At 45.9% G+C, this 230,686-nt stretch carries 184 protein-coding genes, 4 tRNA genes, 3 rRNA genes and 3 pseudogenes (1 of these 194 cut by a window edge); 89 read left to right on the top strand and 105 right to left on the bottom strand.

All coding sequences use genetic code 11. The features are described from left to right. The 4 genes and pseudogenes from OX890_RS07940 to OX890_RS07925 all read left to right on the top strand — a co-directional run. Window positions 1-1,647, top strand: partial view of a PepSY-associated TM helix domain-containing protein gene (locus OX890_RS07940; RefSeq protein ID WP_268650388.1) — the 3' portion only. Its footprint begins 51 nt before the window's first position; 1,647 of the gene's 1,698 nt are visible here — the last part of the coding sequence; the start codon falls outside the window, past its left edge; it ends in the stop codon at window positions 1,645-1,647. Next, complete coding sequence (locus OX890_RS07935; protein WP_006080813.1) at window positions 1,644-1,994, top strand: DUF3325 domain-containing protein; 351 nt, start codon at window positions 1,644-1,646, stop codon at window positions 1,992-1,994. Before OX890_RS07940 ends, OX890_RS07935 begins: the two co-directional genes overlap by 4 nt. Window positions 1,995-2,101: 107 nt before the next feature. Beyond that, window positions 2,102-2,539 carry an OsmC family protein gene (locus OX890_RS07930; RefSeq protein ID WP_259510178.1) on the top strand — a complete coding sequence of 146 codons (438 nt, stop codon included), beginning with the start codon at window positions 2,102-2,104 and terminating at the stop codon, window positions 2,537-2,539. Between the two features lie 219 nt (window positions 2,540-2,758). Then, window positions 2,759-3,200 (top strand): annotated as a pseudogene (locus OX890_RS07925) (hypothetical protein). A 106-nt stretch (window positions 3,201-3,306) separates the two neighbouring features. Here OX890_RS07925 and OX890_RS07920 read toward each other — a convergent pair. The 6 genes from OX890_RS07920 to thrA form a co-directional block, all read right to left on the bottom strand. Next, window positions 3,307-6,591, bottom strand: coding sequence for a S41 family peptidase (locus OX890_RS07920; protein WP_268650386.1), 3,285 nt, complete (start codon window positions 6,589-6,591; stop codon window positions 3,307-3,309). 397 nt (window positions 6,592-6,988) lie between these two features. Continuing rightward, window positions 6,989-7,846 (bottom strand): substrate-binding periplasmic protein, encoded by an 858-nt coding sequence (locus tag OX890_RS07915; protein WP_268650385.1) that lies wholly within the window; start codon window positions 7,844-7,846, stop codon window positions 6,989-6,991. 289 nt (window positions 7,847-8,135) lie between these two features. Next, the gene (locus OX890_RS07910; protein WP_012588251.1) at window positions 8,136-8,438 is read right to left on the bottom strand and encodes a hypothetical protein; all 303 of its coding nucleotides are present in this window, start codon (window positions 8,436-8,438) and stop codon (window positions 8,136-8,138) included. Between the two features lie 363 nt (window positions 8,439-8,801). Beyond that, window positions 8,802-10,085 carry a threonine synthase gene (thrC, locus tag OX890_RS07905; protein WP_268650384.1) on the bottom strand — a complete coding sequence of 428 codons (1,284 nt, stop codon included), beginning with the start codon at window positions 10,083-10,085 and terminating at the stop codon, window positions 8,802-8,804. Between the two features lie 112 nt (window positions 10,086-10,197). Beyond that, complete coding sequence (gene thrB / locus OX890_RS07900) at window positions 10,198-11,160, bottom strand: homoserine kinase (protein WP_268650383.1); 963 nt, start codon at window positions 11,158-11,160, stop codon at window positions 10,198-10,200. Beyond that, window positions 11,157-13,625 carry a bifunctional aspartate kinase/homoserine dehydrogenase I gene (thrA, locus tag OX890_RS07895; RefSeq protein WP_107404074.1) on the bottom strand — a complete coding sequence of 823 codons (2,469 nt, stop codon included), beginning with the start codon at window positions 13,623-13,625 and terminating at the stop codon, window positions 11,157-11,159. The genes thrB and thrA overlap by 4 nt, the downstream gene beginning before the upstream one ends. A 641-nt stretch (window positions 13,626-14,266) precedes the next feature. Between thrA and slyD the strand changes: the two genes are divergently transcribed. Next, complete coding sequence (slyD, locus tag OX890_RS07890; protein WP_259481994.1) at window positions 14,267-14,923, top strand: peptidylprolyl isomerase; 657 nt, start codon at window positions 14,267-14,269, stop codon at window positions 14,921-14,923. A gap of 236 nt (window positions 14,924-15,159) precedes the next feature. Next, window positions 15,160-15,531, top strand: a complete 372-nt coding sequence (locus OX890_RS07885; RefSeq protein WP_011846179.1) for a hypothetical protein — start codon at window positions 15,160-15,162, stop codon at window positions 15,529-15,531. Between the two features lie 64 nt (window positions 15,532-15,595). On the opposite strand, the gene trpR is transcribed toward OX890_RS07885, so the two are convergent. From trpR to OX890_RS07870, 3 genes and pseudogenes are all read right to left on the bottom strand, one after another. Next, on the bottom strand, window positions 15,596-15,871 hold the full coding sequence (gene trpR / locus OX890_RS07880) for a trp operon repressor (RefSeq protein ID WP_006080802.1): 276 nt from the start codon (window positions 15,869-15,871) through the stop codon (window positions 15,596-15,598). 163 nt (window positions 15,872-16,034) lie between these two features. Further along, window positions 16,035-16,924 (bottom strand): annotated as a pseudogene (locus OX890_RS07875) (IS982 family transposase). Window positions 16,925-17,207: 283 nt separating this feature from the next. Further along, window positions 17,208-20,231 (bottom strand): annotated as a pseudogene (locus tag OX890_RS07870) (TonB-dependent receptor plug domain-containing protein). Between the two features lie 698 nt (window positions 20,232-20,929). Here OX890_RS07870 and aqpZ point away from each other — a divergent pair. The 3 genes from aqpZ (at window position 20,930) to OX890_RS07855 (ending at window position 22,645) form a co-directional block, all read left to right on the top strand. Beyond that, on the top strand, window positions 20,930-21,625 hold the full coding sequence (gene aqpZ, locus OX890_RS07865) for an aquaporin Z (protein WP_126491411.1): 696 nt from the start codon (window positions 20,930-20,932) through the stop codon (window positions 21,623-21,625). 164 nt (window positions 21,626-21,789) lie between these two features. Beyond that, window positions 21,790-22,170: a DUF2750 domain-containing protein gene (locus OX890_RS07860; protein WP_006080744.1), complete on the top strand. Its 381-nt coding sequence runs from the start codon at window positions 21,790-21,792 to the stop codon at window positions 22,168-22,170. Between the two features lie 25 nt (window positions 22,171-22,195). Beyond that, the gene (locus OX890_RS07855; RefSeq protein WP_006080743.1) at window positions 22,196-22,645 is read left to right on the top strand and encodes a hypothetical protein; all 450 of its coding nucleotides are present in this window, start codon (window positions 22,196-22,198) and stop codon (window positions 22,643-22,645) included. 128 nt (window positions 22,646-22,773) lie between these two features. On the opposite strand, the gene erpA is transcribed toward OX890_RS07855, so the two are convergent. Both erpA and OX890_RS07845 read right to left on the bottom strand, forming a co-directional pair. Further along, window positions 22,774-23,124 (bottom strand): iron-sulfur cluster insertion protein ErpA, encoded by a 351-nt coding sequence (erpA, locus tag OX890_RS07850; protein ID WP_006080742.1) that lies wholly within the window; start codon window positions 23,122-23,124, stop codon window positions 22,774-22,776. Next, window positions 23,117-23,920: a DUF6776 family protein gene (locus OX890_RS07845; protein ID WP_126491410.1), complete on the bottom strand. Its 804-nt coding sequence runs from the start codon at window positions 23,918-23,920 to the stop codon at window positions 23,117-23,119. The genes erpA and OX890_RS07845 overlap by 8 nt, the downstream gene beginning before the upstream one ends. A gap of 74 nt (window positions 23,921-23,994) precedes the next feature. Here OX890_RS07845 and OX890_RS07840 point away from each other — a divergent pair, with 74 nt between their 5' ends. From OX890_RS07840 to hemL, 3 genes are all read left to right on the top strand, one after another. After that, window positions 23,995-25,719, top strand: a complete 1,725-nt coding sequence (locus OX890_RS07840) for a chloride channel protein (protein WP_006080740.1) — start codon at window positions 23,995-23,997, stop codon at window positions 25,717-25,719. A gap of 263 nt (window positions 25,720-25,982) precedes the next feature. Continuing rightward, the gene (locus OX890_RS07835; RefSeq protein WP_006080739.1) at window positions 25,983-27,002 is read left to right on the top strand and encodes an aspartate carbamoyltransferase; all 1,020 of its coding nucleotides are present in this window, start codon (window positions 25,983-25,985) and stop codon (window positions 27,000-27,002) included. A 26-nt stretch (window positions 27,003-27,028) separates the two neighbouring features. Beyond that, window positions 27,029-28,321, top strand: coding sequence for a glutamate-1-semialdehyde 2,1-aminomutase (gene hemL, locus OX890_RS07830; protein ID WP_006080738.1), 1,293 nt, complete (start codon window positions 27,029-27,031; stop codon window positions 28,319-28,321). A 113-nt stretch (window positions 28,322-28,434) separates the two neighbouring features. On the opposite strand, the gene OX890_RS07825 is transcribed toward hemL, so the two are convergent. Next, window positions 28,435-28,632, bottom strand: coding sequence for a hypothetical protein (locus tag OX890_RS07825; RefSeq protein ID WP_006085044.1), 198 nt, complete (start codon window positions 28,630-28,632; stop codon window positions 28,435-28,437). 551 nt (window positions 28,633-29,183) lie between these two features. Between OX890_RS07825 and nhaD the strand changes: the two genes are divergently transcribed. Continuing rightward, window positions 29,184-30,431, top strand: coding sequence for a sodium:proton antiporter NhaD (nhaD, locus tag OX890_RS07820; RefSeq protein ID WP_006085043.1), 1,248 nt, complete (start codon window positions 29,184-29,186; stop codon window positions 30,429-30,431). A gap of 106 nt (window positions 30,432-30,537) precedes the next feature. Here nhaD and OX890_RS07815 read toward each other — a convergent pair whose 3' ends face one another. Both OX890_RS07815 and OX890_RS07810 read right to left on the bottom strand, forming a co-directional pair. After that, window positions 30,538-31,656, bottom strand: coding sequence for a general secretion pathway protein GspB (locus OX890_RS07815; RefSeq protein ID WP_268650382.1), 1,119 nt, complete (start codon window positions 31,654-31,656; stop codon window positions 30,538-30,540). Next, window positions 31,656-33,329: an ExeA family protein gene (locus tag OX890_RS07810; RefSeq protein ID WP_268650381.1), complete on the bottom strand. Its 1,674-nt coding sequence runs from the start codon at window positions 33,327-33,329 to the stop codon at window positions 31,656-31,658. The genes OX890_RS07815 and OX890_RS07810 overlap by 1 nt, the downstream gene beginning before the upstream one ends. A gap of 178 nt (window positions 33,330-33,507) precedes the next feature. On the opposite strand from OX890_RS07810, the gene OX890_RS07805 reads away from it, so the two are divergent. Together OX890_RS07805 and OX890_RS07800 are read left to right on the top strand one after the other, a co-directional pair. After that, window positions 33,508-34,758: a multifunctional CCA addition/repair protein gene (locus tag OX890_RS07805; RefSeq protein WP_011846144.1), complete on the top strand. Its 1,251-nt coding sequence runs from the start codon at window positions 33,508-33,510 to the stop codon at window positions 34,756-34,758. Between the two features lie 233 nt (window positions 34,759-34,991). After that, window positions 34,992-35,258 (top strand): Lpp/OprI family alanine-zipper lipoprotein, encoded by a 267-nt coding sequence (locus tag OX890_RS07800; protein ID WP_006080732.1) that lies wholly within the window; start codon window positions 34,992-34,994, stop codon window positions 35,256-35,258. Between the two features lie 621 nt (window positions 35,259-35,879). Here the strand turns inward: OX890_RS07800 and OX890_RS07795 are convergent. The 4 genes from OX890_RS07795 to folB form a co-directional block, all read right to left on the bottom strand. After that, the gene (locus OX890_RS07795; protein ID WP_268650603.1) at window positions 35,880-36,722 is read right to left on the bottom strand and encodes a putative RNA methyltransferase; all 843 of its coding nucleotides are present in this window, start codon (window positions 36,720-36,722) and stop codon (window positions 35,880-35,882) included. A gap of 117 nt (window positions 36,723-36,839) precedes the next feature. Then, window positions 36,840-37,640 (bottom strand): undecaprenyl-diphosphate phosphatase, encoded by an 801-nt coding sequence (locus OX890_RS07790; RefSeq protein ID WP_006080730.1) that lies wholly within the window; start codon window positions 37,638-37,640, stop codon window positions 36,840-36,842. 18 nt (window positions 37,641-37,658) lie between these two features. After that, window positions 37,659-38,162 (bottom strand): 2-amino-4-hydroxy-6-hydroxymethyldihydropteridine diphosphokinase, encoded by a 504-nt coding sequence (folK, locus tag OX890_RS07785; RefSeq protein ID WP_006080729.1) that lies wholly within the window; start codon window positions 38,160-38,162, stop codon window positions 37,659-37,661. Between the two features lie 69 nt (window positions 38,163-38,231). Beyond that, on the bottom strand, window positions 38,232-38,582 hold the full coding sequence (gene folB, locus OX890_RS07780; protein ID WP_006080728.1) for a dihydroneopterin aldolase: 351 nt from the start codon (window positions 38,580-38,582) through the stop codon (window positions 38,232-38,234). A gap of 268 nt (window positions 38,583-38,850) precedes the next feature. Between folB and plsY the strand changes: the two genes are divergently transcribed. Then, window positions 38,851-39,462 carry a glycerol-3-phosphate 1-O-acyltransferase PlsY gene (plsY, locus tag OX890_RS07775; protein ID WP_006080727.1) on the top strand — a complete coding sequence of 204 codons (612 nt, stop codon included), beginning with the start codon at window positions 38,851-38,853 and terminating at the stop codon, window positions 39,460-39,462. Between the two features lie 95 nt (window positions 39,463-39,557). Here plsY and tsaD read toward each other — a convergent pair whose 3' ends face one another. Then, window positions 39,558-40,574 carry a tRNA (adenosine(37)-N6)-threonylcarbamoyltransferase complex transferase subunit TsaD gene (gene tsaD, locus OX890_RS07770; protein WP_006080726.1) on the bottom strand — a complete coding sequence of 339 codons (1,017 nt, stop codon included), beginning with the start codon at window positions 40,572-40,574 and terminating at the stop codon, window positions 39,558-39,560. A gap of 215 nt (window positions 40,575-40,789) precedes the next feature. Between tsaD and rpsU the strand changes: the two genes are divergently transcribed. From rpsU to OX890_RS07745, 5 genes are all read left to right on the top strand, one after another. Next, complete coding sequence (gene rpsU / locus OX890_RS07765; protein WP_006080725.1) at window positions 40,790-41,005, top strand: 30S ribosomal protein S21; 216 nt, start codon at window positions 40,790-40,792, stop codon at window positions 41,003-41,005. Between the two features lie 6 nt (window positions 41,006-41,011). Beyond that, a complete protein-coding gene (locus OX890_RS07760) occupies window positions 41,012-41,455 on the top strand; it encodes a GatB/YqeY domain-containing protein (RefSeq protein WP_006080724.1) in 444 nt (147 codons plus the stop codon). A gap of 83 nt (window positions 41,456-41,538) precedes the next feature. Continuing rightward, window positions 41,539-43,263 (top strand): DNA primase, encoded by a 1,725-nt coding sequence (gene dnaG / locus OX890_RS07755; protein WP_268650378.1) that lies wholly within the window; start codon window positions 41,539-41,541, stop codon window positions 43,261-43,263. Between the two features lie 135 nt (window positions 43,264-43,398). Next, window positions 43,399-45,234, top strand: coding sequence for an RNA polymerase sigma factor RpoD (gene rpoD, locus OX890_RS07750; RefSeq protein WP_006080722.1), 1,836 nt, complete (start codon window positions 43,399-43,401; stop codon window positions 45,232-45,234). Between the two features lie 255 nt (window positions 45,235-45,489). After that, a tRNA-Ile gene (locus tag OX890_RS07745) sits at window positions 45,490-45,566 on the top strand. Window positions 45,567-45,806: 240 nt separating this feature from the next. On the opposite strand, the gene OX890_RS07740 is transcribed toward OX890_RS07745, so the two are convergent. From OX890_RS07740 to OX890_RS07725, 4 genes are all read right to left on the bottom strand, one after another. Beyond that, entirely contained in the window at window positions 45,807-47,927 is a 2,121-nt protein-coding gene (locus OX890_RS07740) for a methyl-accepting chemotaxis protein (protein ID WP_006085035.1), read from the bottom strand. Window positions 47,928-48,157: 230 nt separating this feature from the next. Beyond that, window positions 48,158-49,054 (bottom strand): fructokinase, encoded by an 897-nt coding sequence (gene mak / locus OX890_RS07735; protein ID WP_268650377.1) that lies wholly within the window; start codon window positions 49,052-49,054, stop codon window positions 48,158-48,160. A 201-nt stretch (window positions 49,055-49,255) separates the two neighbouring features. Continuing rightward, window positions 49,256-51,925 carry a glycoside hydrolase family 3 protein gene (locus OX890_RS07730; RefSeq protein ID WP_126491387.1) on the bottom strand — a complete coding sequence of 890 codons (2,670 nt, stop codon included), beginning with the start codon at window positions 51,923-51,925 and terminating at the stop codon, window positions 49,256-49,258. 83 nt (window positions 51,926-52,008) lie between these two features. Next, on the bottom strand, window positions 52,009-53,304 hold the full coding sequence (locus OX890_RS07725; RefSeq protein ID WP_126491386.1) for a sugar MFS transporter: 1,296 nt from the start codon (window positions 53,302-53,304) through the stop codon (window positions 52,009-52,011). 267 nt (window positions 53,305-53,571) lie between these two features. On the opposite strand from OX890_RS07725, the gene OX890_RS07720 reads away from it, so the two are divergent. The 11 genes from OX890_RS07720 (at window position 53,572) to OX890_RS07670 (ending at window position 70,221) form a co-directional block, all read left to right on the top strand. Beyond that, on the top strand, window positions 53,572-54,927 hold the full coding sequence (locus OX890_RS07720; protein ID WP_126491385.1) for a GH1 family beta-glucosidase: 1,356 nt from the start codon (window positions 53,572-53,574) through the stop codon (window positions 54,925-54,927). 10 nt (window positions 54,928-54,937) lie between these two features. After that, window positions 54,938-56,263, top strand: a complete 1,326-nt coding sequence (locus OX890_RS07715) for a glycoside-pentoside-hexuronide (GPH):cation symporter (protein WP_126491384.1) — start codon at window positions 54,938-54,940, stop codon at window positions 56,261-56,263. 58 nt (window positions 56,264-56,321) lie between these two features. Then, the gene (locus OX890_RS07710; RefSeq protein ID WP_006080715.1) at window positions 56,322-57,329 is read left to right on the top strand and encodes a LacI family DNA-binding transcriptional regulator; all 1,008 of its coding nucleotides are present in this window, start codon (window positions 56,322-56,324) and stop codon (window positions 57,327-57,329) included. Window positions 57,330-57,880: 551 nt separating this feature from the next. Continuing rightward, entirely contained in the window at window positions 57,881-60,877 is a 2,997-nt protein-coding gene (locus OX890_RS07705; RefSeq protein ID WP_126491383.1) for a TonB-dependent receptor, read from the top strand. A 247-nt stretch (window positions 60,878-61,124) separates the two neighbouring features. Beyond that, the gene (locus OX890_RS07700; RefSeq protein ID WP_268650376.1) at window positions 61,125-62,756 is read left to right on the top strand and encodes a tryptophan halogenase family protein; all 1,632 of its coding nucleotides are present in this window, start codon (window positions 61,125-61,127) and stop codon (window positions 62,754-62,756) included. Window positions 62,757-62,814: 58 nt separating this feature from the next. After that, complete coding sequence (locus tag OX890_RS07695; RefSeq protein ID WP_268650375.1) at window positions 62,815-63,537, top strand: SapC family protein; 723 nt, start codon at window positions 62,815-62,817, stop codon at window positions 63,535-63,537. 13 nt (window positions 63,538-63,550) lie between these two features. After that, entirely contained in the window at window positions 63,551-64,570 is a 1,020-nt protein-coding gene (locus OX890_RS07690) for a cupin-like domain-containing protein (RefSeq protein WP_268650374.1), read from the top strand. A 20-nt stretch (window positions 64,571-64,590) separates the two neighbouring features. After that, window positions 64,591-66,102 carry a tryptophan halogenase family protein gene (locus OX890_RS07685; RefSeq protein WP_268650373.1) on the top strand — a complete coding sequence of 504 codons (1,512 nt, stop codon included), beginning with the start codon at window positions 64,591-64,593 and terminating at the stop codon, window positions 66,100-66,102. A 9-nt stretch (window positions 66,103-66,111) separates the two neighbouring features. After that, window positions 66,112-66,885 (top strand): DUF6445 family protein, encoded by a 774-nt coding sequence (locus tag OX890_RS07680; protein WP_268650372.1) that lies wholly within the window; start codon window positions 66,112-66,114, stop codon window positions 66,883-66,885. A 241-nt stretch (window positions 66,886-67,126) separates the two neighbouring features. Continuing rightward, complete coding sequence (locus OX890_RS07675) at window positions 67,127-68,680, top strand: peptide MFS transporter (RefSeq protein WP_259582400.1); 1,554 nt, start codon at window positions 67,127-67,129, stop codon at window positions 68,678-68,680. Window positions 68,681-69,213: 533 nt separating this feature from the next. Then, on the top strand, window positions 69,214-70,221 hold the full coding sequence (locus OX890_RS07670) for an LLM class flavin-dependent oxidoreductase (protein WP_268650371.1): 1,008 nt from the start codon (window positions 69,214-69,216) through the stop codon (window positions 70,219-70,221). A 148-nt stretch (window positions 70,222-70,369) separates the two neighbouring features. Here the strand turns inward: OX890_RS07670 and gabT are convergent, their stop codons facing one another. The 10 genes from gabT to OX890_RS07620 form a co-directional block, all read right to left on the bottom strand. Further along, window positions 70,370-71,647, bottom strand: a complete 1,278-nt coding sequence (gene gabT, locus OX890_RS07665) for a 4-aminobutyrate--2-oxoglutarate transaminase (RefSeq protein WP_012196786.1) — start codon at window positions 71,645-71,647, stop codon at window positions 70,370-70,372. A 32-nt stretch (window positions 71,648-71,679) separates the two neighbouring features. Then, a complete protein-coding gene (gene gabD, locus OX890_RS07660; RefSeq protein WP_012196785.1) occupies window positions 71,680-73,128 on the bottom strand; it encodes an NADP-dependent succinate-semialdehyde dehydrogenase in 1,449 nt (482 codons plus the stop codon). 50 nt (window positions 73,129-73,178) lie between these two features. Continuing rightward, window positions 73,179-74,465: an NAD(P)/FAD-dependent oxidoreductase gene (locus tag OX890_RS07655; RefSeq protein WP_012196784.1), complete on the bottom strand. Its 1,287-nt coding sequence runs from the start codon at window positions 74,463-74,465 to the stop codon at window positions 73,179-73,181. Window positions 74,466-74,727: 262 nt separating this feature from the next. Further along, a complete protein-coding gene (locus OX890_RS07650; protein ID WP_006080702.1) occupies window positions 74,728-75,543 on the bottom strand; it encodes an ABC transporter permease subunit in 816 nt (271 codons plus the stop codon). Beyond that, window positions 75,540-76,445, bottom strand: coding sequence for an ABC transporter permease subunit (locus OX890_RS07645; protein ID WP_006080701.1), 906 nt, complete (start codon window positions 76,443-76,445; stop codon window positions 75,540-75,542). Before OX890_RS07645 ends, OX890_RS07650 begins: the two co-directional genes overlap by 4 nt. After that, window positions 76,442-77,578, bottom strand: coding sequence for a polyamine ABC transporter ATP-binding protein (potA, locus tag OX890_RS07640; protein WP_006080699.1), 1,137 nt, complete (start codon window positions 77,576-77,578; stop codon window positions 76,442-76,444). Before potA ends, OX890_RS07645 begins: the two co-directional genes overlap by 4 nt. A 178-nt stretch (window positions 77,579-77,756) precedes the next feature. After that, a complete protein-coding gene (locus OX890_RS07635) occupies window positions 77,757-78,857 on the bottom strand; it encodes a polyamine ABC transporter substrate-binding protein (RefSeq protein ID WP_259513052.1) in 1,101 nt (366 codons plus the stop codon). 601 nt (window positions 78,858-79,458) lie between these two features. After that, a complete protein-coding gene (locus OX890_RS07630; protein WP_063884501.1) occupies window positions 79,459-80,814 on the bottom strand; it encodes a glutamine synthetase family protein in 1,356 nt (451 codons plus the stop codon). 2 nt (window positions 80,815-80,816) lie between these two features. Next, window positions 80,817-81,578, bottom strand: a complete 762-nt coding sequence (locus OX890_RS07625) for a gamma-glutamyl-gamma-aminobutyrate hydrolase family protein (RefSeq protein WP_268650370.1) — start codon at window positions 81,576-81,578, stop codon at window positions 80,817-80,819. 433 nt (window positions 81,579-82,011) lie between these two features. Beyond that, complete coding sequence (locus OX890_RS07620) at window positions 82,012-82,560, bottom strand: cupin domain-containing protein (protein WP_268650369.1); 549 nt, start codon at window positions 82,558-82,560, stop codon at window positions 82,012-82,014. Window positions 82,561-82,796: 236 nt separating this feature from the next. On the opposite strand from OX890_RS07620, the gene OX890_RS07615 reads away from it, so the two are divergent. Further along, a complete protein-coding gene (locus OX890_RS07615; RefSeq protein ID WP_107946781.1) occupies window positions 82,797-84,104 on the top strand; it encodes an NAD(P)/FAD-dependent oxidoreductase in 1,308 nt (435 codons plus the stop codon). 204 nt (window positions 84,105-84,308) lie between these two features. Here the strand turns inward: OX890_RS07615 and OX890_RS07610 are convergent, their stop codons facing one another. The 5 genes from OX890_RS07610 to OX890_RS07590 form a co-directional block, all read right to left on the bottom strand. Beyond that, window positions 84,309-84,821 (bottom strand): DUF2937 family protein, encoded by a 513-nt coding sequence (locus OX890_RS07610; protein ID WP_107946780.1) that lies wholly within the window; start codon window positions 84,819-84,821, stop codon window positions 84,309-84,311. 99 nt (window positions 84,822-84,920) lie between these two features. Next, window positions 84,921-85,778 (bottom strand): sulfurtransferase, encoded by an 858-nt coding sequence (locus OX890_RS07605; RefSeq protein WP_107946779.1) that lies wholly within the window; start codon window positions 85,776-85,778, stop codon window positions 84,921-84,923. A gap of 213 nt (window positions 85,779-85,991) precedes the next feature. Next, the gene (locus tag OX890_RS07600; protein WP_268650602.1) at window positions 85,992-86,405 is read right to left on the bottom strand and encodes a septal ring lytic transglycosylase RlpA family protein; all 414 of its coding nucleotides are present in this window, start codon (window positions 86,403-86,405) and stop codon (window positions 85,992-85,994) included. Window positions 86,406-87,055: 650 nt separating this feature from the next. Continuing rightward, window positions 87,056-88,057, bottom strand: coding sequence for a DUF4238 domain-containing protein (locus OX890_RS07595; RefSeq protein ID WP_268650368.1), 1,002 nt, complete (start codon window positions 88,055-88,057; stop codon window positions 87,056-87,058). 530 nt (window positions 88,058-88,587) lie between these two features. Continuing rightward, window positions 88,588-90,084, bottom strand: coding sequence for an aldehyde dehydrogenase (locus tag OX890_RS07590; RefSeq protein WP_006085008.1), 1,497 nt, complete (start codon window positions 90,082-90,084; stop codon window positions 88,588-88,590). A 279-nt stretch (window positions 90,085-90,363) separates the two neighbouring features. Between OX890_RS07590 and OX890_RS07585 the strand changes: the two genes are divergently transcribed. The 4 genes from OX890_RS07585 (at window position 90,364) to OX890_RS07570 (ending at window position 94,590) form a co-directional block, all read left to right on the top strand. Continuing rightward, the gene (locus OX890_RS07585; RefSeq protein WP_268650367.1) at window positions 90,364-91,728 is read left to right on the top strand and encodes an aspartate aminotransferase family protein; all 1,365 of its coding nucleotides are present in this window, start codon (window positions 90,364-90,366) and stop codon (window positions 91,726-91,728) included. A gap of 69 nt (window positions 91,729-91,797) precedes the next feature. Beyond that, window positions 91,798-93,288 (top strand): CoA-acylating methylmalonate-semialdehyde dehydrogenase, encoded by a 1,491-nt coding sequence (locus tag OX890_RS07580; RefSeq protein WP_268650366.1) that lies wholly within the window; start codon window positions 91,798-91,800, stop codon window positions 93,286-93,288. Between the two features lie 30 nt (window positions 93,289-93,318). Next, on the top strand, window positions 93,319-93,684 hold the full coding sequence (locus tag OX890_RS07575; protein ID WP_268650365.1) for a cupin domain-containing protein: 366 nt from the start codon (window positions 93,319-93,321) through the stop codon (window positions 93,682-93,684). Window positions 93,685-93,867: 183 nt separating this feature from the next. Then, window positions 93,868-94,590, top strand: a complete 723-nt coding sequence (locus OX890_RS07570; RefSeq protein ID WP_006085004.1) for a TorF family putative porin — start codon at window positions 93,868-93,870, stop codon at window positions 94,588-94,590. Window positions 94,591-94,692: 102 nt separating this feature from the next. Here the strand turns inward: OX890_RS07570 and nagP are convergent, their stop codons facing one another. The 8 genes from nagP to OX890_RS07530 form a co-directional block, all read right to left on the bottom strand. After that, window positions 94,693-95,991, bottom strand: a complete 1,299-nt coding sequence (gene nagP / locus OX890_RS07565; RefSeq protein WP_268650601.1) for an N-acetylglucosamine MFS transporter NagP — start codon at window positions 95,989-95,991, stop codon at window positions 94,693-94,695. Between the two features lie 317 nt (window positions 95,992-96,308). Continuing rightward, the gene (nagX, locus tag OX890_RS07560; RefSeq protein WP_268650364.1) at window positions 96,309-97,463 is read right to left on the bottom strand and encodes a transmembrane glucosamine N-acetyltransferase NagX; all 1,155 of its coding nucleotides are present in this window, start codon (window positions 97,461-97,463) and stop codon (window positions 96,309-96,311) included. A 475-nt stretch (window positions 97,464-97,938) separates the two neighbouring features. Next, the gene (nagA, locus tag OX890_RS07555) at window positions 97,939-99,075 is read right to left on the bottom strand and encodes an N-acetylglucosamine-6-phosphate deacetylase (RefSeq protein ID WP_268650363.1); all 1,137 of its coding nucleotides are present in this window, start codon (window positions 99,073-99,075) and stop codon (window positions 97,939-97,941) included. A 174-nt stretch (window positions 99,076-99,249) separates the two neighbouring features. Further along, window positions 99,250-100,248, bottom strand: a complete 999-nt coding sequence (gene nagB-II / locus OX890_RS07550) for a glucosamine-6-phosphate deaminase NagB-II (RefSeq protein WP_115335280.1) — start codon at window positions 100,246-100,248, stop codon at window positions 99,250-99,252. A gap of 17 nt (window positions 100,249-100,265) precedes the next feature. Next, window positions 100,266-101,201: an N-acetylglucosamine kinase gene (gene nagK, locus OX890_RS07545; protein ID WP_006084997.1), complete on the bottom strand. Its 936-nt coding sequence runs from the start codon at window positions 101,199-101,201 to the stop codon at window positions 100,266-100,268. Window positions 101,202-101,424: 223 nt separating this feature from the next. Next, the gene (locus OX890_RS07540) at window positions 101,425-104,223 is read right to left on the bottom strand and encodes a family 20 glycosylhydrolase (protein ID WP_268650362.1); all 2,799 of its coding nucleotides are present in this window, start codon (window positions 104,221-104,223) and stop codon (window positions 101,425-101,427) included. A 28-nt stretch (window positions 104,224-104,251) separates the two neighbouring features. Then, on the bottom strand, window positions 104,252-105,739 hold the full coding sequence (locus OX890_RS07535) for a methyl-accepting chemotaxis protein (protein WP_259523530.1): 1,488 nt from the start codon (window positions 105,737-105,739) through the stop codon (window positions 104,252-104,254). Further along, window positions 105,739-106,818, bottom strand: coding sequence for a transporter substrate-binding domain-containing protein (locus OX890_RS07530; protein ID WP_268650361.1), 1,080 nt, complete (start codon window positions 106,816-106,818; stop codon window positions 105,739-105,741). Before OX890_RS07530 ends, OX890_RS07535 begins: the two co-directional genes overlap by 1 nt. A 496-nt stretch (window positions 106,819-107,314) precedes the next feature. Between OX890_RS07530 and OX890_RS07525 the strand changes: the two genes are divergently transcribed. Beyond that, window positions 107,315-108,232, top strand: coding sequence for a sulfite exporter TauE/SafE family protein (locus OX890_RS07525; protein WP_268650360.1), 918 nt, complete (start codon window positions 107,315-107,317; stop codon window positions 108,230-108,232). 103 nt (window positions 108,233-108,335) lie between these two features. On the opposite strand, the gene OX890_RS07520 is transcribed toward OX890_RS07525, so the two are convergent. The 3 genes from OX890_RS07520 to OX890_RS07510 form a co-directional block, all read right to left on the bottom strand. Then, window positions 108,336-109,022, bottom strand: a complete 687-nt coding sequence (locus OX890_RS07520; RefSeq protein WP_006084992.1) for a SapC family protein — start codon at window positions 109,020-109,022, stop codon at window positions 108,336-108,338. A 42-nt stretch (window positions 109,023-109,064) separates the two neighbouring features. Next, window positions 109,065-110,588 (bottom strand): tryptophan halogenase family protein, encoded by a 1,524-nt coding sequence (locus OX890_RS07515; protein ID WP_126491365.1) that lies wholly within the window; start codon window positions 110,586-110,588, stop codon window positions 109,065-109,067. Between the two features lie 138 nt (window positions 110,589-110,726). Continuing rightward, window positions 110,727-113,351, bottom strand: coding sequence for a TonB-dependent receptor (locus OX890_RS07510; RefSeq protein ID WP_126493466.1), 2,625 nt, complete (start codon window positions 113,349-113,351; stop codon window positions 110,727-110,729). Between the two features lie 428 nt (window positions 113,352-113,779). On the opposite strand from OX890_RS07510, the gene OX890_RS07505 reads away from it, so the two are divergent. Then, a complete protein-coding gene (locus OX890_RS07505) occupies window positions 113,780-114,796 on the top strand; it encodes a LacI family DNA-binding transcriptional regulator (protein ID WP_006084989.1) in 1,017 nt (338 codons plus the stop codon). Between the two features lie 48 nt (window positions 114,797-114,844). Here OX890_RS07505 and OX890_RS07500 read toward each other — a convergent pair whose 3' ends face one another. Both OX890_RS07500 and glnB read right to left on the bottom strand, forming a co-directional pair. Next, complete coding sequence (locus OX890_RS07500) at window positions 114,845-116,134, bottom strand: NAD(P)/FAD-dependent oxidoreductase (RefSeq protein ID WP_006084988.1); 1,290 nt, start codon at window positions 116,132-116,134, stop codon at window positions 114,845-114,847. A 186-nt stretch (window positions 116,135-116,320) separates the two neighbouring features. Beyond that, window positions 116,321-116,659, bottom strand: coding sequence for a nitrogen regulatory protein P-II (gene glnB, locus OX890_RS07495; RefSeq protein WP_012088533.1), 339 nt, complete (start codon window positions 116,657-116,659; stop codon window positions 116,321-116,323). 241 nt (window positions 116,660-116,900) lie between these two features. Between glnB and OX890_RS07490 the strand changes: the two genes are divergently transcribed. Together OX890_RS07490 and OX890_RS07485 are read left to right on the top strand one after the other, a co-directional pair. Then, window positions 116,901-117,413, top strand: a complete 513-nt coding sequence (locus OX890_RS07490) for a GspH/FimT family pseudopilin (RefSeq protein WP_126491364.1) — start codon at window positions 116,901-116,903, stop codon at window positions 117,411-117,413. 124 nt (window positions 117,414-117,537) lie between these two features. Then, window positions 117,538-118,038, top strand: coding sequence for a GspH/FimT family pseudopilin (locus tag OX890_RS07485; RefSeq protein WP_126491363.1), 501 nt, complete (start codon window positions 117,538-117,540; stop codon window positions 118,036-118,038). Between the two features lie 22 nt (window positions 118,039-118,060). Here the strand turns inward: OX890_RS07485 and OX890_RS07480 are convergent, their stop codons facing one another. From OX890_RS07480 to murJ, 12 genes are all read right to left on the bottom strand, one after another. Further along, window positions 118,061-118,357: a TapY2 family type IVa secretion system protein gene (locus OX890_RS07480; protein ID WP_268650359.1), complete on the bottom strand. Its 297-nt coding sequence runs from the start codon at window positions 118,355-118,357 to the stop codon at window positions 118,061-118,063. Continuing rightward, entirely contained in the window at window positions 118,354-118,749 is a 396-nt protein-coding gene (locus tag OX890_RS07475; protein ID WP_126491361.1) for a type IV pilin protein, read from the bottom strand. The genes OX890_RS07480 and OX890_RS07475 overlap by 4 nt, the downstream gene beginning before the upstream one ends. A 13-nt stretch (window positions 118,750-118,762) precedes the next feature. Continuing rightward, window positions 118,763-122,284, bottom strand: coding sequence for a pilus assembly protein (locus OX890_RS07470; protein ID WP_126491360.1), 3,522 nt, complete (start codon window positions 122,282-122,284; stop codon window positions 118,763-118,765). 2 nt (window positions 122,285-122,286) lie between these two features. Next, window positions 122,287-122,724 (bottom strand): pilus assembly PilX family protein, encoded by a 438-nt coding sequence (locus OX890_RS07465; protein WP_126493464.1) that lies wholly within the window; start codon window positions 122,722-122,724, stop codon window positions 122,287-122,289. A gap of 26 nt (window positions 122,725-122,750) precedes the next feature. Continuing rightward, on the bottom strand, window positions 122,751-123,728 hold the full coding sequence (locus tag OX890_RS07460) for a PilW family protein (RefSeq protein ID WP_126491359.1): 978 nt from the start codon (window positions 123,726-123,728) through the stop codon (window positions 122,751-122,753). Beyond that, window positions 123,729-124,292 carry a type IV pilus modification protein PilV gene (pilV, locus tag OX890_RS07455; protein ID WP_172599560.1) on the bottom strand — a complete coding sequence of 188 codons (564 nt, stop codon included), beginning with the start codon at window positions 124,290-124,292 and terminating at the stop codon, window positions 123,729-123,731. It abuts the gene before it with no gap. 185 nt (window positions 124,293-124,477) lie between these two features. Then, the gene (gene ispH, locus OX890_RS07450) at window positions 124,478-125,407 is read right to left on the bottom strand and encodes a 4-hydroxy-3-methylbut-2-enyl diphosphate reductase (RefSeq protein WP_170927454.1); all 930 of its coding nucleotides are present in this window, start codon (window positions 125,405-125,407) and stop codon (window positions 124,478-124,480) included. A gap of 28 nt (window positions 125,408-125,435) precedes the next feature. Continuing rightward, window positions 125,436-125,858: an FKBP-type peptidyl-prolyl cis-trans isomerase gene (fkpB, locus tag OX890_RS07445; protein WP_006080638.1), complete on the bottom strand. Its 423-nt coding sequence runs from the start codon at window positions 125,856-125,858 to the stop codon at window positions 125,436-125,438. After that, a complete protein-coding gene (gene lspA, locus OX890_RS07440; protein ID WP_126491358.1) occupies window positions 125,855-126,370 on the bottom strand; it encodes a signal peptidase II in 516 nt (171 codons plus the stop codon). The genes fkpB and lspA overlap by 4 nt, the downstream gene beginning before the upstream one ends. 9 nt (window positions 126,371-126,379) lie before the next feature. Further along, window positions 126,380-129,202, bottom strand: a complete 2,823-nt coding sequence (ileS, locus tag OX890_RS07435) for an isoleucine--tRNA ligase (RefSeq protein WP_268650358.1) — start codon at window positions 129,200-129,202, stop codon at window positions 126,380-126,382. 32 nt (window positions 129,203-129,234) lie between these two features. Continuing rightward, the gene (ribF, locus tag OX890_RS07430) at window positions 129,235-130,170 is read right to left on the bottom strand and encodes a bifunctional riboflavin kinase/FAD synthetase (protein ID WP_012088524.1); all 936 of its coding nucleotides are present in this window, start codon (window positions 130,168-130,170) and stop codon (window positions 129,235-129,237) included. 65 nt (window positions 130,171-130,235) lie between these two features. Next, window positions 130,236-131,795 (bottom strand): murein biosynthesis integral membrane protein MurJ, encoded by a 1,560-nt coding sequence (gene murJ, locus OX890_RS07425; RefSeq protein WP_063883429.1) that lies wholly within the window; start codon window positions 131,793-131,795, stop codon window positions 130,236-130,238. A gap of 252 nt (window positions 131,796-132,047) precedes the next feature. On the opposite strand from murJ, the gene rpsT reads away from it, so the two are divergent. Beyond that, the gene (rpsT, locus tag OX890_RS07420) at window positions 132,048-132,314 is read left to right on the top strand and encodes a 30S ribosomal protein S20 (RefSeq protein ID WP_006080633.1); all 267 of its coding nucleotides are present in this window, start codon (window positions 132,048-132,050) and stop codon (window positions 132,312-132,314) included. A 63-nt stretch (window positions 132,315-132,377) separates the two neighbouring features. Here rpsT and OX890_RS07415 read toward each other — a convergent pair whose 3' ends face one another. Beyond that, entirely contained in the window at window positions 132,378-132,674 is a 297-nt protein-coding gene (locus OX890_RS07415) for an ArsR/SmtB family transcription factor (protein WP_006084975.1), read from the bottom strand. A gap of 136 nt (window positions 132,675-132,810) precedes the next feature. Between OX890_RS07415 and OX890_RS07410 the strand changes: the two genes are divergently transcribed. After that, a complete protein-coding gene (locus tag OX890_RS07410; protein WP_126491356.1) occupies window positions 132,811-134,217 on the top strand; it encodes a M28 family metallopeptidase in 1,407 nt (468 codons plus the stop codon). Window positions 134,218-134,287: 70 nt separating this feature from the next. On the opposite strand, the gene yaaA is transcribed toward OX890_RS07410, so the two are convergent. After that, the gene (gene yaaA, locus OX890_RS07405) at window positions 134,288-135,061 is read right to left on the bottom strand and encodes a peroxide stress protein YaaA (RefSeq protein ID WP_126491355.1); all 774 of its coding nucleotides are present in this window, start codon (window positions 135,059-135,061) and stop codon (window positions 134,288-134,290) included. A 129-nt stretch (window positions 135,062-135,190) separates the two neighbouring features. Next, entirely contained in the window at window positions 135,191-136,633 is a 1,443-nt protein-coding gene (locus tag OX890_RS07400; RefSeq protein WP_107402424.1) for an alanine/glycine:cation symporter family protein, read from the bottom strand. 433 nt (window positions 136,634-137,066) lie between these two features. Between OX890_RS07400 and OX890_RS07395 the strand changes: the two genes are divergently transcribed. From OX890_RS07395 to OX890_RS07375, 5 genes are all read left to right on the top strand, one after another. After that, complete coding sequence (locus tag OX890_RS07395) at window positions 137,067-139,433, top strand: phosphoketolase family protein (protein ID WP_006084971.1); 2,367 nt, start codon at window positions 137,067-137,069, stop codon at window positions 139,431-139,433. Window positions 139,434-139,673: 240 nt separating this feature from the next. Further along, window positions 139,674-140,786, top strand: coding sequence for an OmpA family protein (locus tag OX890_RS07390; RefSeq protein WP_172599559.1), 1,113 nt, complete (start codon window positions 139,674-139,676; stop codon window positions 140,784-140,786). A 250-nt stretch (window positions 140,787-141,036) separates the two neighbouring features. Continuing rightward, window positions 141,037-141,993: a transaldolase gene (gene tal / locus OX890_RS07385; protein ID WP_012088519.1), complete on the top strand. Its 957-nt coding sequence runs from the start codon at window positions 141,037-141,039 to the stop codon at window positions 141,991-141,993. A 19-nt stretch (window positions 141,994-142,012) separates the two neighbouring features. Next, window positions 142,013-143,650: a glucose-6-phosphate isomerase gene (pgi, locus tag OX890_RS07380; RefSeq protein ID WP_126491353.1), complete on the top strand. Its 1,638-nt coding sequence runs from the start codon at window positions 142,013-142,015 to the stop codon at window positions 143,648-143,650. Between the two features lie 216 nt (window positions 143,651-143,866). Next, window positions 143,867-144,052 carry a DUF3545 family protein gene (locus OX890_RS07375; RefSeq protein ID WP_006080618.1) on the top strand — a complete coding sequence of 62 codons (186 nt, stop codon included), beginning with the start codon at window positions 143,867-143,869 and terminating at the stop codon, window positions 144,050-144,052. Window positions 144,053-144,416: 364 nt separating this feature from the next. On the opposite strand, the gene OX890_RS07370 is transcribed toward OX890_RS07375, so the two are convergent. The 4 genes from OX890_RS07370 to OX890_RS07355 all read right to left on the bottom strand — a co-directional run bounded on the left by OX890_RS07370 (window position 144,417) and on the right by OX890_RS07355 (window position 148,429). Next, entirely contained in the window at window positions 144,417-144,953 is a 537-nt protein-coding gene (locus OX890_RS07370; protein ID WP_012088517.1) for a hemerythrin domain-containing protein, read from the bottom strand. 235 nt (window positions 144,954-145,188) lie between these two features. Next, window positions 145,189-145,914, bottom strand: coding sequence for a hypothetical protein (locus OX890_RS07365; protein ID WP_268650356.1), 726 nt, complete (start codon window positions 145,912-145,914; stop codon window positions 145,189-145,191). After that, on the bottom strand, window positions 145,907-146,512 hold the full coding sequence (locus tag OX890_RS07360; protein WP_268650355.1) for a sigma-70 family RNA polymerase sigma factor: 606 nt from the start codon (window positions 146,510-146,512) through the stop codon (window positions 145,907-145,909). The genes OX890_RS07365 and OX890_RS07360 overlap by 8 nt, the downstream gene beginning before the upstream one ends. Before the next feature lie 45 nt (window positions 146,513-146,557). Beyond that, window positions 146,558-148,429 (bottom strand): vWA domain-containing protein, encoded by a 1,872-nt coding sequence (locus tag OX890_RS07355; RefSeq protein ID WP_268650354.1) that lies wholly within the window; start codon window positions 148,427-148,429, stop codon window positions 146,558-146,560. Between the two features lie 232 nt (window positions 148,430-148,661). Here OX890_RS07355 and dauA point away from each other — a divergent pair, with 232 nt between their 5' ends. The 4 genes from dauA (at window position 148,662) to OX890_RS07335 (ending at window position 153,706) form a co-directional block, all read left to right on the top strand. Then, window positions 148,662-150,425 carry a C4-dicarboxylic acid transporter DauA gene (gene dauA, locus OX890_RS07350; RefSeq protein ID WP_126491350.1) on the top strand — a complete coding sequence of 588 codons (1,764 nt, stop codon included), beginning with the start codon at window positions 148,662-148,664 and terminating at the stop codon, window positions 150,423-150,425. Between the two features lie 269 nt (window positions 150,426-150,694). Next, window positions 150,695-151,186 carry a 5-(carboxyamino)imidazole ribonucleotide mutase gene (gene purE / locus OX890_RS07345; protein WP_006084961.1) on the top strand — a complete coding sequence of 164 codons (492 nt, stop codon included), beginning with the start codon at window positions 150,695-150,697 and terminating at the stop codon, window positions 151,184-151,186. Then, window positions 151,186-152,289: a 5-(carboxyamino)imidazole ribonucleotide synthase gene (purK, locus tag OX890_RS07340; RefSeq protein WP_126491349.1), complete on the top strand. Its 1,104-nt coding sequence runs from the start codon at window positions 151,186-151,188 to the stop codon at window positions 152,287-152,289. The genes purE and purK overlap by 1 nt, the downstream gene beginning before the upstream one ends. A gap of 163 nt (window positions 152,290-152,452) precedes the next feature. Further along, complete coding sequence (locus tag OX890_RS07335) at window positions 152,453-153,706, top strand: GGDEF domain-containing protein (RefSeq protein WP_126491348.1); 1,254 nt, start codon at window positions 152,453-152,455, stop codon at window positions 153,704-153,706. 155 nt (window positions 153,707-153,861) lie between these two features. On the opposite strand, the gene OX890_RS07330 is transcribed toward OX890_RS07335, so the two are convergent. The 5 genes from OX890_RS07330 to OX890_RS07310 form a co-directional block, all read right to left on the bottom strand. Then, window positions 153,862-154,479 carry a transglycosylase SLT domain-containing protein gene (locus OX890_RS07330; protein ID WP_267897852.1) on the bottom strand — a complete coding sequence of 206 codons (618 nt, stop codon included), beginning with the start codon at window positions 154,477-154,479 and terminating at the stop codon, window positions 153,862-153,864. A 166-nt stretch (window positions 154,480-154,645) separates the two neighbouring features. Then, a complete protein-coding gene (locus OX890_RS07325; protein ID WP_126491347.1) occupies window positions 154,646-155,110 on the bottom strand; it encodes a hypothetical protein in 465 nt (154 codons plus the stop codon). Next, window positions 155,107-156,756, bottom strand: a complete 1,650-nt coding sequence (gshA, locus tag OX890_RS07320) for a glutamate--cysteine ligase (RefSeq protein WP_006084956.1) — start codon at window positions 156,754-156,756, stop codon at window positions 155,107-155,109. The genes OX890_RS07325 and gshA overlap by 4 nt, the downstream gene beginning before the upstream one ends. Window positions 156,757-156,940: 184 nt before the next feature. Beyond that, window positions 156,941-159,793 (bottom strand): M16 family metallopeptidase, encoded by a 2,853-nt coding sequence (locus OX890_RS07315; protein WP_268650353.1) that lies wholly within the window; start codon window positions 159,791-159,793, stop codon window positions 156,941-156,943. Between the two features lie 198 nt (window positions 159,794-159,991). Then, window positions 159,992-160,417 carry a YqaA family protein gene (locus OX890_RS07310; protein WP_259545071.1) on the bottom strand — a complete coding sequence of 142 codons (426 nt, stop codon included), beginning with the start codon at window positions 160,415-160,417 and terminating at the stop codon, window positions 159,992-159,994. 291 nt (window positions 160,418-160,708) lie between these two features. Between OX890_RS07310 and OX890_RS07305 the strand changes: the two genes are divergently transcribed. Together OX890_RS07305 and OX890_RS07300 are read left to right on the top strand one after the other, a co-directional pair. Further along, complete coding sequence (locus OX890_RS07305; protein WP_126491344.1) at window positions 160,709-161,968, top strand: dicarboxylate/amino acid:cation symporter; 1,260 nt, start codon at window positions 160,709-160,711, stop codon at window positions 161,966-161,968. 243 nt (window positions 161,969-162,211) lie between these two features. Then, a complete protein-coding gene (locus OX890_RS07300; protein WP_172599558.1) occupies window positions 162,212-162,379 on the top strand; it encodes a hypothetical protein in 168 nt (55 codons plus the stop codon). Window positions 162,380-162,493: 114 nt separating this feature from the next. Here the strand turns inward: OX890_RS07300 and OX890_RS07295 are convergent, their stop codons facing one another. The 7 genes from OX890_RS07295 to pssA form a co-directional block, all read right to left on the bottom strand. Then, on the bottom strand, window positions 162,494-163,624 hold the full coding sequence (locus OX890_RS07295; RefSeq protein ID WP_268650352.1) for a sodium ion-translocating decarboxylase subunit beta: 1,131 nt from the start codon (window positions 163,622-163,624) through the stop codon (window positions 162,494-162,496). A gap of 8 nt (window positions 163,625-163,632) precedes the next feature. Beyond that, window positions 163,633-165,456, bottom strand: coding sequence for a sodium-extruding oxaloacetate decarboxylase subunit alpha (gene oadA / locus OX890_RS07290; protein WP_126491342.1), 1,824 nt, complete (start codon window positions 165,454-165,456; stop codon window positions 163,633-163,635). Window positions 165,457-165,467: 11 nt separating this feature from the next. Further along, window positions 165,468-165,734 carry an OadG family transporter subunit gene (locus OX890_RS07285; protein WP_126491341.1) on the bottom strand — a complete coding sequence of 89 codons (267 nt, stop codon included), beginning with the start codon at window positions 165,732-165,734 and terminating at the stop codon, window positions 165,468-165,470. Window positions 165,735-166,722: 988 nt separating this feature from the next. Next, window positions 166,723-166,838 (bottom strand): 5S ribosomal RNA (rrf, locus tag OX890_RS07280). 136 nt (window positions 166,839-166,974) lie between these two features. Beyond that, a 23S ribosomal RNA gene (locus tag OX890_RS07275) occupies window positions 166,975-169,879 on the bottom strand. Window positions 169,880-170,246: 367 nt separating this feature from the next. Next, window positions 170,247-171,791 (bottom strand): 16S ribosomal RNA (locus tag OX890_RS07270). The 16S, 23S and 5S rRNA genes sit together here, the layout of an rRNA operon. A 732-nt stretch (window positions 171,792-172,523) precedes the next feature. Next, window positions 172,524-173,375, bottom strand: coding sequence for a CDP-diacylglycerol--serine O-phosphatidyltransferase (gene pssA, locus OX890_RS07265; RefSeq protein ID WP_126491340.1), 852 nt, complete (start codon window positions 173,373-173,375; stop codon window positions 172,524-172,526). Window positions 173,376-173,469: 94 nt separating this feature from the next. Here pssA and OX890_RS07260 point away from each other — a divergent pair, with 94 nt between their 5' ends. Then, entirely contained in the window at window positions 173,470-173,937 is a 468-nt protein-coding gene (locus OX890_RS07260; protein ID WP_126491339.1) for a DUF4124 domain-containing protein, read from the top strand. A gap of 271 nt (window positions 173,938-174,208) precedes the next feature. Here OX890_RS07260 and clpB read toward each other — a convergent pair whose 3' ends face one another. The 3 genes from clpB to rluD form a co-directional block, all read right to left on the bottom strand. Next, complete coding sequence (gene clpB, locus OX890_RS07255) at window positions 174,209-176,782, bottom strand: ATP-dependent chaperone ClpB (RefSeq protein WP_006080593.1); 2,574 nt, start codon at window positions 176,780-176,782, stop codon at window positions 174,209-174,211. Between the two features lie 198 nt (window positions 176,783-176,980). After that, window positions 176,981-177,715: a peptidoglycan editing factor PgeF gene (gene pgeF, locus OX890_RS07250; protein WP_268650351.1), complete on the bottom strand. Its 735-nt coding sequence runs from the start codon at window positions 177,713-177,715 to the stop codon at window positions 176,981-176,983. Beyond that, complete coding sequence (gene rluD / locus OX890_RS07245; RefSeq protein ID WP_006080591.1) at window positions 177,716-178,690, bottom strand: 23S rRNA pseudouridine(1911/1915/1917) synthase RluD; 975 nt, start codon at window positions 178,688-178,690, stop codon at window positions 177,716-177,718. A gap of 122 nt (window positions 178,691-178,812) precedes the next feature. On the opposite strand from rluD, the gene OX890_RS07240 reads away from it, so the two are divergent. From OX890_RS07240 to hmpA, 6 genes are all read left to right on the top strand, one after another. Then, entirely contained in the window at window positions 178,813-179,574 is a 762-nt protein-coding gene (locus tag OX890_RS07240; protein WP_006085778.1) for an outer membrane protein assembly factor BamD, read from the top strand. Window positions 179,575-179,803: 229 nt separating this feature from the next. After that, window positions 179,804-179,879: transfer RNA gene (locus OX890_RS07235), tRNA-Phe, on the top strand. A 54-nt stretch (window positions 179,880-179,933) separates the two neighbouring features. Continuing rightward, window positions 179,934-180,020: transfer RNA gene (locus OX890_RS07230), tRNA-Leu, on the top strand. 86 nt (window positions 180,021-180,106) lie between these two features. Further along, a tRNA-Leu gene (locus tag OX890_RS07225) sits at window positions 180,107-180,193 on the top strand. 166 nt (window positions 180,194-180,359) lie between these two features. Beyond that, window positions 180,360-181,985, top strand: coding sequence for a methyl-accepting chemotaxis protein (locus OX890_RS07220; protein WP_268650350.1), 1,626 nt, complete (start codon window positions 180,360-180,362; stop codon window positions 181,983-181,985). 261 nt (window positions 181,986-182,246) lie between these two features. Continuing rightward, complete coding sequence (gene hmpA, locus OX890_RS07215) at window positions 182,247-183,440, top strand: NO-inducible flavohemoprotein (RefSeq protein WP_268650349.1); 1,194 nt, start codon at window positions 182,247-182,249, stop codon at window positions 183,438-183,440. A gap of 165 nt (window positions 183,441-183,605) precedes the next feature. On the opposite strand, the gene OX890_RS07210 is transcribed toward hmpA, so the two are convergent. After that, the gene (locus tag OX890_RS07210; protein ID WP_268650348.1) at window positions 183,606-184,313 is read right to left on the bottom strand and encodes a pseudouridine synthase; all 708 of its coding nucleotides are present in this window, start codon (window positions 184,311-184,313) and stop codon (window positions 183,606-183,608) included. A gap of 161 nt (window positions 184,314-184,474) precedes the next feature. Here OX890_RS07210 and OX890_RS07205 point away from each other — a divergent pair, with 161 nt between their 5' ends. Then, a complete protein-coding gene (locus tag OX890_RS07205; protein WP_310473062.1) occupies window positions 184,475-185,401 on the top strand; it encodes a tetratricopeptide repeat protein in 927 nt (308 codons plus the stop codon). Window positions 185,402-185,506: 105 nt separating this feature from the next. Here the strand turns inward: OX890_RS07205 and OX890_RS07200 are convergent, their stop codons facing one another. Next, window positions 185,507-186,130, bottom strand: a complete 624-nt coding sequence (locus OX890_RS07200; protein WP_268650346.1) for a helix-turn-helix transcriptional regulator — start codon at window positions 186,128-186,130, stop codon at window positions 185,507-185,509. Between the two features lie 147 nt (window positions 186,131-186,277). Between OX890_RS07200 and OX890_RS07195 the strand changes: the two genes are divergently transcribed. After that, on the top strand, window positions 186,278-186,892 hold the full coding sequence (locus OX890_RS07195; protein ID WP_006085784.1) for an NADPH-dependent FMN reductase: 615 nt from the start codon (window positions 186,278-186,280) through the stop codon (window positions 186,890-186,892). A gap of 56 nt (window positions 186,893-186,948) precedes the next feature. Then, the gene (locus OX890_RS07190) at window positions 186,949-187,365 is read left to right on the top strand and encodes a VOC family protein (protein WP_006080581.1); all 417 of its coding nucleotides are present in this window, start codon (window positions 186,949-186,951) and stop codon (window positions 187,363-187,365) included. A gap of 106 nt (window positions 187,366-187,471) precedes the next feature. Here the strand turns inward: OX890_RS07190 and OX890_RS07185 are convergent, their stop codons facing one another. After that, entirely contained in the window at window positions 187,472-187,810 is a 339-nt protein-coding gene (locus OX890_RS07185; RefSeq protein WP_006080579.1) for a DUF1971 domain-containing protein, read from the bottom strand. A 302-nt stretch (window positions 187,811-188,112) separates the two neighbouring features. Here OX890_RS07185 and OX890_RS07180 point away from each other — a divergent pair, with 302 nt between their 5' ends. After that, window positions 188,113-188,583, top strand: a complete 471-nt coding sequence (locus OX890_RS07180; RefSeq protein ID WP_259520644.1) for a YcxB family protein — start codon at window positions 188,113-188,115, stop codon at window positions 188,581-188,583. A 72-nt stretch (window positions 188,584-188,655) separates the two neighbouring features. Here OX890_RS07180 and OX890_RS07175 read toward each other — a convergent pair whose 3' ends face one another. Further along, complete coding sequence (locus OX890_RS07175) at window positions 188,656-189,219, bottom strand: acetate uptake transporter (RefSeq protein WP_006085788.1); 564 nt, start codon at window positions 189,217-189,219, stop codon at window positions 188,656-188,658. A gap of 779 nt (window positions 189,220-189,998) precedes the next feature. On the opposite strand from OX890_RS07175, the gene OX890_RS07170 reads away from it, so the two are divergent. From OX890_RS07170 to OX890_RS07150, 5 genes are all read left to right on the top strand, one after another. Then, complete coding sequence (locus OX890_RS07170) at window positions 189,999-190,235, top strand: hypothetical protein (protein ID WP_012088493.1); 237 nt, start codon at window positions 189,999-190,001, stop codon at window positions 190,233-190,235. Between the two features lie 375 nt (window positions 190,236-190,610). Further along, complete coding sequence (locus tag OX890_RS07165; RefSeq protein WP_268650344.1) at window positions 190,611-191,474, top strand: MipA/OmpV family protein; 864 nt, start codon at window positions 190,611-190,613, stop codon at window positions 191,472-191,474. A gap of 5 nt (window positions 191,475-191,479) precedes the next feature. Beyond that, window positions 191,480-191,890 (top strand): DUF3019 domain-containing protein, encoded by a 411-nt coding sequence (locus tag OX890_RS07160; RefSeq protein ID WP_006085791.1) that lies wholly within the window; start codon window positions 191,480-191,482, stop codon window positions 191,888-191,890. Continuing rightward, window positions 191,890-192,603, top strand: coding sequence for a response regulator (locus tag OX890_RS07155; protein WP_006080570.1), 714 nt, complete (start codon window positions 191,890-191,892; stop codon window positions 192,601-192,603). The genes OX890_RS07160 and OX890_RS07155 overlap by 1 nt, the downstream gene beginning before the upstream one ends. Before the next feature lie 11 nt (window positions 192,604-192,614). Continuing rightward, window positions 192,615-193,883, top strand: a complete 1,269-nt coding sequence (locus OX890_RS07150) for an ATP-binding protein (protein WP_126491333.1) — start codon at window positions 192,615-192,617, stop codon at window positions 193,881-193,883. A gap of 130 nt (window positions 193,884-194,013) precedes the next feature. On the opposite strand, the gene OX890_RS07145 is transcribed toward OX890_RS07150, so the two are convergent. Next, a complete protein-coding gene (locus OX890_RS07145; protein ID WP_011846045.1) occupies window positions 194,014-194,319 on the bottom strand; it encodes a DUF1289 domain-containing protein in 306 nt (101 codons plus the stop codon). Window positions 194,320-194,524: 205 nt separating this feature from the next. Here OX890_RS07145 and OX890_RS07140 point away from each other — a divergent pair, with 205 nt between their 5' ends. Further along, entirely contained in the window at window positions 194,525-195,061 is a 537-nt protein-coding gene (locus OX890_RS07140) for a DUF4136 domain-containing protein (RefSeq protein ID WP_126491332.1), read from the top strand. 93 nt (window positions 195,062-195,154) lie between these two features. Here the strand turns inward: OX890_RS07140 and cysM are convergent, their stop codons facing one another. Continuing rightward, window positions 195,155-196,033, bottom strand: a complete 879-nt coding sequence (gene cysM / locus OX890_RS07135) for a cysteine synthase CysM (protein ID WP_006080566.1) — start codon at window positions 196,031-196,033, stop codon at window positions 195,155-195,157. A 212-nt stretch (window positions 196,034-196,245) separates the two neighbouring features. Here cysM and cysP point away from each other — a divergent pair, with 212 nt between their 5' ends. The 4 genes from cysP (at window position 196,246) to OX890_RS07115 (ending at window position 200,297) form a co-directional block, all read left to right on the top strand. Then, window positions 196,246-197,253, top strand: coding sequence for a thiosulfate ABC transporter substrate-binding protein CysP (cysP, locus tag OX890_RS07130; RefSeq protein ID WP_006085798.1), 1,008 nt, complete (start codon window positions 196,246-196,248; stop codon window positions 197,251-197,253). 195 nt (window positions 197,254-197,448) lie between these two features. Further along, window positions 197,449-198,294 carry a sulfate ABC transporter permease subunit CysT gene (cysT, locus tag OX890_RS07125; protein ID WP_006080563.1) on the top strand — a complete coding sequence of 282 codons (846 nt, stop codon included), beginning with the start codon at window positions 197,449-197,451 and terminating at the stop codon, window positions 198,292-198,294. 9 nt (window positions 198,295-198,303) lie between these two features. Continuing rightward, complete coding sequence (cysW, locus tag OX890_RS07120) at window positions 198,304-199,170, top strand: sulfate ABC transporter permease subunit CysW (protein ID WP_012588361.1); 867 nt, start codon at window positions 198,304-198,306, stop codon at window positions 199,168-199,170. Further along, window positions 199,167-200,297, top strand: coding sequence for a sulfate/molybdate ABC transporter ATP-binding protein (locus OX890_RS07115; RefSeq protein WP_006085800.1), 1,131 nt, complete (start codon window positions 199,167-199,169; stop codon window positions 200,295-200,297). The genes cysW and OX890_RS07115 overlap by 4 nt, the downstream gene beginning before the upstream one ends. A 106-nt stretch (window positions 200,298-200,403) precedes the next feature. Here the strand turns inward: OX890_RS07115 and OX890_RS07110 are convergent, their stop codons facing one another. Next, window positions 200,404-201,915: an AAA family ATPase gene (locus OX890_RS07110; RefSeq protein WP_006085802.1), complete on the bottom strand. Its 1,512-nt coding sequence runs from the start codon at window positions 201,913-201,915 to the stop codon at window positions 200,404-200,406. Between the two features lie 279 nt (window positions 201,916-202,194). Here OX890_RS07110 and purT point away from each other — a divergent pair, with 279 nt between their 5' ends. From purT to OX890_RS07090, 4 genes are all read left to right on the top strand, one after another. Then, complete coding sequence (gene purT, locus OX890_RS07105) at window positions 202,195-203,370, top strand: formate-dependent phosphoribosylglycinamide formyltransferase (RefSeq protein ID WP_126491330.1); 1,176 nt, start codon at window positions 202,195-202,197, stop codon at window positions 203,368-203,370. A gap of 302 nt (window positions 203,371-203,672) precedes the next feature. Continuing rightward, window positions 203,673-205,397, top strand: coding sequence for an RluA family pseudouridine synthase (locus tag OX890_RS07100; protein ID WP_126491329.1), 1,725 nt, complete (start codon window positions 203,673-203,675; stop codon window positions 205,395-205,397). A gap of 170 nt (window positions 205,398-205,567) precedes the next feature. Next, entirely contained in the window at window positions 205,568-207,028 is a 1,461-nt protein-coding gene (locus OX890_RS07095) for a DUF3142 domain-containing protein (protein WP_268650343.1), read from the top strand. Continuing rightward, entirely contained in the window at window positions 207,018-209,303 is a 2,286-nt protein-coding gene (locus tag OX890_RS07090) for a hypothetical protein (RefSeq protein ID WP_268650342.1), read from the top strand. Before OX890_RS07095 ends, OX890_RS07090 begins: the two co-directional genes overlap by 11 nt. A gap of 65 nt (window positions 209,304-209,368) precedes the next feature. Here the strand turns inward: OX890_RS07090 and OX890_RS07085 are convergent, their stop codons facing one another. From OX890_RS07085 to OX890_RS07065, 5 genes are all read right to left on the bottom strand, one after another. Next, window positions 209,369-210,322, bottom strand: a complete 954-nt coding sequence (locus OX890_RS07085; protein ID WP_126491326.1) for a D-2-hydroxyacid dehydrogenase — start codon at window positions 210,320-210,322, stop codon at window positions 209,369-209,371. Between the two features lie 35 nt (window positions 210,323-210,357). Next, complete coding sequence (locus OX890_RS07080) at window positions 210,358-210,990, bottom strand: porin family protein (RefSeq protein ID WP_126491325.1); 633 nt, start codon at window positions 210,988-210,990, stop codon at window positions 210,358-210,360. A gap of 41 nt (window positions 210,991-211,031) precedes the next feature. Beyond that, window positions 211,032-211,820 carry a co-chaperone DjlA gene (djlA, locus tag OX890_RS07075; protein WP_126491324.1) on the bottom strand — a complete coding sequence of 263 codons (789 nt, stop codon included), beginning with the start codon at window positions 211,818-211,820 and terminating at the stop codon, window positions 211,032-211,034. Between the two features lie 69 nt (window positions 211,821-211,889). Beyond that, window positions 211,890-212,567 (bottom strand): N-acetylmuramate alpha-1-phosphate uridylyltransferase MurU, encoded by a 678-nt coding sequence (murU, locus tag OX890_RS07070; protein WP_126491323.1) that lies wholly within the window; start codon window positions 212,565-212,567, stop codon window positions 211,890-211,892. Next, the gene (locus OX890_RS07065) at window positions 212,564-213,607 is read right to left on the bottom strand and encodes an aminoglycoside phosphotransferase family protein (protein WP_232005155.1); all 1,044 of its coding nucleotides are present in this window, start codon (window positions 213,605-213,607) and stop codon (window positions 212,564-212,566) included. The genes murU and OX890_RS07065 overlap by 4 nt, the downstream gene beginning before the upstream one ends. A 159-nt stretch (window positions 213,608-213,766) precedes the next feature. Between OX890_RS07065 and lptD the strand changes: the two genes are divergently transcribed. From lptD to OX890_RS07030, 7 genes are all read left to right on the top strand, one after another. Continuing rightward, the gene (gene lptD / locus OX890_RS07060; RefSeq protein ID WP_126491321.1) at window positions 213,767-216,064 is read left to right on the top strand and encodes an LPS assembly protein LptD; all 2,298 of its coding nucleotides are present in this window, start codon (window positions 213,767-213,769) and stop codon (window positions 216,062-216,064) included. Window positions 216,065-216,306: 242 nt separating this feature from the next. Further along, window positions 216,307-217,611, top strand: a complete 1,305-nt coding sequence (gene surA / locus OX890_RS07055; RefSeq protein WP_006085822.1) for a peptidylprolyl isomerase SurA — start codon at window positions 216,307-216,309, stop codon at window positions 217,609-217,611. Window positions 217,612-217,617: 6 nt separating this feature from the next. After that, window positions 217,618-218,604 (top strand): 4-hydroxythreonine-4-phosphate dehydrogenase PdxA, encoded by a 987-nt coding sequence (gene pdxA / locus OX890_RS07050; RefSeq protein ID WP_006085824.1) that lies wholly within the window; start codon window positions 217,618-217,620, stop codon window positions 218,602-218,604. A 15-nt stretch (window positions 218,605-218,619) separates the two neighbouring features. After that, the gene (gene rsmA / locus OX890_RS07045; protein WP_006085825.1) at window positions 218,620-219,426 is read left to right on the top strand and encodes a 16S rRNA (adenine(1518)-N(6)/adenine(1519)-N(6))-dimethyltransferase RsmA; all 807 of its coding nucleotides are present in this window, start codon (window positions 218,620-218,622) and stop codon (window positions 219,424-219,426) included. A 48-nt stretch (window positions 219,427-219,474) separates the two neighbouring features. After that, window positions 219,475-219,855 (top strand): Co2+/Mg2+ efflux protein ApaG, encoded by a 381-nt coding sequence (apaG, locus tag OX890_RS07040; RefSeq protein ID WP_006080538.1) that lies wholly within the window; start codon window positions 219,475-219,477, stop codon window positions 219,853-219,855. A gap of 21 nt (window positions 219,856-219,876) precedes the next feature. Next, the gene (locus tag OX890_RS07035) at window positions 219,877-220,701 is read left to right on the top strand and encodes a symmetrical bis(5'-nucleosyl)-tetraphosphatase (protein ID WP_268650340.1); all 825 of its coding nucleotides are present in this window, start codon (window positions 219,877-219,879) and stop codon (window positions 220,699-220,701) included. 96 nt (window positions 220,702-220,797) lie between these two features. Next, window positions 220,798-222,819: a methyl-accepting chemotaxis protein gene (locus OX890_RS07030; protein WP_226059268.1), complete on the top strand. Its 2,022-nt coding sequence runs from the start codon at window positions 220,798-220,800 to the stop codon at window positions 222,817-222,819. A gap of 310 nt (window positions 222,820-223,129) precedes the next feature. Here the strand turns inward: OX890_RS07030 and OX890_RS07025 are convergent, their stop codons facing one another. The 7 genes from OX890_RS07025 to rplU all read right to left on the bottom strand — a co-directional run bounded on the left by OX890_RS07025 (window position 223,130) and on the right by rplU (window position 227,499). After that, window positions 223,130-223,543 carry a DUF3718 domain-containing protein gene (locus tag OX890_RS07025; protein ID WP_259520660.1) on the bottom strand — a complete coding sequence of 138 codons (414 nt, stop codon included), beginning with the start codon at window positions 223,541-223,543 and terminating at the stop codon, window positions 223,130-223,132. A 222-nt stretch (window positions 223,544-223,765) separates the two neighbouring features. Then, window positions 223,766-224,248, bottom strand: coding sequence for a type 3 dihydrofolate reductase (gene folA / locus OX890_RS07020; protein ID WP_268650339.1), 483 nt, complete (start codon window positions 224,246-224,248; stop codon window positions 223,766-223,768). Window positions 224,249-224,275: 27 nt separating this feature from the next. Further along, window positions 224,276-224,749 (bottom strand): threonine/serine exporter family protein, encoded by a 474-nt coding sequence (locus tag OX890_RS07015; RefSeq protein WP_006080531.1) that lies wholly within the window; start codon window positions 224,747-224,749, stop codon window positions 224,276-224,278. Further along, window positions 224,746-225,507, bottom strand: coding sequence for a threonine/serine exporter family protein (locus OX890_RS07010; RefSeq protein ID WP_006080529.1), 762 nt, complete (start codon window positions 225,505-225,507; stop codon window positions 224,746-224,748). The genes OX890_RS07015 and OX890_RS07010 overlap by 4 nt, the downstream gene beginning before the upstream one ends. A 27-nt stretch (window positions 225,508-225,534) precedes the next feature. Continuing rightward, window positions 225,535-226,704, bottom strand: coding sequence for an Obg family GTPase CgtA (cgtA, locus tag OX890_RS07005; protein WP_006080528.1), 1,170 nt, complete (start codon window positions 226,702-226,704; stop codon window positions 225,535-225,537). 214 nt (window positions 226,705-226,918) lie between these two features. Beyond that, window positions 226,919-227,173 (bottom strand): 50S ribosomal protein L27, encoded by a 255-nt coding sequence (gene rpmA / locus OX890_RS07000; RefSeq protein WP_006080527.1) that lies wholly within the window; start codon window positions 227,171-227,173, stop codon window positions 226,919-226,921. Between the two features lie 14 nt (window positions 227,174-227,187). Next, window positions 227,188-227,499: a 50S ribosomal protein L21 gene (rplU, locus tag OX890_RS06995; protein ID WP_006080526.1), complete on the bottom strand. Its 312-nt coding sequence runs from the start codon at window positions 227,497-227,499 to the stop codon at window positions 227,188-227,190. A 271-nt stretch (window positions 227,500-227,770) separates the two neighbouring features. On the opposite strand from rplU, the gene ispB reads away from it, so the two are divergent. Continuing rightward, complete coding sequence (gene ispB, locus OX890_RS06990) at window positions 227,771-228,742, top strand: octaprenyl diphosphate synthase (RefSeq protein ID WP_037391117.1); 972 nt, start codon at window positions 227,771-227,773, stop codon at window positions 228,740-228,742. Window positions 228,743-228,826: 84 nt separating this feature from the next. On the opposite strand, the gene ung is transcribed toward ispB, so the two are convergent. Further along, window positions 228,827-229,492 carry a uracil-DNA glycosylase gene (gene ung, locus OX890_RS06985; RefSeq protein ID WP_268650338.1) on the bottom strand — a complete coding sequence of 222 codons (666 nt, stop codon included), beginning with the start codon at window positions 229,490-229,492 and terminating at the stop codon, window positions 228,827-228,829. 187 nt (window positions 229,493-229,679) lie between these two features. On the opposite strand from ung, the gene OX890_RS06980 reads away from it, so the two are divergent. Then, a complete protein-coding gene (locus OX890_RS06980) occupies window positions 229,680-230,243 on the top strand; it encodes a pilus assembly FimT family protein (protein WP_268650337.1) in 564 nt (187 codons plus the stop codon). A gap of 73 nt (window positions 230,244-230,316) precedes the next feature. Continuing rightward, complete coding sequence (locus tag OX890_RS06975; RefSeq protein WP_106649673.1) at window positions 230,317-230,637, top strand: DUF3144 domain-containing protein; 321 nt, start codon at window positions 230,317-230,319, stop codon at window positions 230,635-230,637. Window positions 230,638-230,686 lie beyond the last annotated feature (49 nt).

Below are 230,686 nucleotides of genomic sequence, written 5' to 3'. Positions count from 1 at the left end.
TTGCTCGTGTGCTGGGTGTTATTGTTGATCTTTTTTGCGGGTAGCTTGAGCTATTTCCGCCATGAAATCAGCCTTTGGAACGAACCCGAATTACACCAAGGGGTTTATCAAGACTATCAAGCCGATACGCTCGCAAATCAGCTGGATAAAGGCCAAGATTATATCGCAGCGCATTCGCCCGAATCGGCGCAGCGCTGGATGATAGGTTTTCCGACCGAACGTAAGCCCTTTCAAAGTGTGAGTTGGCAATTGCCACCAGAAAAAGGTCAACGTCGCGGCAAGACTGAAGAACATGTCGCCCTCGCCGATGGCAGCGGCATTATCTCAGAAGTGCGCGCAAGTCGCGGCGGCGATTTCTTCTATCGTCTGCATTTTGACTTGCATTATATGTCCGCAATTACGGCTCGATATATCGTCGGTGTTTGTACTATGTTTATGCTGATCGCCCTTATCAGCGGCATAGTGATCCACAAGCGGATCTTCAAGGATATGTTCAGCTTTAGACGCGACAAGGGCGCCCGCTCTTGGTTAGATGCGCACAATGTGAGCTCTGTCATCGCCCTGCCCTACCATCTGATGATCACTTATACCGGGCTTATCACCCTGATGTTGATCTATATTCCGTGGACGGTGGATACCGCCTATTCGGGTGACAACCAAGCCTTTTTAAAAGAACTTAATCCAGCCAGACAAACCGAGAAAGCCACGGGGATTAGCGCGCCACAGGTACAGTTGAGTCAATTACTGCCGCAGGTGCAAGCCGCTTGGGGCGATGCGCCAATTAAGCAAGTGATAGTGTCATACCCTAACGATCAAAATAGCCAAGTGACCTTTTACCAAAACACAGGTAAAGATGTGACCGATGAGGCCAACATTTTGATATTTAACGGGGTCAATGGTGAGCTTAAGTATGCCAGCCCGCATGAAGCCTCGGGAGCATCCGCTACTTACGACACTATGATGTCGCTACACACGGCGCGTTTTGCCGCCCCACTATTACGCATATTGTTCTTTTTCTGCGGCTTATTGGGTTGCGCTATGGTCGCAACAGGCACTTTGATGTGGGCCATTCGCCTACGTCAAAAACAACAGAAAGCCATAGATAAAGGCGAGAAACCAAGCTTAGGATTACGTCTCGTCGAAGGGTTAAACTTCATGTTTATCTTAGGATTACCCTTAGGCGCTGTGAGCTTCTTTTACGCAAATCGTCTGCTATCGACAAGTTTTGCAGGCCGCTCCGAATGGGAAGTTCACAGCTTCTTTATCGCGTTAGCGGCAATGGGAGTGTGGGCTTTCTTTGGCCGTTCACGTCGCCAGTGGCAAGCAGCATTGATAATCACAGGCAGTTTGTGCTGTGCACTGCCCGTGCTCAATGCCTTCACATCGCCGAGTAATCTCATCGATAATATCCAATCCCATCAATGGCCTTTAGTCGGATTTGACGTGCTCGCCATTCTACTTGGCGGCGCTATGCTATTTGCCAGCAAAAGATTAACTTTAATTGCTAAAGCCCCTGCCAAGCGCCCAGCAAGACCCGCATTCAATGCGCCGAATTCCAAGGCGAATAAAGCACGCCGCAGCGAGCCACAAACATCCCTAGCCAACGAACTTACCTCGTCGTCTTCATTGGAGGAAGCCAAATCATGATGCCAGAATTTATCCCTGTACTTGGGATCTTAGGCTTAAGTTATCTCTCACTGGCCCTATTCGCCTTAGCTAAGTTTGGGCATTTTAAGGATGTGTTTAACCGTCCACCAGCACAATGGCAGAGCCATTTGCTCACCTTGTTTGCTTGGTTATTACTGGCATTTAGCTTAAGTGCCTGCGCGAGCGATCAAGGCTGGGCCTACGGTAGCATTTTGTTTATGGGGATTATTTCCCTCGCGGCCATGCTGGTCATACTGACGTTAAGCTACAGTCCACGCCATTTACCGATTGGTATCGTGGCTGGCAGCGTACTCACAAGCAGTCTATTACTGAGCGCTGGGCTATAACTTCTCCGCACTAATCTATAACTTCCTGCCGCACTGGGCCACAGGTCATGGCTAAGTGCGCACCGCTAGGCTATAGTGCCCTGATGTCCTTCAGATAGGAGAAAATAATGGGCTTTAACTTAACGGTTAACTGGCAAACCTCGCCCGCCGAAGAAGGCGAATTTTGTCGAGACCACAGTATTACATTTGGCAGCGGCCAGACGATTCAAGCCTCGTCGGCACCGGAATATAAAGGCAATGGGCAGAATGTAAACCCAGAGGAAAGCCTGCTGGCGGCGTTATCCTCATGCCATATGTTAACCTTTCTCGCGATTGCACATCTTAAGCGCTTACCTGTGACGTCCTATGTGGACAATGCCACTGCAGAGCTGGGTAAAAACGAAGCGGGCAAGTTGGCCGTCACTAAGATGGTGCTGAATCCTAAGGTCATTTTCGTTGAAGGGGTTGAAGTCAGCCAAGAAACCCTTGAGAAAATTCACGAAAAAGCACATGTAAATTGCTTTATCGCCAATAGTTTAGCGACAGATATTCACATCAAGTTTTAAGATTTGTGCTGATGTCTACGGCCCGCTAATGGTTTTCCTAAGCGGGCTTTTTTATTGCCGCACCGCAGATCATTACCAGTCTGACTCATTGCCATCACCGAATCGCCGCCACACAGAGTCTTACCATCCGCATCCCCGAAACCTTTTCCATGGTTCAGCTCATGTCCAGCTTTTAAACCGTACGATGGCTAACTTAGTGCCAACTGCTGGAGTTAAACGATGCACATTCAACCACTGCGACATTCCCCCGTCTGTCAGCCCACAAAAAAATGTCTCCAACGCTGAATTTGCACAGGTTAACAATGCCGTTCAAACCAGCGCACCAGCGTCAACGGATACAATAACGCTTTCTCGCGATGCAAAACAATTGGCGGTGAATGCGCAAAAATCAGCTGAAAAACCGGCAGAAATGCCAGCACTGAGGGATAACATAGAAACCTTAGTCGAATTGAAACACGCGAAGATGAAATACCAAGTGATTGCCGACATGACCAATATAGCGACAGGAACAAGCCAAGGGATTTCGGCGCCAACGGCCTATTACCTAAGCCATAACGAAGACGCGAGAGCGATGACAGTTAATCACCTTGCCCAACAACAGCAAGTGAACACTATGCAGATCTACGCAGAAACGAGTAAGAATATTAATGAATGGGCATAAAAATGGGTGTTGTCTCGGGAACGAAGAGACAACACCCTAACTTTGTACGCGACTATGCTAACTGAGATACCTTAAATTTTAGTTAAATACTGAATTTAAATATCAATTACTTAGCTTTTATATCCTGTGCCATACCTTTTGCAGGCAGAGGTTGCGCTTTTAAAGCTGGAACGGGCTGCTTAACTAATTCATCCTTCAAATAGCTTATCGCTGTCTCAAGCTGCGCATCTTTACCGTTAAAGGTGGCGAAAGGTAAGTTATCGACTTCGATATCCGGCGTTACGCCATGCCCTTCAAGCACCCAGCGACCATCCATTGCATACTGTGGATACTCGGCCACCCGCGCCATACCTTTATCGGTCAGCGAATTTCGCCCAGATAACCACACGCCCGCCCCTGCCGTTTGTTTACCAATTAGCGGTGCAATACCCAGCGCTTTAATCCCAGCGGAGAAGGTTTCACCGTCGGAATAGGTCAGTTCATCGGTTAACACTACTAAATGGCCACGGAAGGTTTGCTGCATATTGGTGTTTGGTGTGCCATGAGTCGGTTGCCAAAACGCCCAAGCGCGGCGTAATAACTTCTCGATAATCCAACTGTCGATATTGCCGCCGCGATTACGGCGAACGTCGATAATCAAACCGTCTTTATCGTAATTGGTATAAAACTCACGGGCGAAACTTTCAATATCGCCACCGCCCATGGCATATAAGTGCAAATAACCAATCTTGCCCTTACTCGCATCCTCGACCACTGCCGCGTTATGGCTCACCCAATCTAAATAACGTAATTGGCCATCCACCATAGCGCTAACGGGCATAACAATGGTTTTATGGGTTTGGCTGCCACGCTTAAGTTGCAGCAATACTTGCTTGTCCTGTTGATTGCGCAATAAACGCGTGACATCAGCCACGTTCGCCACTGGCGTGCCATTGATAGCTAACAACACATCGCCTTCTTTGGCATCGACTTCGATACGATTTAACGGTGAAGCGTTAGCTGGCAACTCAGGATCGTTACTGTAAATATGCGCAATTTTAACGCCATCGGCAGTTTGCTGTAGGCGCGCACCTAGGCTAGCTGCTTTAGCCGCATCGGGATCTTTGGGTAAATCACCGCCGCGAACCTGTGAGTGCAAAGAATCCAATTCGCCCATCATTTGCATGAAGATATCGTTCAGTTCGTTACGGTCAGTCAGGCGGTCAAGCAAAGGTTGATACTTAGCTTTGGTCGCTTGCCAATCGAGACCGCGCATCTTCTTATCGAAGAAAGATTCTCTGTGCATCAACCAAGCATCTTCAAACATTTGTTGCCATTCAAGCTGGGGAGAAATCGCTAATTGCCATTGATCCGTTTGCACTTTGGCATTGTCGGTATCGCCTAGCTTATCACCACCATCAACAATCATTAGCGCCTTTTCATTGCTGAACTTACGCAGCATCAGCTTTTTGCCATCGGCAGAAACCGCATAATGGCCAATATCCTCGGCAAAAACCTCGGCTTTCGGACTCAATGGATCAAACTTGATGGTCATCAGACTCGGTTCAGCATCATCACCCATCGCTTGGTCGAGCACATAAAGCCTGCCATCGACGGCGCGCAGTTCACTGTAATTGCCTGAATCGATAGGCACTTGCCATAGACGCTGCGAAATACCAGGCCAATCGATTTTCACCGGATTCGGTTTATCATTAGCATCCGTTTTGTCAGCTTGGTTAACGCTGAGTTCATTGGGTTTACTAAAGGGGAATTTGGCATTGTTAACTAAGGCGATGGCAAAAATTTGGCTGCGTTTATCAAACACTGGGCCCATGTTTCTATCGCCCCAAGGTGAACTTGGCGTGGCGCTGAATTGGCGATTTGACAGGAAATATAACCACTGGCCGTCACTGCTAAAGGTCGGCGAATAGGATTCGTACTTATCGCTGGTGAGCGTCTCGGCCTTATTTTCATCCACAGAGTAAAGGACAATTTGCGGTCTTTGTTTACCAATTTCTGACTTAGTTAATGCAATAAAACGACTGTCACCGGACCAGCGAATATCAGCGTAAGGCCCAAGTCCTTCACCGTTAGTGATGATTTTTTGATTGGTATTTTTCTTTAAGTCGAGCAGCCAAACGTTGCCATCGTTATCGTCGTGGGCGATAAATCGACCGTCATTGGACAGATTCAGGCTCATTCTTAAGGTATGACCGTCTTTTGTCAGCTGCTTAGCGCCACTGCTGCCATCGGCAGGGAATTGCCAAATTTCTTGCTGACCCGTCATGTCGCTAATCGCATAAACCGACTTGCCATCTTGGCTCAATATCGCTTCTCTCACGCGATAAGTCCCTGGCAGCGCAACTTGGATTAAGCGTGAGCCATCAACACCCGCAATTGCTACATGGCTGCGGGCGGTGATCACCACTTTATCGCCAGCAAGGGCTAAATCGGTGGAGGATGCGTAATCCATAGGATCTTTCACCCAGTGCTCACGGCGCTGGGCAAAATCGGACGTGAGTTCGATATTGACTAATGCGTCTTTTGCGGCCGCGATATCAAATACATGGATATCAGCGCCCTGCTGGAAGACCACTTTGCCTTGATCCATCTGCGCGCCGCGGACTTGCCAATCTTTAAATTGGGTCAACTGTTTTGCGTCTGAACCATCGAGCGCCATCGACCAGAGGTTGTCGTTACCATCACTGTCGCTGATAAAATAGAGTCTGTCTTGCCATAGCATAGGTTGACGCACTGAGCCGTCGTGCTGGCCGCTGAGCAACTGGGCTTCGGTTTTGCTACCAAGTTTAAAGCGCCATAATTCGCCCTTTGCGCCGCCACGGTACACTTTGGCGTTATCGCCAGTGACTTGCAGGCCAAAGCGGGTGAAGTACACATATTCGTTGCGATCATCAATCACACCTTCGACCGCATCGGCTAAGGGTAAATCTGTGGTCGTGAGGGTTTTAGGATCGACGCTGCGTAGCATCCAATTATTCGCGGGGCCAAAACCACTGTCTGTGGAATATAAAATCTCGCCTTTGGCTGTCCAACCTTGAACCCGCACACGGCTATTCTCAAAACTCACCCGCTTGGCCACACCGCCGGCAACCGGGATCACATACACTTCGCTCGCGCCTTCATAATTGGCCACGTAAGCAACCCACTTGCCATCGGCTGAAATGGTCGCACCTAGCTCCTCTGCGGGTAAACTCGTTAAGCGGGTCGCCGCCTTTTGACCTAAGGTCTGAGTCCATAAATCCCCTTCAGCGGTAAAGACTAAGGTTTGATCGTGCAGGGCTGGCGCGCGGTAATATCCTTGATTGCTCACTGCATCGGCAGCAATGGCTTGGGCCGCAGTGAACGTGCCTAGGGCAAGCATGCAGCAGGCGACAGAATGGCGAAGTTTCATGTATGACCTCTATCCTATTGTTATTTTTAGCAATGGACTCTTTGACTACGAGATTTTGCTAGCAGATTTAGCGAAGAAATTCTTACCATGGACTTTTGCAAAATACCGCAATCAAGCCCAAAGCATGACAATTTAGCCCACCAAGCTAGCAGAATTTAATAGAGAGTTCAGTAACTTCGAGTCGAAGAAGTTTTAGCAAATGTGTCACATCTTAAATCGCGGGAAAACAACTGAGTAAAAAACAATATTCTTTAGCGGAAAACACCAAAGATCATAGCGTTACCCTGTAGCATCACGATAAAAATCATCAGGAGTAAGACAGGATTAGCTAACGTGAAGGGCTAGTGTTTAGGACTAATATTAAGAACTAATATTAAGAACTAACGTTAAGGACTGATTACGGGCTGACGTACAGCGTCTTTAGTGGACTGTTTAGGCGGCTCATGTTGGATTGTTTCGCCAGTGACATTTGTTGCCATTTATTGATCACGCGTGCAATTTCACCGTTATCCATCAAGGCCTTAATCGCATGATTAAACTGCTCTAACTGGTTTGGCGTCATACTCGCTTTACTGAGCATTAAATGGATATGATTTTGATCTAACACTAATTTGAGTGGTACTAGCTTAATATGTTGATGCTGACTGGCAATATAAGGCATGGCCATAGTATCGCCGACGATCATATCCCCGCGACCATAGGTGAGCATTTGTACCGACTTATCTGAGTCAGGGCTCAATACCAATAAATGCTCCTGCTCTAATCGATATTGAGACTCTTGATAATCGGCGCCATACCAACCGCTTGAAGGCACAAGCAGGCGTAACTTTTTGGTAAAAATGTCCTCCCACTTATCGACATTGATCTGATCTTTTTGCTCATCGAGCACGAATAAGCGCAGCTCTTCGTCTCGATAATAACTAGAAAAATGCGCATAAGCCTGACGTTCATCCGTCATTGTCGCTCCCATCAACACATCTAACTGTCCAGCTTTCAGCATCTGATGCGATCGCTTCGCGGGCACATTGATAAAATTGATTTCGCAGCCGAGATACACGGCAAATGCCCGCATCAGATCCACATCTAAACCTTGGGCTTCTCCTTGGGGATTTTGCCAAGCATAGGGAGGCCAGTCGTTATAACCGACTTTAATGGTTTTATGACAAGGTAAAGGACTATTAACCTGCAACGCACTTTTGGCGGGCAAGGCTAAAAAAAGCAGTAATAAGACAAGAACGTATTTAAACAGTGACATAGGCTAAGTTACTTGCCCCTTAAGTTGGTGATCCTCTCCTGATGAAGATGAAGCAAAACGGTTCAACGTCAGGCCTCTACAGTGTTTTAATACCTAAATAAGCGTAGTTGCCACTTAGACAGTGCGCCATAAACACCAGTCAGATCATAGTAATTAACCGAAATAGGGCGCGGAGAATAACAACAAAAAAGGACAGTAGCTAGTTTAACGCGTTTAATGTAGCCGACTTAATGCACTTGCCGTAAAGACTCCGCCTGAGTAACTGAAATCAAGTTGAAGGTTAAGCTCACTAAATCTGACACTTATAAATAACAGCAACAACCTTAGTGGGATCGCCCATATCAGTCTGTAACCAAACGATGTGCGTGCCACCCAATTGCTCTCCCTGAACAATGGCAGACTCTTTGGCTTCATCTAGATTATTCTCGCGGCGGCTCACCCCAGTGACGATGGCAAAACTGTCGCAATGGGTCACTTCAAAATCGTAGGCCACATTTATGCGCCGATATAACTCACGTTGCTCGGTTGCGCACCCTGAGGCTAAGACGCAAAAACAGACACTTAATAGAAAAAATCTAGACAAATCAATCAACCCACTGAGTAAACACGCGGGTGAACATAAACAATTAAAACCAATAAAATTGTGAACTTGATCACATTTTTATTGCCAAAGACAATACAATAAGTTACAAATATTAATTAAATATCATGTAGTTAAATAAAAGTTCTTTTATGCTTACCTGCAACACAGTTTCATCAATTTATCGTTATTTTGCTTACATCTGTAAAAAGAGCGCTTATAAAAAAATGCATTTGTAAAAAGTGTACTTATTGGCAATGTATTTATAAAAACGTATTTATCAAAATTGTGCTGATAAAAAGGGAGCTAAGCTCCCTTCTCTTTTTTAACGCTATGTTATCTCACCGCTAGGCCAATACTTTAAGTACAAGCAGCTTAGGTTAAGATCTTGAATAAGTGCACTTTCAGTGCGGCAAAATCGGCGGGTAATTCAGCCGACAAGATAGGTTTATGGGCAACGGCCTCAAGTTCAACCGGCAGTGGTAAATTAAGATTTAGCTCTCTATCGACCACATCCTTAAATTTAGCGGGATGCGCTGTACCTAAGAATATACCCACTTCATCGGGCACTAAGGTTAAAGACAAGGCTTTAGCTGCAATCGCCGCATGGGGCTCAGACACATAACCCTGTGCATGCAACTCAGCTAATGCCAGTGAAGTTTGCTCTTCAGATAAACGCATGCCCACTAAGTTACTCAGCGGCCAAGCTAATTTCTCACAAATGGCTTCCACTCGCGGCCAGTTACTTGGCTCACTCACATCCATCGCATTAGACATAGTCGCTTGGGTTTGATTGGGCTGCCATTGGCCGTTTTCTAAATAGCGCGGCACAGTATCATTCGCATTGGTTGCGGCGATAAAGCGTTTAACCGGTAATCCCATGGCTTTGGCGAATAAACCCGCTGTCAGGTTACCAAAGTTACCACTTGGCACTGAAATCACAGGATCGGCGTCGTGGCGTTGTTTAGACTGGGCAACTGCTTCAAAGTAATAACAAATTTGCGCAAGTAAGCGGCTGATGTTGATAGAGTTCGCCGAGTTTAAGCTCAAACCCTCGCGGACTTCTGGATCATCAAAAGCGCGTTTAACCAGATCTTGGCAGGCATCAAAATCGGACGATACGGCAACTGTATGGATATTCTTGCCCAAAGTCGTGAACATCTTTTCCTGTAGTTCACTGATCTTGCCCTTAGGATAGAGCACCACCACATTGACTTTCTCAAGTCCATAGAAGGCATCTGCAACCGCGGCACCGGTATCACCCGAAGTCGCAGTCAGAATGGTTAAGCGTGTGTCGCCGACAAAGGTATTCACGCATTGCGCCATAAAACGCGCACCAAAATCTTTAAATGCCAGAGTAGGACCGTGGAACAATTCGAGGCAAGCGCGCTGCTCATCGACGGCAACCAAAGATAAATCGAAGTTAAAGGCACGTTCAACCAGTTCATCAACTGCATCTTGCCCTAGTTCAGAGGCAAGCCATGCACCGAGCACTTTTTTACTGCGCTCAACAAATGGCAGCGCCAGCAGCCCTTCAATATCGTCTAATACCGGAATTTGGGTAGGAAAGAACAAACCTCTGTCCTGACCTAAACCTAATTGCACAGCTTCTTTAAAGCTCACTTTCTGCGAAGGGTGTTTTAAATTATATAGTTCCATGCTCACTCGACCTTTTGATGCTATGCCTTAAATGCTAATTCTTGATGCATGCTTTTTATGCATAAGATGGATATTTAGCCTTAATGCTTAGTCTTGATACTAAAAATAAGAATTAATCGACTCTACGCGTGCCTTGCTCATCGAGGCGACACACGTGGGCAAAGCCACCCACCTCGGTTAAATAATGCTGTTCTAACCAGGTTTTAGCCGCATTTGCCGTGGCTAAATCATCGGTAATCGAAAACAGCGTTGGACCACTGCCGGAAATCCCCGTAGTCAACATGCCTAAATCGGCTAAAGCAACTCTGGCATTGTCGTAACCCGGAATCGCAGCTGCGCGATAAGGCTCGGCTAACACATCTTTTAATACGCTGATCGCAAGCTTGGCATTCTGCTGATAAGAGGCATGTACAAAGGCACTTAAATAACGACCAAAATCGATAGTGACACTTTTATCGTATTGATCAGGCATGAGTTTACGCATCATCGCCGTCGAAAGTGAAATCCCAGGATAGGCCACAACCCAATACCATTCTTTAAAACTCGGTATCGCTTCACATACAGTGCCCGGCACATTGAGCATCAATTGCATGCCGCCCAAATAACAGGGGGCGACGTTGTCATAGTGCACACTGCCGCTGATCTTACCTTCAAACTCGCCCATCAGTTCCAGCAGGGCTTGCTCGTTATAAGGTCTGTCAAAATGTTCATTCAAGGCATATAACGCCGCCACGACTGAACTTGCACTCGAACCTAAACCACTGCCGACGGGCAGGTTCTTTTCCAGTGTCAGCGCTACGCCTTCATCTGCTTTACCAAGCGCGTCTAAATACTCCTTACTCAGGGCGGTTAAGAAGAATTCGGCACATTGGTACACTATATTGTCTTGCGGATTTTCAGGCAGTTTATGGGCCCAAGCACCGGTTTGCGCCAGACTCACACCCGATTCTGCCGCCGCGATAGTCACTCTGTCGCCGAGTAAACTGCCATCGATAGGCGCCAAAGCGGCGCCCAGTAAATCAAATCCGACTCCCACGTTACCCATAGACGCTGGAGCGTAAACGGTCAAACTCATACACTCACCTCACGAGTCCAATTCAAGGTTCTTAATACATCGGCAAAGGCGCCAGCGGCGGTCACTTCCGTTCCTGCGCCATAACCGCGCAGCACAAACGGAATGGGCTGATAATAACGGCTGTAGAATGCCAAGGCATTTTCGCCGCCTTTAACACTATAAAGGGGATCCTGTGCATCGACTTCGGCGATACGCACACGGCACACACCGTCTTCAATTTGTCCCACATAACGCAGCACTTTACCTTGAGCTTTGGCCTGCGCCACTTTAGCGGCAATCGCCGCATCAACCTGCGGCAAACGCGCCATAAAGCTCTCAACATCACCTGAATCATCAAACTCGGCTGGCAATACAGATTCAACCTGCACATCACTGAGTTCTAGCTTTAGTCCCACTTCACGGGCAAGAATGAGCACCTTACGCGCCACATCCATACCACTCAAATCATCACGGGGATCGGGCTCAGTAAAACATTTTTCCCGCGCCAGACCAGTCGCTTCAGAAAGAGTCATGCCTTCATCGAGCATGCCGAAGATAAAGGATAAAGAGCCCGATAAAATACCGTTAAACTTATGCAGCTTATCGCCCGCAAATAACAGTTTTTTCAGGTTATCGATAACAGGTAAACCCGCGCCGACTGTGGTTTCGTATAAAAATTGGCGACGCTGTTTTAAGGCTGTTTGGCGAAGTGCTTGGTAATAAGCATAATCGCGAGTGTTCGACTTTTTGTTCGGCGTGACCACATGCAAACCTGAGTTCATCACATCCAAATACAGATCCGACACTTGCTCGCTCGAAGTGCAATCCACCAGTACAGGATTCAGTAATTGTTGCTCTTTCGCCCATGCCAGTAACGCTGGGATATCACAGGCTTGCTGACTATCGGCAAGCAAGCTAGACCAGTTGCTTAAATCGATGCCTGCGCTGTCGAGTAACATCTTGTTCGAATTTACTATGCCGCAAACACGGATACTGATGTGCTGCTCTTTGAGCATGGCGGACTGTTGTTTTATCTGCTCGAGCAGACCAGCACCCACGTTGCCGCATCCCACTAAAAACACATCTAAATATTGCTGCACATCGAAAAAGCCTTGATGACAAGCCGCCACCGCATGCTTAGTCTTACGCTGCTCGATCACAGTCGAAATCGAGCGCTCGGACGAACCTTGGGCGATGGCGATAATGTTCACGCTCGCCTGCGCTAAAGCTTGGAAGAAACGCGCTGCCACCCCTTTATGGGTGCGCATGCCATCACCAATCAAGGACACAATTGCCAGCTCATGGCGCATAGCGATAGGCTCAAGTAAATCACTTTTTATTTCTAATTCAAACTCTTGCTCTAAAGCCCATTTCACTTTGGCCGAATCAGATGTGGCCACACAGAAGCTAATGCTGTATTCAGAAGAACTTTGGGTGATTAAAGACACAGACACGCCGCTGCGGGAAATCGCCGCTAAAGTACGGCTCGCCATGCCAACCATACCTTTCATGCCTGGGCCTGAAATATCGAACATGGTCTGGTTATCTAAATTGGAGATAGCTTTAACCTGTAAGCCAGTTTCATCGGCTTGGTTTGATACCAGAGTACCGGGCGCATCAGGGTTAAAACTGTTTTTGATATAACAGGGAATATGGAACTGGGCGATGGGTGCAATAGTCTTAGGATGCAACACCTTAGCACCAAAATAGGAGAGCTCCATTGCCTCTTGATAGCTGAGTTGTGACAACAACTTAGCATCGGCAACCACCCGTGGGTCGGTATTATAAACACCGTCAACATCGGTCCAGATTTCGCAGCTCGAAGCATCCAAACAGGCGGCGAGCACGGCAGCAGAGTAGTCAGAACCATTACGGCCTAACGTCACCACTTTGCCCTGTTCATCGGCGGCGGTGAATCCCGGCATCACCCATACGCGTTTTTCACCTAGCGCCAACGCGCGAAACCTTGGCTTACTCACAGCGATATCAACGACAGATTCTAACGGACGACCACGACCTAAAAATAAGGCGCGTGGGTCGAGCTGAGCCGAAGTGATCCCCTTAGAAATCATCACTTGTTCCATCAAGGCTGCAGATAAACGCTCACCAGCAACCACGATTTCGGCGCGGATACTATCGGGACATTCTTGCAGTAATCCGATACCACGTAATCTATCCTGCCAGATCACCAGCTGGGCATTGAGTCCAGAAAAAAGCTGTTCGCTTTGCTCACTCGACAACACTGAGTTAACGGCGTCTTGGTACAGCGAAGTAAATACGCGCTCAACGTGCTGCAACACAGGTAAATAATCTTCACCTTTAACGGCAACGTCGACCATTTCTAATAAAGCATTCGTCACAGTTGCAGGGGCCGATAGCACAGTGGCTATGGGTTCAAGCTTAGATGACTGAGCAACGATATCCGCTGCCATCGAGAATCGCTGCCAATTTGCAAGCGAGGTACCACCAAATTTCATTACTTTCATCTTGTTCTCCTGTACCGCGCCCGACTTAGAAATAAGAGCTAGAAACAAAAAAGCCCGCTTCTTTGTGGGAAGCGGGCTCATTGTTAAAATTCTTTAGGGTGTATCAGCCCGCCCCCACTATTGTTGTAGTGGTGGTTGTAATAATGGTAGTTACTACGAAACCTAGGCTATGCATGTGTTTGGGCTAATCCATGTTAATTTCTTGATAAACAGAATTGCTTTTTTTACCCGCGCTTGTCAACCCCTAAAATGGATTATTTATCAGCAAATCTTCACACTCGATAAAATACTGTATCAAGATTAGTTAATATAAAGTTTTCTAGGGGTAAAAATGCGATTTATGCAATAGATAACTGTTGACGTTAACGTAATAAAATAGGAAATCCATTATAAAATCACTTGTTTTTCAGTTAATTATTTATAGTTCACTTTTAACTAATGCGTTATTTGTTCTACCTCATCACTCAGGTCAAATTGACAGGCTAACGCGCAAAAAGCACATTACACATGCTGCACCGCGTAAAACTGGCTTTAATCTGCCGAAAAAAAAGCTGTGCGATATCTAACATAAGCCACTTCAAATTATCGCCAGCACTAAAAAAGCACGTTATTATGCGCGCACATTCCGAACCGGAGGCGATATGAAGATCACTCAACACAGCGCGGTAACCATTCATTACCGTTTATCAGATCAAGAAGGCAGACTATTAGAAGACTCTTTCGACTCTGAACCTATGCTATATCTACACGGCACTGAAAACCTGATCCCAGGTTTAGAAGCCGCATTAGATGGTAAAACCAAAGGCGAAAAACTCGATGTCACTATTAGTGCCGAAGAAGCCTATGGCCCTTACCACGATGGCCTACGTCAAGCCGTGCCATTAGAAGCCTTTGGTGATATCGAAGATATCGTCCCAGGCATGCGCTTCATCGCCGAAACTGAAATGGGTCAACGCCCAGTCCAAGTTATGGAAGTAAAAGACGATGTTGTTATCGTCGATGGCAACCATCCTTTAGCGGGTCAATCGCTCAACTTCAGCGTCGAAATCGTTGACGTTCGCGAAGCCTCAGCTGAAGAAATTGCCCATGGCCACGTTCATGCCCAAGGCGGTTGTGGAAGTCATGGACATGATCACGACCATGGCGGTGGATGCTGTGGCGGTTCAGGTAAAGAAGAAGCAGGCGGCTGTTGTGGTGGTTCAGACCACGATCATGGACATCACCATGAAGAGCATGAAGCCTGTGACACACCTAAAACAGGTTGTGACGGCAATGGCGGCTGTGGTTGCCGCAGCTAGATACAGATTGATGCTCAAGGTGAGCTAGAAATAGTTTATCCCTAAGCGGTTGAACTGCCATAGTTTAACCTTTTAAGATGCACGCCCTTAATTTAAGGTCGTGCATTTTTTATACGCAAGCGTTTATACTATTCGTAATAAATAAATAACTGACTGGTAAATTGAAGTATTCAATTTTTATATGAATATTTTCAATTAGATATTGATATCAACCTGAGTTAAGCGACGGAGTGCTTATGTTAACCAAACCCCTTTACGAAATTTTGCCTTTTGGCTACATGGCGCTCGGTAGTTCGAGTTTTATTGCACTCGACATCAACTATGCCCTAGTCGCGGCAACAGTAGTGTTCGTCTTAGGTGCGAGGATCTACGTTATGCGTTCTCAAAACCGTCGAACTGACTCGGCAAGGCGACGTAAGTCGGGCTATCTTCCCGAGATGATTTATAACTTCTTACCTTTTATCTATCTCATAGCGGCATTGGCTATCTTTAAATTCCTTCCCAAGGACCTTTACCCTATTGTGGCTATCTGCTTACTCAGCTACGGCTTATATATTCTGGTGCGTCGTTCACTCTATCGTCGCCATAAGCTGCCCATCACGCCTTAAGGCAGAGTTCTATTCACCAAAACAAGCGCAAATGATGTCTACAGGGCTTGTATCCATGTGGGCATTAACCAATCAACTTTTGAACTTTCGCTCTATGCTCAGGAGACATATTTTTCAAGTAATTAGAACAACGCGTGATCGTCGCAATACTCACTTCATATTCTGCAGCTATGTGCCTTTGGCTCATATCCCCATCCAATAACAACTGAAATACCTTTAAGCGTCCGGCAACCGCACTACGCTCTTCTTCGGTTAACAGTAAATGAAACAACACAGAAAGATCTTCATAATTGCTGTGGCTCAAAATTTTTTCTAATACTAGATCCCAGTTTGCTCGCATAATAACCCTCATAAGTACTGTACAAGCATTACATTGCAGTCTAACAGATTTAACTCAAACTACCTGAATTCGAATAAAAAAATCAATCAATGCTTATTAGTTCGCCGCTTGAGAAGAAATCCTAATCATGCAAGTACCTATTATTAATTAACCTGAGATCGGTTTAACAAGCCATAACTGCAATAGCATTAAACTCCGCGTTAGTGAGGTTCAGTTGTGGCTTATTGTCTTTCAATTGATACGCGATGAGTCCCGCAATCATATTCAGCATAAAACCATGAACGCTGCGGTGTCTTGAGTGCTCTATTTGAGAGATGTTTTTTAACTGGTCATTAATGGTTTCTATGATGAAACGTCTCGACAGCATCGCTCTATCCCACAACGACATCGCTTTTGCTTTCATATTGTTACGTACATTCGTCACCAGTGTGAGGCCTTTCTCCAGCAATTCACTGGACAGCGCTTTACTGATATACCCTTTATCTGCATAGAGTTTATTCATATCACTGTGCACCATCTCATTTACAGGTTTTGTGTCATGTACATTCGCAGGGGTCACTTTGGCCGCCACTATTCCGCCTTAATGATTAACAATCAAATGCAGCTTAAAGCCATAGAACCACCCCATAGTGCCTTTACCTCTGCACGCCAGTCCCGCTAAGGTTTTATGGCGATGAATACGCAGGTTATGACACACTTTGATGCTGGTTGAATCAACAAATCCGATGCCAGTGGGATCACTCTTGAGGCTGGAAAAATAGCTGCAAAGCGGCACTAAAGCCGTGGGCATCACCTCAAGAAAGCGGGTATAGCTGAGTAAATTAGGAAAAGCGGATTTGTAGAAATGAGCCAGATAGCCGATGTAGAAGTTCTTGAAATCACGGTGGTGAGACATCTGAAAAAGTATAATGATGGTCATCACTTCGCTCATCGTCATACGGCCAGCGCGTTGACGCTTGCGTGTGCCATCGGTTAACAGCGTTTTTTCCCATTCTGGAATGAAAACAGCCCAAAAATCATCGGCATCGAAAACACTTCCACTAATTTATGCATAGACCCTCCGGTGTGATGGGGTTTCTCTTGGTCGAAAGATCCGATCACGTGGAGGGCCATTAGTTCAACATTTCTTTTGCCGAGTTCAGGTTAATAGAGCTAACTTAAAAAGCTTATGTACAGAATAAGTATCAAGGGTTAGTGTCCTCTAAACAGTTAAAAAATCAATGCGTGCAGCAACCTATTGATGTCAGTATGTTAGCTAAAATCGGCAAAAAAACCGCATGCAGGGAGCCACATGCGGTTTAGCAAACTATAAGTTAATAGTCTCAGCTCAGTGAGCTTAGAACTTAAGCTCTGCACCTAGGTAGGCATAACGTCCCACACCACCACCATAGGCGCTGCTGTAGTTACCATTACCCGTTTCGACTAAATCACCGGTATCGGCCACCCAAGGACCTTGATTGTCGAAAATATTACGTACACCGCCGTATAAACGTAATTCAGCCTGGCTCACATCCATCGTATAAGACACAGACAAATCGTGGGTGATATACGAGCTGTAGAATAGGAATGCAGGCGTTTCTGGATTGGCTATAGCAGTGACATCACCAGCGTCGAGTTTGGCTTGGTTTTCGGCTTTCAGCACGTTCCACTCTTCAACTCTATCGTGGCTATCGACCATGGCGCTCTTATACTTCGCGCTCCAACGCAAACGCCAATCTTCATTACTCCACGTTAATGAAATTGCACCTCTGTCCTCAAAAATCCCGCTGGCAAGCTCACCCACATAGTCATCTTCTACTAAACCATCGGCGCCGTAGTAGCTAGTGCTGAATTCCAACACATGGGTCCAGTTGGTTTTTAAGCTAAGTTCACCGTAACCATCCAGCTGCCACTCGTAGGCCATGGCGATATCAACACCACGGGTGACAATGTCATTCAGGTTCTGTTCCTGTTGAATCACCTGAGTGATTTGCCCTTCAGTATCCCGGCTAATGACCTGACAGTACTCGTTATCGGCGCCGTAAGGATTACTCGAATTGTAACATTCGGCCAGAATATCCTCGTTGCTTAATGAACCAATGGCATCTGCGACTTTAATATCGTAATAATCGACCGCCAGATTAAAGCCTTCGAGGAAGGCAGGCGCCATGGTAAAGCCTAAGGTATAGGTATCCGCAGTTTCCTCGGTGAGGTTTTCGTTACCGGCGTTAGGCGAATATTTAGAACCGCCCGCATCCTCAAAGACACCGTTAGTCGCAATTGCAGTTGCAACACCAGGATCCTGGCGGCAACTATCATGCCCAGCCCCTGTTGAGGTTGTAGTTACCCCATCACAAATATCGCGAATACTGTCATAATCTCCACGCGGTGGAGAGATAAGCTCAGTAATATTCGGCGCGCGTTGCGAGCGAGAGTAGTTAGCACGTAGGGCATAGTCGGCAATAGGTTCCCACAAAATACCCGCGCGATAGCTCGACATTAAGTCGATGTTTTTCTGGCTGTAATCCGCAAGACGCAATGACAAGTCCAGGTCGAGCTTATTGGCAAAAGCCTCATCCCTTAACAAAGGAAGATTCGCTTCACCAAAGGTTTCCCATACGGTTACATCCCCTTCGAATGGCGGCACGTCGTTAAAGGTAATCGCATCGCCACGCATCGCTTTATCGGTATCGACGGCTTGAGTATCACGGCGGTATTCCACCCCGAAGGCAGATTGTACGCCACCAGCGGGTAATTCGAACAATTCACCGGAGATAAATCCTAGAGCATTGAATTGAGTGATATCAGTGTTGATATAAGGATTGGCACGGATATAGTCCGCCCCTTCCTTGCTGATTGAGCCTTCACCAAAGATATTCACTGGGACGCAGCCTTCGGCTCTGGCCTCTTCACTGGCGCATTGGATAGTGGTGCCATCGGCAGCATATTCGGCATCGAGGGCATATTTTAGACGTCGAATACTGATCTCATTGCTACGGCGTTGACGCTGTTCAAACTTACCGTAACCTAAGGAGGCATCCCAGGTCCAAGTCTCAAATAAGTTACCTTGTAATCCAGCCCATGTACGCAGAGTTGTGCGCTCGTTATCGCTCTCAACTGGCCCTACTTCTTGGAAGCGGCGATCCCAAGTAATGCTCTTACCAGCCGTTGCGGCGATTTCAGCCGGGACGTAAGGATTATTTGGTGAAATACTGCCCGCCGCAATAGTGCCAGGGAGACCCGTCACAGGATCGATATAGAGCTCAGCGTCGTTATAGTCTTGGCCTTCGGCATCGGTACGACGAAACGCGGTATTACGGCTAAATTGTACTTGCACATTGGCGCGCACATCGTCGCTGAGGTCATAGTTCATTTTGACCGCTGCAGCTAAGGTATCCTCAGGAACCTTTAGCAGACCAGTGGTGTAGCCGTTGTAACCGTCACGTTCTTCTTTAAAGTCGGTATTAAGCTCTGTACCATCGTACCACCAAGAATTTGACTTAAAGCGACCGCCAACGATGTCATTGCTACGCTCACGCCAATCGTCTCGGGTAATATCACGCATACACTGATCGCCATCGACCGTGTTCATGGCATTACACATTTGCTTTTCATCGTAGGCAAAGCTTGACTCATACAGGGCTCTTTCCCTGTCAGTAGCAAATAACCCATGTTGCTTATCGTAAGTGACACTGGCGAAGATATAACCTTTATCACCATTAACATCAGCACCATACCCCACATCAACTGTGGTTTCACGGCCACCACCGTCGGTGGTTTCGCCGCCACGGGCGTTAATCTCAAAGCCGGTCTTATTCTGCTGGGTGATAATGTTAACCACCCCGGCAATCGCATCAGAACCATAGACAGCAGACGCCCCACCAGTGATGATTTCGACCTTATCGACCATAGCCGCAGGGATAGTGCTTAAACTGACGTAGTTACCGCTATAACTGTTTGATACTACGCGGCGACCATCAATCAAGGTCAGGGTGCGATCTGTACCTAAGTTGCGTAAATCTATGGTAGAAAGACCCGTATTTTGCACACTCGATTGACTATTTGTGCTGCTAACCCCTTCTGCCAATGCAGGAATTTGGTCAACTAAAATATCCGCCAATGAACCGATACCACTATCGGCGATATCTTTCGCATCTAAGCCCTGTAGCGGAGTGCTAAGGGAAAAGCTGTCACGTTTAATGCGCTAGCCTGTCACTGTGACTTTTTCTATAGCTTCTTGCTTATCCGCGACCTCAACTTCAATTCGATTGGCGCTCTCATTCACCGCATTCACTTCAATCGTTTCGGCAGCCCAGGCTACCGAAGGAGCAATACCAAACATTGATGCTTGTATCGCTAAGGTCAATAGTTTCTTCTTCATCCTTCCCACCTTCACTTTTAGACATCGCAAACTATTTTTGTTGTTATTTGGCTCTGTCACTTGAATTAATCCAAACGCCTTAGTCAGCGATTTTTCATCAAAGACTTTGGTCTAATCATGGTTAGCAACACAGAAAACACACAGTTAACATTTAAGTAACCCAGCCCTTTTACTTTGCTTAGTAAAGAGCGGCAACGAAATACCCCTCGTTTATTTCCCCGTTTTATATCTATTAAATATCTATTCTTTTATTTTCAAACAATTATAAACATCAAAGAAGAATTGTCCGACTACTAAATACACAAGAAATGAGGGAAAGAAAATTTCCTCATTCACCAGATTGCCACCCATACAACCTAGGCAAGTGACAAACAAAAAATGGCTAATGTCCCCCAGAATAAGCAGCTAATTGACGCAATATGCCATGCTCAAAAATGCACAATATAAAAACCCATCTATGCTTGATCACAGTTGTGTCATGCAAACTAGCTAAAGTTATTGTTAACTAAGCAATAAATACATAATTCTCTGGTTGTGATGGTCAACATAGGTCCGAATAATCTGAGGGCGCAACACTTCAATTGAGAAAATGGTTATCTATCTAGCCAAACTTAACAAGCAAGATAAGCAATGACTTATGCACTAAATGCTAAGCGTATGTCGGCATAAATCGACTGGATAGGATAGAAAATGAATCAATGAATATGTCACAAAAAATGGCGGCGGAATTTCTTGGCACCTTGTGGTTAGTCCTTGGAGGCTGTGGCAGTGCGGTACTTGCCGCTGCATTTCCCGAGGTGGGCATAGGCTTACTCGGTGTCGCACTCGCGTTTGGCTTAACGGTTCTAACTATGGCCTTTGCGATTGGCCATATTTCAGGTTGTCACCTTAACCCTGCGGTGTCATTCGGCCTTTGGGCTGGTGGACGTTTTCCAGCGGCAGAATTATTGCCCTATATCATAGCCCAAGTCGCGGGCGGGATTGCAGGGGCGGGTATCTTGTATCTTATTGCTTCTGGGCAGGAAGGATTTTCACTCGCGGGCGGATTTGCCTCTAACGCTTTTGGTGAGCACTCCCCTGGCGGTTACAGCATGCTGTCGGTCATGATTTGTGAAGTCGTTATGACACTGTTCTTCTTAATCATTATTTTAGGTGCCACCGATGAACGCGCACCCAAAGGGTTTGCCCCGATTGCGATAGGTCTAGGCTTAACCTTGATCCACCTTATCAGTATTCCAGTGTCCAATACTTCGGTGAATCCTGCGCGCAGTACAGGTCCTGCGTTGTTTGTCGGTGACTGGGCGGTATCGCAGCTCTGGTTATTCTGGGTAGCACCGATTGTCGGCGCGATTTTGGCAGGCTTTATCTATCGCTACTTCCGCGCGGCAGAATAAACATCGAAGATCTAACACAACAGTGCCCTCTTGGCGCTGTTGTTCTTTTTCTAATCCCGCTCTAATGTTACCATTTAGCCAACTGGTGAATTTTGCTGTGCCCTAGGTTTTTACATTAGAGACACAACAGGCTTCGCCCTATTCAAGCAAAAGAGATATTTTTCATGAGCAAGACTGTTAAAACCCTCGCTGAGACAGCAGCAATGACACCAGAAGCCCGTTACGATTACCTCGTTGAGCAAGTCAAAGAACATAAAGTTCTTTGGACATTACAAGACCAAGACGGTTGCGTAATGCTGACCACTGAAGAAGAGGATTGCATTCCAATGTGGCCAACCGAAGAAGCGGCTGAATCTTGGGCTGTGGATGAGTGGAGCGATTGCCAAACATTAGCGATCCCATTCGATGAATTTCACGAAAGATGGGTGCCAGGCATGGAAGATGACGACCTGTTCGTTGCCGTGTTCCCAGTATTAGATGATTTAGGTGTGGTTATCCCACCTTATGAGTTAGATCAACGATTAGCGCCTAAGCAAAGCCATTAATCTCAATCGCTAAGCGAGAATGTCTATGAGCGAGCAAGAATCGGCTATACCGACACCTAAGGCTGACGCGGCCGTGAGTTCACGTTTACCCAAACGACTGATTGCCCTGCTGCTAGTGTATGTTGTTGCATCCGTGAGCGGCTTAGTCGCTAAACAAGGCGTGTTATTTTGTCTACTGACACTTTTAATGGTGATTGCCATTATTGGTCGACAAAAGGCGGCGCTTATCATGCTGCGTGGCTACACAGTCGTGCAGCTTGGCTTGATTAGCATGCTGCCAGTGATCATGTACGATCCCGGCAATTTAGTGGTAGGCCCGACGACGGTGCATTTAGGTGAATGGCAGGGCAAACTGCCTGACTATGTGATTTTTATCGCGTTAATCATCTTGTCATTACTGCAAGTCTGGGTCGCTTTTGATAAAAAGGTAAAGGCGTGGTTTAAACCTAAGCTTAACCTGAACATCATGAGTTAAGTTCGTAGCATACTGAATTTTGCCCAACAAAAAGCCGTCATTACGACGGCTTTTTTGATCTCACCTCACACCTTAAAAGCGCTAAGTGAGCAGTCTTTATAGAGAAACTCTTTACACAGAGACAATCTTTATACAGAGAAACTGGCACCACAGCCACAAGTTGTGGTTGCGTTAGGGTTTTTCACAAAGAAGCGAGAACCTTCGAGTCCTGAAGTGTAATCCACTTCACCACCGACTAAATATTGTAGGCTCATAGGATCGACAACTAAGAGGACGCCTTGTTTTTCTATCGTAAAATCGCCGTCATTGACCTTTTCATCAAAGGTAAAGCCGTACTGAAATCCAGAACAACCACCACCAGTCACATAGACTCGTAGCTTAAGTGCAGGATTTTGCTCTTCTTCCAGCAAACCTTTCACCTTAGCGGCTGCCGCATCGGTAAATTGGATTGGCATTGCTGTATCAGCTTGATCAGTCATTACTACCTCTTACATCAGTTTTCTGGGGCAAATTATCCTTTACCTGACTGTTTTGTTCAAGTATTACCCGTGGTTCTTTTTCACCCTGTAATAACTCAGGGGCACTATAGACATGTTCTGTCTGCGAATTCTTGGTCCAGCGGCTCGAAGGCACCAGCACTTTGACTTTCACTTGCTGTAAACTAAAGCCTGCAGGAACAGTGAACTTGGTATCTATGACCTGAAAATAGCGAAAATCAAATTCCAACTTAGAACCCGTGAGTTTTTTCACACTCAAGCTAACGGATTTCCCCTCCTGCACGCCCATTAATGTCAATTCGACTCGACCTTGAATCGCTTGCTTGCGCTTTTGCAGCTGAGTTAATACCAGTTTGAGATTGTACTCATCGGCTAAAACGCCCGGCGTCATTTCAAGTCCGTGGATGGCGACACCTTCGGCATTATCATCCGGTGTCATAATGCTACGGTAAAACGCCAGCTCATGTTCCAATTCTTTTTGCTTTTTCATCTGCTGGCCAAACATATCTTGCATTTGGGCGTTAGCCTCACGCTCGACGGACAGCTCTAGATTTCGGGTCGCTAGTAATTGGGTCTGTGTTTCTAATTCAGCACTCAAGCGTTGGGCTTTGCTGCTGATGTGTTTAACCACGGGCTCATCACTGCTTAGTAGCAGAAAACTTATCCAAGCCCCAAAAAGAATAGAAACTAACACTAAAAGCGATAAATACACTGAAGATGGACGATACTTGAGATCCATCACTTGCAGCCGATCTAGCCAACGATGATAATTTGGCATTAGGTAACAGCCCCTTATATAAAATACAATCAACTCAAGAACGAGTTCGATACAATACAACTCAGGCCAATGCAGTGCAATTAACGATAAATAAAGTCGCTATTCAACATGCCATAGTCACAGCCAAAAAGTATTTAACCAATGAGCTACGTGACCATTTATCCCAAGCGAGGATCAGTGCGCAACTGTGCATACTGGCACTGCTGTTTGCCATTTTCGCATCCTGCGTGATCTTACTGTTTCGACTCTTGCTCGTTTGGGCCAATCATTACACCCAAATACAGGCGCTGGATTTTACGGGGAACGTCGCCGACTGGCGAGCCCTGTTACCACTTTTAGGCGCAATATTAATTTGGATTGTGGCTAAGCTAGGCTCCAAACGTTATAAGCGTATGGGAATAGCCTATGTGTTACATAGAGTTAAACTGCACTACGGTAAAATTCCGCTGCAATCTGCCGTAGGGCAATTTTTTCAAGCATTATTCGCCCTCGGCACCAATTTCTCCGTCGGCCGCGAAGGCCCTGCTATTCATCTGGGCGCTGTCAGTGCCAGTTTTCTCGCCGAAAAATTCAATCTTCCCGATAACAGTGTGCGCATTATGTGCGCCAGTGGCATTGCAGCAGGGATTGCCGCGACCTTTAACGCGCCCTTGGCGGCAGTGATTTTTGTTCTCGAAGTGATTGTCCGCGAGTATAAAGTCCATTACTTCTTCCCGATTATGCTCTCCGCGATTTGTGGCGCGGTTTCAAGCCAATTAGTGTTTGGTAATGTGCACGAATTTGACCGTATTCAAGTGATCCACATTCCCTTAGATCACTACCCTATTCTCGCCATCGGCGGCGTGGTATTGGGCTGCGCTGCGGCGCTGTTTAATTACTCACTCTTAAAAGTCACCGCGACGGGACAAAACTGGCCACTGATTTACCGACTATTATTGGCGGGCAGCGTCACCACGCTAATCGGTCTCGTGTTGCCGCAAGCCCTTGGCACGGGCGATCTCGCCATTAGCGAAGCCATTAGCCAACATCCAAGCCTGTTGCTGTTAATCGCCCTGTTATTTGCCAAAATCATTGCCACTATTGCGGCGATTGGCTTAGGTATTCCAGGTGGTTTGATTGGTCCACTCTATGGTATCGGCGCGCTGCTCGGCGCGATTTTGGCGCTGATCAGTGCCATCTTATTCCCGTCCATCGCCCCTTATGTAGGGCTTTACACTGTGATCGGCATGACGGCCATGATGGGCGTGTGCTTAAGCGCGCCGCTGGCGGCGTTAGTCGCCCTGCTAGAAATGACCAATGATGCCAGTATTATTCTGCCGGCGATGTTTGTGACTATTCCCGCATTTTTGATTGCCTATCAAGGCTTTAAGACTAACTCTATTTTTTTTAAACAATTAGAAATCATGGGGCTAGGCTATAAAGTTGCGCCAGTAAATTTAGCGCTGCAGAAAAAAGGCGTGCGAGCCTTGATGGATAAACGCTTTGTTATCGTCAATAACAACGATGAATTGTTACTCGAAGTGCTTAAACGGGCCGAAGGTCGACCTGTGCTGGTTCGCAATGCCGATGGTGTTATCGAAATGCTCAGCCTTGAAATGCAATCCTACGATGACAGTACCACACTATCGCGCCATCCCATGCAAGGCTTAAGCGACAGCACTACGCTCAATGAAGCCTATTTACTCTTGTCACCCAAGCGCAGCGGTGAGGTGTTTATCTATCAAGATACGCCAGATAACGTGGTCGGAGTGATCAGTTGGTCGAACCTGCAACAGGAAATTCGCTTAGGCCAAGCCTAGTGCCAATTAATAACATCAATTAAAAACTTGATATCAATTTAAAATCTGATAGTGATGTAAAACCTAATATCGATGCCAAACCTAAGGCGGCAGATTAAAAGCTTTGGGCTTCATCGCAAAAATCTAACACAGTGGCAATGTGGCTATTTCGTTGCCCCTGTGCTTCTGCTACAATCGCGCCTCAGCCACCCTACATAACATCAGGGCAGATAAGCGCGATACCGCAGCTTAAAATGCCCCCTAGCAAATTGGAAAACAGGCTGATGAATCAGTTCGAAGGATCCCATATCCTCTCCGTAAACCAGTTAGATCTTGACTCAATCCAAACTATTTTTAATGTCGCTAGCCGCATGATGCCCTATGCACTTCGAGAGAAGCGCAATAATGTGCTCGATGGCGCCATTTTAGGTAACCTGTTTTTCGAACCCAGTACCCGTACCCGCGTAAGTTTTGGCTGTGCCTTTAACTTACTTGGCGGCCATGTACGTGAAACCACAGGTATGGCTTCATCGTCTTTATCTAAGGGTGAATCCCTGTACGATACGGCGCGCGTGTTATCCACTTATTCCGATGTGATTGCTATGCGCCATCCAGACTCTTATTCAGTGAAAGAGTTTGCCGAAGGCAGTCGCGTCCCAGTGATCAACGGTGGCGATGGTTCGAACGAACATCCGACCCAAGCTCTACTCGATTTATACACTATCCAAAAAGAACTCAAATGTGCCGGCCGCGGTATCGATGGCATGCACATAGCAATGGTCGGCGACTTAAAATTTGGCCGTACCGTGCATTCACTATCACGCTTACTCTGCATGTATAAGAACATCAGTTTCACACTGATTTCACCTGCTGAATTAGCGATGCCTGATTATGTGATCTCCGACATTGAAAATGCTGGCCATAGCATCAAAATAACCGACCAGCTTGAAGGCCATTTAGATAAAGCAGATATTCTGTATCTCACTCGCATTCAGGAAGAGCGCTTCCCTTCACAGGAAGAAGCGAATAAGTATCGCGGCAAGTTCCGCTTAAATCGCAGTATTTACACTCAGCATTGCAAATCTAACACTGTCATTATGCATCCGCTTCCAAGGGATTCACGCGCGCAAGCCAATGAGTTAGATAATGATTTGAACAGCCACCCTAATCTCGCCATCTTCAGACAGGCTGATAATGGGCTGTTAATTCGCATGGCTTTGTTTGCATTGACACTCGGCGTTGATCATCAACTCGAAAAATATGAGTGTCCGGTTAATTGGTATTCACGTAAAGCCGATCGCTAGTTGGCTACAGACTTTAAGGACTAAACATGACTCGTTCCGAAGCGCTATTTGAACAGGCTAAAAAAACCATCCCCGGCGGCGTTAACTCTCCGGTTCGTGCATTTAATGGTGTAGGCGGTTCGCCCCTGTTTATTGAAAAAGCAAACGGCGCTTATATTTATGATGCCGATGGCAAAGCTTATATCGACTATGTCGGTTCTTGGGGCCCGATGATCCTCGGCCACAATCACCCTAAAATTCGTGCAGCAGTATTAGCGGCGGTGGAAAATGGCTTGTCTTTTGGCGCACCAACAGAACTTGAAGTGCAAATGGCCGAGAAAGTCATCTCTATGGTGCCTTCTATCGAGCAAGTTCGTATGGTGAGTTCAGGTACAGAAGCCACTATGAGCGCCATTCGTTTAGCACGTGGTTTTACTAATCGTGACAAGATCTTAAAATTCGAAGGTTGTTACCACGGTCATGCGGATTGCCTATTAGTTAAAGCAGGTTCTGGTGCTCTAACCTTAGGTCAACCTAGCTCACCCGGTATTCCAGAAGATTTCGCCAAGCACACCTTAACGGCTGTGTATAACGACTTAGATTCTGTTAGAACCCTGTTCGAGCAGTATCCAACTGAAATTTCTTGCATCATTATCGAGCCCGTTGCTGGCAACATGAACTGCATTCCACCTATCCCAGGTTTCCTTCAAGGTCTGCGTGATATTTGTGATGAGTTCGGCGCCTTAATGATCATCGACGAAGTGATGACAGGGTTCCGCGTATCACAAAGCGGCGCTCAAGGTTACTACGGCGTCACACCTGACTTGACCACGCTGGGTAAAGTGATTGGTGGCGGTATGCCAGTGGGTGCCTTCGGTGGCCGTAAAGATGTGATGCAGTTTATCGCGCCTACGGGTCCGGTTTACCAAGCGGGAACGTTATCTGGTAACCCAATTGCGATGTCAGCAGGTTTGGCGCAAATGGAAGCCCTGTGTGAAGAAGGTCTGTACGAAGAGCTAAGCGCAAAAACCAAACGTATTGCAGAAGGTTTTAAAGCGGCAGCTGACAAGCACGGTATTCCAATGGCGATCAACTATGTTGGCGGCATGTTCGGTTTCTTCTTCACAGAACAACCGGAAATCACCCGTTTTGACCAAGTGACCCAATGTAATATTGAGCAGTTCCGTATTTTCTACCACGGTATGTTAGATGAAGGCGTGTACTTGGCACCTAGCGCTTATGAAGCCGGTTTCCTGTCTATGGCCCATGGCGAAGAAGAAATGCGCTTGACCTTAGAAGCGGCTGACCGCGTATTAGCGAGCATGAAAGCGGCAAGCTAAACCTAGATTTTAGGGTTACTGCAGCTTAAAAATAACAAAGGGACGCAATAGCGTCCCTTTGCTTTACTGAGATTTAGCTAGCCTTACTTCGATTCAGTTAGCTTTGTTTAACGTTAGTAGCTATCAGACTTTTTAGAACCTAAAGCCGATTTAAATATTATCGCTGCCACGACCAGCTGTATGGTCAAATTGATATGCTCAATGGCGAGCTCAGGCTGACTCATCACACCCAGCGCAAAAAGCTGCTTGCCCGAATACGTTAACCAAACCAGTGAGCCTAAAAGCAAAAGGCTCCGAATAACAAATGTCATTTACATCTACTCCAAAAAAACAACATCCCGTGTTAACACAATATCCTGTGCCCAGATAAGAAAACAGCCACAAGATAGCGCTCACTTTGTATCCAGTCAAGATTTTGGCAAAGACATTTTTGTGACACGCGAATCAATTAAGCCATTAAGGTCAATAACAGGGGAAAGTGTGGAAAAACGACTCCACTTTGGCCTCAGCATTCATGGATCTCTTGCTGAACAAAAATTAATTGAAGGATCGACAAACTGACTGCTTAGACTTTAATCGTAGATCTCACTTTTAACGCGGTAATCAAATCAAACAATATAGTCAATCACACTAACAAAAATCAAAGTGCCGATATATAAAACCAGTTTATCGCTAAAATGCATGGGATCAACATCACAAAGCAGCAGTAAATTGAGTCACAGCTAACAGTTGCGTTCTTTAGCCCATTATGTTCTGATCCGCACGCGCTAACACGGCTAGCTTAATTCAGCCTTGATATGCTCAATCTTTAGGTTGACTCAAGTCGCCCTACGACATTAAAACAGCAGTTGGAATTGCAGTTATGTTAAATACCTTTCTCATCATACTGGCCGTGCTCGCATTGCTCAGTATTATTTTCGAAGAAGTGACCCACCTTAATAAAGCAAAAACCACCTTATTCTTTGGCTGTATCTCTTGGGTAGCGCTGTTTATGGCTGCTGGAGAACCGGCCAATGAGAAACTCGTTGCCCATCAACTCAATGAAAATTTGCTCGAAATTGCCACACTCTGGCTCTTTCTGATGTCGACCATGACCTTCGTCGCGTACTTGAACGCTAAAGGCATGATCCAAATCATGGTGCAAAAGCTGTTCCCGCAGAAAGTATCGGTGCGCATGTTGATGATCCAAGTTGCCCTGTTCGCACTCGTGCTCTCGGCATTTTGTGATAACGTCACCGCGACGTTAGTGTCATTAGGCTTATTAACCACCTTTAAACTCGACAAGCAAATGCGCCGCAGAATGGCAGTGTTGATTATCTTCGCAGTGAACTCAGGCGGTGTCGCTTTGATCACCGGCGATGTGACAACATTGATGATCTTCTTAGGCGGCCATGTGCATATGTCCGAACTGCTGATGTTGTTTATCCCATCGGCCGTGAGCGTGATTTTGTTGGCAACCCTGTTCTCACTCAAAGCCGAAGGCGTGGTGAGCACGACACCCATCAAACACACCTATCAAACCGTTGATGTCATGATTGCCCTCGTGTTCTTCTGCACGATTTTAATGACCATGTTACTGAACATATTGTTTGGTATCCCGCCAGTGCTGACCTTCCTAACGGGTCTGTCAATCATGTTCCTGATTGGCCATACCACACGTAGCGATAAAGAAGAAATCAAAATCCTTGAGTATATTCGCCAAGTTGAATACGACACCCTGTTGTTCTTCTTAGGTATTTTGCTGCTCGTGGGTATGCTTAAAGAAATCGGCACCTTAGACATGCTGACCGAAGCTTATACTATGTTTAATCCAAACATCTCTAACTTCGTCACAGGTATCGGCTCAGCCTTGATTGATAACGTGCCATTAACAGCGGCATTGTTAAAAGCAAGCCCTGTCCTGAATACTCCAGAATGGCTTGGCTTAACCTATAGCGTTGGCGTAGGTGGCTCACTGCTGATTATCGGTTCTGCATCGGGTATTGTAGCCATGAGTAAAGTGAAAGAACTGACGTTTGTGAGCTACTTAAAATACGTTCCAGCACTTTTCCTTTGCTACAGCGTCGGTTACGCACTGACCCTATTCTTAGCCTACAGACTGTTTGATTAAGTTGAGATTCATTAAGATCAAAAAAGGCGCCTAGGCGCCTTTTTCATTTCTACTTAAGCTATGACTAGCACAGATAACCGCTAGCATTACTCATCGTAAAGCCAGATTAAATTGCAGGCACTTTAAACTGGGTACCTTGAATATCTAACACTATGTCCCGTGGACGAATAGAGATAATCTTCAGCTTACCCGCAATCATATCCCCTTCCTGCAACTCTGCACCGTCTACATTCAGCCACCTTTGGGTCGGATCGCTGGAATACACATGGGCGACAATATTAAATTCAGGCACTTGTAATTGTAGCCCGGCAGGTAGTTGACCGTATTTTGGGATATCATCCGCAGCCGTTTTAGGAATAGGATCTAATTTTGCTTCAGTGACATTCGTCTCCGCCGCATTGGTGTATTCCACATCCTTTAGCGCACTTTGAAAGGAAGCCACTAACTTATCTTCATCGCGACTTTTGTTGGTTTCTAAACCGACATCTTCCGCCGCAGCACTGACTTGCTGACGCAGCGCCTCAAGACTCGCAAGACCCGACTCATTGGCATTAGCGCCTAACATCATAGGTTGCTGTGTTTGCATGTCTGTAGACATAGACGCAACTTCGCGACTTGCTGCGTCCACTTGGGCTGACGTCGACATATAGTCTCCGTAGCTGGAATCACTATTACTCTGATCGCTGTTGTTAGGAACACTATTTTTAGGAACATTGTAACTTTGAGCAGCATTGCTGTTCATATTCGCGCTAGAAGCCTGAGGCGAGTTTGCTACTGCCCCGCCCTGATATTGCGATGATGCAGTTAACTCGGGCAAAGTCTGTGCCCGAGGCAGCGCCACTTTTCCTGCGAGTCGAACACCTGTATTAGCACTGCCTTCAGATTGCGGCTGAGCAACCGATTCTGCCGAGGCAGTCTGAAGCTCACTTTTAGCCACTGTCGAAGCTGGTAATGAAGATGCAGTTGATGACAATACCTTTGCCACAGCCACATTGTTAGTTGAAGCATGTTCGGTTGAAATATGTCGAGTTTGGTCCCAAACACTTAATCCCCAAGCGACGCCAATTCCGGCGGCGACTGCGACGACAAGTAAAGACAGCTTGCCTATCGGTATGCCTGATTTACGTGGCTGCGGGTAATTCGCCCTTGGTGTCATCACTGCATCGGGTAAAGGCGATTGTTGCTGTTGTTTATTACGGGTCACGGCATCGAGTAAAATGGACATCAGCTGCGCGCCCCATTATCGGTTAAACGTGGACCTTGCTGACTTAAATACAAATTTAATCTCACTAATGTCTGATTTCCGGCAATACCATCGGCTTTTAAGCCATGCTGACTTTGGAAGCTTTTAAGATCATTTTCCAGTTGCACATCGAATTGATTGACCCTGCGAGTATTGCGATTATTCACATGGGCTAAGGCATTCTCTAACCACTGCAGTTGACCTGGACTCGATTTTTGGCTGATATCCATCATAGGCAAATTCGGTGCTTGCCATAGGATTTCGAAGGTGCCACTGAAATGTTGATTGAACCAAGCTCTATCAACCCACAGTTGTTGTTCACCTAACTGCATCAGCAACTGCTCGTCATCTACCGCAATCACAGCGCCATAAAAATCCTGCTGGTTGTCATCAACCAAATACACTACAGCTGGATAATTAAGCCGAGTCAGTGACATCCAGTTACCCTGCTGCTGATAACAAGACAATCCTTGCTCAACCGCAGATTGGCAGGCGGTTAAGCCTTTATAGGGTACTTTGCCCCACACGCTAAACAACCCCGCAAAGGCGGTATCGATATCGCGACTCTGATTAATCGCATCATTAAGTAAGCGCTGATTGGGAGCAGGAATAGACACCTGACTGCTTTGCTGATCAACGGGTTGTACTAACTTGCCCATTCCTTCGGTCGTACTCAAAGCTTGAGTGTTTAATGCAGCAACATTTGCTGACGTTGACTCAAGGGCCATACTAGACGCTGACGCGGCATTGACAGGCTTGTCGGTAAATAGCCAATAGGAAACACCAAAAGCGACAAATAACGCCGCAGCGGTTGCTGTCGGCCAAAGATACCTATTCTGAGTCGGCTCCTCTTCACCTAATACTTCAGCCGCAGCTTGTCTCACCATATGATGATCGATGGGCACCCGCGATTGCGCATAGCCCGCCATCAGCGAACGTTCACATAAGAGGTTAATTAATCGAGGGATGCCGCCACTGTACTTTTGCAACACCTTTACGGCTTTGCGGGTAAACAAAGGTTCAAATCGGCCCGCGACTTGCAAGCGATGCAATACATAAAGCGCGATTTCATCTTCATTTAATGGTAATAAATGGTAGCGAGCGGTGATCCGCTGGGCTAACTGGCGCAGCTCTTGGCGCTTCAATAACAGCTGTAATTCTGGCTGACCGATTAAAATGACCTGCAGTAACTTCTTAGTGTCCGTCTCAAGATTGGTCAGAAGTCGCAGTTGCTCCAGCACCTCAGGGCGTAAATGCTGTGCTTCATCGATGATGAGCACGGTATTACGACCTTTGCTGTGATTGTCCAATAAAAAACGACTCAAGTGGTCGGTCAACTGCTTGAGTGTGGGATTGTCTCCGTAGGAAATCTTAAGTTCATCGCAAAGCGTGGCGAGCAACTCGAGCTCTGTTAGCGATGGATTAAGGATAAATGCGGTGTCGGTATTATCGGGCAATTGCCCAAGTAAACAGCGAGATACCGTCGTTTTACCCGTGCCAACTTCCCCTGTTAGCAACACAAAGCCGCCCGTTTCCCCTAACCCGTAGGTTAAATGGGCCAACGCCTCTCTGTGCCTATCACTCAAAAACAAATAATGGGGATTGGGTGCAATCGAAAAAGGGTTATCGCTGAGTCCGTAAAAGGCCTTGTACATACCACCAATCATCCTAATTTAAAAATAACGCCCCACGTTAAAGCGTCCCAATGTTATTGTCAAAATATCCGCAACATCAATGTGACACATAAGTGAGCAAATATCTCGCGACGACTTTATCTATCACCTTAATGGGCATGATAAGCTATGTTTATGACACATTAGCCGAATCTTGCCTGTGAAAATATATCTCGTCGGCGGAGCTGTGCGTGACAGCCTGCTCAATCTCCCTATCAAGGACAAAGATTACCTCGTCGTTGGTGCGACTCCAGAACAAATGTTGCAACTGGGATACCGCCAAGTCGGTAAAGATTTCCCAGTATTTCTGCATCCTAAAAACCAACAAGAATATGCGTTAGCCCGAACAGAACGAAAAATTGGACTGGGTTATGGTGGTTTTAGCTGCCATGCCAGTCCCGATGTGACTTTAGAGCAAGACTTGTTGCGCCGAGATCTGACCATCAATGCTATCGCCCAAGATGAAAAGGGCAACTTATACGATCCTTTTAATGGCATTGAGGATATTAACGCGCGCCTATTGCGCCATGTGTCGGATGCTTTCGTTGAAGATCCGCTTCGCGTATTGCGTGTCGCCCGCTTTGCCGCAAGGTTTCATGCCTTAGGATTTCACATTGCCGCAGAAACTCTGGCACTGATGCGCCAAATTAGCGCAAGCGATGAGCTTAATGCGTTAACAGCGGAGCGAGTTTGGCAAGAAGTCGATAAAAGCTTAGGCGGACCTCACCCCGAGGTCTTTTTCGAGGTACTCCACCAATGCGGCGCCCTTGAAGTACTCTTTCCCGAGATCTTTGCCTTATTTGGCGTTCCTCAACCAGAAAAATGGCATCCTGAAATTGATACCGGTGTGCATACTTTAATGGTGCTCGCCCAAGCTGCCCTTCTCACTGAGGATAAAAGCGTTCGTTTTGCCGCTCTCGTACATGATTTAGGCAAAGCCCTCAGTCCAAAAGAGCATTTACCTAAACATCACGGTCACGGCCAAAAGGGCTTGCCGCTGATAAAAGCGCTCTGCACCCGTTTACGAGTGCCGAACGAAACCCGCGATCTGGCGTTACTGGTCAGTGACCAACATCAGAACGTTCATCAGGCCTTCGAGCTTAGAGCCGAAACGATCGTAAAAATATTCGATAAAGCTGACTTTTGGCGTAAGCCCGAGCGCTTAACGCAGCTTATATTAGCCTGCATCGCCGATATGCGTGGTCGCACAGGATTTGAAAACAACCCCTACCCTCAGGGTGAGTATTTAACTCAATGCTTCCTTGCCGCCAATAATGTCGATATTGCCGCCATTATTGCCGCAGGTTTTCAAGGCGCAGAGATAAAGCAGGCGTTAAATTTACGTCGGATTGAAGCGGTCAGTCAGTTTAAACAAAAAATGCAAACTAAACTGCCGACGGATGAACAGTAATTTGTAAAGGATTTGTAAGTGGCGCATCACTTTATAGTGAAAAATACCCTCCTTTACGATTAGAAATGTCGATATAACTTATAAAAAAAGCTTTTAAAAAAAATTTATATGCCTATAGTGGTTAAACACATTAATATTCGTAGCAAATTAAAATAGCTATGTCATAATTAGGCAGTTTCGCTTACAAAGTAACGAAACATTCAAATCCAACCTATTTTAAGGGATTTTTTACAATGAACAAAAAAGTACTGATGATTGCTGGTTTAGCAATGACTGCCCTACTAGGTGGTTGCGCGAACACTACTGCTCTGGAAGAAAGCGTTGCAACTCTGGGCAACAAAGTTGATCAATTGTCAGCTGATGTTGGTTCTCTGAAATCAGAGCAAAGCAAACTGTCTGCAGACGTTAAAGATGCAAAAGCAGCATCTATGGACGCACAAGCAGAAGCTAAACGCGCAAACGACCGTTTAGACAACGTTGCTTCTCGTTACAAGAAGTAATGAAAGGTAATTTAGCTTACTGTTTAGTAAGTTAAGACAAAAGGCTTAAGAAAGATGAAAGCGATAAGCACATCAATCTAAGCCTTTTTTTATGCCTGTCATTCAAGGTATTGATACTCAAAATTGTCAATCCACTAATACAAAAACGCTAAATTGACTTTAAATTTCCAAACGCATCTTTAAAGGTTATCCCCCAATTTCCTTAAAAAGTTAACTTTTGTATGCGCCTGTATAAACGGATCCCATTCGTCTTTTAATTAAAACCTTCGTTATTAATCTAAGCTTCTCATTTAAACTTTTAAGTATTCTTAAAAGTCAGTCTCGTTTATCTTAAAAATGGTTTTTTATAAAATAATAATATTTCTCTTTTAAAGAAAAGCTATTGACAAAAATCGAGGCTACATGGGAAACAAAGGCAATAATTAGGCTGTATTTGGCACAGAACAAATAGGCCTAAAGTTAAAAATAATAACACCTTCGGCCCATATAACATAAAAACAACATGAAAACGTCAAACAGAATCATAGACTTGAGTAATATAGCCTTTTAAAGCATCTAAAAACCATCGAACTAAGCCTATGAATTGGCTTAAAATTAACCGCATCAACTGCAGATTTTAACCTATAGCGATTCAACCACGCGTTTATATGCTGAGACTAATACATAGTCAATTTCCAACGACTCAAAATGATTAGCTTGAATATCGTGCTTCATCTTGTCAGTTGCACGCCACGCATAAGGCGCCATATCCAATAGCGTTAATGCTTGCTCACCGGTAACAGATAAAGTGAAGCTCAGTGCCTGAGTGTCTTTTACCGATAATGCAGAGGGCAAATTCACTTTGAAAGGTTTTTCAGCCAAGTCAGGATAAATATATTCCCTGAGTTGCCATAGGTGTCGTGGCCCAGGCATAACCAGTAACATGGTCCCATCATCTTTCAATATCCTAACAGACTCTTTTCCCTTTAACGGCCGATCAATAACAGTAATAAAATCCACACAATTATCGATAAAGGGTAATTTCTTAGAAGAGCTTAAACACAAGATCCCAGGAGTCTGCGCCTTCGCTGCAGCAAAAATAGCATTTTCTGCGTCCGCTACGCCCACGTACTGGACGTTTAGCGGATTTTCGACCTCAGCCAGCTTGGAAGCTAAAGCACGCAAGAAGAAGCCCTCAGCGCATTCATAATCCAATAAACAAGCATCAGGCTTGATAGATCCAGTGATTATCTCAGCCAGTTTATCGATCAAAGGCGAAAAGATGCCTGATTCGAGCAGAAAACGCTTAGCTCTAACTTGCTCGCGCGAATCACCAGTCGGCTTTTGGCGTTGTGGTTTAGTAAAAACCCAATAGCCTTGCTCATTCCGATCGAAGTGATGCTTATTGACACAATAAAAACCTTGGGAGGCTTTGTGTTGTTTTAACGCAAGTCCGCAGGTTGGACACTGATATTCGAGACCCATATAAAGCTCCAAAAATAAGTTAAGCTTCAGAAAATGAGGAAGCTCCAAAAACAAAAATCGGGTACATGACCCGATTCTATTATTTATTATCTCACTATGATGACTAAACTCGCGTGGCTAGAAGAAGATAAATCCACACAAGACTGCACCGAGTGCTAAACGATAGATCACAAACGGGGTCATTCCCATGCGGCTGATGATTTTTAAGAAGTAATGAATACAGGCATAAGCGGCAACAAACGAAATCAGAGTTCCTAGGATTAACGCTTGATAATCAATCGGAAGCTCACTTTTCGCCAGATCTTTACCCACTAAAATCGCCGCACCTAAACTCACAGGAACTGACATTAAGAATGAAAAGCGGGCCGCTGCATCACGACTTAAGCCTAACATTAGCGCCGCTGTCATAGTGGCACCAGAGCGCGAAGTCCCTGGGATCAAGGCCAATGCCTGCGCGAAACCAATTAACAAGGCTTTACGCCAGCCCGTCTGATAAACCGTTAAATCGCGGCGCGACATCTTATCGGCCCACCACAACAATAAACCAAATACGACGGTAGTGACCGCGATGACCTCAGCATTACGTAGGTGAGTCGCGATAAAATCCTTTGCCAGAAAACCAAAAAACACCGCTGGCAAGGTCGCCAGAATAATCCACCACGCCAGCTTGCTGTCTTCGGATTGTTGACCTCTGAAAATGCTCGCAATCCAAGCATTAAACATAGTCCATAACTCGTGTCTGAAATAAATTACCACAGCAAATAACGAACCTGTATTCACCGCCACATCGAAGGATAAACCTTGATCTTCCCAACCTAAAAGCTGTGCGGGTAAAATTAAGTGGGCAGAACTAGAAATAGGTAAAAACTCGGTTAGCCCTTGAATAAGCGCTAAAATAATGACCTGAAACGTATCCATGACAATCCTATCAATAAATTAAAACGTCAGCCCTGGGGGCCATTCAAACGTCACAGGCCAAAGTCGCTGTGAATCTTTGTCATACTCTTGCCACAAACTTGCATAGCTTTTATCTACCACGGGATGAATCAATTCCGGCGCTAACTCGGCTAATGGCCATAACACAAAGGCATTATTGACTATCTCAGCACGGGGCAGCACAACAGGCGTTTGGCATACCACATGGTCATAAAGCAGCAGATCCAAATCTAAGGTTCTTGGGCTAAATTTCTTTGCCCCGGCAAGCCGGCCGTGATTCTGCTCGATTTGCTTAAACTGTGCAACTACCGCCGCTATATTAAGATCCGTTTCAGCGCTAGCAACCATATTCAAAAAATTAGTGCCACTAAAACCTACCGCTTCACTTTCATACATAGAAGAGAGGCGCAGCGGCCCGAAACACGCTCGCAGCGATGTTAATCCAGCTTGCAGATGCTGTTCAGGCTCGATATTGCTACCCAGACTGATATAAATACGTGCCATGCTAATGTCCGATTTATCTGAAGATAAACACTATTTCTCAATCAATAGCGCAGTTGATCAAGTACTCATCTAACGTGAACGTTCAATCTCGACGCCAACCGAAGCTGCAGTTGCTACCGCGCCTGGCTTCATCACGACAACTTTCACCCAAGTCACGTTAAATTCTTGAAGTAGGCAATCGGCCACTCGCTCGGCAACCGTTTCGATTAACTCGATTGGATGCTCAGTAACAAGTTGGGTTAATCGATTGGAAACTGTCTCATAGCACAGCGCATATTGATAATCATCCGTCGCTGCGGCAGGTTTATTATCCCACGCCATGTCTAAGTCTAATAACAGGCTCTGATGGATTTTCTTTTCCCACTCATAGACACCAATCACAGTATCAATGCGCAATTGCCGTATAAGTACCTTATCCATGCTTTCTCCAACTAACTGACTACTATGAGGTCTGATAAGCTAAAAGCGATCCTAGCTGTATAATCCGCAATCTTCTGACAGATAACTAATTTACTTTCTACTCGAGCCAATCCACAGTAGGATAACGCCCTAAAAGGATTTGCTCATTCAGAAAATATCTCAGCCCCAACTAGGCGAGTTATCGCACAAACCTATAGCGGGATTGACAACTGAGTCAGCTTTTTAAATTGTTGCGCGATAATACCTTAAGACGCGTAAGGAAACCAATGTGAGTCCATTAACACAGACACTTTTGATGATTTTGGCCGCCTATTTGGCTGGTTCAATCTCAAGTGCCGTGCTGGTTTGTAGGATGAGAGGTCTACCCGATCCAAGATTGCAAGGTTCAGGCAATCCAGGAGCCACCAATGTACTAAGAATTGGCGGCGCGAGTTCGGCTGCCATGGTGCTGTTTTTCGACATGCTAAAAGGTGCAGTGCCTTCTTATTTAGCTTATCTCATGGGCATAGATGCAGTGTCACTCGGGCTCATCGCCATCGCCGCCTGTCTTGGACATATTTATCCGGTATTTTTTGGATTCAAAGGTGGTAAAGGCGTTGCTACTGCCTTTGGTGCTATGGCCCCCATTGGTGATGATTTAGCGATTTGCCTAATGGCATCTTGGGTCGTCCTATTGTTAATTAGCCGCTACTCGTCCCTTGCCGCCATTCTTACCGCTTTACTGGCGCCCCTTTATACTTGGTGGCTAGACGACAGATTCACCATTCCCGTTGCTATGCTATCGACGCTCATCATTATCCGTCATAAAGACAATATTCAGCGCTTACTCAAGGGGGAAGAGTCCAAAGTGTCACGCAAGAAGCGTCCAAAAAAATCTTGAGATCACATTACGCCCAATAAAATTACCCCAATAAAAAACTGCGCTAAAAGCGCAGTTTTTTATTTCAGCATCAATACATCGGCATCAAAGGCGTGTTATGCCACAGGTGGCAAGGTATCTAACGGCCATCGAGGTTGACCTTTTACCGCTAAATCTTCGTATTGTCCCGCCTTTAAACGCTGTAATCCCGCAAAGGCAATCATGGCGCCGTTATCGGTACAAAACTCACCGCGGGGATAAAACACTTGTCCACCTAGCGAGTTCATCATTTCAGCTAAGGTTTCCCTCAAACGCGTATTCGCACTCACGCCACCGGCGATCACTAAGCGGTTATAGCCAGTTTGCTTCAGCGCACGGCGACATTTAATCGCTAGCGTATCAACCACGGCTTCTTCAAAGGCACGGGCAATATTGGCGCGCGTTTGCTCATCGTCAGGTTCAGCGGCAATAGTATTGGCGGTAAAAGTTTTTAAACCCGAAAAGCTAAAATCGAGTCCAGGTCTGTCGGTCATAGGGCGCGGGAACTTATAGCCTGCGGGTAAGCCTTTAGCGGCCAGTTTCGCTAAGCGCGGGCCGCCGGGATAATCCAGCCCCATTAATTTAGCCGTTTTATCGAATGCTTCACCCGCGGCATCGTCAACGGACTCACCTAACACTTCATAGCGGCCAATCCCATCGACTTTAACCAACATAGAATGGCCACCAGAAACTAATAAGGCCACAAAGGGGAACTCAGGTGCGTCATCTTCGAGCATAGGCGCCAGCAGGTGCCCTTCCATATGGTGCACACCGATTGCAGGCTTGTCCCAAGCAAAAGCCAGTGAACGCCCCACACAGGCGCCGACAAGCAAAGCACCAATTAAACCTGGGCCCTTGGTATAGGCAATCCCGTCGAGATCAGCCATTTCAGTATTCGCATCTTTCAGCGCTTGACGAATAAGCGGCACAATTTTGCGTACATGGTCACGCGACGCCAACTCAGGCACCACACCACCATAGTCAGCATGCAGCTTAACCTGACTGTATAAAGTGTGCGATAATAAGCCCAGTTCATCGTCATAGACGGCGATACCTGTCTCGTCACAAGATGTTTCAATACCTAGAACCCGCATGGTGTCTCATCAATTGCTAACAAAAGGGCGCTAATTCTACCTGCAAGCGCTCGATTACTCCAGTCGCACAGGCCATATTGAGTCCACTATAGGACTGAGCTCAGTTTTAGGGCTTTACAAGCCTAGGTGTCTCGGTATAAAATTCCGCACCATTTTAAATAGACTTGGTTCGAGTAATTGAACCAGAACAACCTACACCTAAGGGGTGATGGCGTATGCCAATTATTAAAGTACGTGAAAACGAACCATTCGACGTAGCTCTACGTCGTTTCAAGCGCTCTTGTGAAAAAGCTGGTATTTTAGCCGACGTGCGTGCTCGTGAATTCTACGAGAAGCCAACTACTGCACGTAAGCGCGCAAAAGCAGCTGCAGTTAAACGTTTAGCTAAGAAGCTTTCTCGCGAAAACGCACGTCGCGTACGTTTATATTAATCTCATATGAGCCTAATTGATCAGCTAAAAGACCACATGAAGCAAGCCATGATCGCCAAAGAGAAGGCGCGCTTGAGCACTATTCGTATGGCATTAGCCGCCATCAAACAGATTGAAGTGGATACCCGCGAATCTCTGACTGATGAACAGGTTATAGCGGTCTTAACCAAAATGGTGAAACAACGTCGTGACTCGATTGCTCAATTTGAAGCAGCGGGTCGTAACGAGTTGGCCGACGTGGAAGCAGCAGAGATTCAAGTTATTGAAGCTTTCCTGCCTACCCCTCTTACAGAGGCGGAAGTCGCGGCGCTCATCGATGCAACTATTGTAGAAGTAGGTGCATCCGCCATGGCGGATATGGGCAAAGTAATGGGAGCATTGAAATCTAAAGTGCAAGGACGTGCAGACATGGGCGCTATCGGCGCTATGATCCGTGCAAAATTGCAATAATTAGCGTTTCACTGTATGAACAAGCCGTGCCTATGCGCGGCTTGTTTGTTTAAATTCGCGCAAGGCGGGATTTTAAGCACTCAATGGCAATACCTCGTGATTTTATCAATGAGCTAATCGCTCGCACTGACATAGTCGAACTTATCGATCGTAAGGTGCCCTTGAAAAAGGCGGGTAAGAACTACTCGACCTGTTGTCCTTTTCATAGCGAAAAATCACCTTCGTTTACCGTCAGCCGTGATAAACAGTTCTATCATTGCTTTGGCTGCGGTGCTCACGGCAACGCCATCGATTTTGTGATGGAGTATGACCGACTCGATTTTATTGATGCCATTGAAGATTTGGCGGGCCAGCTTGGATTAGAGGTTCCCAGAGAACAAGGCACAGGCAAGCGACATGATGACGGTTTAAGTCGTGACTTATACCAGCTCATGGAAGAAGCGAGCCTTTACTTTCAAAATCAACTTAGACAACACCAAGATAAACAAAAAGTTATCGATTATCTTGCCTATCGCGGTTTATCCGATGATGTAGTCGAACATTTTGGTATTGGCTTTGCGCCAGACGGTTGGGACGGCTTATTGGGCCGCTATCGTCAGAATCAAGATGCGCAGGATAAGTTACTGACTGCGGGTATGTTAATTAGCAACGACAGTGGGAAACGTTACGACAGATTTCGTGACCGCCTCATGTTTCCTATCCGCGACAGACGCGGACGAGTCATTGGTTTTGGTGGCAGAGTTTTAGGTGATGGCACACCCAAATACTTGAATTCTCCAGAAACGCCCATATTTCATAAGGGCAATGAGCTTTATGGTCTCTATGAACTAAAGCAACGCTATCGCGATCCTGACAAAGTACTGATCGTTGAAGGCTATATGGATGTGGTGGCGTTGGCGCAATTTGGCGTCGATTATGCTGTCGCGTCATTAGGCACCTCGACGACGGCGGAGCAATTTCAGCTTTTGCTGCGCAGCGCTAAAGAAGTGATTTGCTGTTACGACGGCGACAGAGCGGGTACTGAAGCGGCTTGGCGTGCCTTAGAAACGGCATTGCCATTATTAAAGCCAGGCGATCAAGTGCGATTTATGTTCCTGCCTCAGGCCGAAGATCCTGATTCTATGGTACGTAAGATTGGTAAAGATGCATTCGAAACCTTAATGGTTTCAGCCATTGCACTACCAGAGTTTCTATTTGATACGTTAGCGACAAAATACGGTACAGATAAAGGCAACTTAGCGAAACAAGCTTTTATCTTAATTGAAAAAATTCAAGACACTGTGCTGCAAAATTTATTGCTTGAGAACTTAGCTCACAAGTTAGGAATGAACAGCTCAGAAGATATGAAAAAGAAGCTAGGCTTTAGCGTGAAACAAGCTAAACCAATGGCAAATAAAGGATTAAAAGGACGCGGTACACCATTGCGACTCGCCATCGCACTGCTAGTACAACATCCTAAACTGGGTATGGGCTTACCCCCACAACCCGCACTCGCCCACTTGCAGATGCCAGGCATAGAATTGCTGCCACTGTTATTGGAGATGACTCGAGAGCAAACGTTAAACAGCGCACAACTACTTGAACAATTCAGAGAGCACCCTTACAGCGGCACTCTCCATAAATTGGCCCAATGGGACCATCAAGTGGCGGATGAAAACTTGCTCGAAAAGTTTAAACAAACCCTGGTTTGGTTGAACAATCAATATATTGAACAACGATATCAGGAATTGAGTCTAAAACAGACTCATACTAAAGAAGAGAAGATGCAGCTCTCGAAGCTGATCTCAGTCATGAAAGGGTTAAACTGAGGCAAAAATGTCCTCATTCACTGTCCCAGTGACTAGCACAGACATGTGCACACGGCTATAATTGACGATTTGCGCGGCACTTAGCTCATGCTAAGTGTCCGTCGTTGTAACAGTTTCCCAACTTGGATGATATCTATGGATCATACTCCGCAGTCGCAACTTAAGCTGTTGCTTGCCAAAGGTAAAGAGCAAGGTTACTTAACCTATGCAGAAGTGAACGATCACTTACCTGCAGACATGGTCGATTCTGACCAGATCGAAGATATTATCCAGATGATAAATGACATGGGTATCCGGGTGTTCGAAGAAGCCCCTGATGCCGATGACATGATGATGTCGGAAGACAACACAGACGAAGATGCCGCTGAAGAAGCCGCTGCCGCACTGGCAACAGTAGAAAGCGAACTTGGCCGCACAACCGATCCCGTGCGCATGTACATGCGTGAAATGGGTACAGTTGAGCTTCTGACCCGCGAAGGCGAAATTGTTATCGCCAAACGCATCGAAGAAGGCATCAACACAGTTCAAAGTTCAGTCGCCGAATACCCACAAGCGATCGCTATGATCCTTGAGCAATTCGACCAATTTGAAGCCGACGAACTGCGCTTATCTGATATTATCTCTGGATTTGTTAACCCGGACGAAGACGTTGCACCGACCGCCACTCACATCGGCTCAGAATTATCTGAAGAAGAGCTGGAAGATGAAGATGACGAAGAAGATGACGACGACACTGAAGATGAAGAAGAAGGCAACAAAGGGCCTGATCCTGAAGAAGCACGCGAAAGATTCGGTCAACTGAGAACAGCCTACGAAAGTGCACTGAAAATTATCGAAGCTAAGGGCCGTGAACACCCTGAATCGGTAAAAGCGCTATTCGAAATCGGTGAAATCTTCAAAGAATTCCGCTTAGTACCTAAACAGTTTGACCGTTTAGTAAAAAGCATGCGCACTATGATGGATCGCGTGCGTGTTCAAGAGCGTTTAGTGTTAAAACTGTGCGTTGAACAAGCCAAAATGCCGAAGAAAAACTTCGTCAAACTCTTCACTGGCAACGAAACCAACCTCGATTGGTTCAATACTGAGAAAGCCTCAACTAAACCTTATGCCGAAGGCCTAAGAATGGTTGAAGACGACGTGATCCGTTGTCGTACCAAGCTTGCAGCAGTTGAAGAAGAAACCGGCTTAGCAATTTCTGCCATTAAAGACATCAACCGTCGTATGTCAATCGGTGAAGCCAAAGCGCGCCGTGCGAAGAAAGAAATGGTTGAAGCCAACTTACGTCTGGTAATTTCTATCGCGAAGAAATACACCAACCGTGGTCTGCAATTCTTGGACTTAATCCAAGAAGGTAACATTGGCTTGATGAAGGCTGTGGATAAATTCGAATACCGTCGTGGCTACAAGTTTTCTACCTATGCTACTTGGTGGATCCGTCAGGCGATTACTCGTTCTATTGCTGACCAAGCGCGTACTATTCGTATTCCAGTACACATGATCGAAACGATCAATAAGCTGAACCGTATCTCTCGCCAAATGCTACAGGAAATGGGCCGTGAGCCTTCACCTGAAGAACTGGCTGAGCGTATGATGATGCCGGAAGATAAGATCCGTAAGGTACTGAAAATCGCTAAAGAACCTATCTCCATGGAAACCCCAATCGGTGACGATGAAGATTCGCATTTAGGTGATTTTATCGAGGATACTACCCTCGAATTACCACTGGACTCAGCGACCAGCGAAAGCTTGAAAAACGCCACTCACGAAGTGTTAGCAGGTCTAACCGCCCGTGAAGCGAAAGTATTGCGTATGCGTTTTGGTATCGATATGAACACTGACCACACTCTTGAAGAAGTGGGTAAGCAGTTCGACGTAACCCGTGAACGTATTCGTCAGATTGAAGCTAAGGCACTGCGCAAACTGCGTCACCCTTCACGCTCAGAAATCTTAAAATCATTCCTAGATGAATAGGCCGTTATAAGCCTAAAGTCAGCTAAGTGAGATTTGAAGCCCTGCCTATGCAGGGCTTTTTATTGCCTCTCCCGCGCCAATATCCGCATAAGCACGCTATGAAAGCATTAAATTTAGCCGACGATGGCATTTAAGTTGATTAACAGATAACCAATTGAATCAGTTGCGTGAATTTCCAGCCAAAACACGGGTGACAAGCGTAAGTAAGCTTAGTATACTTCCTCCCGCTTCAGGTAATGACGATTACCTTAAGTCGGCCCCTTAGCTCAGTTGGTTAGAGCACACGACTCATAATCGTTAGGTCCACGGTTCAAGTCCGTGAGGGGCCACCACCCGATTCAACAAAAAAGCCCATTGAAAAATGGGCTTTTTTGTATCTAAAATATTTGTCCTGCCAATCATCGCATAATCACCATACATTTACAGCTCGCTCGCTGACTATTTCATAGCTTCAGCCTGTTCTTTGATATTTACAATTGCCATAAAAATAGGCCCTTTGTTCAGTGCTTAACCAGCAACACAATAAAGAGCCTATTTAAAATCAATACGCTAATTCAGTAAACCTCTGCGTGCTAGGTTTTTAACTTGCCTAACTGCTCATGCTGCTGCTTCACTAAGTTTGCTAAAACTACGCTGCTTTGCTGTGCTTCACCCGCAAGACGTGCAAGTTCAGAAGCAGAGTCAGAAATCCCGGTGATATTGCGATTAACCTCTTCAGTCACCGCACTCTGCTCTTCTGCGGCGGCGGCAATATGGGTCACTTGGCCCGAAATTTCCCCAATCTGACTCACCATTGAATTCAATGAGTTTAACGCTTGCTCAGTTTGAGATACGGCCATTTGTGCCCGCTCAGCGCCTTTATCTATGATGCCAGAAGCGCTTTGGACCTCTTTTTGCAGTGCGTCGATAAGGGTACTAATGTCGTTCGTCGAGCTTTGAGTCTTAGATGCTAGCGCGCGGACTTCGTCAGCAACCACAGCAAAGCCTCGTCCCTGCTCACCCGCCCTTGCAGCTTCAATCGCCGCATTGAGTGCCAACAGGTTAGTCTGTGCGGCAATGGAGCTTATCACCTCAAGGATACGACTGATGTTCATACTGCTTTCAGCCACTTTACTCACCGCCAGCTTAGCCTCCATAGACTCCTGAGACATAGTCGCGACAAAACCCATTGCCTTAGTCAGGCTCTCTTCGCTATGACGAATATTTCGCGACATAGCTTCAGTTTCTGCCGCCGTTTGCTCAGACGCCTTAGCAACTTCAAGTGCAGTAGCACTCATTTGGTTCACAGCCGTTACCACACTCTCAATTTCACCGTACTGGCGATTCACACTGTCACGGGTGAGCTGCGCAATTTTTGCAGAGGCTTGGCTTTCCTCCTGAGAGCGGCTCGCAAGCGTTTTCAGCTCGGCAATCAGATTTTTAAGTTTATAAATAAAGGAGTTGAAACCTTTCGCTAGTGCAATCAATTCAGCATGGGAATCAACCTCAATCGATTGCGTTAAATCGCCATCTGCACTCGCAAGATGCTCTACACGGCCCTGGATCATCCTCAATGGTGAGATAATGCTACGGATCACTAAGCTAATGGTAATCACCGCGGCAATTGATACCACAATACCCACGATCAGCAGTAAACTTCCTAAAGAGGTCGCCATCTCATCCATATCATTATTTAGCTCAATCGAGCTCTTATACGCCTGTGCAGTCGGCACTTGGATAACTAAGGACCACTCGGCATTCGCTAGCGGGATCTTAATGGGGTAGGCAACAATAATTTCATCATCGTTAACCATGTAGCCGGAATTCTTGTGCAGGGAGATGATTTGCGAAGCGAGAGTAGGATTTATCGACTCAGCTAATGGACGCGCCTTTTTACTGTAATGACTGGCCGCGACCACTAAACCGCGGGTGCTCAGCAAAGTGACTTTCGCTTGTCCATCGTAGAGGCTTTTGGATAACTTATCGATAAGGGTTTGAAACACTGGCAAGTTTACATCTACACCGACTATACCGATAAATTGCTTATGTTTAAGCACGGGCACAGTCAACGAGGTCATTAATGCTTTGTTGCCTGGAGTGATCTCGTATAAGTACGGCTCCATTAAACAGGGCTTTAAGGTTTCTTTACCACATAAATACCATTCAGCATCACGGATCCCAAACTCATTTAAGCTAGTGAGGTACTTTTCTGCCGAATCTTCAACTTGGTTATGCTCCACAGTGCCATCGTCGTTACGGGTGTAATAGACCTCTAGAGCGCCAGATGTCGCCACACTATGGCTAACATTCACATTCAAAAACTCACTGTCGAGCCCATCATAACCATTAGGTTCGAACTGGGCATACATGGAAGAGACTTGCGCATTTTTCTTCAGCACTGCCGCTACTGCGAGTTCTAAGCGGTCACGTTTTAAGGGTAATTCCTCGGCAGTACTTTCAAGCATACCCGCAAAAGAGAAAGGAATACGGTAGGCTTCATTGATAAATCCGGCGACCATTTCACCATATTCACCAGCGCGGGCTTCGAGTTTATCCCGCGTTTCCGTTTGTAGGGTATTTTGAACTTGATCCGACAATTGTGCGTTTTGAGCCGACAGCGTCCACCATAAACTGATAGATAAAATAGCCACTATCGATAAAAATAATGCTGATGTAATCCACAACAACTTAGTACTGATGGACAAATGCTTCATCTAGTAAACTCCCAAGAGAACGACAATAGCGTAATTATTATGATCTAATTCATTTTTATACTTTCTACCCAGCATTAAAAATAGCACTTAGCGTAAGAATTACCAGCACTTAAGATAAAGATTTGCTAATGAAATGTAAAACTTTAGAATGACAAAATCAAAAAAAGGCCAAATTCAAATAAATGAATTCGGCCTTAAATATCAAACACTATTTCAAATTAAGTCTAAAGTTAGCGTCCCCACAACCAAGCGGCACCACGTACGCCCGATGAAGCGCCATAACAGTTTTTAACAACCGGAGTGTGACACTCACGGCCAACCACATATCGCGGTAAAACTTTTGGCAATTCAGTGTAAATGGCATCGATGTTGGACACTCCGCCGCCAAGGACGATAACATCTGGATCCATCATATTGATCACATGGGCCAATGAGCGGGCTAAACGATCGATAAAGCGATCAAAAGCTTGAGTTGCCAGCGGATCGCCTGCTTGCATCATTTGGGCGATTTCAATACCGCTGTCAGCAACTCCACCTGCTGCGCGAAAATCGCGTACAAAACCCGTCCCTGAGATAAACGTCTCGATGCAGTCTCTGTTACCACAAAAACACGTCGTGGTATTAAATTCATCGGCTTTCATCCAAGGTAAAGGATTATGACCCCACTCACCGCCGATACCATTACCACCATCATGCACTTGGCCTTTGATGGCGATACCTGCACCACATCCAGTACCAATAATGGCGCCAAAGACCACTGACTTGCCAGCAGCTGCGCCATCGACCGCTTCTGATACGGAAAAACAGTTCGCATCATTAGCGATTTTCACCTTACGGTTTAATCGAGCGCCCAGATCCACATCGAGGGGATGGCCATTGATCCACGTTGAATTAGCATTTTTAACTAGGCCAGTAAAAGGAGAAATCACCCCAGGAATACCTATGCCTATTGTGGCGGTTTGTTGCAAGCTCTCTTCGACTTCTGTCACGAGTGCGACTAATGCATCGACTGTAGCAACATATTCTCTTGGCGTTGGGATGCGTTTACGAAACACTTCTTTACCATCGTCATCTAATGCAATTAACTCGATTTTTGTGCCGCCAAGATCGATACCAATTCGTAACATCAACTTACTCCATCTCAATATATTTAACGCAAAGCGGCTCAGTGAAGCTCGGCTCTACTGCCTGATGCCATACACTGTAATTGAAAACGGCCTCAGGTCAAAAACAACATTAGCCCCTGTCAAAGTAAAGGCTGTTTATTAAAGCAAACAATGAAGGCACAGTCGTCATGTAAACGACCCACTGCGCCTTGGGATTTTACATTACTGACACTCGACTGACGCCATACTCGCCGTTTTTGGCTTTAAGGTGATATCGCTAAAACTGATATCCACAGCGCCCGATGATGACAATATGAAAGGCGAGATAATTTTACCAAAATCGATCCCCTGCGCCTGATAGCAAGTGAGATCTATGTTTAGTTCACTCCAAGTATCAAGGCTTAACGCGCTTAGCTGAGTGCTGATGTCCACATTGACTCGACAATCGCCTTCGCAGGTCATGCCAACATTAACAGGCGCTTTAATCGATGAACCGACTTTGACCTGCATACTCAACACTGACTTGCTCGCCAGATAAGCCCGTAAGTCTTCAGGGAAGTTCCCCTGCAAACTCACAAAACCAAGAGTTTTACCGTTGAAGCTGACATGGCGAGCATCTTCTTGTACTTGTTTATCAAAGGTTTTAATCGTGACAACATCATTCGATTGCACACTGCTGGCTATGGGTTCCATCGAAACCTTGTCACCTTCAACACTGCCAATCAGCATTTTCCAAGGCGCCTTAACGGCACGCTCGAATAACGGCTTCTGGCTGAGTTGCATTTGTTCACTGAAATTATCTTCAGACAAACTATTCGATAATATCGCAGGCGCAGTACTATTTGCCTTATCCGCATAGCTCAGGCCATAGCCATAGGGAAGTAATGGCGAATAATCACTGTCGTGAACATTCACTTGAGTTTGCTGCGGTGTCGACGGCCATGAGAAAGATAATTTGCCATTAAAGTCATACTGAACATCACCATTAGCTTGAGTGAATAACACTTCACTAATCCCTGCTCCTTCAGTGCCAGGCAACCAAGCGGCGACAAAGGCGTCAGAGGCATTAAGCTCAGGATTGACCCACAAAGGTCTGCCGCTAATAAACACAGAGACCACAGGAACCCCTGCGGCTTTGAGCTTTTGCAATAAAGCTAAGTCACGCTTATTCCCTCTTTGATACTCAAGATTATCAATATCACCATTGCCTTCGGCATAGGGCTCTTCACCAAATACCACAATCGCCACATCGGGTTTATTCGCAGCATCAAATTGACCATCAACACTCAGCACAGCGCTACCACCGCTGGCAGAAACCGCCTTTGCTATGCCAGCATAAATCGATGTTGCTCCAGGGAAATCTGCATTCTGATTATCAGTACCCTGCCAAGTAATAGACCAACCACCCGATTGTTTGCCAATATTATCAGCAGCATCGCCTGCAACGAGCACTTTAGCTTTAGGAGATAAAGGCAATAAATGCTGATTATTCTTCAATAACACCAGTGATTCACGCACCGCTTGGCGTGCAACGTCTCTGTGACTAGCTTGTCCAATTAACTCGGTTTTACCCGATAAAGGACGCTTAGCTGGACTTGGCTTTTCAAATAATCCCGCCCGAATTTTTACTCGCAGGATACGACTCACGGCATCATCAATCCGCGCTTGGCTGATCAAACCCGACTTAACTTGCGCGATAGTGTTTTCATATAATGGTTTCCATGCGGCCGTAGGCACCATGAATACGTCTAAGCCCGCATTAACGGCCTGAGGACAAGATTCGTTACTGCAACCTTCAACCTGCCCATGACCATTCCAATCGCCAACGACAAAGCCATCAAAGCCCATGTGAGTCTTAAGTACATCGGTCAATAAATAAGGATTACCGTGATTTTTAGCGCCGTGCCAACTATTAAATGAGGCCATCACAGTTTGCGCGCCCGCAGTTAACCCGCCGACATAACCTTGGGCATGAATGTCAAACAAGGCTTGTTCGGATGCGATATTATCGCCCTGATCATCCCCGTCTTCGGTCCCTCCATCTCCTAAGAAATGTTTTACCGTAGCGATAACATGCTGATCTGATAAGAAGTCTTTATCATTGCCACCTTGTAACCCCTCGACAATCGCGTGCGAATAGGATTTAACGATGGCAGGATCTTCAGAATAACCCTCGTAGGTTCGTCCCCAGCGGTCATCACGCACCACAGCGACAGTCGGTGCAAATACCCAATCAATCCCCGTCACCATGACTTCTTTGGCGGTGATCGCAGCAATTTGCTGAATAAGCTCAGGATGATGAGCCGCACCTAACCCTATGTTATGTGGGAACAGCGTTGCGCCAATCACATTGTTGTGACCATGAACCGCATCCGTGCCCCACATGGTTGGAATACTGATGCCATCGAGCGAGTCATCCATAGAGGCTTGAAACATAGCGTCGGCTAAGGCAATCCAATCTGCTGGCGTCGCATGTTTATCTTGGTTCGGGTAAGAACCGCCACCATTCAAATAAGAGCCAAAACCGTATTTGCGCATATCTTCGACCGTGATATCGCGGATCTCAGGTTGGATCATCTGCGCAACTTTCTGCTCTAGCGTCATTTTTGCTAATAAATCTGCGACGCGTTTTTCAACATCTGGCTGATTTTTATGGGGGATAGTTAACTGCGGCCAAATATTAATATCGGTAGGCTTACCGTCGATACTGTAGCCATTGGGGCTATTGGGGCTATTGGGTGAGCTAGATGCGGCAACATCATTGGGCTTAACTGACTGACTATCGTCGGCTTTTATCTGCTCTGTTTTGCTGCATCCACTTAAGCTGACGCAGGTCAGCACAGCCAATAAACTCAAGCTAAAGGTTTTGGGTCTCAATGCGATAACGCTCATAATTCTCACCCTCAAAAAATAAAATGTCTTAATACACACGCCGTGTGCGCATCCATGTGTTTAATCGTCGTGTTTTAATTAATTTAAAATCTTGGTCTTGGGGCATCACAGCCCTTGGCGCCGTAATAGGCGATAAAGCCATAACAAAGCAGCGGTAAAATAAAGGCCAATTGGATACCAAAATGATCGGCTAACATACCTTGGAATAAGGGCACAATCGCGCCGCCCACTATCGCCAAACATAAAATGCCAGAACCTTGGCTGGTGTGTTGTTCAAGATCTTGTAATGCCAAGCTAAAAATAGTCGGGAACATAATAGAGTTACATAACCCGACTAACAGTAAGGCCCACATCGCCATCGCCCCTGTACTCAACATGGCTAAGGCCACCAGCAAGCAAGCACAAATTGCATTAAAGGCTAATACTTTGCCGGCCTTGATTTTTTGCATCACGGCCGCGCCAATAAAACGCCCAACCATAGCGCCACCAAAATAGTAGGCAATATAATGCGCGGCTTCGGCATGGGTGTAACCGCCAATATCAGGCTGAACTAAAAAGCTAATCAGAAAACTGCCAATGGCGACTTCTGCGCCCACATACACAAAAATCCCCACGCTACCGAGAACAAGATGCGGAAATTGCCATGCACTGCCCAGCACTTTAGCACTGCTCGCTGGCAATTTTTGCCCCAAAAAAGGCAGCTTTAACAGCATAAAAATCACCGCCAACACAAATAAACTGGCCGCTAAAATCAAATAGGGAACTTGGACTGTGCTCGCTTGAGCCGCAGCGCTGACTACAAGGTCAGGAGCAGCCTTTCCTGTCATTTGATGTGAAGTCGATAAAATTAACCAACTACCAAAAAACGGAGCAACTGTGGTGCCAAAGGAATTAAACGCTTGGGTCAGAGTGAGTCTCGATGACGCGGTTTTTGCAGGTCCCAGCACGCTGACGTAGGGATTAGCCGCCACTTGCAGAATGGTAATGCCAGAGGCTAAAACAAAAAAAGCGCCTAGGAACATCCAATACGAAGCGAAACTCGCTGAAGGATAAAATAATAAGCAGCCTAAACACGCAATACCAAGCCCAGTGACTATGCCTTTTTGATAACCAATCTTACCTACAAGTGCACCCGCAGGGATTGAGACAATGAAGTAAGCCCCAAAAAAACAAAACTGCACCAACATGGCTTGGGCGTAATTCAACTCAAACATACTTTTTAAATAAGGTATCAAGATATCGTTAAGACACGTAATGAATCCCCACATAAAAAACAACGAGGTTAAGGCCACTAAAGCAAACCTAAAGTTGCCACTCTGATGCACACTCGTTGCCGACTCACTCATTGCACTCGCCTCAGTTTCATTTGCAATAGCCATATTTGCCCTATTCTCCCCAACCGATTACCTAGATAAAAACGTTTAATCTTCTTAGTCAAAATGGCGTGATTAATTTATCCGAATCACATATTGACCTTTTTATGATTAGTCACTAACCTCGATGTAAGCGCTTTCATTGTTAACATGTCGATAACCAAAGTCAATATTTTTAGTGACAGTCGGCAAGCATCTTTAATCTCTTTATCTTGAACTCTGTGTTTTAAATCGCAGGCATGAATTCAAAAATATAATTAAGTGACTGAATATATGAAAATATCTTTACCAAAAAACTCAAGACTCCAAAGCAAAGCGTTTACTTTTGGTGTGGCGACCGCTTCATTTCAAATCGAAGGTGGCGTGGACTCTCGCCAGACCTGTATTTGGGACACCTTCTGTGCAACACCAGATAAAATCCGTGATGCGTCCAATGGCGATATCGCCTGCAACCACTTGAATCTATGGCAAGAAGATATCGCCTTAATCGCGTCACTCGGGGTGGATGCCTATCGTTTTTCAGTCGCATGGGGGCGGGTATTAAATCAAGATGGCAGCATTAATCAGCAAGGAGTTGATTTCTACATTGGCATTCTAGACGAACTAAAACATAGAAATATCAAAGCATTTGTCACGCTTTACCATTGGGATCTTCCTCAACATATTGAGGACCAAGGCGGCTGGTTAAACCGAGATACCGCTTATCTTTTCAAAGACTATGCCGACAAAATAAGCCAAGCCTTCGGCGACCGAGTGTATTCCTACGCCACCTTAAACGAACCCTTTTGCAGCTCATATTTAGGCTATGAGGCAGGCATTCACGCCCCCGGCTTAATGAAAAAAGCCTATGGCCGTCAATCGGCTCACCACCTGTTACTCGCCCACGGTTTAGCGATGCAAGTACTGCAAAGGAACAGCCCAAACAGCATGAATGGCATAGTGCTTAACTTCACGCCCTGCTACGCATTAACCCAAAATGCTGCCGATATTCAAGCCGCAAAACAAGCCGATGATTACTTTAACCAGTGGTATATCAAGCCCATTTTCGATGCGGCATACCCAGAGCTTCTCGCGACATTAGCGCCAGAAGATAGACCGGAAATTCACGACGGCGACCTTGAGATTATCAGTCAACCCATTGACTTTTTAGGGGTCAACTTTTATACCCGCGCCGTATATCAGGCCGATGCCGAACAAGGATTTGTGCAAGTTGATTTACCTGGGGTACCTAAAACCGACATAGGCTGGGAGATCTATCCACTGGCCTTTACCGATTTATTGGTTTCTTTAGATCAAATCTATGATTTACCGCCTATTTTCATCACAGAAAATGGCGCCGCCATGGACGATAAATGTATTGATGGGCGTGTCGATGACTTCGATAGGCTCAGCTATTACCAGCACCATTTAACCGCAGTAGACAATGCCATAGTACAAGGTGTTAACATTCAGGGTTACTTTGCCTGGAGCTTGATGGATAATTTTGAGTGGGCCGAAGGCTACTTAAAACGTTTTGGCATTGTCTATGTGGATTATGCCAGCCAAACCCGAACGATAAAGGCCAGTGGTCACGCCTACAGTGACTTGATTCGCTCAAGGGCCCACTTAACCAATAACAATAATAAATAAGGCTAAAGCCATGATTAGCATAAAAGAAAAAATAGCCTATGGGCTTGGCGACACCGCCAGCAACATCGTTTTTCAAACCGTTATGCTGTTCCTTACCTTTTTTTACACCGACATTTTTGGCATTTCACCCGCCTTTGTCGGCACTATGTTTCTGCTCGTACGGTTAATTGATGCCGTCACCGATCCTTTAATGGGCGCATTGGCAGATCGCACGAACACCCGTTGGGGTAAATTCAGACCCTATTTACTCTGGTTTGCCCTGCCCTTTGGGATTATCAGTGTATTGGCTTTTACGACCCCAGATTTATCTGAAGATGGGAAAATGATTTATGCCTTCGTGACTTACACAGCATTGATGATGGTATATACCGCCATTAATATCCCCTATTGCGCCTTAGGGGGAGTACTGACGGCCGATCCCAAAGAGCGGGTTTCGGTGCAATCCTATCGGTTTGTGTTCGCTATGCTCGGTGGCTTACTGGTCTCAGGACTTACCCTTCCTTTAGTCGAGTTTCTCGGTAAGGGGGACCAAGCAAAGGGCTATCAGCTTACAATTCTCGCCATGAGCATCTTAGGTGTTGCCATGTTTTTGGCCTGCTTCTGGGGCACAAAAGAGCGCTTACATCCGCCAGTGGATCAAAACTCCAGCTTTAAACAGGACTTTACCTACCTATTACAGAATGACCAATGGCGAGTGCTATCCGCCGCCGCAGTTTGCCTATTATCCGGCATGGTGTTACGCACTAGCCTCGCCATTTACTATGTGAAATATTTTCTTAACCTGCCGGATATGATCACTCTTTTCATCACCTTAGGTATGGTTGGCAATATTTTTGGCTGCATTCTCGCAGAGCCATTAGCCAAACGCGTTTGTAAGGTCAAAGCCTATATTGTGTTGCAACTCCTCGCCGCAGCCCTGTGTGTATTGCACTTTTTTGTCCCTAAAGATCAAGTCGTTCTCGCCTTCACTCTTTATATTGTCTGGGGCTTTACCTTCAATATGGCCACGCCATTACTCTGGGCTAAAATGGCGGATACGGTCGATTATGGTCAATACAAAACCGGCGTGCGTATCACAGGCATGATTTATTCCTCGGTGATTTTCTTTATCAAACTTGGAGTCGCGATTGGCGGTGCGGCGGCTGGATGGTTACTGGCAAGTTACGGTTATCAAGCCGATGTGGTTCAGAGTGAAACAACACTCAATGGCATCTTAATTTCATTTACCCTTTATCCCGCTATCGGCTCAATTTTGGTCTCATTTATCATGCGTCATTATACGCTAAATAACCAGAAAGTGGATGAAATCCATCTGGAATTAAATAGAGCCAGCTAATAAAAATATGCTAATCTTCAAGGCATTGTACTTTTCAGTACCTCTAATTTGAGATGATATGGCCACTATTTACGACGTTTCGGTACTTGCAGGCGTGTCACTTGCGACTGTGTCACGGGTGATGAATAAAAACACCAATGTCAGTGAGAAAACCAAACAAAAGGTATTAGACGCTATGGCTCAGTTGGACTATCGCCCCAATGCGATAGCCCAATCATTAGCGTCCAACTGCTCAAATAGTGTGGGCGTCCTGGTATCACAACTCGATGGCCCATTTTATGGGCCTATGATGACTGAAATTGAAGATGCCCTGCGCGATGCGGGTAAGCACGTTATTATTGCCGCGGGTAAAAGCAATGAATCCCTAGAAAAAGATGCGGTGCAATTTTTACTTGATCGCGGCTGTGATGCGTTGATTATCGACGTGGAAGCGGTTTCAGATGACTATCTTATCGATCTCTGTCAGCAGAGCACGCCAATCGTGCTGATTAACCGCTATGTTGCCGCCATACGTGAACGCTGTATTTATCTCGATAACGAGCTTGGCGGTTACCTCGCTACTCAGCATATGTTGTCGTTAGGACATAAACATATTGCTTATATATCAGGACCTTTATTCAAACTAGATGCTAGGCAGCGCCTGATGGGCCATAAAAAAGCGCTCACTGAATCGGCCATTCCCTATGAGAGTGAGCTGTTCTACGAAGGGACATTTAAAGAGTCGAGTGGTTGCGATGGCATGCGACATTTACTCAGCTTACAACGGCCATTTACTGCGGTGATTTGCGCCAATGACCAAATGGCATCGGGTGCAATTTCAACCTGCCTTGAACAAGGGCTTAAGGTGCCCGAAGATTTATCCTTCATGGGTTACGATAATATCCCGTTTCCTCAGTATATTTCCCCTAAGCTCACCTCTGTCAGCAACCCCATCCATGAAATGGGTAAAATGGCGGCGCTCTGGGTACTAAAACACGTATACAATAAAACCGATGTGGAAATTGTTAGCCGTTTCACCCCATCACTATTTATAAGAAATTCAGCAACTAAGATCATAAATAGTTAAATCACTAAGGCGTAGCCCCCCCCCCCCTAGTCTACTCATATACTTAAGTTGCCCTGATGGGGCGACCCAGTGGGCAAGGCACTGCATTTTTCGCTTGAACTCAAAGGCAAAAATAAACAGGCCCGACTCAAGCTAAGTATAAAAAACACTCAAAAACAGCAAGAGAAACTCACGCTATATTTCCCCCGCTTACGCAAAATATCCTCACACTTTATCTATTCACCAAATGGCAAAACACGCCATTACGAAGTTCATAAAGTAGAGTTAGCATGCTTTCTTTCACAAACAACATCATCAATATGTAACAAAATATAAAACTGGTTTCATTTTAAAACAATGGGTTAGAATAAACTCACGGACAAGAACAACATAATGTTGCAACAATAAAGCAACTTACCGTTGACTCTGTTGATAATTTAAACTAGCTTTATGTAAGCGCTTACATAAACCTAACTCGAACAAGAATATGAGCAAGCTGTACATAATTTGTTCTACCCAAAAACAAAATCAGAGAGTTGTAGCCTGAATATCTACTCAACGGGGAGATGTAGATGGAACTTAGAACATTTAGAAAAACCAGATTGGCCACTAGCCTTTCGCTAGTCTTAGGCGTGGGCGCTATCATGCCCGCCTATGCAGCCGATACTGACAAAAAAGAAGAAAATATTGAAGTTATTCAAGTAACAGGGATCCGCGGTAGTTTAGTCCGTTCGATGGACGTAAAACGCGGCTCAGAAGGCATTGTTGATGCCATTAACGCCGAAGATATCGGTAAATTCCCCGACAGTAACTTAGCTGAATCGCTACAACGTATTTCTGGCGTATCTATCGACCGTCAAAACGGTGAAGGTAGCCGAGTGTCGGTCCGTGGTTTTGGTGCCGATCAAAACTTAGTGCTGTTAAACGGACGTCAAATGCCCGTCACCACAGGCTCTCGTTCATTCGACTTTGCCAACATAGCGTCAGAAGCCATCAGTGCGGTTGAAGTGGAGAAAACCGCTAAGGCGGAAAATCCAACGGGCGGTATTGGCGCCACGATCAATGTGCTCACCCATAGACCGCTAAGCTCGCCAGGCATGAAGGCGACTTTCGGTGCAAAGGCCGTCGATGACTCATCCACGGATAAAGGCGCTACCACACCCGAACTTTCAGGCTTGTACTCAAATACCTTTGCCGATGATAAATTTGGGATTTCTATTTCAGGTAGCTATCAAGAAAGGGAAAGTGGTAATCAACAAGCCCAAGTCGGTACCGGTTGGCGCAGCTTCCCTGGTATCGTTGACCAAGATTACAGCGGCCCCAATGCAGAATGGGGCGGCGTTCCTAAAAACGACAATCAAGTCAATCGACCTGGCGATGATGACGTGTATAGCGTGCCACAAACCACGATTTACCGTTTTGAGGAACAGCAACGTAAACGCACCAACGGTCAATTAGTGCTGCAATACGAACCAATTGACTCGCTGCGCGCAACGCTTGATTACACTTACATGCGTAACGACATCGATACTCAAACGCACGACGTCTCGGCATGGTTCAACTTTGTGCCGTCCCAAGAAAATATTTGGAGTGATGGCCCAGTTTCATCACCACTCGTTTATTCAGAAACCTACGATGCACCCGCCGACCTTTCAATGGCTGCTGGCGATTTCGGCACCCGCGACCAAAGTGGTTCACTGGGTTTTAACTTAGCTTGGGAAGCCAGTGATAATCTGACGTTAAACTTGGATTACCATAACTCCTACGCCGAACGTACGCCTAACAATGTCAATGGCAGTACGAGCAACCTCAGTACCGCCGCCTTTATTCGTACCAGTGCAGCGACCGATTTTAGCGGTGATGTCCCAGTACTCGCCGTTGGTGGTGGAAATGCGGTTCGCCCAGAAGATATGCGCGTGACTGGTTCAACCTTTACCAATGCCGTCAATCGCTCCGAAATTGAACAGCTGCAAATGTCGGGTAAATATGATTTAGCCGAGGCGGGCAGTATCGATTTTGGTATTGCGATGTCAGACGTGAATAACCACTCCCAACAGGTTGATATTCAACGTAACGACTGGGGTGGCGTTGGTGCTGCGGGCGATTTAGACGCAGCTTGGTTCCCAACCAGTTCAGTTATCGATAAATTTGATGGTTCAAAAGGTAATTTCGCAGGTTATAACGGTAATGCATCGACAGATCCGCTAAACACTATGTTCCTTTGGGACTTTGCGGCAGTTCGTGCCCGTGCAGCAGAACTCTATGCAACGAGCATAGTGGGTGATTGTGGTAATGGCTTCTGCCCTTCTACCGATTACTCTAAAGGCACAGACCGTTTCACTGAAGAAAAATCTCAATCAGCCTATATCCAATACAACTTCGCCAGCGAAATTGCCAACATGCCCTATGACGTGCATTTTGGTTTACGCTACGAAAAAACAGATGTTGAATCGACTTCGGTTGTTTCCTCTTATGATACAGCTACTTGGATTGCAGAGTCTGAAATCGCGCTAACGAGTTCAGTGGATAATAATCGCGTTTACCAAACTCAAAAGGGTGATTACGATTACCTGCTACCCAGCTTCAACTTTAATATTGAAATGCTGGAAGATGTGTTTGTCCGCGCCGCCTTTAGCCAAACGATTGGTCGTCCTGATTACACCTCGATTCAAGGTGGCACCACAGTAGGAACGCTTGCCTATCGCAACGGTGGTAGCGGCTCTGCGGGTAACCCAAGTTTGTTACCACTTGAGTCAACAAACTACGACCTATCGACAGAATGGTATTACAACGATGCCAGTTACGTCTCAATCGGTTATTTCCGTAAAGATGTGACTAACTTTATCAGTAGTAATCCTGAAAACTCAGACATCTACAACATTCCGGATCCAGCACATGGTAAATATGTTGATGAAGCCATTGCGGCAGGTGCCACTACTGCGATTCAACAACGCCAATGGATTTATGACAAATACGGTGCAACCGATCCGAATGTGAAGATCAATCCTGATAACGGCAATATCGAGATTACCGGTAACCCAGGTGATCCTTCGTTAAACTTCCTCATTACTAACCCCACTAACAGTGATTTAAGTAATGTGATTGATGGTTGGGAGTTTTCTATCCAGCACTTCTTTGGTGAGTCAGGATTTGGTATCCAAGCCAACTACACTATGGTGGATGCGGGGGACAGCTATGATAACACTAACTTAGGTCGCCCAGGTGATGCGACCCAGAACGTGATTTTAGGGATCAGCGACACAGCAAACTTAGTCGGTATCTATGAAAACTATGGTTTCTCGGCCCGTATCGCCTATAACTGGCGTGATGAGTTCTTAAACTCAACAGGTCAAGATACTGGCTCGAACCCTAAATACACCGAAGCTTATTCGCAGGTGGACTTTAACATAGGTTATGACGTTGAAGCGGTTGAAGGTTTAACCATCTTCATCGAAGGCTTAAACATCACCAATGAAGCCACGCGTGTACACGGCCGTGCGACGGAACAAGTCCTTAACTACACCCAGACGGGTGCGCGTTACAGTATAGGCGCACGTTACACTTTCTAGTCGTACCGATTAAAGAGCAACAGATCTTTACCCTAAGGTCGTATGAGGTATGCCATAGATGCCTCATTTTTATCAGGATGACAGCAGGCTACACGGACGTAGCCGCTCTTTTTAGTCAATATGAGTAAAATAAATACTGGAAATCGCAGTAAAACTATTCAATGCTAGCGCAATAGTTAACCGCGTTAGTGATAACGAAAAAAATAAAAGCCTTTTATAAACAACAATAAAAGATAAGGCACTCGATATGCAGCAAGCAACTCACACAGCCATTAATAACATTGTCATTGTCGGTGGCGGCACAGCCGGTTGGATAACCGCTGCCCTTTTGGCCGCCGAGCATAATGTCGATAAAGGCCAGCTTGCGCACTCGCCTAAACTCAATATCACATTAATAGAATCCCCCGATGTGGCCACTATCGGCGTCGGCGAAGGTACTTGGCCTTCGATGCGTAACACCTTAGATAAAATCGGCATCAGCGAAACCGAATTTATCCGCCAATGCGACGCGAGTTTCAAGCAAGGCTCACGCTTTATTCACTGGCAGCACGATGATACTGAACATACTCAACCATTCGGTTCTAACCAATATTTACATCCCTTTAGCTTACCCCATGGCCATCAAGAGTTAGACTTGTGTCCCTTTTGGTTGCCTCACAGTGACAAGGTCAGTTTTGCTCAGGCGGTATCCAACCAAGATGCGCTGACTCAGTTAGGGCTAGCGCCTAAAACCATTGCGACGCCGGAATATCATTTTCAAAACAATTACGGCTATCACTTAGATGCGGGGAAATTTAGCCAACTGTTAATGCAGCATTGCACCGAAAAACTGGGGATCAAATACATTCGAGATCATGTCACCCAGGTTCACAGTCTTGCCAATGGCGATATCGAAAGCCTTGCGACCAAAGAACATGGCGTGATCTTAGGTGATATGTTTGTCGATTGTTCTGGCACTAAATCATTGCTGTTGGGCGAGCATTTCAACGTGCCCTTCCTCAGCCAAAAAGCTGTGCTGTTTAACGACAGCGCCTTAGCAATACAAGTCCCCTATGCCGAAGAAAATAGCCCTATCGCCTCATGCACACTCTCGACGGCACAACCCAATGGCTGGATCTGGGATATAGGTTTACCGACTCGCAAAGGCGTGGGTTATGTCTATTCATCGGCCCATTGTAGCGATGACGAGGCAGAACAAACCTTAAAAGCCTATTTAGCCAATGACACATCAACTAATCCTCAATCGGCATCCAGCAACGTGCTTGATAGTCGTAAACAAGAATATCGAAAGTTGAATATCAACCCCGGCTACCATGCAAAATGCTGGCAAAACAACTGTATTGCCATCGGCATGGCGGCAGGCTTTATTGAACCTTTAGAAGCATCGGCATTAGCCTTAGTGGAATGGACGGCGAATACCTTAGCCACGCAACTGCCAACGCATCGCGGCGTAATGGACACGATTGCCCAGCGAGTGAATGAACGCTACGAGCGCCACTGGCAGCAAATCATCGACTTTTTAAAACTGCATTATGTCGTGAGTCGACGCGAAGTGGATGGCTACTGGCGCGATCACCGGGAGGCCGCATCCATTCCTGAAAGATTACAGCAGCAACTCGACCTATGGCGTTATCAAGCGCCAAGCAGTCACGATATTAGCTACAAAGAACCCTTATTTCCGGCGGCGAGTTTCCAATATGTTCTTTATGGTATGGGCTTTAATACTGCCCAGCCCCCCCATATCAAGCCGTCGCAACAGCAAGTTGCCCAAAGACTTTTTAGTGAGAATCAGCAAAAGATCCATGCATTGAGCCAGAGCCTTCCGAGCAATCGCGACCTATTAAACAAGGTCAGGCAATTTGGTTTCCCTAAGATTTAGCACAAATAACAAGAATAACTCGCGGCAGTGAGAACCAACAAAGGACAAAGGTAACCCTATGAGCCAACACGTATTACTTAACAGCGTAGATCATAAAGATATTAAAATTATCACTGAGCGTAGTGCTAAGTACGGCGATAATGTCTGGTTCAGTGTCACTTTTCCGGCGGAGTTTCGCAGCGTACAGGCGCATTATCCGATTTTTTTCCAAAAGGATCAGGCCACAGGCCAGTTCTTTGCTGTGGCGCTTTATGGTTTTCAAAATAATGAGAATCTGTTTTTAAATAATGGCACTTGGCAGGCTTCTTATATCCCTCTCACCCTACGTCGTCAGCCGTTTCTTATTGGTCAGCAAAGCGTGCGCGAAGACGGTGTCGAGCTCAAACAAAGGGTCATACATATCGATATGGCGAGCCCAAAAGTCAGCACAACCGAAGGCGAAGCTTTGTTCCATCCCTATGGTGGGAATACGCAATATCTGGATGACATTGGGGATATGTTAGAAGGTATCCACCACGGGCTTATCGACAGTAAGCACTTTATCGATTTGCTTATCGAACATAAGTTGCTGGAATCCTTTACCTTAGATATCAAGCTCGACAATGGCCACCAACATCAAATGATGGGTTTCTATACTATTAATGAAGAAACGCTAGCGGCCCTTTCGGCAGAAGTGCTCGCTCAATTACATGCTAAAAGTTATCTAGAGGCGATTTACATGACCTTGGCCTCACAGGCAAGAGTACGTGACTTGCTTAACCTTAAAAATGCGCAAGGTTAACTAGGTCGCAGCCATGAGTCTTGATGTGATTAAACCTAAAACTAATGTCGTCAAACACCTTGAAAACTGCCCAACCGAGGAGATGCTCGCGCTGATTAAAGATGCTGAGCAGCCTTTGGTATTTAAAGGACTTTGCGCAAACTGGCCTTTAGTGAAAGCAGGGCTTGAGTCCACCGATAGCGCGATGAAGTATCTGGCCCAGTTTTACCAAGGCATGCCCGTCACCGCCTATTATCTAGCGCCTGAACATCAAGGCCGCGTATTTTATAACGACACTTTAGATGGGTTTAATTATCAGGCGGGTAAGTTAGATTTGCGGCAAATCTTCACGCAGCTCACTGTGCAGCAAGCCGCCAGTATTTATATGGGCTCAACCGATATTAATCAGTGCTTACCAGGACTTGGCGACGACAATAGTTTCAATCTTGCACCTTTGTCACCGCTCACCAATATCTGGCTTGGCAATCAAACTCGTATCGCTGCCCATTTCGACTTTCCCCATAACTTAGCCTGCAATGTCGTCGGTAGACGCACTTTTACCCTGTTTCCGCCGGAGCAAATCAGCAATCTGTATATTGGCCCAATGGAGTTTGCCCCGGGCGGCCAAGACATTAGCTTAGTCGATATGGATAATCCCGATTTTGACCGCTTTCCTAAATTTGCCAAGGCGATGGAATCCGCGCAAGTCGCCAAACTGGAACCCGGTGATGTGTTATTCATCCCCAGTATGTGGTGGCACCATGTACGCGGAATGGATGACTTTAATGTTCTCATTACCCATTGGTGGCGAGATACGCCCGGTTATCTTGGCCGCCCTAATAATGCCTTACTGCACGCAATGTTAAGTTTACGCTCCTTACCCAAGGCGCAACGTCAGGCGTGGAAAGCCCTGTTCGATCACTATATTTTTGACCATGAAGATGGCGATCTAGAGCATATTCCTAGTGCAGCCCAAGGCATGCTGACTACCCCACTCGATGAAATCAACGCCCGAAAATTGCGGGCAGATTTAACCAATAAGCTCAAACGTTAGCCCAGTTGAGGATATAAACGATGACAACAGCCATAAAAAGAGTCGTGATTGCGGGTGGCGGAACAGCCGGATGGATGGCTGCTGCGGCGCTGACTAAGTTGATGGGCAAACACTTAGAAATTGTGCTGGTCGAATCCGATGAAATAGGTACGGTCGGTGTGGGCGAAGCGACGATCCCCACATTACATATTTTCCATCGATTACTCGGCCTCAAAGAACAAGAGGTCATGGCAGCGACAAATGCGACCTTTAAACTCGGGATCTCCTTTGAAAATTGGCAGAATATCAATAAAAACTACCTGCATTCCTTTGGTTTTTTAGGTAAAGATTGTTGGGCCTGTGGTTTTCAACATTTTTGGCTGAAAGGCAAACAACTCGGCATTGTGAGTGAAATAGGCGACTACTGCGCCGAACATCTCGCCGCTCGTCAAGGACGCTTTGCCGTACTGCCAAACCAAGATTACAACCATGCTTACCACATGGACGCCAGTCTCTATGCCAAGTACCTTCGAAAAATGGCCGAACAACACGGCATTCACCGTATTGAAGGAAAAATAAAACAGGTATTACAGCATCATGATAGCGGCAATATCAAAGCGCTCGTCTTAGAGAATGACGAAACAATCGAAGGGGATTTGTTTATCGATTGCACCGGCTTTCGCGCACTGCTGATCGAACAAACGCTTAATACTGGCTTTGAAGATTGGAGCCATTATCTCCCCTGCGACAGTGCGATTGCGGTGCAAACGCAGTCAGTGGGTGCCCCTATTCCCTATACTCGCTCGATTGCCCGCGATTCGGGTTGGCAGTGGCGTATTCCACTGCAAAATCGCACGGGCAATGGCCTGGTCTTTTGCAGCAAATTTATCTCAGATGAGGATGCCACTGAGTTGCTCCTCGCTAATCTTGAAGGGGAACCGCTGAATAAGCCTAGGGTCATTAAGTTTAAAACCGGCACCCGTCGCCTGCATTGGCATAAAAACTGTGTTGCCGTCGGGCTGTCCGGCGGCTTTTTAGAGCCACTCGAATCCACCAGCATTCATTTAATCCAACGTAGTATTATCAGATTGATGCAACTATTTCCGTCGGCGGGCATAGTGCAATCCGATATTGATGAGTTTAATCAACAAACTAAACTCGAAATGGACAATATCCGCGACTTTATCATCTTGCATTACAAGGCCACGGAACGCGAGGACAGCCGTTTCTGGCGTTATTGTAAAAATATGGACATTCCAGCGTCGCTCAAACATCGTATCGAAATGTTTGCCGACAGCGGCAAAGTCTATAAATACGGTAGTGAACTCTTTGGCGAAAGCTCATGGATCCAAGTGATGATGGGCCAAGGCATAATGCCAAAACACTATCACCCGATAGTCGATGTGATGGAAGAGCCTGAACTCGAAGCCTTCTTAAACAACATTAAATCAACCGTTAAGCGTAAGGTCGAAAGCCTACCTGCCCACATCGATTTTATTCAGCACTATTGCCCAGCTGAGGTTCTAGCCAACACTAAACCTATGCCAATGTGAGGGACTGGGATGCAAACCTTAGATCGCAACGCTGATACGAATAAGCAACAGGCAACTAAGCCACAGACAATTAAGTCACAAACAGTCAAGCTCACGCCTCAGCTAGCCTATCTTGGCAATGAAAAGACGCCCTTGATTATTATCGATGATGTTGCGGCGGATCTATTGCCAATACGTGAGTGTGCCTACAACCAAGCACACTTTTCTGCCGATAACGGGTCTTTTTACCCCGGCGTGCGTGCCCCCTTGCCACAGGCCTATGTCACCGATGTACTCAATCTTGTGTACCAACTGATTTATGATGTGTACCAAATCCCTTCGAGCTTAAGCATCAAATTACAGGCATTGTATTTCTCGCTGATCAGCACCCCCGCGAGTGAGCTTAAACCGCTGCAATGCCTGCCGCATTTTGATACTCCCTCACCGCACTATTTCGCGCTGTTACACTATTTAAACGACGGTCCCCATGGCAATACGGCGTTTTTCCGCCATATTCCGACGGGCTTTGAGCGGATAAATGAAGAGCGTATGCCAGACTACTTTAAGTCGGCTCAGCCTCTGGTCGATGACATTACTCGCCATCCGTCGGGCTATTGTGTTGAAAGCGACAGTCATTATGAGATTTATCATCAAGTCGAGTATCGCCCGAATCGTTTAGTGATTTATCCCGGTAATTTGCTGCATTCCACCTTAGTGAACCCACAAACCGATATTGATGCCAACCCAAGAACAGGCCGGCTAACGAGCAATATTTTTATCGAGTTTAAACCCTCAGTCCGCTAACTCAGCGATATATAAAGTGTTATCTCACTGTTACTGATGCTGACGACTTTAGGTTTAGCTGGGTTTATCTGCGCGCCCAAAATCATTGCTTACACAACTTAGCACCTTAAACATACATTAAAATTCATCAATTCATTTGTAACAAAGTCTGTTTTGCCAGTCTCTGCCATTGGTTTGCTTGGGTTATCGCCTTATACTTTTGAGCTCAAATATTAAAACAACAATGTTGGAAGCAAGCGATATGACTATTGGGACTGCTCCGGTAAGTAAAACACATTCATTTATGACTGTGTCTCTTATCGAATTATGGGAACGCTTTGGTTATTACGGCATGCAAGCGCTGATTGTGTACTTTATGGTGCAGCGCCTTGGCTTTGATGACTCACGGGCAAACTTAGTATGGAGTGCCTGTGCGGCGCTCATTTATGTATCACCGGCGATAGGTGGCTGGGTTGGGGATAAGATCCTCGGCACTAAACGCACTATGCTGCTGGGTGCGGGGATTTTGTCTCTGGGTTATGCGCTGATGGCCGTACCCACTGAAAATACGTGGTTTATGTTTTCGGCGCTCGGTGTGATTGTGGTCGGTAACGGGCTGTTCAAACCCAATGCCGGTAACTTAGTTCGTAAAATTTACGAAGGTGACGATTCTAAAATCGACAGTGCGTTTACCATCTATTATATGGCGGTCAACGTGGGCTCGACCTTCTCTATGTTGCTGACGCCTTGGATTAAAGATTATGTCAACGCCCAGTATGGCAACGAGTTTGGCTGGCATGCCGCCTTTGCCGTGTGTTGTGTCGGTATATTGGTGGGGTTAGGCAACTATGCACTTATGCGTAAGAGTTTAGTCCATTACGGTTCTGAGCCCGATACTCGCCCAGTGAACAAGAAAAACCTCGCGATTGTATTGGGTCTATCCGCATTGTCGGTTGTCGCTTCAGCCATTATTTTGGAATATGAAGCGGTTGCCCGTGTCTTTGTTTACGCCGCTGGCGTAGCCGTATTGGCCATTTTCTTCCACTTGATCCGCACCAGCGAAACCAGTGAACGAGCGGGACTGATTGCGGCGCTGATCCTCACAGTGCAAACCGTGTTCTTCTTTATCTTCTATCAACAAATGTCGACTTCGTTGGCGCTGTTTGCCTTGCGTAACGTGGACTGGGATTTCCAAATTTTTGGTACCCATTTGTGGACTTGGTCACCGGCCCAGTTCCAAGCATTAAATCCATTATGGATTATGGTGTTAAGTCCAATCTTAGCGTGGAGTTATTCGTGGGCGGGTCGTAATGATAAAGACTTCTCTATCGCGGCGAAATTTGCCTTAGGTTTTGCCGTTGTGGCGATTGGCTTCTTTATCTATGGCTTTGCCGGACAATTCGCCGTCAACGGTAAAACCTCTTCATGGATCATGATCTGGGGCTATGCCTCTTACTCTTTAGGCGAATTGCTGGTGAGTGGTCTTGGTCTTGCCATGATTGCCCGCTACGTGCCTGCGCGTATGGGCGGCTTTATGATGGGCGCCTATTTCGTCGCCTCAGGTATTTCACAGTATCTGGGCGGTGTGGTCGCTAACTTCGCCAGTGTGCCAAAAGATTTAGTCGATCCACTGCAAACCTTGCCCGTATACACCAGCCTATTTAATAAGTTGGGTATCGCGGCTGTGGTCTGTACCTTTATCGCCCTTGCGGTATTGCCGCTAATGCGTCGCCTGACTGAGACTCACCATTCACATAATAATACTGAGAATGAAAGTGCTGCGGCATCGCTACGGGATGTGAAAGCCGAGCAGTAATGCTCGACTGACAATAGCGATTTATCTATTGCATAACCTCAACTGCCGGTAGCCCTGCTGTCGGCAGTTTTTTTATCACTTCACTTAGTTATACCCTTGTGTTGCAACTCATAACCAAATGAGCTGTAGCAAACCTCACCCAATCCCGCAGTGACAGGCCTAGCGCTGAGTTGCTGAGAATAAGATCTTCAGTTCCACATTATCGTCCCTCACGCTGGGATGACTTCACCGTCTCGATTTGTTACAAAGCAAGTATGAACCAAGACGCACTCGGTTTAATAACGCTGCTCAAGTGCAAACTCAAATTGACATGACTAATGAAATAACGAAGGGGAAAAGAGTTAACCGTTCAAGCTTGAGAAGCGCGGTACTTAGCCCCATATCAATATCACTGAATACCTTTTTATTCATCAAGACTGAGCCGTTAACGCTTGTTCTTCGCTATGCGCCTAACAATGCCACTAGCAATGCGACTAACACAGTTAGCGCCGAATGTTTTCGCTAGCAAAAGACGGCAGTCACTTGGAGACACTATGTCACAACAGACATCAATATTGGCCGATATTCCCTTCTCACTATTGGAACTCGCGCCCATGCGCCAAGGTTCGACTGTGGGTGAAACGCTGCACAACAGTTTGCAGTATGCCAAGGAAGCCGATCGGCTCGGCTTTAATCGTTTTTGGTTTGCCGAACACCACAATATGCCCGGCATCGCCAGCGCGGCGACCTCAGTATTAATTGGTTATATTGCTGGCAATACGCAGCGTATTCGCGTCGGCGCGGGTGGCATTATGCTGCCAAACCATGCGCCATTAGTGGTCGCCGAGCAGTTTGGCACCCTTGAAAGTCTCTATCCTGGTCGTATCGATTTAGGACTGGGACGCGCACCCGGCAGCGATCAAGTTACCAGCCGAGCACTGAACCGCGATACTAGTCGCGCCGAACAATTCCCTGAAGAAGTCAGTGAATTACAAACCTTACTCGGCCCTTACAATCGTCGCCATACGGTGCGAGCGATTCCTGGAGAAGGCACCAATGTGCCGATTTGGTTATTGGGCTCGAGTCTCTTTAGCGCACAATTAGCGGCACAGCGCGGTTTGCCCTATGTGTTTGCGGGCCACTTTGCCCCACGTTTTCTTTACGATGCGATTGAAATCTATCGCCGCGACTTTAAACCTTCTCAAGTGCTTGATAAGCCCTATGTGATGTTAGGTTTGCCGCTCGTTGCTGCCGACACTGATGAAGAGGCGCAATTTCTGGGCACGACCTCGAAACAGCGCGTACTGGCGCTTATCCGTGGTCACGAGTTATGGTTAAAACCTCCGGTTGAAACGATGGATGGCTTATGGAGTGCGCAAGAAGAAACCTATGTCGATAATTTCTTAGGTTTATCTGTCATTGGCGGCCCAGCGACGATTAAGCATCGTTTGGAAATGATCGTCAAAGAACTTGGCGTGAATGAGTTTATCTTTACCAATGACTTGTACGACCTTGATAAACGCAAAAAAGCGCTGCAGATCCTAATGGAGATTAAACAGTAGCCATTCAGTCAACTGACTCGTGCTGAAAGCCATTGGCAGTAAAAATGGCAAACGCCAAAACAATCGCCACTTCCATAAAAAATCCCGCCGAAGCGGGATTTTCATTATGTAAAACTGTCATCTAAAACAGCTTTATATCAAAGCAATATTAGCTTTTCAAAACGGCATCGAAGCTGGCTTTGAGGATACCAAGGCCTGCATCAATTTGTGCATCCGGCGCGGTTAATGGCACCAAAATACGCAGCACATTACCGTAAGTGCCGCAGGATAATAAAATCAATCCACGGTCACGGGCATCACTCAATACTTGCGCGCAATAGTGCGGTGCAGGTTTGCCATCTTCCATCAATTCAATGGCGATCATCGCGCCTAAACCACGCACATCGGCGATTTGAGCATGTTCGACCTGCATCACGTTCAATGCAGACTTAATGCGCTCACCTATGGTATTGGCACGATCTAACAGCTTTTCTTCTTCAAACACTTCAATAACAGCAAGCGCCGCGGCGCACGCTAACGGGCTGCCACCATACGTACCGCCAAGACCACCCGGACCAATGGCATCCATCACTTGCGCGCGGCCAGTAATGCCAGAAAGTGGGAACCCACCCGCGATAGATTTAGCAAAAGTAGTGATATCTGCACTCACGCCCATTTGCTCCATGGCAAAGAAAGTGCCGGTACGGCCAGCGCCCGTTTGCACTTCATCGGCGATCAGCATAATGCCTTCACGATCGCATAATGCGCGCAACCGCTGCATAAAGGCGGGTGATGCAGCATAAAAACCACCCTCGCCCTGTACTGGCTCTAAAATAATGGCGGCAATATCACTTGGCTCGGCATCATTTTTAAAGATACGTTCAATCGATGCCATCGCATCATCATCGGACACGCCGTGCATCTCGCACGGGAACTCGGCACGGAACACATTCGCCGACATCAGCCCCATACCTTTACTGTAAGGCGCGACTTTTCCGGTCAGTGCCAAGGCTGCGATAGTGCGACCATGGTAGCCAGAGGTAAACGCAATCACGCCAGCACGTTTGGTATAGGCACGCGCCACTTTAACTGCGTTTTCAACCGCTTCTGAACCACTAGTGAATAATGCCGTCTTCTTGGCAAAATCCCCTGGCACCAATTGATTGAGCTTTTCACACACTTGGATATAGCTCTCGTAACCAAGCACCATAAAACAAGTGTGGGAGAAATTATCCAGCTGAGCCGCAACCGCCGCCTTCACTTTAGGGTGAAGATGACCGGTATTAAGCACAGCAATGCCGCCCGCAAAATCGATAAACTCGCGACCTTCAACATCCCACACGGTCGCGTTTTCGGCGCGCGCGGTAAAGATCGGGTGAATTTGCCCGACACCACCCGCAACTGCGGCTTGGCGACGTGCCATCAATGAATCATTGGTTGTTGTCATTTAGTGTTCCTCACACGCCAAATCGGACCGTATTAAACGGACATGCAGATGTACTTCATTTCTAAATATTCTTCGATGCCGTACTTAGAACCTTCGCGGCCCAGTCCAGAGGATTTCATCCCGCCAAAGGGTGCGACTTCCGTCGAAATCAAGCCAGTGTTGACCCCAACCATGCCGTATTCCAAGGCTTCGGCGACTTTCCACACCAGTGAAATATCGCGGCCATAGAAATAAGCGGCAAGGCCAAATTCAGTATCGTTAGCTTGTTTAATCACATCGTCGACATCGCTGAATTTAAACAGCGGCGCGAGTGGACCAAAGGTTTCTTCGCGGGCAACGAGCATGCTTTTATTAACGTTAGTCAGCACGGTTGGCTCGAAGAAATTACCGCCAAGGTCGTGGACTTTACCGCCTGCGAGCACAGATGCACCTTTAGCTATGGCGTCGATAAGATGACTTTGCACTTTTTCGACTGCGGCAGCATTGATCAACGGACCCGTAGTGATGCCCTCCTTGATGCCCTCTCCAACCTTAAGCTTGCCCACTGCAGTGCTGAGTTTTAAGGCGAACTCGTCGTATACACCGTCTTGCACATAAATGCGGTTAGCGCAGACGCAGGTTTGGCCAGCATTACGATATTTAGCAATCATAGCGCCTTCGACAGCGGCATCGATATTGGCATCATTAAACACGATAAATGGCGCATTGCCGCCAAGCTCTAGCGACAGTTTTTTTAAGGTAGGCGCACATTGCGCCATTAATTTAATACCGATATTGGTTGAGCCAGTGAAAGACAGCTTACGCACTATCGGGTTGCTGCACATTTCATTACCAATCTGCACCGCATCACCCGTTAACACACTAAATACGCCCGCAGGAATACCGGCACGCTTAGCGAGTTCAGCCATCGCTAATGCGGTAAATGGTGTTTGGTGCGCCGGTTTTACCACCATAGTGCAACCAGCAGCTAACGCTGGAGCGGCTTTACGGGTGATCATCGCCGCAGGAAAGTTCCACGGCGTTATCGCAGCGGTTACACCGACAGGCTGCTTGATCACCATCAAGCGCTTATCCCCTTGATGTCCGGGAATGGTATCGCCATAAATACGTTTCGCTTCTTCGGCAAACCACTCGATAAACGAAGCGGCATAGGTTACTTCACCTTTAGCTTCTGCCAGCGGTTTACCCTGCTCAGTCGTCATGAGCAATGCTAAGTCATCACTGTTTTCATTGAGTAATTCAAACCAACGCCTTAACTTAGCGCCGCGCTCTTTGGCTGTGAGCGCTCGCCATGCAGGTAAAGCCGCTTCTGCCGCCTTAATCGCCATCTCGGTTTCAACTTGTCCCATATTAGGAACATGACCAATCAGGGCATTGGTTGCGGGATTAACCACCTTTAACGTGTCACCAGAAACGGCATCACACCATTGACCATTAATAAAAGACTGTTGATGTAGCAAACTCGGATCATTTAATTGCACAAGGATTTCCTCGTATTGTGAAGCTACCTAGCTTCTTAAAAGTGATGATATTAGAGACCCAGTTTGTCTCTTAACGTGTAATACCAAGCTCCGATAGCACTAAAAGGGACGCGAAGTGCGTGACCACCGGGGAATGGATAATGTGGCAATGCAGCAAAGGCGTCGAAACGCGTGGCTTGGCCGTTGAGCATTTCGGCCAGTAACTTGCCTGCCAGATGGGTATAAGTGACACCGTGGCCACTGCAACCCTGTGAATAATAGATATTCTTACCGATACGACCGACCTGTGGCAGGCGCGATAGCGTCAGTAGGAAGTTACCTGTCCACGCATAATCGATCTTCACATCTTTTAATTGCGGAAAGGTTTTGAGCATATTCGGAATGATGATCGACTTGATATCCGCCGGATCGCGGGCGCCATACACTACGCCGCCGCCGTAAATCATCCGCTTGTCGCCAGACAGGCGGAAATAATCGAGTAGATAGTTACAGTCTTCGACGCAGTAATCCTGCGGTAATAAGCTCGCCGCCAAATCGTCACTCAAAGGCTCAGTGGTAATCACTTGCGTGCCGCAGGGCATAGATTTCGCCTGCAGCTCTGGCATTAACTTACCTAAATAAGCATTACCCGCCACGACCACAAACTTGGCTTTGACACTGCCCTGCGCCGTATGCACAACTGGGCTATCGCCTTCATCGACACTCAGCACTGCTGAGTCTTCAAAAATCTTGCCGCCGAGGGATTCGACCGCACGCGCTTCGCCAAGAGCTAAGTTAAGCGGATGAATATGGCCGCCGCTTTTATCGAGCAGACCACCGACATAGCGCTCAGTATTTACCACACCGCGAATGCCTTTGGCATCGAGAAGTTCGAGCTGATTAACATGACCGTGGCTTTCCCACAGTTGCTTTTGATGGCGCAGATGACCCATTTGTTTTTCGTTCATCGCGGCAAACACGCCGCCATCTTTTAGATCGCATTGAATGTTGTACTTAGCAATCCGATCGCGGATGATTTTTCCGCCCTCAAAAGCCATTTGGCCAAAGAGTTTACCTTGTTCTTTGCCGACTGTTTTTTCAATAGTATCAATGTCACGGCTAAAACTATTGACGATTTGTCCGCCATTACGGCCCGAGGCGCCCCAGCCAATGCGAGCGGCTTCTAACACCACCACACTAAAGCCAGATTCTAATAAATGCAGCGCGGCAGAAAGGCCCGTATAACCCGCGCCAATCACACAAACATCGGCTTCAATCGATTCCTCTAGGCGCGGACGTTCAACCTTATCGTTGGCCGATGCCGCATAATATGATCCAGCGTGAGCTATGGCAGACATGTTGTTCCCTTGAATTCTAATGTTCATTATTTTAAACAGCCATCACATCCTACACCTTCAGAAAACGAAACACTAGCCAGAAAAGTGCAATAATTTACATTTTGTTTGATATTTCAAACACGCAATAATCTTAAGCGCTGTGATGTCATGCTAATGGTGTCGAGTAGCAGAACTGGCCTGCAAAGCGAAGCGGATGATGGAAGCGGTGACAATTAACAAGGGTGGCTTTGACGATACCAAAGCCACCCCAAGATTAAGCAAACTAGTTCATCGGTGTGCGGTCGCGTTTCTCTGCCCGCCTTGCCATATACCAAGACAAGAAGGCGATTAAGGAGACACACAGAATGATCAGCGTCGCTAAGGCGTTGATCTTAGGCGAAACCCCTAAACGTACCGAGGAGAACACCACCATAGGCAGCGTCGTTGCACCTGGGCCCGAGGCAAAACTTGCGATCACTAAATCGTCTAAGGACAAACTGAATGACAACAACCAACCCGCCACCAGCGCCGGCGAAATCATAGGCACAGTGATCAGGAAGAAGGTCTTAAGCGGGGTTGCCCCTAAGTCCATTGCCGCTTCTTCGATAGACATGTCCAGCTCGCGCAATCTTGACGACACAACCACAGCCACATAGGCAGCGCAGAAGGTCGAATGCGCAATCCACACAGTTAACATGCCGCGCTCTTTCGGCCAACCAAACAAGTCGGCCATGTGCACAAATAGCAGTAGCAAAGACAGACCCGTGATCACCTCTGGCATAACCAGTGGTGCAGTGATCATGTTCGATAATGTCAGCTTCGCCCATGAACGCTTAAAGCGTGTCATCACAAAAGCAGCCATAGTGCCAATAATCACCGCCATGGTTGAGCTATAAAACGCTATCCGCAGGCTGGTCCATACTGCGTCTAAAATCTGTTGGTCTTGAAATAACTCGCCATACCATTTAGGTGAAAATCCGCCCCATACCGTCACTAATTTAGAGTCGTTAAAGGAGTAAATCACCAGCACTAACATAGGTGCATACAGGAAGAACAAGCCAAACCACAACATCGCTGAAGAAAAACTTAACTTTTTCATAGGTCTTTCTCCAAACTACGCGCCTGATAGCGATGGAATAAGGTAATAGGAATAATCAATAAGCCCAGCATTACAATCGCCAGTGACGAAGCCACAGGCCAGTCGCGGTTATTGAAGAATTCTTGCCATAAGACTCGACCTATCATTAAGGAATCTGGACCACCGAGTAGCTCAGGGATCACAAACTCACCCACGGCAGGAATAAACACCAACATAGAACCGGCAATCACACCGCTTTTTGACAGCGGGAAAGTGATTTTCCAGAAGGTATTTAAACGGCTTGAGCCTAAGTCAGACGCGGCTTCAATCAAACTCATATCGAGTTTCACTAAGGTGGCGTACAAGGGCAAAATCATAAAAGGTAAATACGCATAGATAATGCCGATATACACGGCAATATTGGTATTGAGGATTTGTAACGGCTCAGAGATGATTCCCAGCCACATCAGCGAATGGTTGATGATCCCTGTGTTACTTAAGATCCCCATCCAAGCGTAAACCCGGATTAAAAATGAGGTCCAAGAAGGCAACATGACTAACAGCAGCAATACGGTTTGCAAACGCGCTGGCGCACGGGCAATCGCATAGGCCATTGGATAGCCAATAATCAAACAGCCAATAGTCGAGATTAACGCCATTTTCAATGAGCTGAGATAAGCCATGTAATACAGCGAATCATCAAGCAACATCAAATAGTTACCAAAATGCAGGAAGATATTTAACACATCATCGGCATATTGGAACGTGGCTTCATAGGGTGGGATCGCAATCGCCGCCGTCGAAAAACTCAGTTTAAGGACAATCGCAAATGGCAAGGCAAAGAACAATAACAGCCAAGCATAGGGTATGCCTATGGTCCAAATGCGGCCTTTGAGCCACTTTAATTTAGTCGGTATCTTCATGATCTCAACACCACGCCACTGGTGTCCTCCCAACTGATGAACACTTCGTCATCCCATGTGGCATGATCGGCGCGGCGTTCACGGTTAGTCATACTGCACTGGACGATTTGACCATTCTCTAAACGAATGTAATACACTGAAATACCGCCTAAATACGCGATATCGTGTACGATTCCCTTGGCCCAGTTGTACTGACCTTCAGGCTGTTCGCGGCTAATAATGGTCTTTTCAGGACGCACAGCGAGCCACACGTTTTTGTCTTCGACGTTGGTCGACACCCCGTAACCGACATAAAAAGATTGAGCCAACTCATTAGGTTTAATGATCAAATGGTCGACTTCATCCACTTCAATCGCGCCACCAAACAAGTTCACAGTGCCGATAAACTCGGCAATCATGCGGCTGTTCGGGCTTTCGTAAATGTCCATGGGCGAGCCTGTTTGGGCAATCCAACCGTCGCTCATAATTGAAATGCGTCCCGCCATTGTCATGGCTTCTTCCTGATCGTGGGTCACCATCACGCAGGTCACACCGACACGCTCAAGAATTTCCACCACTTCGAGTTGCATCTGGGTACGCAGTTTTTTGTCCAATGCGCCCATAGGCTCATCGAGCAGTAATAATTTCGGCCGTTTTGCCAGTGAACGAGCCAAGGCAACACGCTGACGTTGACCACCGGATAACTGATGTGGCTTACGTTTACCATACTGCTCCATGTGCACTAACTTGAGCATATCTTGTACACGCTGCTCAATTTCGGCCTTAGGTAACTTGTCTTGCTTCAAACCAAAGGCAATGTTTTGCGCCACTGTCATGTGGGGAAACAGAGCATAGGATTGGAACATCATATTGATCGGACGTTCGTATGGGGGTAAATCTGTGATGTCTTCGCCATCGAGGAAAATACGGCCAGAGGTGGGCTTTTCAAATCCCGCTAACATGCGCAATAACGTCGACTTACCCGAGCCTGAGCCGCCGAGTAAGGCAAAGATTTCGCCTTTATTGATGGTTAATGACACGTCGTCGACAGCCCGTACGTCATCGAATAACTTGCTTACCCGCTCAATTCTGAGCAGTACTTTTTCTTGCGTCTTTGTTGTCGGTTTATTGGTGACGCCCGAGGTGATTGCCATAGTACTTCTCCACCCGAAAATGATGCGTCAATACGCTCAAACTCTGGGTTCAACACGATTAATGAATGAAAAGAGGTTAACCAAACTGTGTCAAATCCTATACGTGGATGAACTATGCATAGGATTGGACATAGCAAGTCTGCCAAGTTAGGGGCAAGCTAGGCTTGCCCCTTATCGACTATTGTCCTGACTTCACTTTGGTCCAAACACGGGTTAATACGCGTTGGATTTTCAAAGGACGGATTTCACCAATATAAAGTTTATCTAACACTTCTTGTGGTGGATAAATCGCGGGATCGGTGCGGATAGCCTCATCAACCAGAGGTTGGGCAGGATCGTTCGGGTTAGCATAGGCCACATAGTTAGAGATAGGCGCTATGACTTCTGGACGGAGAAAATAGTTAATCAGCGTCAGTGCATTATCTGCGTTAGTCGAATCGGCTGGGATAGCTAACATATCAAACCACAGGTTGGCGCCTTCTTTTGGAATCGAGTAACCAATCTTATTGCCATTACCCGCCTCTTCAGCACGTGCTTTAGCTTGGAATACGTCGCCAGAGAAACCAAAGGCCACACAAATGTCACCGTTTGCTAAATCAGAAATATAGCGAGATGAGTGGAAATAGGTCACGTAAGGACGGATTTTTTCCAGTAACTCACCGGCTTTTTCATAATCGCTCGGGTTGGCGCTGTTAGGATCTAAACCTAAATAAATCAGTGCTTGGGGCACCATATCGTCGGCAGAGTCCAGCATAGCAAAGCCACACTTTGAGATTTTTTCAGCATATTTAGGATTAAAGATCAGTTCCATTGAGTTGAATGGCGCATCTTCACCCACAGCCGCTTTCACTTTATCTATGTTGTAACCAATACCATTGGTTCCCCATAAATAAGGCACGGCATACTGGTTACCCGGATCGGCTTTCTCAAGTAGCTTCATCAGGGCGGGATTTAAATTTTTGAAGTTAGGTAGCTTAGCGCGATCTAAAGGTTTGAAAGCACCCGCTTTGATTTGCTTAGCGAGAAAGTGGTTAGAAGGGACAACGATATCGTAGCCACTACGACCAGACAGCAATTTAGCCTCAAGCACTTCGTTACTATCGAACACATCGTAAATTACCCGAATGCCCGTTTCTTTCTTGAAGTTTTCTAAGGTATCTTCCGCGATATAATCTGACCAGTTATACACGCGAACCACTTCTTCCGCCTGGGCCGCTGCGCTCGCTAATACGCTCGCAGTGACCAGAGCTAGAGTGGTCATCTTATTAAATAGCTTCATGCTTTCTCCTTTCTCGGGTAGCAGAATTGCTTAAGCAAATTCTGACATTGTGTCACCGGGCTATCCGGATATTGTTGTTATTTTCGACCAATGCTACACCTTACAAACCGCATCGGCAGTCTCTACGGCATGAGTTCCATGCCACCTTTATATCTTGCTGCAATTTGTTAAGTATCAGGTTTCGTGCCAAATTTTCGAGGCATCGGTATTGCATTAACACTCAAAAAATTAGACTAGATATGACACTGCTTGTACATATTGCAACATTAAGGCAAATGCCTCAAGTCCCTAAGTAATCGCAAAAACCACTAAGATAAAACACATTTTAAATATGACTAACAATTAGTTAGCGACTCTAGCAAACGAGCGACTTAAAACAGTTAGGCCTATTTCACTTTTCTAGCGGACACACATCTGAATTGAATAATCACTTTAATCAACAAGCCATTAAAAACCATCAGATTATTTAACAAGTGAGTTGCACCGGTTGGGTGCGACTTCACTAAAACAGTGCAAACCTCTATCTTGTTGTTACCGACGCTAACCTTAGATTTGTCTGGGTTAACGCGGTAACACAGCTAGTGCACTTAATCCAAAAACATTACACAGTGAGCAATAGGAATTCACGTTCCCATGAACTGACCACACGGCGGAAGTTTTCAAGTTCGGCCTGTTTCACCGCCACAAAACCTGTGGTGAAGGCTTCACCTAAATACTCCTTACAAGCATCACTTTCTTCCATCGCCGCTAAGGCTTCTTCTAAGGTAAGCGGTAAACAATGGGTGTTGTTGCTGCGGCTTTCGTTGGCTTTACCTTGCACTGGCGTAGAAGGTTTTAGCTCCTCAACCATACCGATATAACCACACAATAAGCTCGCGGCAATGGCCAAATAACAGTTTGCATCGGCGCCGGGAATCCGGTTTTCGATACGACGGTTTTGTGGCGAAGACTCGGGAATACGTAATCCACAGGTGCGGTTTTCATCGCCCCACTCTAAGTTCACTGGCGCCGAAGTACCGGGTAGGAAACGACGGAAAGAGTTTGCATTGGGCGCCATCAGCGGCAGCAACTCAGGGATGAATTTTTGCAGACCGGCAATATATCCCAAGAATAACTGGCTCTTAGTGCCATCTTCATTGGTGAAAATATTTTTGCCCGTCTCTTTATTGATCACACTCTGGTGAATGTGCATTGCACTACCAGGTTCGTCAGTCACTGGTTTGGCCATAAAAGTAGCGCAAACATCGTGCTTAAGTGCCGCTTCGCGCAAGGTGCGTTTAAAGATAAACACTTGATCAGCAAGGGACAATGGATTGCCGTGGCTGAAGTTAATCTCCATCTGAGCTGGGCCATCTTCATGGATTAAGGTATCGATATCTAGACCTTGAAGCTCACACCAATCGTACATGTCTTCAAACATAGGATCGTATTCGTTGGCAGCATCGATAGAGAAAGACTGGCGACCCGCTTCGGGGCGACCTGAACGGCCAATAGGTGGCTTTAGAGGTAAATCGTGGTCGTCACTACGACGGGTCAAATAGAACTCCATTTCAGGAGCGATAACCGGTTCCCAGCCCTGTTCGTCATAGAGAGACAAGACTTTTTTCAATACGTTACGTGGTGACAGCTCAATCGGATTACCCATTCTGTCGTAGCAATCGTGGATCACCTGCGCCGTGGCTTCTATGGTCCAAGGCAACATAAAAACAGCGTTTTCATCGGGTACACAGACAAAATCGATGTCGGCTGCATCGAGCAAGCTGTAGTAAACATCTTCATTCACAAAATCGCCGGTGACGGTTTGTAACAGCACGCTTTCGGGCAAACGCATGCCTTTTTCATCGAGAAACTTATCGACTGGTGCAATCTTGCCGCGGGCGATGCCAGTCATGTCACTGATAACACATTCGACTTCTGTGATTTTTCGTTCTTTTAAAAAAGCGATTAGCTTATTCATTATTATTTCACTCGAGTTGTAGCCCTGCGCCGGCATGCATCACCGAAGGCATTGAAAAGGGAGAGGTAAAACGGATTTTCGCTCACCTTCCACTCTGGATGCCATTGCACACCGAGGGCAAATTCTTTAGTACCTATTACGGAGAAAGCCTCCACTAACCCATCTGGAGCATAAGCTTCTGGCCGCAACCCAACACCCAGACGCTCCACGCCTTGAGTATGCACAGAGTTGACCTCTGCAGAGTTACGGCCCCAGGCCTCGTAAATAAGCCCCCCGGGCTCAACAGAAATACTGTGAGAAGCCCCATATTGCACATCTAAGGATGCGGTTTTATCTTCTCTATGTTCAATAAAGCCACCCACCTCATATAGCTTCTGGTGCAAACTGCCACCAAAGGCCACATTCATTTCTTGAAAACCGCGACAAATACCTAATACAGGTACCCCAGCAGCAATAGCAGCGTGGATCAGCGGCAAAGTCGTCGCATCACGTTTAGGATCATGGTGTGTACCAAGCTCACTCGGTTGGCCTGCATAAAGATGGGGTTCTACATTAGAAGGAGAGCCAGTAAACAAAATACCGTCAAGACGTTCTAAAATCGCGTCTATCGGTAAATCGCCGCCTAACGATGGGATCACTAACGGCCAGCCTTTCGCGCCATTAACTACACCTAAAAGGTATTTTTCACCAACAATATTAAAGGGATGTGAACCCAGTTGTTGATTACAAGCAATAACACCTATGAGGGGCAAATCGGCTGACATATCTCACCTTTAGAATTCGTTTTACTAGCATAACGAACACTTTGTCTTTAAATGTTCATTTTTTCACACAGTACACCGAAATTTCATACTAGGCAAGAGGTTAAGCACTTGTTAAAGATTATTTCATCCACTTATGTTTAATAAGCATAAATAACATGTAGTTAAACCTATATTGTGGTTATTTAATGTTATTTCATGTGAATAAAATAGTGCTTCAGCTGGCAAAAAGCTCACTTTTAGCAGCGTAAATTAAACCGTATTCGCGCTAAATTTGAACCAATATTATTTACACAAAGAAGAGGATATATAACAAATATGACAGGATTAGAAAGGAGGTAAATCCGCAGTTGTGTTGAATAACAGTATTACGCCACTCACTTTTAGCGAATGAGTGGCCTAAGGTGTTAAATAATAGGATAAGTTAATGACTTAACTAGAAGTTCGCAGGCGTAGTCGCACTCACCAAACGGCAAGGTTTATCAAAGGGATTACGGAATCTATGGGGCACTTCACTGTTAAAGTAGTAACTGTCACCCGCTTCCAAAATATACACTTCATCACCCACAGTGAGCTCGAATTTACCTTCGATCACCATGGCAGCCTCTTCACCTTCGTGCTTCAGCATTTCTTCACCCGTATCTGAACCGGGCGGATATATTTCACTCATCACTGACATAGCACGATTCGGATAGTCACGGCCGATCAGCTTAAATTCAAGTGGTCCAGTGCCGATATCCAGTAATTCATTGGATCGATAGACGACCTTTTGCTCACTATCCGCAGAGGCTTCAATGGAGAAAAAATCCACTAAAGACATCGGGATACCCGACAGCACTTTTTTTAGAGAGCTGACTGACGGGCTAACACTGTTTTTCTCGATCATTGAAATCGTACTGTTAGTCACTCCAGCACGTTTGGCCAATTCTCGTTGAGATAAGCCTTTCATTTTTCGAACAGTTTTGAGGCTGGCTCCAATATCCAAATTTCACATCCCCCTAAAGGCTCGGGTCAACCCCGATAGATGACGAACAGGTTGTTCAGGATAAACACCATCCAGAACGCATTTTCGCCCAAAAAGCGCGTGTTTTACTGCTTTCATTGTATTCTACATAAAAAGCGTGTTAAATAAAACGAACACTTTTTTGCGTCATGTTAAAAGTGTGATGAGTATACTGAGACAAGTCCAATTTACAATAAAAACAATTTTTTGGAGCCATAATGGCAAGCAAACCTCCGGTGCACAGCGAGCAGTATCCACACTCTTATTATGTTGATACTGCTAAAGAAATTTACGCGCACCCACAACTCGAAGGCAATATCAGTGCCGATGTCTGCATAGTGGGCGGCGGCTTTAGCGGTATCAATACCGCCATAGAACTCGCACAGCGCGGCATGAGTGTCGTCCTATTAGAAGCCAAGCGTATTGGCTGGGGCGCATCAGGGCGAAACGGCGGCGAACTCATTCGCGGCATAGGCCATGACCCTGCACAATTTCACAGTGAAATCGGCACTGAAGGTGTTCAAGCAATTCAACAGATGGGCTTTGAAGCCGTCGAAATTGTGCAAAATCGCATACAAGAACACAATATCGACTGCGATCTGCAAATGGGTTATTGCGACTTAGCAGTTAAACCTCGTCACATGGATGAGCTTGAAGAAGAATTTAGCGCACTCAAGGCCATGGGTTATCAGCAAGAAATCAAGCTGTTAACTAAGGGACAATTAGGTGAAGTCATAGGCTCAGATTTTTATCAAGGTGCGCTGGTTGATATGGGCAGCGGCCATTTACACCCGCTGAATCTTGCTCTGGGTGAGGCCCGCGTCGCCCGTAATCTGGGCGCACAGTTATTTGAATACAGCGCCGCCGAAAAAATCATTCAAGGCGCTAAACCTAAAGTCATCACCCCCAAGGGCGAAGTCACTTGCCAATACTTGGTACTGGCTGGCAATGCCTATATTGGCCACAAACTTAACAGTTTTGTTGGGGGCAAAGTGTTACCCGCTGGCAGTTATTTATTGGCGACCGAGCCCTTAACTGCGGCCCAATGTGCGAGCATTATCCCGCAGAATATGGCCTTCGCCGATATGCGAATTGCCTTAGATTACTTTCACTTATCCGCAGATCGTCGACTGCTGTTTGGTGGCCTTTGCACTTACTCAGGTAAAGACCCCAGAGATATTGAAGCAGCACTAAGACCGAATCTGGAGAAGGTGTTCCCGCAGTTAAAAGGCGTGCGTATCGATTATGAATGGGGTGGCATGATAGGTATTGGGGCTAACCGTATGCCACAAATTGGTCGCCTGCCCGATGCCAATAATATTTTCTACGCCCAAGCCTATGCAGGACATGGGGTGAATGCCACTCACATGGCGGCAAAACTGCTGGCCGAGGCTATCTGCCAGCAGGCAGGACATTTCGATGTGTTCGCAAAAATCAAACACATGACCTTCCCCGGCGGCCCGACATTTCGTTCACCTATGCTCGCGGCTGGCATGTTGTATCACAGATTCAAAGACTTGTTTTAAGGACTGGTTTGAAGCCATAACGCATGATGCCCATCGGATACATAATCCGATGGGCATCATTGTTATAAGCACGAACCATTTAACCACTCGTCATTTAGATACGAGTCATTCTGTACAAGTTATTCAGTAAAACTAGGGCAGCAACAACGCTAAGCCTCGCCTAAGAGATAACCTCGGTCTAACAAGCATAACAACTTTTAAAAGCTAATTTGCTCTCGCTAATCTCTGCCGCTTTCTACGCCTTGCCCACAGGATAAAAGGGATTGACCCGAGATAATGCACGACTAACGCCACCACAACGCCAAAACCAATCCCACTGGTGGTTAAAGGTATTCCCGGCTTAAAGTTACTGACGGTTTTCTCAAGATAATCAAAGCGAACGGGATTAAACATATAAGCAGTTTTCTCAAACAAATTGCCCGTGTTAAACATCGCCAAGCCTTGTGTTAACTCTTTATAAAGCTCGATTGTCTGTACCTTTTGCTCGGCGTCGGCACGCACACTAGGCTCCTCATTTTGCTGATGACGGGCAATCATGGCCTCAGCATCGGCATAATGATATTCCTTAGCCGTTGCCTCGTAACCTTCTACCTGCCATTGGGTCGATGCATAGAGTCCAGCCAGAAATTGCTGATAATGATCAGCCAGTTGCGGCAACTGCAAGGCAATCACCAGAATCAACCCAAAAACTAACTTATCAATCAATCTGCCTATCAAGGGAGCCTCCTTGGTGATCTAGCCAAACGACGCAGCGGTTATGACACTGCAATGACATAATGCTCAAAACTGCATTGACTCAATCAATGCACGGCTCAATTAGCACTCAATCGGCAGATCGGTACGACTGCCCCAATCCGCCCACGAGCCATCATAGAGGATGGGATGTGTATGCCCTGCCGCAACCGAAGCCAAGATCAGAATACACGCCGTAATCCCAGAGCCACAGCTAAATATCCGTGCGGACTTGTCCGCTGCTAGCCCTTGATAAATAGCCTGTAACTCACTGGTCGATTTGATTTTATTACCATCGAGCACTTGAGCGAAGGGTAAGTTAACCGAGCGAGGAATATGCCCTGAGCGCACACCGGGGCGCGGCTCACTCACTTGGCCTAAAAAGCGTGGCGCACCACGGGCATCGACAATCGCGGTTTCGGCATCTTCGATACGTGATAACACGGCCTCGGCATCCATCACCCGCTCGGGGTGGTATTGCAGCACATCAGCTAATGTATCGATATCCGTCGGGCCATAATCGACGCCTTCGGCTTGATAACGCGATGAGGTGATGCGGTCTTCTTCAATCCACTGAGGCAAGCCACCATCGAGTACATAGACTCGATTAAAACCCATGACTTTAAAGGTCCACCACGCCCGTGGGGCTGAATAAATGCCTTGGTTATCATAGATAACGATAACACTGTCGGCCTCAATCCCAAGTTGCGCTATCCCTTGGATGAATTGCTCAAACGTCGGCAAGGCATGGATTTGAGTTGAAGTGCTATCGCAAAACACATTTTCCAAGTCGAATCGACGTGAGCGCGGAATACAAATAGGCTCATCGTACACCAGAGGTTCTTTACCAATAACGGTTTCCATACTGGCATCGAGCAAGACTAAATGGGGATCGGTGAGGTGTGCTTCGAGCCACTGCGTACTTACTAATGGGTATTCCATAGCGGGTCCTTTTACTGTTATCCAAGTCTGCCGCTAGTCTCTCACCAAATGCCGTAAAGCCCAAATATCGGCTTAACAAATTGTCTGCTTTGGCATTTTATTCAAAAGCGTTGACTCGGTTTAATACACTCAATCATTAAATTGCGGCGAAGCAGTGTTTCAAGATAGCTTTTCGAGACAGCCCTTTCGAAATAATCCTTTTCAATATAGCCGCTATTTAATCACTTCAATTTTCACGTCAATCAAACCAGAGGAAGTGTTGCCTATGCTACTGAACGCCGATTTAGACAGATCAATAATGCGGCCACGCACGAAAGGCCCTCTATCATTGATTCTAATAATCACACTTTTGCCATTATTGACATTGGTGACCTTAACGCTCGAACCAAAGGGTAACTTTTTATGCGCCGCCGTCTTTAACTTATGTTTGTAAAGTTCACCACTAGCCGTCTGCTTATTTTGATGTTTATCCCCATAAAAGGAAGCCTGACCCGATTCAGTGAATCCCACCCAGTTACCATTCTCCCCCGTCTGCATTGAAGAACAGCCAGCCAAAAAGCTTAGCAATGCCAGCACAGCTAGTTTCACGAAATTGAACTGCCTAATTGGGTTTTGAAGTGCATTCATTTGAAGTGCATTCACATGACACCCTCTCTAATGAGTGAACGCTTTGCTAACAAGCAATAGACTCAGCAAAAGTCACGGGGAAAATAACCAACAACCTTAGATGGCAAAGCTCTAAGCTTGCATCCTAAAAGATCAGAACAAGAAACAATAAATTTCCACGAGGCTACAGCAGTTGCACGCTAAAATCACGTATTTACAGGTGAATACTCTCGGTTTGAAGTCAAAAGGTTGCGGACATACTGACTTAAAAAACAGACAGAATAGCGTTAAAAATAGAGGCCTAGTACGACTAAATAACTTGTTTGGTAACTTAAATGCTGGCCCCTACTAATGGGCAAGCCATGGTGTTCACTCACCGACACGCTGCAAGTCCCTCCCTGGATGCTCGACCGCCCCATTCATGGGGCGGACGGTCGTCTCGCTAATCACCCTGGCTCACCTTTTTAGCATTAGTGTAACCTGCAGATTTAAAAGCCTTACGCAGCAAGCTTTTGGACAGAAACGTGTTAGATTTTTTACTCGAATCCGTTAGTTCTGGATTAATATTTCTATGGATTAACGCCCGATCAACGGGTTAAAAATTGTGGGATAAAATTGAGCGAAGCGAATAGCCCACAAGTTTCCAATCCCTGTTTAATCACTTGTTATATTTATGATTTCTCATTATCCACAAACAATCTTTCTTCAGTGACGCCAAAAACCGAGAACGGATTTATACCCATTGAAAACTCTACGCCATAAAACGGACTAAATGGATAATCTCGATAATCAGGATAATGAACTCCATCGACTTCTGACATTAGCTTAGTTAGGGACTCAATCACCATAGATTCGTCTATTGGATTTTTTGCTGAAGACAACATAAAAGGGAGTTGAGGGAATGAGCCCAACATATCAAGTGTCATCTGGCTAACTACCTTATTGTTATTTTTTTTCGCTAAGATCACCGAATTATTTGCTGACTTTAACAATTCAAAATTTATATGGTACGCATCACCTTTTTCTAACGGCAAGAAGTCTTGTTGAGGAAAAGGAAGCTCCATACCTTTTGGCAACAAAACAGTTTCAACAAATGAGCAAGCGACAAAACATAACTCTGGGGTCAATGGATAGAAAATAACAGTTGTAGAGTTATCAAGGCAACCCGTCATATAGACAGGGTTATCCGTCCTGATAAAGAAGTCACTCTCATGAGCCTTAAGCATCAGCCAGTTTCTGGACGCAATGTATTTATTTTCCTCGCAACCAGCACATCCCAAAATAGTATGTTTGTACGAATAGTCACCACCACTCATTTTTTCAAGATGATCACGATACTTAAAAAAACTTGGTGTTCTTACAGCCTGTGTAATTATGAACTGTCCCCATTTCATTCGCTGTTCTGCATTAAGCTTTTCACCGGAAATTAGCTTTTCATAAAGTACCGCACTTTCATTCTCTAAATCTGAGTCAAGACAATCCTCTACCTCTTGAGGGTACAGGTTAAGCTCATAGCCCCATGCTGTCTTACCAATATCCTTATGGGAGTCAATTACTTGTTTCCGGTGCTTGCAGAAATAATAGTATTTATAACTCCAACCTGACTCTTCGTCCGTCCAATACTTGTTCGCTAAAACGGGACTGAAATGATTCTTGCTAGTAACTTTCGCCATTTCTCACCGAAATTCATAAATAAATATAACGTCTTAGTATTTATGCGCTGTTTGCAGGGCATAAATCGTTTGTTGACTCGATCTTAATTATGGCCGCTGCCACATCCGTGTAAATTGGTATAAATGATGCTATAGGAATTTGCTTTTTTGCGGTAGCGGTTTTTTATACAGCTTGGTGGGTAATTACTTGATATTGTTTTAGCTTTATCATTCTATTTAGCTCACTTGAGGCAATAGTTTTTTAATTAAACGAACAGCGAGAGGCTAATTAGGATTATCATTGTTGCACCTGTGACCTTCTAAAACAGGATGTTTTAGTAGAGCCCTCAGGGACGAGTTTACGGCGTGTCACTGGGGAAACAATGGCAATAAATGCAGCACAACTGACGATTCAATGATCTTGCTTGGGGTAAAGACGCCCTAAAATAAAAAACCTCTTTCCATGTAATATGAAAAGAGGTTTTAGTATTGAGCGAAAGTGGCTCCTTCTCTTATATAGACAAAAAAGAGCGGTTATAACAACAGAGCGCTTATAACACGATCCAAGTCGCTTTCAGTTCTGTGTATTTGTCGAAGGAGTGCAGAGATTTATCTCGGCCATTACCTGACTGTTTATAGCCACCGAATGGCGCTGTCATATCGCCACCATCGTAATGGTTGATCCATACCATGCCAGCGCGCAGGGCTTTGGCGGTTTTATGGGCCTTGCTTATATTCGATGTCCACACGCCAGCGGCTAAACCGTAGATGGTATCGTTGGCGATTGATATCGCTTCTTCCATGCCATTAAATTCAATGACAGAGAGCACAGGGCCGAAGATCTCTTCGCTGGCAATCTTCATCTGATTGTTTACGTTAGAAAATACCGTTGGCTGCACATATACACCGCCCGTATCGGCCATGACTTGGCTGCCACCGTGGACTAAGGTCGCGCCTTCATCTTTACCTGCTTTAATGTAACTGAGTACTGTGTCTAACTGTTGTTTATCAACAACGGCGCCGCTCACAGTGGCAGGGTCGAGTGGATGACCCGGATGCCATGAGGCTAACTCCTCTGCGATAAGCGCGATAAGCTCATCTTTCACCCCGGATTCCACCAGCAAACGCGAACCTGCGGTGCAAACTTCACCTTGGTTAAAGGCAATGGCTTCGGCCGCAGCAACGGCAGCGGCTTTCAGATCTGGCGCGTCATTAAAGACGATATTGGGGCTCTTGCCTCCGGCCTCTAACCACACGCGTTTCATGTTCGATTCGCCAGCGTAAATCATTAATTGCTTGGCAATTTTTGTCGAACCTGTGAACACCAGCGTATCCACATCCATATGCAGGGCTAAGGCTTTACCTACGGTATGGCCAAATCCTGGCAACACGTTTAATACGCCTTGTGGGATCCCAGCTTCAATGGCGAGTTGTGCCATGCGGATTGCCGTTAAGGGGGACTTTTCAGAGGGTTTTAATACCACACTGTTACCCGTGGCAAGTGCAGGCCCGAGCTTCCAACACGCCATCAGCATAGGGAAGTTCCACGGCACAATTGCAGCGACAACACCGACTGGTTCACGGGTGATCATGCCAATTTCATTGTGAGCGGTTGGTGCGAGTTCATCGTAAATTTTATCAATCGCTTCGCCAGACCAGCGAATCGCACGGGCGGCGCCCGCCACATCCACCGCTTTAGAGAAACGAATAGGTTTACCCATGTCGAGGGTTTCTAACAATGCGAGTTCATTGGCATTTTCTTCGAGTAATTCGGCGAAACGTATCATCACTTGTTTGCGCTTTACCGGAGACTGCTGTGACCAAACACCAGACTCAAATACGCTGCGGCCATTGGCAACCGCAAGATTGGCATCCGCCAGATCGCAACTCGCCACTTTTACCAGCAAGCGGCCATCGATAGGGCTAATACAATCAAAGGTGTTACCCGAAACGGCATCTTGGTATTCGCCATTGATAAACGCCTTCCCATTAATAGACAGGCTGGCAGCAAGACTTTCCCATTCGCTGCGTTTCTTCGGTGTGCTCATGATGACCTCTTAATAGTTCGCATAGGTGTGGTTTATCGTTCATCGACAAGAAATAGTGATCTGTGACGACATTAGCGCAAATGCTACACATCATCACAGTCGTAATCCGAGCTTCAGATTACGCTGTTTGAGCAATAAAATTCAATATTTTTTACAAAAATAGCTTTTTTGCCACAAATAACTGCACACAGCTCTTCCATGTTCATTATTTCTAACATAGCATAGCAAATATTAGCCACCCTAAAACAAGACCTGAAAATACAGGACAAGGTAGACACTATGGCCGATTTGCCGCTCAATTCCTCAAGTGATGCTTCACATCAATCTTCAACTGAGCACCCCTCACTTGAACATTTCTGGATGCCTTTTACCGCCAACCGCCAATTCAAAGCCAACCCGCGGTTACTCACCAAAGCGGAAGGCATGTATTACACAGATATTGATGGCAATAAGGTATTAGATGCAACCGCCGGTTTATGGTGTTGTAACGCAGGCCATGGTCGCAAAGAAATCAGCGAAGCGGTCAGCAAACAAATTAAAGAGATGGACTACGCGCCCTCCTTCCAAATGGGTCACCCCATCGCCTTTGAACTTGCCGAGCGCTTAGTCGAGCTCAGTCCTGAAGGATTAAACAAAGTCTTCTTTACTAACTCAGGTTCTGAGTCCGTCGATACAGCACTTAAGATGGCACTTTGCTATCACAGAGCCAACGGTCAAGCCTCACGCACCCGCTTTATCGGCCGTGAAATGGGTTACCACGGTGTCGGCTTTGGCGGCATCTCTGTGGGTGGGTTAAGCAATAATCGCAAGGCATTTAGCGGCCAGTTACTGCAAGGCGTCGATCACTTACCTCATACCTTAGATATCCAAAATGCGGCATTTACCCGTGGACTCTCACACTTTGGTGCAGAAAAAGCCGAGGTATTAGAACAACTAGTGACCCTGCATGGCGCCGAGAATATTGCCGCCGTGATCGTTGAACCTATGTCGGGTTCAGCAGGGGTGATATTGCCGCCCCAAGGTTACTTAAAACGTCTGCGTGAAATCACTAAAAAGCATGGCATCCTACTGATTTTTGATGAAGTCATTACCGCTTTTGGCCGCGTTGGCGCCGCCTTCGCGAGTCAGCGTTGGGGCGTTATTCCAGACATTATCACCACGGCTAAAGCCATCAATAACGGCGCCATCCCAATGGGCGCAGTGTTTGTACAAGATTTTATCCACGACACTTGCATGCAAGGCCCCAATGAACTGATTGAGTTCTTCCACGGCTACACCTATTCCGGTCATCCAGTGGCTGCGGCTGCGGCGCTTGCCACCCTATCGATTTATGAAAATGAGCAATTATTCGAACGCAGCTTTGAGCTTGAGCGCTACTTTGAAGACGCAGTGCACAGTCTCAAAGGGTTGCCGAATGTGGTTGATATTCGCAACACAGGGCTAGTCGCTGGGATTCAATTCTCCCCTAACGCTCAAGGCGCGGGTAAACGGGGTTACGGCGTATTTGAACACTGCTTCCGCCACGGCACTTTAGTGCGAGCCACGGGCGACATTATTGCTATGTCACCACCACTGATTGTCGATAAACGCGAGATAGACCAAATGGTTAATAGCCTAAGCGATGCCATTAACGCCGTTGGATAATAGCGCCAGCGGTTCGTTCCACTCTCACATTTAACACCCCGCTGCGGCGGGGAACATCAAAGGTTAACTATGCTCAAGATCACTCACTTTGTTAATGGTCAGCACACCCCTGCCAGTACCAGAACCCAAGATATTTTTGAACCCGCCACGGGTGAACTACGTGGCCAAGTCTCACTCGCAAGCGAAACTGAAGTCGGTGAAGCCATCGCAATCGCTAAAACCGCCTTTGAAACATGGTCACAAGTCACGCCACTCAACCGCGCTCGAGTGTTATTTAAATTCAAAGCCTTAGTTGAGCAGAACCTAGATGAAATGGCGCAGCTTATCACCCGCGAGCACGGCAAAGTGATCGACGATGCTAAGGGCGAGTTGATCCGTGGTCTCGAAGTGGTCGAGTTTGCCTGTGGTATTCCGCACTTGCTTAAAGGTGAACACACCCAGCAAGTCGGTGGCGGGGTCGATTCTTGGTCAGTTAATCAAGCTTTAGGTGTTGTCGCAGGCATAGCGCCCTTTAACTTCCCCGTGATGGTTCCCATGTGGATGTTCCCAATCGCGATTGCCTGCGGTAACACCTTTATTATGAAACCCTCAGAAAAAGACCCAAGCTCGGTGATGCTTATTGCCGAGCTGCTTAAAGAAGCGGGTCTTCCCGATGGCGTGTTTAACGTTATTAACGGCGACAAAGAAGCCGTCGATACCTTACTCACACATAAAGATGTGCAAGCGGTAAGCTTTGTGGGCTCTACTCCGATTGCCGAATACATCTACAGCACAGCCTCTAAACATGGCAAACGCGTACAAGCCTTAGGCGGCGCGAAAAACCATATGTTACTCATGCCAGATGCGGATTTAGATCAAGCCGTTAGCGCCTTAATGGGTGCAGCTTACGGCAGTGCTGGTGAGCGTTGTATGGCGATTTCAGTCGTGCTCGCGGTAGGTGATGTGGGCGATGCGTTAGTGGAAAAACTGCTACCGCAAATCCAAACCTTAAAAGTCGGCAACGGCCTGACGCCAGAGATGGAAATGGGTCCACTGATCTCAAAACAGCACCTTGCCAAGGTTACCCAATATGTTGAAGCCGGTGTGCAAGAAGGCGCAGCGCTGCTGGTCGATGGCCGTAAACTGAGTGTTGAAGAACATCCACAGGGCTATTTCCTCGGTGCCTGTTTGTTCGACCACGTCACGCCTGAAATGAGCATCTACCGCGAAGAAATCTTTGGCCCAGTGCTGGCGATTGTGCGCGTGAAAGATTACCCAACGGCGCTTGAGCTGATTAACCAACACGAATTTGGCAATGGCACGGCGATTTTCACCCAAAGTGGTGAAGCGGCAAGGCATTTCTGCCACCACGTGCAAGTGGGTATGGTTGGGGTGAACGTGCCGATCCCGGTGCCAATGGCGTTCCACAGTTTTGGCGGTTGGAAGCGATCACTCTTTGGGCCGCTGCATATGCATGGTCCAGATGGCGTGCGTTTTTATACCAAGCGTAAGGCAATTACTGCCCGCTGGCCCATGGGTAAACAGACTCAAGCCGAGTTTGTAATGCCTACGATGAAATAGCCGAATGTCAGCTCAACAAGGAAATCGCAAATGACTGTGAGTATCAACGCCATTATTCGCTTTGCTACGGCGCAAACACCCATCGAAACCTATCAGTTACCGACGGAAAAGTTGTTAGCAGGCAATCCGACTCAAGGGCTAGAGAATCATTATTCTAGTCCTTGTGATCAATTTCACAGTGGAATTTGGCAAAGTGAATCAGGCGCTTGGAAAATAAACTACACTGAATACGAGTACTGCGAAATCCTCGAAGGGATAAGTGTTATTACCGATCTTCAAGGTCAATCGCAGACGTTCACTGTGGGCGACAGGTTTATTATACCCGCGGGTTTTCAAGGCACTTGGGAAGTTATGGAACCCTGCCGCAAGGTTTACGTCATTTTCGAACAAAAGTGAGATCAACGAGGCTGATGTTAGCCTCAAAAAAGCTAAGTTATCTTAGCAATAACTCGCCATGAGGTCACAGCAACGGGTTTTCCTAGGCTGTTGTTTGGCAAACCAACGGATGCACTGGCGCAATTGAATAATCATGGCCGCCAGTAACACGTCCGAGTCAACAAAGAAAATGGGAGAAATACCGTGTATAACAATCTGAATAAAAAACGGCTGGTAAAGCTTGTCGGACTCGCGCTAACCACGACCCTATTCTCCGGCATGGCCGCCGCTGAAGTAACAGGGGAAATTAGTCTCACTAACGACTATCGTTTCCGCGGCGTTTCACAAACCGCTGGCGATCCAGCCCTGCAAGGCGGTATCGATTGGAGCTTCGACTCGGGTTTCTCTGTCGGTGCTTGGGCAAGTAACGTGGATTTTGATGAGCCAGGTTATAACGGCCCTGCTATCGAATACGATTTCTATGTCGCCTATGGCGGTGAGATCAACGAAGATCTGACCTACGACATTACCCTTAACCGTTATAACTACTCAGGCGAAAGTGACATTGGCTATTTTGAAGTCACGGCTGGCATGGATTATAAAGGCTTTCGCGCCGCTTACTGGTACACCAATGACTACGGCGGAAGTGATTTAGACTATCACTATGCTGAGCTTAACTACTCCTATGAATTTGTTGAAAACTGGAGTCTCGATCTGCACTACGGCTATAACGTTGGTGATGCATTGGATGACGGTGAAGGCTTTGATAGCTACTCAGATTACTCTGTTGGCGTATCGACTGAACTGTCAGGCTTTGGGCTTTCTCTCGCTTGGTTAGGTACAGATCTTAGCGGCGACCAAAAGGTCTCTGATGGCGCATTCAAAACCTCAGATACCGTGCTTGCTAGCGTAAGTTACGCGTTCTAATTTGGCCTTAGTATAAAGTTCGGAAGAACCGCTTAGATAAACTAAGACACAAAAAAGCCCTCATCATCGAGGGCTTCTTTTTAGCTATTCAAGCTGACTTGTCTACCAACTACGCATCTTATAGCCTTTCACCGCGTAGAACAGGATGAACAGATAACAGGGCAACATCACCATATAACCGCCCTGCATGCCCATATCTGTCGCCGAGCTCATTAAGCCCCAAGACACTGGACCAAAGGCGCCACCAGCAATCCCCATGATGAGAAGCGCAGAACCTGTGCTGGTCAATTTGCCCATACCAGACAAGGCTAGCGGCCATACTGCAGGCCAAACGATCGCATTGGCTAAACCAAGGAAGGCAATCATCAACAGGGTGTCAGGCAGCGCAACGCCACCAAAAGGCACTAACACTACATTGGCGATAGCGTAGGAGTTATTGTCGCCGAACAAAATACCGCATGTCAGTAATAAACCTAAAATGGCCGACACCATCAAAGCCTTATGCTGTGAAATAATGCAAGGAATTAGCAGGATACCAAGCGTGTAACCTAGCACCATACACACCATGGTATAGGAGGTCATCACCCCATAATGTTCAACCCCGAGTGATAACGCAAAAGTGCCGATAGTGTCACCGGCGATCACTTCCACCGCCACATAAAAAAACAGCGCCAACACGCCAAAAGCTAAGTTAGGGTGAGACAGCGCCGCTTTAAGTTGCCCTTTATCAGTATTTTCAACAGCTTCATCCTCATTGGATAATTCTGGTAATGGGGATTTTTTTACCGCTAACGCCAAAATGCCGATAAAAATCGCCATGCCTAAATACGGCAATACTAAACCGTCAGCCATTTCATCAATTTGAATTTGAGTCAGCTCAGTACCGATACGGTCTTTAAAGCTGTCTAAAATCAGTGCAGAGAACACCACAGGCGCAATCACACCCGCACCTTTGTTCAAAATGCCCATCACGCTCACACGGGCAGCGGCGGATTCTTCAGGGCCTAAACGCACCACATAAGGGTTAACCGCAGTTTGTAATAGGGTTTGGCCTGTGCCCATCACTAATTGGGCCAATAGGAACAAGGCAAATATTTGGGTTTCAGCGGCGGGGATAAACAGTAAACCCGCCAACATCATCACGCCCATGCCGATCGCCATGCCATTCTTGTAACCGACTTTGCGAATAAGCCAAGCGGATGGCAAGGCAGTAAAGGTCACTGCGATATAAAAAGAAAACAGGATCAACGACGCTTGAAAGGGATTGAGTTGCAATATTTGTTTCAAATACGGCATCAAAGAACCATTCAACCAAGTGGCGAATCCGAGGATGAAAAAGAGAGCGGCCACTATGGCCATGGGGAGAAAGCTGCTTTTTTGCTGGCTTTTATCGAGTGTCATTTCCATAAACCTGCTTCTTATAGTAATTAATTATTGAGGTGATAACGGGGTTTAAATTAATGCCTAAGTTCCCGAATATCCGTATCGCGACTCGTCCGCAATGGCTAATGTTATCATCCAAACGCACCATTGTTTCAGTGATGTTAAAACAAATAACACAAAAAGACAACGCTGTCATTTAATAAATTCTCGCGAATATTCCCTCGTAATCATCAATTGGCCGATAGCTAAGTTGTAACTCACATCCATAAAATAATGTAAAAAAAGCCGCAGACACTAAGTGCGTGCGGCTTATCTCAAGCGATTAAGCCAACTGACTAAATTCTGACAAAAATATTGCGGCGATACATCCAATATAAAACCAGCCACTGCACCGCGAGCAAGCTGATAACCGCAGCTAACGCTTGAGCGCTTTCAGGCAAGGCCATCACTAAGCCACCAAACACGCTTTGAGCGATATATTTCCAATCCACTAAGCTCGACGCTAAGTAAATAATGATCGCGTTCGTGCCTATCACCACGAAGAAAAATGCGGATTTTTGCCACTTAAGCACATCGACTAAGGCATAGAATACCGCCAGCAGTATCATGTTCCAGCCCGACGTCACCAGCACAAATGAACTGGTCCACAGCTCTTTATTGACCGGAATAACAAGATCTAACAGCCAACCTAAGGCTAACAAAATGCCACCCGTAGCGGCGAGCAACCCCACTTTGGCCCACTCTCCTTTAGGATGGGATTTAACAATAAAGTGGCCGACAAACACACCCGCTAACGCATTGACGATGGCGGGAATAGTCGACAGTAACCCCTCTGGATCGGGCGTGCGTCCCTGATAGCTCACGCCGGGTAATAAAATCGAATCGACATAGGCATTGATGGATTCCGTTGGCGAGAGCACGCCTGCCTGTCCACCGGGGAAAGGCAACCAAAGTTGGATTGCGCCATAACCGAGCAAAATACCCAAGGCGACGATAATTTGAGTTCGTAGACTCGTGTGCCACACCAATAATGCGGCAAAGAACCATGCAAAGGCGATTCGACCTAACACACTGGCATAGCGAATTTTTTCAGGATCGGCAGGTGCGCCCGCTCCCCAACCGTGGTTGTATAAAATGCCCAGTAACAGCAATAAAAAGAGTCGTTTAATCCCGTGACGATACACAGGTAATCGCTCACTCATGGGTAATTTATCTAAACGTTTGGGAGATAAACCTAAGGCCACACCAGAGAGGAAAATAAACAGCGGAAAAATCAAATCGTAGAAGTGAAAACCATGCCATTGGCTATGGTGCATCTGTTCATCGCCCCATTGCCAACCTGCCCAGCCCGTTAGAATAAGCAAGCCACCAAACAGAGCCTCACCGCCCAAAATCCAAAACATATCGAAGCCGCGCAGTGCATCCAGCGACATCAACCTAGGTTTATTCACCTTTACTGGCGCAATTGCATTTGTCTGTGTCGTCCCCATGCCATCATCCTTTATTATTGTTATTAAAAGCTTTTATAAAAGTTGAGCAAAACTAATACTGTTTAAAATTAGTGCTGTACAATAAAAAAACTTAACCCCTGTCATCAAAATACGACAAGGGCTATACCCAAGCTACCTGAAGATACGAGTTTCAGAGCGCCTAGGGTGCTTCAATTCAAGGCGCATCAATGAAAGAATGTCGGCCACCTTTTGAATTGATGCAACACGGAAGTGGAGCGCCCTAGGCACTCCGTCCCGGCGGGTTTTAACGCACTTTATACTGCGTTGGTTATTTTTAACTTAGTCCACTAGGTCTGCAAATAACCGCAATCGCCATGGATGGCGTGAATGTCATTTATGCAGGAGCAATAAATGGCCTTGCCTAAAGTGCGTTAAATTCCCGCTGAATCCTGCATTTTCAGGTAGTTTGGGTATAGATGTTAAAAATCACCTAAATTGCAAATGTAAATGCAATTTAAGGGTGTGCATAAACGGCTTGTCCCGCAATGTAGTTTGCCTGCACTTTGTTCTGCACATCGAGCAAGACAAAGTCAGCCCTGTGTCCCAGTGCTAAACGCCCAGCCTTATGGTCAATCCCGAGGAACTGTGCGGGATATAACGCCGCCATTCTCAAGGCTTCCGCCAAAGGTAAACCCAACAAGTTCACGGTATTATTGACCGCAGTCGCCATATCGAGCACACAGCCCGCCAGCTCACCTGTCACAGCATTTAATCTGTCGCCGACTCTTAACACTCGAGTACCAAAGAGCTCGAAGCTAGTCTCATCCTCCATACCAACTGGCGGCATAGCATCGGTGACTAACATCATCTTGCCCCTCGGTTTTGCCCGTAGTGCAACCTTTGCCGCCGCAGGGTGCACATGGTGACCATCGACAATCAAACCACACCAAGCGGTTTCACTCTCAATCGCCGCGCCAACCATACCCGGCTCACGGGAACCCAGTGGTGACATCGCATTATAAAGGTGGGTAAAGCCCGTCGCGCCTGCCGCTAATGCTGCAATCACTGTATCGTAATCGGCATTAGAATGGCCCAAACACACCTTAACGCCCGAAGCAACGAGCGTACGGATCACCTCCGGCGACACATTCTCAGGCGCAAGCGTGACGACTTTAATCCCCAGATCTTGACGACAAAATACTGCGAGTTCAGCATCGGTTATTTCACGAATAAAACCCTGCGGATGTACACCTTTTTTAGGCACAGATAAATGTGGTCCTTCAAAATGCACCCCTAAAACGCCAGCGCTACCCTTAACTAAAGCCTCGGCCACTGCATCGGCCGCATTGGCCATCACACTGACATCGTCGGTAATAAGCGTAGGTAAAAATCCGGTAGTGCCAAAACGCGCATGGGCACGGCCGATAGTTTCAATGCAATTAACACTCGGATCGGCATTGAATAACGCCCCGCCGCCACCGTTCACTTGCACATCAATAAAACCTGGCACCAGCGTTCCGGCTTGGCGGATTTCCTTCGCGCCAACAACCGTATCAAACGCCAGAATGTGCCCGTCTTCAACAGTAACAGGCACATCTTGATGGAAATATTCACCATCAAAAATACGCTCGGCGATCAAGGTGATTTTCATCGCAAACCTCTTTCAATAAATAACACGAGTGACTTAAGTCTTAAATTAAGTTCACTGCGAGGGCTTAGCTGCACGGGCTTAGCTGAACAGGTTTAATCGTGCAGCTAAAAGTCCGCTAAGTCTAATCCGCAGTACCTAAACCTCTAAAACGTTGGCCGCTTAAAGCTCGGCGGCTTAGAGCGTTTGGGTCACTTTTTTAAGGCCAGCAGGTTGATCGGGATCGATACCGCGGGCAATCGCAACCGCAGCCACATCGATATAGAATCGTTGTAATAACGCTAACGGCGCCACACGTGGGTGAATGTCCGTCGAGGTTTGATTCAGATGCACTAAATCGGCGCCGCGTTGACTCACGTTTTCAATCTGTTCTATGTGGCTAGCGTAGGATTCATCGCCAATACACACATCAACGATAGTGAGTTTTTTCTCAACTAAGGTCACAGGACCGTGGAGGAACTCAGCGCTACTGAAAGCTTCAGCATGGATTGAACACACTTCTTTTAACTTAAGCGCAATTTCCTTAGATACCGCATAACCTAAACCACGGCCAAGTACGACTAAGTTCTTCACGTCGGCAACAGATTCTGGCGTGAGTTGTGGCTCAGCGTCCACCGCCGTTTGCAGCGCTTGGGGTAAAGAAGCGACGGCGCTAGCAAGCGATTCGCTTTGAGTCCAAGCGGCGGCAAGTTGTAAAATCGCTGACAACGTTGCGAGGTAACTCTTAGTCGCGGCAACCGCTTTTTCTTCACCGGCACGTAAAGGTACAACAACATCAACGATATCTTTAATCGGTGCGGTTTGATCATTGACTAAGGCAACACAAAAAGCGCCAGCATTTTTTGCCATACGCGCCTGCGCCAAAATATCAGGGCTACGGCCAGATTGTGAAATCACAATCACTAATGCACCTTCGAGTTTCAAGGTCTTACCATACACACTCGCCACTGAAGGGGCGGCGGCAAACGTCGGTACACCCGCTTCGATTTCAAATAAGTACTTAGCAAAAACACCCGCATGATCCGATGAACCACGACCAACGATCATTACAAAACGGGGATCGAAGGCGCGCAGTTTCTCACCTAACTGCTGCATGATTTCAGCGTTAGCTTCTAACTGGCCAGCGATTTTTTGCGGTGCGGTGCGAGCTTCTTGCTCCATAATAGTGTTTGTCATGTCTTTTACCTTCACGTTCAAATACAGGATTTGGCTTCAGTGCCTATTTGCACTGACAACGACTTATTAAATTCTTGCTGGGCGAAATACATAGCACCGAGTTCGGGTGGTGCTAAGGTTTCTGAAATTTTGGCGACCACATCGGCACCGAGCCAGGCTTGTAAAGGCTCTGCAAGGCCACCGATCATCGAAAAACGCACCGGATTTAGGCTAAATAGCTTACGCGCCATGTCGCTAATATAATCTGCGCCCTCTTGCACTATCGCCGTCGCGACTGCGTCACCTTCATTGGCGCAATCGAGCACACTTCTGGCTAATGCGGCATAGCAACTTGATGATTTACCGGCTAGATTTTCGACAATCCCGAGCGCATCGGTGACGTTAAAGTAGCTCAGCAGCATATCGGTTAATCGGGTTGGTACGGCAAAGCCATCGAGTGCTAACAACACGTGTTCGGCGGCTTTTAATCCCAGCCAAGCACCGCTGCCCTTATCACCTAATGCAAAACCATAACCGCCAATACTCAAGCTGGTATCACCAACATGGGCATAACCGCAAGAACCTGTGCCCGTGATGATCACAGCGCCATCGGCACCGCGGTGGGCACCAATACAAGCCGTATGCAGATCTGTGGTGACATACATGGCCGCAAAAGGATGCTGCCAGTTGATAACGTCTTGATATAACCGAGGGACATTTACGCCAGCAAGACCAAGACCCGCCACCAGCAAGTGACTATCGCTCTCGTTCATGCCAGCATCCAGCAACGCCAGGCGAGTCGATGCTTCAATGGATTCAAATGTTTGTGTGAGACCATGCAGTGGATTTGCACGTCCTGCAACACCTGTCCCTAAAACGGTACCGTCTGCGCAGTAGATGGTGGCGCGACATTTACTGCCGCCGCCATCTACACCTATAAACAGTTGTTGATCTTTTGTCTGGACTAACCCCATGACACCCCTCTTCACCTATCAATGCAGCGCTACCGTTGCTTATTATTTGCCGTTAATACAGCGCTCAACTTTAGTTAACTCAATGTTACAGCAAGAATGACAGCGTTGTCATTTACTTTTTTAAGTGATTTATGATCTAAAATCAAATTTAGGCAATCACTGACACAGAAAAACAAAAAGGCTGTATTTTATCTTTAAAATACAGCCAGATATAAAAATCGATTTAGTTAACGATTAAACTTCGGCCTTTACGAATAACATCGGCAGCTATGGCACGGACCTCAATCGGTGCAGTGACCGCCTGCCCCGCTTGATAAGCTTGCCATTGGCCATTTAGGCTTCGGTATTCCAGTTTGAGTCCGGGATAGGCGATATTAGCAAACAGTTTACCTTCACGGATCTCGGCGCCGACCGTCGGTACGCGATAATCAATCCCCGCTTTATCTAACTTAATAAACTCTTTGTGGCCTAAAGTATTCGCGAGTTGTTGCCAATCCTTTGCCTGTGCATCACGCATGGCTAAAGTAAAAGCGCGCGAGCTTTGATTATATACAGCGCCTTGATATTGATAAGGCACTTCCCATGCGGCTTGATGCCAAGCACGCTCAGCCAACATCAACAAACGCGGGAACACCATGTATTCAATTGTATCGTCACTGCGAATCGACTCACTCCAAACCTGCCCTTGCAAGCCAGTAAAAGGTTTGCCTTTCTCCCTTGGACCCGAGATTTTTTTACCCGCCTCATCAAGTTTTATTCTGTCGTCCGCTTCGAACGGCTGATTTTGAATATCGGTCCATTGCTCGGCATTGGCGGCCAAGTTATCTGGCATAAAGCTAAAGACTTTATGGCTGTTGGTCGCGCGACTCGCCCAGTAATAGCCATGCTCCTTAGGATCGGCCTCATAGGGGAAATCAAAGTACAACACCTCAGGATTAGAGAGCACGGTTTCCCAACCAAGATTCGCCTGCTGATTGGCGCGCTCATAGCCTTTATGGGCAATCACATCCCAAATATTAGACTGCACTTTAGCGGGCATATTCTCAGGGCGAACATGGCTCATGCCATCGCTCCACCCCGCAGCTTCAATACCTTTGGCCGCTAACATAGTCGAAATTCGCTCGATAAAATAAGCGCCTAAGTCATCTATCGACTTAACGCCTTTATCGTTATTGGCGACAAATGCTAAACACTGGGGTGATTGTTTCCAAGCTCCCGCCGTTTCATCGGCACCAATGTGGTAACGCGTCAATGGTTGACCCGCGGCTTGGTGTAACTTGGCAATTTCATCAATTACCTTATCGACAAACTGATAGGTCGACTCCATACACACGTTAAGCGTATTGTCGTCGTAATATTGCACTGAAGAATAAACCGTTTTGTCGTTTGCATCGGATAACAAATATTGCTCAGCTGCAGTGGTTTTCCCTTCAGCTTGCAATTGACGAGCGCCCGCATCTAACGCTTTTACCGCTGTGCTAGCTTGATTTACCGTTTCCTGCACAGGGACAACCTGCACTTTGCCCGTGTTTTGAAGCTCTACGTCTTCAGACTGTAATCGACGAAAACGCGCATCCATCGCTTTAATCGCGGCGCGGCTATGACCCGGCATATCCATCGATGGGATCACTTGAATTTGACGCGCCTCGGCATATTTCACTATGTCGATATAGTCTTGTTTGGTGTAATAGCCATTAACACTAGTATCGCCAAACGGCCCACTGCCTAACTGCGGTAATAAGCAGGAATTTTCATCTAAATCATGGCAACGTTTACTGCCAATGTCGGTTAATTCAGGCAGACCATCGATTTCTAAACGCCAACCTTCATCGTCAGCCATGTGTAAATGCAGTTTATTGAGCTTATAAGCCGCCATTTGGTCGAGCAAATCCAGCAACAATTGTTTGCTGTGGAAATTACGTGCCACATCAATGTGCATACCACGGAACGGATAACGTGGGCTGTCTTCAATGGTCATGGCATTCACTTTCAGCGAATTCACATCCACAAGGCTTGCTAATGATGACAAACCGTAAGAGAAGCCCGCCGCATCATTGGCAGCGATCACTATTTCAGTTGGCTGAATATCTAAGCGATAACTGCCCTCATCCCCTTTTTGGCTGGCAAATTTCACCGTAATGCCACTCGCAGATTCAGCCACACCCAGGCGAGCTAAACGTGCCACCGCTGCCGCAACTTGACTCTTTTGCTCTGGGTTATCTTGCTGATATTCGACCTTAATACCGCCAGCAAGGGATACTGGTGTATCAGTTGAATGGATCTTCACCTTTTGTGGCGTTGGGATAATGGTATCCACAGCCAAGGCGGCATCTTCACTCACGCTTTGATTGGCTTTAAATAATTGCGCGGCATCGGCTGGCGCGAGTTTATCCGTTTCTGTGCGTTGATATTGGGTTTTAAAATTCGTAAACCCTTCAACATACGGACGCGTCTCTAAACCCGTTTCGGCATCTTTACCCACTTGAGTGCTGGCGATAATGACGGGTTCTAATCCGTTTGCTGCGAGGTAATAGTTTGGCATAGCGTCGGTTTCAGCCAATTGCCACGGCTCACCACGGAATGTCAGTTGCTTTTTCTCGCCCTTAACAAATCCCTTAAAAGCGGCCGTTGGCGTAATACGATGTAAATCGCCTTTAACGTGCGTTATCGTCAACTCACCGCTTTCAACCGATTGCACTGGGCGCATTTGGCTTAAATAAATTTCCCAATCCTGGCTGGCTAAATCCATACCGGGCACGAAATCAATTTGAGCGACAAAACAGCGACCATCGGCTTTATCTTTTAGGCACTTATCGTCTGGCACATTGGTCACGACACGGTAAGTTACGACTAACGAATCCCCGAGTTGTTGTAACTGCGCTTGAGTTAATGCGTCCTGAGCTTGCTGTGTTTGAGTCACAGCCTTATCGGCTGACGCTGCGGAAGGCGTCACAGGCGCCTCGGAACAGGCCGCTAATCCTAAAGCCAGTAAAATGGCGCTTGCTGAAAGTGTTTTATTCATGATTATCCTTATCTAGCTCCAGAAATGGCTACAATCTGAAGGAAGTTACTAACGTCCGCAGTCTTTCCCCTTGGTGAAACAGTCGCTCGCTCGAGTGCGCTAAGTGCTCGCTATCGAGTGAGGCTGAACCTGAGACATTGGCAAGATCATTTAACGTACGAGAAATCGCTTCGGTGACGCAGGTTTGCTCCTGCGCCGCATGGGAAACTTCGATGTTCATATTACTGATATTTGAGACTAAATCAGTCACTTTAGTGAGTACTAACTTAATTTCTTCCGAGCGGTTTACGCCCTGAGTCGAGAGGGCTTGGCTCGCTTGCATCACAGTGACCGTTTCAGCCACACGGCTCTGAACCTGCTGGATCATTTTCTGTATTTCACCTGTGGCTTGTTGAGTTCGGCTCGCCAGCGTGCGCACTTCGTCGGCCACCACAGCAAAACCGCGCCCTTGTTCACCCGCCCTTGCCGCTTCAATGGCAGCATTAAGCGCCAGTAAGTTGGTCTGCTCGGCAATACTGTTGATCACTACGACCACTTCATCAATCTTTTGGGTTTCTTGCTGTAACTGTGAGACGGACAATGCCGAGCGGGCTAATTCAGACGCCAACTTACGGGTAATATCTAATCCCGAATCAAACTGACGCTGACTGTCATCGACCGCTTTATCGGCCTGACTCGCCGCATCCGCGGTGCGCTTGGCATTAATGGCAACTTCGTTAGCACTGGCGCTCAGCTGAGTTACAGCCGTCACAGCGGCCTCGGTTTCTTTTAATTGGGTTTGCACGCGATCATTGTTGGTTTGCGACAGTGAACCAAGCGCTTTGGCATCGCCCAGTAATTGCCCTGAGGTTTCGTGCACCCTGGAAATCGTGGCGTGAATTTGCTCTACAAAACCATTAAATGCCTTGGCAAGCTGACCAATCTCATCCTGACTCTCAACGGGTAATCTGTGGCATAAATCACCGTCACCGTTGGCAATTTCTTCCATGGCGCGAACCACATTCTCCAGTGGATTAATCACTAAACGTTTAAGAATAATGAAGATAACAATTAAACTGCCACCGAGAATTAACAGCGCCTGCAAGAAATAACCTAAGAGTAAATCTGACAACTGAGCACGAATGGGCAACATAGAAAACTGGATGGCCAATTGGCCCGTCGGATTACCTTGGTCAGCAAAGTGAATTTCACGTTTTACCAAATACTCATCGGCCACCGTTTGAGCCTGTTGACTCTCGGCTAACACTTTACCGCGATGGTCGCTCACCACGATATGATAAATCTGCGCAGATTTAAGCATGACAGACAACACGGCTTGGATTTGTTCATAATCGTAGGTGAAGATGGGCTGCGCCATAGTGACTTGCAAATTGGCGACGGTATTGTCTTCAAACTCAGTTTCACTGGCGGCCAATTTATCGCTCGCCAACCAATAAGATGCGCCGAACAAAACGCTGACTATCATAAAAATCGCTGCCGCTAACCCAATCTGTACTTTTAAGGCTAATGTTTTCATTATTTTGCACCTTGCATACTAAAGAGATCTAACCATAATTCTTTGCGCTCTATTGGCGTTAACGGGCTTAAATCAGGCGTATCGAGGCGGATAATGACCCTTTGTTCAAACTTAGCCTCACGGTATAGTTGCTCAATTTTTAGCTCGCGATTGAACATCTCATCAAAGGAGCCGTCACTGACCATACTTTCAAGCCCAGCTAAAATGGCCGCCGCAAGTTCGGGGCGCTTAGGGGACACAAAGAAATAAGCCGGCGAGCGATATTGCAGCAAAATATGGCTATCAACCTTAAGTGCGGGATTGGGGTGACTTGCGAGTTCTTCACCAATTTCCTGGGCGCCGAGGGCAAGATAATCAAAACGCCCACCTTCTAACATGGGGTATAAATTGGTGTACTGATAACTCGTCACGACGGGTAATCCATTGGCTTCTAAAATCGTGGCATCGGGCCAATAACGATTTTGCCCCGCCTTTAACTGCCTAAAATCTGACATGGTTTTCACATTTGCAAATCGCGTTTCATCCGCTTTGCGGATAATCAGCAGTCGATTACCGAGTAATCCTTTAAACAATGGAATGCGCACGGGTAGCACAGTTTCTTCTAATTCTTTTGAGGTCATGCTCCAAAACACATCGACTGTTGCAGCCAGTGCTTCTTCGACCTTGCGTTTTTGATTCATCTGAGTCGACATTTGCTGCACTTGATAGCCGCTATCCGAGCGGCGCAGTGCTTCCTTAAGCAAATTTAGCTGCCAAGTCTGCTGTATGGTGGTGACGATTGTTTTTGAAATCGGTGGCTGAATGTGAGAAACGTCAGACTTAATGGCTTCAGAGGAACCAGAATTAGAGTTTAAGTTTAAATTTGAATTTGAGTTAGCGGCAAAATGACTTGAGGCAATATCGGCTGCAAACACAGCGAAGGATGAGGCCGAAAGCCCCGTCAGTGCCATGATAAACAGTGACCAGCAAGCTGCTCGTTTAGTGATGATAAGTGTGGTCGTTCGTGTAAAAACATAACGAATGACACTCGTCATGCCCGTCGCAATGACGCGCATCGCAACCGTTAAATGAATCGCCATAAATTGCAGCCTCTTTTTATTATCTGGTTTTTACCAGTGAGTTTTATTTATCTATGCCGCTAACGTTCAAATGCTGAGGTAGGCATTTAAGTCATATTGTAAAAACACCCTAAAAAAATGGCTGGGCACTGCTTACAGTACCCAGCCCACGCTAGTTTCTGGGGAGAGACTATCAAAATATCAAAGACAAACGTATCGCCGCCCGACAGCAATACTCCTGCCAAACACATGAAAAGGAGACCTCATCCTCTCATGCAGACCTTACAAACAACGTATCACACAAGCAGATGACAGCGTTGTCATTATTAAAGTACACAAGAAAGAACAGGATTTCTACATTTTTTTGACAATTATTGTTATTTTTTATGAATAGACATACTTAACCATTATTATTCAATCACTTAAAATGTTTAATTTATTTATTCAAGCTTATGTGACAACGTTGTCTTTCATTGGTAACATGGCGATAACATGACAAAGATCACGGTAGCTATCGATGAGCCCACTTAACACATTAGTGCCCAGTAATACCCAATCTGCTCCGCGCTTAACTCGGCACTACCGAAACCTCAGTTTGATATTGCTACTTTGTGGAGCTTGGTTATTTTGGGCGAGCCATTTTCATTCGCCATTTGATCTTATCCAAGAATATGGCCGCTTTATTTTTCTGGGTATTACAGGAGCGATATTTGCCAATTCGACGGGAGCTGGCGGTGGCGTCATCTTTATTCCCGTTTTTTCGAGCCTCAACTTTAGTGAGTCTCAAAGTGTTGCGACTTCATTTATGATCCAATGCTTTGGTATGACAGCAGGCGCGATTTCATGGTCACTGCATTATAAAAAGCGTCACCGAGAAGATGCCGCCTGGTCTGGTTTTGTGAAAGCAGCATTACTTGCCGCCTTCTTTTCAGTATTAGGTTTCTGGAGCAGCCAACTACTACAGCTCAACTCCCCCTCTTCGCTACACACAAGTTTCAGCATCTTCTCGATTGTACTCGGTATCGCCATCGTTATTAGTAGCAAAAGTAGCACGCCAATAACTCGCGCTATAAGGCCAGTCGATTTTCTTTGGCTCGCTCTCATTGGCTATTTCGGCGGCATTATCACAGCTTGGTTATCGGTAGGCGTCGGTGAATTAGTCGTCATTTATCTGATGTTACGGGGACTATGCGCTAAAATGGCGGTCGCCACCGGTGTCATTGTCTCTGCAATTACAGTTTGGTCGGCAAGCCCTATTCATATTTTTTCAACAAATAGCCATGCCCTCTTTGAGTTAGTGTTATTCGCAGGCCCAGGTGCCGTCATCGGAGGATTACTCGCTCGTAAATTAGCGCTATATCTCCCAGTAAAAGTGTTAAAACTCTTTTTCTCCATTTGGATAATTTTGACGGGTAGCGCCATGTTGGCGAGTTAAAAACTCTAAAATTGATTCATATTCATTGCTTTAATTAAAAACTAGCATAAGTAAATCGCATAGTTTGATGCCACCAATACAGCATGGCACCATTCTTTAAATGTTATTTTTCCATGACTAAATCAATTAAACTAAGAGAACAAAGATGCGCATAAATCACAGAGTAGAATCCACGTTTTGCAAAATCTAACATGACTACTTCTTCTAGCTCATGCATTTTTTGTTCATCAACGGTATAAATACCATTAATATTAGTCTTAGTTCCATCCTGAGCATTTACAGTTAATGTTCTAGGCTGTAATAGATCATGCTGTATTAAAATACTAATAAAATTTCTTGTCATTTCCTGATAATTAGCCTGAAGACTAGCTAACTCTAGTTGTGTATTGAGATACGCGGTGTTATCGCCATCAGTTGTAAACAAAGAATTATCACCGATTTCGGACACCGACGAATTATTTAGATCAATTCCAATAATTATTTTATTATCAGTATAGCTCGCACCGAAAGGATACAATTGAACTTGAATAGGTAAATAACGCGATATCCATCTACCATTTATCATTAATTTGTTCGAGTTTTCTTTTAAAGATGTAATAGCTACAGGTAAGAATTCACCTGTTTGAGCATTTTTGGTAAATATAATGGGAAAACTAGTCGCTGCTGACATGAACTCTTGAACCTGAAGAGGCAACATGTGCATGTTTTCAAAAACTTTATAGTCAACAATATTGTTTACTTTTAAGTGTCTATGAATAGAATTATTCAAAGGGACATAATGTGTTGTCATCTTTTTTTTCCTTGTTAATGTTTTTATGCAATTCATAAAAATCTATATGGATTGCAATCCGTAGAGACGGATTTTATCAAGTAGTTCTCTATGTTCTGGCAACTCACTTATCATTTTACTTTTTAACAACTTCATCTTAGCCAAATGTTGAACAACGCGTTTATCAACTTCCGCATTGCTATAAATTGGGCGAGTAAAATACTTCATACCATAAAGTACATATAAATAATTTTCTCTGTTGAACACTTCAAACTTTGAAGGAAAATCCTCTGCGATTGGAATAAAATTCCGCCACATTTTAAGACGTTGTTTTAAGCCCTCAGGGATTGTTTTATCAGAACGATTATCGCGCCAGAAAGCTGAGTCAGATCTGTCAGATAAGCAATAGTGCAACTTAGCAAATTCGACGACTCTCTCCCACGCTTGAGAAACTGTTTCATTAAAACGCTTAGCAAGATAATCAATATCATCTTTATCAGAAGGAAATCGTTCTGCAAGAAATCGCGCAGAAAAGTCCGTGAGTAAAATAGATGTTGCTTCTATCGGTTCTAAAAAACCTTGCGCTAAACCTAATGCGACGCAATTTTTTACCCAAAACTGTTGACGATAGCCAACTTTCATTGGGATTTTTCGAGGTGTAAGCTCTGCAAGTTTACCACCTAAGTACTGGTCAAATTTATCTTCAGCTTCAGTATTACTCATATGATCATTTGAGTAGACGAATCCAGTTCCGCGCCTTTGTGTAAGGGAGATATCCCAAATCCATCCCGCCTTATGGGCAGTAGCAATAGTAAATGGAGGAATTTTTTCGAAATTCTGTGTGGGCACTTGAGTAACTAACGCTGTATTAACGAAGAGTTGTTGTGACTTATCGATAAATGGTACATCAAACCTTTTTGCTAACAAAATAGATTCGAAACCACTGCAATCAATGTAAAAGTCAAAAGTTAGCTCGCCTTTGTCTGTCAACAGTGAGTGAATTGAACCATCTATACCAAATGAAACATCATTCACAGTTGCGTGAACATGTTCAACGTTAAAGCGTTCAGTCGCATTCTTAGCTAATAGCATGGCAAACTTAGCGGCATTAAGGTGGTAAGCATAACCCGTAACTCCACTATACTCTGGAGTTGTTATGAGTTTTGGAGCCTTATTTTCTTCACAAACGGCATGCTGTGACGAGACTAAATCTGCAAAGTGCTCCTTAGGATTAATTAACCAATATGGTGTTAAATCCTCACCAAATAGACTCGGCATATCAAAAAGGTGATGATAAAAATTATTGTTACCGTGTTTAGTTCTATCTAACCAATTTACAAATTTTATTGACTGTTTAAAAGTTACATCACAAGAATTTATAAATTCTGATTCACTTATTCCAAAACTAGATAATGATTTACGAATCGAGGGGACAGTCCCCTCACCTACACCAATAATAGGGATAGCAGGTGATTCGATGAGTGTAATAGATAACTCTGGATTATCCTTTAAAACTCGCCCTATGTGATTAGCGGCTAACCAACCAGATGTCCCACCACCAACAATCGCTATCGTTTTTATTGTCATAGCATGATTCCAAAATTAAGCATGGATATATAATTTGATCTCTTACATCACGAAAATTAACACATTTAATTTAATATTTTATAGAAAATAATAAAAAGCCTAGCAAATGCTAGGCTCTTATCAATCACAACATCTACATTAGAAGCGTAATGCTACACCCAGTTTATAACGGGCTTCACCATCGAAGCTCCATACTGGATAGTTATCTTTAAATTCACTGATAACACCTTCAGCATCTACAGGTGATACACCTTTTTGTATGCTATCTTCTTCAAGCAAGTTAACCACTTCAAAAGTTAACGACAGATAATCTGTTAGATTATAGCTCGCACTTAAATCTAAGGTACCATACGCTTGATGTTCACGGTTACCATAGAACCCTGGTAATTCACGCATCATGTATTCAGAACGCCAGTTATAAGCTACGCGAGCAGAAAAATCATCCATTTCGTAGTAACCAACTAAGTTTACAGTATGTTTGGATGAGTCAGAGAATACTCCAACACGATCTGCATAATTTTCAGCTGGTGATGAAGCGTCTGCAAATGTGTAGTTAACAGAGTAACCTAAACCACTATCGAATGAATCTTGTAACTGAAGCTCGATACCGTCAATTGAACCACCGTTAGCGTTATAATTCTCACTCACTGTCCAACAATCGTAAATACCTGCACCACATGTACTACCGCCGGCAGCAATTAAGTTAGGATCTTCAATACCGATTTGTTGATTCAGTTTTTCTCTTGTAGAGATGAATGAACTCACATCTTTAATAAAATATGTTGCAGCAAATAAACCTTCACCACTGAAGTACCACTCCAAGCTTACATCCGCTTGTGAAGCTTTAAAAGGCTGTAAATTCACGCTACCTGTGACTTTCTTCTCATTGCCAGGAGTACCGTCATTGAAACCTGGTAACTTAGACGTAGCGAATAAATCAGCATAATTTGGACGTGAAATAACTTGAGCGGCAGAGGCTCTTAAAATTAAATCACTGGCAAGGTCAAATGCAATATTCACGCTTGGTAACACATCGTTATAACTGGCTTTATCAGTACTTAAGCCATCTGCGTAAGTACCTGTTTTACTAAATGCATAATAATCAGACTCAACATCAGTAGAAACATATCTTAAGCCAAAGTTACCGCGCACACCTTCACCAGCAAATGTAGCCATAGTATAGAGTGCTAAGTTCTTTTCTTGCAGAGTGCCATATCCAGACTTATCAAGAGTAAAACCATCAATAGCTGCATAAGCATCATTAATCATGTTATCAAAAATTGGTTTTGGTAACGTGAAGCCAGCACCTGATGACATAGTGCCAGAATAATAAGCCGAAGCATCTTTTGCCACTATATTGGATGATTTGGCAGCTTCTGTCGTCTGTGTAACATCATGATCAGCATAGCTAATCCCTGACTTAAATGATGTGATAGCGCCTAGTTCAACAGGAATGGTAATGTCAAATGTCGCAAATGACTCTTCATCTGTATTAGGTTGTTTTTTGAGCGCCCAACCCGCTGTTTCTAATTGCCCATTGAAATCTGAAGCATCAAATGAGTTATTAGCAATGTTGATTCCAATTACATCACCAGTAGCATCATAAGTACCCGCGAAATCTTCAGGCTTACCAATAGACTGACCATAGTTTGAAGTTATATCGGTACCGCCTTCAGCTTTAGTTTTACCGATACGCCCTTCTAATTTATAAGCATCTGCTTGATATGCAAAATCTAAATCAATAGTGTCAGATGACATGCTAGCTTTACGTGCCCAAGTTTGAGCCCAAGCAAAACCGCCTTTACCTGTGTGTTCAACTAATGTACAAACACCTGCAGCATTTTTCTTAAGGCAAGTATTTTCACCTTGTTGAGTAGGGAATAAGAAAATTGAAGTGTTAGCATTGTTTGCATCAAGTTGAAGGCTCATCAAATTCAAACCAAACTCAAGATTGTCAGTTGGTCTGTATTGGAATGCAGCATTTACAGCTGTTCGTTCACGATCTTGCTGGAATGTGGTCGGAACGATCTCTCCCCAACCAAGCAAAGACTCAATACCATTACGTTGATATTGAGTTTTATCCAAAGAACCTGCAACTAAGAAACCAAATTTTTCATCTTCCGTTTTCCAGCTATAAAGTCCTGAGGTTTGCGGGTCTATCTCTTCAGATACAGTGCCATAGTCCCCCTTAGCACTTAAGAATACTGAATTAGCATCTAAGTCTAATGGTTTGCGTGTTTTAACAATTACAGTACCGCCAATACCACCTTCAGCAATATCTGCTTGAGATGATTTAAATACTTGAATACCACCAACCATTTCTGGTGGTAATAAGCTGTAATTGAAACTACGGTCAATTGCTTGTTGGTCGAACCAACCCGTTGAAGCCACAGAATGACCATTTAGCAGAGTACTGGTTAATTGGCTAGAAGCACCACGGATCGATACTTGCTGACCTTGACCAAACTGACGGTTTACTGCGACACCAGGAATACGACCTAATGACTCACCCACGTCTCCATCAGGAAACTTACCAATATCTTCAGCAGTAACAGCATCTACTACAGCATCAGAAAAACGTTTATCGTTAACTGATGCCTTCATTGATGCTCTCATACCGCGAACTTCAATTTTTTCAATATTTTCTGGTGCTGCGGTGGTTGCCGCGGCATCTGCAGCGACAGCGCTGATGGATACAGCACTGCCGAGTAGGATAGCAATATTTGTTGCTAGTACAGTTTTCTTAAAGATTGATGGTCGCATCTCGTTTCCCTTCCATAACTTTATTATCATTTTAGTATTCATAACCATTCCCTGCGGAATGACAACGCTGTCATGTCTAGTGCAAACATTACACAATAATTAACAGCCTTGCCACAACAAAATAACGATGGAAGCAAAAAAATGTCATAAAGCAGAATTTTGAATCAGTAATTTTATTAAAAATCATTATAAAACATGAGCTTTAATATTATGACGTAAATTTACAACTCCAAGCATAATTGTAACAACGATAAATTAACGCCAATTTGTAACAATTCAGGATTGCTAAGCACATCAAAAGCTCGCACTATAAGACGCATAAGTAAGAAAATACTGATAAAAATGTAAGCTTGTAAATTGCTGGTAAAGAATTTACGTTCATAGAACAGTTAACCCTTCGCGACCTTAGACAAAGAGTTTTTACATCAATGAAAGTCACTATCAACGACGTAGCTAAATATGCTGGAGTGTCTATCAAGACAGTATCCCGTGTCACCAATAACGAACCTTCAGTAAAGCAGGCCACAGTTGACAAAGTGAACGAGGCGATAAAAGCGCTTAACTACCAACCGAATTTAGCGGCGAGAAACCTCGCGGGTACTAAATCCTATGCTATTGGTTTTATTTACGATAATCCAAACGCTTACTACATTATTGATATGCAAAATGGGATCTTGGCAGCCTGTAAAGACAAGGGCTATGAACTTGTCATCCATCCTTGCAATGCCAAATCAGAGACCATTTGTGATGAGCTTACTGCACTAGTCAAATATTCTAGGCTAGCGGGATTAGTACTGACGCCTCCCTTGTCAGAAGATCCGAAAGTACTCAAAGCGCTTACTGAGATTGATGCTAACTATGTGCGCATTATTGCAGGTGAAAAGGACAACGATCAGAATGGATTGACTATTTTAGTCAACGATAAATTTGGTGCAGTTGAAATCACCCAGCATCTGATTGACTTAGGCCACAAGCATATTGCGTTTTTAAGTGGGGATTTACACCATGAATCCACTAAAGAACGGTTACTTGGTTTTAAACAAGCATTAACAATAAATGGCCTGAAACTGAATGAAAACTACATAATTGAAGGGAAGTACTCATTTGAGTCTGGTGTTGACGGTGCGAATAAGCTTATTAAACTAAAACATCGTCCGACTGCGATTGTGGCTTGTAATGATGAAATTGCCGCTGGAGCACTTTTTGCTGCTCGTTTAGCGGGTTTAGATATCCCAGTAGACTTATCGATTGTCGGTTTCGAAGATAGCCCATTCTCACGTCAAACCTGGCCTAAACTCACCACAGTACATCAGCCAAACGCAGAAATAGCGCAAGTCGCAACGGAATTATTAATAGCAAAACGTCGCGAGCAGGATGCGATATATTCTAAGACCTTTACACCTGAACCTATCATTCGTGACTCGTCAGCAATTCCTAAACAATAAAAAAAGAGAGCATATTTGCTCTCTTTTTTGCCCTACATTACATAGAAATCAATGTAATTTGAGCTTTGGACGCTGCCACCTCAATAACTTTTGTGCCACTCGATACACTATTGCCGAAAACCAACCATAAAGGCTGGCTAAATGCCTCTGATACAAAGAGATATACATCAATCTTGCAATATGCCCTTCGACAAAGAAAGTGCCAGAGCGTAGGTTCCCCATCAAATTACCTACCGCAGAGAAGCGGCTTAAAGACACTAATGAACCGTAATCTTTGTAAACAAAGGCCTTTTCAGGCTTACCTTGTAATCGATTAACGATATTATCAAACAAAGTATCAGCCATCTGTGCCGCAGCTTGCGCCCTTGGTGGAACAGGCTGACCAGAACTTTGGATCAATAGAGCGCAATCGCCAAGGGCGTAAATATCTTGATGGCCCTTGACTCGCATGCAGTCATCAACTTCAACCTGATTTCGCGGCGTAATGGGCAATTTTGTAAAGTTCTGAAACGCTTTTGGCCCTTTTACACCTGCCGCCCAGACTTTTAAGCCCGCTTTAATCACATCCCCATCTTGGGTAATAAAACCATCACGAGTCACTTCTTTAACTTGAACACCGATATGTAAACGTATACCTATCTTATCAAGAACTGCCTGCGCCCTAGCGCTCACACGCTCAGGTAATTGGGGGAGAATTTTGGGTGATGCTTCAATCAAATGCACATCAAGATGATGTGTAGCAATATTCAGATAGCCATACTCTTTAACGGATTCAATCACATGATGAAGTTCTGCCGCCAATTCAACACCGGTCGCACCAGCACCAACAATGCCAATACTGACTCTTTCTTGTGTTTCGTTTAATTGGAGTAATGCGTCGAGTAATTTATGGTGGAATAGGTTGGCATTTTCGAGGCTATCTAAGAAGATGCAGTGTTCATCAGCTCCTAATGTATTGAAACTATTAGAAACACCACCAAGAGCAAGGACTAAAAAATCATAATCGATTTGTCGCTGCTCTAAGAGTAACTCGCCTTCGTCATTATAGACGGCGGCTAACTGAATCGATTTAGCATCAGGGTCGCACTGCTCTATCTCACCGCGAATATAGCGGTAACCATTTTTAAGCCCATGATCGCGGTAGAGTAAACCTTCAATAGATTGATCGATCACGCCAACAGCAACTTCGTGTAATTTAGGCTTCCAAATATGAATAGGACTTCGGTCAATTAAGCACACATCGACGACATCACTACCGCCCCATTTACGGCCCAACTTAGATGCAAGTGCTAAACCAGCTGCACCACCGCCCACGATCACTATTCTTTTTGTAGCCAAAATGACAACCTCATAAAACTCATTTGCGAGGCTCAGTTATACCATGTTACAGATAAGAGATAACTACATTAGTTCAGTAAAACTGACGATTTTGCATTAAAGATATTTCAGAAACTCAGCCGTACTTCCATCAGCTTAGCCAACAAAAAAGGGCAACTAAGCCCTTTAGAATCGTTCTTAAGCAGCTTATACCGCTTCTTCGTTTTCTTCACCGGTACGGATACGAATCACTCGCTCGACATCAGTAACAAAAATTTTACCATCGCCTATCTTTCCTGTGCGGGCAGTTTCAACGATCACATCAATTGCTTGGTCGAGCAGATCGTCCTGGATCACTAACTCTATTTTCACTTTTGGCAGAAAATCCACCATGTATTCAGCACCACGATAGAGCTCTGTATGCCCTTTCTGGCGACCAAAGCCCTTGACTTCAGAAACCGTCATACCTGTAATGCCAATCTCAGCAAGGGATTCTCTTACGTCGTCTAATTTAAATGGCTTAATAATGGCTTCAACTTTTTTCATTAAAAATTCCTCATCCCTTGCAATAACATAAACAAACAGAATAACACTAGCTTACACGGGGTTAGGTCAACATTGAAGTGAATGTAGTGCTTTACTCATAAAACACAGTTTCTACAAAATCGCTTTTAGCACATAAAAGTCTAAAAAAAGCACTATAACTATAGCGCCAGACTTTATACTTACATTCTAGCCAAAACTAACTCGCTCGCGGGATGCAAGCGCAAAATAACAGGGATTTGTTATGAACACTCATCAAAAAGGCTTTAGCCTGATAGAACTTATCATTTCACTTGCCGTCTTAACCATCTTGCTTACAGGAGGAGTACCATCCTTAACTGATGTTTATACCCAATATAGAGCAGATAGCAGCATACGTATTATCCAACAAACGCTACAATTTGCACGTAATCAAGCAATCACCCTTAACAGAACAGTGACAGCATGTGCTGTTATCGATGAAAAATGCGTACAAAATTGGCAAGTTGGACTAACAGTATTCATTGACACTAACAATAATAGCCAACTAGATGACAGCGATAAAATACTCTATATGACAAATGCTTTTGATTCAAAAGACACAGTTAAATACAATCGTACGTCGATTCGATTTCGGCCTGACGGACTAGCATCAGGTACAAATGGAACACTCAAATATTGCCCCTCATCAGCCACAAGCCCTTATTCAAAAGCTGTTATTGTTAATCAAGCTGGACGTATACGTTTTTCTGCAGAAAACAACATAAGATGTAGTTAGCCAGAACAATGAATTACCCATTATCAAGCTAAATATTATATTTAGATGTTATATTCTATTGATTTATGCTGAAAGAAATACGATTCTCACTTATACTTTATAAAATATAAGTGAGGATAGAATTATGCATAGTAAAAAACGAGCCTTTACCTTAGTTGAATTAATGATTACGATTGTAATTTCAGCTTTACTATTAACTATTGGAATTCCTTCACTCATATCTATGTATGAAGGCTTTAGAGCAAATAGTAATATTGAAAAAATACATGACATTATGGCTTTTGCACGAAATCAAGCGATAAACTATGGTACAACAGTTAATGTCTGTCCATTTGCTAACGTGTCGTCATGTGGAGAAAACTGGAATAATGGTATTAGAATCTATATTGGCGCCACTAAAAATTTACGGTCTATAGACAGCTTTAATGCTAATGACAATGTTAAAGGACCCAAAATTATAGTCAATAATAAAAATGGCGAACATATAACATTCTCTCCAGATGGCCTTTCCTCCGGAGGCACTTTTATTTACTGTCCGGCAGGGAAATCTTCCAGTTCTCGCAGTGTTAATATATCAACATCAGGGCTTATTAAATATAGCAATGACAAGGTGGGATGCACATAAATTTAATTATCCTTTTTGAATACTACCTCAGTGTCTGCAGGTCTAATTCCCTTGCTGCAATTAAAACAAACTCCTTATCCATTGTGACACACTCATTAACCGATTTAACAAAATACTTCCTACTCATTCGATCTGTTAATTGTGTTGCAGGCAATGCTGCCATATGTCGACCTACATCTTTATCCTTCCATTTAAAAAATACGATGTACTCATTGCCATATGAGGATTTAATATAACACTTATAATCTTGAGTACTTTCAGCAGCACTACAATTAAACCCAATTAATGCTGCAAAAACACCATATCTTAACTTATTCATTTCCAACACTCCTCTGAAGGCCCTTTAATTCCATCACTAGTCAATGTAATAGTTGGACAGACTGTTGCATCTCGAGATGCTTGTACACCTACTGCCGTTGCAGTAACTGTTGTCGTTATTGTACCGGATGAAGATACACTGTAGTGTCCATGTTCCGTAATAAAGGGATTTTTATCTAATCCTAATTTAGTCATATCGGTTGTATATGTTCGATGATCTAAATAATACTGTTCTTGCAAATTAGCAACTCGCATAACGGCAGCTACGCCCTCAGAACGTGCACTTTTAATGACATACTGCGTATAAGAAGGATAAGCAACAGAAGCTAGAATCCCTATAATAACAACCGTAATCATTAGCTCTATTAACGTAAAACCTTTATTTTCTTTCATACTCTCATCTACATTAATTATCATCTATATGGTAATAAATTTTATTGACCCCTAATCCTGAGCCTACATTTATTGTTCCGCTATATTCACCATCATCTCGCTTTTCACCTTTTCCAACACCAATGATATAAATATATGGATCTTTTCCTGATTCAGGAGTGGGAATAACTATCTGCGGTGTATCCGGAACTCGCTCACCTAACTCATAATACACACTGGAGAGTGTACGAGTGCCTTTATGCAAATCAAAAACGTAAAGTCGCCCCAAACCAGAAACAGTACATACTGTGTCTGATACTGACTGAGATGGAGGAACAAATGAAGTAAAATAAACCTTTCCGTCAACGATTAAACTGGCCGTTAGACTTTTTTCCCCCGCGGTTGGATAATCATAATACCATCCAAGCTTCTTACCAAATTCTATATTTTCAGCCTCAGTTTTCGGAGGTGCTGAAGTTACATTATATAAATTATTTAACGTAATCGCAGCAGGTACAGCTGAATTACCACTACCACCATAACTCTTAGTGATGACATTACGGTCCTGAAGAATATAGTACATATCTTCAGTAGATTTAGATAAGGGTGTAGGCCGATTTCCACTACCTATGGCAATAGCGTCGTAAGGCACATTTTGATAATTTTTAGTCACGGTCTTAGAACCACTGACGGGATCCACAACAGACACCTCAGCAATATTGTTAAATGTAGTTTGAGCAACCACTGGTTCTGCAAAAAAACGTCTATCCGCGGCTAAATCTCCACCTAATGAAGCAAATTTATAGGCAGTCCAAGTCTTCTCATCCTTACTAGGTAAATCCATACGCCAAACATTACCACCAGTATCAGTAGCATAAATTCGGTCAGTAACACCATCATTATTACTATCTAATACCGCAACTGCATTAGGTATACTATCAATGATTCCAGGTAATACGGTAACATTAGTGCCTGACGAAGGGCCAAATGTATGTAATAAAGTCCCTAATTTAGCATCAACAATATAAACATTTCTTCCTGAAGGAGCATTAGAAGGGGTTGAATCGTAGCTAACATCGTATCCACCACCAAAAATAAGTACAGGTGTACTATGCCCGGGAATGAAGGTAATAATCGGTTCTGCCCAAGTTTGTCCTAGTTCAGAAAAGCCCGATGTATCAGGATTTATGGTCCACATTAAGCTAGGGGTATCTGGAGACGTTACATTTAAGGCATAATACGAAGAGCCACCCCGCCTCATACCAGCAAAAACCCAAACATCACTTGGTTTATTACCATCGACACCACTTTTTACATAAGCGACCGGAGATGCATCCATACCATATACGTAATGACCTCCAGGTAAGTTTTCACGTAATATTGGTACGTTTGGTAGTAGTTCATAGGGAATAAATGCCCATGTTTCATCAACACTCACTCCTGAGTCTTTAAACATATGCAAGAACCCATGGTTAGTTCCTAAAAGAACTCTAATATCTGGGACTTCGCTCGTTCCAAAGTTAATTGCTAATGGTTTGGAGTGTAATGGATCTCCCATAATATCTTTACGATTGTCTGTGGTGCTGTTATCTCCATCCTCATCGTCCACATCGACACCCAATAGCCATTTGAATGTTGAATCAAGATCGGTTTCATCAATACTCATATAAGCAGCTAAATCAGCATTACTGCCATTGGCGGCATTAGCGATTGTAAGCTCCTCGAGTCCATTACCAATGCCGGTATTACTCAATACCTTTCTTTTAGTAAGCCCTTCCAGCATTTGTGCCACGCCACCGATTTCTACTTGATTACCATCGGTACCGCCACTGCAATTAGTCCAAAACGTACATGCTTCTTTCTTAATATTACCATTGTCACCAATGGCGATACTTTTTTTGGCATCTATCAATGTTCCGCTAGAATTCACTTTTAACTTTTTAAGATTACCAGTCCAGCGTGGACCTTTACCAGGTAAAAACATCGCATAATATGCTGAATCAAAAGTCTGAGTACGATCAAAGTTATTACTCGCGATACTGGGTGAGGTAAAACTTGAATCAATCTCTAAAATTGAGCTCAATGCATCCGATAATGCATTCGTTAACTGTAAGCTATCTTGCGCCGCAAAATATTTCCCTCCACCACGCTTAGCCGTCTCAATCAACAAAGGTGCAGCATCATCGGCACCTGAGCTAAAACCAATAGTAAAAGTTCTCACATTTTGTAGTGGATTATCGCCATTATCATCATTTTTATTAACCAAATCATTATGGTACATATAACTCGCTAACGCAGGAAGATAATTACTTTCGTACTGACCACCAGCGTTTTTAGCTGATACTGCTGTATAATCCCCCAGTTTATTAGCCTTAGCAGTAATACTCACTATTGAAGTATTTGCAGTATTATCATAATTTGGCGCACCATCGGTTATATAAATAACATACGCCATATCAGTACAGATTTTAAGCGGAGACATATAGTCTGAACCAGACTCAACACTTACATCCCAACTAGGACTATTATTATCCTCATGACCAAATTTTATCGCCCCACCAGATAAGTATCGATATGCCTCAAATAATGTCTCACATAATGGTGTGTTTGTTTCGGGATTTAATAGATTTATTTTTGTGAGTATATTGTTTCTCGCAGCAATCCCAGGAGTCGTCCCCGGACTCATATCTCGAATACCCGACACGATTCGTCCACCATCTTTTCCGTAAGAGTTATAATTAGTGTTGAATACTGCCAAGCCAAAATCAACTGAGGGTGTAGTTTTAATCACATCCGAAATCGCTTTTTTTGCAATATCAATACGTTTCTTTGAAACGATTGGAATAGCGCCATCCTTAAGTTTTTTATACCATAATAGATAGTTTTTAGAGTAAAGAGTTACTGAGTCTAATGTTCTTATATCTGTACTTTTAGCTGTATTTATAGCAGCCGCCCAACCATTCTCTGATGGGCTAGAGACATGTGTATATCTATCATTTTTAGTACCGTCCTTTGGAAAACCTAACGTACCGTAATCGCTCGAGTTTATCGGGTCTTCTGCAGTTATATCTTCCAAGCAATCTACATATCTTTTCGTTGTTAAACTTTCGTTGGTTCTAAGTTTATTCCAACTCCAACTTTTAGATTTATAGTACTCACCTACACGCCCTTTAAAAAAACCAATATCAGACAAAGGCGCCCAACTTTGGTGACAACCATTATATTTACTATAAAAACTCTGATTTGACTTTAATAAAGACTCAAGATTAGCACTAGAACTCGTTGAGAAATAAATAACATCACTTATACCAGTACCAGAATAATCGGTTGATGGGTTATAGTCAGAATCATAGTCAGCAGGGGGAATAAAATCAGGGTCAGGGACATTCTCCTTAGTGTCCATACTGCCAGAGTTATCAAATATAATCAGTACCTTAGGGCGTGCACCGGCATCCGTGGCAGTTTCAAATACATAGAGTTCAGTGTCATCGCCATGTGATTGACTTGATATACCAATCAAAACGAATACAAAGATGAAGGTTAATATTTTCAACATTTTCAGCTCCCAGTAAGCACTTCTTGCTCAATACCTGCAACAACTTCTAATTGGCCTAAGTTCTCTCTACCAAATGTTCTAGCACTTTCTACTTCAAGCCGACGACAGCTAATTAAATTGGCGCCATTTGCTTTACTATTACGTTGGCAACTGACATCTTTTACCGTCCCATCCCATGGCATTGGAACTAAACGTTGTTTCCCACCAAGCAAACTATCTGGTTGAGAAACAGCCATATTGGCAAATGCTTCACCTTTATATTTACTAATGACACTATCTAGCGCACCGTTAGCGATTGCTATCGCCTCTATTCGTTCTGCACCAGCTCCAGCCATTCGCAACGACTGTGTGGAGTTTACTGCTAAAGCGACGCCAATCAAGGTCATAATAATCAACACTATCAAGGCAAAAAATAGCACGACCCCTCTTTGATTTTTCATTGATTTTTTTTTCATTGTTGCCTCAACTAATTACGGATTAGTAATGGATTTTCCAATACCACCGTTGTTGACATCACCTTGCGTCGAAAATGATCCTTAAATGCATCAATTTCCTTATCACCTAATTGGTAGGTCGCTTCATTGGTAAAAGTGCTATCGGCTTTAATTGCTCGAACCAGTACATACACTTTAATGGCAACTAACCGTTGAAATCCTTCGTTATCCCACATTAATGATGTAACACCTGAGGCAGGTATAAAACTGTCAGGCGTACCGTCCCCATCATTATCAAAACCGTATAAAAAACGAATATTTTCAATCCCTTCAACTAGTTGCTCATCATTATTCATACCTAAATTAGTCAGCGTTTTTCGATTTAACATAGGAATACTATTAGCTTCATCGATATAATAAACATGATGCTGATACTCCCAGACTCGAGCATTAGGAAGTACGGCCGAAGGAGCCGCTGAATTAAAAAATATGGCTTGACTCGATGTTGAAGCAACGTAATACCCTGTTGCGCTAGCTACAGCTGTCGGGCCAATTAATCGTTTTAGCTGAAGCACATCGGTGTCCGATTTCACACCAGACAAACATGCTAGTGAAGTAGCACTATTACTTGTACTTGTATAACCCCATAACAATCTAAAATGTGCAGGTTGATCATTGGGCAAAGTGGCATTATTCAATCCTGCTCCAATACAATCCATCCCAGAAATTGCCGTATCAACAGTCGTATTACTGCCAAGAATAAAATCAGTACCTGTCATATCCCCCATAAAACCGAGCTGAGTGATGTCTCGCTCCATAATCGCTAATGCAATTCGACCATTTTCTTGTAACTGATTAAGCTGACTGGTCGTTGTGACATTAGATGAAGACATATTAAACATAGTGAATACACCAGCAGTTAAAAATAGGCCAATAACCATAGCAACCATTAGTTCAACAAGTGACATACCCACTTGAAAGTATTTTAGGTTAACAACTGACTTTTTCATCTACATAATCACTGTTTGGATTGAATAAACGCGTCGCCGAGTACTTGCCGTACCACAATTACCACCCGCATCTGATGTACTACTGATACCTTTCCACGCTAAAGACACTGTAACTACATTACCAGCCACAATTACGCACCCTGTCGGAGTGTCTAATCCACCAACAGCCTTTCCATCAACTTTCTCTGACTCACCAAAAATTGCTTGTTTCCACTCGTATTTATCAGCTAATACCAGTTGACTAGGCGTACATAAATTAGCACCTTTACAATTAGGGGTAGGTGAAGAAGTGACACTAGAATATGTATCAGCATATAGACTCATCTGGGTACGATTTAATTTAATTCGATTTATCATATCATTTGCCAAGTAAGAGGCTTGTGTTTCTTGGAAAGACTCGAAGCTGCCACGCTTTGCAACGATATGCAGATTAAAAATACCAATTAAGCCAATGACTAAGATCACCAATGCAACAAGCACCTCAATTAATGAGAAGCCTCGTTGAAAGTCTTTTTGTGTCAATCGTTCGAATTTAGCCATATTTTTGACAAGTTTTTCAGCCATTTACCCTTTAAAAACCTTAGTCTTACGACAAAAAATTACCAACAGTTAATAATAGATGAGTAAAATGTAAGTAGCCAGTAACAATAGCATATAAGCATTGACATCATTATGCCTTGAATGAATTTGAAGCAATAAAAAAGAGGCTTATCGCCTCTTTTTTATAAATAACTTAACATCACATAGATTTAGCGCAGTTCGGCAGGTACCGCAAAGACAGTGTCTTCCTTACGGCCTTCGACTTCAGTTACCACACTAGGGGCGAGTTTTGCAATCGCTTGGACAACTTGTTGAACTAAGACCTCAGGTGCAGAAGCGCCTGCGGTAACAGCAACACGCGAAACATTATCGAACCAGCTTGATTCAACATCGTCAGCAGTATCCACCAGATAAGACTGGGTTCCGGTCTTCAATGCGAGCTCGCGTAACCGATTAGAGTTAGAGCTGTTTTTTGAACCAACAACAATCAACAAATCCACATCTGCAGACAGATTACGTACCGCATCTTGACGATTCTGTGTTGCATAACAGATATCGTCCTTGCGAGGTCCTTCAATTGAAGGAAACCTTTTTTGCAACGCGGCAATAATGTCTAACGTATCATCGACAGATAAAGTTGTTTGGGTCACGAAGCAGAGATTGTTAGGATCGCGAACTTCGAGAGCATCCACATCGGCAGGCGATTCAATCAGATAAACGCCGCCGTTAGGATTATCATACTGACCCATAGTGCCTTCGACTTCAGGGTGCCCCTCGTGGCCAATCAAGATACATTCAATACCTTTACGGCTTGCACGCGTCACTTGAAGGTGCACTTTGGTCACTAAGGGACAAGTCGCATCGAAAACTCTCAACCCTCGAGCCTTAGCTTCTTGTCTCACCGCTTGAGATACACCATGGGCACTGAAGATAACAATGTTGTTATCCGGCACTTGATCTAACTCTTCGACAAAAACCGCACCGCGATCCTTCAGATTCTGCACGACATAGCGATTATGTACGACTTCATGGCGAACATAGATAGGCGGTGAAAACAATTCCAACGCCCGTTCTACAATACTGATAGCACGATCAACACCCGCACAAAAACCACGCGGGTTCGCGAGCATAATATTCAAACTTGGGCTGGTAGGATCGAGTTTCATCTTAAAGTACCTTTACAACGTCCAGTTCAAAAGTGATCTTGTGCCCTGCCAGAGGATGATTCAGATCGACTGTGATGGAATCACCCGCTACATCACGGACAATACCCGGGATTTCACTGCCACCAGGGCCAGCAAAACTGACAATCACGCCAGCTTCTAAACTCATGTCTGCCGGAAAACGGCTTCTGTCTAGATAGTGAATAGCATCAGGATTTGATTCACCAAAGGCATCAATCGCTTCAAGGGTAAAACTGTGTTTATCACCTTCAGCAAGCGTTGCCAATTGCGCCTCAAATGCAGGACTTAACGTACCATCACCCACATTTAATCGAGCTGGTTTACCCGAAGCTTTAGTGCTGTCTGCGGTTGAACCATCAGAAAGCACAATATTCATATGGCATAGTAAAGATCGCGTCACAGTCACTTTTTAACCCCTTCGGCGCTATCTGTTTCAGATTTACCGCTTAAAAATGCATCCCAAATGATCAACACAGCACCAATACAAATCGCCGAATCGGCGATATTGAAAGCTGGATAGTGGCTCTTAGCCCAAAATAAATCGATAAAATCAACCACAAAACCGTGCATTAATCTGTCGACCAAATTGCCTAGGGCGCCACCAATCACTAAGGTGTAAGCCAGATTCAGTTTCAACAACGAAGCGGATTGCTTACGCAACCACACAGTCAGTAAAGTACTGAATCCAACTGCAACAATCGTAAATAACCAACGCTGCCAACCACCGGCATCACTTAAAAAACTAAAGGCGGCCCCGTAGTTGCGTACATAAGTGAAATTAAAGAAAGGCAATAAATTCAGCGATTCATGTAAATCAAAATTGGCTAAGACCCATTGTTTAGATAGCTGATCGGCAAAAAACACCAATACAGCTACCCAATACCAACGTAAGCCACTGTCTTTCCAAGTTAATGGCATACAGATCCTTTACGCAAACAGGCGAACTTCGCCGTCGCCTTCAATGTTTGTTACGCAGCGAGTACAGAGTGTTGGGTGGGCCTCAATCGTGCCGACCTCTTCTCTGTGGTGCCAACAACGCTCACATTTCTCAGCAGTGCTTGAAGCAACCACTAATTTCAGTGACGCAAGCTCAGTTTCAACCGCTTCCAATGTCGCGTCCGCTAAAGGCAAGACTTTGGCTTCAGAGGTCAATAACACAAATCTTAGCTCATCGCCGATATGGGTTAATTGTTCAGTCAACGCTGCATCAGCAAACAAGGTCACTTCCGCTTCTAATGAACCACCGATACGTTTGTCACGGCGAGCTTGTTCAATCACTTTATTGACTTCGTTACGCACGATCAGCAGTTGCTGCCAATAGTCGTCGCTCAAATCCGTCGCTAAGGTGACTGATTTCAAGCCTTGATACCATTCTTGAGTAAAGACATAAGTATCACGCTCGCCAGGCAATAGTTGCCATACTTCGTCAGCTGTGAAGCTTAGAATTGGCGCAATCCAACGCACCATGGCCTCAGAGATCAAATACAACGCAGATTGACAGCTACGACGCGCATGACCTTCTTGCTTAGCCGTGTATTGGCGATCTTTGATGATATCCAGATAGAAACTGCCTAACTCAACCGAGCAGAACTGCATCAGTTTTTGAGTCACGATATGGAAGTTATATTGCTCATAGGCCTCAATAATTTCCTGTTGCAGCGCAGCAGCGCGGCGCACAACCCAACGATCTAACGCCACCATATCTTCAACAGCGACTAAATCCTTAGCAGGATCGAAACCATTTAAGTTGGCTAATAGGAAACGGGCAGTGTTACGAATACGACGATAAGCATCGGCGCTGCGATTTAAGATTTCGTCAGAAACCGTCATCTCGCCGCTATAGTCAGTTGCAGCAACCCATAAACGCAGAATGTCGGCGCCTAATTTGTTGGTTACCGTTTGTGGCGCAATCACGTTACCGATAGATTTTGACATCTTGCGGCCTTTACCATCGACGGTAAAACCGTGAGTTAGCACTTGCTTATACGGAGCTTTGCCATTCATTGCGGTTGAGATCATCAAAGATGACATAAACCAGCCGCGATGTTGGTCGCTACCTTCAAGATACAAGTCAACGCCGTGTCCGTGGAATTCAGGACGAGCCGCGACCACTGACGAGAAGGTTGAACCCGAGTCAAACCAAACGTCTAAGGTATCAGTTACTTTGCGGTATAGCTCTGCTTCGTCACCCAATAATTCGGCGGCATCGAGATCCCACCAAGCTTGGATGCCTTGCTGTTCAATACGGCTCGCTACGCGTTCCATTAGCGACACACTATCTGGGTGCAGCTCTTCGGTTTCACGATTCACAAACAGCGTGATAGGCACACCCCAAGTACGTTGGCGTGAGATACACCAGTCAGGGCGGTTTTCAACCATTTTTTCAATACGACTTTGGCCCCAATCAGGGATCCATTGGGTCTGTTCAATTTCTTTCAATGCTTGCGTACGTAGGCCATGGTTATCCATAGAGATGAACCACTGCGGCGTCGCACGGAAGATGATCGGTGTTTTGTGGCGCCAGCAATGTGGATAGCTATGACGATAAGCCACATGATTCAGCAAGGCGCTCTTTTCTCTCAGTAAAGCAACAACATTATCGTTGGCTTTAAAGACATGTTGTCCAGCAAAATACTCGGTATCAGGCTTGTATACACCGTTGTCGCCAACAGGGTTTGCCACTTCTAAACCGTATTTTTGACCAACCACAAAGTCGTCTTGACCATGACCAGGTGCAGTATGAACGATACCAGTACCCGCATCCGTCGTGACGTGATCGCCTAAAATTGCCGGAACATCAAAATCTAAGAATGGGTGATTAAAGCGGACAAGCTCAAACGCTGCGCCTTTGGCAGAGCCAAGCACAGTATGGCTTTCTACGTTATAGCGAGTCAGGCAAGATTCAGCTAATACTTCAGCTAAAATAAGCGCTTGCGTAACACCATCTTTTTCGAATTCAACTAAGCTGTAATCAAGCTCAGGGCTTAAAGACAAGGCACGGTTCGCAGGCAGAGTCCATGGCGTGGTAGTCCAAATCACCATAGAAACAGGATGTGAGTAATCGCTTACCCCAAACTTAGCCGCAACGTCTTTGCTGTCAGCAGCAACAAACGCTACATCGATAGCGGGTGATGTTTTGTCTTCGTATTCCACTTCAGCTTCAGCTAAGGCAGAACCACAGTCGGTACACCAATGCACTGGCTTAACGCCTTTATGCAAATGACCGCTCTCAATCACTTTCGATAAAGAACGCACGATATTAGCTTCGGTTGAAAAATCCATCGTCAGGTACGGATTTTGCCAGTCGCTCAATACGCCTAAACGGATAAAGTCTTCACGTTGACCGTTAACTTGCTCAGCTGCGTATTTACGGCATTCTTCGCGGAATTCTGCCGCAGAGATTTTTTGACCAGGCTTGCCGACTTTTTGCTCAACTTTCAGCTCGATAGGCAAACCGTGGCAATCCCAACCCGGCACATAAGGCGCATCAAAACCAGACATGGTTTTTGACTTAACAATAATATCCTTTAGGATTTTATTAACTGAGTGACCAATATGAATACTGCCATTCGCATACGGTGGGCCATCATGCAAAATGAAGGGAGTACGGCCAATTCGGCTATCACGGATCTGCTGATACAAACCGTCTTTTGTCCAGCGCTCTAACATCTCTGGCTCGCGATTTGCCAAATTACCACGCATCGGAAACTCTGTTTCCGGCAAATTCAAAGTAAATTTATAGTCGCTCATTGATCCTATACCGTTAATTAAACTGATAAATTTCAGCCTGCATCATTACCAAATAAAGCTCTGGCTTCATTTGCATCATTTAAAATCTGTTGTTTTAGCGCATCCAATGAGTCAAAAGGTTGCTCATCACGGAGTTTAGCCACCAACTCGACCTCAACATGTTTGCCGTAAATGTCACCTTCAAAATCAAAAAGATGCACCTCTAGCTGACACACTTGACCGTTCACTGTCGGACGGAACCCAATATTGGCTACGCCCTCATAAATATCGCTGTTATCCCAATAACATTTGACCGCAAACACACCGCGTACCGGTACAACATTGCGCTTTAAGGCGATATTGGCTGTGGGAAAACCAATGGTGCGGCCAATTTTTTGCCCATGCGCGACACGACCACTCAAGGTAAAAGGATGACCGAGCAAGCGTCTTGCTTGCTCAAGATTACCCTTAGCCAATTGTTCACGCACGGCGGTTGAGCTCACTCTTAGCGAGCCCAGCATAAAACTTTGGGTGCTGACCACAGTAAAGCCATATTGAATACCTGCCTGCACAAGCATCTCAAAATTGCCTTTACGGCCCTGACCAAAACAAAAATCATCGCCGACCACTAGGTATTTAACACCGAGTTTGCGGACCAACAATTCTTCAATAAAATGCTCAGCAGGTTGATTGGCAAAAGTGCGATTAAAGTTAACACACACTAACCGTTCAACCCCAAGTTCATCGAGCAACATGACTTTATCACGTAATAAACTTAAACGAGCTGGCGCATTGTCGCCGCTAAATAATTCCTGCGGCTGAGGTTCAAACGTCATCAAAGTAGATGGCAGCGATAACTGCTTTGCCTTCTGCACTAAGTTCGCAATCACTTGTGCATGACCACGATGGACGCCGTCAAAATTACCTATAGTCAATACACACCCGTGGTGGGATGACAAAATGTTATGTATACCGCGGATTAATTCCATAACTTTAGACAACTGCCAAGCGCAAATCGGCTGATTATATAACAGCTAGCGATGAGAATCAGCAATCAAACTCCCCGTTTAATTGACCAAGGACGAATTCCGAGCAAAAGCAGTCCCAACAAGTAACTGACTGCCCCCGCTAAAATCAAGCCTATCAAGGCTTTTGCACGCTCGAACAAATGCCAATCTAACCAAATTTGTTGCGAAGGTAAAAAGTAATACAAGACTACCACCATCAAGGCGGTAGAGACCACGGCTTTAGCAAAAAACACCATAGTCGGCCTAGAAACGCGATAAACGCCGGCTAAATGCAATCCTCGATAAAGTAAAGTGGCGTTGAGCAATGCTGACATTGAAGTCGCAATCGCCAGTCCAACATATCCAAAAGGAATAGCAAACAATAAGTTAAAGCCCATGTTGGTGATCATGGCGATAATGCCATAACGCACAGGGGTTTTGGTATCTTGGCGGGAGTAATAACCTGGAGCGAGTACTTTAATCAGCATAAAACTGAGTAAACCGCTACCGTAAGCCATCAAACTATATGAAGCCATTTCAACATCATGCATCGAAAAAGCGCCGCGCATAAATAACACCATCAGCATAGGTTTTGCGAGGATGATCAACCCCATCATGGCAGGAAGACCTAGCAGCAGAATCGCTTTAACTCCCCAATCCATCGTCAAGCCAAAGCCCGCACCTTCAGCATTGACATGGTTTCGCGACAACGCAGGCAAAATAACAGTACCAATCGCGATCCCAAACAATCCAAGGGGAAACTCCAATAAACGGTCGGCATAGTAGAGCCAGCTTATCGAGCCCGTCATCAAAAAACTGGCGATAAAGGTATCAAATAACAGGTTAATCTGTGAAACCGATACGCCAAATAGCGCAGGGATCATCAAGGTTCTGATTTTCACCACTCCAGGGTGATGCCAACCCCACGAGGGTTTAACGAGCGCTTTTTCACGCAACAAAAAAGGAATTTGAAATAAGAACTGGATTAATCCGCCACAAAAAACGCCCCAAGCAAGGGTGATTTCGGGTTGAGTCGATGTTGGCGCATAAAATATGGCCGCGGTAATAATCGCCACATTGAGGAATACAGGGGTAAACGCCGAAACCGCAAATCGGCCTCGGGTGTTTAAAATCGAGCCAGCCAGTGCGGTAAAGGTGATAAACCACAAATAAGGAAAAGTAATTTTAAGCACTACGGTGGCGAGTTCAAATTTAGCGCCGTCGGGCTCATTGTTAAGCCAAGCGATAAACCAACCACCGCCAAATAAGGCTGATAACACAGGCGAAGCCACCACGCCCACAAGCGTCACAATCGTCACCAACAAACCTAATGTGCCTGCGACTTTACTCAGCAGGTCACGTGTTTCTTCCGCGGTATGTTTCTCTTGATACTCAGTTAAAACCGGCACAAAGGCTTGTGCAAAAGCCCCTTCTGCAAACAAACGACGTAAAAAGTTAGGAATTTTATTGGCGAAGAAAAACACGTCTGCACTTGTCCCTGCCCCCATCAAGTTAGCAACGACGACGTCCCGAACAAGACCTAACACACGGGATATCAATGTCATAGCACTAACAATCAGACCAGATTTTAATAATTTTCTACTCAAACGTCCCCCAGACCCATATCGAATTGATTAGGTGATACATCTCAAAAAATCGATTCAGGCTCTGTCACACTGCGGTAATAGCTGCTAGAATTGCGCCACATATTACACGAGTTGGGTCGAAGATAGCCAAGGCAGGTTGGATTAATTTATCTTTATGATGAATATTCAATCATAGTCATTGACAAAGTGACTAAATGCAGGCATATTCCTCGGCCTTTAAAAGTATCAAATCCAGTTTTTAGGAGTTGCACCTTGGCTAATAGCAAGTCTGCAAAGAAGCGCGCGCTTCAATCTGAAAAGCGTCGTCAGCATAACGCCAGCCGTCGCTCAATGTTACGTACATACGTTAAAAAAGTAATCGCTGCAATTAAAGCAGGCGATCACAAAACAGCAGCAGAAGCTTTTGCTGTTGCACAACCAATCGTTGACCGTATGGCGACTAAAGGTCTTATTCACAAGAATAAAGCCGCTCGTCAAAAGGCTCGTTTGAACGCTAAGATCAAAGCAATCGCTGCTTAATCTATAAAATAGCAAATGAAAAAAACCGGCAATTGCCGGTTTTTTTATATCTGAAAAACACTATTAATGACAATAAATGTTGTTCAATAAGTGGATCATCTCCCGAACTTCATCACTCTTGAGTGAATAAAATACCGTTTGCGCTTCTTTGCGTGTGGTTACTAAATTATCTTTGCGTAACCAAGCAAGATGTTGTGATAGTGCCGATTGACTTAAGCCTAATTTTTTATTCATTTCGCCAACGCACATTTCTCCTTCATTCAATAAATAACAAAGAATAAATAAACGGCGTTCGTTCGCAAGTGCCTTTAATAGCACTACGGCATGATCGGCTCGCTCCTGCATTAATTCAATATTCATTACGCACTTTCTCTCCTAAAACTAACCCCTGCGCTAATATAGCGTCGCCTTACGGATATAGTCGGGACATAAAGCACACTTTTTGCTAGATTGTTTTTAAAAATGGGACATGCTTAATAAAAATAAAGGAAATCTAATGAAGCCCTATCAAACAACACTTCTCTCGAGTCTTTTAATCGGGAGTTTAAGTGCGTGCCAAACTCAGGTAGAAACAGCCCCGACAAGTGACGTCATTAAATTACAACAGACAGCATTAGCTTCACAATTAGGTTATGACATAGTCGAATCTCTCACGGTTGAAGTAGGTCCCAGACTAGCTGGAAGCCCAAAAGATATCATCGCCGTTAACTGGGCGATAAATAAACTGACCAGCCTTGGATTTGACCGCGTTTATAAAGAACCAGTACAAGTACCCATTTGGGAACGCGGTGAAGCCAAAGCCAAAATAACCTTCCCTGTCGAGCAGCCGCTGGTCATTACTGCGCTTGGTGGCAGCGTTGCGACACCAGCAGGCGGTATACAAGCTAAAATCGCACGTTTTGATAGCCTAGAGGCACTACAACAAGCCAAGCCTGAAGACGTAAAAGGTAAGATTGCGTTTATTGACCAAAAAACCGAGCGCCACATTACTGGTGAAGGCTATGGCAAAAGTGTTGGTGGCCGCTCAAAAGGTGCCGTCGCAGCAGCGCAAAAAGGCGCAGTTGCTATAGTTATCCGCTCTATTGGCACAGATCATGACCGCATGGCCCATACAGGTGTTATGCGCTACCAAGATGACGTGCCTAAGATCCCTGCGGCAGCCATGTCAAACCCTGATGCCGATTTGGTCGATGCGTTACTAAAACGCAATCCTGATGCTCTACTTGAGTTGCAGATGTCACCAAAAAATGCAGGCTTTAATACGTCTTACAATGTCATTGCCGAAGTAACGGGCAGCAGTAAGCCCAATGAAATCGTGCTCATTGGCGCTCATTTAGATTCTTGGGATGAAGGTACGGGGGCGATTGATGATGGGGCGGGTGTCGCGATAGTGACCGCTGCTGCTAAGCACATTCAAGATCTTCCAGTAAAACCCGCTCGTACTGTCAGAGTGGTGCTATATGCCGCTGAAGAAATTGGGCTCGTGGGCGGTAAAGCCTATGCAGAGGCTCATAAATCGGAATTACTACTGCACTACATAGCAGCGGAATCCGATTTTGGGGCGGGCCGAATTTATCAAATCGATACTAAGGTTAATGAGAGCGCATTTGCAGAGGTACAGCAAGCACTCAGCCCTATGTCATTCAATGGTGTCGCACTCGGCAACAACCAAGCTTCTGGCGGGCCTGACGTGTCTATGCTGCCAGCCCTAGGCGTACCAGTTGCATCATTAAGGCAAGATGGTCACGATTACTTCGATTACCACCACACACCGAATGATACCTTAGATAAGATTGACCCTGCCGCATTGGCTCAAAACGTCGCCGCCTACGCACAATTTGCTTATATCATGGCAAATTCAACCGCGACATTAACACCTTTAGTCATTCAGTCTGAAAAATAGATAATCGATAAAATAATAGAGAGAACAGCATAAGCTGTTCTCTATCAATTAACATCTTATCGATATTTCGCTATTGCTCTGCACGTAAAAATGTTGGATTTGTCGGTGAACTTTGCTCTTCACTATAGTAATAACCCGCGAGATTAAATGCTTTTAACTCAGCTAACGTATTCACTTTATTGGTGATGATATATCTCGCCATCATGCCCCTAGCACGCTTAGCAAAAAAACTGATCACTTTATATTGACCATTTTTACAATCTTTAAATACGGGTGAAATTAATTGCCCTTGCAATTTTTTAGGCTTTATCGCTTTGAAATACTCATTAGAAGCAAGATTGACAATAATATCGCTACCACTTTCTGCAAGCGCTTCATTTACCGCTTGCGTTAAGGTATCACCCCAAAATTCATATAGATTTTTACCTTTGGGATTCGAAAGCGCCGTTCCCATTTCTAAACGGTAAGGCATGATTAAATCCAGCGGCCTTAGCAAACCATAAAGACCCGATAGAATACGCATCTGCGACTGAGTCTGGGCGATTTCATCCTCAGATAAGCTATCAGCATCAAAACCGGTATACACATCTCCTCTAAAGGCAAAAATGGCCTGTTTAGCATTATCTAAACTAAAGTCTGGCTGCCACTCTCCGAAACGCGCCGCATTTAAACCCGCAATTTTATCGCTCACCTTCATCAAAGTCGCGATATCTGAAGGAGTTAATTGCCGACAAACTTGGATCAACTCCTGACTATGAGTTAAGAAATCAGGCTGTGAATACACCTGAGTCAGTGGCGGCTGTTCAAAATCTAAGGTCTTCGCCGGCGAAACCAATATCAACATCAAAAACTCCCAACAGAAACAAAAAGACATGTCTATGATACTGAACGAACATAAAAAAACCACGCTTTAACGGCGTGGTCTTTTCGATTACGACAATCAGTAATACTTGTCGTCGATAATTTGGGTTAACTAAGGCTTTTTAACGGGCTTGAGACTGGCATCTTGCCAAATGTCATCATCAAGTTGATCCATTAATTCAGGAAACTTACTGCGGTCAAACTCTGGTGTCTTACCCGCTTTAACCTGCTCGCGATAATCATTGATGACGCGAATGGCCAAACCTGACAACAGTAAGAGCGCAATAATGTTCACTGTCGCCATCAATCCCATAGAAACGTCGGCTAAGTTCCACACTAGACTTATCTTCGCCACGGCACCAAACATTACCATGCCCAATACACACAAACGGAACAAAGGCAGTAATTTAGTACTGTTACCCATTAAAAACATCACGTTTGTTTCAGCGTAAGAGTAATTGGCTATGATGGATGTAAAGCAGAATAAGAAAATCGCCACTGCAATAAACGCACCACCCCAGTCTCCAACATGGGATGACATGGCATTGATGGTTAAACGAATACCATCGTCACTCGAACCCACATCCCCTGATAGCAGGATAATTGCAGCCGTTGCAGTACAGATAACGATAGTATCCGCAAATACCCCCATCATCTGTACAAAACCTTGGGATGCCGGATGGTTCGGATTAGGCGATGCACTAGCCGCGACATTCGCCGCACTGCCCATACCCGCTTCATTTGAGAAGAGTCCGCGTGCAATACCCGCTTGCATAGCCTGCGCGACGGTATAAGCCACGCCGCCAGCAGCCGCCTCTTGCCAACCAAAAGCACTCTTCACAATTAAGCTAATAATTGCAGGCAGTTGATCTAGGTTGAAAATAACGATAATGAAGGCAACGAGAATATAGGCTAATGCCATGATAGGGACGATAAATTCAGAGACTCGTGCGACTTTACGCAGGCCACCGACAATCACAAATCCACTGGCAATCACCAGTCCAATCCCGACATAAGTAGGATTAAACCCAAATACTCGCTCCATCGCTCCGGTAATGGTATTCGCTTGTACCGCGTTGAATACCAGACCAAAGGCAATGATCAGAAAGACGGCAAACAAAATGCCCATCCAGCGCTGACCTAAGCCTTTTTCCATATAATAGGAAGGACCGCCGCGGAACTGACCGTTATGATCTCGCACTTTGTAAACCTGCGCTAAGGTTGATTCAACCATAGCGGTAGCCATACCTAAGATAGCGATAAGCCACATCCAAAATACCGCACCAGGACCTGCAGCACCAATAGCGACTGCAACACCGGCCATATTACCGGCACCGACACGGGCCGCCATACTGGTACAAAAGACTTGAAATGATGAAAGACCGCTATCGCAACCTTGGCGACTCATGGTCATGACTTTGATGGAATGTTTAAAGTAGGTTAACTGGATAAAGGCAAGTCTTATGGTGAAATAAAGACCAGCTCCTACCAGTCCATATACTAACAACTTACCCCAAAGTAGCGCATTCAAAAAATTAACTATGGTTTCTAACATATTATTTTACTTCTTCCCGTAGCAAATGCTCCTCTCATTGAATGGCAATTAGAGGTACAACATCTGTGGTGAATGAATCCTTCCAAGTTAAAGGTAAGAATTTCGGTAGATTTATTTTTTCAAATTATCCTTCCGTGAATTTACAACATCACGGCTACCGAATTCAACGCAGCAAAATAGCACAGTATTCGAAATTGCTCATGTGATCAAGCTCGCGTTTGCACAGTTAAACGCCATCAACATCACGCCTCACAACATAAGCTAAGCCACTGTTAAAGCTACATTAACAAAACCGCGAAGTTGCCCCATTATTTTTAACAGTAAAAACAACTTTTAAAATTTGGATGTAGGGCACATTTTTGTAATAAAACTACAAATATAGTATCCACATAGAAACTTCAATCATCTCTTGTTTGTTTTAGTGAGGCTTTATATGACACAAATACATGAAATCAATGCTCTGAAAAAATATGTCAGAGCGACTAACTTTCTTGCGACCTCGCAGATTTATCTCAAACAAAACGTCTTACATAAACGTCCACTTGCCCATACTGATATCAAACCACGTTTACTTGGCCACTGGGGTACCTGCCCCGGCATTAACTTTGTTTATGCCAACATTAACCGATTGATAGTGAAACATAATCGCTCGTTCATCTATTTAGTTGGTCCAGGCCATGGTTTCCCAGCAGTACAAGCTAACTTATTCATGGAAGGTTCATTAAGCCATTTCTATCCAGAAACGATCCCCTACAATGAAACCGGTATTGAAGATATTTGTAAGAAGTTTTCCGCCGCTTATGGCTATCCTTCACATGCAAACCCTGAAGCTCCAGGACAAATTCTTGAAGGTGGCGAACTAGGATACTCACTTTCTGTAGGCTGGGGCGCAGTACTCGATAATCCAGATCTGATCGCCACAGTCTTAATTGGTGACGGTGAAGCAGAAACCGGACCATTAGCAGCATCTTGGTACGCAAACCGTCTAGTCTCTCCTGCGACAAGTGGTGCAGTATTACCGATTGTGCATATCAATGGCTATAAAATTTCAGGCCCTACCCGCATGGGACGCATGAGCCATGAAGAACTGGATCTTGAATTCCGTGGTCTTGGCTACTTCCCTATTATCGTTGATAACGAATTAGAAGAAGATATCTATGTGCAAATGACGAATGCCATGGATACCGCTTATGCCATGATCAATGATATCCAACGTCGTGCCCGTAGCGGCGAAGATGTGGTTAAGCCTAAATGGCCAGTGATTTTAATGCGCACCGCCAAAGGTTGGACGGGTGTCAGTGAGTATAAAGGTAAGAAATTAGAAGGTAACTGCGAATCACACCAAGTGATCGTCAATAAATGTGCCACAGATAAAGGTCATCTGGATGCACTTGACAATTGGCTTGCCAGTTACCACTTCCAAGAACTTTACCAAATGAATGATAAAGGCGAGCTGATTTTTGATGCCGACATTTGCTCATTAATTCCACCTAAGCAACTTGCCTGTGGTCGTCAACATCTCACCTATGGTGGTGAAGTGGTTAGAGCGTTAACGAACCCTGATCTCGAAAAACTCAGCTACGGCCCAGAAGTACCACGTGGTCACCGTGGTTATTCAATGTTGAAAATGGGTGAATGGATGCGTGATGCATTCAAGCTAAACCGCGATCAACGCAATCTACGTATTTTTAGCCCTGACGAAACCTATTCAAATCAACTACAAGCCGTATTTGAAGAAACCGATCGTGCATGGCAATGGCCAATTGAGAGCTGGGATGAAGACATGTCCCGCGAAGGACGAGTGATTGAGCTCCTTTCTGAAAACTTGCTCTTTGGTATGTTGCACGGCTACACAGTAACAGGCCGCCACGGCATGTTCCCTACGTATGAATCATTCTCACAAGTGATCTCATCGATGGCCGACCAATACTGTAAATACGTCTATGCAAGCCAAGGCGTGCATTTCCGTAAGCCACTGCCTTCATGTAACGTCGTATTATCTTCGCTGCTTGAACGCCAAGACCATAATGGCTACTCGCATCAAAACCCGTCTTTCCTTGGGGCTATGCTAGAGAAGCATCCAAAAATTATCTCTGCTTATTTACCAGCAGATGCTAACAGCACCTTGGTTTATACCGAACGAGCTTACGCTGACCGCGACAAACTCAATATTCTTGTTGCAGGTAAGAAAGAGTTACCACAATGGCTGAGCTTGGAAGAAGCGCGTAAACAAGCAAAAGATGGCGTGATGGTGTGGGATTTCGCCTCTGATGAGAATCCAGATATTGTGCTGGCAGGTTGTGGTGATTACGTCACTCAAGAGTGTATGGCTTCATTAGTATTGATCAGAGAACTCCTTCCAAGAGTCAAAATTCGCTTCGTTAGCGTCACCGAATTAAGCAGTGATGGCTTAGGAAGCCGCAAATTTAAAGAAAAACCTTGGTTAATGGACGAAATATTTACCCAAGATAAAGGCGTGGTATTCAACTACCATGGTTACCCAAATACGATTAAAAAGTTAATATTTGATTACAAAGGCAGCCGTCGCTTCAGAATTAAAGGCTATGAAGAAGAAGGTTCAACAACCACTCCATTCGATATGGGCGTTCGTAACGGCACATCACGTTATCACCTAGTGATTGATATGGCTTACAAACTGTTCCAACAGGGCGTTATTGATGAAACTATGCACGTTTCTATAACCACTGACATGCTGCAAAGACTAGTTGACCACCGCAACTACATTAAAGCGAATGGTGTCGACCCAATAGAAATTGAAAATTGGATATGGACACGTTAAAAGTCACAAAAAATTAACATAGCAGTTCATTTTAAAGGCACTCCTCGGAGTGCCTTTTTTTGAATGAGAAACCCACTTACAGAACGCGAGACCCTAAAAAGGAAATTCTTAACACTGGTAAAATTTAACAAACCAAGTGATAATTAATCGCTGGCTACAATACCAAAGGATCCCCACATTAAGTGCTAGCAATGTTTTGCACACATAAGCGCAGAACATATTGGTGGAGAATCATAAATAATGGAATTGGAGAACATGATGAATCATAAATTAAAATTTGTACTGCTTGCATCGCTATTACCTTTCACTGTATCAGCGGCTCAAGAACTGACTCCTTGGTATGTTGGCGCTGGTTTAGGCGTTAACAACTATGAACATATCGCGACCCAGAATGGTCAAGATGACCCATATGCATGGGATGTATTCGCTGGCTATATGTTTAATGATTACTTTGGCGCTGAAATCGGCTTCCGTGATTTAGGTAATGCAGATTGGACTAATGGGGCCACCAGTAATGATGCTGGCGTTAAAGGTTCAACGCTAGGCTTAGTAGGTATCTGGCCACTAGCCAATCGCTGGAGCTTATCAGCTGAAGCGGGTGCTATGTACTATTCACTTGAAAACAGCCAAAAATTTGGTGGCGCAACGAGTAAATACAGCTCAAACGATTTTGCTCCGTACATTGGTGCTGGTGTTGGCTATAATTTCACTGATAATTTGAAGTTACAAGCTAAATACCGTCGTTATGAAAACTTAGATGATACTGATTTCAATACTATTGAAGCTGATAGCAACTACTGGGGCTTAGAACTGAGCTACCGCTTCGGTAACACAGTTGTAGCGGCACCAGTTGCAGCAGCGGTTATCGCAGCAGCACCTGTTGACTCAGACAACGATGGAGTCTATGACGACAAAGATCAATGTCCAGCCACACCAGCAACCCATAAAGTTGACGCTGTTGGTTGTACCATTTACGAAAACGTAAAAACTAAAGAAGACGTGGGTTCAATCCAGTTTGCTAACGATTCAGCTGTAGTTAAACCAGTTTTCTACAAAGATATCGAAAGACTCGCTAACTACCTGAACAAGAACCCAGAGTTCACAGTTGAAATCGCTGGCCACGCTTCACATGTGGGTAAACCAGAGTACAACATGGTGCTGTCTGATAAACGTGCTGCAGCAGTTGCTAAGATTCTTGTAGACAAATATGGTATCAGCCAAAGCCGTGTAACCTCAAAAGGTTATGGCGAAACTCAACCGCTAGTCGCGGGCGATTCAAAAGAAGCTTACGCTGCTAACCGTCGTATCGAAGCCGTTGTAACAACTACAACTAAACAACCTGTTCTTAAGTAATATTACTTACTGACGTAAAAAAGTCGCTGCTTGCAGCGACTTTTTGTTTTTATGAGGTATACACTAGGACAAGCGATGCCCTCTACCGCAGCCAAGATGAGAACCTGTATCTCAAGCCAAACCTAAATAGACATAAAATTGTCATTTTTGTAATTTTTTTACATTCAAGGTTGGAAAAGTTGGCAAAATCGCTTCTAATAGTCATCAGTGAATTCCGAGTTAAAACTGCTACCTGAGAAGGATGTTTTTCATGGCCAATACATTAGAGCAACTCAAGTTATATACCACTATCGTCGCTGACACAGGCGACATCGAAGCGATTAAACGCTACCAACCTGAAGATGCGACAACCAATCCATCGCTCATCTTGAAAGCGGCTCAAATTCCTGAATACGAATCCCTCATTGATAACGCTATCGACTGGGCAAAATCACAAAGTGACGATCTCGCGCAGCAACTTGATGATGCCAGCGACAAGCTCGCCGTTAATATCGGTGTAGAAATACTGAAACTCGTTCCTGGTCGTATCTCTACTGAAGTCGATGCCCGTTTATCATTCGATAAAGAACAATCAATCGCTAAGGCCCATAAGCTAGTTCGCCTCTACAAAGAAGCGGGCGTTGATAAATCACGCATTCTGATCAAACTCGCTTCAACTTGGGAAGGCATTTGTGCCGCTAAAGAGCTGGAGAAAGAAGGCATCAACTGTAACTTAACCCTACTATTTAGCTTTGCCCAAGCACGTGCTTGTGCCGAAGCGGGTGCTTATCTGATTTCGCCTTTTGTTGGCCGCATTCTTGATTGGTACAAAAAAGATACGGGTAAAGACTACGACGCAGTAAATGATCCAGGTGTCGTTTCTGTTACCGAAATCTATAATTATTACAAACAGCATGGTTTCAATACTGTCGTTATGGGTGCAAGTTTCCGTAATATCGGTGAAATCATCGAGCTAGCAGGTTGTGATCGTCTCACGATTGGCCCTTCTCTATTAGAAGAACTGGCTAATTCGCAAGTAGACATTACTCCTAAACTGGTTGCAGCAACCAGCACTGTCGCAGCTGAAGCCCCATTGACAGAAGCGCAATTCCGTTGGGACTTTAACCAAGATCCAATGGCAGTAGATAAGCTTGCGGAAGGTATTCGAAACTTTGCCATAGACCAAGGCAAACTCGAAGTGATGCTCACGGCTAAGCTCGCAAACTAAGCATTCTGGAGACAGTGAGATGACACTCTTGACCCAAAGCTCAACATGGCAAGCTTTATCAGCACACAGTAAAAATGTGCCGCATATGCGGGAATTGTTTGCCACTGACGCGGCACGTTTCAATAAAATGTCGCTATCTGCCTGTGGTTTATTACTGGATTACTCTAAAAACAGAGCAACGGCGGAAACGCTTGATCTGTTATTTACGTTGGCAAGCAATAGTCAACTTGAAGCAAAAATCAAAGCGATGTTTGCTGGTGAGATCATTAACACCACCGAGAAGCGCGCCGTTCTGCACACAGCGCTGCGTAGCACTGCGGAGCAGTCGATTATTGCCGAGGGTCAAGACATCGTTCCTGAAGTTCAACAAACTCTGAATAAAATGCAAGGGTTTGTGAGCTCAGTGACGTCGGGTCAATGGAAAGGTTACACAGGTAAAGCGATAACCGATATTGTCAGTATCGGTATCGGTGGCTCTTTCCTTGGTCCAAAAATTGTCTCTCAGGCGCTGCGCCCGTATTGGAACCCAGAGTTGAAATGTCACTTTGTGGCAAACGTCGACGGTACTTCAATCAGTGAGAAGCTGAAGTTACTGGATCCTGAAACGACCTTGTTCATCATGTCGTCCAAATCTTTTGGAACACAGGAAACCTTAACCAATACCCTCACTGCAAGAGACTGGTTCTTAGCAAAAGGCGGTTTGCAGTTGGATGTGGCAAAACACTTTGTCGCAGTGACGTCAAACGTCGCTAAAGCGACGGATTTTGGTATTGATGCAGACAACATTTTCCCAATGTGGGATTGGGTTGGCGGTCGTTACTCACTCTGGTCAGCGATTGGTTTACCGATAGCACTCTTGATTGGTATGGATAACTTCAGAGCCTTACTCTCAGGTGCGCACCAAATGGATGAGCATTTCGCCAATGCACCACTGACAGAAAATATGCCAGTGATCATGGGCTTATTATCCCTATGGTACGGTAACTTCTTCAATGCTCAGTCCCATGTTGTACTGACATACGATCATTATCTGCGTGGTCTACCTGCTTACTTCCAGCAGCTCGACATGGAAAGTAACGGTAAGTCTGTCACCTTAAACGGGACGGATGTTGACTACAGTACAGGTCCGGTGATTTGGGGTGGCGAAGGTACTAATGGCCAACATGCCTACCACCAGCTGTTGCATCAAGGTACTGCACTGATCCCTGCCGATTTTATTATGCCACTGCAAAGTCATAATCCTATCGGTGAGCACCACGACCAATTAGCGTCAAACTGCTTTGGCCAGACTCAAGCCTTAATGCAAGGTCGTACTTTTGATGAAGCCTTAGCCGAACTCGCTAATAGCGCATTACCTGCGGCTGAAAAGCAGTTGATCGCAAAACATAAAGTGATGCCAGGTAACAAGCCGAGCAACACCTTACTCATGGATAAGCTCACGCCGAGTACCTTAGGTGCTTTGATTGCACTGTATGAACACAGAACCTTTGTTCAAGGTGCAATTTGGGACATCAACTCCTTCGATCAATGGGGTGTAGAACTCGGTAAGGATCTGGGTAACGATGTGTTAACACGCATAGGTGCAAGCCAGGATTGTGATGCCTTAGATGCCTCAAGTAACGCATTGATTAACCTTTATCGACAAGGCAAAATCTAATCGAACAAAAAGCCAGCAATTGCTGGCTTTTTAATTTTATCCTTTTATTTTTATTAAACTTTTCGACTATTCCCCGCTCTAAATCCACACTTAAGATCAACGACATATCACTCAAAGTTCATTTCAACTTAACACAATTGAAACATAATTCTTGCACCCTGTTTTAAAAATATGTTATTTAATCGCTGACAAAACATACAACAACAGGAGGTTGCCATGGATCGTTTAGATTATGGTTGTGCGCTAGATGAAGTCGTTGAAAGACCCGATCGTTCGCGAGGCTCCAATAAAAAGCGTAAATGGCGTGAGATCGAAGCGTTGAAAGATAAGCATCGTTTGCTCAAAGAACTCCAAGAAATCGATAATAACTTTAACTACGACATTGATGCCATCCAGTTGTAATCACATGTTGAGATGATCTAAACCATCATCTTAAACATGAACAAGAAAAGCGCCTTAGGCGCTTTTTTTATTTGTGATATTGAATGTGGCGGGAAATAAGAGGGAATGATATTAAGCGTGTTAAATGAGAAACTCGTTGATTACGGCTTCGAGTGCGAGACCCCTAAACTCCCCATTACGACAATATGGCTATCGCTAAATGACTTGCGCGATATGACTAATGCTAACCTCCGCTCTCATCAGCTAAGCTCTAACAAATCGTGAGTGACTCGCGAGCAACAACAGCTAGCGCAAAAACACGTCACTCTGTAGTATTGAATCCTCAGCTCAAGCCCGCAAAGTGAGCCCAATGAGTGAATCAATGCTAGTCAGCCATTGTTAGATAAGCCCGCAAATCCTCAAATTCTTTCTGCTCGCGATCTAAGAATAAAGGATCATCAATCAAGGATTTCTGGCACTCAGACTCAATCAGCTGCCAATCTTGTTCAGTTAAGGTTTTAGCTAACAGAGGAAATATTTCCCGCTCCTCCATTTGCATATGCCGCTCTTGTAATGCGACATAATCTGCAAAATCAACAATCAGTTTCTCACGGGCAACCACAATATCACTGAGGATCAGATTCAACGTCGTCATCAAAGCCGCCGAGGCTTGGATCACTAACTCGTGTTCGGCACTCAACTTATCGATACTGTCATTAGCTTTATGCGCAAGATAGTAGGCATAAATAATGTCTTCAACCGGATGATGGCAACGCTCAGCATATCCTTGCATATATTCAACGATATCACGCACCACGATGAAGTTGATTGACTCACCTTCTGACAGTTTCATCTGCTTGTTTTTTAAAACATTTAGCAATACAGCTATATGTTTATGATCATGCATGAGTCTTTTAAGCATAATGCCTCCTGGATATGGATCTGACTATTGATACTAGTCAAGTCGTAGACTAACACCAATATAGCAGGCTAAATCCTGTTCACTTTATGACGTTGATCAAGTAAATCACATACCAAACAGTAAACAGACCACAAACACTAACACGTCTATCCAAATCTCAGGGGCATTTAGCGGTTTTTCTCACCACGTTATGATTGATCATCACGCTTTTATTACTAAAACCACAACAACACACTTATTTAGCAAGCTGATGTAGCTGCTGTTGTAACTTTTTAAATTCCAGCTGTTGTTCGCTTAGCAGCGCTTTATCTGCAGCCTCAACGGCGAGTTGTGGATAATCCTTAAGCAGTTGTTGCTCAAGCACCAATGCTTGCTCAGTCTCCTTCGCTTCGATAAAGGCATGTAACTGATGTAAAGACTCTGCGAGTGGCACTTTATCTATGTCTGAAGACTCAGACGCGCTGGGTGCATTCATCGACCTTGCAACGATGTCTGGGCTGCTTGCATCATGTTGTCGCTCAAGCGCACCCGCTGCGGCCTTCGCTTGCTGCATTTGAGTTTGTATTTCATGCTTAGCCACAGCTTCTGCATGCATATTTGAGGATTGCAGCGCTTGCGTATCTGCTATTCTCGTCATGGCTTGTGGCGCCGGAGCACTCATTACCATTGGACTTGGAGTCATAACATCTTCGATTTGCGGCCGATTCAGTACAAGTAAACCCACAACAAGCACCAAAGATGCCGCGCTCGATAACGCCCAAGGGTGACGTCGCCAGACGGAAGTTGGAGACTCAACAGCAGTTATTTTACTTTGATGCATTTCAGCTAAGTGAGTTTGCGCCAGCTGCAAGATATCTTGATCAAGTTGCTGCGGTGGAACTTCTAAAGCCTGTTGGCGATACCAAGCTAATACCTGCTGTTGCAGCACAATCTCATCGGCATTTGAAGATGAATTACTCATGACCCGCCTCCTGCCATTTCGCGCTAACGCAATCCTTTAGACTTTGGTAAGCGTAGCGAATACGGCTCTTAGTCGCTTCTAAAGTCACGCCCGCAATGTCGCTAATAATGGCAGCCGTAAAACCCATTTCAATGTTCAGGATAAATGCCTCTTTCTGGACTTGGGGTAACAGTGCGATACAGGTCTTTAGCAATAAACTCTTTTGCGCTTCTTGCCACTGCACGTCGGGCTTATCTTGCTCACCCGCCACAAAAGTATCGAGCCCAGTTTCGTCCTCATCAGTGGCGACTAAATCGACGGGCTTAACCGCTCGCACATGATCAATCAATAAGTTATGGGCGATACGATATAGCCAAGTAGTAAACTTAGCACTGGCCTCGTAGTTAGCCGCTGCGCGGATCACCCGTCCCCATGTTTCTTGATATAAATCCTCAGCTAACTGCTTATCACCTAACTGGCGCACAAAGTAGCGATAGAGCGCGCCTTTGTGCTTCAGGTATAACTGCTCAAATGCTTTTGAATCGCCCTTGGCATAGCACAACATCAATTGCTCATCTGAGTGCTCATGGTTTGATAATTGCGCTATTGCTAATGCCACGGGAAATTCCTCATCATTGGGGTTAGCCCCACGAATTTACTTTTACTATTGTAATCTCTCATTGCGCGGATTGCTCTTGTCTCTCACAGGCTCGCCATGAAGCTTATCTTGGGGAGGAAAAGGTTTATCCGTACCATCGAATACCTTCTTAATCGGCACATGATTAGATTGCTCTATGGCCGCGGCGGTTTCCATTAATTGCACAAATTCATGTCGATAACCAAAGGGATCATCCCCTAATGCTGAACGTGCGAGTAAGCTTAACTTAGTATAATCAAATTGATGTAGATAATGGCTGCCATTCAGTAATTGCCCTAATCCTGCAACCGCTGCTGCAAATCTAAAATCATCACTCGCTTGTTCTAACAGCTTAACATTTTGGTCTAACCTGATGGGATAACTCAGTAACTGACTCTGTGTTTGTTCTGGCAACTTGTATCTCAGTTTAAGGAAAGCGATTTCTTCACGGCTGTATTTTTCTTGCCCCGTTTGAGCATCAACGCCATATCTGAGTTTATCATTCGCCATCTGCCCTGCTTCAACATATCTTAATTCATATAAGGCAGTCACTGTATGACCCGCGCCAATTTCGCCCGCATCAACCTTATCGTTGTTGAAATCCTCCCGTGCTAAAGCACGATTCTCATAACCGATTAGACGATACTCAGACACTAAGGCCGGATTAAACTCCACTTGCACTTTGACGTCTTTAGCAATAGTGAACAAGCTTGAACTTAACTCGTCCACCAGCACTTTTCGAGCTTCATTCAGGGTATCGATATAGGCATAGTTACCATTGCCCTTATCCGCCAATTGCTCCATCAGTTGATCGTTATAATTGCCCAAGCCAAACCCTAAGGTCGTTAGGCCAATACCATGATCTTTTTCCTTTTCAATCAAGGCAATCAAATCATCAAAATCTGTCACGCCAACATTGAAATCACCATCGGTCGCGAGGATAACTCGATTTATGCCATTGGGGATAAAATGCTTTTTAGCCAATTGATAGGCTTGCGTGATCCCTTGCCCACCATTGGTTGAACCACCGGCACTTAATTGTTCTAACGCATAGGTCAAGGTTTGAGTGTCGTTCCCCGACGCGCCATCGAGCACCACACCAGCGGCCCCAGCATAAACCACAATAGAGACTCTATCCTGCGCGCTTAACTGCGCTGTTAGCAGCTTTAACGCCGTTTGCAGTAAAGGCAATTTATCCACTGACGCCATAGAGCCTGACACGTCGAGTAAAAAGACTAAGCTGCTGGCGCCTAACTGAGATTTAGGTAAGTCATAACCTTTAAGGCCAATCCGCAGCAGCATCATGTCATCGTTATAGGGTGAGGGAGCAAGCTCTGTCGTCACGCTAAACGGCGCCGCGTTTTTAGCGGGTAAGGGATAATCGTAGGCAAAATAATTGAGCATTTCCTCAACTCTGACAGTGCCTTTCTCGGGTAAGCGCCCTTCCCTCAGCATCCGCCTTAAAGTGGCATAACTGCCAGTATCGACATCGATTGAAAACGTCGATACCGGGATCTCCCCTGCCACCATGATGCCATTTTGCACTTGCTGCTCGAATTTATTTTGCGCTAACGGAATCGCGGCATAGTCACGCGGCATTGGCGCTATGCTCATTCCCATCACTGCCCCATTGCTAGACATTTGCATCGGCGCCGCCACTCTCGCCATCTCAACCTTAGCGGCATCACGCATTTCTGCTTGGCGCTGCGACGCTTCTTGATGACGTTGCTCCGCTTGTCGATGTTCAACCTCGGCGCCTTTACCGCCACAGGCCGTTAAACTCACTGCGACCAGTAATAGAGCAGCCATATTGGTCGCCGATGGGATACCGTTTCCCCGTTGCAGGTAGAGAGTTGGATCGGAAACTGAAACGGTTTTTGGGGAATATTTTGTTTTCATGTTGAATGCCTTTGATGTTGACCTAAAGCTGTAAACGGCCCGCATTAGCAAAAGGGTTAAAACATCTCGATATTTTGCAAAACATACTTAAATGAGAATCAAACCGCCTCCAAGCACACTATTTATACAAAACAAAGTATTTTCAATCGCTTTTGCTGGCAAGATCACACTGCACATTCAATCTGGCCACTAAAATAGAAGCTTGTTGCTAGCCTCGCTATGGGACCCTCTTGTGTCACACTCAGCTCATTTATTTTCCCTAAGGATCGCCCACGCACTCACAGAAGCTTGCGTGAAGGATAAGTATTCGTTTAGACGTTTTGGGCAAGATCTTCTTGCTGGTCTCACTGTAGGTATTATTGCGATTCCATTAGCGATGGCATTAGCCATTGCCAGTGGCGTTGCGCCTCAATACGGCTTGTATACCGCCATAGTCGGTGGCTTTATTATCGCCATGTCTGGCGGCTCACGTTACAGCGTGTCCGGCCCGACAGCGGCATTTGTGGTATTGCTCTACCCCATAGCCCAACAGTTTGGTTTAGCAGGATTATTAATCGCGACTGTGATGTCGGGAATGATACTCGTCGGTATGGCGACGCTGCGCCTAGGTCGGTTGATTCTGTATATTCCCGAATCCGTCACCTTAGGTTTTACCGCAGGGATTGGCGTAGTGATTGCCACCTTGCAGTTAAAGGACTTTTTCGGGCTCGAAATTGCCCATATGCCGGAGCAATATCTGGCCAAGCTAATGGCATTAGCCCAAGCGCTACCTTCAATCCATTTACCTAGCTTATTGGTTGCAAGCGCCACCCTAGCGACTATGCTGCTTTGGCCTAAACTCAAAACACCTGTGCCAGCGCACCTTCCGGCAATTATACTCGGCACTATCCTCGCCTTGGTGCTCAATGCCATGGGCGCTGATATAGAAACCATAGGAACCCGTTTTCACTATCAACTGAGTGATGGCACCACAGGCATGGGGATCCCTGCAGTATTGCCGAGTTTCGAGTGGCCTTGGCTGCAAGCTGGCGCCAATGGCCAAGCTTTTCAATTTAATCTCGCGACCTTTCAAGCTTTGTTACCTGCCGCCTTTGCCATTGCCATGTTAGGGGCGATTGAATCGCTACTATGTGCTGTGGTGCTCGATGGCATGACAGGTAAACGCCACAGTGCCAACAGTGAGTTACTGGGCCAAGGCATAGGTAATATCATCACACCGTTTTTTGGCGGGATTCCGGCGACAGCGGCAATCGCCCGTAGCGCGGCGAACGTCAAAGCGGGCGCACAGAGTCCAATTGCGGCCATGATCCACGCCATAGTGGTATTGTTTGGTTTAGTCGCCTTAGCGGGCGTGCTCGCCTACTTGCCGATGTCGGCCATGGCTGCCCTGCTACTCGTCGTAGCTTGGAACATGAGTGAGGCCCACAAAGCGCTGCATTTAGTTAAAACCGCGCCCACCAGCGATATCATGGTCTTTGTTAGCTGTTTTTCATTAACGGTTATTTTCGACATGGTCATTGCCATCAGTGTGGGGATCATTCTCGCTGCCTTGCTGTTTATGAAGGAAATTGCCGAGATGACAAGGCTTTACGATATCAGCACCAACAAGCGTTATGTCGATCAAGAGTTACCCGCCGATTGGGCCGTTCTCAAAATTAACGGGCCACTCTTCTTCGCCGCTGCCGACCGGATTTTCTCCGAAATCGCCAGTCTCACCGAAGATAAACAAGTGATAGTGCTGTATCTCGATGGGGTCTCGATTCTGGATGCGGGTGGCTTAGCCGCGCTAACAAAACTGATTGAAAAATGCAAAGCGAATAAAACTAAGCTGATTATTGCCGATCTACAGTTCCAGCCCATTCGAACGCTAGCAAGAGCCAAGATCCAGCCGATTGAGGGCGTGTTGAAGTTTTACTCGACCCTACGAGAGGCCATGGCCGAAGCGCCAGTTATCACTCAGCAAACAGAAATCACTGCGGATAAGCAGACACAGTAAACCAGCAGCGCAATCTCAGCGGCTTAATGCTGCTGACTTATCTCAAAGGCCAATCTCAGGATTGGTCTTTTTTATGGCTCAATTACTCAAGCCATTCATCGCAGCAAAAGACGTTTTTTCGCTCGCAAAAACGGGCAGAAATGACGAGGATCATGGTATTATTCAGCGCCATGATGCTTGCTACCGGTGACGGCTAGACAAGCATCAACTGTACCTAGACCTGAAACAAGGTCAAAATATAATTAAAATTAGTGAGTTAAGGAGTTATCATGCAAGCCCTTGTTGCTGTTGTTATGGGTTCTAAAAGTGATTGGCCCACGATGGAAGCCGCCGCTGAGATAATGGATAAACTGCAAGTGCCTTATCATGTTGAAGTGGTTTCCGCCCATAGAACGCCAGATAAACTCATGGAGTTTGCAGCCTCTGCCGCCGATCGAGGTTTTAAAATCATCATTGGTGGCGCCGGTGGTGCTGCGCACTTACCCGGTATGATTGCCTCTAAAACTCGCTTACCCGTATTAGGTGTCCCAGTCCAAAGTAAAGCTCTGTCAGGTATGGATAGCTTATTGTCTATCGTTCAAATGCCAAAAGGCATCGCCGTCGGCACCTTAGCCATAGGTACAGCGGGCGCATTCAATGCGGGATTATTGGCCTGCCAAATCCTTGCGAATAACGATGCTGAATTAGCGGCTCGTGTTGACGCTTTCAGAGAAGAACAGACCCGTGCGGTACTGGACAATCCAGATCCGAGGGAAGTTTAATGACCCAGACAAACACTAAACCTAAGGTTTGGGTACTAGGTAATGGTCAGCTCGGTGCCATGTTAACCCACGCTGGCGAGCCATTAGCGATTGAAGTTAACGCCGTTGATATCATGACGCCTACGGATGACATCCTGCCACTCGCGCCACACGACATCATCACCGCCGAGCGCGAACAGTGGCCTGAATCCGCCCTTAGCTTACAACTCAGCTCACACCCCCATTTTGTTAATGGTCCGGTATTTAGCCGTTTAGCCGACCGTTTTAGCCAAAAAAGTCTACTCGACCAGCTCAGTGTTCCCACAGCGCCTTGGACCTTAGTTGACGATAACACCCAAGTCGATACCCTGTATCAGCACTATGGCCCAAGAGTCTTGATGAAACGCCGTACCGGTGGTTATGACGGTAAAGGTCAACACTGGCTTAAACAAGCCGAAGCGGGTGATATTCCAAACGATTGGCGTAACCTTGCAATTGCTGAGCAAGCGATTAATTTTGATGAAGAAGTATCATTAGTTGGCGTCCGTACTCGCGAAGGCGAATGCGTGTTTTATCCGCTGACGCTGAACTTACATCAAGATGGCATTTTAATGGCGTCGATTTCGCCACTGACACGCTTAAGCCCTTTGCAAGCCCAAGCCGAAGCTATGCTCAGCGCCATTATGCATGAGCTTGAATACGTTGGCGTGATGGCGATGGAATGCTTCCGTGTTGGCGATGAGTTATTGGTGAATGAACTGGCACCGCGAGTGCACAACTCAGGCCATTGGACTCAAGCCGGAACCCATATGGATCAATTCCAGCTGCATTTGCGTGCACTTTGCGGAATTGCGATCCCACAGCCACAAGTGAATTTTCAGTGTGTTATGGTCAATCTTATCGGTATCGATAATGATCCACGCTGGTTAAGTTTGCCTAATGCTGAGTTGTACTGGTACAACAAAGAAGTGCGCCCTGGTCGTAAAGTGGGCCATTTGAACCTATCAGTGCCCAACCAAACTGTGCTCAACCAGAGCATAGCCGCACTGCAAACATGGATGCCCATCCAATACCAAGCTCCTTTAGCCTGGATATTGGCCGAATACGCAGAAAATTCGCGTTAATTCAGTATTTAGTACCAAAATCGCTGATATGAAATTGTTCGCAGTTTCATATCAGTTTATATTTCAATTTTCGTTATATACTTAACAGAACTCAGTGTGGATACGTTAGTGATGTATAGCATTCAATTGTGGCTAGCAATGATACGGATAAAGGAATACTCGAGTGAAATTAAGGGATAATTTCAAACGTAAGACCATAGATCGCTTAGATTATCGCTATCATCTGCTATTGCTCATCGTGCCGATATGTCTATTCGTCCTGCTATTTATCTTTAATGCACCCACAGAAGGTTGGACTATCCTGCCATTACTGTTTGTTTGCATCATTTACATTTTTGCCTACAGCCTGATTTACTATTTGCATCAAGGTCGTTTAACTCGACTGTGGGAGCATTTAGAGCAAGTCGTCACCATCAATGATGCCATTTACGAGCTCGCGCACCTCTCAAGCCATTATAAAAATGAGCATGCCTTTCTCGACGCCTTACTCAACAAAGCCGTATACGTGATTAATGGTGCCGAAATGGGCAGCATCATTAAAGTCAACGAGGCTAATAACAAACTGCATTTCGAATCTGTGGTGGGGCTCGATTTAGCAAAACTCAGACAACTGGATTTTACCTTAGAGCAAACCTTTGAATATCGGCTCACTAAGGGGAGGTGCGATCAGGTCGTTGTCATCAATGATATGAAAAATATCAATGCGGCCAGCACCTTAACTGAAGATGATCAAAGAGTATTACTCACAGTGTCGAAGCAGCCGATACGCTCAACACTGTCTAGCCCTATCCGTATCGATGGCAAGCTCTATGGCATGCTCAATCTCGACAGCAGTAGCCTTGGTGCCTTTAGCGATTACGACCGCAACCTTGTCTCTATCCTGACCCACGAAGCCAGTAATGCCATTGCGCTCTATCAGAAGTCACAGCAGATCACTAAACTCGCAAATTTCGATCCCCTCACAGGGCTTTATAATCGTAAGAATTTTGAAGATGAACTGCACCACTGGCAGCACAAACCTCACCTTGGCAGCTTTTTGATTATTATCGATATGGATAATCTCAAGGCCATTAATGATGCCTATGGACACCAGACAGGCGATGTTGCCATTAAACGCACGGCCACAGCCATACTGACCTATTGGCAAAATAAAGGCATTATTTCCCGTTTTGGTGGCGATGAGTTTGTCGCTTTATGCCATGGGCCGCTAACCCAAATCGAGCAGGACTTAGATGATATGCGCAAAACCTTGAATCAAGGTTCAGAGCTTAGCCTCGCTTTTAGCTTTGGGATTGCACCCTTCGAAACCGATTGGTATCAATCCTTTAAGACTGCAGATCATGCCATGTATGAGCAAAAGCGCGCGAAGAAGAAAGCTATTAAAGCATTAGAAACTTTCGCGGTAAAAGTACAATAAGTCGATTGAAGTCAGTTACTACAGCCGCTATTAACAGGCCAATATCAAAAGTCAGTATGTCTCTGAGTTGAATATCGAAGTTAAACACCTAAAGTCAGCCATAGACTCTCATTCAAATGGCTGACAATGGGATCAAACTAGACTCTAGCTAAGCTCTAACCAAAGAATAAACGCCACAGCCAAGATGAATCCAAATCTTTTTGGCAGGTTTTATATTGCGCCGCGTAACGTTTAGATCGCGCATCCACTTTGTTAGCTACTTTCACTAACCACGCCTTAGACTTGTAACTGCCACGGCGATAACCGCCCCAGCCTTCGTGATAATTAAGATACTGGGCCCGCGCATCCCATTTAGACACGCCATTAATCTTATGGGTTTTACTGATAAACCAGCCCATAAAATCCATAGCATCATCGAAATCACTGCGGCTCGACCAACTGTTGCCCGTCTCACGCACATAATCATCCCACGTCATGGTCTTAGCCTGCGCATAACCATAGGCATCGCTGGCACGGCCAATAGGGATAAAACCTAAAAAGTATTCCATCGGTGGCGCAGCATTGTGCTTGAATGAACTCTCTTGATACATCATCGCCAACGGCACATGCACTGGCACGCCCCATTTGTCACGGGCGTCTTTAGCGGCATCATACCAATCTCGGTGTTCTTGAAATATCTCACACAAATTTTCGGGAGACTTAGGCGGAGACGTCGCGCAACCAGACAAGATGCCGAGACTTGCGCAGAGTAAGATAGCGGCGGGTTTATTCATTAATATCATATTCTTTGGAGAGTTAGCTGGCTCCATGATGTCATAGACTCAATCTGAGGCAAGCATAAAAAGCCTTTTTTGCGCTTAGAAGATCTAAACGCAAGGTGGAAATCAATCTGACTTAAATCGCATGTTGCTGGCTTAGCACTTGAGCTAAACGCTTTGGCTATTTCGTTTCGGGACTCAGCTCAAACTGACACTCATGCTCTTCTTGCTGCCACACACCTGGTTCCCAATACCCAGTGTCTTTGCCCATATAACGTTTATCGGTGTGAAATAGCGCACCGATATGATAACGCTGATGGCTCTCAACATTGAGCTTAAATACCTTAGGCGTTCGCGCGGCAAGTGTGACCGACAAGCTAGGATCATCAATCAGCTCCGCGACAGTAAACTCATACTCGCCGGGTGCTAGCTGATAATTAGGCTTAGAGACCACTGCCTGACCGTTTAAATGGGTCACGACGACGCGATACCAGTGAGTACTGGCATCGGGCTGCAAATAACCCGACACAGTGCCACAGCCCAGTGGATCTTCTGGTGAAGCGGCGCAGCCTGATAATAAGGCACTGGCCCCAATCAAAGCTGCGCTGATACGCAAGCGAGTGAAAGAGAATGAGCCCTCTTTCACGACTGAGCTCCAAAGTAATCTTCCAGATAATCATCAAACGAAACTGAACGCTGCGCCGCTTCTAGCTCGGCCTGCTTGTTAAGCGAGCTGGATGCTTCGGCTTGATACTGCGCTATGGTCTCGCTCGACAAGGGATAATCGACAAAGAATTGATAGTATTGCTGTGCCAACGTCATCACCCACTGACCATGATCTTGGCCTTTGTTGATTACGTTTTGCAGCACTTGTCCCGATAGGGTCAAGTTAGGATCTTCAACCGCTTTACGCCAATGGGCTAACGCCACTTGATAATCCGTCGCCTCACCATCGAGCAATACCGCCAAAGGTTGCAAGGCATCAAACAACTCTTCTAACCAAGATTTAAGCGAACGTGAACCGTTTGCGGTTAGTAACTCAAGCCCAGGTTTACGGCCTTCAAGCACCACAGCTTTAAGATTCGCGCTTAATCTCGCCTCTTCGCTGGCTTCAGACTTAGGCGACTGCGTTAATAAACAATAGAGCAGGAATAAATCGAGGAAACGCACTTGGGTCGCCTCAATGCCAATCGGGCTAAATGGATTAACATCTAAAGCACGCACTTCAATGTATTCCACCCCGGCACGGGCTAAGGCTTCTGACGGCTTCTCGCCACTGCGCGTCACCCGTTTGGCACGAATTGGCGAGTAGAACTCGTTTTCAATCTGCAATACGTTGGCATTGAGCTGACGATACTCACCATCGACTTTAACGCCGATATTGGCAAAGTTTGCCGAAGGCATTTTGATGGCCGCATTCACGCCAGCCAGATACTCAGGCAAAGAGTTATAGCTGATATTCAGCTCTTCTTGCTCTTTGTTGGTGTAGCCTAAATCGCTCATACGCAACGAAGTCGCATAGGGTAGATACAAAGTACCGTGGCCCGTTTTTTCAAACTTAAGATCAGTTTTTTGATCTTTAATGAAAGAGCTACATAACGCTGGTGAGGCACCAAATAAATAAGGTAGCACCCAGACTAAACGGCGGTAGTTACGGATCAAGCCAAAATAGGATTCAGAAATAAAATCATCGTAACTTAACTGCTTATCGCTCAATTCGTACAGGCTTTGCCATAACTCTTGTGATACCGAAAAGTTAAAGTGCACCCCAGAAATAATCTGCATCAAGGCGCCGTAACGATAGGTTAAGCCCTTACGATATAAGGTTTTCATCATACCGGTATTTGATGAACCATAACGGGCAACGGGGATCTGTTTCTCGTCCTTCACATAACAAGGCATGCTCACCGGCCACAGGCGCTGGCCATTTAAATGGCGCACGCTGAAGGCATGGGTTTCAGTTAATCCGTTTAGCAATTGCTCAACATTGTTATGTACCGGAGTAATAAACTCGAGCAAGGCCTCACTGTAATCCGTCGTAATACGCGAATGCATTAACGCTGAGCCTAAGGCTTCAGGATGCGAATCGGTGGCGAGATAACCCGACTCATCAATCCGCAACGCCTCACGCTCTATGCCACGTAACATACCCAAGAGTGCGGTGCGCCCATGGGCGTCCGAGAGATGTTGTACTAATTCATTGAATGACTTCAATTTGCGCTTCTCTAATTGGTGATTCGCTATCGCGACAAGGTTAACAGTCAGACCTTTATTTTGAGGCTTATCTTGCAAAATACGCCTCAAAATAAATCTAAACCTGTCTGTGGGGCAAGCCAAATTCACAACTTGTACTGTTAAAAGCAGACGGTGACAGCTAATGCTGTCACCGTCTTTCGATGTAAATCCGGTAAATATGTGACGAATAGTCGTTAATTAACGTACCCGCCTCTCACCTATATAAGGGCGAAATACCAATTTACAATACTAAAGTTTCAATTGGATAGCCCAATGCCGCTAAATCTGCTTCGATTTTCGCTTTATCTCCCACCACCAGAATTACCATTTTATTGATATCTAGCTCGGAAGCCGCGAGGGCATTGAGTTCATCTTTTGTTACAGTATTAATGATCTTGTCCTGTTGAGTCGTAAAATCTTGGCTCAATTGGTAACGTTGGATCATTCGCATAAAGCCCGCTTTTTGATACGGCGTTTCATAATCAAGTGCTTGGCCTTGCGAGACTGAATTTCGCATAAAGGCAAGTTCAGTATCCGTCATACCCTTTTGCTGGTACGCACTGATTTCTTTTACAAACTCAGTGAGTGCTTTCGCCGTCACGTCACTGCGAACGTTACTTGATGCGACAAAATCACCGACTTCAGCGCCGCCCGCAAAACTGGTGCGAGCACCATAGGTATAACCTTTATTCTCACGTAAATTCAGGTTGATACGACTATTGAATGCGCCGCCGAGCGGGTAGTTCATCAGGTAAGATTTAAAGTAATCGCCTGTGGCATCATAGGGCAATGCGCGCTTGGCGATATTGATCACCGATTGCGCCGCGCTAGGTTTATCAATCAGATAAATCGTACCGCCTTTTAATGCTGGGAATGGCTTAAGTGGCGGCACCACAACTGCGGCCCCTTGCCACTGACTCAATCCCGCTAACTTAGGCAATAATGCTGATTCAGGTAAATTGGCGACTGTGACGATTTTAGCGTTACCGCCTTGATACTGCTGGGCATAAAACGCTTTTACATCGGCTAACGTAAGCGCCGCGACTGAATCGAGCGTACCTATGTCATTCACACCTAAGGCATTGTCTTTACCGTATAACAAAGACGACAACGCCGTATCAGCTAGGTAGCTAGGATCAGACTGCATATGCTGGATCTGCTGTAACTGCTGCTGTTTTACTCGGGTAAAGTCCGCTTCGTTGAAGGCTGGCTGGAAGAGCTTTTCTTCCATAATCGCCAGCGTCTCATCTAAATGCGCTGTCAGCGTCGATATTTTAATCGCACTTTGATACTCAGAGGCACTAAAGTCGACTGAACTGCCGAGCATTTCTAACGCTTGCGAAAGCGCTTCACTGCTGCGTTTCTGGCTCGACTCATTAAGCATTTCTGCGGTCAGCGTCGCTAAGCCCGCTTTTTCAACTGGTACCAGTCTATGGCCTCCATTAAGGTACACAATCAGCTCAACCGTAGGCGTTTCAGTGCTTTGTGTCCCCATGACTTCTATGCCATTGGCTAAGGTTTTAGTCCATATTGTCGGAACCTTTAACACAGGTGCAGCGCCAGATGCGGGCATCTTAGTCCGATCAAAACTTGAAACGAGTTCAGGCTTTGGTAAATCCCCTTCTACCGCCGTTTGCGCAATGGGCAAGGTCGCGGGCGTGAAGTTATCGGCATGGGCGATAAGTGACGTCATACCCTGCGGCACCACACTCATCACCACCATAGGCTTATTTTTAATGTATTGCTTGAACACGCGCATCACATCGTCTTTGGTCACATTGGCATAACGACTCAAATCTGAAGCTATCATGTTCGGATTGCCCGATAGCGTTTGGTTCATCGCTAAGGCAGACACTTTGCCAGAAACACTTTGCAGGCTGTAAATGGTATCGGCCTCAAACTGCACTTTAACTTTTTGCAGATCGTCATCGGTAACGCCACGTTGCTCAAACTCATTAATAGAATCGAGGATACGTTGTTCCAGATCCGCCAGTTTGCCGCCCTTTTCAGGATTAGCTAAAGCATAAATCGACATCTGACACGCCAGCTCTTGGCAAGGATGGCTGACATTGGCCTGCACGGCATAGCCATCTTTCACCAAGTTTTTATATAACAAGGATGTTTTGCCGCCGCCTAAAATATTGGCTAACAGATCGAGCGCAGCTTCATCAGGATGCCTTGCGTATACGGTTGGAAAACCAATACGGATCAAAGGCAAGTGCACTTGATCTTCCAAGGAGATGTAACGCGTTTTATCTAAGTTAACCAGCGCCTTTTGCTCTAACGAGACTTCAGGGCCGCGGGGGATTTCACCAAAATATTTGTTCACCCAGGCTAAGGTCTGCATTTCATCGAAATCGCCACCTATGGTCAGGGTTGCATTGTTAGGCCCATACCAACGTTGGAAAAAGTGTTTAACATCATCAACTGTGGCGCGATTAAGATCGTCCGGCCAGCCAATCACAGGCCAAGAATAAGGATGACCGACAGGATACATGGCTTGGCTAAAACGCTCACTCATGCGGCCATAGGGCTGATTGTCGATACGTTGCGCACGTTCGTTTTTCACTGTCTCGCGCTGCACTTCAAATTTTTCACTGGTGAGTGCCGGCAATAAAAAGCCCATACGGTCCGACTCAAGCCACAGCATTTTTTCTAATTGATTGCTGGGTACGGTTTCAAAGTAGTTTGTTCTGTCGGTATTGGTCGTGCCGTTTAAGGTGCCGCCAGCTTCGGTAACCACTTCAAAATGTTGTTCATCGGCGACGTGCTGCGAGCCTTGGAACATCATGTGTTCAAATAAATGCGCAAAACCCGAACGGCCAGCCAATTCACGGGCAGAGCCCACATGATAAGTAACATCGACATGCACTAAGGGATCGGAATCATCTTGATGCAAAATAACCGTTAACCCATTGGCTAATTGGTACTTTTTGTAGGGTATCCCTACTTGCGAATCGGTCAGTTGCACATTTTCGATAAGTTTAACGCCTGCGGGCAAGTTCGCCGTAGTCGTTTCAGATGCACAGCCCGCGAGTGCGGCAGAAATTGCGACCGCTAATATCCATTTCTTCAAAACATTCCCCTCATACATCAATGGGTCAAAAATACAGCTTCATAATCATAGTGCTGCGTATATTCATCACTGTGTAGCGTATATAGTGCGCTTAAATGATTAAGCATTGGGATTTATGACTCGCAAAATTGACACTAAGTTCCTATCTATACAGTAAATTCAGTCTAAACGGAAAAACACTCCCCGCCCTTGACCATTAAATGCATCCTAACGCCATCATGCCATCCATTGCAGCACGGCAGCGGCAACAATTAAGTAACGAATTGTTTTACCAATTAAAATCATCAGCAAAGAGGACATTAGCGGCAACCTCACCCAGCCCGCCAATAAACAGAGAATATCGCCGATAACCGGTGCCCATGAGAGTAAAAGCGCCCACACGCCGTAGCGTTCAATCATGGCGAGCCCCTTTGCGTGTTTACCTGTCGCTAACGCTTCTGGTGATTTTGCTAGGCGACCTAAGCGGCCTAAATAGAAACTGGTCATCGCGCCCAACGTGTTGCCAATACTGGCCACCACGACCAGCGCAACCCAAGCCTCTGGAGTTTTGTTTAATAGCGCCACGAGTAAGACTTCAGATCCCCCCGGTAACAAAGTCGCCGCTAAAAAAGCGCCGGTGAACATAATGCCTAACTCAGTCATAATGGCTTACTCAATGATAAATCTCTCTTTTTGTATTCAATGCGATAAGGTTTGTCATGGGTTAATTGAATGTTTCACTTAATCTTTTTACAACAAACTCACTTATCACAATAAGTTATAAGAAAAACGGTTTGTTATAACCCTAGCTCTGTCGATACAATGGTTTAACTATGGCAATCAATGACCCTGCGCATGACTGAGCGCGCGTTAACATGACGCTCAACTCGTTGAATACGAATCCTATCATCGCAGGTCTATTGGCTCACTCTTAATTTATTTTCTGGAATATGCATGATCCTTCAAACCATTAGCCGCATTCCGTTTTGGCAAAAAGTCTTAGCAGGCTTTATCTTAGGTGCGCTCGTTGGCGTTATTTTAGGTGAAAGCGCCACAGTGCTAAAACCACTCGGTGATCTGTTCATTGGCGCCATTAAGATGTTGGTCGCGCCTTTGGTCTTTTGTGCCATTGTCGTCAGTATCACATCGCTCGGCTCGCAAACTAGCCTAAAACGCTTAAGCCTTAAAACCTTAGGTATGTTCATGCTGACAGGCACGATTGCCTCGCTGATCGGCTTAGCCGTAGGTTCGATGATCGACATGGGCGGCACTATGCAGCTCACGGCAACGGAAGTGCGCGAGCGTAATATTCCCGGTTTTGCACAAGTGTTGCTCGACATGATCCCTGTCAATCCTTTCGCCTCACTGGCTGAAGGCAAGGTACTGCAAATTATCGTGTTTGCCGCGTTAGTGGGTATCGCTATCAATAAAGTCGGCGAGAAAGCTGAGCCGCTAAAACGCACCATAGAAGCGGGCGCAGAAGTCATGTTCCAACTGACTCGCATGGTCTTAAAACTCACTCCTATCGGTGTGTTTGGTTTAATGGCTTGGGTTGTCGGTGAATATGGTTTATCGACTCTACTGCCGTTAGGTAAGTTTATCGGGGCTATCTACATTGCCGCCTTTATCCATATCATCTTTGTTTACGGTGGCTTAGTGAAATTTGTCGGTGGTTTAAGCCCACTGCAATTTTTCCGCAAAGCTATGCCAGCGCAGTTAGTCGCCTTTAGTACTTCTTCAAGTTTCGGAACTTTACCTGCGAGCACCCGTGCAGTCGAAACCATGGGCGTATCAAAGCGTTATAGCGCCTTTGTGATGCCATTAGGTGCGACCATGAACATGGACGGCTGTGGGGGTATTTACCCTGCGATTGCCGCTATCTTCATCGCGCAGATTTACAATATTCCGCTCGATACACTGGACTATGTGATGATTGCCGTGACTGCAACCGTGGCTTCTGTTGGAACCGCTGGCGTGCCAGGAAGTGCAATGGTGATGTTAACTGTGACCTTAGGTGTGATTGGTCTACCACTCGAAGGCATTGCCTTTATCGCCGCGATTGACCGTATTATCGATATGATCCGCACGGCAACGAACGTGACGGGCGATATGATGACAGCAGTCGTGATTGGTAAATCAGAAAATGAACTCGATGAAGCGCAGTTCTATTCGAACGATACCCAAGACGTTAAACCTGTGAGTTCGCAGCAATAACAATACTGGGGCGAAGCCACTGCGCTAAGCCATCAGTAACATTAGCTAAATTACGCAGATGATGTAAATGAAGAGACCGCTTAGGCGGTCTTTTTTATTATTCAACAAACGGCCTTTAATCCGTCGGCTTTAAAGCCCCAATCAACTCCAACGGTCCTCATCGACTGCAAAATAGGTTACTCAAATAAGATCAAGCTGTTAGACTCTAAAATAACTCTAACTCACATTTTAGCAGAACAGACAATGACGAGACTCTTCCTTATCCCGCTGATCCTATGTTTGTTTTGGGCGTTATTTTTAAAAGCCAACAAACTCACGCTAAAACAAGGCAGACGAGGTTTTATCTACATTATTGGCATAGGTGAAGGGATGATTTTAACCCTCATCACGTTAATGTGGTTAACGGCTTAGCAAAAGGCCAACTCAATACTGAGTTGGCCTTAGTGATAAAACTGAGCTAACGATTGGAAGATGTTCAAAGCTCAGTTAACCCAAATCGGTTAACTCAGTGATTAACCCAATCCGTTACCCAAGAACAGCAAGTAAAATCCCCGCCGCCACAGCAGAGCCTAACACCCCCGCCACATTGGGCCCCATTGCATGCATCAGCAGGAAGTTATGTTGATTCGCTTCCAACCCCACTTTGTTGACGACTCGCGCCGCCATAGGCACAGCCGATACCCCTGCGGCGCCGATCAGCGGATTCACTTCACCGCCCGACAGCTTACACATCAGCTTTGCCATCAACACACCCGCTGCTGTACCAACGCCGAAAGCCAAGGCACCCAAAACCAGAATTCCTAAGGTTTCCAGCCGCAGGAATTGATCCGCGGATAACTTAGAACCCACAGCTAAACCTAAGAAAATCGTGACGATATTAATAAGCTCGTTCTGCGCCGTTTTCGATAATCTATCCACCACGCCCGATTCGCGCATCAAATTACCAAGGCAAAACATGCCCACTAACGGCGTGGCCGCAGGTAAGAAGAGAATCGTTAATCCCAGCACCATCAAAGGGAAAATGATCTTTTCCTTCTTACTGACTTCGCGCAGCTGCTCCATTTTAATTTCGCGCTCAGCTTGGGTTGTCAGTAAGCGCATGATCGGCGGTTGAATAATAGGGACTAACGCCATATAGGAATAAGCCGCGACCGCAATCGCCCCCAATAACTCAGGCGCCAGTTTGGAGGCGAGGAAAATCGCCGTCGGCCCATCGGCGCCGCCTATAATCGCAATGGCCGCCGCGTCCTTCATGGTGAACTCAAAGCCCGGCACTAAGTTCAGCGCTATCGCCCCAATCAATGTCGCGAAAATCCCAAACTGCGCCGCAGCTCCTAACAACAGGGTTTTAGGATTGGCAATCAAGGCACTAAAGTCGGTCAGCGCACCGACGCCCATAAAGATCAACAGTGGGAATACCCCAGTCTCAATCCCCACATGATAGGCGTAAAACAGCATGCCACCTTCTTCAGTAAATCCCGCGTGGGGAATGTTCGCCAGCACTGCACCAAAACCAATGGGCAACAATAACAAAGGCTCAAACCCACGCACTATGGCGAGATACAAGAGCAAAGCGCCGACAGCCATCATCAACACTTGCCCGCCAGTAAAGTGAGCAATACCTGTCTCGGCCCAAAAAGCCATTAAACCTTCCATAATGACTCCTACGCCAAGGCCAGTAATTGAGAACCCACAGACACTGAGTCGCCTTCTTTCACCCAGAGCTTAGCGATAATGCCATCGCCCTGAGCACGAATTTCAGTTTCCATCTTCATCGCCTCAAGGATGATCACGACATCGCCTTCACACACTCTATCGCCTGGAGAAACATGCACTTTGAATATGTTGCCCGACAGAGGCGCGCTCATTTCGAGGCGGATCTCACCATGGCTAGCCGTTGGCGTAGTGCTCGCCGTAACCGTTTGCACGGCATGAACACTTTGGCCCTGTGGCTGGATTTGCGAGATCTCACCGCCGGCGGCGACTTCAACTACGTACTCTTGCCCTTCGACTGTTACCGTGTAGGTTTCAGGGCCACGATCCGCAGCATTAGTAGCAAGTGCCGCAGTCAATTCAGGTTTAGGCTCAAAGGCGCTCGGATCGTCACGATTCTTTAAGAACTGCAATCCTATTTGTGGGAAGAGTGCATAGGTCAGCACATCATCGTCATGCTCTGAAGATAGGCGAATGCCTTGTTCCTGTGCTTTATCAGCTAACTCAAGGCGTAACTTAGCCAGCTCTGGCGTTAATAAATCCGCAGGCCGACATGTAATAGCTTCAGCCCCTTGCAAGACTCTAGCTTGCAATGCGGCATCTACTTGCGCAGGCGTCGCGCCATATTCCCCCTTGAGCACGCCTTCAGTCTCTTTAGTCAGTGACTTATAACGCTCGCCCATTAGCACATTAATGACCGCCTGCGAGCCGACAATTTGCGATGTGGGTGTCACTAACGGCAAGAAACCTAAATCGGCACGTACGCGGGGAATTTCTTCCAATACCAAGTCCATCTTATCGGCCGCGCCTTGTTCCTTTAATTGGCTCTCCATATTGGTCAGCATGCCACCTGGCACTTGTGCACGTAAGATCCGCGAATCTATGCCTTTCAGTGCGCCTTCAAACTTAGCGTACTTCTTGCGCACCTCACGGAAATAAGCGGCAATCTCCTCAAGCAACACCATATCGTAACCCGTTGCACGCTCAGTATCTTCCACCATAGCGATAACGGTTTCAGTTGCAGTATGTCCATAGGTTTGACTCATCGACGAAATTGCCGTATCGAGCACATCGATGCCCGCTTCAATGGCTTTCTGATAAGTCGCAGTACTTAATCCTGTCGTCGCATGACAATGCATAGATAACACGAGTTGGGTCTGAGATTTGAGTCGGCTAATAAGCTCAAACGCTTCCATCGGCTTAAGCAACCCCGCCATATCTTTGATACACAAAGAATCGCATCCCATATCTTCGAGACGTTTTGCCATATCAACCCACGTCTCTATGGTATGCACTGGACTCGTGGTATACGAAATCGTCCCCTGCGCATGGCCGCCAACTTGGCGCACTGCTTTCACCGCAGTCTCGAGGTTTCGAACATCGTTCATCGCATCGAAAATACGAAATACATCAACGCCATTGGTATGGGCACGCTCAACAAAACGCATGACTAAATCATCGGCATAATGGCGATAACCTAAGAGGTTTTGGCCACGCAGCAACATTTGCTGCGGCGTATTCGGCATGGCCTTTTTCAGCTCACGAATTCGCTCCCAAGGATCTTCACCAAGATAACGAATACAAGCATCAAACGTCGCACCACCCCAAGATTCCAGTGACCAGAAGCCGATCTTATCGAGTAGTGGCGCTATCGGTAACATGTCATCAATGCGTAAGCGCGTCGCTAAAATGGATTGATGCGCGTCCCGCAAAACGACATCAGTTAAAAATAATGGCTTAGCCACTGCCGTCGTAGAATTAGATACAAAAGTCATACTGCTCCCCATTACTTAATCTGTGAACGATACTGCTTTACCGCCAATGAAATCGCAGCGACCACATTTGGATCTAAAGGCTTAGCATCAGATTGCGATACCCTCTGCTGACTTTTAGCATGATGTTTAGCAAAACGTGCAGAGGCAGCATCGACTGCACACCAACGCGCAACCAAATGGATCCCAAGGATTAGTACACCTAAAAATAAATACACTAAGCCCATCCCCAAAAACATAATGCCAACGGCATCCAATAAAGATTGCGTTACATCCTCCATAGCTCCCCTGCCCCTTACTTACTCTCTCAATCCCTATCAACAGTACGATTGCCCCGAAAACATCGCTATCGCATTACAAGTACAACATTCAATCGGTTGAGCGGTTTACAAACTATGGGTCTCTCGTAGACAGACCTATAGCGACCACCACACAAAGAATATTTGAATAAAAAATCACATTTAAAAGCTAATAACTCACGCAACAAGAAAGTCAGCTTGAACTCAATCCGCCACAAACATAACCAATTGATAACAAAAACACCATACAGATGTAAATTGGTCTTACCAATATTGAATAAATTCAAAGACGGCCAGTCATTAATCCTCATAAATCGGGCAATTAATTCAATATTCCATAATGAAATACCCACTATGCTGGATTTAAGACGAAATGATGTCCTAAGCTGAAAAATGATTCCTAAATTGAAGACAACGGACATAGGAATAATCCAAGTGAAAAAGTATGCAGATTTAACAATCCAAACAACTGCTATTTGATTCTGAGAGAATATAGAAAGGAATGTTGTTCCAACGACATTGATTGAAAAAGAGGAATGGTCTCTACCTAGACAAATTAAATCATCCATTTTGACAACTTAAGTATCCGCCTTGGTTTCAACGTAGAGCAGCGCTCGGCAATACGATTGGTGTATCAAACGGTTACCTTGAGAGACACGCAAGAGTGTTGCCTCAGTAGACCTTAGGCTTTTAGATATGCGCAGAATTAAGCAATAGGACTAGGGCAAGAACGAAATGAGGAAGCCTAAGAGCGACAAGGAACTCAGTAATTGAAATGGCAAGTGAGCTGATGAGCTGATGAGCTGATGAGCTGATGAGCTGATGAGCTGATGAGCTGATGAGCTGATGAGTAAAAATAGTTGGTAAACATGCAAGTTGGAAGAAAAATATATCAATTTCTGCAAATTACAGACGCAAAAAAGCCAGCTTATTCAGCTGGCTTCGTTACATCTCAATGAGATAATTAGGCGCTTGGCGATGACCTACTCTCACATGGGGAGACCCCACACTACCATCGGCGCGTTTGCGTTTCACTTCTGAGTTCGGGATGGGATCAGGTGGTTCCACAAGGCTATTTTCACCAAGCAAATTCTGTTTATTACCGTGTCCATCTCTGGACCACGTTAATAATAATTCGGAAAGCTGATTTGCTTTGAGTCTTTAACTTTATCAAGTGTCGATATTCTGTCTAAGGCTTCTTTGTAAAACCCATCTGGGTTGTATGGTTAAGCCTCTCGAGTCATTAGTACATGTTAGCTCAACGCCTCACAACGCTTACACACCATGCCTATCAACGTCCTAGTCTCGAACGGCTCTTTAGAGGAATTAAATTCCTAGGGATGACTCATCTTAGGGCTCGCTTCCCGCTTAGATGCTTTCAGCGGTTATCGATTCCGAACGTAGCTACCGGGCAATGCCATTGGCATGACAACCCGAACACCAGCGGTTCGTCCACTCCGGTCCTCTCGTACTAGGAGCAGCTCCCTTCAATCATCCAACGCCCACGGCAGATAGGGACCGAACTGTCTCACGACGTTCTGAACCCAGCTCGCGTACCACTTTAAATGGCGAACAGCCATACCCTTGGGACCGACTTCAGCCCCAGGATGTGATGAGCCGACATCGAGGTGCCAAACACCGCCGTCGATATGAACTCTTGGGCGGTATCAGCCTGTTATCCCCGGAGTACCTTTTATCCGTTGAGCGATGGCCCTTCCATTCAGAACCACCGGATCACTATGACCTACTTTCGTACCTGCTCGACGTGTATGTCTCGCAGTTAAGCTGGCTTATGCCATTGCACTAACCGTACGATGTCCGACCGTACTTAGCCAACCTTCGTGCTCCTCCGTTACTCTTTGGGAGGAGACCGCCCCAGTCAAACTACCCACCAGGCACTGTCCCTAATCCCGATAAGGGACCTAGGTTAGAACATCAAAACTACAAGGGTGGTATTTCAAGGACGACTCCATCATGACTAGCGTCACAACTTCAAAGTCTCCCACCTATCCTACACATGTAGGTTCAATGTTCAGTGCCAAGCTATAGTAAAGGTTCACGGGGTCTTTCCGTCTAGCCGCGGGTATACGGCATCTTCACCGCAATTTCAACTTCACTGAGTCTCGGCTGGAGACAGCGTGGCCATCATTACGCCATTCGTGCAGGTCGGAACTTACCCGACAAGGAATTTCGCTACCTTAGGACCGTTATAGTTACGGCCGCCGTTTACCGGGGCTTCGATCATGAGCTTCTCTTGCGATAACCCAATCAATTAACCTTCCGGCACCGGGCAGGCGTCACACCGTATACTTCCTCTTGCGAGTTTGCACAGTGCTGTGTTTTTGATAAACAGTTGCAGCCACCTGGTATCTGCGACTCCCGTCAGCTTAGAGAGCAAGTCTCATCACCAACAAGAGCGTACCTTCTCCCGAAGTTACGGTACCATTTTGCCTAGTTCCTTCAGCCGAGTTCTCTCAAGCGCCTTGGTATTCTCTACCCGACCACCTGTGTCGGTTTGGGGTACGATTCCCACTAACCTGAAGCTTAGAAGATTTTCCTGGAAGCATGGCATCAACTACTTCAGTCCCTTAGGACCTCGTCATCAGCTCTCAGTCTGCACACTAAAGTGCGATTCCCCGGATTTGCCTAAGAAATCAACCTACCACCTTAAACGCGGACTACCAACGCCGCGCTAGCCTAGCCTTCTCCGTCTCTCCATCGCAGTTAGCGGAAGTACAGAAATATTAATCTGTTTCCCATCGATTACGCCTTTCGGCCTCACCTTAGGGGTCGACTCACCCTGCCCCGATTAACGTTGGACAGGAACCCTTGGTCTTTCGGCGAGGGGGTTTTTCACCCCCTTTATCGTTACTCATGTCAGCATTCGCACTTCTGATACCTCCAGCGTGGGTTACCCCTTCACCTTCAACGGCTTACAGAACGCTCCTCTACCGCGCATCTCTAATGAAATGCACCCGTAGCTTCGGTGACTAGCTTAGCCCCGTTACATCTTCCGCGCAGGCCGACTCGACTAGTGAGCTATTACGCTTTCTTTAAATGATGGCTGCTTCTAAGCCAACATCCTAGCTGTCTAAGCCTTCCCACATCGTTTCCCACTTAGCTAGTACTTTGGGACCTTAGCTGACGGTCTGGGTTGTTTCCCTTTTGACGACGGACGTTAGCACCCGCCGTCTGTCTCCCGAGTAGTACTCATTGGTATTCGGAGTTTGCAAAGGGTTGGTAAGTCGGGATGACCCCCTAGCCTTAACAGTGCTCTACCCCCAATGGTATTCGCTCGAGGCGCTACCTAAATAGCTTTCGAGGAGAACCAGATATCTCCCGGTTTGATTGGCCTTTCACCCCCAGCCACAAGTCATCCGCTAATTTTTCAACATTAGTCGGTTCGGTCCTCCAGTTGATGTTACTCAACCTTCAACCTGCCCATGGCTAGATCACCGGGTTTCGGGTCTACACCTTGCAACTAAACGCGCAGTTAACACTCGGTTTCCCTACGGCTCCGCTATTCGCTTAACCTCGCTACAAAATGTAAGTCGCTGACCCATTATACAAAAGGTACGCAGTCACGGTCTCAAGAACCGCTCCCACTGCTTGTACGTATACGGTTTCAGGTTCTATTTCACTCCCCTCACAGGGGTTCTTTTCGCCTTTCCCTCACGGTACTGGTTCACTATCGGTCAGTCAGGAGTATTTAGCCTTGGAGGATGGTCCCCCCATATTCAAACAGGATGTCACGTGTCCCGCCTTACTCGTTTTCATCAATGGTTAGTTTTCATGTACGGGGCTATCACCCTGTGCCGCTGTGCTTTCCAACACATTCCACTAACACCCCACTGACTTAAGGGCTAATCCCCGTTCGCTCGCCGCTACTAGGGGAATCTCGGTTGATTTCTTTTCCTCCGGGTACTTAGATGTTTCAGTTCCCCGGGTTCGCCTCGCAACACTATGTATTCATGTTGCGATAACAGCTTATGCTGCTGGGTTCCCCCATTCGGACATCGTTAGCTCAAATGCTTGTTACTAGCTCGCCAACGCTTTTCGCAAGTTACTACGTCCTTCATCGCCTCTGACTGCCAAGGCATCCACCGTATACGCTTAGTCGCTTAACCATACAACCCAAATGAGTTTCACTCATCTGAGCCGCATTGCGACCAGCTTGGTTTTACTTGTCTCACTTCCGACCAAGAAAGTGGACGCGCCTTAGACGTAAACTATTCAACAAAGAATAATTTACTTTTTGAATATTCAAGACACTTAATAAAGTGTTTGAGAACTCATGATGCAAACGTTTCCACGTTTACATCGGTTTGTAAGTAACATGACGACAGACATCATCACGTTACATACTATCAGCTTTCCAAATTGTTAAAGAACAATGCTAACCGGCTAGCGGCGCATTCAGCTCTGACTTCTCCTAAGAGAAGATAAACAAGCAATCTGTGTGAACACTCAAAAGCATCGAGTTAGTCGTATAGGTAAGGAGGTGATCCAGCCCCAGGTTCCCCTAGGGCTACCTTGTTACGACTTCACCCCAGTCATGAACCACAAAGTTGTGAGCGCCCCCCCGAAGGTTAAGCTACCCACTTCTTTTGCAGCCCACTCCCATGGTGTGACGGGCGGTGTGTACAAGGCCCGGGAACGTATTCACCGTGGCATTCTGATCCACGATTACTAGCGATTCCGACTTCATGGAGTCGAGTTGCAGACTCCAATCCGGACTACGACGAGCTTTGTGAGATTAGCTCCACCTCGCGGCTTTGCAACCCTCTGTACTCGCCATTGTAGCACGTGTGTAGCCCTACTCGTAAGGGCCATGATGACTTGACGTCGTCCCCACCTTCCTCCGGTTTATCACCGGCAGTCTCCCTAGAGTTCCCACCATTACGTGCTGGCAAATAAGGATAGGGGTTGCGCTCGTTGCGGGACTTAACCCAACATTTCACAACACGAGCTGACGACAGCCATGCAGCACCTGTCTCAGAGTTCCCGAAGGCACTAAGCTATCTCTAGCGAATTCTCTGGATGTCAAGAGTAGGTAAGGTTCTTCGCGTTGCATCGAATTAAACCACATGCTCCACCGCTTGTGCGGGCCCCCGTCAATTCATTTGAGTTTTAACCTTGCGGCCGTACTCCCCAGGCGGTCTACTTAATGCGTTAGCTTGAGAGCCCAGTGTTCAAGACACCAAACTCCGAGTAGACATCGTTTACGGCGTGGACTACCAGGGTATCTAATCCTGTTTGCTCCCCACGCTTTCGTGCCTGAGCGTCAGTCTTTGTCCAGGGGGCCGCCTTCGCCACCGGTATTCCTCCAGATCTCTACGCATTTCACCGCTACACCTGGAATTCTACCCCCCTCTACAAGACTCTAGTTCGCCAGTTCGAAATGCAATTCCCAGGTTGAGCCCGGGGCTTTCACATCTCGCTTAACAAACCGCCTGCGCACGCTTTACGCCCAGTAATTCCGATTAACGCTCGGACCCTCCGTATTACCGCGGCTGCTGGCACGGAGTTAGCCGGTCCTTCTTCTGTAGGTAACGTCACAGCAACAGCGTATTAAGCTGCTACCTTTCCTCCCTACTGAAAGTGCTTTACAACCCGAAGGCCTTCTTCACACACGCGGCATGGCTGCATCAGGGTTTCCCCCATTGTGCAATATTCCCCACTGCTGCCTCCCGTAGGAGTCTGGGCCGTGTCTCAGTCCCAGTGTGGCTGATCATCCTCTCAGAACAGCTAGGGATCGTCGCCTTGGTGAGCCATTACCTCACCAACTAGCTAATCCCACCTAGGTTCATCCAATCGCGGAAGGCCCGAAGGTCCCCTCCTTTCCCCCGTAGGGCGTATGCGGTATTAGCAGTCGTTTCCAACTGTTATCCCCCTCGACTGGGCAGATCCCTAGGCATTACTCACCCGTCCGCCGCTCGCCGGCAAAGATAGCAAGCTATCTTCCCGCTGCCGCTCGACTTGCATGTGTTAGGCCTGCCGCCAGCGTTCAATCTGAGCCATGATCAAACTCTTCAATTAAAGTTTTGTTGCTTCATCCCGAAGGAATCAGCGGCTCAATGAATTCTGATTTTTTTGTTTTTCGCACTCCTTATAAAAGAAGGGCTAAAACAAACTGTACATATTGCTATGAACACTCATTGTTACATTGATTTAAATTTTTGACTGCCAACCCTAAGGTTAAGCAGTTTCGATTAACTCAACACCTGTGAGTGTCCACACAGATTTCTTGTTTTATCTTGTTAAAGAGCAACTCAATATCCGTAAGAGGACGTGAGTGCCATACTGAGCGCCGAACGCTTCCAGTTGGCTAGGGCTGCGTATTCTACGCATTTCCCGTTTCGCGTCAAGGAGTTTTTGCAAACTTTCTCAACACTCATCAATCAGTAAACTCATTCATGAACTGTCACATCAGGCTGCTTAACGCTGTCTGCCGTGTCAGTGGATGCGCATTATAGGGAGCAGGATATTTTGTGCAAGGGCTTTTTTAACAATCTGCGCCAAGCGAATGAATAACCACCAAACTGCAGAAATATACTGCAATATTGAGCAATATCGCTGTTTGGGTTGATAAGTCTGGCAGAAGAAATCACCTATTGCAGAGGTTTTAATAGATTGAATGGGCATAAACAGAAGTTGATAGCTATTTTTCGCTATATCTATCAGCAAACCTCTAAAAACGTTATGCCTAGTGTGATGCCTTACTCTTGTTTGCACCTAGCTAATGATAAGCAATGATCAAAAGCACGAGCCCTAAGGTTTATGCTCTTCTTGTTTCTCTTTCTCGAGATCTGTAACGACTTGAGTTTGTGCAGCGGCTTGGGCCGAGGGAACCGTCTCGACACTCGCCGCGACATCATCTCCTACAACGTGAGCGACTTTGAGCTTTCTCACGGTTCGAATCGTAATGATCGGGCCTGAAATCGCATATAAGTAGAAGCCGACACATAAAATCAATGCAGGTTGCACCGACACCACCACAAACACACCGACGACCAGTAAGATCACGATGAAGTTAACCTTGCCGCGCCAATCAATTTCTTTAAAGGAGTGATAGCGGAAATTGCTGACCATCAGTAAACCGGTTGCTGCCGTAACAAGGGCCGCAATCCAACTGATATTTCTTCCATCGAGACTGTATTGATTACCAAGCCAAATACTGCCAGCAATAACAGCGGCGGCAGCCGGGCTGGCGAGACCTTGAAAGTAACGCTTATCAGCGACGCCAACTTGCGTATTAAATCGAGCAAGCCTGAGTGCTGCACCTGCGCAATAGATAAATGCGGCCAGCCAACCAATTTTACCTAAGTCCGCTAATGCCCAATTGTAGGCGAGTAGTGCTGGCGCCATTCCGAAGGACACCATATCGGCCATACTGTCGTACTCAGCACCAAAATCACTTTGGGTATTAGTCAGTCTTGCCACTCGGCCGTCGAGCCCATCACAAATCATGGCAATAAAAATGGCTATCGCTGCGGCTTCAAAGTTAGCATTCATGGAAGCAATTACGGCATAAAAGCCAGAAAACAAACCCGCTGTGGTAAAAAGGTTCGGTAATAAATAGATACCTTTATTCTTTACTGTTTGATTTGAAGAATTTTGCATACACTTATTACGCTAGTTCAGTGAAGAGAAGTTAGCTTTCAAGATAACATATTTTATTATCATGTCGATGAGAGACCAGTTAGGGATGATTTCGATGTTAAAAGTGAACACGTTCAGCACTATGCTATGCCGCTGGTTTTGGCTCGGCCTTTTCATTGGCCCCGTTTCTGCGGGCGTTATCTATACTTGGGTCGACGAAAATGGGGTGACGCATTACAGCCAACAAGCCCCGCAACAAGAAAACATCAAAGCAGAAAAACTCTACAGTGAAGATTTAGAACAGGCGAAAGTGGGTTTTATCGCACCGGTAAAGAAAGCGGAAGCGACTTCTGAAACCAATGAATTAGAAAAGTCAGCTGCGCTGATTAAAGAGAAAGATGCTAAACAGGCTCAATCCATTTGTGAGAGTGCAAAACACAATTTAGATATTCTCACGACGCACACTAAGCTTATCCGCCAAACTTCCGATTCGGGTGAATCTGTCGCTATGACAGAGGAAGACCGCCAAGCCTCGATTGCCCAGCAGCAGGAAAGAATCAAACTCTTCTGTGATAAGAAGTAGCCAAATTTACTATGCCACTACATTAACGAACAATGATTAACGCTGATGCAATAGAAAAGGAGCCGAGTTAAAAACTCGGCTCCTTTCGTTTTAGTGCTTGAAGCGGTAGCGATACTGACTAAGAAAGCGCTATCTCTTATTGCAAGATAGTTTATTTCAAGCTCGTTCATTCAAGAACGCTTATTTCAGTTCGCCTATTTCAATCTATCCAACTTCAAGCTTGCGATTAACGTATCGCACTCAAACAACACACTAAGTGACTAGCTACTGGTTATTGCTCGAACACTAACTCGCCACCCGCACAGCTGACCTTGATCGGTTTACCCGGTAACAAGTCGCCACGCAGTAATTTCTGCGCCAGCGGGTTTTCGACTTCTTGCTGCAATGCCCGTTTCAACGGTCTTGCGCCATACACAGGATCGAAACCAATTTCCGCAATCAATGATAATGCGTCGTCGGTGATCTCCAATGTATAGTCCTTTTCAGCTAAACGTTGGCGTAAGGAAGCAATCTGTATCGAAGCAATACGCTTGATATTGGCAGCATCCAATGGATGGAACACCACAGATTCATCGATACGGTTTAAAAACTCGGGCCTGAAACTGTGAGTAACCACATTCATTACCGCCGCTTTCATCTCTGCATAGGTCACTTGACCAAATCCTTCTTGGATAATGTCGGAGCCTAAGTTCGAGGTCATGATGATCACTGTATTTCTAAAATCTACAGTACGACCTTGGCCATCGGTTAAGCGTCCATCATCAAGCACTTGCAGTAAGATGTTAAACACATCGGGATGCGCTTTCTCGACTTCGTCGAGCAATATCACCGAATACGGTTTACGACGAACGGCTTCCGTTAAGTAACCGCCCTCTTCATAACCCACGTATCCAGGAGGTGCACCCACTAAACGCGATACTGAGTGTTTCTCCATAAACTCAGACATATCAATGCGCACTAAGGCCGATTCGGTATCGAATAAGAACCTCGCCAGTGATTTACACAGCTCAGTTTTACCCACACCCGTTGGGCCTAAAAACAGGAACGAGCCAATCGGGCGATTTGGATCCGCCAGACCCGCGCGGCTACGACGAATCGCATTCGCGACCGCATCGACGGCTTCGTTTTGGCCTATCACCCGCTCGTGCAGCGCCACTTCCATTTGCAGTAATTTTTCGCGCTCGCCTTCAAGCATTTTCGATACGGGTATTCCCGTCGCTTTCGACAAGACTTCGGCGATTTCGAACTCAGTGACCTTGTTACGCAATAACGTCATGTCCTGCATTTCGGCTTGCGATGCCAAATCGAGCTGTTTTTCAAGCTCAGGAATACGACCGTATTGCAACTCAGACATCCGAGTTAAATCACCCGCACGACGCGCCACTTCTAAGTCCATTCGAGCCTGTTCGAGATCGGCTTTAATATGCTGAGTTCCCGCTAATGCGGCTTTTTCAGTACGCCAGATTTCGTTCAACTCTGAAGCTTTAGCTTCAACGTCACGTAATTCCTCTTGCAGATGGTCAAGCCTGCGACGACTCGCCTCATCATTTTCTTTGGCTAACGCTTGCTCCTCCAGTTTGAGCTGGATAGCACGTCGTTCAAGCCGGTCGAGTGACTCAGGTTTTGAGTCCATCTGCATGCGGATACTCGATGCCGCTTCGTCGATCAAATCGATCGCTTTATCGGGCAACTTACGGTCCGACACATAACGGTGCGACATAGTCGCCGCCGCCACAATCGCCGGATCGGTAATTTCCACATGGTGATGCAGCTCGTAACGTTCTTTCAGGCCACGCAAAATGGCGATGGTGTCTTCAACGCTTGGCTCATCCACCAGCACTTTTTGGAAACGACGTTCAAGCGCCGCATCTTTTTCAATGTACTGACGATACTCATCAAGTGTGGTCGCACCCACGCAGTGTAAGTCACCACGCGCTAACGCAGGTTTGAGCATGTTACCTGCATCCATTGCGCCTTCACCTTTACCGGCGCCGACCATAGTATGCAGCTCGTCGATGAAGAGGATCACTTGACCTTCTTCCTGCGCCAACTCATTCAATACCGCTTTTAAGCGTTCTTCGAACTCACCGCGATATTTAGCGCCAGCAATCAATGAGCCCATGTCGAGGGATAAGACGCGCTTATTTTTAATCCCCTCGGGGACTTCACCATTAACGATACGCTGGGCAAGTCCTTCAACAATTGCAGTTTTACCCACACCCGGTTCACCGATAAGGACGGGGTTGTTTTTACTGCGACGTTGTAATACTTGGATCGTGCGGCGAATTTCATCGTCACGGCCGATCACAGGATCTAACTTGCCTTGTTCGGCTCGCTCGGTCAGATCGATAGTAAATTTCTTCAACGCTTGGCGTTGATCTTCAGCGTTCGGATCATCCACTTTTTGGCCACCGCGCATTTGTTCAATGGTTTGCTCCATCAACTCTTTGGTCGCGCCGGCTTTTTTCAACGCTTGCGCGAGGGCATCGCCCCCTTCTAACGCAGCTAATACAAATAACTCGCTAGAGATATATTTGTCTTTACGCTTTTGCGCCAATTTATCGCACAGATTTAATAAACGTATTAAACCTTGGGATAATTGCACATCGCCGCCGGTACCTTCGACTTGAGGTAAGCGTTCCAGCTCTTGACTCAAAAGCGAGCGCAGCGCACTCACGCGAATGCCAGCTTGGGTCAATAAGGGATGGATTGAACCTGAATCTTGGTTCAACAATGCCATCATCAAATGCAGCGGTTCAATAAACTGATGATCACGCCCGAGTGCGAGAGACTGGGCATCTGAGATGGCAAGCTGAAATTTATTGGTCATACGATCGAGTCGCATACAGCCTCCTAAAACTCACATAGTAGAGATATGCCAATCCACAAGATATCTTGCCAATTTAGTGGCGTTAAATCAGTACCGCTAATGAAGAGATCTTAATAGGATTGGTATTACATTTCGTTAGTTAAAAGATGGGGGCTATTTAGCCAAATTCAAGCGGATAACACGGAAATAAATATAAATTGTAGGGGAATTAACTTAAGACTTAAGCCAGATCAACGATGCCATGCGCCCCGTCACCTTATCGCGACGATAAGAGAAGTAATCAGTGTCACTGACAGTGCAGATATCGGCGCTATAAATATGCTTGATGCCGAGTAAACTCAAGCGTAATTTAGCCAAGCCAATAATATCGGCCAGATACTTGTCACCACTGGGAATAAAACACGCAGCCGCCTGTAGATGTAAGCCACAGAATGCGTGCTTCACTTCGACGCCCACTTCAAATTTTTGCGGACCAATGGCCGGGCCGAGGTAGGCAATCAACTCATCCATAGGAGAACTAAACTGCGCCGCGGTGGCCTCAATCACGCCATCACATAAACCGCGCCAACCGGCATGGGCCGCTGCCACTTCCGTTCCCGCTTGATTACACAGCAATACAGGTAAACAATCGGCGGTCATTACAGCGCAAACTTGGCTCGCAGTTCGGCTATAACTGGCATCGGCAATCGGCGTATCCGCTGCCTGAGCTAAGCTCAGCATATCTAAATTGAGCACATGGGTACCATGGACTTGCTCAAGCCAGACAGGAGCGGCAGTTAACGCTAATTGTTTGCAGAGTAATTCACGATTAGCCATCACCTGCTGTTCAGCATCATCGACATGCAGTCCAAGATTCAAACTGTCATAGGGATGCAAGCTCACACCGCCATGACGATTTGTCATAGCGATGCCAACATTAGCAGGAACAGGCCAATCGTGATCAAACACTTAGAGATACTCGATCGGATGCTCTACCGTGTCTTGACGCAGTGCTTTAGTCAAAATCACCATGTCTTCAGGAATTGGCGCTTGCCAGCTCATGATTTCACAACTCACTGGGTGAGCTAATTCTAGACGAACTGCGTGCAGCGCTTGGCGCTTGAAGTTTTTCAGGATATCGAAAAACTCTGGGCTCGCCGCTTTAGGCGGTTTTGGACGACCACCATACACAGGATCGCCCACTAACACGTGGCCTATGTATTCCATGTGCACACGAATCTGGTGAGTACGGCCAGATTCTAGACGTAATCTCAAACGCGTGTGGTTACGGAATTTTTCCGCGACACGGTAATGCGTCACCGCAGGTTTACCTGAGTGCAGCACGGCCATGTGAGTACGTTTAGTAAGATGGCGACCAATCGGCTCATCCACAGTACCGCCACCAGTCATAGTTCCCATAACAATCGCTTCGTATTCACGAGTGATTTCACGGGCCTGCAAAGCGGCAACTAAATGCGTTTGCGCTTCAACGGTTTTGGCAACGACCATCAAACCTGTTGTATCTTTGTCCAGACGATGCACAATACCCGCACGTGGCACATGCTCAATATCAGGACAATGGTGCAATAGTGCATTCATCAAAGTGCCATCGGCATTGCCAGCACCAGGGTGAACCACCAATCCAGCTTGCTTGTTGATCACGATAATGTCGTCATCTTCATAGACGATATCCAGATCAATGGCCTGCGCCGCGGCATGGACTTCTTCTTCGAGAGTGGCGTCTATGAGTATCTGTTGCAGCTCATAAACTTTCTCGCGGGGCTTATTAACGACAACGCCGTCAACATGAACTGCATCAGATAGGATCCATTCCTTGATGCGCGTGCGCGAGTAATCTGGGAACAACTCTGCTAGGGCCTGATCTAATCTCAGTCCAGTTTGTGTTGCCGAAATCTCGCTTTTTAGATTAATCTCTTGTGTCATAGGAACCGTATCCCCATTTAGGGGTCAAAAAATGTGTGCTATCTGTTACAATCGGATGTTTTCTATTTTATAGTGAAATGGAAAAATTCTTAACTACAACTTAAAAAGAATTGAATTCAAGTATGTATAAATTTTCCAAAGGCGTTACCTTAGTCCTATTTTCACTAGCGTTATCAGCCTGTAGCAGCAGCCCTGATGATAACGATATTGCCGCCAAAACGTCACCTGATGTGCTTTACACTCAGGCAAGAACCTCTATGGAACTTGGCAATTACTCTAAAGCTGTCCGTTCTTTGGAGGCGTTAGACTCACGCTTCCCCTTCGGACCTCACAAAACTCAAGTCCAGTTAGACCTGATTTATGCTTACTACAAAATGGACGATGTCGCTTCGGGGATTGCGAACATAGACAGATTTATCCGTCTTAATCCTACCCACCCTGATATTGACTATGTGTTCTATATGCGCGGTTTAGTGAACATGCAAGCCGACAACTATTTGTTCCACGATATGCTAAATATCGACCGAACCGATCGTGACCCTAAAAATGCTCAAGATGCTTTCAAAGATTTTGATCGTCTTATCAAAACTTACCCTAACAGCAAATATGCCGCCGATGCGCAAAAACGCATGTTAGCGTTGAAGAATCGCTTAGCAAGATATTCAATCCAAGTTGCCGAATATTATCTCAAGATGAATGCATGGAGCGCCGCAGCAATCCGAGCACAATCTGTAATGGAAACATATCCTGGCACCCCTTCAAATGAACGGGCATTAGAGATAATGATAGAAGCTTATGGCGAATTAGGTCAGAGCAAGCTGAAGCAAAACGTGCTCATGGTAATGCAAGCTAACTATCCAAACAATGAAATCTTATCAAACTAGCCGAGAATGCCCCTTTAATAGGGGCATTTTTTTGCTTTGTTACCCAAGTTAACCCATCACTGGATATTGCTAAGTCCCCAGCGTGGATAGTGGTTTGACTATTTTTAGCTCGCCACTTGCAGCGTAAATGACACTTTCGTGTAAATCTTATCCAACCGAGTCACTTTTTACGTTATTTAGTAAAAATCTATTGACTCAAAACCCGAAAAGCCTTTAAATTGCGCCCGTCGCCCGAATAGCTCAGTCGGTAGAGCAGAGGATTGAAAATCCTCGTGTCCCTGGTTCGATTCCGGGTTCGGGCACCATCTTTAAATTGGTTGCTACAGCGACTAATGTTAGAGAACTGCAATAGGTACAGTGCAGGTGTGGTGGAATTGGTAGACACGCCAGCTTCAGGTGCTGGTGCTCGCAAGGGCGTGGAGGTTCAAGTCCTCTCACCTGTACCAAATTGCAGTTCAACGAATGAAACGAAGCATTAAGATTGTTTCTTCGGTTTTGAGATTACTCATTCGATGAAATTTCGGATAGCCATGCAGATGTGGTGGAATTGGTAGACACGCCAGCTTCAGGTGCTGGTGCTCGCAAGGGCGTGGAGGTTCAAGTCCTCTCATCTGTACCAACATTTAAACCTCGCTTAGCGAGGTTTTTTTGTATCTGAAACAAAATAAATCCTCTGTTACTCTCCCCTCTTTCCGCTGATTTGCTATACCTAATGTTACAGACTCATCATAGGGATAGCTCGAGCTCTGCCTAAAGGACTCTTTAGTTCACTGAGGCTATCCCATATGAACGGTCTACAAATAAAACAAAAAATGTTTATCGGTATTTTGGTCCCCCTTGCAATGTTACTGACGATTGGTTTTCTCGCCATTAATATGATGGGCAACATTGAGTCGGGTGTTGAACGCATCTATAACGACAGAGTGGTGCCGCTGGATGATTTAAAAGTGATTGCCGATAAGTATGCGGTCGATGTTATCGATGCGGTCAATAAGGCGAACGCGGGTGGTTTCACCGCCTCGCAAGCGGCTGAAGCGCTAGACAGTGCCAAATCGACTATTACTCAACATTGGCAAAAATACCTATCTACCGAGCTTACCTCAGAAGAATCCCGACTCGTAAAACAAGCCGAAGTGCTGTTCTCCCCCGCGAATCAACAGATTGATACCCTGATCTCGCGCTTAAGAGGATTAAACGGTGATGTTTCAAGCCAACTCTCAGCCAATATCCTGCCGCTGTACCAAGCAATTGATCCTATCAGTAACCAAATATCTGAACTGATTGCACTGCAAATCCGCGTGGCGGGCGAAGAAAAAGATCGTGTAAATGCCATTTACCAATCATCAATCACTATTTTTGTGGCATTAGCCTGTGCCGCCATGATCATCAGTATTGTGATTGGACTCTGGGTCAATCGCAGCGTGATGAATCCCATTAATGACATCCTCGGTAAATTGAAGATGATCCATCAAGACTCAGATCTCACCGTCAGATTCACCACCTTTAATCACGATGAGTTAGGACAAATATCCACGAGCCTCACCCAAGTAATTGAACACTTGCGGGGCATTCTTCATTCCATTGCCGAGGCGGCAACTACGGTCAACAGTTCGGCAAATGAGTTAAGTAGCTTCACCCAAGCCACCAATAAACGGATGCAACAGCAACAAGCCGAAACGGAGCAGACTGCAACGGCCATGAATGAGATGACGGCCACCGTTGCCGAAGTCGCCCAAAGCGCATCTGCCGCAGCGGATTCAGCCAAAGATGCCGATACCTATGCCGCCAACGGCAATAATATTGTGCTGCAATCGATTAGCAGTATGTCGCAGCTTTCTGATCAAATTCAAAAAACGGCGCAGGTCATTGGATTTTTATCTAATGAAAGCCAAAATATCGGCCGCGTACTCGATGTGATTAAGAGCATTGCCGAACAAACTAATCTACTCGCACTCAATGCCGCCATTGAAGCCGCACGGGCGGGAGAGCAAGGTCGCGGTTTTGCGGTCGTGGCCGATGAAGTGCGAACTCTAGCGCAACGCACTCAAAAATCGACTCAAGAAATTGAGGCCATGATTGCTACCCTACAACAAGGAGTTAAAGAAGCCGTCAGCGCCATGGAAATCGGTATCAATCAAGTAGATGATGCCAACGATAAAGCCAATCAGGCGGGTCAAGCGCTGAAAGAAATTGTCACCTCAGTAGACAGCATCACCGAGCTGAATACCCACATTGCGACCGCAGCTGAAGAGCAAAGTAGCGTTGCTGAGAGTATTAATCGCAGCATTATTGCCATCAGCGATATCGCAGAGCATTCCACAGCTTCGGCGGCGGAATTAAGTGAATCTGTGATTAATTTGACTAAGCTCGCCAGCAGCATGCGCAATCAAGTGAGCGCATTTAAGCTTTAATTTAACTCAATCAACCACCAAACGACTGCAACCATTTTTGCTGTTGCAGTCAAACTCCCCTCTATTTACATCATCAGTAACCCATTGAAATAGAATATCTGTTTCATTATTTCTCGATTTAATTTCTCCTTCAATTGAACACTTCAAATGATCTCAGCCTCGTTATCGATAGCACAGATAGCGATAATCTCTATTGATCTAAATCAAATAGATCTTTAAAATCATAAAACATTCATAATATTTACACGTTAAGGATTTTCTATGTTGGACAGCCGTACTATCCAAGTTATCAAGAGCACCATTCCCTTACTCGAATCAGCAGGCCCTGCGCTGACGACCCATTTTTATCAACGCATGTTCAAACATAATCCTGAACTAAAAGATGTATTTAATTTGGCGCACCAACATTCTGGTGGTCAGCCTGTAGCCCTGTTCAATGCCGTCGCAGCCTATGCGAAGAATATCGAAAACTTAGCGGTACTGAGTTCAACGGTCGAACGCATTGCCCAAAAACATACGGGGTTTTTGATCAAACCTGAGCAATATGCGATCGTCGGCGGCCATTTATTGGCAACGCTTAAAGAATTAGGGGGCGATGCGGTAACAGAAGAAGTGTTAGAAGCTTGGGCACAGGCCTATGGATTTTTAGCCAACATTTTTATTCAGCGAGAAGCACAGATTTATCAAGCGCATGCAGAACAAGATGGTGGCTGGTTGGGTGAGCGTCAGTTTATTATTAGTGCGAAAAATACCGAGTCAGCAGTCATCACCTCCTTCATATTGACGCCCGCAGATGGCAAGCCAGTTAAAGATTTTATTCCCGGTCAGTATTTAAGTTTGAAGCTAACACACCCGAATTTGGCATATGAAGAAATCCGCCAATATTCCTTATCCGATGCGCCTAATGGCACCAGCTACCGCATCAGTGTGAAACGCGAACTCGGCGGCCAAGTGTCGAACCTGCTGCATGATGCGATACACGTCGGCGACAAAATCGCGGTAATGCCACCCGCGGGAGACTTTACCCTAGAAGTCGCAGCGGACACGCCGGTAGTACTTATTTCAGCTGGTGTAGGCCAAACACCGATGAAAAGTATGCTCAATCAATTACTCAAGCTGCAACATCCAAGTACTATCACTTGGCTGCATGCCTGTGAGCAAGGCGCCGTACACGGGTTTAAACAGGCGATTCACACCAAGCGCCAACAACATCATAATCTGACGAGTCATGTTTGGTATCGTGAGCCAGCCCCAACCGATACGTTAGGTGAAGATTATGATTTCGAAGGGCAAATGGAGTTAAGTAAAGTCGCCGAGTTGCTGCTTCCACACGCACGTTATTATTTCTGCGGCCCCCTTGGATTCATGTCAGCCATCAAGCAACAACTACTCGCTCTGGGTGTCGCGGCAGAAAACATGCACTATGAAGTGTTCGGCCCCCACGCCGATCTTTAATGGCATGGCACGGACTTGAGGGCATTCACGCTCAGGTCCGTTTGACTGCTTAGCTTTTGCACTTAGCTTTTGTACTTAGCTTTTATGCTTAGCTTTCATTGTTAGCATGGCAAACAATAACGATAAGAACGATGAATGCTTGATGTGCTTTTCTGTTCATCATTTTTAACGGATAGAGGCCACTTCAGCAGCAGTGAGTGCGCGACTTTCACCCGGAGCGAGTTTTTCATCGAGCACAATATCGCCTATCGACAATCGATGCAGGCCAACAACCGGATTGCGGAATCGACCAAACATCCGCTTGATTTGATGATACTTACCTTCATGTAACGTCACTTCAGCCACGTTATCAGCGAGGATAACCAGTTTAGCGGGTTGGGTTGTAATATCTTCAAAGCCAAAATACATCCCTTCGGCAAATGCAGCGATGTATTCTTCGGTTATAGGATTAGCCAAGGTAACCCGATACACTTTGTCGACCTTGTGTGTGGGTGACATCAGCGCATCAGACCAGCGGCTGTCATTGGTCAATAACAACAAACCCGAAGAGTTTAAATCTAATCTGCCGGCGATATGCAACTCATCACGGGCTTTGCAATCAAGCAAATCAATCACTGTTTTATGCTGAGTGTCTTTGGTAGCACTCACCACTCCAATCGGCTTGTGGAGCATCACATAGACGGGCACATTAGCCTGCAGTATTTGCTCATCGAGTTGGATGTGGGAAAACTCATCCACTTGCCTATCCATATCTTTCACTATCAATCCATCGACGCACACTCGGCCCGATAATAGCAGTTCACGCACCGCTTTACGGTGAGTGTGTAACTGGGTACAAAGATAACGATCGAGTCGGCCGCGCTTAGATTGCATAACACCACAAATGACGAAATATGAATGGGATAGCTATTCTAGCAGGATGCAAGTTCGGCTCATAGCAAGCCAATGCTGCGAATCTTCACAAAGGCAATTCAGGGCTAAATTGGATCGGACGAGGTAAAATTTGTTAAGCTAGGCGCTCAATTCATCTTACTGTGAGTGGTTACCGCATCAAAAACTTATCCGCAAGTCCCGTTTTAATACATTCAAACCTGCTATTTTTAGCCTTGCTTTTAGTGACGCTTGCGAGCTCTTTTTTCGCCCAAGCGAGCGAGACAGTTAATCACCCAGAAGCGGCTCGCACTTCTGCTATCCATGATAAACCGCTGATCGAGCGTTACGTCCTCGATGAACTTAAATCCCTTAGACACGATCAACAGGATCTCGAGCGTCGCCTCACCATAGACATCACCGACCGGGAACTCGCCGTTGCCGATAAGTCGATGAATTACGCCAATGTCACTGTGACTTACTTCTTCTACATCATCGCGGGTGTCGCCTCGTTAGTCGCCTTTATCGGCTGGCAATCCCTGCGGGAAATCAAAACGCACACCGCCAAACTGGCTGCTAACCAGCTGCAAAGTATTGCCGAACAATACGAAGAAAAGTTCAAAGTACTTGAGCAAGAACTCAAGCGTAAGAGCCGTACTATCACGGACAATAATCGCGAGATTGAGATTATCAATGAAATCCATAACCTCTGGCTACGGGCGCAAAGTGCGCAAACGCCAGAGCAAAAGATTGAAGTCTATGATGAGATCCTCACGATTCGACCTGGGGATTTAGAAGCGCTGACCTACAAGGCCGACGCCGCAATGGAAATGCGCGAATTTAACTGGGCACAAAGCCTGTGTAATCGCGTTCTGGAAGTTGATCCAACAAACGCTCACGCTTTTTATCAAAGAGCCTGCGCCTTTGCGTGTTTAGGGGTTGAAGATAGAGCGATTTCTGATTTAGAGCGCGCCATTCATAACAGTGCATCCTTCAAGGAACTGGCCTTAGATGAGGCGGATTTCTCACAACTTAAAGGACATGCTCGTTTCGAAACGTTATTGGCCTATCACGAACCTGAAAAGCTCTAAGCTACTAAGTTCTAAGCTGCGCACTAACGCTTGATATATAGCGTTGGCGCTCAGTGGCGTTTTATCCTAAAGATAAAGCGCCATAATTGAGCGGCTTAAGTCCCACTAGTGATGAATAGCCTCAATCTTATATGCACAGCGGCGTGCACCTTCGATGATATGTTCTTCGCGACTCACCACCGCGATATCGGCGAATAATTGCTGGAAAAGTTGTAACTCTGAGCGGCAAAAGTTTAAACACTTAGTCGCTGCGGCGCAGATAGGACAATGATTTTCGAGTAGAAAATACACTCCATCGATGTGTTCCATCGTTGCCATATAACCTTCATTCGAGCGTAACTTCGCAAGGATGTCCAAACGTGTCGGAATATCTGTCGCCCCTTCCATAGCGGCACGATATTGGACTAACGCACTTTGCTCCCTGTAATCGATAAGCTTATCTAAGCCTTGGTCGCCAAAGATCATTTTCACCGAATCAATTAGCTGTACCGTCAATTCCTCATGGCGATCGGCAAAATGACTGCGGCTCTGTTCCGTCAATCTCCAGTAACGCGTTGGGCGACCACGACCTTCAACTCTATCTTCGATGTCCACATCGCCTGCGTCTTCCAAAGCTTGAAGATGTTGACGTACGCCCATAGTCGTTAACGCCAATTCCTCCGCTAAGGTTTTAGCGGTAAGTGGGCCATGTAACTTGAGCAATTGAATAATCTTATCAGTGGTTTTCATCTGAACTCTCCGATGGTAGCCAGCGCATTATCTCCGATCCAGTACCGCTTTAATAGATTAAATAAACTTTTTTATTTACTTTATCCTTTACAAGATTAAATAAAGTAATTACCTTATAAATAATTTATAAACAAATAGGTTTACTTAATGAAGTTACTCATCATCAGCACCAGCCAAAGACCCGACTCCCAAAGTGCTAAAGTCGGTCGCTACATTGCCGAAAGCAGTTTCTCATCTCCCCATGCTATGGGTTACACCAGCATACATCACTTAGAGTTATGCCAATTTAACCTGCCATTTTGGGATGGAGAGGAAGACAACAAGGGGGAGCACTGGCCCGAAATAGAACAAAGCGTCGATGAAGCCGATGCGCTGGTGCTTATCACCCCAGAATGGGGCGGCATGGCATCGCCACTACTGAAGAACTTTTTATTGATGTGTACTCGCGAAGAAACCGCCCATAAACCGGCACTGTTAATTTCTGTTTCAAGCGGAATTGGCGGTACTTATCCCATCGTTGAAGTGAAGATGAATGCACTCAAAAACAATAAATTAGTGCCCATTCCCGATCACTTGATCATCCGCAATGTTAGCAATGTACTCAATGCCGTTCCCGAAGGTGCTCGAGATATCGCACTCAGGGAAAGAGTACAGTACAGCTTGTATATGCTGCATCAATACGCCCAAGCATTAGCGCCCATTCGTCAACAACATGCCGGACAAGCGTACCCAAAGCAGCAGGAATACTGTTACGGTATGTAAGCGGCTTGAGATTTTAACCACCAGCAACAGACTAAAATCATTACAAGGAACGCATTATGATTCATTTAGAGCATATCAACTTAGTCGTAGACGACATCCCCGCAGCACTGCGCTTTTATCAAGCGGCTTTTCCCCACTGGCGTGTTCGTGGTGGCGATAAAGGCACTTGGTACGGCAAACCTCGCAATTGGATTCATTTTGGCGATGATTATCAATACATTGCTTTTAGTGACAATGGTGAGGGAGAAAACCGAGATTTAACGGGTCATCAAATTGGACTGGCACATTTTGCCTTTGTCACCGACAACTTAGATGCTGTGATAGCAAGATTGACCCAAGCAGGCTTCCCGATTGCCAAAGATGGCATGGAAGATCCCTATCGGCGTAATATTTACTTCTTTGACGCCCATGGTTTTGAAGTGGAATTTGTCGAATATTTAACTGATATTCCAGCAGAGCGAAATCGCTATTAGCGTAAGTCGTTATTAAATAAAGTGGCCAACTGCAGCCGCGAACCGTGCAAATTGGACTGAGTGTTAGTTGCTAGATGCTAGATGCTAGATGCTAGATGCTAAGCATCTATTCACTTCGCTCTGATTGCTGCTGTGCCGCTATGGCGGAATCTTTATGGGCATAAAAGTGGAGTCTGAACTGGGTATCTTCAGTCAGTAGCTCCACTTTGTGCCAATACTCGGGATGAGAAATGGCCGTTTCACCGGCGCGAATGATGATCTCTTTATCTAACTCGCCTCTGCTGCCCGTAAAGCCATAGAACTTTAAGCTACCCGTTAGCACTTGGAGCTGCCCATACACGCCAGCCTTAGTATTGTGCATGTGTAACAACATTTTAGGGACGTTGTCACGGCTGAAAACCGGCGTTGATTTGTAATTAACAAAATCTTTAGGGACTAAGGCCATTATGCTTTCGCACTCCTTGAGGAACTCATGGGATCGAATAACGCTGACGACAAGACTAATATAGCCGTTGCAGCATTTCTGTCCAACTCCCAGTATCGAGGATATCCTTCCAACATTGGCATAGGACGCGACGCCGCACTTACCCATACTCACGCGAGCGATCTTAGCGCTTTATACGTAGCGACTTAATACACGAGCAACTTTATGCATTAGTGGCTTTATGAATTAGTGACTTTAGTTACTTTTATCACTGTAATCGCTACACTAGCCCGCATTAAGCTGCACCTAAAGTAGATGACATTATGCCGACGCCCTATTCTTACTCAACGACCTATATTTTAGATAAAGCCCATTTCGATGAGTGCTATACCCAATCTGTCGTGCCTGATCCCACGCTCAAACCTTACTACAAAGCCATAGGGTTGGGCCTGATAGGTATCGCGCTGATCTTCGCCGACATTAGCCTGTATTTAGCTTACTTCTTCGTTGGACTCGGCGTTATCGAGGCGCTCAATGTGAAGTATCACAAGGCATGGTGGTTGATGCGTCAAATGATGAGTAAAGCGGCCAGCAATGAGGTCACGCTCACCATTGATGAGCAAGGGATCCACACTCAATCTATGTCAGTGACCAGCCAAATTTTATGGACCGACATTTACCGGATTAAAGAAACTGAAAAAGGTTTCTTGATCACCCACAAGGCAGGCACGAGTTATGTATCCTCGCGTAGCTTAGATGAGGCGGCTGCGGCCTATATTAAAACTAAAATCTAGTCCCGCTAAAAAACACCCATAAAAAAGGCTGATCTGCATCAGCCTTTTTCACTACTATCCATCGCTGAATCGTTACTTTTTCAATTCACCAACCGGTAAAATCGTGCGGCCATACTCATTATTGAGCACCTGCGCCATCGCAAAATAAATCGCACTCGCACCACAGATGATCCCTTCAAAGCCAGCAATAGTGCCAATCAAGGCGCTGCCCGTGAAATCACGCGCCGCTAATAGGAAAAATAAGACAGTCAAAGAAGCAAACACAAATTGCTTAGCTCGTGGATAACGTAAAGAACCCACAAACATAAATGCGGTGAATATGCCCCAAAGCGTTAAATACCAGCCCATAAAATACGTTGGACTCGCCGCAATGCCCGCATTAGGCATTAGGATTAATCCCACTAATGTTAACCAAAACAACCCGTAAGAGGTAAATGCCGTCGTACCGAAAGTATCGCCGCGCATAAAACACATAATACCCACAATCACTTGACCAATGCCGCCGTAAAAAATCCCCATGGCTAAGATCATAGAATCAATAGGGAAATATCCCGCGTTATGAATGTTTAACAAAATCGTTGTCATACCAAAGCCCATTAAACCTAATGGCGCTGGATTAGCCAGTTTTGTAGACACAGAGTTCCCCTAGAGAAAAATCAATAATTCAATAAAAATCAACGGCATTAACCGTCAACCTTATGTTCTCGCACCTGCGAGAGCCGCGCATTCTAGAGGATAGCTACAACCTTGGCAACGAAATCATTAAAAATGAATAAATAGCAATAAATACAAAATAAAAACATACACTTAAAATTAAACATACTGAAAATAAACCAAGTCCTAATTTTGATTAAAAATTAATTCTTTTCAATTCAATATTCTAGGAAGAAAGCCGACTACAACCTGCGTCATATCGCATTTTATGCGACTTTTTATAACTGCCGCATAGTTTAGTATTAAGCGTCCTTAAAACCTTAATCAAAATTAGGGCTAAAATAGCAATAATACTGCACTTAATCGCAAATCAGTGGTTAAGGTGATGTAAGTGGCACTTTTGAAAAAACCAACTCTGTGATGCCAGATTTAGCCTATTTTAGCCTACGAAGCTAATGCAGGAGTTAAGCACGACTCACTCTGCACATAACCTTTGCACAAAGCCGTTTGCGCTGAAGCCAAACTCAACAGGTTCATCTGTTGGGATAATGACTAAAGCTAAGTCTATTGAACAGCACTTAAGCATCAGATTTACTTGAAGCGAATCAAAGGAAAACAAGCTAAAAAACCTTAACCCAAAAAGGTAAAAATTATTTATATCTAAAACAGAATAGCAGTGATAAATTGCTGATGTTGGCGCAGTGGTATTAAGAGAATGCTTCTTAATCTGTGGTTAACAATACATAACTAAAGGAAATAAAATGAATAAGTTATCAGCTGTTTTCACCCTATTGGCATTAGTTAGCTTCACGACCTTTGCTGACGACTCCTCTTTACCGCCTGCACCAGCAGCCGATATCGCTCAGCTGAAAGAAGTGTGCCAGCAGATGGCCTCTGAAGATCAAGTCGAAAATGCAGAGCTAAAACAATATGTGCTTGATTGTGTAAACGATCAACTGACAGAAATGGGCTACAAGTCGGTTACTGAGGTTAATTAATCTTCATTCTAATCTCTGTGTTATTACTGCAACATCTACCGCAACATCGCGTTATTCAGCTTCATTAAATGCCGTTCACAACCGCGAATGGCATTATTCTTTTCAAGAAAAAAGCTATATTGCTCACAATTAACATCATTTCCGTTACAGACGAAACGTATCGAATACAAAATTTAACATCCACAATTAACCGTATGAAAGCCACCAAAATAGGCTTTTAGCATGACTATCAAGGTATTGTGCGATCTACAAATTTACTATTTAATTGATAGCTGTATCATTTTGCATCCCTGCGAATGAAACCACTGTTGAATTGGGCATAAAATGCTAATCTATTTTCCTGTATTATTAACCTCAGCCCTTAATCGTTAAATCATGTATCGCATCCTTTTTGTCCTCATTACAAGTTTAAGTATTTTGCCTTCTGTCGGAATGGCGAAAGAAATCTGCGCATCAGAAAATCAATGCATTGAGATGAACAACTGGGATCTCGGTGTCGCCATTGGCTGGGGACAAAAAAGCAATCCACTCAAGGATTTTGACGATATTCCACTGTTCTTTATCCCTACAGTGGCCTATTACGGCGAACACTGGTTCTTCGATAATGGTAATTTAGGCTACACCTTAGCCGAGCAAGAAAGCTTCACGTTCAATCTCGTCACCAGTTATAGCTTAGATAGAGCCTATTTCTATCGCTGGGACCCATCGAATATCTTTTTGAACCGCGGCACACAAGTCGAAGCCAAAGCCATAAATAACATGTCTTTGTCGACAGAACCCGAACGTGAATTTAATTCTTTAGAGACGCGGAACTTCACCCTACTTGGCGGTGCCGAAGCATTCATCTATACCCGACTCGGCATTATTCGATTGGCGTACACCCATGATATGTTTAATGTTCATCAAGGTTCAGAAGCACAAATAAAATGGACCTATGGCTGGGATTATGATCGTTTCATTTTTGAATTCGCACTGGTGTTTGATTGGAAGAGCCAAGCAGTGGTCGATTATTATTATGGCGTTAGACCGAGTGAAAACGCCTATTGGAGTGAACAATATCAAGCAAAATCAGGCTGGGATAAAGGTGCGGAAATGACGGCTCGTTATATATTAACTGACAATTGGGATCTACTGTTGGCAGTTCGTTACACTCTAATTGCCGATGAGATTGCCGCCAGTCCCTTGTTAGACCAAGACTATAGCAGCACCTACTTTATCGGCGCAGCCTATAGGTTCTAACGTTAGTGACGCTGCCTCAGTTAAGCTTGCTTTGCTTTCTTGGTCTAAGCCTCGGCTTGATGGGCCCAAGTTCTGCACAAGCTAAAACTCGCGACGCGGCTCTTAAACTCACACCCGAAATTTGTATTACCAGTTCAGAAACTCAGGCCTGCGACGTTTATATTGAACTGCAGTGGGAGCTCGCCAAAGATGAGCTTATCTGTATTTTGTCCGACAATGCCGCCTATCCAAAATGGTGCAGTGATTCAGTTTCAACCCATACGTTAAGCATGAAAATCCACACTATGACGGATATTCAATTTGTCATGGTGAGTAAAGACAGTAACCAAACTTTGGCTGGTGCCAAACTTAAAATCACTTCTGCATCACAACCTCAGGTTCGCAGACGTTACCGCAACCCTTGGAGTTTATTTTAATGACAAGCCCACAATCGAACCACAGAGTATTATTGGTTGAAGACGACGTTCGCCTAGCAAACTTGATTGTAGATTACCTAAAATCCCATGGTATGCATGTTGAAGTTGAACGCCGTGGCGACACAGTATTAACGCGATTAATCAATTACAAGCCAGATATCATACTGTTAGACATTATGCTGCCGGGCATGGATGGCCTCACCCTGTGTGAGAAACTGCCCGACTATTTTGCAGGCCCAATCCTGCTAATGAGCGCACTTGGCTCAAGCGAAGATCAAATCAAAGGCTTAGAACTCGGTGCCGATGACTATGTGGTCAAGCCTGTCGATCCAGCACTGTTAGTCGCGCGGATCAACAACTTACTTCGTCGTCAAAATCAGCCACCTCAGGCAGAATCCCACTGCTTGACCTTTGGTAAACTGAGTATAGACCCGCATACCCACGCGATTCGCCTCAATGAAACTGAAATCGATCTCACCAGCCACGAATTCGAGTTGCTGTGGTTACTGGCCTCACAAGCTGGCCAAGTACTCAGCCGTCAGTATATTTATCAGCTGTTACTCAATATTGATTTCGATGGTAAAGATCGAAAAATTGACGTGCGTATCTCTAGATTACGTAAAAAACTCAACGATAATATCGAGACACCTTTCAGAATTAAAACCGTTTGGGGACAAGGTTATCTCTTTGCTCCTGAAGCCTGGAATAACTAAGCACAGATACAGTGAAACGTCTCTTTATCAGTTTATATCTGCTACTCAGTCTCAGCGTGCTTGGGATTGGCTGGACACTCGACAGCCTGTGGCAGAAAAATGTGGATGACAATAACGCCCTCGATGCGCCATTAGTGGCCTTGGCGCAATTGTTAGCGGAACTGCCTCCCGATACCCGCCAAAGTTATCTGGAGGCGATCCCAGCTAATCCTGTGATGCCGTTGCAATTGCTCAGTGCCGATCAAGTCGCGCTGGCTGACAATCAAGCCCTCAGTACCAGAACTGTGTTCACCACCACGACTAATGACGATAACCTGCTGCAATTTATCCGAGTCGGCGATCAAGTCTTAATGGCGGGGCCGCTGGACATCGATCCTAGAGCCAACCTTCGCAGCCTGTTCACCCTGTTCTTCTATTTGTCACTTGCGTTAGTAGCGTTGATTTGGGTAGGCCCGCTTTCTCGGGATTTGAGCATACTGCGTAAAGCTACCAAAGAGTTTGGCGAAGCTAAATGGAACACGCGGATTACCCTGTCAAATCGCTCTCAGGTTAAACCCTTAGCCAATACCTTTAACGAAATGGCGCGACATATCAGCGCCTTGATTGAGAACCAGAAACACCTGTCTAATGCGGTCTCCCATGAGATCCGCACGCCGCTGGCAAGACTCAAATTCGCCCTTGCACTCATGCCCATGTATTGTCAGCCCGATTCGGACGAACAAAAGCGCCAAGACTTTCTCGACGAGATGCAGCTCGATATCAAAGAAATGGAAGACTTACTCCAAGAACTGCTGACATACGCCAGCTTAGAGTCCCAGCGAGAAGGTATCCAGTTGGATGAGTACGATTTAATTAATCTCATCAATCAAAGCATTAAGCGCCTAGAAACCTTAAGTCCAACGCCTATTACCTTAAAGACAGAAGTCGAAAAACTGCCCTTGTTTGGGGAACCGGCATTAATTGAACGTGCGCTGCAAAATTTACTGACCAACGCCCAACGCTTTGCCCGCACTGAAATCATTATTGAGGTTAAGCAGACGCAGCACAGGGTGAATTTAAGTGTGAGTAACGACGGTGAACCTATCCCTGCGGTGGATTTACCCAAAGTGTTCGAGCCTTTTTATCGCAGCCAATCGGTGCAAAATGGCAATAAAGGGCATGGTTTGGGACTTGCGATCATCAAACGGATTATGCAGCGACACCAGGGAAATGTGAGCGTCACCAGCGATGAGCAACATACCCGATTTAATTTAATCTGGCCGAAGAAGCGCAAGCTGTAATAGGGATTGGGATAGGGATTAAACGACTGCGGATCTGTTATTCATCTAACGCGCTAATTCTACAAGCCAGTAAAACAAGTCAGTTAAACAAGACTATTTAACTGGCCCATTTAACTTGCAATTCAAAATATTAGTCTAGCTCGAAGCCACCAAAATCCAGATCGGCTTCGGGCTCAGGCTCAAAATTCAACTGCGGATTTAACGCCGCCCTTTCTTGCTCAATTTGCGCTTGCCTTGCTTTCATCATCGCCAACTGGCGACGGCGTTTACGTTGAGTGCACAGCCGAATGACATCGTACTTTTGCGCATCTGAAAACGTTAACCAATTGAATCTTTCGTCACGGCTTCGCAGGCAACCATTACAGTAACCGCGCGCATCGGTGGCACACACACCGATACAGGGACTGGGGATATCAAAAAAGGCTAACTGTTCCATAACCCGCCGCTATTCCTCTGTCAAAATGAGCTGTTCTCAAATGAAGCATGCTCAGATGAACCATGGTTAAACGCCCCATGCCCAAAAAGAAGCTGCCGAATGACGTTTAAAGCAATTCAAATACAACACACTTATCTAAAGTACTTGCAGAAACAACCTTAATCAAGGCACATTGAACAGAGTTTGTACAACTTGGAGCACTATCATGGGATACCGTCACTTTGCCAGTCTGCTCGTCGCCGTTGCCTTATTAAGCGCTTGTAGCAGTAAACCGAAAAACGATTACGATCTCAATTACGACTTCAGCGCACTACATAGCTTTACCCAGCTAACACCACAGCTAACGGACGACCCGCTCAGCGCCCAACGCATTCAAGTAGAAATCAACAATCAGTTGGCTCAAAAAGGCTTTGTCGAGAATACCCAAGCCCCCGACTTTAACGTCGCCTACGCCCTACTGACCCAAGATAAACCTAAAGATTCAGGGCTATCGATTGGATTAGGTACTGGCACATTCGGCCGTTCAGGTGGGATAGGAATCGGTACTAGCGTTGGGGTACCACTGGGCAGTGATACCGCTAAAATTCAAACTATTCAGATAGATATTGTCGATCCAAAAACCAAAGCGCTCATTTGGCGTGGTAGCGACAGTTATGATTTCGATGCAGGCGGCAATGAGAAAGCCCAAGATACCGCCAAAGCCGTCAGTCGGATTTTGGCGCAGTTCCCACCGAAAAAATGATCATGAAGAGTCAATAAAAATGGGCGAATTACGCCCATTTTTACTAATGAAGAATGCTTGTCGTCAAATATCTTAGGCGAAAATATCTAAGACTCAGGAGAAAAGCCCTGATGAAAGGTAACGATCGCCCCTATCACAGACAATCGCCACTACCACTGAATCAGGATATTGTCTGGCTATCTCCAGCGCAGCATACACAGCACCGCCAGAGCTGACTCCGGCACAAATCCCTTCTTCTCGCGCTAAGGTTCTCGCCATGGCTTTTGCATCTTGCTCTTCAACATCCATGACTAAATCAACACGGGATGCATCGAAAATCCCCGGCAAGTAGGCCTGCGGCCAACGGCGGATCCCCGGAATGCTACTACCATCGGCGGGCTGAAGGCCAACAATAGTGATGTCAGGATTACAGCTTTTAAGGTATTTAGACACGCCCATTATGGTGCCTGTCGTCCCCATGCTAGAGACAAAGTGAGTGATCTTGCCTTGACTCTGTTGCCAGATTTCTGGACCTGTGGTGAGGAAATGCGCATTCGCGTTATCTTGATTATTAAACTGATCCAGCACCTTGCCTTTGCCTTCGGTTTGTAACTGCAGTGCCAAATCCCGCGCCGTTTCCATGTTATCCACCAGCATAAGTTCTGCACCATAGGCTTGCATCGCATCCTTACGCTCTTGGGTGGAGTTTTCGGGCATAATCAGGATCATCTTGTAGCCTTTGATCGCCGCCGCCATCGCTAGCGCAATCCCAGTATTGCCACTCGTCGCCTCGATGAGCGTATCACCCGGGCGGATCTCTTGACGCAGTTCAGCCTGAATGATCATATTGAGTGCTGCACGATCCTTTACTGAACCCGCTGGGTTATTCCCTTCCAACTTTAACAGTACAGTTGAGGTGCCACAGTTAAGCCGCTGCAAGCGAACCAGCGGAGTTTGCCCAATACAGGCTTCAATTGTCGGAAAGTCAGACACTATGATTATCCTTTACTTGATAAAAACAACTAAGCGTTAGCCTATTCTAAGTGGGTTAGCATGCACAAACACAGTGAAAATGATCTATGGCATACAATAAATCGCTCATACTTATTCAAAAAAGTTCTATTTAACTGACTTCTTATAAATAATTACTTCAACTACTCTATATGTCATAACGCTGACAAAGTTGCCAGTTCAAGGAGTAGCAAATGCAAATAAAAGTGATAAAGGCCCTACTGGGAACGCTCTTTCTGGGAACGTCGCTCAATGTGGCTGCCGCAGATCAAACCCTGCTGAATTCTTCTTACGATATCGCGCGGGAATTATTCAGTGCCTATAACCCCGTTTTCGCCAAACATTGGCAAGAGAAAACAGGTAAAACCGTCGAGATTAAACAATCCCATGCCGGATCATCGGCACAGGCACGCTCAATTCTGCAAGGATTGCCAGCAGATGTGGTGACGTTTAACCAAGTGACAGACGTACAGGTCCTCCATGACCGCGGTAAATTGATCCCAGAAAATTGGCAACAATTACTGCCTAACGCCAGTTCACCTTACTATTCCACCATCGCATTTTTGGTACGCAAAGGTAACCCAAAACAGATCAGCGACTGGGGCGATTTAGCAAGAGATGACGTTAAACTGGTCTTTCCTAACCCAAAAACCTCTGGTAATGCGCGCTACACCTATTTAGCCGCATTAGGTTATGCCCAAAAAAGCTTTGGTAAGGATAATCAGGCTTCACTGGATCAATTTCTGAAAAAATTCCTCGGCAACGTAGCCGTGTTTGATACTGGCGGTCGTGGTGCAACCACCTCGTTTGTAGAACGCGGTATCGGTGATGTGCTGATTACGTTTGAATCGGAAGTGAACAATATCCGTCAGCAATATGGTGCCGACGATTACCAAGTCATAGTGCCAAAAACATCGATTCTGGCTGAGTTTCCCGTCGCTGTGGTAGAGAAAAACGCTAAACGCAACGGCACACAGGAGCTAGCGACTGAGTATTTGAATTATCTCTACAGCGAAGAATCACAACGACTATTGGCCGGCTTCAACTATCGTGTACACAACGAAAAGGTTCAGGCTGAGTTTGCTAAACAGTTTCCTACGGTTGACCTGCTGACTGTTGAGCAAATCATCGGTGGTTGGGATAATGCCATGAAAACGCAGTTTGCTAACGGTGCAAAACTCGATGAGTTACTCAAGCGCTAATTTCAGCTTGATGCTATAACAGGTTAATATTGCAACCCGGGCTCAGTCCCGGGTTAAGCAATTTTAGCGCATTGACGAGTGATGATTTTCAAGCAGCGAAGACGAATTCAATAGTCTTTAACTCAGACAGCCGATCGCTGACGGCAAATACAGCGTATTGGATTAACTCAATTAACCTGACCGGGTGATTATTCTGTGATTTTTAATAACGGGCGTTTACGCCATAAGCGGGTTCTTCCAGGTTTTACCATCAGCTTAGGTGTGTCCCTACTGTTTGTCAGCCTGATCCTATTATTGCCAACCACTGGACTGATTATGCAGACCAGTTCAATGAGCTTGTCCGAATACTGGGGCGTCATCACAGATCCTCGGGTGTTGGCGAGTTACCGAGTTACCATTCTATCAGCACTCGCAGCATCGCTATTTAACTGCCTTTTCGGATTGTTACTCGCATGGGTGCTAGTACGTTATGAATTCCCCGGCAAACGCATCTTAGATGCATTGGTGGATTTACCCTTTGCGTTGCCGACTGCCGTTGCAGGTATCACCTTAGCGACCCTGTATGCGGAAAACGGCCAAATCGGTAGTGTATTGGCAGAACTGGGTATAAAAGTCGCCTACACCCCGCTAGGCATAGTGGTCGCGATGATTTTCACCAGTATTCCCTTTGTGGTGCGTACCGTGCAACCGGTTCTCGAAGAGTTTTCCCACGATGAAGAAGAAGCGGGCATGACCCTTGGCGCCTCAGATCGCGCGGTATTCTGGCGGATCATTTTGCCGTCCTTGTGGCCAGCCTTAATGGTCGGGACGGCACTGTCTTTTACCCGTAGCCTAGGTGAGTTTGGTGCCGTTATATTTATCGCGGGCAACATGCCCTATATCAGCGAAATCACATCATTAATGATCTTTGTCCGCCTGCAGGAGTTTGACTTTGCCGGCGCCAGCGCAATTGCCTCAGTGGTGTTGATGACCTCACTACTACTATTACTGCTAATAAACCTGTGGCAGGCGCGTTATCTGCGTCGCATTCATGGACGATAAGGAGCAAACATGAACTCATTTAAGCCCTTAAGAGTCGGTGAAGCCCCTCTTATCAAATGGAGCCTGATTACACTCGCCGTGTTCTTAGGTTTGCTATTGTTACTATTGCCGCTGGTGAGTATTTTTCAGCAAGCGTTTGTCGGTGGTTGGGAGCGTTATATTGGCCACTTAAGTCAGCCAGATTCGCTGCATGCGATTGGTTTGACGCTGATGGTTGCGGCGCTCACAGTCCCGATCAATTTAGTGTTCGGAATTATGCTGGCGTGGAGTGTCACTCGGTTTGAATACCCAGGTCGCAAGTTATTGATCACGCTAATTGATATTCCATTTGCGGTCTCCCCCGTCGTCGCAGGTTTGCTCTATTTACTGCTCTATGGCAACAGTGGTTGGCTGGGTGAATGGCTATATGAGCACGATCTGCAGATCATGTTTGCTTGGCCGGGAATACTGTTAGTCACCATTTTTGTCACTTGTCCCTTTGTCGCCAGAGAACTCATTCCATTAATGCAACAACAGGGTGCTTCAGAAGAGGAAGCCGCAGTGATCCTCGGCGCCTCATGGTGGCAACTCTTCCGCCGAGTAACGCTCCCTAATATCAAGTGGGCACTGATTTACGGTGTGATCCTCACCAATGCCAGAGCCGTGGGCGAATTTGGTGCTGTCGCGGTTGTCTCTGGCAACATTCGTGGCGAAACCAACACCTTACCTTTACACGTGCAGTTATTGTACGAAGATTATCAGGCCGAAGCCGCCTTCGCGAGCGCGTCATTACTGGCCTTGATCGCCCTATTTACCCTAATGTTAAAAGCCGTAGTGGAATGGCGACAACAACGCAGTTTATCCGCCAATGACAATAAAGAGCAGAGCCCATTATGAGTATTCGTCTTACTAATATTTCCAAGAAATTTGGCAAGTTTCAGGCGCTTTCCCCGCTGGATCTTGATATTCAAGAAGGGGAAATGATTGGTCTGTTGGGACCTTCAGGTTCGGGTAAAACCACGTTACTGCGGATTATTGCTGGGCTCGAGGGAGCCGATAGCGGCAACATTTATTTCGGTGACCGAGATGTCACCCAAGTGCATGTGCGTGAAAGACGAGTGGGCTTTGTGTTTCAAAACTATGCGCTGTTTCGTCATATGACGGTCGCCGATAACGTCGCCTTTGGACTCGAAGTTATGCCTAAAAAGCAAAAACCTTCAGCGGCAGAAATACGTAAACGCGTGACCCAACTACTTGAAATAGTACAACTAGGCCATCTCGCACAGCGCTATCCTGAACAGCTCTCGGGTGGACAAAAACAGCGAATTGCCTTGGCCCGTGCACTCGCGACGCAACCCGAAGTCTTGCTACTCGACGAACCCTTTGGTGCCTTGGATGCCAAAGTGCGTAAAGAACTACGCCGCTGGCTACGCAGCCTACATGAAGAATTGAAATTCACCAGCGTGTTTGTGACCCATGATCAAGATGAAGCGCTTGAACTCTCTGATAGAGTGGTGGTGATGAGCAATGGTCATATCGAGCAGATCAATACGCCTGCTGAGTTATACTCGCATCCCAATAGTCGCTTTGTGTTTGATTTTCTCGGTAACGTCAATGTCTTTGAAGCCAGTTGGCAACAAAAGCGTTGGGAAAATGGCCAAGCATTTTTAACGCCTCCTGAACAACAAACATTACAGCAAGATGGTGTGCTCTATGTACGCAGTCACGAATTAGCGCTGTCAAACAAGCCTAATAGTCAGGCAAATTTGCCGTTCGATATTGTCGCCATGACCCCCATTGGCGCCGAAGTCAGAGTGGAATTAGCTCCACACGGCTGGCATAGCGAAGAGCTGTGGGAAGCCAAGTTCACCCACCATAATCTGCATGAACTCGGGTTACAAAAAGGCAGCATGGTTTACGCCACCCCAAGAACCGGTTACTTCTTTGGAGCGCAAGGTGAAAGCTCACCAACGCGTCTAAGCTGGCCATTTCTGGCACCTGGCAGTCTCGCCTTCGACATCTAAATTTCATTCTGATAGAAATCAGCAGCATTGGCGGTATCACTGGGCAGTGATACCGCTAAAGCCGTCAGCCGGATCTAGCTAGCACTCATGGCATGAAGCAGAAATCTTACTCATGGGCATTCACGGTTCGGCTTGCGGCCCATTGTCGTAGCGCATTGATTTTATCGCTCATGACCACAGATAAAGGCCGAGTTTTACTGAGTTCTTCGAGTAGTAACACTTGATCGACACTGCGCTCAACGCTTCTTGCGGTATACATGGCAGCAATAACCGCTTGTTCGATTTCGGCGCCAGAAAATCCTTGGCTGCGGGCCGATAATTGGGCGAGATCTAAGCTCGCCACATCGATTCCACGGCGCTGACAATGGATTAAGAAGATGGCTTTACGTATGGCTTCGTCGGGTAAATCGACAAAAAAGATTTCATCCATCCTGCCCTTTCGCATCAATTCTGGCGGCAAGGCTTGAATGTCATTCGCGGTCGCCACCACAAACACTTCAGATTTACGCTCCGCCATCCAAGTGAGTAAGGTGCCGAGAATACGCGTCGAGGTGCCCTCATCGCTGCTATTGCCGCTTAAGCCTTTTTCAATTTCATCTATCCAAAGCACGCAGGGCGACATCATGTCGGCGAGCTCCAGTGCATTTCGCAGGTTCTTCTCGGTTTCACCTATGTATTTGTTATATAAGGCAGCCATATCGAGTCTGAGCAAAGGTCGTTGCCAGACGCCCGCAACAGCCTTAGCCGCGAGGCTCTTACCACTGCCCTGAACACCGAGCAGCAAAATCCCCTTAGGCGCATCGAGCGCTTTAGCCTGCTGAACTGGAGTCGGCTTATCGCCTTGGTCAAGGGTGCTGACAGCCGCTATGGGTGCGCGCTGCTTGAGCCATTTTTTAAGATTATGCAGCCCAGCGACCTGCGAGAAATCACTGGTGTCGTATTCAAATTGCAGCACGCCATTTAAGTCGAGTAACTGAAACTTAGCTTTATTGATGGCATCAATATCAGACAAGGTAATAGCACCATCATCGACTATGGCTTTGCGCACCAGACGACGAGCATCGTCTAAGGTCACACCCCGCAGATTCTCTGCCAATTTAACCACAGCGGTATCATCGACCAATAACGGCGTGCCTTGGTGACGAATTTTATCGACCTCAAGGTAAATCAGGTTTTGCAATTGCACTGTGCTTGGCAAGGTTAATTGAAAATAGGCGCAATAACGTTTGATTTCGGGCGGGATATCAAAGGCATGACTCACTAGCACTAATGTGTGTTGCAGTGTCTCGTATTCGAGGGCGATTTCTTTGAGTAAACGGACATTCTTTGGCGCATCAATCACAAAGGGATGAAAGTCGCACAGCACATAAATCCCCTGCTGCGAGGTTGATTTAATTTGCCCAAGCAAATCTGTGGGTTCGCTATTAAACTTTTGCGCCGCCATAGGTTTATCGACCCGTGCTAAACCTTGGGTAATGCTCCAAGTAAACACAGGTTGATAAAGCACACTGGCGACCCGTTTAAGTAACTCGACCACGCGATATTCTTCATAGGTTTCAATCACTACGATTGGCGTATTGGAGCGCAGCACTGAGGTTAAATCGCGAATATCTTGCATGTCTTTCACATCCCTTTTTTATTTATCTCGCAAAACTCATCTGTTCAGCAGCACTAACATACTGCTTCCAATACTAATTATTAATAAAACGCCAAAGCCGTGATCCCAAGCACAGTAGCAGATTTAGCGTGGGCGACTAAGGTCTGTTTGGGGTAAACTGGCTGCATAACAATACCCAAACGAGGCGAAAACATTTCATACAAAATGTCAGCCAAAGCATTGCGGTAAATAATACAGAACAAAATATAACATCACCTACAAACATAAAGGTACTCACACATGATAGGCACTCCCTACACTGAGGGCGCACGTCGCGCCATGTTGCTCGGCTGCGGTGAACTTGGCAAAGAAGTGGCCATTGAACTGCAACGCTTAGGCGTTGAAGTGATTGGCGTTGACCGTTACGCCAACGCCCCCGCCATGCAAGTCGCGCATCGCTCCCATGTGATCAATATGCTCGATGCCAACGCCCTGCGTGCAGTTATCGAGTTAGAAAAACCGCACTTAGTTATCCCAGAGATTGAAGCCATCGCTACCCAAACCTTAGTGGACATCGAAGCCGAAGGGGTGAATATCATCCCAACAGCTCGGGCAACTAAACTCACTATGGACAGAGAAGGGATTCGTCGCCTCGCCGCTGAGACCTTAGGTTTACCCACTTCTCCATATTTTTTCTGCGATACTGAAACCGAATTTAATCAAGTAATTAGCGAAATCGGTGTGCCCTGTGTGGTTAAGCCAGTCATGAGCTCATCGGGCAAAGGTCAGAGCGTTATTCGCGATATCGCCCTCAGCCATAAAGCATGGCAATACGCTCAAGAAGGTGGCCGCGCCGGCGGCGGTCGAGTGATAGTCGAAGGTTTTATTCCCTTTGATTATGAAATCACCCTGTTAACCATTAGCGCAGTCAATGGCATTCATTTTTGTGCGCCGATTGGCCACAGACAAGAAGATGGCGATTACCGTGAGTCATGGCAGCCACAAGCCATGTCCGATGAAGTGCTAGCAAAATCCCAAGCGATTGCGAGCAAAGTCGTCGAAGCCCTTGGCGGTTATGGATTATTTGGCGTAGAGCTGTTTGTTAAAGGCCATGAAGTGTATTTCTCTGAGGTCTCACCAAGGCCACATGACACAGGTCTAGTGACTCTCATCAGCCAAGATTTATCGGAATTTGCCCTACATGTTAGAGCGATTCTGGGTCTGCCAATCCCCAATATCCATCAGCATGGGCCAAGCGCCTCAGCGGTGATTTTGGCCGAAGGCACCTCAAGTAATATCCGCTACCAAGGTATTGCCGCTGCATTAGAGGCGGTCAACACTCAGCTTAGATTATTCGCCAAACCCGACATTGATGGCCGCCGCCGCTTAGGTGTCGCGCTTGCCCGTGATATCGATATCGACAGCGCAGTCAGCAAAGCACTCGATAGCGCCAGTAAAGTGAAGGTCATCTTTTAAACTGTTTTATCGGTTTTAAATTGGCTTCAAGCACAAGCGACAAATCAAAGGGAAATGCGCTTCAACGCCATTTCCCTTTTTCAATGCACACAGTACAGCATCCAGAACCTTTACCAATAAAAAGTGACCCACCCAAACCGACAGAGTAAACTAGCGCCCTTGCCTCGTGGCCTTACTTTGCAAGCAAAGCAAGTCTTTCGACCTAACGCTTTATTCTGGCTATTGATTTTTAAGTCTGTAACTTAATTCGAACGTCGCCTAAAACTCATCAGTAATAGAAACCAATAGTAGTAGAAATCCATATGCAGCTTCAGCCTTCTTGCTTTACCTCTTTCACACAAGCCATTGATGCCTATGCCCTGCCGCAGCGTTTTACCTTTCCTTTCTATTACGAACCACATCCGTTGTGCGTGCTTGCAGCCAACGAATTACAACAACACCTTGAGACTCAAAGTGATTGGCAACATAACTTTGGCCTAACGGGTGAGTTAACTGGCGCCATTGGCAAGATGTTCGGCGTATTGCTGGTGCAAACACCACTGGGCGAAGTGGGCTATTTATCGGCATTTTCGGGTAAGTTGGCCGAGCAAAATCATTGGTCGCGCTTCGTTCCACCTGTGTTTGATATGCTGGCTAAGGACAATTTTTTCCACACCGAAAATCTGCAAATCAACCAAATTAACGAGCAGCTGTTTGCAGTAGAAAACCATCCCGACATTCCGAGGCTATCAATCGGGCTAGAAACTGAACAAGCTCAAGCGCAAGCCGAACTTGCCGCCCACAGACAAGTGATGATCGATGGCCGCCAATCTCGCAAGGCGCAGCGTAATCAACTCGCAGCACAATTGGCTGCCAATCCGACTGATGAGACCTTGCGTGAAAACGCAATAACTGAAGCAAAGCTCAGTCAAGAAAGCATCAATGAAAAGAATCAGTTAAGAGATATTAAACGCTATTGGGATGAACGTATTCATGTCATCAGCCAAGCGCTAAGCCAACTGACAGATGAGCGTGACGCGTTACGACAACAGCGCAAACGGCTCTCGGCGGCGCTGCAGCAAAAGCTGTTTGAGCAGTATCGGTTTTTGAATATTAAAGGCACAGAAAAGAGCCTTAACGGCATATTTAACGGTACGGTTGAGTTAACGCCACCCGCAGGCTCGGGCGAATGTGCCGCGCCTAAGTTGTTACATTACGCCTTTAAACATGGTCTTAAGCCATTAGCTATTGCCGAGTTTTGGTGGGGCGCGCCGCCAAAATCAGAAATCCGCCAGCATAAGCAGTTTTATCCCGCCTGCCTGCGAAAATGCCAACCTATCTTGGGGCATATGCTCGAAGGGCTCGCAGTCGATGACAACCCTTTACTTACCAACCCCGCCGAAGGTAAAACTTTAGCGATCCTCTATCAAGACGATGCGATGGCGATTGTGAATAAACCCGCCGAGTTTTTATCCGTGCCCGGCAAAGAAATTAAAGACTCAGTGTATTCGCGTATCCGCCAAACCTTTCCCCATGCCACAGGGCCGCTAATCGTCCACAGGCTCGATATGTCGACCTCGGGATTAATGGTGATCGCGCTGACAAAAGATGCCCATAAACAGCTGCAAAAACAGTTTATCCAGCGCACTGTGACTAAACGTTATGTGGCACTTTTGGCGGGAATTCCTGCGATAATGGCTAATAAGCAGGCGACGGGTAACATCTCTTTACCCTTGCGTGGCGATTTAGACGATAGACCGAGACAACTCGTTTGCCACGAGTTTGGTAAAGCAGCCGAAACCCATTGGGAATTGAGCCAACTTAATGAAATGGCACGCACAGCCCGCGTGTATCTGTATCCAAAAACAGGCAGAACCCATCAACTCAGGGTTCACTGCGCCCACTCAGAGGGGCTAAATACCCCGATTGTCGGTGACGACCTCTACGGCACCCGCGCCAATCGCCTGCATCTGCATGCGGATTTATTGATGCTTCAGCATCCCGTTACCCATGAACTGATGCGCTTTCAGGTAGATCCTGATTTTTGAGACCTGAGTTCTAATATTGATTAGCAAGGCACCAAAGGAAGAACCAAGCTTAGGGCGTGATATCTGTGCTTGAAGATTAAGATTTGATGCAGGCTTTTTGACCGCGATGTAAAAGCGGGCTTTTTCGGGCATAGTAATGCCTCACTCAAAACGGAATCGATAGCAGTAGTATGGGCATAGGCAATCTGGTTAAAAACATCAGCCGAAATCAATGGTTCTTATTCGCTTTGTTGATCGCCGCCGTATTCATGAGCGCCTGTCAGCCCGCATCGGAACCGAGCAAACTCACGGCAAACCCAGATGCCAGTCATACAGCAGAAGTCACCTCAGCAACCGCAATGCCTCGTGCTCAACTCACCCAGGAAGTCTATATCTGGCAGCGCCAATGGCGCCCCGCCAATCAAACGGCATTAGTGCAAAGCCAAGGTGTATTCCAAGGATTACGTATTTTAGCGCTGCAAGCGCATCCAAAACCCAATGGTGCAGATATTTGGTTTGAAGTCGCGGTCAATCATGCTTGGCTACAGGCAGATCCTAGGCCCAAAATCGCCGTGATCCGCTTAGATGGTCAATTCGCGCATTTGAATGATGAACAAGTGATCCATAAAATCAGCCAAGTACTGACACATTGGCAGGCAAAAGGCACGCACATCGCTGGGGTTGAAATCGATCACGACAGCGCTAGCAGCAAACTGCCCGTCTATCGGGATTTTCTTAAAAAGTTTAAAGCGCAGTTGCCAGCAGACCTCAAACTCAGCATTACCGCCCTGCCCGCTTGGCTCAATAGCGCCGATTTCCCCGCATTACTCACCAATATCGATGAACTCGTGCTGCAAATTCACAGCGTGAGCGACCCACGCCTCGGACTATTCGATGCCGCTCAAGGTTGGCAATGGGTGCAGCAACTCTCAAAAATCAGTACTGTGCCTTATCTTATTGCGCTTCCCGCTTACGGCTCGGCGGTCATCAGCACAGCTTCAGGTTATAAAGTGGAGAGTGAAACACCGCTACGGGGTCAACTCAATGACTCCCATGCTGTTGAGGAACTGATGGCAGATCCGCAAGTGTTACAAGCTTTTGTGCACAAACTGCAAAGCCGCACTGATGCCAAGCTTAAAGGCATTATCTGGTTCAGGCTGCCGCTGGAAGGAGATAAAAGGGTTTGGCCACTTGATACCTTAATCGCTGTGGCGCAGCAAGGTGAGCTTACCGCCAAGATTGAATTAGTGCTCTCAAGCGATAACGATATTCAAACAACATTAGCCACTGAAAATAAAGCTAAAAGCCAACAAATCCTCAAGCCACAGCTCTTCCAATTGAGCTTAATTAATCGCGGTAATATTGCTGGCGACATTCCTGCGAGTTTGTCCCTAGCGGGACAAGCTTGCAGCGGGTATGATGCGCAAAATGGCTATCGCGTGAAACAAAAAAATGGGCTGTTAATCTGGCAGTGGCGAGCTGAAAATATCGCCGCATTGGCGCCGACTGACACTGCTCCAAGCGCGACGAACATGCCAATGCCGCAAGCACACAAACAAACTCAAAAACACATGCTCAACCCTGGCGGCCAGAAAGTGATAGGCTGGGCACGTTGTGAGTCATTATATTTACAGGGAATTTATGCGCCATAAGCCAAAATCATCATCCACAATGGCAAAATCCAATCGGGCTTTTATGCTTAAAAAGACCACACTTATCTGTTTAAGCCTATTTTCGCCAATGCTATTGGCCTGCGGCCCCGATTTCCCTTTGCAATTGACTCAAGACAGACAGAGTAATCTCAGTTATTTACCGCAAACCTCTTTCAGCCAGCAGCTTACCGCCCTCGCAAAACCTTTGCCTTGGCGGTATCAAGATGCGCCAGCCGCGCAGGAATATCTGTGGGATGAAGTGCATAGCCGTTATCTGTCACAAACTCGTGCTTTTGAAAACAGCGAATTAAGTGAAGCCCATTTGATCTTAGTGAACACACTAAGGGATGCGACAGGCCCAATCGAGGCCGAACAAATGGCCGCCAAGTTGGATAAGGATTTGCCCCAAGCGCTGACCTGGTACACCTTAGGCGCCGTGGCGTTTGAGGCACAAGATTATGATAGAGCGAGTAACTATTTTAGCAAAATCATTAAACTACCAGAAAGCGAGCGTGCTTCTCGTAGCCTGTGGGCCCTCTATTCGCTGTCGCGAATTGAGCTTATCTTAAGTAAAACCTCGACGGAACCTGAGCACTTTAATCGTGCCAACGCTTACCTGACTCAATTGCAAACCGAAGTCGCCCTAGGCGCCGCCGATCCCCTGCGTTTGAGCTTAGCGAGCCTGGGCGAGCAAGCCTATATTCTGCTGCACCAAGGCCAGCCGCTCCCGCAAGTGACTAATCAAGGTGCAGGTGAAACCGAGTCAGAACTGCAAATGACGCTTACCCCTGATGCACTGAATAAGGCGATTGAGCTCTACGCCACCCAATCGGTACAAGGCGATAGCGGCGGTTATGATTCCTTATTGATGTTAAGCCGCACCTTGATGGGGAAAGACATTGCTGAACTAAAACCGCTACTGCAACAGGCGAGCGTGCAGCAGTTATTGATTGCCTATTGGCAAAGCAGCACCAATGAATTTGCCTACGATGGCCAGCTTTCGGAAATGGGCTCAAAGGTAGCTGAAATCCTCAAAGTGTTTCCAACCGATGGTTTACAACTCAACCATGGCGATAAGTTAGCCGCAATTTATTACCAGCTTGGGGATTATGCCAGTGCTGAGCGCCTATTGACGCTAGCGAAACCCAGCGGCCTTACTTGGTGGCTCAACGCAAAATTACTGCTACAAAAGGGCGATCAAGCAGAGGCGGCCAAGGCCTATGCTCAGGCAGCGCGTCACTTCCCCAAACAGTCCAATGAAACATTGGCCACAGTTGATGCCAAAGAGACTCAGCAGCAAGCCATTAATGCCGATGAAGATATAGCCACTTACTGTCGTATTCGCGCAGAGCAAGGGGTGTTATCCCTAGAGCGCGGCGAATATGTCGATGCGCTCAATCACTTACTCGCCAGCGGTGACGAATACTGGCAAGACATCGCCTATGTGGCGGAGCGCGTGCTCACCACGGCTGAACTTAAGTTATTTGTCGATGAGCATGTGCCGCTTATCGCCTTCGAATACCCTAAAGATAGCGACTGGTACGATAACTTTGAGCCGATTAACAATCGCTTACGCTATTTACTGGGCCGCAGATTATTACGTGAAGGCGCAATCGCCGAAGCGCCTGCTTATTTCCCTAATCCTAATCTTAATGCCAGCGCCCTCGCCTACGGCACTGAGCTGAACGCGGCGAAAAATGCAACAGGCATTGATAGCGCTAAGGCCTATTGGGCTGCAGCAGAACTTGCCCGCCATCAAGGTATGGAAATCTTAGGGTTTGAATTAGCACCGGATTACGCTATCTACCAAGGGGGATTCGATCTAAGCGATTGGAATGAACCGAGCAAATTGGCCGAGAAAGAACAGCTGCGGTTAAGCGCCAGCCAAGCCGTTCCCGATAAACGCTTTCATTATCGTTACACGGCGGCGGAACTGGCCAACAAGGCATCGGATCATGTGCCCCACAACAGCCAAGCCTACGCCGCGCTACTCTGCCAAGCCACGGGTTGGGTATTGTATCGAGATCAAGAACTTGCCCTACGCTACTACAACAAATACGTCGCCAACGGCCCCTTTGTGGCTTGGGCCGAAAACTTTGGTATGCAGTGTGAAACGCCCGATTTTGACGGGGCAGAAAAACGAGCACAGGCCAATGAAATTGCAGAATGGAACGCCCTGTACCACAAGCTGAAAAAGCCGGTTGTATTTGGCGTATTAGCAATCACGGGCTTATTGGGTGTGTGGTGGATGCGTAGAAGAAAGACTCAACAATAACTAACCATTCAGGTCTTTCTCTCTTAACGTCGATATGATGAAAAGAGAGAAAGACGCATACCGCTTTACTTGTTCACGCAGTTAATCACTTCACCCTGTAAATAACCGTGCACATTCGCCACGGCAATATTGAGTAAACTTTGTCTGGCTTCCTTAGTCGCCCACGCATTATGAGGACTAATGCTGATATTTGGTGCATGCAATAAGGGATTATCCGCGCTGGGCGGCTCGGTCGATAACACATCGACACCGGCAAATAAACGGTTTTGTGAAAGCGCTGCAGCAAGCGCGGCCTCATCAATTAATCCACCGCGCGCCGTATTAATCAGCAGCGCATTAGGCTTCATCAAAGCAAGAGTTTGTTGATTGATAAATTGCTCAGTTTCAGGGGTAAGTGGGCAATGCAGCGAGATAATATCTGATTCGCTCAGCACAGTATCACGCGGTACCCAAGTGGCACCTTGGGGCAAGTCTTTGATAACTGAACGCGTATTGACGAGCACTTTCATCCCGAATGCAAGGGCGAGCGTCCCAACCTGCTGGCCAATATCACCGTAACCTATTAAGCCTAAAGTCTTGCCTTTTAAGGATTGCAGCGGCATTAAGGTGAAACAAAAATCTTGGCAGTTCACCCACTGACCATCGACCACGGCTTGATGATGGGCAGCCACAGCTTGGGTGTGATGCAGTATATGGGCAAACACCATCTGCGCTACGGCATCGGGCGCATAGGCGGGCACATTCGTAACCACTATGCCGCGCGCTTTAGCTGCAGCTATATCAACAACGTTAGTACCCGTTGCCAATACACCTATATATTTAAGTTCCGGAAGTTGCGCCAGAGTCTTAGCATTAAGCGGCGTTTTATTGGTGAGAATGATCTCTGCACCTTGGGCACGCGCGACAATATCGGCGCCAGCGGTGCGGGGGAAACACGCAAACTCGCCTAATCCAGTCAAGGATTGCCAACTGAGATCGCCAGGATTTAAGGTTTCGCCATCGAGTACAACTATCTTCATGCCGCTAAATCTCCTTTTAAGACGATGTGTTAGCGCTAAAAACTGACTTTAAGCCCAAGGTTAGCCTGCGCCTGCCACATCACGTCCGACGTAATGTGCCATAGGCATTCATCTTCATTGCAAAACAGTGAGCTGTCGCTGTCGATAAACGTCGCGTAACCGCGGATATCCGCAAACAGACCAAAGTGTGGAGTCACTTGATACTCTACCCCGCCGCCAACTCCCATAGAGAAACGCGTTTCACTCGACCAAGCGCCGGGCAACATGCGGGTTATCCCCGCACTTGCGGTGACATAGGGTCGAATATCGCCACGGGGGAAATATAAAGTGCCGCCTAAGTGGATGTAATCTAAGTCTAACGAGGTAAGACGATCGGGCGTAAACAAACCGCCACTTTTGAGTTCAGAGGCTTGGTGACTGTATAAAAGATAAATATTACCGGGATCATTCGTGCCAATGCCCAGCATCAGGCCGTAATGGCTTGATTCCTCGACCTTCACATTTTTCTTGTTGCCCGTTTGATCTGCGTTGACGTCAATTTGATTAACATCAAATTGACCGCCACCCAGACTATAACCGCCAAAAGGTGCGACAAACACCTCAGCCTGCGCAGACATAGTCACAGGTAACAAACTCGCCAACAGCAACAGGCAATGCGTGTGTTTCATAATGAATTCCTTATCTTTTATACAATCCAAAGCAATCAAGACTAACGCATACCACGCTCAGACTTGACTCTGTCATAGGCCGCTTGAATATCCTGTGCCTTACGATTTGCCAACTCCATCATTTCCGGTGGCAGGCCTTTAGCGACTAACTTATCGGGATGATGTTCGTTCATCAACTTACGGTAAGCTCGCTTAACTTCTTGGTCGCTGGCCTCGTTAGTAATCCCCAGCAAACTGTAGGCATCGGTAATCGATGTTTTATTACCACTTGAGGTCTGATGAAAGCGAAACTCCGCTTGCCAGCGCTTCAGCAACTCATCTAACTGCGCTCGACCATAACCTAACTCTTGGGCAATCGTCATCAAGATAGCGTGTTCAGCGGGATCCAGTTCACCATCAGACAATGCCGTTTGGATCTGAATTTCGATGAACATCTGCACTAACTCTTTGCGTCCCATGGTAATAACACGGAAAGCTTGTAGGCTGCTGCGCAGATCAAAATCCGCCGATTTCCCCTCGCGAAACGCCTGCTGCGCTTCTTTACGGGCTTCACCGGTTAAGCGCATTTGATCCATCAACAGGGTCGCGATGCGAATATCGGTTTCAGTCACCTGTCCCGACGCTTTCGCCACATGCCCCATCACCGCAAAGGTAGTATTGAAGAAGATCGCTTGGCGATTCTTAGCCTGCCCTAGAACTTGTCGAAACCCCACGCCAGAAGCTGCGCGCTTATCGTAGAGGTGCCCGAGCCACAAGCCGAGCAAAGCACCAAAGATGCGGCCGAACATAAAGCCAATGATAAACCCAAAAAACTTACCCCAAAAGCGCATCTTATATCCTGATTTCTATAATGTATTTGATGTGCCAGCACTATCCTATGGATAAGCCAGCACAGATATTTAGGTATTGCTTTGTAATCTCAGTTCGAGCCCTTGCAGGCGTGCAATCGTGCCAACATCGCACCAAAGCCCGTGAAACAGCGCGCCGCTGACTCGGCCTTGGGCCATTTGCTTTCTAAGCAGCGGACCGAGTGCAAACGCGCCCTGCGGCGTGTTATTAAACAGCGAAGGCCGATAAATGCCCATGCCCGAGAAAGTGTACTTAGTCTCACCAAGCTCCTGCACTCGATTGCCATACAAGGCGAAATCCCCCTGCGGATGCTGCTCAGGATTAGGCACTAGCCACAGATGGGCGAGCGTATCGGCAGCAAGCTGCGTGATTGGCGGTAAGGCATCGATAAATACATCGCCATTAATGACCAAAAAGGGTTCATCGCTTTCACCCTCACACAATAAAGGCAAAGCCCGTTTAATGCCGCCGCCGGTTTCAAGCGCACTCTCTTCAGCGCTATAGCGAATTCGCACCCCAAAAGCGCTGCCATCGCCCAGCTCCTCGACTAATTTATGCCCCAGCCAAGCATGATTAATGACGATATCGACTATGCCTAACGCGGCAAGTTTTTCAATATGATAAACAATCAACGGTTTACCTAATACTGGCACCATAGGTTTAGGCATATTATCCGTTAACGGCCGTAACCTCTCACCTCGTCCGGCGGCCAAGATCATGGCTTTCATTGCTTAACCTCAGATAAAGACTGGCTAGCTGTAAACGCAGGCAACACGCGACGAGTCAACCAGTGTGCAAATGGCACGAGTTCGGGATACTGCATGGCGATGTCGACAATATACGTTAATGTCAGTGGAATATCCGCCATATACGCAGGTTTACTGTCACGATAATTTAACCTTGCAAAAATCCCCACCGCCTTGATGTGACGTTGTAAGCCCATGAGATCAAACCAAGTTTGATATTGCTCAAGAGTGGTCTGTGCGGGAATGAAGCGAAGCGCGAGTGCTTGCTGATAATGGTATTGCATCAAGTCTGCGACTAACGGCTGCGGCCAGCGAATATAACAATCACGCAATAGCGATACCGCGTCGTAAGTCACAGGGCCGACGACGGCATCCTGAAAATCAATTACGCACAATTCGCCTGCTTGCAGCATAAGATTGCGGCTATGGAAATCCCTATGCATCCCAACGCTAGGTTGAGATAGCGCATTGTCGACAAGCAGATCGAAGCTATCGCTTAGCATTTGCAGCTCTGACTCGTCCAAAGACAAATTAAGATGAGTGCCGAGTAGCCACTCAGTAAAGATGTGCAATTCACGGCGAACAAAGGCTTCGTCGTACAGCGGTAAGGGCTGAACTAGGCCACTATCAAGATGCTGACTTGCAACCACAGAGGCCACTTGCGGCAGTAAATCGAGTGCCTGACGATAATAGTCAGCCACATTTTGCACGTTAAGCACTGATAACAGCTGGGTATCACCTAAGTCACTCATCAGCATAAAACCTTGAGCGGCGTCGGCATGGATCACTTTTGGAACTGTCAATCCCGCGGCGGCATAGGCATTAGATAAGGCGATAAAGGGCGCGATGGGCACCAGTTGTGGCGGTGAATCGGCGGCGATAAAGGTGGCATCGGGTGTCGTGATCCGAAAGTAACGTCTAAAACTTGCGTCACCGGAAATCAATATCGGTGTCACCTCATCGGAAAAATATGCATTCAGCCACTGATTTAGGGAAAGAAATCTCGTATCGGATAAAGTCATTGCATGGCTCTTAAAGAAAAATTGCTTTATTATAGCTGGCATATAATTTGGAAACAGCTAAGAAATTGAGAGATTTATTAAGCGGCGTTGCGTTTGTAAATTGCAACTTTCCCCATCCATACTTGTCCAGAATAAGAAATCATAATTACTGACCTAAAGATGCAGATCCGATACCTTCTGGCCCTGAGCCTGTTACCGCAATTAGTCCTGGCAGACGACTCTCCAACCGCTTCGGCATCTCAATGCTTAATCGAACCGCCAGTACCCCGTATCGTATCTCAAACCCAAGGGATGAGTGCGGCTGAACTCAACAAAATTCGTATCACGTCTGATAATACCAATGCCGAAATGGGCAAACAGGCGATTTTCCGTGGTGATGTGCTTTTTAGCCAAGGCGATAGACACATAGCGGCCGATGAGGCGATTTTAGATCAAGCAACAGAACAGTTTGATGCCAATGGTAATTTAGTCTTCCAAGACAGTAACTTCACTGTTACTGCCGAGTCATTACAAGCTCAAATGCGCTCCAATCGTGCCACCCTTAAAGGGGCGCAATATTGGCTGCATGGACAACAGGTTCATGGCGATGCAGAAAAGCTGCAAATTACCATCAATAACAATTTAATTTTAACCAATACTAACTTTACCACTTGTCCACCCGACAATGTCTCTTGGCTGCTCGAAGCCGAGAAAATCAAGATTAACAGTGAAGAAGAATGGGGCGAAATTTGGAATGCCAAGTTAAGAGTCGGCGGCGTGCCTGTATTCTACATTCCCTACATGACAGTGCCGGTTTCTGATAAACGTAAGTCGGGCTTTCTCTACCCAAGCTTTAGTACCAGTACCACCAATGGCGTCGAAATAGCTGCACCCTATTACTGGAACATTGCCCCAGAATATGATTTAACCTTTACGCCTAACTATATGTCTAACCGTGGTTTATTCACTAAGACTGAGTTTGGTTATTTAGCAGGCGAGGCTCAAAAAGGCCGAGTCAATTTTGAATATCTAGGCAACGATCAATTGATCAGCGGCAGCCCTAATCGCTACCTGTACAACTGGCAACACCAAGGGTCAATCGACAAGAATTGGCGTGTATTAGCTAATTTTACCGACGTGTCAGACAACAACTATTTCAATGACTTAAAGTCAGATGTTAACCGTGCTACCGACAACCAGCTGTCGCGCATAGGTGAAATCAGCTACTTCGAAAGTAACTGGGATATCAGCACCCGGGTTCAAGATATTAAAGTACTCGGTGAAGACGAAAAACCGTATCAGGTGATGCCTCAGGTCAACTTTAACTATCGCGCCGCCGATTTTTGGAACAATTTAGATTTTGGCTTTAATTCAGAGCTGACGAATTTTGCCCATCAAGACAACAATGTGAACACGGCGACGCGTTTACATATGTCACCGAGCGTGACCCTGCCAATTCACGGACCTTCGGGCTCACTGACCAGCCAAGTGAAGCTGATGCAGACCAATTATTGGCAGCATAATGAAGACCCTGATCTTGTTGTCGATGACACGGTAAGCCGTACCATTCCGCAAGTACGGATTAATGGTCAGATTAACTTCGAGCGTTTTACTGAGCTTTTCGATGAAAACTATCGCCAAACACTGGAACCGCAATTCCAATATCTTTATGTTGGCTACGAAGACCAACGCGGCATAGGAATTTACGATACGGCCCAATTACAGGATGACTATTTTGGTCTATTCCGTGATCGCCGCTTCTCCGGACTGGATCGCATTTCCGATGCGAATCAAGTCACGCTAGGTGTTACCACGCGTATCTTTGACAGTCACAACCAAGAAGCGACTAAATTCAGCTTAGGGCAAATTTTTTACCTGCAAGATAGTAAAGTCGGCTACGAAGACAATATTTTTGAATCAAATCAATCGACATCTGTACTCGCTGCCGAGTTAGATACCCGTTTGACGAATGATTGGTACATGGGTGCGGCGATTCAATACGACACCAACACCAGTGAAAATAAAAAAACGGAAGTCACCTTAGATTTCAGACCCGAAGCGAACAAATTGCTGCAATTTAGCTATCGCTACGTCCCCGATTTATTGAACTCCAATACCAATGATACTGTGAACATCTCCCAAACGGGTGTTCGTGGCGCTTGGCCCATCAGTGACGATCTCTACTTCGTGGGTAATTGGTATTATGACTTAAACGAAAGCCGCAGCATTGAAACCTACACAGGTATTCAATACGAATCATGTTGTTATGCGGTGCGATTTAGTTATCACTACCGCATTAAAACTAACTATGACGACAACATAGGCTCTGCTGCTATCGACTCGCGTGAGCAGTTTGAAAGCGGCTTCTACCTGAATTTAGTCATTAAAGGACTCGGTGGTTCTGGCCCATTAGGCGTAACCGATATGCTCAATGACGGCCTGTTTAACTACAGAAAACCGCTTTATCTGAGGAATTAGCAAAGAATTGTGATAGATTGCTGAACCTCAACAAGGACTGAGAGTCCAAACAGGTTAATGAGTGCTTTATCGTTTGCCTTTTGCTAACGCTAATAAAAGCGGATCTTAAGGTTTAACCATGCACTCAAATGCATCGCCAAAAAATTACATTAGGGCAACTCGCTGTAATTTCGATATAAATGGTAAAGTTATTTCAATTAAGCCGTCGAACCTGACCTTAGAACGTGCCAAGGATTTTGTGGATGAAACCCAGTAAACATCTGATTTTTGCTTTATTTGCACTCGCTATCAGCCAACCTACATTGGCCGCACCTCAGCCACTCGACCGCGTTGCGGTCCAAATTAACGACGGCATAGTGCTCGAAAGTGAAATCACTAACATGATTGACACTGTTAAAGCCAATGCCAAAACGGCAAACCAATCGTTACCTTCTGACAGTGCCCTGCGTACTCAGGTGATTGAACGTTTGATCTTGACCCGTTTACAACTGCAAATGGCAGATCGTATTGGCCTGCATATTGGTGACTTACAATTAGACCAAGCGATTGAAAACATCGCGCGCGAACAAAAAATGTCTGTGGCGCAGATGCAACAGAAAATTGAAAGTGAAGGGTTAAGCTTCAGCCAATACCGCGAGCAGTTGCGCGAAGAAATCACCCTAGGTGAAATTCAGCGTATTCAAGTACAACGTCGTATTCAAGTGTCACCACAGGAAATTACTAGCCTAGTCAAACTCATCCAAGAACAAGGGATGAAAGATGTGGAATACCAAATTGGCCACATCCTGATTGACGTGCCAAATAATCCTACCAGTGAACAACTGGAATCCTCGAGCAAACGTGCCAATATCGTTTTGGAGCGTTTGAAGAGTGGTGAAGATTTCCGTCGTACCGCTATCGCATCTTCTTCGGGCCCTAAAGCACTCGAAGGCGGTATTTGGGACTACATGAACATCAATGAAATGCCAACCCTGTTCGCCGAAGTGATCAACGGTGCGAAAACGGGTGACATTATCGGCCCTATTAAGAGTGGTGCTGGCTTCCATATTATTAAAATCATGGATGCTCGCGGCCTACAAACCAAAGAAATTGAAGAAGTCAGAGCGCGCCACATTTTGCTCAAGCCATCGCCAATTTTGTCAGAAGATCGTGCTAAAGCCATGCTTGAGCAATTTCTGAAGCAAATTCGCTCAGGTGAAGCTAAGTTTGAAGACCTAGCGCGTCAATATTCTGAAGATCCAGGTTCAGCCACTAAAGGCGGCGAATTAGGTTGGGCAGAGCCAAGCATTTACGTGCCAGAGTTCGCTCAAACCCTTAACAGTTTAAAAACTGACCAGATCAGTGAGCCATTCCGTACTACTCACGGTTGGCACATTACCCAGTTAGAAGAACGCAGAAAAACCGATGCCACGGATCAGTTCAACAGTAACCGTGCGCACCAGTTGATCTTCCGTCGCAAATTTAACGAAGAACTGCAAAACTGGCTAGACGAAATGCGTTCAGACGCATACATTGAAATCTTCCAGCCAGAGACCAATCGAGGTTAATTCTAATTGAGCACTAAACGTATTGCCGTTACCCCAGGCGAACCCGCAGGTATTGGCCCCGATTTAGTCGTACAACTCGCTCAGCAGGCTTGGCCTGCTGAGTTAGTCGTTTGTGCGGATCCAGAATTATTAACCAGCCGTGCTAAACGACTCGGTTTGCAAGTGACTTTCCGCCCTTACCAGCCAAATCAAGCGCCTAAACCGCAAGAAGCGGGCACATTAACCATTGCCCCCTTCAAGCTAGTGACCGAATCGATTTGCGGTCAGCTCGATGAGCAAAACAGCACTTATGTAGTTGAAACCTTGCGTTATGCGGGTGAGAAAAACATGAGCGGCGAGTTTGATGCTGTCGTGACGGGTCCGGTACACAAAGGCATTATCAATCAAGCGGGTATTTCCTTTAGTGGCCATACTGAGTTTTTTGCCCATCAAGCAAATTGCCCAGATGTGGTGATGATGCTGGCAACGCCGGGATTGCAAGTGGCACTCGTGACCACACATATTCCACTGGCCTATGTTGCAAAAGCGATAACGCGTCAACGCCTACAGCATATTATCAAGATTTTACATGCCGATCTCATCAGCAAATTTGGCATAGTTTCACCGAAAATTTATGTTTGTGGCCTTAATCCACACGCAGGTGAAGACGGCCATTTAGGGCGTGAAGAAATCGACGTGATTATTCCTGCACTCAACGAGTTGCGAGAAGAGTTCCAGATGAATATTGTCGGCCCATTACCCGCCGATACCCTGTTCCAACCTAAATATTTACAGGACGCCGATGTCGTCTTGGCCATGTACCATGACCAAGGACTTCCCGTTCTCAAGTCACAAGGATTTGGCAAATCGGTAAACATCACCTTAGGTTTACCCTATATTCGTACCTCGGTTGACCATGGTACGGCGCTCGATCTCGCGGGTACAGGCAAAGCCGATATTGGCAGCTTTGTGTGTGCTCTGAATAAAGCCATTGAGTTATCCTCAAAGAACTAAACGATTACATTATTAATGAGCAACAAAGTACATTTAGGCCACACGGCCAGAAAGCGTTTCGGACAAAACTTCCTTACCGACGGCAATGTGATTGACCGCATTGTGGGCGCAATTGCCCCCGATAATCACCATGTGATGGTCGAGATCGGCCCAGGCCTTGGTGCCTTAACCGAACCCGTAGCCGAAGCTGTAGATAACCTGACCGTCGTCGAACTTGACCGCGATCTAGTTGAACGCTTACATCATCACCCAGTCCTTAAAGATAAACTGACCATTCACCAAGGTGATGCACTGCAGTTTGATTTTGGTCAACTGAGTGTGCCTGGCAAAAAGATGAAAGTGTTTGGTAACTTACCTTACAACATTTCAACGCCGCTGATGTTCCACCTGTTCGAATTTGCCGAACAGATTGAAACCATGCACTTTATGCTGCAAAAAGAAGTGGTACTGCGTTTATCGGCAAGCCCAGGTTGTAAAGCCTATGGCCGTTTAACGGTAATGGCGCAATACTTCTGCCAAGTGGTTCCGGTTCTTGAAGTGCCGCCCCACAGCTTTACGCCCGCGCCTAAGGTCGACTCAGCAGTCGTACGCTTATTGCCATACGCTGTAAAACCGTTCCCTTGCAAAGATGTGACCGTACTACGTCACCTTTGTACTACGGCGTTCAACATGCGTCGTAAGACTCTGCGTAATAACTTAAAGCACATGTTATCTGACGATGAGTTCGAGCAATTAGGGATTGACTCAAGTCAACGTCCAGAGCAGATTAGCGTGCAACAGTATGTTGCTATGGCTAACATGGTTTGCGATAAGAAAGCATAAATATGTCTGGGCACTTCGGTGCCCTTTAACCAGAGCCTAGGAACAAGAATGAGCGCATTGGACACCTCCATTCGGGTTGAAGTTAAAACTGAATATATAGAGCAGCAGTCCTCGCCCGAGGATGAAAAATACCTCTTCAGCTATACCATCACTATCATCAATTTAGGTGAGCAGGCGGCTAAACTCGAAACCCGTCACTGGATAATCACAGATGCCAATGGCAATACCAGTGAAGTCCAAGGCGCCGGAGTTGTCGGTGAAACACCAACCATAGCGCCAAATACCGCCTATCAATACACCAGTGGCACAGTGCTCGATACACCCCTTGGCATAATGCATGGCACTTATGGTATGGTCAGCGAATCGGGTGAGCATTTCCAAGCGACGATCCGTCCCTTCCGTTTAGCGACCCCAGGCTTACTACATTAATATCGTTAGGAAAGGGGTACTGTGGCGCATTATTTTGTTGGTGATATTCAAGGCTGTTTCGCTGAATTACAAAAATTACTCGCTAAGGTCGATTTTAATCCCTCACGTGATGAACTCTGGGCTGTAGGTGATCTTGTTGCTCGCGGACCAGATTCCTTAGCTACACTGCGCTTTTTTCGTTCTTTAGGTGATTCCGCTAAAACGGTTTTAGGCAATCACGATCTCCACTTAATGGCGTTACACGGCAAGCTCAAACGCGCTAAGCCCAGCGATAATTTAACTGAAATTCTTGAATCGTCCGATATTTCAGCCTCAATTGACTGGCTGAGACAGCAACCCCTAATGCGTGAATTACCCGAATACCAACTCATCATGAGTCATGCGGGTGTACCACCGCAGTGGTCGCTTGAAGTATTAAGAGAAGAAACCGCACTCGTCAGTTGCGCACTTAAACAAGATGATTATCTTGAGGCACTGATAGCCCAAATGTATTCGGATAGTGCCGAACAATGGGACCCAAGTGCAATTGGCATAGAGCGCCTACGTTACTGCATCAACGCATTAACACGCATGCGCTACCTCTATATCGATGGCCGACTCGATTTTGATTGTAAACAACCTCCTGAAAACTGTACTAATCCACAACTCAAACCTTGGTTTGAGTTTGTTTCGCCCCTGCGCCAGAGTCACACCTTGGTTTTCGGCCATTGGGCAGCACTGATGGGCAATGTCGGCGATACTAAATTAAAGGCTTTAGATACAGGTTGTTGCTGGGGTGAACACTTAACCCTATGGCATCTTGAAAAAGACCAAAAAATTACGCAAAAAAAGTTAAAAAAGAGTTAAACTAAAATAGCTTAAAGTCGATAACAGACTGAGCCGCCTAACCCTGAAATCGCCCTGTTTTCATTTGGAAAAATATAATAAAAATCGGAGTATCCTATGAAATTTAACGTAGCCACCAGAGTGATTGGCGGATTTGGTATTGTCACGCTTTTACTCGTGGTGCTAGGATTTACGTCCTACCTCACCAACAACAGCCTAAAAGCAAGCTCGGCGATGATGCAAGAATTAAGCTTGCCTGCGCTTAAGTCAACCAATCACCTCAGTGAAACCTTGAGCGAGCAACAAAGACAAATCCTGATTGCCTATCACACGCCTAAATCGGCCAATATTCCTAGTATTCGTAAAGTGTTCGATGATCATGGCACTCAGTTCAAAAACGAAATAGCCAACGTCACTCAATTAGTCAAAAGCCAGCCAGAGCTCACCTCCTTAATCAGCCAATTAAGCGGCAATTTCTCCACCTTCGAGCGAGACAGCCTTGCTATGATCGCCGAACGTGAAGCTTCATTAAGCAAGCAAGAACAGTTAGTTAATCTAAAGAAAAAACTCGAAAATGCCGCCGATGATGCCTCATCGGAACTGCTCGATATTGTTGATTTAGAAAGCAGTCAAAATCCCGATGAGCAGAGTCTGGCCGCGTCAGCCAGCGCGATTGATACTAGCCTCGGGAATATCATCACCACTATCGCAGACTTAGTGACCAATGAAGAAGACAATAAACACGAACTGATCTCTAAAGAACTTGACTACATTATCAGCGAAACCAAAAACAAACTTGAATATGTGAATCGTCACGGTCAAGGTATCGTCGATGCGGATACCTTAAGTTCAGTCACTAAAGATATTGAAAAAGTTTTAGCGCTTGTTACTGGCCCGCAATCTATGTTGCAGCTGAAATCGAGCCAGCTTTCCCATGCTAAAGAAGCTGTGGTCAAACTCGGTATTATCGAAAAAGACGTGAAAGTTATTAATTCCAACATGGATGATGTAAGTAATAACATCGAACTTGTTGCCGCCAACATGAGCAACGACACCATAGCTAAGATTGACTCTGCTAGCATACAAACCATGGTTGTAGTGTTAATTGCCATTGTTGTCGCTGTCATTGTGAGTTTTGCTGTAGTGAATCCGCTCAAACGCTCACTAAGCCAAGTGAACAATGCTCTAAACGTCTTAGCCTCAGGCAACCTTACCCATAAGCTTGATGACTCTGGACACGATGAATTTGCAGAGCTGGCGAAAAACTGCAACCGTCTCGTCGATAGCTTACGCAGTTTGATTATCGGTATCTTGGATAGATCGAACCAACTGGCCGCGGCAGCTGAACAAACGTCGGCCATCACAGCGCAAACTACCTCGGGCATTCAAGAGCAAAAAAGCCAAGTTGACCAAGTGGCCACTGCAACCACAGAACTGAGCTCTAGCGCGCAGCAGGTGTCCTTAAGTGCTGATCAAGCCCTTGAGCAAATCAAGCAAGCCGACCAAGAAACTCAGCATATGCGAGCCATTGCCGAAGAGAACAAACTGACTATTTTGGCTTTAGCCGATGAAGTCGCCAAGGCAGGCGTTGTGATTAATAAAGTGCAGTCTGATAGCGCCTCAATTGGCTCAATTTTGGATGTGATCCGCGGCATTGCAGAGCAGACTAACCTACTCGCCCTTAACGCCGCCATTGAAGCTGCTAGAGCCGGTGAACAAGGTCGTGGTTTTGCGGTAGTTGCAGATGAAGTCCGTAGCTTAGCCTCACGTACTCAAGTATCGACCCGAGAGATCCAACAGATGATCGAAGTGTTGCAACAAGGTGCAGAGCAAGCCGTTGCCGCCATGGATATGGGACGTGCTCAGGCAAATGCCTGTGTTGAAAAAACTGAGCAAGCCAACATTGCCCTCGAAACCATTAGCCAGTCTGTGCATAAGGCCTATGACTCAGGCACTCATATCGCCCATGCTGCTCAAGAGCAGAATTTAGTGAGTCAGCAAGTGTCTGAGAAACTGGAGCATATTGCTGCCATTTCAGAAGAAACCGCTATCGGCGCAGATCAAACGGCTCAGTCTAGCCATCAAGTCGCCAAACTAGCCGAAGAACTTCAAGCCTCAGTTGGTGAATTTAGAGTCTAAATGTTAATTGTTAAAATCCACTAAACCAAGGGTCGCTTAGCGGCCCTTTCTTTTGGACCGAATTTACTTTCCCTATCATACCAATCACTCGCTCTGACCGACTTAGTGTAAATTAGGGCCATAAAAAATGCCGAACTTAAGTTCGGCATTTGATCTGATTCAAGGCAAGACGTTTAATGCAAAGCGCTTAATACTAGACTCTTAACACTAATGGCTTAAACCCGTTGCTTAATACTCGTCGCCTAATATAACTAAGCTGCAAATAGAGCTAAAGTGCCGCTAGTTCGGTGCAACGAGTCCAGCTCAGCGATTACTCTTCTTCGCCGCCTGCAGCAGCGCCAAGACGCTCTTTCACTGCAGCAGTGATAGGGCTATCACCATGACCGTTTGCTTCAGCCCAAGCTTGGATAGTCATACCATCGGCTTCAGCGACACTCAGTTCCGTCACTGACAAACGTTTAGCCACGAACTCACCGGCATCGTTCGCACTCGCACCGTAAGCGGTACGCAATAGACTTGCGCCATCGCAACTGATACCAGTGTAAATCTGACGTAGCTTAACGCGGCTTTCTTTTAATTTTTTACGTAGGCGGTTTTTATCGTTAGCTTTTACGTAATCGCAAATACTCGCGACGAGTGGATCAACGCCCGCGACAGCAGGGGTTGGTACAGTGATATAGCTAAATCCAATTAACGCAGCCAAGGCTACAGGCATAAGACGCATCCGATACTCCTTAATACTTTCTTATAGTTTTATTATCAATTTTGTATGGGCTGCATCTCGTCTCTAAAGGGTATTGACCTCTTGGCTTTAGCTCTCGTTCGAAATCTAGGATAACGAAATAGGCTATCTCTTCTTTCCGTGAAAACTAAATGTCCGATATGATGCAATACGTTAGATAAACTGACGACCCATACACACAGGGTACACAACAGAGGCTGCAATTTAACATTTTTTTACCAAATTGATAAAGCGATATTCCAAACCATCCGCATTTATACTAGACAAAGATCCCGTTTCTTTCCAAGTTCCGTCATCCCAGTGGGGGAAAAATGTATCACCCTCAACCTCTAGCTTGATTTGCGTCAAATATAAGGTATCTGCGTAAGGTAATAACTCGGCATAAAGCTGACCGCCACCAATCACCACTAACTCTTCACACTCGCCAGCGGCTTGTTTGGCTGCATCAAAAGAGGTCACACAGGTCACGCCTTCAATGACGAGATCCGTTTGACGTGAAATCACTATGTTATGTCGACCAGGAAGGGGTCTACCAATGGACTCAAAGGTCTTACGCCCCATCAGCACAGGCTTACCTAGGGTCATGGCTTTAAAGTGACGTAGATCTTCTGGAAGATGCCATGGCATTTTATTCTCTTTTCCGATGACTCGATTGTTTGACATCGCGGCTATCATAGCAATGCGCATGCTCACTCCTGTTTTATTGAAATAGAATTATTGAATGACGGGGCGGGTTCTGAAATACAGCAAGCTCGGCATGGCCAACCCCACAGCTAACGCCCCGAGAATAAAGACGGTTTTGAGGCCATTACTAATCACTTGTGCCGTCAGTTCAGGACTCACCTGAGACTGAGCAGTCAGTTGCACTAAGGCAATGACGGTATTAAAGGCATAAGTGCCAGGGATCATAGGTATAATAGCAGCGACAGCATACATTAAAGGTGGCGCTAAATGGCGTTTTCCAAACCCTATCGTAATAATCCCGACGATTGCAGCAGCGGCAAATGTGGCCCACTCAATCGGTAAACCAAACTGTAGCATTAAGGTACGCGAGCTATGACCAATGGCTCCCGCTAAGGCGCAATAGGGGAGAAATCGTTTAGGAACATTAAACACCATAGCAAATCCCACGGCGGGAATTGCTGAGAAAAAAGCATCGTGCAGCAGCGTTATCAGTAGTTCCATCATAGGAAAATCCCGCCGATCTGCATCGCAATCGTAATGCCTATCACAGAAGAAACGGTCAGCAAGGTCGCATGGCCCCAACGGGAGATGCCGACATTCATATGCCCTTTCACCATGTCAGAAATCGCATTGATCATCGGAAAACCCGGCACCAGCATTAGCACACTCGCGGCCATAGCTGCTTTAGGCGTTTCACTCAATGCAAACACATAGCCAGTTTGAGCCAACATACTGGTGACGAAAGCCGTGACGGCAAAGTTAACCAATAAATTAAAATGCTGCTTAGCAATCGCTAAACGTACCGACATGCCCACAGCTGCGGCAAAAAAGGTAATCACACACGAGATAAGATCACCATTAAACAGGTGACAAAAACTGGCACAAGACAGGCCAATCATGAAGACAACTAAACTAGGAGGATAGGTTTTAGGCTCAATCCGCGCTAAACGTTTACGGACTTCGTTGGGGCCATACAGACCTTTTTCAGCTAATAAACAGATGCGTTGTAATTCACAAACTATGGTCATATTAATGCCATGCTCACGAATACGACGAGTCGTAGTGATACAGCGACCATGAACTAAACTGGTTAACACGAGGGAATTGGAGGAAATAGAGAGTTCTACGCTGGCAAGGCCTAAAGCCTGACCTAGACGCTGGCTGATTTCTTCAACTAAATCAGATTCTGCGCCGTAGGCCAGTAGCAGTTGTGCAGCACGCACAACTTGCCGAGTAATATCATTTTGAGTATCTGCGTACACGGAACTCTCAAAATTAAGACGGTAAGATTATCTCTGGTAAATAACTTCTACGTCGTAGTCGTCATCATCAAAGTCGTCGTCATCATCTTCATCAACATAGTCTTCATTTACAGAATCTAAGTTAGCTTGATGATAATTATCCCACTTGAACTCGACTTCACTGTCTGGGTCGATTTCATTGTCTTCTGGTGGCAAGCTCGCAATATAATCGAGGAGCTTTAATGCCAACTCATTAGTGCCGTCGCGGTTGTAGGCAGAAATAGTGTAAACGTCGCCTTCCCAACCCATTTCTTTAACGATGCGATCAACCTTTTGTTGCAGCTCTTCTTCAAGCAGCAAATCGGTTTTGTTAAAGACTAACCAACGTGGCTTGCTCGCCAACTTTGGAGAGTACTTCTCAAGCTCACCAACGATAGCGCGCGCAGACTCAACCGGATCGGTTCCGTCAATAGGCTCAATGTCGATGATGTGCAGTAGAATACGACAACGCTCAAGATGCTTTAAGAAGCGAATACCTAAACCAGCACCATCGGCTGCGCCTTCGATAAGACCTGGAATATCCGCGATCACAAAGCTTTGACCAGGACGTGGATTAACCACACCTAAGTTAGGCACTAGTGTTGTAAACGGATAATCAGCCACTTTCGGCGTTGCACGGGAAACCGCACGAATGAATGTCGACTTACCCGCGTTAGGCATGCCAAGCAAACCAACGTCAGCCAGCAGTAACAACTCTAATTTAAGGCTACGAACTTCACCAGGTGTTCCTAACGTCTTTTGACGTGGGGCACGGTTAGTACTGCTCTTAAAACGGGTGTTACCTAAACCATGGAAACCACCTTTGGCAACCAATAGCTTTTGACCGTGGGTCGTTAAATCCCCAAGGACTTCTTCAGTATCATGATCGACCGCGCGAGTACCAACAGGAACTTTTAAGATCAAATCTTTACCGCTGTGACCGGTACAATCACGGCCACGACCATTTTCGCCACGTTCAGCCATGTGAAAACGTTCAAAACGGAACTCGATCAAAGTGTTGAAGTTTTCGTCAGCTTGCAGGAAAACACTGCCGCCGTCGCCACCATCACCACCATCAGGACCACCATCAGGTACATACTTTTCGCGCCTAAAGCTAACACAACCGCTACCGCCGTCGCCTGCTTCGACCCTAATTACTGCCTCATCGACAAACTTCATACTTACTCCTGGCACCACTGAATGAAGCAATTATACCGTCTAACTTCATTGGTCGCCAAAAAACTCGAGATACTTTGCTCCCAATCTTACCTGTCAATGCTCATTCTTGGTAATCATTTACCAACTCAAGCATCTACACGGCGTAAATAGAAGCACAAAAAACAGAAAGCCCCACCAATGGCGGGGCTTTAACAGTATAAGCTAGGTTCGAAAATTAAGCTTCGATGCTAATAAACTTACGGTTATTAGCGCCTTTAACTTCGAATTTCACTTTACCGTCAGTCAGAGCAAACAGAGTATGGTCACGACCAATACCTACGTTTACACCAGCGTGGAATTTAGTACCACGTTGACGAACGATAATGTTACCAGCTAGAACTGATTCACCGCCAAAGCGCTTAACACCTAGACGTTTACTTTCTGAATCGCGGCCGTTACGAGTAGAACCGCCAGCTTTTTTATGTGCCATGAGTTAGACTCCTATTATGCGTTGATAGCAGTAATTTTAACTTCAGTGAACCACTGACGGTGGCCCATTTTCTTGTCGTGATGCTTACGACGACGGAACTTAACGATAGTTACTTTATCGCCACGACCGTGACTTACAACTTCAGCAACGACTTTACCGCCAGCTACTAAAGGAGCACCAACATGCACTGTTTCGCCATCAGCGATCAAAAGAACTTGATCGAATTCGATAGTTTCGCCAGTTGCAACTTCTAACTTTTCTAAACGAACAGTGTGGCCTTCGGCTACACGGTGTTGTTTACCACCACTTTGAAAAACAGCGTACATAGCTATTTTACTCCAATTCCTAACACGCGGGCTCATTCTTGGATGAGGCAGGGTGCTATAAAAACTTTATTGACAATGGGCGCGGAGTTTACGCGAAGAATCTAACTCTGGCAAGCCCTAATTAGGAAAGAATAAAAAAAGACCGGATTAACTCTCACATTAGTTGAGCTAGTGCTGTCATATGTCAGAATTTTAGGTAAAATTCATTTCATTATAACACGTGAGCCTAAACAGGGGCCGGTACGTAATGACCCCACAACCAGAGTCTACTATGGATTTAAACGCTATTCGTCAACTGGCTGACACTGATATGCAAGCAGTCAATCAGCTGATATATAAACAGCTTGAATCAGATGTCGCCCTAATTAATCAATTAGGTTTTTACATTATTAATGGTGGTGGTAAACGTCTTCGTCCTCTGCTGTCGGTATTAGCCGCACGTGCGGTGAGCTACGAAGGCGAAGCGCATCTTAAGCTAGCGGCGATTATTGAGTTTATCCATACGGCCTCATTGCTCCACGATGATGTAGTTGATGAATCGACATTGCGCCGCGGACGAGAAACCGCCAACGCACTGTTCGGCAATAGCGCCAGCGTGCTGGTCGGGGATTTCCTTTATACCCGTTCATTCCAGATGATGACCGAACTCGACAGCATGAAAGTGCTCAGAGTGTTAGCGGATACCACGAACGTGTTAGCCGAGGGCGAAGTCTTACAACTGATGAACTGCAACGATCCTGATACCACAGAAGAAAGCTATATGCGGGTCATTTATTGCAAAACCGCTAAGTTGTTTGAAGCGGCCACCCTGCTTGCGGGCGTGTTAGCGGGTGCGACGCCAGAGCAAGAAACCGCCTTAGGTAACTATGGTAAATATCTTGGTACCGCCTTCCAGCTTACCGACGATTTACTCGACTATACCGCCGACAGTGATGAGCTAGGCAAGAACATAGGTGATGACCTTGCTGAAGGTAAACCAACTCTGCCACTCATCTATGCCATTGCCCATGGCACAGACGAAGAGAAACACCTCATACGTCAAGCAATTGAGCAAGGCGATGGTACACAGGCCATAGATAAAATCGTGGCAGCACTGCACCATTGCGGCGCGTTAAACTACACCCAGCAAAAAGCAATTGAAGAATCAGAGAAAGCCATCGAGGCATTATCGATTCTGCCCGACAGCGACTACAAGCAAGCCTTAGTTGCGCTTGCTAAGATTTCGGTCGACCGTAATCACTGATCACTCGCTAATCCGTTTTTAGCCCAAAGAAAAGGTCTTACTCAGTAAGACCTTTTTTATTGCCTCAAATCCGCAATCCTAAGATTAAACCTGCCAGCGGATCGGCGCTTCGCCCCGCTCAAGTAATAATTGATTCACTTGAGAAAAATGCCCACAGCCAAAGAAACCCCGATAGGCCGATAAAGGTGAAGGATGCGGCCCAGTGAGCACTTGATGTTGCGGTGCGTTAATCACTTGACCTTTTTTGATGGCATGAATGCCCCAAAGCACGAAGATAATCGGCTGTGTCTGGCGATTTAATAATTCCAGCGCGGCAGCAGTAAACACTTCCCAGCCTGCTTTGGCATGGGAGTGCGCCTTACCTTGCTCAACGGTTAATACCGTATTGAGCATTAATATCCCCTGCTCCGCCCATGTGGATAAATCCCCGTGGGATGGAATGGTAAAGCCATCAATATCCGTCGCTAATTCCTTGTACATATTGGCTAAGGAAGGCGGCGGTTTAATACCGCGCTTGACCGAAAAGCATAAACCATGGGCTTGATCTGGGCCGTGATAGGGATCTTGACCAATCAATACCACTTTGACCTTTTCAAGCGGAGTCATACTAAAGGCATTAAAAACATCGGCTTCGGGAGGATAAACCACTTTTCCAGCCCTGCGTTCATTGTCTACAAACGCACTTAGTTGCTGAAAATAAGGCAAAGCCCTTTGCTCATCGATAAATGTTTGCCATGTCGCCTGAGTCACGATTTTACTTCCTCAATTCTATTATCGGATTAGCTTAAAAGTCCTACTGTAGAATGGCAAGTTTGAAGGTTATGCTTGTCGATAAGTGATACGGCTATATTTGCAGTGTTTCACTTTAAGACTTTCAATTTAAAACATTCGAATTTAAATGCTATAGTGCGCCCATTCTCGCACTGTCTAATACTCCATGATGATCCAACATTCTGATAAATTGATACAACGACATCAAACGGGTTTCACCTTAATAGAGCTTGTGGTGGTCATCATAGTGCTCGGTATTTTAGCGGTAGTGGCCCTGCCAAAATTTATCAATGTGCAGCAAGATGCGCAAATCGCTACAGTCAAAGCCGCTGGCGGTGGCTTTAAGTCAGCCATCAATCTGGCGCGATCCGTTTGGGCGGTAAAAGTGGGTTCAGGTCCAAAAGAAGACTTACCCGTATTTGGCACGGCGCAATCTGAACAAGTGGATTTCAACGCCTTCGGCTGGCCTGCACAACACTATATCTTTGGTAATGAAGCCTCACCGGCGCTCGATAATGTCGAAGACTGTATCTCAGTATGGGAAGTATTATTCCAAAATACCCAACCGAGTGTCTCGCGCTTAAATGTTGATACGACAGAAACCGACTACAAAGCCAGTTATACCAATCCTGGCAAGTGCACTTATTTCTATCGAACAAACGACAAACTCTCGATCAGTTATGACTCCCAAACCGGAGTCGTCATTACCGACACAGATCCCAATAGTTAATGCCTGACGATTCCTTCTTACGTCAATTACGTTAGAATCCAACTTTAATCTGTTACTTTTTAGAGTGAACGCCATGACCGACACGAGCAACACCACCATTTACGAACTTGCCGATCAGTTTATTGCCTTAGCCAACCAGCTAAGCCAACAAGAAGCAGATGTAGGTAAAGTGGGCACGGCACTGCGTTTTGCCGCGGCACGTTTTAACGCCTTCGAAGCCGCGATTAAATCAGCGGATCTCGGCGCCGAGAAAGAAAGCGCATTAGAATGGTTTAGCAGTGAATTCAAAGAAATGCTGAGTGACAACTTAGACGATCACATCGCGAATCCGCCGATTCTCCAAGAAGCGGTGGCAGAAGAGACCGACAATTCAGTGCAAATGTTTAAAGGCTAAGCACGCCTTTCATGCATAGCGAAAACCTAAAAAACGCCATCGATTGATG

Origin of the sequence: Shewanella sp. DAU305 (genome assembly GCF_026802235.1) — a bacterium.
In the GTDB taxonomy this organism is placed as follows: domain Bacteria; phylum Pseudomonadota; class Gammaproteobacteria; order Enterobacterales; family Shewanellaceae; genus Shewanella; species Shewanella baltica.
The sequence above is the reverse complement of the archived record's forward strand: the minus strand, read 5'-3'. Positions and strand labels throughout refer to the sequence as shown.

Excerpts from the sequence above, each read along its gene's own strand:
- OX890_RS07165 (WP_268650344.1), top strand. The coding sequence starts at position 190,611 with ATGTATCGCATCCTTTTTGTCCTCATTACAAGTTTAAGTATTTTGCCT.
- OX890_RS07470 (WP_126491360.1), bottom strand. The coding sequence starts at position 122,284 with ATGTTGAAAATATTAACCTTCATCTTTGTATTCGTTTTGATTGGTATA.
- surA (WP_006085822.1), top strand. The coding sequence starts at position 216,307 with ATGAAACCCAGTAAACATCTGATTTTTGCTTTATTTGCACTCGCTATC.
- purE (WP_006084961.1), top strand. The coding sequence starts at position 150,695 with ATGCAAGCCCTTGTTGCTGTTGTTATGGGTTCTAAAAGTGATTGGCCC.
- OX890_RS07100 (WP_126491329.1), top strand. The coding sequence starts at position 203,673 with ATGCAGCTTCAGCCTTCTTGCTTTACCTCTTTCACACAAGCCATTGAT.
- thrC (WP_268650384.1), bottom strand. The coding sequence starts at position 10,085 with ATGGAACTATATAATTTAAAACACCCTTCGCAGAAAGTGAGCTTTAAA.
- gabT (WP_012196786.1), bottom strand. The coding sequence starts at position 71,647 with ATGACAACAACCAATGATTCATTGATGGCACGTCGCCAAGCCGCAGTT.
- OX890_RS07860 (WP_006080744.1), top strand. The coding sequence starts at position 21,790 with ATGAGCAAGACTGTTAAAACCCTCGCTGAGACAGCAGCAATGACACCA.
- OX890_RS07200 (WP_268650346.1), bottom strand. The coding sequence starts at position 186,130 with ATGAAAACCACTGATAAGATTATTCAATTGCTCAAGTTACATGGCCCA.
- OX890_RS07575 (WP_268650365.1), top strand. The coding sequence starts at position 93,319 with ATGACTGTGAGTATCAACGCCATTATTCGCTTTGCTACGGCGCAAACA.
- OX890_RS07415 (WP_006084975.1), bottom strand. The coding sequence starts at position 132,674 with ATGAATATTGAATTAATGCAGGAGCGAGCCGATCATGCCGTAGTGCTA.
- OX890_RS07475 (WP_126491361.1), bottom strand. The coding sequence starts at position 118,749 with ATGAAAGAAAATAAAGGTTTTACGTTAATAGAGCTAATGATTACGGTT.
- rpmA (WP_006080527.1), bottom strand. The coding sequence starts at position 227,173 with ATGGCACATAAAAAAGCTGGCGGTTCTACTCGTAACGGCCGCGATTCA.
- OX890_RS07170 (WP_012088493.1), top strand. The coding sequence starts at position 189,999 with ATGAATAAGTTATCAGCTGTTTTCACCCTATTGGCATTAGTTAGCTTC.
- tal (WP_012088519.1), top strand. The coding sequence starts at position 141,037 with ATGGCCAATACATTAGAGCAACTCAAGTTATATACCACTATCGTCGCT.
- OX890_RS07460 (WP_126491359.1), bottom strand. The coding sequence starts at position 123,728 with ATGAAAAAGTCAGTTGTTAACCTAAAATACTTTCAAGTGGGTATGTCA.
- dnaG (WP_268650378.1), top strand. The coding sequence starts at position 41,539 with ATGGCAATACCTCGTGATTTTATCAATGAGCTAATCGCTCGCACTGAC.
- OX890_RS07825 (WP_006085044.1), bottom strand. The coding sequence starts at position 28,632 with ATGACATTTGTTATTCGGAGCCTTTTGCTTTTAGGCTCACTGGTTTGG.
- folA (WP_268650339.1), bottom strand. The coding sequence starts at position 224,248 with ATGCGCATTGCTATGATAGCCGCGATGTCAAACAATCGAGTCATCGGA.
- hemL (WP_006080738.1), top strand. The coding sequence starts at position 27,029 with ATGACTCGTTCCGAAGCGCTATTTGAACAGGCTAAAAAAACCATCCCC.
- clpB (WP_006080593.1), bottom strand. The coding sequence starts at position 176,782 with ATGCGACTCGATCGTATGACCAATAAATTTCAGCTTGCCATCTCAGAT.
- OX890_RS07790 (WP_006080730.1), bottom strand. The coding sequence starts at position 37,640 with ATGGATACGTTTCAGGTCATTATTTTAGCGCTTATTCAAGGGCTAACC.
- folK (WP_006080729.1), bottom strand. The coding sequence starts at position 38,162 with ATGGCACGTATTTATATCAGTCTGGGTAGCAATATCGAGCCTGAACAG.
- OX890_RS07600 (WP_268650602.1), bottom strand. The coding sequence starts at position 86,405 with ATGAATGCACTTCAAAACCCAATTAGGCAGTTCAATTTCGTGAAACTA.
- purK (WP_126491349.1), top strand. The coding sequence starts at position 151,186 with ATGACCCAGACAAACACTAAACCTAAGGTTTGGGTACTAGGTAATGGT.
- OX890_RS07155 (WP_006080570.1), top strand. The coding sequence starts at position 191,890 with ATGACAAGCCCACAATCGAACCACAGAGTATTATTGGTTGAAGACGAC.
- mak (WP_268650377.1), bottom strand. The coding sequence starts at position 49,054 with ATGTTACGAATTGGTATCGATCTTGGCGGCACAAAAATCGAGTTAATT.
- ribF (WP_012088524.1), bottom strand. The coding sequence starts at position 130,170 with ATGGAATTAATCCGCGGTATACATAACATTTTGTCATCCCACCACGGG.
- OX890_RS07675 (WP_259582400.1), top strand. The coding sequence starts at position 67,127 with ATGACTATTGGGACTGCTCCGGTAAGTAAAACACATTCATTTATGACT.
- OX890_RS07845 (WP_126491410.1), bottom strand. The coding sequence starts at position 23,920 with ATGCCAAATTATCATCGTTGGCTAGATCGGCTGCAAGTGATGGATCTC.
- OX890_RS07370 (WP_012088517.1), bottom strand. The coding sequence starts at position 144,953 with ATGCTTAAAAGACTCATGCATGATCATAAACATATAGCTGTATTGCTA.
- OX890_RS07190 (WP_006080581.1), top strand. The coding sequence starts at position 186,949 with ATGATTCATTTAGAGCATATCAACTTAGTCGTAGACGACATCCCCGCA.
- OX890_RS07400 (WP_107402424.1), bottom strand. The coding sequence starts at position 136,633 with ATGTTAGAAACCATAGTTAATTTTTTGAATGCGCTACTTTGGGGTAAG.
- murU (WP_126491323.1), bottom strand. The coding sequence starts at position 212,567 with ATGAAAGCCATGATCTTGGCCGCCGGACGAGGTGAGAGGTTACGGCCG.
- OX890_RS07855 (WP_006080743.1), top strand. The coding sequence starts at position 22,196 with ATGAGCGAGCAAGAATCGGCTATACCGACACCTAAGGCTGACGCGGCC.
- nagX (WP_268650364.1), bottom strand. The coding sequence starts at position 97,463 with ATGGGGACGACACAGACAAATGCAATTGCGCCAGTAAAGGTGAATAAA.
- OX890_RS07630 (WP_063884501.1), bottom strand. The coding sequence starts at position 80,814 with ATGAATAAGCTAATCGCTTTTTTAAAAGAACGAAAAATCACAGAAGTC.
- lptD (WP_126491321.1), top strand. The coding sequence starts at position 213,767 with ATGCAGATCCGATACCTTCTGGCCCTGAGCCTGTTACCGCAATTAGTC.
- pilV (WP_172599560.1), bottom strand. The coding sequence starts at position 124,292 with ATGGCTGAAAAACTTGTCAAAAATATGGCTAAATTCGAACGATTGACA.
- OX890_RS07315 (WP_268650353.1), bottom strand. The coding sequence starts at position 159,793 with ATGTATGAGGGGAATGTTTTGAAGAAATGGATATTAGCGGTCGCAATT.
- OX890_RS07680 (WP_268650372.1), top strand. The coding sequence starts at position 66,112 with ATGCAAACCTTAGATCGCAACGCTGATACGAATAAGCAACAGGCAACT.
- OX890_RS07655 (WP_012196784.1), bottom strand. The coding sequence starts at position 74,465 with ATGTCTGCCATAGCTCACGCTGGATCATATTATGCGGCATCGGCCAAC.
- OX890_RS07365 (WP_268650356.1), bottom strand. The coding sequence starts at position 145,914 with ATGAGTAATTCATCTTCAAATGCCGATGAGATTGTGCTGCAACAGCAG.
- OX890_RS07595 (WP_268650368.1), bottom strand. The coding sequence starts at position 88,057 with ATGGCGAAAGTTACTAGCAAGAATCATTTCAGTCCCGTTTTAGCGAAC.
- OX890_RS07080 (WP_126491325.1), bottom strand. The coding sequence starts at position 210,990 with ATGAAACACACGCATTGCCTGTTGCTGTTGGCGAGTTTGTTACCTGTG.
- OX890_RS07540 (WP_268650362.1), bottom strand. The coding sequence starts at position 104,223 with ATGAATAAAACACTTTCAGCAAGCGCCATTTTACTGGCTTTAGGATTA.
- OX890_RS07185 (WP_006080579.1), bottom strand. The coding sequence starts at position 187,810 with ATGGCCTTAGTCCCTAAAGATTTTGTTAATTACAAATCAACGCCGGTT.
- nagK (WP_006084997.1), bottom strand. The coding sequence starts at position 101,201 with ATGGGGTTAGTCCAGACAAAAGATCAACAACTGTTTATAGGTGTAGAT.
- nagA (WP_268650363.1), bottom strand. The coding sequence starts at position 99,075 with ATGAAAATCACCTTGATCGCCGAGCGTATTTTTGATGGTGAATATTTC.
- OX890_RS07310 (WP_259545071.1), bottom strand. The coding sequence starts at position 160,417 with ATGACTGAGTTAGGCATTATGTTCACCGGCGCTTTTTTAGCGGCGACT.
- OX890_RS07115 (WP_006085800.1), top strand. The coding sequence starts at position 199,167 with ATGAGTATTCGTCTTACTAATATTTCCAAGAAATTTGGCAAGTTTCAG.
- OX890_RS07625 (WP_268650370.1), bottom strand. The coding sequence starts at position 81,578 with ATGTCAGCCGATTTGCCCCTCATAGGTGTTATTGCTTGTAATCAACAA.
- OX890_RS07030 (WP_226059268.1), top strand. The coding sequence starts at position 220,798 with ATGAAATTTAACGTAGCCACCAGAGTGATTGGCGGATTTGGTATTGTC.
- OX890_RS07480 (WP_268650359.1), bottom strand. The coding sequence starts at position 118,357 with ATGAATAAGTTAAGATATGGTGTTTTTGCAGCATTAATTGGGTTTAAT.
- folB (WP_006080728.1), bottom strand. The coding sequence starts at position 38,582 with ATGGATAAGGTACTTATACGGCAATTGCGCATTGATACTGTGATTGGT.
- OX890_RS07395 (WP_006084971.1), top strand. The coding sequence starts at position 137,067 with ATGACACAAATACATGAAATCAATGCTCTGAAAAAATATGTCAGAGCG.
- OX890_RS07920 (WP_268650386.1), bottom strand. The coding sequence starts at position 6,591 with ATGAAACTTCGCCATTCTGTCGCCTGCTGCATGCTTGCCCTAGGCACG.
- thrA (WP_107404074.1), bottom strand. The coding sequence starts at position 13,625 with ATGAAAGTAATGAAATTTGGTGGTACCTCGCTTGCAAATTGGCAGCGA.
- OX890_RS07720 (WP_126491385.1), top strand. The coding sequence starts at position 53,572 with ATGAAAATATCTTTACCAAAAAACTCAAGACTCCAAAGCAAAGCGTTT.
- OX890_RS07140 (WP_126491332.1), top strand. The coding sequence starts at position 194,525 with ATGGGATACCGTCACTTTGCCAGTCTGCTCGTCGCCGTTGCCTTATTA.
- OX890_RS07300 (WP_172599558.1), top strand. The coding sequence starts at position 162,212 with ATGACGAGACTCTTCCTTATCCCGCTGATCCTATGTTTGTTTTGGGCG.
- purT (WP_126491330.1), top strand. The coding sequence starts at position 202,195 with ATGATAGGCACTCCCTACACTGAGGGCGCACGTCGCGCCATGTTGCTC.
- OX890_RS07580 (WP_268650366.1), top strand. The coding sequence starts at position 91,798 with ATGCTCAAGATCACTCACTTTGTTAATGGTCAGCACACCCCTGCCAGT.
- potA (WP_006080699.1), bottom strand. The coding sequence starts at position 77,578 with ATGGCAATCACCTCGGGCGTCACCAATAAACCGACAACAAAGACGCAA.
- OX890_RS07220 (WP_268650350.1), top strand. The coding sequence starts at position 180,360 with ATGAACGGTCTACAAATAAAACAAAAAATGTTTATCGGTATTTTGGTC.
- rsmA (WP_006085825.1), top strand. The coding sequence starts at position 218,620 with ATGAGCAACAAAGTACATTTAGGCCACACGGCCAGAAAGCGTTTCGGA.
- rpoD (WP_006080722.1), top strand. The coding sequence starts at position 43,399 with ATGGATCATACTCCGCAGTCGCAACTTAAGCTGTTGCTTGCCAAAGGT.
- cysW (WP_012588361.1), top strand. The coding sequence starts at position 198,304 with ATGAACTCATTTAAGCCCTTAAGAGTCGGTGAAGCCCCTCTTATCAAA.
- OX890_RS07685 (WP_268650373.1), top strand. The coding sequence starts at position 64,591 with ATGACAACAGCCATAAAAAGAGTCGTGATTGCGGGTGGCGGAACAGCC.
- OX890_RS07410 (WP_126491356.1), top strand. The coding sequence starts at position 132,811 with ATGAAGCCCTATCAAACAACACTTCTCTCGAGTCTTTTAATCGGGAGT.
- ileS (WP_268650358.1), bottom strand. The coding sequence starts at position 129,202 with ATGAGCGACTATAAATTTACTTTGAATTTGCCGGAAACAGAGTTTCCG.
- OX890_RS07715 (WP_126491384.1), top strand. The coding sequence starts at position 54,938 with ATGATTAGCATAAAAGAAAAAATAGCCTATGGGCTTGGCGACACCGCC.
- OX890_RS07390 (WP_172599559.1), top strand. The coding sequence starts at position 139,674 with ATGGAATTGGAGAACATGATGAATCATAAATTAAAATTTGTACTGCTT.
- OX890_RS07305 (WP_126491344.1), top strand. The coding sequence starts at position 160,709 with ATGATCCTTCAAACCATTAGCCGCATTCCGTTTTGGCAAAAAGTCTTA.
- OX890_RS07585 (WP_268650367.1), top strand. The coding sequence starts at position 90,364 with ATGGCCGATTTGCCGCTCAATTCCTCAAGTGATGCTTCACATCAATCT.
- OX890_RS07485 (WP_126491363.1), top strand. The coding sequence starts at position 117,538 with ATGCATAGTAAAAAACGAGCCTTTACCTTAGTTGAATTAATGATTACG.
- OX890_RS07355 (WP_268650354.1), bottom strand. The coding sequence starts at position 148,429 with ATGAAAACAAAATATTCCCCAAAAACCGTTTCAGTTTCCGATCCAACT.
- OX890_RS07260 (WP_126491339.1), top strand. The coding sequence starts at position 173,470 with ATGTTAAAAGTGAACACGTTCAGCACTATGCTATGCCGCTGGTTTTGG.
- OX890_RS07915 (WP_268650385.1), bottom strand. The coding sequence starts at position 7,846 with ATGTCACTGTTTAAATACGTTCTTGTCTTATTACTGCTTTTTTTAGCC.
- OX890_RS07740 (WP_006085035.1), bottom strand. The coding sequence starts at position 47,927 with ATGAAGCATTTGTCCATCAGTACTAAGTTGTTGTGGATTACATCAGCA.
- OX890_RS07835 (WP_006080739.1), top strand. The coding sequence starts at position 25,983 with ATGAATCAGTTCGAAGGATCCCATATCCTCTCCGTAAACCAGTTAGAT.
- thrB (WP_268650383.1), bottom strand. The coding sequence starts at position 11,160 with ATGAGTTTGACCGTTTACGCTCCAGCGTCTATGGGTAACGTGGGAGTC.
- OX890_RS07180 (WP_259520644.1), top strand. The coding sequence starts at position 188,113 with ATGCCGACGCCCTATTCTTACTCAACGACCTATATTTTAGATAAAGCC.
- OX890_RS07635 (WP_259513052.1), bottom strand. The coding sequence starts at position 78,857 with ATGAAGCTATTTAATAAGATGACCACTCTAGCTCTGGTCACTGCGAGC.
- OX890_RS07885 (WP_011846179.1), top strand. The coding sequence starts at position 15,160 with ATGTTAACCAAACCCCTTTACGAAATTTTGCCTTTTGGCTACATGGCG.
- OX890_RS07240 (WP_006085778.1), top strand. The coding sequence starts at position 178,813 with ATGTATAAATTTTCCAAAGGCGTTACCTTAGTCCTATTTTCACTAGCG.
- OX890_RS07795 (WP_268650603.1), bottom strand. The coding sequence starts at position 36,722 with ATGGGTCTCGAATATCAGTGTCCAACCTGCGGACTTGCGTTAAAACAA.
- OX890_RS07210 (WP_268650348.1), bottom strand. The coding sequence starts at position 184,313 with ATGCAATCTAAGCGCGGCCGACTCGATCGTTATCTTTGTACCCAGTTA.
- rplU (WP_006080526.1), bottom strand. The coding sequence starts at position 227,499 with ATGTACGCTGTTTTTCAAAGTGGTGGTAAACAACACCGTGTAGCCGAA.
- erpA (WP_006080742.1), bottom strand. The coding sequence starts at position 23,124 with ATGACTGATCAAGCTGATACAGCAATGCCAATCCAATTTACCGATGCG.
- OX890_RS07195 (WP_006085784.1), top strand. The coding sequence starts at position 186,278 with ATGAAGTTACTCATCATCAGCACCAGCCAAAGACCCGACTCCCAAAGT.
- OX890_RS07935 (WP_006080813.1), top strand. The coding sequence starts at position 1,644 with ATGATGCCAGAATTTATCCCTGTACTTGGGATCTTAGGCTTAAGTTAT.
- nhaD (WP_006085043.1), top strand. The coding sequence starts at position 29,184 with ATGTTAAATACCTTTCTCATCATACTGGCCGTGCTCGCATTGCTCAGT.
- OX890_RS07930 (WP_259510178.1), top strand. The coding sequence starts at position 2,102 with ATGGGCTTTAACTTAACGGTTAACTGGCAAACCTCGCCCGCCGAAGAA.
- OX890_RS07515 (WP_126491365.1), bottom strand. The coding sequence starts at position 110,588 with ATGACAATAAAAACGATAGCGATTGTTGGTGGTGGGACATCTGGTTGG.
- OX890_RS07800 (WP_006080732.1), top strand. The coding sequence starts at position 34,992 with ATGAACAAAAAAGTACTGATGATTGCTGGTTTAGCAATGACTGCCCTA.
- OX890_RS07525 (WP_268650360.1), top strand. The coding sequence starts at position 107,315 with ATGAGCCCACTTAACACATTAGTGCCCAGTAATACCCAATCTGCTCCG.
- OX890_RS07760 (WP_006080724.1), top strand. The coding sequence starts at position 41,012 with ATGAGCCTAATTGATCAGCTAAAAGACCACATGAAGCAAGCCATGATC.
- nagP (WP_268650601.1), bottom strand. The coding sequence starts at position 95,991 with ATGACACTCGATAAAAGCCAGCAAAAAAGCAGCTTTCTCCCCATGGCC.
- OX890_RS07510 (WP_126493466.1), bottom strand. The coding sequence starts at position 113,351 with ATGCGACCATCAATCTTTAAGAAAACTGTACTAGCAACAAATATTGCT.
- OX890_RS07590 (WP_006085008.1), bottom strand. The coding sequence starts at position 90,084 with ATGAGCACACCGAAGAAACGCAGCGAATGGGAAAGTCTTGCTGCCAGC.
- glnB (WP_012088533.1), bottom strand. The coding sequence starts at position 116,659 with ATGAAAAAAGTTGAAGCCATTATTAAGCCATTTAAATTAGACGACGTA.
- lspA (WP_126491358.1), bottom strand. The coding sequence starts at position 126,370 with ATGCCATTAACTTGGAAAGACAGTGGCTTACGTTGGTATTGGGTAGCT.
- OX890_RS07530 (WP_268650361.1), bottom strand. The coding sequence starts at position 106,818 with ATGGCGATTCATTTAACGGTTGCGATGCGCGTCATTGCGACGGGCATG.
- OX890_RS07095 (WP_268650343.1), top strand. The coding sequence starts at position 205,568 with ATGGGCATAGGCAATCTGGTTAAAAACATCAGCCGAAATCAATGGTTC.
- OX890_RS07615 (WP_107946781.1), top strand. The coding sequence starts at position 82,797 with ATGGCAAGCAAACCTCCGGTGCACAGCGAGCAGTATCCACACTCTTAT.
- nagB-II (WP_115335280.1), bottom strand. The coding sequence starts at position 100,248 with ATGACAAACACTATTATGGAGCAAGAAGCTCGCACCGCACCGCAAAAA.
- OX890_RS07815 (WP_268650382.1), bottom strand. The coding sequence starts at position 31,656 with ATGTCCATTTTACTCGATGCCGTGACCCGTAATAAACAACAGCAACAA.
- OX890_RS07145 (WP_011846045.1), bottom strand. The coding sequence starts at position 194,319 with ATGGAACAGTTAGCCTTTTTTGATATCCCCAGTCCCTGTATCGGTGTG.
- oadA (WP_126491342.1), bottom strand. The coding sequence starts at position 165,456 with ATGACTTTTGTATCTAATTCTACGACGGCAGTGGCTAAGCCATTATTT.
- ispB (WP_037391117.1), top strand. The coding sequence starts at position 227,771 with ATGGATTTAAACGCTATTCGTCAACTGGCTGACACTGATATGCAAGCA.
- OX890_RS07710 (WP_006080715.1), top strand. The coding sequence starts at position 56,322 with ATGGCCACTATTTACGACGTTTCGGTACTTGCAGGCGTGTCACTTGCG.
- OX890_RS07085 (WP_126491326.1), bottom strand. The coding sequence starts at position 210,322 with ATGAAGATAGTTGTACTCGATGGCGAAACCTTAAATCCTGGCGATCTC.
- OX890_RS07605 (WP_107946779.1), bottom strand. The coding sequence starts at position 85,778 with ATGGAATACCCATTAGTAAGTACGCAGTGGCTCGAAGCACACCTCACC.
- OX890_RS07505 (WP_006084989.1), top strand. The coding sequence starts at position 113,780 with ATGAAAGTCACTATCAACGACGTAGCTAAATATGCTGGAGTGTCTATC.
- OX890_RS07725 (WP_126491386.1), bottom strand. The coding sequence starts at position 53,304 with ATGGCTATTGCAAATGAAACTGAGGCGAGTGCAATGAGTGAGTCGGCA.
- OX890_RS07700 (WP_268650376.1), top strand. The coding sequence starts at position 61,125 with ATGCAGCAAGCAACTCACACAGCCATTAATAACATTGTCATTGTCGGT.
- OX890_RS07375 (WP_006080618.1), top strand. The coding sequence starts at position 143,867 with ATGGATCGTTTAGATTATGGTTGTGCGCTAGATGAAGTCGTTGAAAGA.
- pgi (WP_126491353.1), top strand. The coding sequence starts at position 142,013 with ATGACACTCTTGACCCAAAGCTCAACATGGCAAGCTTTATCAGCACAC.
- OX890_RS06975 (WP_106649673.1), top strand. The coding sequence starts at position 230,317 with ATGACCGACACGAGCAACACCACCATTTACGAACTTGCCGATCAGTTT.
- OX890_RS07465 (WP_126493464.1), bottom strand. The coding sequence starts at position 122,724 with ATGAAAAATCAAAGAGGGGTCGTGCTATTTTTTGCCTTGATAGTGTTG.
- tsaD (WP_006080726.1), bottom strand. The coding sequence starts at position 40,574 with ATGCGGGTTCTAGGTATTGAAACATCTTGTGACGAGACAGGTATCGCC.
- aqpZ (WP_126491411.1), top strand. The coding sequence starts at position 20,930 with ATGAATATGTCACAAAAAATGGCGGCGGAATTTCTTGGCACCTTGTGG.
- OX890_RS07535 (WP_259523530.1), bottom strand. The coding sequence starts at position 105,739 with ATGAAAACATTAGCCTTAAAAGTACAGATTGGGTTAGCGGCAGCGATT.
- OX890_RS07705 (WP_126491383.1), top strand. The coding sequence starts at position 57,881 with ATGGAACTTAGAACATTTAGAAAAACCAGATTGGCCACTAGCCTTTCG.
- OX890_RS07015 (WP_006080531.1), bottom strand. The coding sequence starts at position 224,749 with ATGATGGAACTACTGATAACGCTGCTGCACGATGCTTTTTTCTCAGCA.
- OX890_RS07490 (WP_126491364.1), top strand. The coding sequence starts at position 116,901 with ATGAACACTCATCAAAAAGGCTTTAGCCTGATAGAACTTATCATTTCA.
- OX890_RS07670 (WP_268650371.1), top strand. The coding sequence starts at position 69,214 with ATGTCACAACAGACATCAATATTGGCCGATATTCCCTTCTCACTATTG.
- trpR (WP_006080802.1), bottom strand. The coding sequence starts at position 15,871 with ATGCGAGCAAACTGGGATCTAGTATTAGAAAAAATTTTGAGCCACAGC.
- cysP (WP_006085798.1), top strand. The coding sequence starts at position 196,246 with ATGCAAATAAAAGTGATAAAGGCCCTACTGGGAACGCTCTTTCTGGGA.
- pssA (WP_126491340.1), bottom strand. The coding sequence starts at position 173,375 with ATGCAAAATTCTTCAAATCAAACAGTAAAGAATAAAGGTATCTATTTA.
- apaG (WP_006080538.1), top strand. The coding sequence starts at position 219,475 with ATGAGCGCATTGGACACCTCCATTCGGGTTGAAGTTAAAACTGAATAT.
- OX890_RS07025 (WP_259520660.1), bottom strand. The coding sequence starts at position 223,543 with ATGCGTCTTATGCCTGTAGCCTTGGCTGCGTTAATTGGATTTAGCTAT.
- slyD (WP_259481994.1), top strand. The coding sequence starts at position 14,267 with ATGAAGATCACTCAACACAGCGCGGTAACCATTCATTACCGTTTATCA.
- rluD (WP_006080591.1), bottom strand. The coding sequence starts at position 178,690 with ATGACACAAGAGATTAATCTAAAAAGCGAGATTTCGGCAACACAAACT.
- OX890_RS07295 (WP_268650352.1), bottom strand. The coding sequence starts at position 163,624 with ATGGAAGGTTTAATGGCTTTTTGGGCCGAGACAGGTATTGCTCACTTT.
- OX890_RS06980 (WP_268650337.1), top strand. The coding sequence starts at position 229,680 with ATGATGATCCAACATTCTGATAAATTGATACAACGACATCAAACGGGT.
- yaaA (WP_126491355.1), bottom strand. The coding sequence starts at position 135,061 with ATGTTGATATTGGTTTCGCCGGCGAAGACCTTAGATTTTGAACAGCCG.
- OX890_RS07690 (WP_268650374.1), top strand. The coding sequence starts at position 63,551 with ATGAGTCTTGATGTGATTAAACCTAAAACTAATGTCGTCAAACACCTT.
- OX890_RS07330 (WP_267897852.1), bottom strand. The coding sequence starts at position 154,479 with ATGAATAAACCCGCCGCTATCTTACTCTGCGCAAGTCTCGGCATCTTG.
- OX890_RS07650 (WP_006080702.1), bottom strand. The coding sequence starts at position 75,543 with ATGAAAAAGTTAAGTTTTTCTTCAGCGATGTTGTGGTTTGGCTTGTTC.
- OX890_RS07730 (WP_126491387.1), bottom strand. The coding sequence starts at position 51,925 with ATGAGCGTTATCGCATTGAGACCCAAAACCTTTAGCTTGAGTTTATTG.
- cgtA (WP_006080528.1), bottom strand. The coding sequence starts at position 226,704 with ATGAAGTTTGTCGATGAGGCAGTAATTAGGGTCGAAGCAGGCGACGGC.
- OX890_RS07110 (WP_006085802.1), bottom strand. The coding sequence starts at position 201,915 with ATGCAAGATATTCGCGATTTAACCTCAGTGCTGCGCTCCAATACGCCA.
- OX890_RS07090 (WP_268650342.1), top strand. The coding sequence starts at position 207,018 with ATGCGCCATAAGCCAAAATCATCATCCACAATGGCAAAATCCAATCGG.
- djlA (WP_126491324.1), bottom strand. The coding sequence starts at position 211,820 with ATGCGCTTTTGGGGTAAGTTTTTTGGGTTTATCATTGGCTTTATGTTC.
- OX890_RS07285 (WP_126491341.1), bottom strand. The coding sequence starts at position 165,734 with ATGGAGGATGTAACGCAATCTTTATTGGATGCCGTTGGCATTATGTTT.
- OX890_RS07645 (WP_006080701.1), bottom strand. The coding sequence starts at position 76,445 with ATGAAGATACCGACTAAATTAAAGTGGCTCAAAGGCCGCATTTGGACC.
- OX890_RS07695 (WP_268650375.1), top strand. The coding sequence starts at position 62,815 with ATGAGCCAACACGTATTACTTAACAGCGTAGATCATAAAGATATTAAA.
- OX890_RS07065 (WP_232005155.1), bottom strand. The coding sequence starts at position 213,607 with ATGACTTTATCCGATACGAGATTTCTTTCCCTAAATCAGTGGCTGAAT.
- hmpA (WP_268650349.1), top strand. The coding sequence starts at position 182,247 with ATGTTGGACAGCCGTACTATCCAAGTTATCAAGAGCACCATTCCCTTA.
- rpsU (WP_006080725.1), top strand. The coding sequence starts at position 40,790 with ATGCCAATTATTAAAGTACGTGAAAACGAACCATTCGACGTAGCTCTA.
- OX890_RS07520 (WP_006084992.1), bottom strand. The coding sequence starts at position 109,022 with ATGACAACACATTATGTCCCTTTGAATAATTCTATTCATAGACACTTA.
- OX890_RS07810 (WP_268650381.1), bottom strand. The coding sequence starts at position 33,329 with ATGTACAAGGCCTTTTACGGACTCAGCGATAACCCTTTTTCGATTGCA.